At 68.0% G+C, this 226,924-nt stretch carries 198 protein-coding genes, 2 pseudogenes and 1 riboswitch (1 of these 201 cut by a window edge); of the genes and pseudogenes, 116 read left to right on the top strand and 84 right to left on the bottom strand.

Annotation, left to right across the window (positions count from 1 at the left end):
* The 3 genes in view from AC1Q5A_RS09630 to coaBC are tightly spaced (at most 57 nt apart) and all read right to left on the bottom strand, a layout consistent with a single transcriptional unit that may run on beyond the window.
* Positions 1 to 652, bottom strand: partial view of a phosphomannomutase/phosphoglucomutase gene (locus tag AC1Q5A_RS09630; RefSeq protein ID WP_492700488.1) — the 5' portion only. The gene continues 1,667 nt to the left of window position 1, outside the view; 652 of the gene's 2,319 nt are visible here — the first part of the coding sequence; it begins with the start codon at positions 650 to 652; its stop codon lies off the left edge, out of view.
* Between the two features lie 57 nt (positions 653 to 709).
* Positions 710 to 1,168: a dUTP diphosphatase gene (dut, locus tag AC1Q5A_RS09625; RefSeq protein ID WP_492700487.1), complete on the bottom strand. Its 459-nt coding sequence runs from the start codon at positions 1,166 to 1,168 to the stop codon at positions 710 to 712.
* Positions 1,165 to 2,370, bottom strand: coding sequence for a bifunctional phosphopantothenoylcysteine decarboxylase/phosphopantothenate--cysteine ligase CoaBC (coaBC, locus tag AC1Q5A_RS09620; RefSeq protein WP_492700486.1), 1,206 nt, complete (start codon positions 2,368 to 2,370; stop codon positions 1,165 to 1,167). The genes dut and coaBC overlap by 4 nt, the downstream gene beginning before the upstream one ends.
* Before the next feature lie 96 nt (positions 2,371 to 2,466).
* On the opposite strand from coaBC, the gene radC reads away from it, so the two are divergent.
* From radC to AC1Q5A_RS09600, 4 genes are all read left to right on the top strand, one after another.
* Positions 2,467 to 3,138 carry a RadC family protein gene (gene radC, locus AC1Q5A_RS09615; RefSeq protein WP_492700485.1) on the top strand — a complete coding sequence of 224 codons (672 nt, stop codon included), beginning with the start codon at positions 2,467 to 2,469 and terminating at the stop codon, positions 3,136 to 3,138.
* Between the two features lie 503 nt (positions 3,139 to 3,641).
* Positions 3,642 to 5,330, top strand: a complete 1,689-nt coding sequence (gene argS, locus AC1Q5A_RS09610; RefSeq protein ID WP_492700484.1) for an arginine--tRNA ligase — start codon at positions 3,642 to 3,644, stop codon at positions 5,328 to 5,330.
* Positions 5,330 to 6,028: an SPOR domain-containing protein gene (locus tag AC1Q5A_RS09605; protein ID WP_492700483.1), complete on the top strand. Its 699-nt coding sequence runs from the start codon at positions 5,330 to 5,332 to the stop codon at positions 6,026 to 6,028. Before argS ends, AC1Q5A_RS09605 begins: the two co-directional genes overlap by 1 nt.
* A gap of 33 nt (positions 6,029 to 6,061) precedes the next feature.
* Positions 6,062 to 6,817 (top strand): SDR family NAD(P)-dependent oxidoreductase, encoded by a 756-nt coding sequence (locus AC1Q5A_RS09600; protein WP_492700482.1) that lies wholly within the window; start codon positions 6,062 to 6,064, stop codon positions 6,815 to 6,817.
* Between the two features lie 27 nt (positions 6,818 to 6,844).
* Here AC1Q5A_RS09600 and AC1Q5A_RS09595 read toward each other — a convergent pair whose 3' ends face one another.
* The 3 genes from AC1Q5A_RS09595 to speA all read right to left on the bottom strand — a co-directional run bounded on the left by AC1Q5A_RS09595 (position 6,845) and on the right by speA (position 10,822).
* On the bottom strand, positions 6,845 to 8,026 hold the full coding sequence (locus AC1Q5A_RS09595; protein WP_492700481.1) for a DUF3734 domain-containing protein: 1,182 nt from the start codon (positions 8,024 to 8,026) through the stop codon (positions 6,845 to 6,847).
* Positions 8,023 to 8,808 carry a 3-hydroxybutyrate dehydrogenase gene (locus tag AC1Q5A_RS09590; protein ID WP_492700480.1) on the bottom strand — a complete coding sequence of 262 codons (786 nt, stop codon included), beginning with the start codon at positions 8,806 to 8,808 and terminating at the stop codon, positions 8,023 to 8,025. Before AC1Q5A_RS09590 ends, AC1Q5A_RS09595 begins: the two co-directional genes overlap by 4 nt.
* Before the next feature lie 124 nt (positions 8,809 to 8,932).
* Positions 8,933 to 10,822 carry an arginine decarboxylase gene (gene speA, locus AC1Q5A_RS09585; protein ID WP_492700479.1) on the bottom strand — a complete coding sequence of 630 codons (1,890 nt, stop codon included), beginning with the start codon at positions 10,820 to 10,822 and terminating at the stop codon, positions 8,933 to 8,935.
* A gap of 284 nt (positions 10,823 to 11,106) precedes the next feature.
* Between speA and speE the strand changes: the two genes are divergently transcribed.
* Positions 11,107 to 11,991 (top strand): polyamine aminopropyltransferase, encoded by an 885-nt coding sequence (speE, locus tag AC1Q5A_RS09580; RefSeq protein ID WP_492700478.1) that lies wholly within the window; start codon positions 11,107 to 11,109, stop codon positions 11,989 to 11,991.
* A gap of 80 nt (positions 11,992 to 12,071) precedes the next feature.
* On the opposite strand, the gene AC1Q5A_RS09575 is transcribed toward speE, so the two are convergent.
* Complete coding sequence (locus AC1Q5A_RS09575; protein WP_114345822.1) at positions 12,072 to 12,266, bottom strand: antitermination protein NusB; 195 nt, start codon at positions 12,264 to 12,266, stop codon at positions 12,072 to 12,074.
* Between the two features lie 163 nt (positions 12,267 to 12,429).
* Here AC1Q5A_RS09575 and AC1Q5A_RS09570 point away from each other — a divergent pair, with 163 nt between their 5' ends.
* The 4 genes from AC1Q5A_RS09570 (at position 12,430) to AC1Q5A_RS09555 (ending at position 16,719) form a co-directional block, all read left to right on the top strand.
* Positions 12,430 to 13,461, top strand: a complete 1,032-nt coding sequence (locus AC1Q5A_RS09570; RefSeq protein ID WP_492700477.1) for a hypothetical protein — start codon at positions 12,430 to 12,432, stop codon at positions 13,459 to 13,461.
* A gap of 152 nt (positions 13,462 to 13,613) precedes the next feature.
* Positions 13,614 to 14,249: a nucleotide-binding protein gene (locus AC1Q5A_RS09565; RefSeq protein WP_492700476.1), complete on the top strand. Its 636-nt coding sequence runs from the start codon at positions 13,614 to 13,616 to the stop codon at positions 14,247 to 14,249.
* 53 nt (positions 14,250 to 14,302) lie between these two features.
* Entirely contained in the window at positions 14,303 to 14,776 is a 474-nt protein-coding gene (locus AC1Q5A_RS09560; protein WP_492700475.1) for a SixA phosphatase family protein, read from the top strand.
* Positions 14,777 to 14,844: 68 nt separating this feature from the next.
* On the top strand, positions 14,845 to 16,719 hold the full coding sequence (locus tag AC1Q5A_RS09555; protein WP_492700474.1) for a phospholipase D-like domain-containing protein: 1,875 nt from the start codon (positions 14,845 to 14,847) through the stop codon (positions 16,717 to 16,719).
* 114 nt (positions 16,720 to 16,833) lie between these two features.
* Here the strand turns inward: AC1Q5A_RS09555 and AC1Q5A_RS09550 are convergent, their stop codons facing one another.
* Both AC1Q5A_RS09550 and AC1Q5A_RS09545 read right to left on the bottom strand, forming a co-directional pair.
* Positions 16,834 to 17,394 carry an energy transducer TonB family protein gene (locus AC1Q5A_RS09550; protein ID WP_492700473.1) on the bottom strand — a complete coding sequence of 187 codons (561 nt, stop codon included), beginning with the start codon at positions 17,392 to 17,394 and terminating at the stop codon, positions 16,834 to 16,836.
* A gap of 52 nt (positions 17,395 to 17,446) precedes the next feature.
* Positions 17,447 to 18,730 carry an acetyl-CoA C-acetyltransferase gene (locus AC1Q5A_RS09545; protein ID WP_492700472.1) on the bottom strand — a complete coding sequence of 428 codons (1,284 nt, stop codon included), beginning with the start codon at positions 18,728 to 18,730 and terminating at the stop codon, positions 17,447 to 17,449.
* Between the two features lie 115 nt (positions 18,731 to 18,845).
* Between AC1Q5A_RS09545 and AC1Q5A_RS09540 the strand changes: the two genes are divergently transcribed.
* Positions 18,846 to 20,003, top strand: a complete 1,158-nt coding sequence (locus tag AC1Q5A_RS09540; protein ID WP_492700471.1) for a hypothetical protein — start codon at positions 18,846 to 18,848, stop codon at positions 20,001 to 20,003.
* A 383-nt stretch (positions 20,004 to 20,386) separates the two neighbouring features.
* A complete protein-coding gene (locus AC1Q5A_RS09535; RefSeq protein ID WP_492700470.1) occupies positions 20,387 to 22,867 on the top strand; it encodes a sensor domain-containing protein in 2,481 nt (826 codons plus the stop codon).
* A gap of 74 nt (positions 22,868 to 22,941) precedes the next feature.
* Here AC1Q5A_RS09535 and AC1Q5A_RS09530 read toward each other — a convergent pair whose 3' ends face one another.
* Positions 22,942 to 23,406 carry a GNAT family N-acetyltransferase gene (locus tag AC1Q5A_RS09530; RefSeq protein WP_492700469.1) on the bottom strand — a complete coding sequence of 155 codons (465 nt, stop codon included), beginning with the start codon at positions 23,404 to 23,406 and terminating at the stop codon, positions 22,942 to 22,944.
* Positions 23,407 to 23,577: 171 nt separating this feature from the next.
* Here AC1Q5A_RS09530 and AC1Q5A_RS09525 point away from each other — a divergent pair, with 171 nt between their 5' ends.
* Positions 23,578 to 32,211: a glycoside hydrolase family 94 protein gene (locus AC1Q5A_RS09525; protein WP_492700468.1), complete on the top strand. Its 8,634-nt coding sequence runs from the start codon at positions 23,578 to 23,580 to the stop codon at positions 32,209 to 32,211.
* A 29-nt stretch (positions 32,212 to 32,240) separates the two neighbouring features.
* On the opposite strand, the gene AC1Q5A_RS09520 is transcribed toward AC1Q5A_RS09525, so the two are convergent.
* A complete protein-coding gene (locus tag AC1Q5A_RS09520) occupies positions 32,241 to 33,236 on the bottom strand; it encodes an integron integrase (RefSeq protein ID WP_492700467.1) in 996 nt (331 codons plus the stop codon).
* 200 nt (positions 33,237 to 33,436) lie between these two features.
* Between AC1Q5A_RS09520 and AC1Q5A_RS09515 the strand changes: the two genes are divergently transcribed.
* The 9 genes from AC1Q5A_RS09515 to AC1Q5A_RS09475 all read left to right on the top strand — a co-directional run bounded on the left by AC1Q5A_RS09515 (position 33,437) and on the right by AC1Q5A_RS09475 (position 37,694).
* Positions 33,437 to 33,745 carry a putative quinol monooxygenase gene (locus AC1Q5A_RS09515; protein WP_492700466.1) on the top strand — a complete coding sequence of 103 codons (309 nt, stop codon included), beginning with the start codon at positions 33,437 to 33,439 and terminating at the stop codon, positions 33,743 to 33,745.
* Between the two features lie 96 nt (positions 33,746 to 33,841).
* Positions 33,842 to 34,192, top strand: coding sequence for a hypothetical protein (locus tag AC1Q5A_RS09510; RefSeq protein ID WP_492700465.1), 351 nt, complete (start codon positions 33,842 to 33,844; stop codon positions 34,190 to 34,192).
* Positions 34,193 to 34,256: 64 nt separating this feature from the next.
* Positions 34,257 to 34,598 carry a hypothetical protein gene (locus AC1Q5A_RS09505; RefSeq protein WP_492700457.1) on the top strand — a complete coding sequence of 114 codons (342 nt, stop codon included), beginning with the start codon at positions 34,257 to 34,259 and terminating at the stop codon, positions 34,596 to 34,598.
* A gap of 68 nt (positions 34,599 to 34,666) precedes the next feature.
* A complete protein-coding gene (locus AC1Q5A_RS09500) occupies positions 34,667 to 35,071 on the top strand; it encodes a hypothetical protein (RefSeq protein WP_492700464.1) in 405 nt (134 codons plus the stop codon).
* Between the two features lie 79 nt (positions 35,072 to 35,150).
* Positions 35,151 to 35,420 (top strand): hypothetical protein, encoded by a 270-nt coding sequence (locus AC1Q5A_RS09495; protein ID WP_492700463.1) that lies wholly within the window; start codon positions 35,151 to 35,153, stop codon positions 35,418 to 35,420.
* A 316-nt stretch (positions 35,421 to 35,736) separates the two neighbouring features.
* A complete protein-coding gene (locus tag AC1Q5A_RS09490) occupies positions 35,737 to 36,369 on the top strand; it encodes an NYN domain-containing protein (RefSeq protein ID WP_492700462.1) in 633 nt (210 codons plus the stop codon).
* A gap of 62 nt (positions 36,370 to 36,431) precedes the next feature.
* Positions 36,432 to 36,719: a hypothetical protein gene (locus tag AC1Q5A_RS09485; protein ID WP_492700461.1), complete on the top strand. Its 288-nt coding sequence runs from the start codon at positions 36,432 to 36,434 to the stop codon at positions 36,717 to 36,719.
* A 59-nt stretch (positions 36,720 to 36,778) separates the two neighbouring features.
* Complete coding sequence (locus AC1Q5A_RS09480) at positions 36,779 to 37,126, top strand: hypothetical protein (protein ID WP_492700460.1); 348 nt, start codon at positions 36,779 to 36,781, stop codon at positions 37,124 to 37,126.
* A gap of 61 nt (positions 37,127 to 37,187) precedes the next feature.
* Complete coding sequence (locus tag AC1Q5A_RS09475; RefSeq protein WP_492700459.1) at positions 37,188 to 37,694, top strand: hypothetical protein; 507 nt, start codon at positions 37,188 to 37,190, stop codon at positions 37,692 to 37,694.
* A 373-nt stretch (positions 37,695 to 38,067) separates the two neighbouring features.
* On the opposite strand, the gene AC1Q5A_RS09470 is transcribed toward AC1Q5A_RS09475, so the two are convergent.
* Positions 38,068 to 39,147, bottom strand: a complete 1,080-nt coding sequence (locus AC1Q5A_RS09470) for an IS110 family RNA-guided transposase (RefSeq protein ID WP_492700458.1) — start codon at positions 39,145 to 39,147, stop codon at positions 38,068 to 38,070.
* Between the two features lie 132 nt (positions 39,148 to 39,279).
* Between AC1Q5A_RS09470 and AC1Q5A_RS09465 the strand changes: the two genes are divergently transcribed.
* The 13 genes from AC1Q5A_RS09465 to tkt all read left to right on the top strand — a co-directional run bounded on the left by AC1Q5A_RS09465 (position 39,280) and on the right by tkt (position 52,082).
* Positions 39,280 to 39,621: a hypothetical protein gene (locus AC1Q5A_RS09465; protein WP_492700457.1), complete on the top strand. Its 342-nt coding sequence runs from the start codon at positions 39,280 to 39,282 to the stop codon at positions 39,619 to 39,621.
* Between the two features lie 422 nt (positions 39,622 to 40,043).
* Positions 40,044 to 40,400, top strand: a complete 357-nt coding sequence (locus AC1Q5A_RS09460) for a hypothetical protein (RefSeq protein ID WP_492700456.1) — start codon at positions 40,044 to 40,046, stop codon at positions 40,398 to 40,400.
* Positions 40,401 to 40,466: 66 nt separating this feature from the next.
* Positions 40,467 to 40,757, top strand: coding sequence for a hypothetical protein (locus AC1Q5A_RS09455; RefSeq protein ID WP_492700455.1), 291 nt, complete (start codon positions 40,467 to 40,469; stop codon positions 40,755 to 40,757).
* 98 nt (positions 40,758 to 40,855) lie between these two features.
* Positions 40,856 to 41,170 (top strand): hypothetical protein, encoded by a 315-nt coding sequence (locus AC1Q5A_RS09450; RefSeq protein ID WP_492700454.1) that lies wholly within the window; start codon positions 40,856 to 40,858, stop codon positions 41,168 to 41,170.
* A gap of 90 nt (positions 41,171 to 41,260) precedes the next feature.
* Positions 41,261 to 41,656, top strand: coding sequence for a VOC family protein (locus AC1Q5A_RS09445; protein WP_492700453.1), 396 nt, complete (start codon positions 41,261 to 41,263; stop codon positions 41,654 to 41,656).
* A 173-nt stretch (positions 41,657 to 41,829) separates the two neighbouring features.
* Complete coding sequence (locus tag AC1Q5A_RS09440) at positions 41,830 to 42,276, top strand: hypothetical protein (protein ID WP_492700452.1); 447 nt, start codon at positions 41,830 to 41,832, stop codon at positions 42,274 to 42,276.
* A gap of 266 nt (positions 42,277 to 42,542) precedes the next feature.
* On the top strand, positions 42,543 to 43,022 hold the full coding sequence (locus tag AC1Q5A_RS09435; protein WP_492700451.1) for an iron chaperone: 480 nt from the start codon (positions 42,543 to 42,545) through the stop codon (positions 43,020 to 43,022).
* A gap of 201 nt (positions 43,023 to 43,223) precedes the next feature.
* Positions 43,224 to 44,630, top strand: coding sequence for a glucose-6-phosphate dehydrogenase (gene zwf / locus AC1Q5A_RS09430; protein WP_492700450.1), 1,407 nt, complete (start codon positions 43,224 to 43,226; stop codon positions 44,628 to 44,630).
* Entirely contained in the window at positions 44,624 to 45,340 is a 717-nt protein-coding gene (locus tag AC1Q5A_RS09425) for an HAD family hydrolase (protein ID WP_492700449.1), read from the top strand. Before zwf (AC1Q5A_RS09430) ends, AC1Q5A_RS09425 begins: the two co-directional genes overlap by 7 nt.
* Positions 45,341 to 45,378: 38 nt before the next feature.
* Complete coding sequence (gene tal, locus AC1Q5A_RS09420; protein WP_492700448.1) at positions 45,379 to 46,473, top strand: transaldolase; 1,095 nt, start codon at positions 45,379 to 45,381, stop codon at positions 46,471 to 46,473.
* Positions 46,470 to 48,104: a glucose-6-phosphate isomerase gene (gene pgi, locus AC1Q5A_RS09415; RefSeq protein ID WP_492700447.1), complete on the top strand. Its 1,635-nt coding sequence runs from the start codon at positions 46,470 to 46,472 to the stop codon at positions 48,102 to 48,104. The genes tal and pgi overlap by 4 nt, the downstream gene beginning before the upstream one ends.
* A gap of 159 nt (positions 48,105 to 48,263) precedes the next feature.
* Positions 48,264 to 49,910, top strand: a complete 1,647-nt coding sequence (gene pgm / locus AC1Q5A_RS09410) for a phosphoglucomutase (alpha-D-glucose-1,6-bisphosphate-dependent) (protein WP_492700446.1) — start codon at positions 48,264 to 48,266, stop codon at positions 49,908 to 49,910.
* Positions 49,911 to 50,033: 123 nt separating this feature from the next.
* Positions 50,034 to 52,082 (top strand): transketolase, encoded by a 2,049-nt coding sequence (gene tkt, locus AC1Q5A_RS09405; RefSeq protein WP_492700445.1) that lies wholly within the window; start codon positions 50,034 to 50,036, stop codon positions 52,080 to 52,082.
* Positions 52,083 to 52,087: 5 nt separating this feature from the next.
* Here tkt and AC1Q5A_RS09400 read toward each other — a convergent pair whose 3' ends face one another.
* Entirely contained in the window at positions 52,088 to 52,843 is a 756-nt protein-coding gene (locus tag AC1Q5A_RS09400) for a Bax inhibitor-1/YccA family protein (protein ID WP_492700444.1), read from the bottom strand.
* Between the two features lie 123 nt (positions 52,844 to 52,966).
* Between AC1Q5A_RS09400 and hemC the strand changes: the two genes are divergently transcribed.
* Positions 52,967 to 53,884, top strand: a complete 918-nt coding sequence (hemC, locus tag AC1Q5A_RS09395; RefSeq protein ID WP_492700443.1) for a hydroxymethylbilane synthase — start codon at positions 52,967 to 52,969, stop codon at positions 53,882 to 53,884.
* Positions 53,885 to 54,031: 147 nt separating this feature from the next.
* Here hemC and AC1Q5A_RS09390 read toward each other — a convergent pair whose 3' ends face one another.
* On the bottom strand, positions 54,032 to 54,847 hold the full coding sequence (locus AC1Q5A_RS09390; protein ID WP_492700442.1) for a DUF481 domain-containing protein: 816 nt from the start codon (positions 54,845 to 54,847) through the stop codon (positions 54,032 to 54,034).
* Between the two features lie 277 nt (positions 54,848 to 55,124).
* Here AC1Q5A_RS09390 and AC1Q5A_RS09385 point away from each other — a divergent pair, with 277 nt between their 5' ends.
* Positions 55,125 to 56,108, top strand: coding sequence for a helix-turn-helix transcriptional regulator (locus AC1Q5A_RS09385; protein ID WP_114340290.1), 984 nt, complete (start codon positions 55,125 to 55,127; stop codon positions 56,106 to 56,108).
* 11 nt (positions 56,109 to 56,119) lie between these two features.
* A complete protein-coding gene (locus tag AC1Q5A_RS09380) occupies positions 56,120 to 57,058 on the top strand; it encodes a patatin-like phospholipase family protein (protein ID WP_492700441.1) in 939 nt (312 codons plus the stop codon).
* An 8-nt stretch (positions 57,059 to 57,066) separates the two neighbouring features.
* Here AC1Q5A_RS09380 and AC1Q5A_RS09375 read toward each other — a convergent pair whose 3' ends face one another.
* From AC1Q5A_RS09375 to AC1Q5A_RS09355, 5 genes are all read right to left on the bottom strand, one after another.
* Positions 57,067 to 57,435 (bottom strand): DUF488 domain-containing protein, encoded by a 369-nt coding sequence (locus tag AC1Q5A_RS09375; RefSeq protein ID WP_492700440.1) that lies wholly within the window; start codon positions 57,433 to 57,435, stop codon positions 57,067 to 57,069.
* A 79-nt stretch (positions 57,436 to 57,514) separates the two neighbouring features.
* Complete coding sequence (locus AC1Q5A_RS09370; protein WP_492700439.1) at positions 57,515 to 58,231, bottom strand: glycosyltransferase family 2 protein; 717 nt, start codon at positions 58,229 to 58,231, stop codon at positions 57,515 to 57,517.
* Positions 58,232 to 58,401: 170 nt separating this feature from the next.
* Positions 58,402 to 59,271 carry a ParB/RepB/Spo0J family partition protein gene (locus AC1Q5A_RS09365; protein WP_492700438.1) on the bottom strand — a complete coding sequence of 290 codons (870 nt, stop codon included), beginning with the start codon at positions 59,269 to 59,271 and terminating at the stop codon, positions 58,402 to 58,404.
* Between the two features lie 3 nt (positions 59,272 to 59,274).
* Positions 59,275 to 60,141, bottom strand: coding sequence for a ParA family protein (locus tag AC1Q5A_RS09360; RefSeq protein ID WP_492700437.1), 867 nt, complete (start codon positions 60,139 to 60,141; stop codon positions 59,275 to 59,277).
* Positions 60,142 to 60,210: 69 nt separating this feature from the next.
* Positions 60,211 to 61,302, bottom strand: a complete 1,092-nt coding sequence (locus tag AC1Q5A_RS09355) for an ABC transporter ATP-binding protein (RefSeq protein WP_492700436.1) — start codon at positions 61,300 to 61,302, stop codon at positions 60,211 to 60,213.
* Positions 61,303 to 61,430: 128 nt separating this feature from the next.
* Between AC1Q5A_RS09355 and AC1Q5A_RS09350 the strand changes: the two genes are divergently transcribed.
* Positions 61,431 to 62,786 carry a GH1 family beta-glucosidase gene (locus AC1Q5A_RS09350; protein WP_492700435.1) on the top strand — a complete coding sequence of 452 codons (1,356 nt, stop codon included), beginning with the start codon at positions 61,431 to 61,433 and terminating at the stop codon, positions 62,784 to 62,786.
* A gap of 168 nt (positions 62,787 to 62,954) precedes the next feature.
* Here AC1Q5A_RS09350 and rsmG read toward each other — a convergent pair whose 3' ends face one another.
* Positions 62,955 to 63,587, bottom strand: a complete 633-nt coding sequence (rsmG, locus tag AC1Q5A_RS09345; protein WP_492700434.1) for a 16S rRNA (guanine(527)-N(7))-methyltransferase RsmG — start codon at positions 63,585 to 63,587, stop codon at positions 62,955 to 62,957.
* A 150-nt stretch (positions 63,588 to 63,737) separates the two neighbouring features.
* On the bottom strand, positions 63,738 to 64,193 hold the full coding sequence (locus tag AC1Q5A_RS09340; RefSeq protein WP_492700433.1) for an SPFH domain-containing protein: 456 nt from the start codon (positions 64,191 to 64,193) through the stop codon (positions 63,738 to 63,740).
* Positions 64,194 to 64,597: 404 nt separating this feature from the next.
* Here AC1Q5A_RS09340 and AC1Q5A_RS09335 point away from each other — a divergent pair, with 404 nt between their 5' ends.
* The 7 genes from AC1Q5A_RS09335 to AC1Q5A_RS09305 all read left to right on the top strand — a co-directional run bounded on the left by AC1Q5A_RS09335 (position 64,598) and on the right by AC1Q5A_RS09305 (position 74,985).
* Entirely contained in the window at positions 64,598 to 65,626 is a 1,029-nt protein-coding gene (locus AC1Q5A_RS09335) for a LacI family DNA-binding transcriptional regulator (RefSeq protein WP_492700432.1), read from the top strand.
* Between the two features lie 51 nt (positions 65,627 to 65,677).
* The gene (locus AC1Q5A_RS09330; protein ID WP_492700431.1) at positions 65,678 to 68,743 is read left to right on the top strand and encodes a TonB-dependent receptor; all 3,066 of its coding nucleotides are present in this window, start codon (positions 65,678 to 65,680) and stop codon (positions 68,741 to 68,743) included.
* Between the two features lie 148 nt (positions 68,744 to 68,891).
* A complete protein-coding gene (locus AC1Q5A_RS09325; protein ID WP_492700430.1) occupies positions 68,892 to 70,409 on the top strand; it encodes a tryptophan halogenase family protein in 1,518 nt (505 codons plus the stop codon).
* Between the two features lie 100 nt (positions 70,410 to 70,509).
* Positions 70,510 to 71,976 (top strand): glucoamylase family protein, encoded by a 1,467-nt coding sequence (locus tag AC1Q5A_RS09320; RefSeq protein ID WP_492700429.1) that lies wholly within the window; start codon positions 70,510 to 70,512, stop codon positions 71,974 to 71,976.
* Positions 71,973 to 73,292 (top strand): sugar ABC transporter substrate-binding protein, encoded by a 1,320-nt coding sequence (locus tag AC1Q5A_RS09315; RefSeq protein ID WP_492700428.1) that lies wholly within the window; start codon positions 71,973 to 71,975, stop codon positions 73,290 to 73,292. Before AC1Q5A_RS09320 ends, AC1Q5A_RS09315 begins: the two co-directional genes overlap by 4 nt.
* Positions 73,289 to 74,167 (top strand): carbohydrate ABC transporter permease, encoded by an 879-nt coding sequence (locus AC1Q5A_RS09310; protein ID WP_492700427.1) that lies wholly within the window; start codon positions 73,289 to 73,291, stop codon positions 74,165 to 74,167. Before AC1Q5A_RS09315 ends, AC1Q5A_RS09310 begins: the two co-directional genes overlap by 4 nt.
* On the top strand, positions 74,164 to 74,985 hold the full coding sequence (locus AC1Q5A_RS09305; RefSeq protein WP_492700426.1) for a carbohydrate ABC transporter permease: 822 nt from the start codon (positions 74,164 to 74,166) through the stop codon (positions 74,983 to 74,985). Before AC1Q5A_RS09310 ends, AC1Q5A_RS09305 begins: the two co-directional genes overlap by 4 nt.
* Positions 74,986 to 75,272: 287 nt before the next feature.
* Here AC1Q5A_RS09305 and AC1Q5A_RS09300 read toward each other — a convergent pair whose 3' ends face one another.
* The 3 genes from AC1Q5A_RS09300 to xth form a co-directional block, all read right to left on the bottom strand.
* Entirely contained in the window at positions 75,273 to 76,106 is an 834-nt protein-coding gene (locus AC1Q5A_RS09300) for a pirin family protein (RefSeq protein ID WP_492700425.1), read from the bottom strand.
* Positions 76,107 to 76,287: 181 nt separating this feature from the next.
* A complete protein-coding gene (locus AC1Q5A_RS09295) occupies positions 76,288 to 76,965 on the bottom strand; it encodes a YecA/YgfB family protein (protein ID WP_492700424.1) in 678 nt (225 codons plus the stop codon).
* 5 nt (positions 76,966 to 76,970) lie between these two features.
* Positions 76,971 to 77,738, bottom strand: a complete 768-nt coding sequence (gene xth / locus AC1Q5A_RS09290) for an exodeoxyribonuclease III (protein ID WP_492700423.1) — start codon at positions 77,736 to 77,738, stop codon at positions 76,971 to 76,973.
* A 235-nt stretch (positions 77,739 to 77,973) separates the two neighbouring features.
* On the opposite strand from xth, the gene AC1Q5A_RS09285 reads away from it, so the two are divergent.
* Positions 77,974 to 78,183, top strand: coding sequence for a cold-shock protein (locus AC1Q5A_RS09285; protein WP_007512189.1), 210 nt, complete (start codon positions 77,974 to 77,976; stop codon positions 78,181 to 78,183).
* Positions 78,184 to 78,242: 59 nt separating this feature from the next.
* Here the strand turns inward: AC1Q5A_RS09285 and AC1Q5A_RS09280 are convergent, their stop codons facing one another.
* Positions 78,243 to 80,300: a M3 family metallopeptidase gene (locus AC1Q5A_RS09280; protein ID WP_492700422.1), complete on the bottom strand. Its 2,058-nt coding sequence runs from the start codon at positions 80,298 to 80,300 to the stop codon at positions 78,243 to 78,245.
* Positions 80,301 to 80,410: 110 nt separating this feature from the next.
* Between AC1Q5A_RS09280 and AC1Q5A_RS09275 the strand changes: the two genes are divergently transcribed.
* Together AC1Q5A_RS09275 and AC1Q5A_RS09270 are read left to right on the top strand one after the other, a co-directional pair.
* Positions 80,411 to 82,168, top strand: a complete 1,758-nt coding sequence (locus tag AC1Q5A_RS09275) for a patatin-like phospholipase family protein (RefSeq protein WP_492700421.1) — start codon at positions 80,411 to 80,413, stop codon at positions 82,166 to 82,168.
* Positions 82,165 to 82,698 (top strand): gamma carbonic anhydrase family protein, encoded by a 534-nt coding sequence (locus tag AC1Q5A_RS09270; RefSeq protein WP_492700419.1) that lies wholly within the window; start codon positions 82,165 to 82,167, stop codon positions 82,696 to 82,698. The genes AC1Q5A_RS09275 and AC1Q5A_RS09270 overlap by 4 nt, the downstream gene beginning before the upstream one ends.
* Before the next feature lie 12 nt (positions 82,699 to 82,710).
* Here the strand turns inward: AC1Q5A_RS09270 and AC1Q5A_RS09265 are convergent, their stop codons facing one another.
* Together AC1Q5A_RS09265 and aroE are read right to left on the bottom strand one after the other, a co-directional pair.
* A complete protein-coding gene (locus AC1Q5A_RS09265) occupies positions 82,711 to 83,253 on the bottom strand; it encodes an energy transducer TonB (RefSeq protein WP_492700417.1) in 543 nt (180 codons plus the stop codon).
* Between the two features lie 138 nt (positions 83,254 to 83,391).
* Positions 83,392 to 84,222 carry a shikimate dehydrogenase gene (gene aroE / locus AC1Q5A_RS09260; RefSeq protein ID WP_492700415.1) on the bottom strand — a complete coding sequence of 277 codons (831 nt, stop codon included), beginning with the start codon at positions 84,220 to 84,222 and terminating at the stop codon, positions 83,392 to 83,394.
* A 119-nt stretch (positions 84,223 to 84,341) separates the two neighbouring features.
* On the opposite strand from aroE, the gene AC1Q5A_RS09255 reads away from it, so the two are divergent.
* Positions 84,342 to 84,599, top strand: coding sequence for a hypothetical protein (locus tag AC1Q5A_RS09255; RefSeq protein ID WP_492700413.1), 258 nt, complete (start codon positions 84,342 to 84,344; stop codon positions 84,597 to 84,599).
* 55 nt (positions 84,600 to 84,654) lie between these two features.
* Here AC1Q5A_RS09255 and AC1Q5A_RS09250 read toward each other — a convergent pair whose 3' ends face one another.
* Positions 84,655 to 86,142, bottom strand: coding sequence for a RimK family ATP-grasp domain-containing protein (locus AC1Q5A_RS09250; RefSeq protein WP_492700411.1), 1,488 nt, complete (start codon positions 86,140 to 86,142; stop codon positions 84,655 to 84,657).
* A 198-nt stretch (positions 86,143 to 86,340) separates the two neighbouring features.
* Here AC1Q5A_RS09250 and AC1Q5A_RS09245 point away from each other — a divergent pair, with 198 nt between their 5' ends.
* Positions 86,341 to 86,886, top strand: a complete 546-nt coding sequence (locus AC1Q5A_RS09245) for a GNAT family N-acetyltransferase (protein WP_492700409.1) — start codon at positions 86,341 to 86,343, stop codon at positions 86,884 to 86,886.
* An 8-nt stretch (positions 86,887 to 86,894) separates the two neighbouring features.
* Here AC1Q5A_RS09245 and AC1Q5A_RS09240 read toward each other — a convergent pair whose 3' ends face one another.
* Positions 86,895 to 87,584 (bottom strand): hypothetical protein, encoded by a 690-nt coding sequence (locus AC1Q5A_RS09240; RefSeq protein ID WP_492700500.1) that lies wholly within the window; start codon positions 87,582 to 87,584, stop codon positions 86,895 to 86,897.
* Between the two features lie 108 nt (positions 87,585 to 87,692).
* Between AC1Q5A_RS09240 and lptM the strand changes: the two genes are divergently transcribed.
* The 8 genes from lptM (at position 87,693) to AC1Q5A_RS09200 (ending at position 94,279) form a co-directional block, all read left to right on the top strand.
* Positions 87,693 to 87,857, top strand: a complete 165-nt coding sequence (gene lptM, locus AC1Q5A_RS09235) for an LPS translocon maturation chaperone LptM (RefSeq protein WP_492700407.1) — start codon at positions 87,693 to 87,695, stop codon at positions 87,855 to 87,857.
* A gap of 10 nt (positions 87,858 to 87,867) precedes the next feature.
* Positions 87,868 to 88,713: a diaminopimelate epimerase gene (dapF, locus tag AC1Q5A_RS09230; RefSeq protein ID WP_492700405.1), complete on the top strand. Its 846-nt coding sequence runs from the start codon at positions 87,868 to 87,870 to the stop codon at positions 88,711 to 88,713.
* Between the two features lie 94 nt (positions 88,714 to 88,807).
* Positions 88,808 to 89,494: a DUF484 family protein gene (locus AC1Q5A_RS09225; protein WP_492700403.1), complete on the top strand. Its 687-nt coding sequence runs from the start codon at positions 88,808 to 88,810 to the stop codon at positions 89,492 to 89,494.
* Between the two features lie 7 nt (positions 89,495 to 89,501).
* Positions 89,502 to 90,389, top strand: a complete 888-nt coding sequence (locus AC1Q5A_RS09220; protein ID WP_492700401.1) for a tyrosine recombinase XerC — start codon at positions 89,502 to 89,504, stop codon at positions 90,387 to 90,389.
* Positions 90,390 to 90,574: 185 nt separating this feature from the next.
* Positions 90,575 to 91,111, top strand: coding sequence for an ATP-dependent protease subunit HslV (hslV, locus tag AC1Q5A_RS09215; RefSeq protein ID WP_492700399.1), 537 nt, complete (start codon positions 90,575 to 90,577; stop codon positions 91,109 to 91,111).
* 126 nt (positions 91,112 to 91,237) lie between these two features.
* On the top strand, positions 91,238 to 92,572 hold the full coding sequence (gene hslU, locus AC1Q5A_RS09210; protein WP_492700397.1) for an ATP-dependent protease ATPase subunit HslU: 1,335 nt from the start codon (positions 91,238 to 91,240) through the stop codon (positions 92,570 to 92,572).
* Positions 92,573 to 92,599: 27 nt separating this feature from the next.
* Positions 92,600 to 93,232 (top strand): hypothetical protein, encoded by a 633-nt coding sequence (locus AC1Q5A_RS09205; RefSeq protein WP_492700395.1) that lies wholly within the window; start codon positions 92,600 to 92,602, stop codon positions 93,230 to 93,232.
* A 153-nt stretch (positions 93,233 to 93,385) separates the two neighbouring features.
* Complete coding sequence (locus tag AC1Q5A_RS09200) at positions 93,386 to 94,279, top strand: ribokinase (RefSeq protein WP_492700393.1); 894 nt, start codon at positions 93,386 to 93,388, stop codon at positions 94,277 to 94,279.
* 4 nt (positions 94,280 to 94,283) lie between these two features.
* Here AC1Q5A_RS09200 and mnmE read toward each other — a convergent pair whose 3' ends face one another.
* The 4 genes from mnmE to rpmH all read right to left on the bottom strand — a co-directional run bounded on the left by mnmE (position 94,284) and on the right by rpmH (position 98,179).
* Complete coding sequence (mnmE, locus tag AC1Q5A_RS09195; RefSeq protein WP_492700391.1) at positions 94,284 to 95,630, bottom strand: tRNA uridine-5-carboxymethylaminomethyl(34) synthesis GTPase MnmE; 1,347 nt, start codon at positions 95,628 to 95,630, stop codon at positions 94,284 to 94,286.
* Between the two features lie 176 nt (positions 95,631 to 95,806).
* Entirely contained in the window at positions 95,807 to 97,546 is a 1,740-nt protein-coding gene (gene yidC, locus AC1Q5A_RS09190) for a membrane protein insertase YidC (RefSeq protein WP_492700389.1), read from the bottom strand.
* Between the two features lie 64 nt (positions 97,547 to 97,610).
* Positions 97,611 to 98,015, bottom strand: a complete 405-nt coding sequence (gene rnpA, locus AC1Q5A_RS09185; RefSeq protein ID WP_492700387.1) for a ribonuclease P protein component — start codon at positions 98,013 to 98,015, stop codon at positions 97,611 to 97,613.
* Between the two features lie 29 nt (positions 98,016 to 98,044).
* Positions 98,045 to 98,179: a 50S ribosomal protein L34 gene (gene rpmH / locus AC1Q5A_RS09180; RefSeq protein WP_007510029.1), complete on the bottom strand. Its 135-nt coding sequence runs from the start codon at positions 98,177 to 98,179 to the stop codon at positions 98,045 to 98,047.
* A gap of 202 nt (positions 98,180 to 98,381) precedes the next feature.
* Between rpmH and dnaA the strand changes: the two genes are divergently transcribed.
* The 9 genes from dnaA (at position 98,382) to AC1Q5A_RS09135 (ending at position 108,863) form a co-directional block, all read left to right on the top strand.
* Positions 98,382 to 99,716 (top strand): chromosomal replication initiator protein DnaA, encoded by a 1,335-nt coding sequence (gene dnaA / locus AC1Q5A_RS09175; RefSeq protein WP_492700386.1) that lies wholly within the window; start codon positions 98,382 to 98,384, stop codon positions 99,714 to 99,716.
* Positions 99,717 to 99,963: 247 nt separating this feature from the next.
* Positions 99,964 to 101,064: a DNA polymerase III subunit beta gene (gene dnaN / locus AC1Q5A_RS09170; protein WP_492700384.1), complete on the top strand. Its 1,101-nt coding sequence runs from the start codon at positions 99,964 to 99,966 to the stop codon at positions 101,062 to 101,064.
* A 96-nt stretch (positions 101,065 to 101,160) separates the two neighbouring features.
* Complete coding sequence (gene recF, locus AC1Q5A_RS09165; RefSeq protein WP_492700382.1) at positions 101,161 to 102,240, top strand: DNA replication/repair protein RecF; 1,080 nt, start codon at positions 101,161 to 101,163, stop codon at positions 102,238 to 102,240.
* Positions 102,241 to 102,335: 95 nt separating this feature from the next.
* Positions 102,336 to 104,768, top strand: coding sequence for a DNA topoisomerase (ATP-hydrolyzing) subunit B (gyrB, locus tag AC1Q5A_RS09160; protein WP_492700380.1), 2,433 nt, complete (start codon positions 102,336 to 102,338; stop codon positions 104,766 to 104,768).
* Positions 104,769 to 105,024: 256 nt separating this feature from the next.
* Positions 105,025 to 106,314, top strand: a complete 1,290-nt coding sequence (locus tag AC1Q5A_RS09155; protein ID WP_492700378.1) for a tetratricopeptide repeat protein — start codon at positions 105,025 to 105,027, stop codon at positions 106,312 to 106,314.
* A gap of 217 nt (positions 106,315 to 106,531) precedes the next feature.
* Positions 106,532 to 107,191, top strand: coding sequence for an energy transducer TonB (locus tag AC1Q5A_RS09150; RefSeq protein ID WP_492700376.1), 660 nt, complete (start codon positions 106,532 to 106,534; stop codon positions 107,189 to 107,191).
* 55 nt (positions 107,192 to 107,246) lie between these two features.
* Positions 107,247 to 108,020, top strand: coding sequence for a MotA/TolQ/ExbB proton channel family protein (locus AC1Q5A_RS09145; RefSeq protein WP_492700374.1), 774 nt, complete (start codon positions 107,247 to 107,249; stop codon positions 108,018 to 108,020).
* 11 nt (positions 108,021 to 108,031) lie between these two features.
* Positions 108,032 to 108,454, top strand: a complete 423-nt coding sequence (locus AC1Q5A_RS09140; RefSeq protein WP_114340353.1) for an ExbD/TolR family protein — start codon at positions 108,032 to 108,034, stop codon at positions 108,452 to 108,454.
* Between the two features lie 4 nt (positions 108,455 to 108,458).
* Positions 108,459 to 108,863, top strand: a complete 405-nt coding sequence (locus AC1Q5A_RS09135; protein WP_114340354.1) for an ExbD/TolR family protein — start codon at positions 108,459 to 108,461, stop codon at positions 108,861 to 108,863.
* A gap of 76 nt (positions 108,864 to 108,939) precedes the next feature.
* Here the strand turns inward: AC1Q5A_RS09135 and AC1Q5A_RS09130 are convergent, their stop codons facing one another.
* Positions 108,940 to 109,683 carry a pyridoxine 5'-phosphate synthase gene (locus AC1Q5A_RS09130; RefSeq protein ID WP_492700371.1) on the bottom strand — a complete coding sequence of 248 codons (744 nt, stop codon included), beginning with the start codon at positions 109,681 to 109,683 and terminating at the stop codon, positions 108,940 to 108,942.
* Positions 109,684 to 109,764: 81 nt separating this feature from the next.
* Positions 109,765 to 110,409 (bottom strand): 4'-phosphopantetheinyl transferase family protein, encoded by a 645-nt coding sequence (locus tag AC1Q5A_RS09125; protein WP_492700369.1) that lies wholly within the window; start codon positions 110,407 to 110,409, stop codon positions 109,765 to 109,767.
* 95 nt (positions 110,410 to 110,504) lie between these two features.
* Here AC1Q5A_RS09125 and AC1Q5A_RS09120 point away from each other — a divergent pair, with 95 nt between their 5' ends.
* Entirely contained in the window at positions 110,505 to 113,984 is a 3,480-nt protein-coding gene (locus tag AC1Q5A_RS09120) for a PAS domain-containing hybrid sensor histidine kinase/response regulator (protein WP_492700367.1), read from the top strand.
* A gap of 7 nt (positions 113,985 to 113,991) precedes the next feature.
* Here AC1Q5A_RS09120 and AC1Q5A_RS09115 read toward each other — a convergent pair whose 3' ends face one another.
* The 4 genes from AC1Q5A_RS09115 to acs form a co-directional block, all read right to left on the bottom strand.
* Positions 113,992 to 115,455, bottom strand: a complete 1,464-nt coding sequence (locus AC1Q5A_RS09115; RefSeq protein WP_492700365.1) for a glutamate synthase subunit beta — start codon at positions 115,453 to 115,455, stop codon at positions 113,992 to 113,994.
* 19 nt (positions 115,456 to 115,474) lie between these two features.
* Positions 115,475 to 120,178, bottom strand: coding sequence for a glutamate synthase-related protein (locus AC1Q5A_RS09110; RefSeq protein WP_492700363.1), 4,704 nt, complete (start codon positions 120,176 to 120,178; stop codon positions 115,475 to 115,477).
* A gap of 182 nt (positions 120,179 to 120,360) precedes the next feature.
* The gene (locus AC1Q5A_RS09105) at positions 120,361 to 121,032 is read right to left on the bottom strand and encodes a response regulator transcription factor (RefSeq protein ID WP_492700361.1); all 672 of its coding nucleotides are present in this window, start codon (positions 121,030 to 121,032) and stop codon (positions 120,361 to 120,363) included.
* 124 nt (positions 121,033 to 121,156) lie between these two features.
* Positions 121,157 to 123,097, bottom strand: coding sequence for an acetate--CoA ligase (acs, locus tag AC1Q5A_RS09100; RefSeq protein ID WP_492700359.1), 1,941 nt, complete (start codon positions 123,095 to 123,097; stop codon positions 121,157 to 121,159).
* A gap of 221 nt (positions 123,098 to 123,318) precedes the next feature.
* Here acs and AC1Q5A_RS09095 point away from each other — a divergent pair, with 221 nt between their 5' ends.
* Together AC1Q5A_RS09095 and AC1Q5A_RS09090 are read left to right on the top strand one after the other, a co-directional pair.
* Positions 123,319 to 124,695, top strand: a complete 1,377-nt coding sequence (locus AC1Q5A_RS09095) for a hypothetical protein (protein WP_492700357.1) — start codon at positions 123,319 to 123,321, stop codon at positions 124,693 to 124,695.
* Positions 124,696 to 124,852: 157 nt separating this feature from the next.
* Positions 124,853 to 126,523 carry an MFS transporter gene (locus AC1Q5A_RS09090; RefSeq protein WP_492700355.1) on the top strand — a complete coding sequence of 557 codons (1,671 nt, stop codon included), beginning with the start codon at positions 124,853 to 124,855 and terminating at the stop codon, positions 126,521 to 126,523.
* Between the two features lie 221 nt (positions 126,524 to 126,744).
* Here AC1Q5A_RS09090 and AC1Q5A_RS09085 read toward each other — a convergent pair whose 3' ends face one another.
* Positions 126,745 to 126,984 (bottom strand): hypothetical protein, encoded by a 240-nt coding sequence (locus tag AC1Q5A_RS09085; RefSeq protein WP_492700354.1) that lies wholly within the window; start codon positions 126,982 to 126,984, stop codon positions 126,745 to 126,747.
* Positions 126,985 to 127,129: 145 nt separating this feature from the next.
* Here AC1Q5A_RS09085 and AC1Q5A_RS09080 point away from each other — a divergent pair.
* A pseudogene (locus AC1Q5A_RS09080) lies at positions 127,130 to 128,246 on the top strand (PA0069 family radical SAM protein).
* A gap of 34 nt (positions 128,247 to 128,280) precedes the next feature.
* Here AC1Q5A_RS09080 and yjjJ read toward each other — a convergent pair.
* The 4 genes from yjjJ to AC1Q5A_RS09060 all read right to left on the bottom strand — a co-directional run bounded on the left by yjjJ (position 128,281) and on the right by AC1Q5A_RS09060 (position 133,963).
* Positions 128,281 to 129,654, bottom strand: coding sequence for a type II toxin-antitoxin system HipA family toxin YjjJ (gene yjjJ, locus AC1Q5A_RS09075; protein ID WP_492700352.1), 1,374 nt, complete (start codon positions 129,652 to 129,654; stop codon positions 128,281 to 128,283).
* A gap of 98 nt (positions 129,655 to 129,752) precedes the next feature.
* Positions 129,753 to 131,819: a S9 family peptidase gene (locus AC1Q5A_RS09070; RefSeq protein WP_492700350.1), complete on the bottom strand. Its 2,067-nt coding sequence runs from the start codon at positions 131,817 to 131,819 to the stop codon at positions 129,753 to 129,755.
* Between the two features lie 86 nt (positions 131,820 to 131,905).
* Positions 131,906 to 132,808, bottom strand: a complete 903-nt coding sequence (locus AC1Q5A_RS09065; protein WP_492700348.1) for a patatin-like phospholipase family protein — start codon at positions 132,806 to 132,808, stop codon at positions 131,906 to 131,908.
* Between the two features lie 138 nt (positions 132,809 to 132,946).
* Positions 132,947 to 133,963: a class 1 fructose-bisphosphatase gene (locus AC1Q5A_RS09060; protein ID WP_492700346.1), complete on the bottom strand. Its 1,017-nt coding sequence runs from the start codon at positions 133,961 to 133,963 to the stop codon at positions 132,947 to 132,949.
* Positions 133,964 to 134,116: 153 nt separating this feature from the next.
* On the opposite strand from AC1Q5A_RS09060, the gene AC1Q5A_RS09055 reads away from it, so the two are divergent.
* From AC1Q5A_RS09055 to AC1Q5A_RS09005, 11 genes are all read left to right on the top strand, one after another.
* Entirely contained in the window at positions 134,117 to 134,728 is a 612-nt protein-coding gene (locus AC1Q5A_RS09055) for a DJ-1/PfpI family protein (RefSeq protein ID WP_492700345.1), read from the top strand.
* A gap of 10 nt (positions 134,729 to 134,738) precedes the next feature.
* Entirely contained in the window at positions 134,739 to 134,942 is a 204-nt protein-coding gene (locus AC1Q5A_RS09050; protein WP_492700343.1) for a hypothetical protein, read from the top strand.
* Positions 134,939 to 135,349: a GFA family protein gene (locus tag AC1Q5A_RS09045; RefSeq protein ID WP_492700341.1), complete on the top strand. Its 411-nt coding sequence runs from the start codon at positions 134,939 to 134,941 to the stop codon at positions 135,347 to 135,349. The genes AC1Q5A_RS09050 and AC1Q5A_RS09045 overlap by 4 nt, the downstream gene beginning before the upstream one ends.
* Before the next feature lie 10 nt (positions 135,350 to 135,359).
* Positions 135,360 to 135,884, top strand: coding sequence for a cupin domain-containing protein (locus tag AC1Q5A_RS09040; RefSeq protein ID WP_492700340.1), 525 nt, complete (start codon positions 135,360 to 135,362; stop codon positions 135,882 to 135,884).
* A gap of 42 nt (positions 135,885 to 135,926) precedes the next feature.
* On the top strand, positions 135,927 to 136,631 hold the full coding sequence (locus tag AC1Q5A_RS09035; protein WP_492700338.1) for a helix-turn-helix transcriptional regulator: 705 nt from the start codon (positions 135,927 to 135,929) through the stop codon (positions 136,629 to 136,631).
* Positions 136,632 to 136,734: 103 nt separating this feature from the next.
* Entirely contained in the window at positions 136,735 to 137,349 is a 615-nt protein-coding gene (locus AC1Q5A_RS09030; protein WP_492700336.1) for a ParB-like protein, read from the top strand.
* Positions 137,346 to 139,007, top strand: coding sequence for a SulP family inorganic anion transporter (locus AC1Q5A_RS09025; RefSeq protein WP_492700334.1), 1,662 nt, complete (start codon positions 137,346 to 137,348; stop codon positions 139,005 to 139,007). The genes AC1Q5A_RS09030 and AC1Q5A_RS09025 overlap by 4 nt, the downstream gene beginning before the upstream one ends.
* A gap of 2 nt (positions 139,008 to 139,009) precedes the next feature.
* Positions 139,010 to 140,794, top strand: a complete 1,785-nt coding sequence (locus tag AC1Q5A_RS09020; protein WP_492700332.1) for a DUF885 domain-containing protein — start codon at positions 139,010 to 139,012, stop codon at positions 140,792 to 140,794.
* A gap of 78 nt (positions 140,795 to 140,872) precedes the next feature.
* Positions 140,873 to 141,283 carry an MbcA/ParS/Xre antitoxin family protein gene (locus AC1Q5A_RS09015; RefSeq protein ID WP_492700330.1) on the top strand — a complete coding sequence of 137 codons (411 nt, stop codon included), beginning with the start codon at positions 140,873 to 140,875 and terminating at the stop codon, positions 141,281 to 141,283.
* A 101-nt stretch (positions 141,284 to 141,384) separates the two neighbouring features.
* Positions 141,385 to 142,074 (top strand): RES family NAD+ phosphorylase, encoded by a 690-nt coding sequence (locus tag AC1Q5A_RS09010; RefSeq protein WP_492700329.1) that lies wholly within the window; start codon positions 141,385 to 141,387, stop codon positions 142,072 to 142,074.
* Between the two features lie 43 nt (positions 142,075 to 142,117).
* Positions 142,118 to 142,789 (top strand): SGNH/GDSL hydrolase family protein, encoded by a 672-nt coding sequence (locus AC1Q5A_RS09005; protein WP_492700327.1) that lies wholly within the window; start codon positions 142,118 to 142,120, stop codon positions 142,787 to 142,789.
* A 9-nt stretch (positions 142,790 to 142,798) separates the two neighbouring features.
* On the opposite strand, the gene phhA is transcribed toward AC1Q5A_RS09005, so the two are convergent.
* Positions 142,799 to 143,686 (bottom strand): phenylalanine 4-monooxygenase, encoded by an 888-nt coding sequence (gene phhA, locus AC1Q5A_RS09000; protein WP_492700325.1) that lies wholly within the window; start codon positions 143,684 to 143,686, stop codon positions 142,799 to 142,801.
* A 143-nt stretch (positions 143,687 to 143,829) separates the two neighbouring features.
* Between phhA and AC1Q5A_RS08995 the strand changes: the two genes are divergently transcribed.
* Positions 143,830 to 144,306 (top strand): Lrp/AsnC family transcriptional regulator, encoded by a 477-nt coding sequence (locus AC1Q5A_RS08995; protein WP_492700323.1) that lies wholly within the window; start codon positions 143,830 to 143,832, stop codon positions 144,304 to 144,306.
* 3 nt (positions 144,307 to 144,309) lie between these two features.
* On the opposite strand, the gene AC1Q5A_RS08990 is transcribed toward AC1Q5A_RS08995, so the two are convergent.
* Positions 144,310 to 145,599 (bottom strand): MFS transporter, encoded by a 1,290-nt coding sequence (locus tag AC1Q5A_RS08990; RefSeq protein WP_492700321.1) that lies wholly within the window; start codon positions 145,597 to 145,599, stop codon positions 144,310 to 144,312.
* Between the two features lie 84 nt (positions 145,600 to 145,683).
* On the opposite strand from AC1Q5A_RS08990, the gene AC1Q5A_RS08985 reads away from it, so the two are divergent.
* The 4 genes from AC1Q5A_RS08985 to AC1Q5A_RS08970 all read left to right on the top strand — a co-directional run bounded on the left by AC1Q5A_RS08985 (position 145,684) and on the right by AC1Q5A_RS08970 (position 151,775).
* Complete coding sequence (locus AC1Q5A_RS08985; protein ID WP_492700320.1) at positions 145,684 to 146,292, top strand: TetR/AcrR family transcriptional regulator; 609 nt, start codon at positions 145,684 to 145,686, stop codon at positions 146,290 to 146,292.
* Positions 146,293 to 146,389: 97 nt separating this feature from the next.
* A complete protein-coding gene (locus tag AC1Q5A_RS08980; RefSeq protein ID WP_492700318.1) occupies positions 146,390 to 147,196 on the top strand; it encodes a lysophospholipid acyltransferase family protein in 807 nt (268 codons plus the stop codon).
* Positions 147,193 to 148,212 carry a YheT family hydrolase gene (locus tag AC1Q5A_RS08975; RefSeq protein WP_492700316.1) on the top strand — a complete coding sequence of 340 codons (1,020 nt, stop codon included), beginning with the start codon at positions 147,193 to 147,195 and terminating at the stop codon, positions 148,210 to 148,212. Before AC1Q5A_RS08980 ends, AC1Q5A_RS08975 begins: the two co-directional genes overlap by 4 nt.
* A 317-nt stretch (positions 148,213 to 148,529) precedes the next feature.
* Positions 148,530 to 151,775, top strand: coding sequence for a GH92 family glycosyl hydrolase (locus AC1Q5A_RS08970; protein WP_492700499.1), 3,246 nt, complete (start codon positions 148,530 to 148,532; stop codon positions 151,773 to 151,775).
* Between the two features lie 11 nt (positions 151,776 to 151,786).
* Here the strand turns inward: AC1Q5A_RS08970 and AC1Q5A_RS08965 are convergent, their stop codons facing one another.
* The 3 genes from AC1Q5A_RS08965 to AC1Q5A_RS08955 all read right to left on the bottom strand — a co-directional run bounded on the left by AC1Q5A_RS08965 (position 151,787) and on the right by AC1Q5A_RS08955 (position 154,246).
* Positions 151,787 to 152,401 (bottom strand): 2OG-Fe(II) oxygenase, encoded by a 615-nt coding sequence (locus AC1Q5A_RS08965; protein WP_492700314.1) that lies wholly within the window; start codon positions 152,399 to 152,401, stop codon positions 151,787 to 151,789.
* 174 nt (positions 152,402 to 152,575) lie between these two features.
* The gene (locus tag AC1Q5A_RS08960; protein ID WP_492700312.1) at positions 152,576 to 153,283 is read right to left on the bottom strand and encodes an AbiU2 domain-containing protein; all 708 of its coding nucleotides are present in this window, start codon (positions 153,281 to 153,283) and stop codon (positions 152,576 to 152,578) included.
* Positions 153,284 to 153,436: 153 nt separating this feature from the next.
* Positions 153,437 to 154,246 carry a class I SAM-dependent methyltransferase gene (locus AC1Q5A_RS08955; protein WP_492700311.1) on the bottom strand — a complete coding sequence of 270 codons (810 nt, stop codon included), beginning with the start codon at positions 154,244 to 154,246 and terminating at the stop codon, positions 153,437 to 153,439.
* 160 nt (positions 154,247 to 154,406) lie between these two features.
* On the opposite strand from AC1Q5A_RS08955, the gene AC1Q5A_RS08950 reads away from it, so the two are divergent.
* From AC1Q5A_RS08950 to AC1Q5A_RS08910, 9 genes are all read left to right on the top strand, one after another.
* A complete protein-coding gene (locus AC1Q5A_RS08950) occupies positions 154,407 to 155,495 on the top strand; it encodes a PQQ-dependent sugar dehydrogenase (RefSeq protein ID WP_492700309.1) in 1,089 nt (362 codons plus the stop codon).
* A gap of 134 nt (positions 155,496 to 155,629) precedes the next feature.
* A complete protein-coding gene (locus AC1Q5A_RS08945) occupies positions 155,630 to 155,923 on the top strand; it encodes a GIY-YIG nuclease family protein (RefSeq protein ID WP_492700498.1) in 294 nt (97 codons plus the stop codon).
* Positions 155,924 to 156,068: 145 nt separating this feature from the next.
* On the top strand, positions 156,069 to 156,692 hold the full coding sequence (locus AC1Q5A_RS08940; protein WP_492700307.1) for a YbhB/YbcL family Raf kinase inhibitor-like protein: 624 nt from the start codon (positions 156,069 to 156,071) through the stop codon (positions 156,690 to 156,692).
* Positions 156,693 to 156,826: 134 nt separating this feature from the next.
* Entirely contained in the window at positions 156,827 to 156,982 is a 156-nt protein-coding gene (locus AC1Q5A_RS08935; protein ID WP_492700305.1) for a DUF1328 domain-containing protein, read from the top strand.
* A gap of 56 nt (positions 156,983 to 157,038) precedes the next feature.
* Complete coding sequence (locus AC1Q5A_RS08930; protein WP_492700304.1) at positions 157,039 to 157,401, top strand: ElaB/YgaM/YqjD family protein; 363 nt, start codon at positions 157,039 to 157,041, stop codon at positions 157,399 to 157,401.
* 17 nt (positions 157,402 to 157,418) lie between these two features.
* Positions 157,419 to 157,889, top strand: a complete 471-nt coding sequence (locus tag AC1Q5A_RS08925; RefSeq protein WP_492700302.1) for an ABC transporter ATP-binding protein — start codon at positions 157,419 to 157,421, stop codon at positions 157,887 to 157,889.
* The gene (locus tag AC1Q5A_RS08920; RefSeq protein ID WP_492700300.1) at positions 157,886 to 158,215 is read left to right on the top strand and encodes a hypothetical protein; all 330 of its coding nucleotides are present in this window, start codon (positions 157,886 to 157,888) and stop codon (positions 158,213 to 158,215) included. Before AC1Q5A_RS08925 ends, AC1Q5A_RS08920 begins: the two co-directional genes overlap by 4 nt.
* Positions 158,212 to 159,387 carry an AI-2E family transporter gene (locus AC1Q5A_RS08915; RefSeq protein ID WP_492700298.1) on the top strand — a complete coding sequence of 392 codons (1,176 nt, stop codon included), beginning with the start codon at positions 158,212 to 158,214 and terminating at the stop codon, positions 159,385 to 159,387. The genes AC1Q5A_RS08920 and AC1Q5A_RS08915 overlap by 4 nt, the downstream gene beginning before the upstream one ends.
* A 123-nt stretch (positions 159,388 to 159,510) precedes the next feature.
* Positions 159,511 to 160,809 carry a M24 family metallopeptidase gene (locus AC1Q5A_RS08910; RefSeq protein WP_492700297.1) on the top strand — a complete coding sequence of 433 codons (1,299 nt, stop codon included), beginning with the start codon at positions 159,511 to 159,513 and terminating at the stop codon, positions 160,807 to 160,809.
* A gap of 149 nt (positions 160,810 to 160,958) precedes the next feature.
* Here the strand turns inward: AC1Q5A_RS08910 and AC1Q5A_RS08905 are convergent, their stop codons facing one another.
* The 4 genes from AC1Q5A_RS08905 to AC1Q5A_RS08890 all read right to left on the bottom strand — a co-directional run bounded on the left by AC1Q5A_RS08905 (position 160,959) and on the right by AC1Q5A_RS08890 (position 167,904).
* Positions 160,959 to 161,693: an SDR family NAD(P)-dependent oxidoreductase gene (locus tag AC1Q5A_RS08905; RefSeq protein WP_492700295.1), complete on the bottom strand. Its 735-nt coding sequence runs from the start codon at positions 161,691 to 161,693 to the stop codon at positions 160,959 to 160,961.
* Positions 161,690 to 163,132 carry an efflux transporter outer membrane subunit gene (locus AC1Q5A_RS08900; RefSeq protein ID WP_492700293.1) on the bottom strand — a complete coding sequence of 481 codons (1,443 nt, stop codon included), beginning with the start codon at positions 163,130 to 163,132 and terminating at the stop codon, positions 161,690 to 161,692. The genes AC1Q5A_RS08905 and AC1Q5A_RS08900 overlap by 4 nt, the downstream gene beginning before the upstream one ends.
* 161 nt (positions 163,133 to 163,293) lie before the next feature.
* Positions 163,294 to 166,485: an efflux RND transporter permease subunit gene (locus AC1Q5A_RS08895; RefSeq protein WP_492700291.1), complete on the bottom strand. Its 3,192-nt coding sequence runs from the start codon at positions 166,483 to 166,485 to the stop codon at positions 163,294 to 163,296.
* A gap of 174 nt (positions 166,486 to 166,659) precedes the next feature.
* Positions 166,660 to 167,904, bottom strand: a complete 1,245-nt coding sequence (locus AC1Q5A_RS08890) for an efflux RND transporter periplasmic adaptor subunit (protein ID WP_492700290.1) — start codon at positions 167,902 to 167,904, stop codon at positions 166,660 to 166,662.
* Between the two features lie 144 nt (positions 167,905 to 168,048).
* Between AC1Q5A_RS08890 and AC1Q5A_RS08885 the strand changes: the two genes are divergently transcribed.
* Positions 168,049 to 169,020: a LysR family transcriptional regulator gene (locus AC1Q5A_RS08885; protein ID WP_492700288.1), complete on the top strand. Its 972-nt coding sequence runs from the start codon at positions 168,049 to 168,051 to the stop codon at positions 169,018 to 169,020.
* Here AC1Q5A_RS08885 and AC1Q5A_RS08880 read toward each other — a convergent pair whose 3' ends face one another.
* Positions 169,021 to 169,818 (bottom strand): undecaprenyl-diphosphate phosphatase, encoded by a 798-nt coding sequence (locus tag AC1Q5A_RS08880; protein ID WP_492700286.1) that lies wholly within the window; start codon positions 169,816 to 169,818, stop codon positions 169,021 to 169,023.
* A gap of 356 nt (positions 169,819 to 170,174) precedes the next feature.
* Here AC1Q5A_RS08880 and AC1Q5A_RS08875 point away from each other — a divergent pair, with 356 nt between their 5' ends.
* The 4 genes from AC1Q5A_RS08875 to glnA all read left to right on the top strand — a co-directional run bounded on the left by AC1Q5A_RS08875 (position 170,175) and on the right by glnA (position 174,244).
* Positions 170,175 to 170,936, top strand: a complete 762-nt coding sequence (locus tag AC1Q5A_RS08875) for a TorF family putative porin (RefSeq protein ID WP_492700283.1) — start codon at positions 170,175 to 170,177, stop codon at positions 170,934 to 170,936.
* Between the two features lie 24 nt (positions 170,937 to 170,960).
* On the top strand, positions 170,961 to 171,299 hold the full coding sequence (locus AC1Q5A_RS08870; RefSeq protein WP_492700281.1) for a P-II family nitrogen regulator: 339 nt from the start codon (positions 170,961 to 170,963) through the stop codon (positions 171,297 to 171,299).
* 22 nt (positions 171,300 to 171,321) lie between these two features.
* Positions 171,322 to 172,644 (top strand): ammonium transporter, encoded by a 1,323-nt coding sequence (locus AC1Q5A_RS08865; RefSeq protein WP_492700278.1) that lies wholly within the window; start codon positions 171,322 to 171,324, stop codon positions 172,642 to 172,644.
* Between the two features lie 190 nt (positions 172,645 to 172,834).
* Positions 172,835 to 174,244: a type I glutamate--ammonia ligase gene (gene glnA, locus AC1Q5A_RS08860; protein WP_114340410.1), complete on the top strand. Its 1,410-nt coding sequence runs from the start codon at positions 172,835 to 172,837 to the stop codon at positions 174,242 to 174,244.
* A gap of 67 nt (positions 174,245 to 174,311) precedes the next feature.
* Here glnA and AC1Q5A_RS08855 read toward each other — a convergent pair whose 3' ends face one another.
* The 11 genes from AC1Q5A_RS08855 to AC1Q5A_RS08805 all read right to left on the bottom strand — a co-directional run bounded on the left by AC1Q5A_RS08855 (position 174,312) and on the right by AC1Q5A_RS08805 (position 186,326).
* Entirely contained in the window at positions 174,312 to 175,622 is a 1,311-nt protein-coding gene (locus AC1Q5A_RS08855) for a carbohydrate porin (RefSeq protein ID WP_492700276.1), read from the bottom strand.
* Between the two features lie 5 nt (positions 175,623 to 175,627).
* Positions 175,628 to 177,028: a c-type cytochrome gene (locus AC1Q5A_RS08850; RefSeq protein WP_492700274.1), complete on the bottom strand. Its 1,401-nt coding sequence runs from the start codon at positions 177,026 to 177,028 to the stop codon at positions 175,628 to 175,630.
* Positions 177,025 to 178,668, bottom strand: a complete 1,644-nt coding sequence (locus AC1Q5A_RS08845; RefSeq protein ID WP_492700272.1) for a GMC family oxidoreductase — start codon at positions 178,666 to 178,668, stop codon at positions 177,025 to 177,027. The genes AC1Q5A_RS08850 and AC1Q5A_RS08845 overlap by 4 nt, the downstream gene beginning before the upstream one ends.
* 14 nt (positions 178,669 to 178,682) lie before the next feature.
* Entirely contained in the window at positions 178,683 to 179,210 is a 528-nt protein-coding gene (locus tag AC1Q5A_RS08840; RefSeq protein ID WP_492700270.1) for a sugar dehydrogenase complex small subunit, read from the bottom strand.
* Between the two features lie 435 nt (positions 179,211 to 179,645).
* Positions 179,646 to 180,623 carry a cation diffusion facilitator family transporter gene (locus AC1Q5A_RS08835; RefSeq protein WP_492700268.1) on the bottom strand — a complete coding sequence of 326 codons (978 nt, stop codon included), beginning with the start codon at positions 180,621 to 180,623 and terminating at the stop codon, positions 179,646 to 179,648.
* A gap of 76 nt (positions 180,624 to 180,699) precedes the next feature.
* The gene (locus tag AC1Q5A_RS08830) at positions 180,700 to 181,272 is read right to left on the bottom strand and encodes an NADPH-dependent FMN reductase (protein WP_492700267.1); all 573 of its coding nucleotides are present in this window, start codon (positions 181,270 to 181,272) and stop codon (positions 180,700 to 180,702) included.
* Between the two features lie 61 nt (positions 181,273 to 181,333).
* On the bottom strand, positions 181,334 to 182,959 hold the full coding sequence (locus AC1Q5A_RS08825; protein ID WP_492700265.1) for a hypothetical protein: 1,626 nt from the start codon (positions 182,957 to 182,959) through the stop codon (positions 181,334 to 181,336).
* 64 nt (positions 182,960 to 183,023) lie between these two features.
* On the bottom strand, positions 183,024 to 183,569 hold the full coding sequence (locus AC1Q5A_RS08820) for a Dps family protein (protein ID WP_492700263.1): 546 nt from the start codon (positions 183,567 to 183,569) through the stop codon (positions 183,024 to 183,026).
* Positions 183,570 to 183,603: 34 nt separating this feature from the next.
* The gene (locus AC1Q5A_RS08815; protein ID WP_492700261.1) at positions 183,604 to 184,215 is read right to left on the bottom strand and encodes an NAD(P)-dependent oxidoreductase; all 612 of its coding nucleotides are present in this window, start codon (positions 184,213 to 184,215) and stop codon (positions 183,604 to 183,606) included.
* 48 nt (positions 184,216 to 184,263) lie between these two features.
* On the bottom strand, positions 184,264 to 184,806 hold the full coding sequence (locus tag AC1Q5A_RS08810; protein WP_492700259.1) for an HdeD family acid-resistance protein: 543 nt from the start codon (positions 184,804 to 184,806) through the stop codon (positions 184,264 to 184,266).
* Positions 184,807 to 184,841: 35 nt separating this feature from the next.
* Positions 184,842 to 186,326 (bottom strand): aldehyde dehydrogenase family protein, encoded by a 1,485-nt coding sequence (locus AC1Q5A_RS08805; RefSeq protein ID WP_492700257.1) that lies wholly within the window; start codon positions 186,324 to 186,326, stop codon positions 184,842 to 184,844.
* A gap of 194 nt (positions 186,327 to 186,520) precedes the next feature.
* Between AC1Q5A_RS08805 and ygiD the strand changes: the two genes are divergently transcribed.
* Complete coding sequence (gene ygiD / locus AC1Q5A_RS08800) at positions 186,521 to 187,318, top strand: 4,5-DOPA-extradiol-dioxygenase (protein ID WP_492700255.1); 798 nt, start codon at positions 186,521 to 186,523, stop codon at positions 187,316 to 187,318.
* Positions 187,319 to 187,478: 160 nt separating this feature from the next.
* On the opposite strand, the gene AC1Q5A_RS08795 is transcribed toward ygiD, so the two are convergent.
* The 4 genes from AC1Q5A_RS08795 to AC1Q5A_RS08780 form a co-directional block, all read right to left on the bottom strand.
* Positions 187,479 to 188,753 (bottom strand): M20 family metallopeptidase, encoded by a 1,275-nt coding sequence (locus tag AC1Q5A_RS08795; RefSeq protein ID WP_492700253.1) that lies wholly within the window; start codon positions 188,751 to 188,753, stop codon positions 187,479 to 187,481.
* A gap of 112 nt (positions 188,754 to 188,865) precedes the next feature.
* Positions 188,866 to 189,417, bottom strand: coding sequence for a DsbA family protein (locus AC1Q5A_RS08790; RefSeq protein ID WP_492700252.1), 552 nt, complete (start codon positions 189,415 to 189,417; stop codon positions 188,866 to 188,868).
* Positions 189,414 to 189,926: a redoxin domain-containing protein gene (locus tag AC1Q5A_RS08785; protein ID WP_492700251.1), complete on the bottom strand. Its 513-nt coding sequence runs from the start codon at positions 189,924 to 189,926 to the stop codon at positions 189,414 to 189,416. The genes AC1Q5A_RS08790 and AC1Q5A_RS08785 overlap by 4 nt, the downstream gene beginning before the upstream one ends.
* 34 nt (positions 189,927 to 189,960) lie before the next feature.
* Positions 189,961 to 190,344 carry a TraR/DksA family transcriptional regulator gene (locus AC1Q5A_RS08780; RefSeq protein WP_492700249.1) on the bottom strand — a complete coding sequence of 128 codons (384 nt, stop codon included), beginning with the start codon at positions 190,342 to 190,344 and terminating at the stop codon, positions 189,961 to 189,963.
* A 389-nt stretch (positions 190,345 to 190,733) separates the two neighbouring features.
* Between AC1Q5A_RS08780 and AC1Q5A_RS08775 the strand changes: the two genes are divergently transcribed.
* From AC1Q5A_RS08775 to gnd, 4 genes are all read left to right on the top strand, one after another.
* A complete protein-coding gene (locus tag AC1Q5A_RS08775; RefSeq protein ID WP_492700247.1) occupies positions 190,734 to 191,744 on the top strand; it encodes a two-component system sensor histidine kinase NtrB in 1,011 nt (336 codons plus the stop codon).
* Positions 191,745 to 192,026: 282 nt separating this feature from the next.
* Entirely contained in the window at positions 192,027 to 193,406 is a 1,380-nt protein-coding gene (gene ntrC / locus AC1Q5A_RS08770; RefSeq protein ID WP_492700245.1) for a nitrogen regulation protein NR(I), read from the top strand.
* Between the two features lie 147 nt (positions 193,407 to 193,553).
* A complete protein-coding gene (locus AC1Q5A_RS08765; RefSeq protein ID WP_492700243.1) occupies positions 193,554 to 194,891 on the top strand; it encodes a glucoamylase family protein in 1,338 nt (445 codons plus the stop codon).
* A gap of 31 nt (positions 194,892 to 194,922) precedes the next feature.
* Positions 194,923 to 195,828: a phosphogluconate dehydrogenase (NAD(+)-dependent, decarboxylating) gene (gnd, locus tag AC1Q5A_RS08760; protein WP_492700497.1), complete on the top strand. Its 906-nt coding sequence runs from the start codon at positions 194,923 to 194,925 to the stop codon at positions 195,826 to 195,828.
* 203 nt (positions 195,829 to 196,031) lie between these two features.
* Here gnd and AC1Q5A_RS08755 read toward each other — a convergent pair whose 3' ends face one another.
* The 7 genes from AC1Q5A_RS08755 to AC1Q5A_RS08725 form a co-directional block, all read right to left on the bottom strand.
* Positions 196,032 to 196,580, bottom strand: a complete 549-nt coding sequence (locus AC1Q5A_RS08755) for a DUF488 domain-containing protein (protein ID WP_492700241.1) — start codon at positions 196,578 to 196,580, stop codon at positions 196,032 to 196,034.
* 3 nt (positions 196,581 to 196,583) lie between these two features.
* Positions 196,584 to 196,796: a hypervirulence associated TUDOR domain-containing protein gene (locus AC1Q5A_RS08750; protein ID WP_492700239.1), complete on the bottom strand. Its 213-nt coding sequence runs from the start codon at positions 196,794 to 196,796 to the stop codon at positions 196,584 to 196,586.
* Between the two features lie 150 nt (positions 196,797 to 196,946).
* A complete protein-coding gene (locus tag AC1Q5A_RS08745; RefSeq protein ID WP_492700237.1) occupies positions 196,947 to 197,216 on the bottom strand; it encodes a BrnA antitoxin family protein in 270 nt (89 codons plus the stop codon).
* Positions 197,176 to 197,577, bottom strand: coding sequence for a BrnT family toxin (locus tag AC1Q5A_RS08740; protein WP_492700235.1), 402 nt, complete (start codon positions 197,575 to 197,577; stop codon positions 197,176 to 197,178). Before AC1Q5A_RS08740 ends, AC1Q5A_RS08745 begins: the two co-directional genes overlap by 41 nt.
* Positions 197,578 to 197,727: 150 nt before the next feature.
* Positions 197,728 to 198,432, bottom strand: coding sequence for a LytR/AlgR family response regulator transcription factor (locus AC1Q5A_RS08735; RefSeq protein WP_492700234.1), 705 nt, complete (start codon positions 198,430 to 198,432; stop codon positions 197,728 to 197,730).
* Complete coding sequence (locus tag AC1Q5A_RS08730; protein ID WP_492700232.1) at positions 198,432 to 199,484, bottom strand: sensor histidine kinase; 1,053 nt, start codon at positions 199,482 to 199,484, stop codon at positions 198,432 to 198,434. Before AC1Q5A_RS08730 ends, AC1Q5A_RS08735 begins: the two co-directional genes overlap by 1 nt.
* A 30-nt stretch (positions 199,485 to 199,514) precedes the next feature.
* On the bottom strand, positions 199,515 to 200,177 hold the full coding sequence (locus tag AC1Q5A_RS08725) for an alpha/beta hydrolase (RefSeq protein ID WP_492700230.1): 663 nt from the start codon (positions 200,175 to 200,177) through the stop codon (positions 199,515 to 199,517).
* Between the two features lie 295 nt (positions 200,178 to 200,472).
* Here AC1Q5A_RS08725 and AC1Q5A_RS08720 point away from each other — a divergent pair, with 295 nt between their 5' ends.
* Positions 200,473 to 202,920: a S9 family peptidase gene (locus AC1Q5A_RS08720; RefSeq protein ID WP_492700228.1), complete on the top strand. Its 2,448-nt coding sequence runs from the start codon at positions 200,473 to 200,475 to the stop codon at positions 202,918 to 202,920.
* Positions 202,921 to 203,083: 163 nt separating this feature from the next.
* Here AC1Q5A_RS08720 and AC1Q5A_RS08715 read toward each other — a convergent pair whose 3' ends face one another.
* Positions 203,084 to 203,719, bottom strand: a complete 636-nt coding sequence (locus AC1Q5A_RS08715) for a hypothetical protein (protein ID WP_492700226.1) — start codon at positions 203,717 to 203,719, stop codon at positions 203,084 to 203,086.
* A 173-nt stretch (positions 203,720 to 203,892) separates the two neighbouring features.
* Between AC1Q5A_RS08715 and folE the strand changes: the two genes are divergently transcribed.
* Together folE and AC1Q5A_RS08705 are read left to right on the top strand one after the other, a co-directional pair.
* Positions 203,893 to 204,516 (top strand): GTP cyclohydrolase I, encoded by a 624-nt coding sequence (gene folE / locus AC1Q5A_RS08710; RefSeq protein ID WP_492700225.1) that lies wholly within the window; start codon positions 203,893 to 203,895, stop codon positions 204,514 to 204,516.
* Positions 204,517 to 204,722: 206 nt separating this feature from the next.
* Positions 204,723 to 205,433 carry an RNA polymerase sigma factor gene (locus tag AC1Q5A_RS08705; RefSeq protein WP_492700223.1) on the top strand — a complete coding sequence of 237 codons (711 nt, stop codon included), beginning with the start codon at positions 204,723 to 204,725 and terminating at the stop codon, positions 205,431 to 205,433.
* An 83-nt stretch (positions 205,434 to 205,516) separates the two neighbouring features.
* Here AC1Q5A_RS08705 and AC1Q5A_RS08700 read toward each other — a convergent pair whose 3' ends face one another.
* The 4 genes from AC1Q5A_RS08700 to zwf (AC1Q5A_RS08685) form a co-directional block, all read right to left on the bottom strand.
* Positions 205,517 to 206,173: a bifunctional 4-hydroxy-2-oxoglutarate aldolase/2-dehydro-3-deoxy-phosphogluconate aldolase gene (locus AC1Q5A_RS08700; protein ID WP_492700221.1), complete on the bottom strand. Its 657-nt coding sequence runs from the start codon at positions 206,171 to 206,173 to the stop codon at positions 205,517 to 205,519.
* Positions 206,174 to 206,306: 133 nt separating this feature from the next.
* Positions 206,307 to 208,124, bottom strand: coding sequence for a phosphogluconate dehydratase (gene edd, locus AC1Q5A_RS08695; protein WP_492700220.1), 1,818 nt, complete (start codon positions 208,122 to 208,124; stop codon positions 206,307 to 206,309).
* A gap of 178 nt (positions 208,125 to 208,302) precedes the next feature.
* The gene (gene pgl / locus AC1Q5A_RS08690; RefSeq protein WP_492700218.1) at positions 208,303 to 209,016 is read right to left on the bottom strand and encodes a 6-phosphogluconolactonase; all 714 of its coding nucleotides are present in this window, start codon (positions 209,014 to 209,016) and stop codon (positions 208,303 to 208,305) included.
* A 100-nt stretch (positions 209,017 to 209,116) separates the two neighbouring features.
* Positions 209,117 to 210,580 carry a glucose-6-phosphate dehydrogenase gene (gene zwf, locus AC1Q5A_RS08685; RefSeq protein WP_492700216.1) on the bottom strand — a complete coding sequence of 488 codons (1,464 nt, stop codon included), beginning with the start codon at positions 210,578 to 210,580 and terminating at the stop codon, positions 209,117 to 209,119.
* Positions 210,581 to 210,883: 303 nt separating this feature from the next.
* Here zwf (AC1Q5A_RS08685) and AC1Q5A_RS08680 point away from each other — a divergent pair, with 303 nt between their 5' ends.
* The 3 genes from AC1Q5A_RS08680 to nagA all read left to right on the top strand — a co-directional run bounded on the left by AC1Q5A_RS08680 (position 210,884) and on the right by nagA (position 213,967).
* Positions 210,884 to 211,636, top strand: a complete 753-nt coding sequence (locus tag AC1Q5A_RS08680; RefSeq protein WP_492700214.1) for a GntR family transcriptional regulator — start codon at positions 210,884 to 210,886, stop codon at positions 211,634 to 211,636.
* A gap of 10 nt (positions 211,637 to 211,646) precedes the next feature.
* Entirely contained in the window at positions 211,647 to 212,678 is a 1,032-nt protein-coding gene (locus tag AC1Q5A_RS08675; RefSeq protein ID WP_492700212.1) for an SIS domain-containing protein, read from the top strand.
* Between the two features lie 140 nt (positions 212,679 to 212,818).
* Entirely contained in the window at positions 212,819 to 213,967 is a 1,149-nt protein-coding gene (nagA, locus tag AC1Q5A_RS08670) for an N-acetylglucosamine-6-phosphate deacetylase (RefSeq protein ID WP_492700210.1), read from the top strand.
* A 103-nt stretch (positions 213,968 to 214,070) separates the two neighbouring features.
* Here the strand turns inward: nagA and AC1Q5A_RS08665 are convergent.
* A pseudogene (locus AC1Q5A_RS08665) lies at positions 214,071 to 215,128 on the bottom strand (IS3 family transposase).
* A gap of 276 nt (positions 215,129 to 215,404) precedes the next feature.
* Positions 215,405 to 216,145, bottom strand: a complete 741-nt coding sequence (locus AC1Q5A_RS08660; protein WP_492700208.1) for a hypothetical protein — start codon at positions 216,143 to 216,145, stop codon at positions 215,405 to 215,407.
* A gap of 549 nt (positions 216,146 to 216,694) precedes the next feature.
* Positions 216,695 to 216,926: riboswitch (cobalamin riboswitch) on the top strand.
* A 131-nt stretch (positions 216,927 to 217,057) separates the two neighbouring features.
* On the opposite strand from AC1Q5A_RS08660, the gene btuB reads away from it, so the two are divergent.
* Positions 217,058 to 218,908: a TonB-dependent vitamin B12 receptor gene (gene btuB / locus AC1Q5A_RS08655; RefSeq protein WP_492700206.1), complete on the top strand. Its 1,851-nt coding sequence runs from the start codon at positions 217,058 to 217,060 to the stop codon at positions 218,906 to 218,908.
* A 206-nt stretch (positions 218,909 to 219,114) separates the two neighbouring features.
* Positions 219,115 to 222,285 (top strand): efflux RND transporter permease subunit, encoded by a 3,171-nt coding sequence (locus tag AC1Q5A_RS08650; RefSeq protein ID WP_492700205.1) that lies wholly within the window; start codon positions 219,115 to 219,117, stop codon positions 222,283 to 222,285.
* A gap of 45 nt (positions 222,286 to 222,330) precedes the next feature.
* On the opposite strand, the gene AC1Q5A_RS08645 is transcribed toward AC1Q5A_RS08650, so the two are convergent.
* The gene (locus AC1Q5A_RS08645; RefSeq protein ID WP_492700203.1) at positions 222,331 to 222,696 is read right to left on the bottom strand and encodes an IS3 family transposase; all 366 of its coding nucleotides are present in this window, start codon (positions 222,694 to 222,696) and stop codon (positions 222,331 to 222,333) included.
* A gap of 513 nt (positions 222,697 to 223,209) precedes the next feature.
* On the opposite strand from AC1Q5A_RS08645, the gene AC1Q5A_RS08640 reads away from it, so the two are divergent.
* Positions 223,210 to 224,415 carry an acetyl-CoA C-acetyltransferase gene (locus AC1Q5A_RS08640; RefSeq protein WP_492700201.1) on the top strand — a complete coding sequence of 402 codons (1,206 nt, stop codon included), beginning with the start codon at positions 223,210 to 223,212 and terminating at the stop codon, positions 224,413 to 224,415.
* A gap of 7 nt (positions 224,416 to 224,422) precedes the next feature.
* The gene (locus AC1Q5A_RS08635) at positions 224,423 to 226,564 is read left to right on the top strand and encodes a 3-hydroxyacyl-CoA dehydrogenase NAD-binding domain-containing protein (RefSeq protein WP_492700199.1); all 2,142 of its coding nucleotides are present in this window, start codon (positions 224,423 to 224,425) and stop codon (positions 226,562 to 226,564) included.
* Positions 226,565 to 226,924 lie beyond the last annotated feature (360 nt).

Below are 226,924 nucleotides of genomic sequence, written 5' to 3'. Positions count from 1 at the left end.
CCGAGTCAGTGCCATGCGAATACAACTGCACGTTGCCGCGATCGTCGCCCTGGCGCAGGTCGAGCCGGCCGCCAGCCGGGGAAATCGCGTCGAAACGCTGCTTCAGCGGCGCGAACGGCAATTCGACCCAGGCCCAGGCCTGCACCTGCGGCGGCGGCCCCAGCGGCATCACCAGGCTCAAGCGGCGATCGCCGCTGCCGTAGGAGACGCTCTGCGCCGGCGGCATCCCGTCGGCACTCTCCGCCCCCATCAGCTGGGCCGCCTTGGCGTAGCCGAACACGCGATAGTTGGCGTGCAGCACCTCGCCCAGGTCGCCGCTGTACAGCTCAAGCGTCTTCGCCTGCGGCAGGCGTTGGCGCAGCGCCACGGCGGATTGCGCCGGGGCGCTCATCAGCGCCGCCGGATCCACCGTTACGAGCACCTTCTCGATCGCGGCGCGCTGGCTGGCGATTTCCTCGGACAGTGCCTTGACCGCCTCGTCCTGGGCCAGATGCACCCGCCGGATCGCGTCGCCTTCGTCGGCGATCAGCCAGGTCTGCCAGGCACAGAACAACCCCAGCAGCAGCAGGGCAGTGCCGCCAGCCAGGGGCAGCAGATCGCGCCAGTCGACCTGGAGACCCCGCCGCCGTTCATTGCCGATGTTCAACGCCATACCCGCCCCCGCGGCTGTGCTGCGGGCCGGACCGGTGCTGCCGGGCCGACCGCCTGATTATTGGACGCCGGTCGAGCCGAACCCGCCGCTGCCGCGTGCACTCGGCGCGAAATCGGCCACGACGTTCAGCCGTGCCCGCGCCACCGGCACCAGCAGCAACTGGGCGATGCGGTCGCCCACGGCGATGGTGTACGCCTGGCTGCCGCGGTTCCAGCACGAAATCATCAGCGGCCCCTGGTAGTCGGCGTCGATCACTCCGACCAGGTTGCCCATCACCAGCCCATGCTTGTGGCCCAGCCCCGAACGCGGCACCACCAATGCGCACCAGCCCGGGTCGCCGATGTGGATCGCAATGCCGCTGGGCACCAGCGCACTTTCGCCGGGCCGCAATGTCAGCGGCTGCTCCAGCGCAGCGCGCAGGTCCATGCCGGCGCTGCCGGCGGTGGCCGCCTGCGGCAGCGGGATGCTGTCGCCCAGGCGCGGATCGAGGATCTTCAGCTCGACGTCGATCGTCATCCGCGCGTCGCCCGGTAGCGTTCGGCCACGCGGGCGACCAGCCGGCGCGCCAATTCGGACTTGGCCGTGCGCGGCAGCTCCACCATGCCCCCGGCCCAGTACAGGGTCAACGCATTGTCGGCAGCCTCGAAACCGAGGCCGTCGCCCACCTGATTCGCCGCAATCATGTCCAGCCCCTTGCGCTGCAGCTTGTCCTGGGCATAAGCCGCCACATCTTGCGTCTCCGCGGCAAATCCGACCAGGAACGGGTGCGCGGTTTGCGCCGAGAGGCTGGCCAGGATGTCCGGATTCTCGCCCAGGCGCAGCACCAGGTCGCCGCCGTCGCGCTTCTTCAGCTTCTGTGCGGACACCTCCTGCGGGCGGTAGTCGCCGACAGCCGCTGCGCCGATGTAGATATCCGCCTGTGCCGCCGCCTGCAGCACCGCCGCGTGCATCTGCGCCGCGCTGCGCACGTCGATGCGCCTGGCCACGCTGGCCGGCGTGGCCAGGCTTACCGGCCCGGCCACCAGGGTCACCTCGGCGCCGGCATGCGCCGCGGCCTCGGCCACCGCGAAGCCCATCTTTCCCGAGCTGCGGTTGCCGATGAAGCGCACCGGGTCGATGTCCTCGTAGGTGGGGCCGGCGCTGACCACCACCTTCAGTCCGGCCAGCGGATGATCGCCGAACGAGGCGATCAGCGCATCGCGCAATTCGTGCGGCTCCAGCATGCGGCCATTGCCGATGTCGCCGCAGGCCTGCTCGCCGGATGCCGGCCCGAGGATCAGCGCGCCGCGCTGGCGCAGCGTGTCGAGGTTGGCCTGCACCGCGGGGTGCGCCCACATCTGCCGGTTCATCGCCGGCGCTAGGTACAGCGGCGCCGCGCTGGCCAGGCACAAGGTGGTCAGCAGGTCGTCGGCCAAGCCGTGCGCCAGCCGCGCCAGCAGGTCGGCACTGGCCGGCGCCACCAGGATCCGTTCGGCCCAGCGCGCGAGTTCGATATGGCCCATCGCCGCCTCGGCCTGCGCATCCCACAGGCTGACCCGCACGGGCTGGCCGGACAGTGCCTGGAAGGTGGTCGGGCTGACGAAGCGGGTGGCGCCCTCGGTCATCGCCACGCGCACCTCGGCGCCAAGATCGCGCAGGCGGCGGACCAGTTCGCAGGACTTGTAGGCGGCGATGCCGCCCGACACTCCCAGCAGGATGCGGCGTTGGGCAAGACTCATGTAAGGCGGGCCTGACAATCGGGCAGAGATGTAGCTTACCGGATTCATTCGAGCATACCGCTGCCCGGCGCCGACGGCCTCCGGCATGGTAGGGCCATGAGCATCCGCAACTGGCCCGAGGGGGAACGCCCCCGCGAAAAATTGCTGGCGCGCGGCAGCGGCGCGCTGTCCGACGCCGAGCTGCTGGCCGTGCTGCTGGGCAACGGCAGTCGCGGCAAGGATGCGCTGGCGCTGGGGCGCGAACTGCTGGCCCACGCCGGCAGCCTGGGCGCACTGCTGGCCCGGCCCGAGCGGCCGATCCGTGTCGGCGGACTGGGCCCGGCCAAGCGTGCGCGGATCGCTGCCGCGCTGGAACTGGCCCGGCGCAGCCTGGCCGAACAGCTGCGGGAGAAACCCAGCCTGGGCGACCCGCGCGACAGCGGTGACTACCTGCGCGCGCAGCTGCGCCACCTGCCCTACGAGGTGTTCGGCTGCCTGTACCTGGACAACCGCCACCGCGTGCTGGCGTTCGAGGAGCTGTTCCGCGGCACCGTGGACGGCGCCAGCGTGCATCCGCGCGAGGTGGTGCGGGCCTGCCTGCAGCACAACGCCTGCGCGGTGATCTTCGCTCACAACCACCCCTCCGGCGTCGCCGAACCCAGTGCCGCGGACCGCGCGATCACCCACGAATTGCGCGATGCGCTGCAACTGGTCGGCGTGCGCGTGCTCGACCATCTGGTGATCGGCAGCGGCGAACCGGTGTCGATGGCAGCCCGCGGCCTGCTCTGAAACCGCCCCACAAAAAAACGGCGTGGCACGAGCCACGCCGCGAGGCCGATTGTGGGAGTTGGGGGAGAGCGGCATCCCCGGACCGTGACATGGAGGGGAGTTCATGCCCCGGCCAGATCATTGTCGCAGTGCGGCATGACGAAAGCATGACGCCCGCCCTGAGCGGAAGTATCGCCAAGTCTCGGGAACTTATGCACAAAACGGCGAGACGGGCCCTACCGGGCCTATCCACCTGTCGACTCTAGATTGATGGAGTAACAGATTGATATTGCTATATAATTTCTTCTTATTACGGGATGGTTGGCACCCGCGAGTCCGTGGAAAACCATGGCCCGCTGCTTTCCCCACAGACTTATCCACAGGCCGGCTCGCGGCGGCGCATCATGATTCCGTCATATCCGGATCAACCTGCCGGACCCACGCCGTCATCGCTCATGGCGGCGCGTTTCGCCACGGGCCGGTCTGTTAGGATTGGCGGTTCCATCACGAAACCGACCCCATCCGTGAAAGAACAGCTGCGCGAACTGGTACGGCAGGCGATCCAGACCCTGCAAGGCGCCGCCACCTTGCCCGCCGACCTTGACCTGCCCGGTTTCGTGATCGAGCGAGCGCGCAGCCGCGAGCATGGCGATTTCGCCAGCAACGTGGCAATGCTGCTGGCCAAGCCGGCCCGCGCCAAGCCGCGCGAACTGGCCGAGAAACTGGTTGCCGCACTGCCGGCGAACACCCTGGTCGAGAAAGTCGAGATCGCCGGCCCCGGTTTCATCAACTTCTTCCTCGCGCCAGGTGCCTACCACGCCGAAGTGCAGCGGATCATGGCCGAAGGCGAGGCCTACGGGCGCAATGCCAGCGGCGACGGCAGGACCGTGGGCGTGGAATTCGTCTCGGCCAACCCGACCGGCCCGTTGCACGTGGGCCATGGCCGCAACGCGGCGATCGGCGACTGCCTCAGCCGACTGCTCGACGCCAGCGGCTGGAACGTGAAGCGCGAGTTCTACTACAACGACGCCGGCGTGCAGATCGCCAATCTCGCCATTTCGGTGCAGGCGCGCAGCCGCGGGATCACCCCGGACAACAGCCACTGGCCGGAGAACGGCTACCGCGGCGACTACATCGCTGAAGTGGCGCGCGCCTACCTCGACCGCGAATCGGTGGTCGCCGACGGCGAAACGGTCACCGGCGCTGGCGATGTCGATGACCTCGACGCGATCCGCCGCTTCGCCGTGGCCAGCCTGCGCCACGAGCAGGACCTGGACCTGCAGGCATTCGGCGTGGGCTTTGACACCTACTTCCTGGAATCCTCGCTGTACAGCGACGGCAAGGTGGAAGAGACCGTGCGCGAACTGGTCGCGCACGGCCACACCTACGAGGAAGGTGGTGCGTTGTGGCTGCGCACCACCGATTTCGGTGACGACAAGGACCGCGTGATGCGCAAGTCCGACGGCACCTACACCTACTTCGTACCGGACGTCGCCTACCACCTGTCGAAATGGCAGCGCGGCTACGGCAAGGCCATCACCGTGCTGGGCTCGGACCACCACGGCTCGCTGGCGCGGGTGAAGGCCGGCCTGCAGGCGCTCGATTGCGGCATCCCCACGGGTTACCCCGACTACATGCTGTACCAGATGGTCACGGTGATGAAGGGCGGCGAGGAGGTGAAGATCTCCAAGCGCGCCGGCAGCTACGTCACCCTGCGCGATCTGATCGACCAGGTCGGCCGCGACGCCACACGCTACTTCCTGATCTCGCGCAAGGGTGATTCGCAACTGGTGTTCGATATCGACCTGGCCCGTTCGCAGTCGAACGACAACCCGGTCTACTACATCCAGTATGCGCATGCGCGCGTCTGCAGCGTGCTGCGCCAGGCGCCGGAGAAGGGCTTCACGGTCGACCTCGCCGATGGCCTCGCCCACCTCGACCGGCTGGACAACGAGCACGAGCAGATCCTGCTGACCGAGCTGTCGAAGTATCCCGAACAGGTCGAGGCCGCCGCGGCGAACCTGGAGCCGCACCTGGTCGCGGCGTGGCTGCGCGAGCTGGCCAACGCGTTCCATACCTACTACAACTCGCACCAGTTCCTGGTCGAGGACACCGCGCTGCGCAACGCGCGCCTGGCGCTGGTGGTGGCGACCCGCCAGGTGTTGAAGAATGGCCTGGATTTGCTGGGCCTCGGCGCCCCGGAGAAGATGTAATGGCAACACGCAAGGGCAGGGGCCGGCAGGCCGTGCGCAATGGCAGCAGCGGCTTCCCGGGCTGGGGTTACGCCGTCGTCGGCCTGGTGGCCGGCGCGATCCTGATGGCGGTGATGATGCGCGGCAGCCTGCTGACCGGCCTGCGCAAGGCCGACGGCCCACAGGCGAACCCGCAGGCAACCGCCGAGCGAGGCAGCGCGCCGGGCGTACTCGAGGCGGGCACCGGCGACAACGCGCCGAAGAAGCCGCAATTCGATTTCTACTCGGTGCTGTCGGAGAAGGAAGTGCGCATCCCCGACGCCGAGATCAGCGCGCAGGCGCGCGTCGAGCAGCAGCAGAAGCAGCAGGCGGCGCAACTGCAGGCGCAGCAGGCGGCCAAGCCGGCGCCGGCGAACGTGCCGGCCACGGTCACCCAGGACGTCACCGCGGCACCGGCCAGCGCGGTGCCGCAACCCGCGACCGGCAGCGGCTATCTGCTGCAGGTCGGCGCGTTCCCGAACGCCGCCGACGCGGAAACGCTGAAGGCCAAGCTCGCGCTGCAGGGCTTCGTCGCCAACGTGCAGCCGGTCAGCATCGGCGGGCAGACCTACCACCGCGTGCGGCTGGGCCCGTTCCGCTCGGCCACCGAACTGGAATCGACCAAGCAGCGACTGGCAGGCGCCGGCATCAACGCGATCGCGCTGAAGGAAGGCCACTAGGCCCGACGCACCCTCCCACCCCACATTCCGCACATGACGACCAAGACTGCCTGGATCACCGGCGCCACCTCCGGGTTTGGCGCCGCCGCCGTGGAACGTTTCGTGGCCGGCGGCTGGCGGGTGATCGCCAGCGGCCGGCGCGCCGAACGGCTGCAGCCGCTGGTGGACCGCCATGGCGCGGAACGCGTGCACGCGACGGCGTTCGACGTGCGCGACGAGGCGGCGATGCGCGCGGCGCACGCGGCCTTGCCGCCCGCTTTCGCCAACATCGACCTGCTGGTCAACAACGCCGGCCTGGCGCTGGGCACCGCGCCGGCGCAGCAGGCGGACCTGGCGCAGTGGAAGCAGATGATCGACACCAACGTCACCGCGCTGGTGACGCTGACCCACCTGCTGCTGCCGCAGCTGATCGCGCGCCGCGGCGCGATCGTCAACATCAGCTCGATCGCGGGCAGCTACGCCTACCGCGGCGGCAACGTGTACGGCGGCACCAAGGCCTTCGTCACCCAGTTCTCGCAGAACCTGCGCACCGACCTGCACGGCACCGGCGTGCGGGTGAGTTCGATCGAACCAGGCATGGCCGAGACCGAGTTCACCCTGGTACGCACCGGCGGCGATCAGGCCGCCTCCGACCAGCTCTACGCCGGTAGCCACCCGATCACCGCCGACGACATCGCCGACACGATCTGGTGGATCGCCAACCTGCCGCCGCATCTCGACATCTGCCGCATCGAGGTGATGCCGGTCAGCCAGTCGGCGGCCGGGCTGCAGGTCGCGCGGGACAGTTGAGCGGCCACGCCCCGGGCCGGTAGACGTTCAGCCCGCCTCGCCGCGATGCACGTCGTGCGTCACGAACGGCTGCTCGGGATCGGGCGCAGCCAGCCAGTGCGGATGCGCCAGCGTGTGGCGCATGTCGTCCAGCCCGCTCTGCCAGTGGCTGCGCATGCTGGCGGCGCTGAATTCGTAATCCTTGAAATGGCCCTCGTGCGGCCGATCCCGGTAGATCAGGTGGATCACGTTGGTCAGCGCCGCCGCCGCACGCGCCTCGGCATGGCGGTAGGCCGGGTCGTTGCGGCGGTCGGCCGGCACCAGCGCCATCAGGTCGTGCAGCAGGCGGCGCTGCTCCTGCGTGCGACGCATGAACTCGGTGACCAGCCGGGTGCGGCTGGAGTACTGGATCTCCTTGCTGCGCTCGGCCACGTCGGCAAGGTCGCGCGGCAGCGCGCCGCGGGCGCTCCACAGGTCGACCTGGAACACCAGCGTGTCGCAACCGGGACGTTCGCTCAGCACCTCGTACAGCGGGGTGTTGGAGACCATGCCGCCGTCCCAGTAGAACTCGCCGTCGACCTCCACCGCCGGGAAGCCCGGCGGCAGCGCGCCGGAGGCCATGAAGTGCTCGGGGCGCAGGCGTTCGCGGCGATTGTCGAAGTAGGCGAAGTTGCCGCTGCGCACATTCACCGCGCCGACCGCCACGCGCATCGCCCGCGGGTCGTTGAGGCGGTCGAAATCGACCAGCCGCTCCAGCGTGGCGCGCAGCGGCGCGGTGTCGTACCAGCTCACGCTGCCCGGCGCGGCTTGCCCTCCCAGCAACGGCGGCGGCAGGCGCGGGCGGAAGAAGCCGGCCTGGCCCTCGGTCATCGCGCGCCAGGCGGCCAGGCCGCTCAACCCGTTGAGCCATGCGGTGGGCCACGCCACCGCGTCGAACCAGGGCAGTGCCGATGCAGCCGGCCACAGCGGCGGGCGGCAGATCGCCTCCCAGAACTCGCGCAGCCGTTCCACCCGTCGCCCGGGCGCGTTGCCGGCGATGATCGCGGCGTTCAGCGCGCCGATCGAAATGCCCGCCACGCGCGTCGGCTGCAGGCCGGCTTCGTCCAGCGCCTCGAATACGCCGGCCTGGTAGGCGCCGAGCGCGCCGCCGCCCTGCAGCACCAGCGCTATGGCGCGGTAATCGCGCGCCACCGCCGCGGCAAGCGAGGCCGCCGGTTCGGGCCTCGTCACTGCATGAACCAGCCGTGGCTGACCACGACGCTCTGGCCGGTCAGCGCGGCGCTGGGGAAGGTCGCGAGGTACAGCGCGGTCTGCGCGATGTCCTCGACGGTGGTGAACACGCCGTCGACGGTGTCCTTCAGCATCACGTTGCGGATCACCTCGTCCTCCGTGATGCCCAGCTCCTTAGCCTGCTCGGGAATCTGCTTCTCCACCAGCGGCGTGCGCACGAAGCCGGGGCAGATCACGTGCGAGCGCACATTGTGCGCGGCGCCTTCCTTGGCCAGCGTGCGGGCCAGGCCGAGCAGGCCGTGCTTGGCGGCGACGTAGGCGGACTTCAGCTTCGAGGCCTCATGCGAGTGCACCGAGCCCATGTAGATCACGATGCCGCCGCGGTCGCCCTGGTACATGTGCTTCAGCGCGGCCTTGGTGGTGAGGAAGCCGCCATCGAGATGGATCGCCAGCATCTTCTTCCAGTCGGCGAAGGCGAACTGATCGATCGGGTTGATGATCTGCACGCCGGCGTTGGAAACCAGGATGTCCAGCGCGCCGAAGGCGGCGACCACCTTGTCGGTGCCGGCATTGACCGCCTCCTCGCTGGTCACGTCCATCGCCACGCCGAGCGCCTTGCCGCCGGCCGCGTTGATCCCGGCCGCCACCGCGTCGGCGGCCTGCTGGTTGATGTCGGCGATCGCCACGCTGGCGCCGTTCTTCGCGTACAGCTCGGCGATCGCCTTGCCGAGGCCGCTGGCCGCGCCGGTGATGAGGGCCACCTTGCCGTTGAGACTTGTCATGCACTGCTCCTTGGAGGGGAATGGGGAGACACGGCCACGTCAGTGCGCCCGTCCACCGGATTGTAGGCACCGCCGCGACCGCCGCCATCGGACCTTGGGCCAGGCCCGCGCCACCGTCATGCCATCAGCGCACGTCCTCGGCCAGGTAGGTGTACGCGGTGAGCCCGCCATCGAGCGCGCCGTACAGCTGCGCGGCTTCGGTGCCGGTCACGCCCGCGCCGGCGATGCGCTCGCGGTAACTCCGGCGCAGCGCCTCAAGGTCGTAGCCGACATAGTCGAGCATGAGGTCGGTGGTGTCACCGCGGCGTATATGTGCGAAGGCGTAGCTGTCGCCGTCCACGCGTACGTTGACCGCGTCGGTGTCGCCGAACAGGTTGTGGATGTCGCCCAGCGTCTCCTGGTAGGCGCCGACCATGAAGATGCCGAGCCGGTAGCTTTCGCCATTCCGCAGCGCGTGCAGCGGCAGGCTGACGTCGACGCCCTCGGCGTCGACGTAGTGGTCGATGCGGCCGTCCGAGTCGCAGGTGAGGTCGACGATCACGCCGCGCCGCGCCGGCCGCTCGTCCAGCCGGGCGATCGGCGCGATCGGGAAGATCTGCCCGATCGCCCACACGTCGGGGATCGACTCGAACACCGAGAAGTTGACGAAGTACTTGTCGACCAGTTTCTCGTCCAGTTCGTCCAGCGCCTGCCGGTGCGAGCGCTCGGCGGGCAGCAGGCGGGTGCGCACGGCGTTGGCGATCGCGTAGTACATCTCGTCCAGTCGCGCGCGGTCTGCCAGCGCGAGCTGGCCCAGCGCGTACAGCGTCTGGCCTTCGCTGAGGTGGTGCTGGGCTTCATGGAACAGTTCCAGCGCGGGGCGCCGGTCCAGCTCTTCCCAGGTCTCGCGCAACCGGCGCAGCACCGCCGGCTCCTCCGCGCACGGCGGCGGGATCGCGCCGGCCGGGACCGGTTCCACCTCGGTCACGTTGACTACCATCACCGCGTGGTGCGCGGTCATCGCGCGGCCCGCCTCGGTGAGGATGTGCGGCGCGGCCAACCCTTCGGCCTCGACCGCCTCGGCCAGCGACTGCACGATGGTGGCGGCGTACTGCTCGATCGAATAGTTGATCGAGTTGTGGCTGCGCGAACGCGAGCCTTCGTAATCCACGCCGAGGCCGCCGCCGACGTCGACGATCTCCAGCGGCACGCCCATCCGGCATAGCTCGACGAAATAGCGCGTGGCCTCGCGCATGCCGTTGGCGATGTCGCGCACGTTGGAAATCTGCGAGCCCATGTGGAAGTGCTGCAGCTTCAGCGTGTGCTTGAGGCCGGCCGCGTCGAGCCGCTCGATCAGGGTCAGCACCTGGTTCGGCGACAGGCCGAACTTGCCCTTGTCGCCGCCGGTGTTCTGCCACTTGCCGGCGCCGATCGAGGCCAGCCGCACGCGCACGCCGAGCAATGGCTCCACGCCCAGCGCCTTCGCCTCGGCGAACACGTGATCCAGCTCGGACAGCTTCTCGATCACGATGTGCACGCGCAGGCCGAGCCTGGTGCCGATCAGCGCCAGGCGGATGTACTCGCGGTCCTTGTAGCCGTTGCAGATCACGATGGAACCCGGCCGCGCCATCGCCAGCACCGCCATCAGCTCGGGCTTGGAGCCCGCCTCCAGGCCGAAGCCGTGGCTGCCGGCGGCGACCAGCTCGCCAGCCACGCCGCGCTGCTGGTTCACCTTGATCGGGTAGATCGCGGTGTAGCCGCCGGCGTAGTGCCACTCGCCGATCGCCTTGGCGAACGCGCCCTGCAGCCGCGCCAAGCGGTCGGCCAGGATGTCCGGAAAACGCACCAGCAGCGGCAGCCGCAGGCCCTCGGCACAGGCGCGCTCGACGATCCGCGGCAGCGACAGCGCCGGGCCGTACGCACCGCGCGGGCGCATCACGATTTCGCCGGCATCGTCCACGTCCACATAGCCGTCGCCCCAGTGCGGCACGGCGTAGGTGTGCCGGGCGGTGTCGACAGTCCAATGGTTCGCCATCAGCGTTGCTCCTCGTGCAAACGAATGATGTCGTCGCAGCGGCGAGCCTTGACGCTTTAGCTCTACACGAGCACGAGCCCGGGCGACCGGAAGCCTCGCACGCCGCGGGGCCGATCGGGCTGGTCGGCGGCCGGCGCGCTGCGCCGGCCATGCCGGGCGCCATTGTAATGGGCGGCTGTGACGATATGCGCAAATCGCCACCAGGGGCTCTCGGGACGTTCACCGCCGTTGCCGCTACAATTGGCGGTCTTTGTCCTTTCACCCGGTTCGCCAGGAACACCCCCATGTCGCAGCAGTCCACGCCGAATGAAGCCCGGCCGAATGAAGCCCACTGGTTCACCGAGGCCCACCAGGCCTCCGGCTCCTCCATCGGTTTCCGCACCGAGCGGCTGCTGCACGCGGAGAAGACCCCGTTCCAGACCATCGAGATCCACAAGACCACCGACTGGGGCAACCTGATGGTGATCGACGGCTGCGTGATGCTGACCAGCCGCGACAACTTCCTCTATCACGAGATGATGACCCACCCGGCGCTGTTCACCCATGCGCGCGCCAAGCGCGTGGTGATCATCGGCGGCGGCGACTGCGGCACGCTGCGCGAAGTGCTCAAGCACGAGGAAGTCGAGCACGCGGTGCAGGTGGAGATCGACGAGCGCGTTACCCGCCTCGCGGAGGAGTATTTCCCCGAGCTGTGCGAGGCGAACGGCGACCCGCGCGCCGAGCTGCTGTTCATCGACGGCATCAAGTACATGGCCGAGGCCGAGCCCGACTCGCTGGACCTGATCATCGTCGACTCGACCGACCCGGTCGGCCCGGCCGAAGGCCTGTTCAACGCCGCGTTCTACACCAGCTGCCACAAGGCATTGCGTCACGGCGGCCTGCTGGTGCAGCAGAGCGAATCGCCGCTGGCGCATCTGGAACTGATCAAGTCGATGCGCTCGGCGATGCGCACCTCCGGCTTCAGCGCGGTGAAGACGCTGCCGTTCCCGCAGCCGTGCTACCCCACCGGCTGGTGGAGCTGCACCATGGCGCGCAAGGGCGGCGACCTGTCCGGCTTCCGCGAGCGCGGCGCCAGCGCCAAGAACTTCGCCACCCGCTACTACAACGCCGAGATCCACAAGGCCGCGCTGGCCCAGCCGGAATTCATGCGCGAGGCGCTGGGCGAATAAGAGCAGGGATTAGGGATTCGAAAGAGCGGCCGCGGCGCGGGATCCGGCTTGGCCGACTCCCGTCTCCCGAATCCCGACCCTCAAAACATCTTCGAACGCACCTTCGGCAGCAGCACCAGCAACAAGGTGGCGAGCGGGCCGAACGGCAGCGAGAGCAGGAACCACAGCAGGCCGCTGCGGTTCTTGCCCTGCGCCAGGGCGGCATTGATCAGGGCCAGCGTGCCCCAGCCGACGAACCAGGGTGCGCCGTCGGCGAATGTCGACAGATGATCCACTACGCGTCTCCCGAACAATGATCGTGGGGGCGCGGCCCTGCGCCGGGAAACCCCATCCTAGCAAGCCTTGCCGCTCCGATCAGTCTTCACCGGCCGCTGGATCAGCCGCGCTTAATCCACGGGAGGTATGCTGCGCGCTTTGCCCGATTGCGGAACCGACCCCATGATGCGTGGATGGCATTGCCTCGCCCTGGCCTGCGCCCTGTCGCTCGCCGCCGTACCGGCATTCGCCGGCAAGGCCACTGTCGACAAGGGCCACCGCACCCCGGACAAGGCGACCCAGGCCCGCGACAAGGCCCAGCTCGCGTTCCAGCGCGACCTGGTCAGCGTGCTGGCGCCGAACGACGACCCCCAACGGCTGCTCGGCGCCGCCCTGCTGGCCCGGCCGCTGTTCAACCAGCCGCCGGAAAACAGCTTCCACCGGCTGATCGAGCGCGCCACCCGGGCCGACGGCGCCGATGCCGCGCTGTTCTGGGCGCAACTGGCCGACTGCGACGCACAGGCCGATGCCTGCCCGAACGCCGCCGCGCTGGAACACCTGCTTGGCCAGGCACCGGACAACGCCGCCGTATGGCTGGTCAAGCTCGGTGTCGACGCGCACGACATGAAGCAGGACGCCGCCCGCGCGGACCTGGCCAAGGCGGCCGCCGGCAAGCTGTACGACGACTACACCGGTGCCAGCCTGAAGGCGCTGGCCAACGCGGTCGGCGTATTGCCGCCGCCGCCCGCCACGCTGGACCCGGCGCATCCGGGCGGAACGGCCGGCATGCAGGCGGTACTGGTCTTCGGGCTGGCCGGCACCCAGCCGCAGCCGAGCCTGCCACTGGTCGCCAAGCTGTGCGAAAACGCCAGTGAGGACGCCTCGATCCGGGCCGACTGCCTGAAGCTGGGCAAGACTCTCGAATGGGGTTCCAGCCCGCTCGCCCGCTCGCTCGGCCTGCACCTGCGCGAAGTGCTGGCCGAGGACCCGGCCCAGCAGCAGGACGCCAGGGACGCCCGGCGCCACCTGGTCTGGCAGGTGCAGAACTTCAACCAGCTGCTGGCCCAGGCGCAGGACGAACCGGCGCTGGCCCAGCATCTGCTGGCGCTGGCCCGCAACGGCGGTACCGAGGCGAGCCTGCTGCTGGCCGCCCTGCGTGACCGCAATATCCCCACCGAAGCCCCCGCCGGCTGGCAGCCGCGCAAGGCGCAGTAATCCGGGACTCGGGAAAGCCTTGGAGCGTGCGCCGCATCGCTCAAGGCTCCCCTCCCGGTTCTCGTTCCCGTCCACGCACGCCCTCGCGGGGCATTCCCCTTTCCCACCTTGCCCGCTAGGCTTGGACCACCTTCCGTGGCAGGGGTGATCCGATGCTTACGACGCTGGTGGCGAGCAGCAAGGGTGGTTGCGGCAAGAGCACGCTGGTGACGCAACTGGCGTCGCATTGGGCCCAGGCCGGGCAGCGCACCGCGATCATCGACGCCGACCGGCAGCACTCCAGCTTCCACTGGGCCGAACTGCGGCCCGACAGCGTGCCGGGCGTGCTGGCCTTCGACAGCGGCCGGCGCAACCTGCAGCGGGTGCCGGCGGACACCCAGCAGTTGCTGATCGACACCCCCGCCGGCGCCGACGAGCGCGAGCTGGAACCTTACATCGACGTGGCCGATGTGCTGCTGGTACCGGTGTTGCCCTCTTCGTTCGATCTCGATGCCACGCTGCGCTTCCTCGGCGAGCTGCAGTCGATCCGCCGAATCCACCGCGGCAAGCTGCCGGTGGCACTGGTCGCCAACCGGCTCAAGCCCTGGACCCACGCCAGCCAGGACGCGCTGGCCCGGCTCGCCGAGCAGTCTCCGTTCCCGATCGCCGCGCAGTTGCGCGACAGCCAGGCCTACGTGCTGCTCGCCAGCCTCGGCAAGGGCATCTTCGACTACCAGTCCGAACAGGTCCGCAGCCACCAGCAGGATTGGAAGGCCCTGCTGCGCTGGATCAAGCGCCAGCCATCGTGAGGCACGCCCCGCTGCCGGTCGCGCGCCACGCCAACCCACCCCCGGAGTCCTCCATGCACGAACTGATCCTGTTGCGACACGCCGAAGCCGTGCCGATGGACACCGCCGGCGACGACCACCAGCGGCCGCTCAGCACTCGCGGCGAGCAGGAGGCGCAGGCTGCCGGGCTGTGGCTGGCCAAGCACGGCTTGCGGCCGGACCGCGTGCTTTGCTCGCCGGCCCGGCGCACCGGCGAGACCACCCGGCTGGCACTGGCCGCGATCGACGGCGCGCCGGTGCCGCAGACGGCCGACGAAATCTACGACGCCTCGCCCGGCGAACTGCTGGCGCTGCTCGACCAGCAAGCCGACGCCGGCACGGTGCTGCTGGTCGGCCACAACCCCGGCATCGAGCGACTGGTGGCCTTGCTGGTGGAAGGCCGCTCCGACGAATTCCGCGGCATGCCGCCCGGTGCGCTGGCGGTGCTGCACCTGGGCGGCACGCTGGAGCCGGGCAACGCCCGGCTGGACGCGTTCTGGTCGCCCTGACCGGCGCGTATCGGCGGTCGACGCGCCATGGACACGGACGCAACAGACATCGCCCGTATCATCCTCATATGCCCGCCCTGCGCCGATTCGCCCTGCCGCTCCTGCTCGCGCTGCTGCTGTTGCAGGGCTGCACGGTGTCGCGCGCGCAGATCCGCCGGGCCGATGCGATCGTCGCCGCCAGCGCCGACCGCAGCACCAGCTGCAACCAGGCCGACCATTGCGCGATCCCCTCGCCGCTGCTGGCCGCAGCCACCGAGGCGCTGGCCGCCTCCACGCCGCAGCAGCCGGTGCATGTGGTCACCCTGCTCGACGACAGCGCGCCGGCGATGGCCGCACGGATCAACCTGGTGCGCGCAGCACGCCAGTCGATCGACGTGCAGACCTACATCTGGGACCAGGACGACGCCGGCCAGCTGATGCTGGACGAACTGGTGCGGGCGGCGCGGCGCGGCGTGCAGGTGCGCATCCTGGCCGACCAGCTCTTCTCCTTCAACGATCTGGCCCTGCTGGACCGGCTGGCGCGGGTCAGCCCGAACCTGCAGGTGCGGCTGTACAACCCCACCTTCCACAAGGCGCACACCCAGCCGCTGGAATTCGCCGCCGGCATCCTGTGCTGCTTCATGCAGTTCAACCAGCGCATGCACAACAAGCTGCTGCTGGTGGACAACGCCATCGGCATCACCGGCGGGCGCAACTACCAGGACCGCTACTTCAACTGGGATGACGCATTCGACTATATCGACCGCGACGTGATGGTCGGCGGCCCCGCCGCGGCGCAGATGGCGAACAGCTTCGCGCTGTTCTGGAACCATCGGCGCTCGATCCCACTCACCCACCTGCGCGACGTCAACCGGCGCATCCTGTCCGACCCTGCGCCGCCCACGTGGCCGGCGCCGCACTACCGCCGGCCGCTGCGGGTGGCCCAGGTGCAGCAGGCGGCCGAGGATCCGGCCTGGCTGCAGGCCTGGCTGGTCGACCCTTCGCTGCGCGTGGGCAAGGTCGACTACTTCAGCGACCTGCCGTCGAAGACCGACAAGCCGGACAAGCAGCGCGCGCTGGAATTCACCCGGCACATCATGCGCATGATCAGCGAGGCGAAGGAGCAGGTGGTGCTGCAGACGCCATACCTGGTGATGAGCCGTCGCGCCCAGCGCATCTTCCGGCGCCTGCACCGGCTCGGCGAGCCGCCGCAGGTGATCGTCTCGACCAATTCGCTGGCGTCGACCGACGCGTTCGCCGTGTACGCCATGTCGTACAAGCACCGCAAGCGCTACCTGAAGAAGTTCGGCTTCGAGATCCACGAGATGAAGCCGCATGCGCCCAGCGCGACGGAAGACTACGAACTGGCCAACCTCGACACCGACACGACCGGCCTGCCGCCGGAAACCGCGAGCCTGGCCAAGGCCAGGCGCGCCCGCTTCCGCCTGCTCGGCAGCCGCGGCAGCGGCAACCGGCCGGCGCCGCTGCAAAGCGAAGGCCGTCGCTTCGGCCTGCACGCGAAGTCGATCGTGGTCGACGGGGCGTTCGCGATGGTGGGCTCGCACAACTTCGACCCCCGCTCGGACCGCTACAACACCGAGGCCGGAGTAATCGTCTACGACCACGCGTTCGCCGGTCAGCTGCGTCTCAGCATCACCCAGCTCACCCAGCCGGAAAACGCCTGGGTGATCGCGCCGCGGCAGTCGAAAGTGCCGGTGCTCACCGACATCAACCAGGTCATCGGCAACATCTCCGAGCGATTGCCGCTGTTCGACCTGTGGCCATTCCGCTACGCCACCAGCTACGACCTCAAGCCCGGCTGCCAGCCGCTGCGGGCCACCGACCCGAATTTCTACGCCTGTTACGAACCGGTCGGCGATTTCCCCGACGTGGCGCTGTCGTCGAAGCTGATCATCACGCGGCTGGTCACCGCGTTCGGGGTGGGCGCCAAGGGCGTGCTGTGAGCTCCGCTCGCCGCGCCTTCTACTCCGGAAAGACCTCGGTCGCTGCCACGTTTTTCGAAGCAGGAACTGTCAAGAGCTCCCGAACCGTCCGCGCCACTGCGACCGGATGGAACCCTACGGCAGCTTCGCGACGCCATCGCCGCGCGAGGAAAAGCGCATCGGCAGCTCACCGCTGAAGCCATCGGGGTGGTCCGGCGGCACCATGAAGCGCCAGCCGCGCACGCTGCGCAGGGCGTGCTGGTCGAGCACCGGGTCGCCGCTGGATTCGGCCAGGCTGGCGGCGCTGACCCGGCCGCTGGCGTCGACGTCGACGTGCAGCAGCACGCGGCCGTCGAGGTGGTCGTGCAACTGGTCCCACGACTGCGAGGTGTCGGCGGGCGTCGCCAGCGGCACCAGCGTCGGTGCGGGTGCGGCGACGGCGGCCTGCGCCTCGTCGTTGGCAACCACCGTCGGCGGCGACCGGCGCACCTGCGCCACGCGCGCCGGGCCATGCGCGCCGCGCGCGCGGTGCGGGGCAGGGCGGGCGCGCAGCGCGGTCGGGCTGTCGATCTGCGCGGTGTAACGCGCCGGCGGACCGGGCCAGACATCGGTCTGCGTGCTCAGCCAGCCGGTGCCGGCGACGCCGGCGGCCAGTGCGAGCAGGCTGAGGGTGGTGGTGGTGCGCAGGCGAAACATGGCGGCCTTTATGCACCCGCCTGGGCGAATCGTGGCTGAAGCCGCCGGCCCATCACCGTTCGAGGATCGCGGTGACGCCCATGCCGCCGGCGGTGCAGATCGAGATCAGGCCGCGGCCCGAGCCCTTCTGTTCCAGCAGCTTCGCCAGCGTGGCGACGATCCGTGCGCCGGTGGCGGCGAATGGATGGCCTACGGCGAGGCTGGAGCCGTGCACATTGAGCTTCGCCGGGTCGATCGAGCCGAGCGGCGCGTCCAGACCGAGCCGCTGCTTGCAGTAGTCGGCGGATTCCCACGCGCGCAGCGTGCACAGCACCTGCGCCGCGAAAGCCTCGTGGATCTCGTAGTAGTCGAAGTCCTGCAGGCTCAGCCCGTGCCGCGCCAGCATGCGCGGCACCGCGATGGTCGGCGCCATCAGCAGGCCCTCGCCGTGCACGAAGTCCACCGCGGCGACCTCGGCGTCGCGCAGGTACGCCTGCACCTTCAGGCCGCGCTGCGCGGCCCACGCGTCGCTGCCCAGCAGCACCGCGGCGGCGCCGTCGGACAAGCCGGTGGAGTTGCCGGCGGTGAGCGTGCCGTGGCCGGAGCTCTTGTCGAACGCGGGCTTCAGCGCCGCCAGCTTCTCCAGGCTCGAATCCGGGCGCAGGAAGCCGTCGCGCCGCAGGCCGCGAAACGGCACCAGCAGGTCCTCGAAGAAGCCGGCGTCATACGCAGCGGCCAGCTTGCGGTGGCTGTCCAGCGCCAGCCGGTCCTGCGCCTCGCGGGCGATATGCCATTCCTTCGCCATCTGCTCGCAGTGGTCGCCCATCGACTTGCCGGTGCGCGGTTCGGCCACGCCGGGGAACGACGGCTTCAGCTCGCCGAGCGAGAACCCGCGCAGCGCCACCTTCAGCTTGTCCAGCGGCGTCTTCGCGCGATTCATCGCCAGCAGGCGCTTGCGCAGGCGGGTGCCGTAGACGATCGGTACGTCGGAGGTGGTGTCCGAACCGCCGGCGATGCCGGCCTCGATCTGTCCGGCGGCGATCTTGTTGGCGATGATGATCGTGTTGTCGAGCGAGGTGCCGCAGGCGCGCGCCGTGGTGATGCCCGGCGTGGTCGGCGCCAGTCCGGAGCTCAGCAGCGCCTCGCGCGCGAGGTTCCAGTCGGACGAGTGCTTGATCACCGCGCCCATCGCCACCTCGCCCAGTTCCACCCCGTGCAGGCCGAAGCGCTCGACCAGCGCACCGAGCACTTTCACCGACATGCCGAAGTTGCCAACGTCGGCGTAGGCGGTGTTGTTGCGGCAGAACGGAATGCGCACGCCGCCGATCACCCCGACGCGCTTTTGCGTGTTTTCCATGCTCAGGACAGTCCACCACTCAAGTTTGTCAAGGCTAACCCGCCATGCCCTGCGGCGAAAGCCCAAATCGCTGAATGATAGAATTCGTCTCTTCATGTCTTGCGGACCCTCGCTCGTGGAATCGAAAACGCTGCTCGCCCTGCCAGTCGTGCTGGCACTGGAACCGGTCGCGGGCGAGCCGGCGTCGCGGATGACCTTCACCCGCGACGAGGCCGCCGAGCTGGCCGCGCTGGTCGCCGCCGACCTGCACGGGCTGGTGCCGCAGGTCGACGCCGCGCGACTGGCGCTGGCCGCCGCGCTGTTCGACCAGGTCGAGCTGCTGCGGCCAGGCTTCCCGGTGTGGACCACGCTGGAGGAGCTGGCCCGGCGCGTGCCGCGCGGCCATCTGGAGAACGTGGTCGCGTTCGGCACCCACGAGGGGCACATGCCGGCGCAGCCGCTGGAACCGTCGGTGGTTTACGCCGACGGCCCGATGCGGCTGCTGCCGATGAGCCTGCTGGTCCCGGCGGAACAGGCCGAGGAGTTGTCCGAGCAGCTGGAGGTCCAGCTGGTCGGCCGCGGCGAACTGGGCACGCGCACCGCCGACTGGCTGATGCGCGCGCTCGGCATCCGGCTGGAGCACGCGCGCTATTTCAGCCGCAACGACCTGCTCGCGCTGACCTGCGTGCAGTACGAGCACGTCAACCTGGCGCCGCTGTGGGTGCTGCTGGAGGCGGCGCTGCTCACGCCGTACCAGGAAGAATCGACGATGAGCGCGCGCGGGCTGGCCCTGCGCTATGCCGACGGCAGGGTACTGGCGCAGTCGCCTTCGCAATGGCTGGCCGGGCAAGCCGGCGCGCTCGACCCCGATGGAACCAGGCAGCGCACGCACGACTTCGCCGGCATCGTGTTCGAGCTTCGCCAGTACGCCGCGCTGCTCGACGCACACCAGCTGCCACTGCAGCTGCAACCGTACGGCGCGGGTGCGAGCGAAGCCGCCAGCGGTTACCTGGTGGAGACCCTCGCCGCCGTGGAACCCGGCTACGACCCGCCGTCGCTGTTCGCGCACGAGGCGCCCGGCCTGGGCGTGGTGGCGGTCACCGTGGCGCAGCGCGGCGACGGCGGCCATGCCCGCGCGCTGGCGCACGGCTATCCGCTGCAGCCGCAGGCGTTGGGACCGCTGCTGGCGCTGCTGGCCGACCGCTACGGGATCGCCGCCGAACTGCACGCGCTGGGCCGCGTGGCGCTGGACGACGCCGGCCGGCTCGGCGCACCGGCGACCGCCCTGCACTGAGAGGTTGTGAGTCTTTCAACCTCGAAGCCCGGCCATGGCGAGAGCATGGCGAGGGCATGGATGCCCGAGTGGAGGCTACGCAGGAGCAGTTGTCTGATGGCCGGACGCGGATCGGGCGCGCCAGTGCCTGATTCGCGTGAGCGAGCCGGACAAATCCGCTGGGAGCGAATTTGAACAGCCGCAGGCTGGCCCGTAGGGGGCATGCCAGGATGGCATGCATACGTGTACCGGACTCGCGACGGAAGAAAACCACAGGAAGTGGTTTTCTTCACAAGCACTGAACAGGTGGGAAAAAATCGCCCGTCGGCGACGGCTGGGCAAGCGCATCAACTCGGCGCATGATGGCGGCGCGCCGAGGGGGGCGTCATGCTGACGGAACGACCATGCGGCCGCCTGTGCCTGCCGAGGTATTGCCATCGCTTCCGGATGACTCCGAATGGCCCGCGCACGTCTCGCGCGGCGCGCCCGCGCTGCTGGCCTATCTCGATCTCGAGCAGCGCTTCCGCTTCGCCAACGACACTCATCGCCGCTGGCTCGGCATCGACCCGCAGCGGCTGATTGGCCGGCGCCTGATCGACGTGGTCGGCCGGCGCAACCACGAACTGGCCGGCGCGGCACTGGAGCGTGCCTACGCCGGCCACATGGCCAGCTACGAGGGCGAGCTGTACAACGGCAACACGCGGCGCTACGCGCACGGCAACTTCCAGCCGGATTTCGACACCGACGGCCGCGTCCGCGGCATCTTCACCGCGCTGGTCGACATCACCAAACGCCGCGATCTGGAGCTGCAGCTGCACGAGAGCGAGCAGCGCTTCTACAGCGCGTTCCAGCACGCCGCGATCGGCATGGCACTGACCCGCCCGGACGGCCGCTTCCTGCGCGTCAACGCGGCGGTGTGCCAGATGCTCGGCTACCGCGAGGAGGAGCTGCTCGCGCTGGACATCGCCGGCGTCACCCACCCGGACGACCTGGCGGCCGACGCGGAACTGATGGCGCAGCTGCTGGCCGGCGAGCGCGAGTCGTACCAGCTGGAGAAGCGCAGCTTCCACCGGGACGGGCGCGTGGTGCACATCCTGCTCAGCGTGTCGCTGGTGCGCGACGAGCGGGGCGCGCCGCTGTACTTCGTCCTGCAGGTGCAGGACATCAGCCAGCGCAAGGCGTTCGAAGACGCGCTGCACCGCGAGCGCGAGCTGGCCGAGGTGACCCTGCGCTCGATCGGCGACGCGGTGATCACCACCGACCTGCAGCTGCGCGTCACCTCGCTCAACCCGATCGCCGAGGCGATGACCGGCTGGAGCGGCGCCGAGGCGCAGGGCCGGCCGATCGAGGAGATCTTCCAGCTGATCGACGCCCGGCACGGCCACGCGGTGGCCAATCCGCTGCGCGGGGCGATCGAGCGGAACACCATCGTCGATCTGACCGACAGGGCCCTGCTGCGCCACCGCCACGGCTTCGACACGCCGGTGGAGGATTCCTCCGCGCCGATCCACGACCACGCCGGCAACGTGATCGGCGGCGTGCTGGTGTTCCACGATGTCAGCGAGACCCGCGCGCTGGCGCTGAAGATGATCCACCTGACCCAGCACGACACGCTCACCGGACTGCCCAACCGCAACCAGCTGCACGGGCAGGTCGGCCAGGCGATCGCCAGCGCGAACCGGCGCCAGCAGCGCGCCGCGCTGCTGTATATCGACATCGACAACTTCAAACAGGTCAACCAGCAGCACGGCCATGCGGTGGGTGACCGCGTGCTGCGCGCGTTCGCCGCCCGGCTGCACGGCTGCCTGCCCGGCGACGAGCTGCTCAGCCGCTACGGCGGCGACGAGTTCGTGGTGGTGCTGCCGCACCTGGACAGCGTCGGCGAGGCGGCCAGCCTGTGCCAGACCCTGATCAACCACGGCGAACAGACCTGCGTCGAGGGCGTGGCCGAGCTGGGCCTCCACCTGAGTATCGGCATCAGCGTGTACCCCGACGACGCGATCGAGCCGGACGCGCTGCTGCAGCACGCGGAGACCGCGCTGATGGCGTTGAAGACGCAGGGCCTGCACGGCTACCGCTTCTTCACCGCGTCGATGAACGAGCGGGCGCGGGCACGGCGGCGGATCGAGGCGGCGCTGCGCCACGCGCTCCCGCAGCACGAACTGGACCTGCACTACCAGCCCAAGGTGGAGGCGCACGGCGGGCGCATCGTCGGTGCCGAGGCGCTGCTGCGCTGGCATGCGGACGGGCGCGAGCTGTACACGCCGGACCAGTTCGTGCCAGTCGCCGAGGATTCCGGGCTGATCCTGCCGATCGGCGCCTGGGTGCTGCGCCAGGCCTGCCTGCAGGCGCAACGGTGGCGCGACCTGGGCCGGCCGATCCCGGTCTCGGTCAACGTGTCGCCGCTGCAGTTCCAGCATCCCGAGTTCTATCACTGGCTCGACGAGGTGCTGGAGCAGAGCGGGCTGGAGGCCGACCTGCTCGAGCTGGAGCTGACCGAGCGCATGGTGATGTCCGGCGGCGAGGCCACCACCGGCCTGCTGCAGCGGATCAAGCGACGCGGCGTGCGGCTCTCGCTGGACGACTTCGGCACCGGCTACTGCAGCCTGTCGTACCTGAAGCACTTTCCGATCGACGCGCTGAAGATCGATCGCGTGTTCGTGCGCGACCTCGCCAGCGACCGCGACACCGCCACCATCACCAGCGCGATCATCGCGATGGCGCGCAGCCTCGGCAAGCAGGTGATCGCCGAAGGCGTGGAGACGCGCGAACAGGCCGCCTTCCTGCGCCACGCCGGCTGCTCGCAGCTGCAGGGCTTCCTGTTCAGCGCGGCGGTGCCGGCGGCGGCGTTCGAGAAGCTGCTGCTGGCCGAACGCGGCCAGTGACGAACCCATAGGGCGGGCACCGCCCGCCGGCTCTCGCGCCGTCCCATGGTGCAGAGCGGCGGGCCGTGCCCGCCCTACGAAACCGGCTCCGCCAGCAGCGCCTCGTACATGAAATAGTGGCAGCGCTGCATGCCGAGCCCTTCGTAGGTGGCCTGCGCCCGCTGGTTTTCGGTCTCCACGTACAGGCGCAGGCCGACCGCGCCGGCGGCGGCGGCGCGTTGCGCCACCTCGGCGTACAGCGCGCGGAACGCGCCGACGCGGCGCGACGCGGGCAGCACGTACACGCTCTGGATCCACCAGAAATCGCCGCAGCGCCAGTCGCTCCACTCGAAGGTCACCAGCAGGCAGCCGACCGCGGCGCCGTCGTGCTCGGCCACCAGGTAGAAGCCGCGCCGCGGCTGCTCGAACACGCCGCGCACGCCACGTTCCAGCGTCGCCGGGTCGAGCCGGCGGTGCTCGGTTTCCCACGCCATCGCCGCGTTCCAGGCGGCCAGTGCGGGCAGGTCGGTGAGGGTGGCGGCGCGAATCTGCAGCGGCACGGCATGACTCCGGTGAAGGTCGGGCACCCATCCTAGCGTGCGCGCCCTTCACATGCCGGCGCGTAGGGTCGGGCGCAGCGGCGATGTCCACTCCCCCCATGGGCCACGCCGACGCTCCGCCCGCATGGACGCCTCGCGGCCGGTCCGGTGCGAGGCTCGAGGAAAACCGTTGTGAACACCGGCAACCTGCTCGATCTGCTCAAGCTGCGACGCCTGGAGGCGTTCCGCCGCCGCCGCGCCGCCGCGCGCACGCGCCCGGAACAGGAGCCGGCGCTGCGCGCGGAACTGTTCAGTATCGAGCAGATGGAGCGGCACGGCCGCGCGCTGGCGGCCCAGCACCGGCTCAGCGCGCGCTCGAGCATGGATCTGCTGCTGGAACGGCTGGCCGACAACGAGGCGGTGCTCGCGCACACCTGCGAGCGGCTGACCGGCGCGACCCGCAAACGGCGCCGGGTCACTCCCGCCGGCGAATGGCTGCTGGACAACTTCTACCTGATCGAGGAGCAGATCCGCATCGCGCGGCGGCACCTGCCGAAAGGTTACAGCCGCGAGCTGCCGCGGCTGGCGAACGGCCCCTCGGCCGGCCTGCCGCGGGTGTACGACATCGCGCTGGAGATCATTTCGCACGGCGATGGACGGGTCGACACGCACAGCCTGCGCCGCTTCGTCGATGCCTATCAGGACGTGGCCCCGCTCAGCCTGGGCGAATTGTGGGCGATCCCGATCATGCTGCGGCTGGCGCTGATCGAGAACCTGCGCCGCGTCGCCGCGCGGGTGATGGCGGACTGGCGCAGCCGCGGCAAGGGCGCGCGCTGGGCCGAAAACATGACCGCCACCGCCGAACGCGACCCGAACTCGGTGGTGCTGGTGGTGGCCGACATGGCGCGCTCGGACCCGCCGATGAACGGCCCGTTCGTGGCCGAGATGGCGCGCCGGCTGCAGGGCCAGAGCCCGGCGCTGGCACTGCCGCTGAGCTGGATCGAGCAGCGCCTGGCCGCGTCGGGGCAGAGCATCGAGCACCTGGTGCAGCAGGAGGCGCAGCAGCAGGCCGCCAACCAGGTCTCGATCGGCAACAGCATCGGCAGCCTGCGCACGCTGTCGGCGATCGACTGGCGCGATTTCGTCGAACGCTGCAGCCTGGTCGAACGCTGCCTGCGCGAGGACCCTGCCGGCGTCTACGCGGCGATGGATTTCGCCACCCGCGACCGCTACCGCCACGTGGTGGAGGCGATCGCGCGAAAGCACCGGCTGATCGAGCTGGAAGTGGCCGAGGCGGCCACGGCGCTGTGCCGGGACGAGCTTCGCGCCGACACCACGCCGCTGTCCGCGCACGTGGGCTACTACCTGATCGACCGCGGCCGACCCCGGCTGGAGCAGCGCCTCGGCATCCGCCCGCGGCTGCGCGAACGGCTGCGGCGCGGCTTCGACCGGGCGCCGCTGCCGATCTACCTGGGCCTGCTGGCGTTGCTGACCTTCGCGTTCGCGCGACCGCTGGTCGCCGCCGCCGCGCATGGGCAACTGCCGACGTGGGCACTCGTCGCGATCGCGCTGCCGGCGATCGTGCTGGCCAGCCAGCTGGGCCTGAGCCTGCTCAACTGGATGGCCACGCTGACGATCGCGCCGCGACGGCTGCCGCGGATGAACTACGCGCACGGCATCCCGGCCAGCGCGCGTACGCTGGTGGCGGTACCCAGCCTGATCGCCACCACGCAGGACGTGGAGAACCTGGTCGAGGCGCTGGAGGTGCGCTTCCTCGGCAACCGCGACGATCACCTGCATTTCGCCCTGCTCACCGACTTTGCCGACGCGGAGCAGGAATCGCTGCCCGGCGACGATGCGCTGCTGCAGCTGGCGCGGCGACGCATCGAGGCGCTCAACGAGCGCTATGCCAGCGCCGGCGCCGACCGCTTCTTCCTGTTCCACCGGCCACGCCGCTGGAACGCCGGCGAGCAATGCTGGATGGGCCACGAGCGCAAGCGCGGCAAGCTGGCCGACCTCAACGCGCTGCTGCGCGGCAACGGGCACGGCCGCTTCATGCTGGTCGTGGGCGACGTCGCCACGCTGCCGCCGGTGCAGTACGTGATCACCCTGGACACCGACACCGAGCTGCCGCGCGACACCGCGCAGGCGTTCGTGGGCACCATCGACCACCCGCTCAACCGCGCCGTGTACGATCCCGAACGGCGGCGCGTGGTCAGCGGCTACGCGATCCTGCAGCCGCGCGTGGGGATCAGCCTGCCCAGCACCGCGCGCTCGCGCTATGCGCAGCTGTACGGCAGCGACGCCGGCATCGACCCGTACACGCAGATGGTCTCGGACGTGTACCAGGACGTGTTCGGCGAGGGCTCGTTCATCGGCAAGGGCATCTACGCGATCGATCCGTTCGAGCGCACCCTGGACGGCCGCTTCCCCGAGAACCGCATCCTCAGCCACGACCTGGTCGAAGGCTGCCACGCGCGCTCGGGCTTGCTCAGCGACGTGCAGCTGTTCGAGGGCTGCCCGGCCCGCTACGGCGACGACGTGAAGCGCCGCCACCGCTGGATCCGCGGCGACTGGCAGCTGCTGCCATGGCTGCTGCCATGGGCGCCGACCGCGCACGACGGCTGGCGCCGCAACGCGCTGACCGCGCTGTCGCGCTGGAAGATCCTCGACAACCTGCGCCGCAGCCTGGTGCCGGTGGCGGTGCTGGCGCTGCTGCTGGTCGGCTGGCTGGCGATCGTGCCGGCGCTGTCGTGGACGCTGGCGGTACTCTCGATGGTGCTGCTGCCGGCGCTGCTGTCGGCGCTGCTGGAACTGGTGCAGAAGCCGCGCGAGGTGCAGCTCGACCAGCACCTGCGCGCCAGCTTCCGCACCGGCATGCAGCACCTTGCGCGGATGGCGCTGGGGCTGGCCTGGCTGCCGCACGAGGCGCTGTACCACCTCGACGCGATCGTGCGCACGCTGTGGCGGATGGCGGTCAGCGGGCGCCACCTGCTGCAGTGGCAGGCCTCCGGCGAGGTCGAGCGGCGCGGCGGCAATGCGCCGGCGGCGCTGTGGCGGCTGATGGGCATCGGCCCGGCGCTGGCGCTGCTGCTCGGCATGGTGCTGGCGCTCGAACGCCCCATGGCGCTGTGGCTGGCGGCGCCGTTGCTGCTGCTGTGGCTGGGCTCGCCCGCGATCGCCTGGTGGATCAGCCAGCCGCGCGCGCCGGATACGTTCGCGCCCAGCGCGGCGCAGCGGCGTTTCCTGCGCACGCTGGCGCGACGGACCTGGGCCTTCTTCGAGGTCCACGTCGGCGCCGACGAGCACTGGCTGCCACCGGACAACCTGCAGGAGCTGCCCGGCCCCACGATCGCCCACCGCACCTCGCCCACCAACATCGGCATGGCGCTGCTGGCGAACCTGGCCGCGCACGACTTCGGCTTCATCGGCGGCGGCCGCCTGCTCGAACGCACCCGGCTGACCCTGGCCACCATGCAGCAGCTGCCACGCCACCGCGGCCACTTCTACAACTGGTACGACACGCAAAGCCTGCTGCCGCTGCCGCCGCTGTACGTCTCGGCGGTGGACAGCGGCAACCTCGCCGGCCACCTGCTGACCCTGCGCCGGGGCCTGCTGGCGCTGGCCGACGAGCCGGTGTTCCAGCTGCGCGTGCTGCACGGCCTGGGCGACACGCTGGCGCTGCTGCACGACGCGCTCGATGCGGACGCCACCCGCGCGCTGCGGCCGTTGCAGCAGGCACTGCAGGACGCGCTGGAGGCGCCGCCGAGCCGCAGCAGCGACGCGCTGGCGCTGCTGCAGCGGCTGGACGGGCACGCCCGCGCGCTGGTGCCGATCCTCGCCCCCGAGCCCGGCGGCGACGTGGCGTTCTGGCTCGATGCGCTGCTCGGCCAGGCCGATCGGCTGGTCGACGAGGCGCTCGCCTTCGAACTCGATCCGCCGGACGACGACGACGCCGGCTTCAGCCGCATCCCCGCCCTGCGCCAGCTGGCGCGGATCGAGCCGCTGTGCTGGCCGACCGAGGCCGGCGCCGACGCGGTGCGCGAACGCGCGGCCGAGCGCATCGCCGCGATCGAGCGGCTGGCGCAACAGGCCGGCGAGCTGGCCGAGATGGATTTCCGCTTCCTCTACGACAGTGCGCGCGACCTGCTGGCGATCGGCTACAACGCGGACCAGCGCCGGCTCGACGCCGGCTACTACGACCTGCTGGCATCGGAGGCACGGCTGGCCAGTTTCGTCGGCATCGCGCTGGGCCAGCTGCCGCAGGACAACTGGTTCGCGCTGGGCCGCCTGCTCACCACCGTGGGCGGCGAGCCGGTGCTGCTGTCGTGGACCGGCTCGATGTTCGAGTACCTGATGCCGAACCTGGTGATGCCCAGCTACGAGGGCACCCTGCTCGACCAGACCTGCCGCGCCGCGGTGGCGCGGCAGATCGAGTACGGCAACCAGCTCGGCCGGCCGTGGGGCATTTCCGAATCCGGCTACAACATGCTCGATGCGCATTTCACCTACCAGTACCGCGCGTTCGGCGTGCCCGGACTGGGCCTGAAGCGCGGACTGGGCGACGACGTGGTGATCGCGCCGTACGCCAGCGCGCTGGCGTTGATGGTGGCGCCCGCGGCGGCGACGCGGAACCTGCAGCGGCTGGCCGAAGCCGGGGCCGGGGGCCGCTATGGTCTGTACGAGGCGATCGACTGCACCCCGGCGCGGCTGCCGCTGGGGCAGGATTCGGCGCTGGTACGGCAGTTCATGGCGCACCACCAGGGGATGAGCCTGCTGGCGCTGGGCCACGCGCTGCTCGGCCGGCCGATGCAGCGGCGCTTCGAGGCCGACCCGCAGTTCCAGGCCACCGGCCTGCTGCTGCAGGAGCGCGTGCCGAAGACCGCCGCCGAATACCTGCACGCCTCCGGCTTCCCCGAAGCGGAGGGCGCGGCGCGGCCGGTCGAGGCGCGGCTGCGCGTGTTCACCGATCCGGACCGTCCGCGACCGGCGGTGCAGCTGCTCTCCAACGGCCGCTACCACGTGATGCTGAGCAGCGCCGGTGGCGGCTACCTGCGCCGCGGCGAGCTGGCGCTGACCCGCTGGCACGAAGACATCACGCGCGACTGCTGGGGCATGTTCTGCTACCTGCGCGACGTCGCCAGCGGCGACTGCTGGTCGACCACCTACCAGCCCACGCGGCGCAAGACCGAGCTGTACGAAGCGATCTTCTCCGACGCGCGCGCCGAGTTCCGCGTGCGCGAACGCGAGTTCGACGCGCATACCGAGATCGTGGTGTCGCCGGAGGACGATATCAGCCTGCGGCGCACCCATCTCACCAACCGCGGCCGCACCCGGCGCACCATCGAGCTGACCAGCTACGCCGAGGTGGTGCTGGCGCCGCCGGCCGCCGACGCGGCGCACCCGGCCTTCAGCAAGCTGTTCGTGCAGACCGAGCTGTTGCCGGCGCTGCAGGCGATCGTGTGCACGCGGCGGCCACGCAGCGCCGACGAGCAGCCGCCGTGGCTGTTCCACCTGCTGGCGGTGCACGACGCCGACATCAGCCAGATTTCCTACGAAACCGATCGCGCGCGCTTCATCGGCCGCGGCCGCGACACCGCCGAGCCGCAGATGCTCGACCGCGAGCAGGCGCAGCTGTCCAACAGCGCCGGCGCGGTGCTCGACCCGATCGTGGCGATCCGCTGCCGCATCACGCTGGAGCCGGAGCAAACCGCCACCATCGACTTCGTCACCGGCTACGCCGAACAGCGCGACGACTGCCTGCGGCTGATCGGCAAGTACCGCGACCGCAACCTCGCCGACCGCGTGTTCGACCTGGCCTGGACCCACAGCCAGGTGCTGCTGCGCCAGCTCAACGCCAGCCTCGCCGACGCCCAGCTGTACGAACACATGGCCACCGGCATCCTGTACCCCAACGCCAGCCTGCGCGCCGACCCGGCGCTGCTGCGCGGCAACCGGCGCGGCCAGTCCGGGCTGTGGGGCCAGTCGGTCTCCGGCGACCTGCCGATCGTGCTGCTGCAGATCGCCAGTCCGTCGCGGATCGAGCTGGTGCGCCAGCTGGTGCAGGCGCACGCGTACTGGCGGCTGAAGGGTCTGGCGGTGGACCTGGTGATCTGGAACGAGGACCGCGCCGGCTACCGGCAGGAACTGCACGACCTGATCATGGGCCTGATCGCCTCCGGCAGCGAGGCCAGCCTGCTCGACCGCCCCGGCGGCATCTTCGTGCGCCCGGGGCAGCAGCTGTCCGGCGAGGACCGGCTGGTGATGCTGGCCAGCGCGCGGATGGTGCTCGGCGACAGCCGCGGCAGCCTGGCCGAGCAGATCAACCGCCGCCACGTGGAAACGCATGCCCCGCGCTTCGAACCGAGCCGGCCCCGGCGCATCGGCAGTGCCATGCTCGGCGCCGACGCCGCGGGCGGCCTGCAGCTGGCCAACCCGCACGGCGGCTTCAGCGCCGACGGCCGCGAGTACGTGATCACCCAGACCGCCGGCAGCGCCACCCCGGCGCCGTGGTGCAACGTGCTGGCCAACCCGCAGTTCGGCACGGTGATCTCCGACAGCGGCAGCGCCTACACCTGGGGCGAGAACGCGCACGAATTCCGGCTCACCCCGTGGCACAACGACCCGGTCGGCGACGGCGGCGGCGAGGCGCTGTACCTGCGCGACGAGGAAACCGGCCAGCTGTGGTCGCCCACGCCGCTGCCCTGCGGCGGCAGCGGCAACTACATCACCCGCCACGGCTTCGGCTACAGCGTGTTCGAGCACCACGAGGACGGCATCCACTCCGAGCTGTGGGTCTACGTGGCGCTGGATGCGTCGGTGAAGTTCTCGGTGCTGAAGCTGCGCAACGACTCCGGCGCGCCGCGCCGGCTCAGCGTCACCGGCTACGTCGAATGGCTGCTCGGCGACCTGCGCGAGAAGACCGCGATGCACGTGGTCACCGAGTCGGACCCGGCCAGCGGCGCGCTGTTCGCGCGCAACGCGTACAACAGCGAGTTCCCGAACCGGGTGGCGTTCCTCGACGTGGAGGACCCCGCGCGCGGCATCGACGGCGACCGCAGCGAATTCCTCGGCCGCAACGGCAGCATGCGCGCGCCGGCGGGGTTGGCGCGCGCCCACCTGTCCGGCCGGCTCGGCGCCGGGCACGATCCGTGCGCCGCGCTGCAGACGATGGTGACGCTGGACGACGGCGAGCGGCGGCAGCTGATCTTCCGCCTCGGCCTGGGCCGGGACGCCGCCGAGGCCAGCGCGCTGGTGCAGCGCTTCCGCGGCAGCGGCAGCGCCGCCGACGCGCTGGACAAGGTGCGCGCGCACTGGGCCCGCGTGCTCGGCGCGGTGCGGGTACGCACGCCGGAGCCCGCGCTCGACGTGCTCGCCAACGGCTGGCTGCTGTACCAGACCATCGCCTGCCGGCTGTGGGCGCGCAGCGGCTACTACCAGTCCGGCGGCGCGTTCGGCTTCCGCGACCAGCTGCAGGATTCGATGGCGACGATCCATGCCGCGCCAGCGCTGGCGCGCGCGCAGCTGCTGCTGTGCGCCGCGCACCAGTTCGCCGAAGGCGACGTGCAGCACTGGTGGCACCCGCCGCTGGACCGCGGCGTGCGCACCACCTGCTCCGACGACTACCTGTGGCTGCCGCTGGCCACCGCGCGCTACGTGCTGGCCAGCGGCGACCGCGGCGTGCTGGACGAACGCGTCGGCTACATCGAGGGCCGCGCGCTGCACCCCGGCGAGGAGTCGTACTACGACCTGCCGCAATCCTCCGGCCTGCACGAGACGCTGTACCGGCACAACGTGCGCGCGATCGAACACAGCTTCGCGCAGCGCGGCGCGCACGGCCTGCCGCTGATCGGCGGCGGCGACTGGAACGACGGCATGAACCGGGTCGGCGAACAGGGCCGCGGCGAGAGCGTGTGGCTGGGCTTCTTCAGCGGCGAGGTGCTGACCCGCTTCGCCGAGGTGGCCCGGCTGCACGGCGACGAGGCGTTCGCGCAACGCTGCGAAGGCGAAGTGGCCAAGTTGCGCACCGCGCTGGAACAGCACGGCTGGGACGGCGCCTGGTACCGCCGCGCCTACTTCGACGACGGCACGCCGCTGGGCTCCCGCAGCAACGACGAATGCCGGATCGACTCGATCGCGCAGAGCTGGTCGGTGCTGTCCGGGCTCGGCTCGCCCGAGCGCCAGCGGCAGGCGATGGATGCACTGGACACCCACCTGGTGCGCCGCGACGCCGGCCTGGTGCAATTGCTGGCGCCGCCGTTCGACAAATCCGCGCTCGACCCCGGCTACATCAAGGGCTACGTGCCCGGCGTGCGCGAGAACGGAGGGCAGTACACGCATGCGGCGATCTGGGCCACGATGGCGTTCGCCGAACTCGGCGACCGCGAGCGCGCGTGGGAACTGCTGCGCATGATCAACCCGGTCAGCCACGGCAGCGACGCCGCGCGCATGGAGGTCTACAAGGTCGAGCCCTACGTGGTCAGCGCGGATGTCTACGCCGTCGCCCCGCACACCGGCCGCGGCGGCTGGAGCTGGTACACCGGCTCCGCCGGCTGGATGTACCGGCTGATCGTGGAGTCGCTGCTCGGCCTGCGCCTGGAAGCCGGCAAGCTGCGCTTCGCGCCGGTGCTGCCGCCGGAATGGGAAGGCTACTCCGTCGACTACCGCCACCACGACACGCTCTACCGGATCACCCTGCACCAGAGCGACGCCGGCACGCCGAGCACGCTGTGGCTGGATGGCGAGGTGCAGGCCGACGGTGGCATTCCGCTCGCCGACGACGGGGCGGAGCACAGCGTGGAATTGAACTGGCCGCGCCGCACTTAGAACCGGCCGAGGCGACGGTGCCCCTGCGCTCAACGGTCCAGCGGGCTCAGCACACCGTGGCCGCCGCGGTTGAGCACATGGGTGTAGATCTGGGTTGTCGCCACGTCCTTATGGCCGAGCAATTCCTGGATCGTGCGGATGTCCTGGCCAGCCTCCAACAGATGGGTGGCGAACGAGTGGCGCAGGGTGTGGCAAGTCGCCGGCTTGACGATGCCGGCCTTGAGCCGCGCGTTGCGCACCGCGCGCTGCAGGCCGGCCTCGTCCACATGATGGCGTCGCCGCTCGCCGTCGCGTGGATCGCACGACAGCTGGTCGGACGGAAACACGTACTGCCATCCCGGCTCGCGCGGCGCCGACGGATACTTGCGCGCCAGCGCATGCGGCAGCCACACCGCGCCCAGGCCCGCCGCCAGATCCTGCTGGTGGATCAAGCGCACCCGCTCCAGCTGCGCCTGCAGCGCCTCGCGCAGGCGTCGCGGCAACGGCACATGCCGGTCCTTGCCGCCCTTGCCATCGCGCACGCAGATCTGGTTCAGCTCGAAATCCACGTCCTTCACGCGCAGGCGCACGCACTCCATCAGCCGCATGCCCGAGCCGTACAACAGCGAGGCCATCAAGCCGAAGCGGCCATCCATCATCGCCAGCAGCCGGTTCACCTCGTCACGCGAAAGCACCACCGGCACCCGCTGCGGCCGCTTCGCCCGCACCACCGTCTCCATCCACGGCAGCTCGACCGACAACACCTCCTTGTACAGGAACAGCAGCGCCGACAGCGCCTGGTTCTGCGTGCCCGCCGCCACCTGGCCCTCGACGGCCAGCGTGCTCAGAAAGCCCTCGACCTCCGCCGCCCCCATCTCGCGCGGATGCCGCTTGCCGGTGGCCAGGATGAACCGGCGAATCCAGCCCACGTACGCCCGCTCCGTCCGCAAGCTGTAATGCTTCAAGCGCAACCGCGCACGCACCTGATCCAGCAACCGCGGTGCTTTCGCCCCCGTTACACCCTCATTTTCGCCCCGATAACTCATACACCCTCAAAAGTCGCCGATAACAACGACAGCATGCCCGTCCGCCCCGCGCAGGACATCAACGCAAGGCCATGATCCGATGTAGGAATCCGCCGCTTGTGCGGTCAGAAATGGCGCCGCATACTCCGCGCAACACCCCACTTTTGGGGTCTACTTAGCGTTAGGCTTCCCATAAACAGAACTTGTGGAGGACTGAATGCATGAATCCGACAGTAGGTGTTTTTGGAATATTGCGCTTCCCGCCAGAGCGCGTGAAGGAGGCTTTGCCACACTTGAAAAGACTCGTGAACGAAACGTACCGAAACGATGGTTGCATTGCCTATGACGTAGCGGAAGATCCGTTCGATCCAGGCCTAATTCGCTTCTCTGAACTGTGGCCAGATCACACAAGCCTTGAGCGTCATCTCCATGCCCCACACATCGAACCTTGGCGCGCTGCGGCAAGATCCTGTGGGCTTCTCGAACGCAAGTTCACTGCGTACAACATCAATGAGGCCAAGTCTGTTTAAGCCCAATAAGGGTTCGCGCCGCAGCCTAACTGGTCGTTCAAGGCGGACGGCTCCGCCGCCGCTTAACTCAAGCGTTAGCGCTGCGAAGGAGCCAGCATGGATTTGGCGCAGAAATCAGACGAAGAGATATTGGCTGTTGCTGATCCCATCATGGACAATCTGATGGAGGCTTCGACTGCCATAGACTATGAGCGGCACACGCGAGACTTCACCGAGCGTGCCAAGAGTGTCCTCTCTAAAAGCGCGCTCGAATCAATCTGCAAGCAGTACCAGAGCACAAAAGGATTTTTTGCCAAGCGCGAGTTCGTGGCAGCGTTCAGGCGGCCGGAATCAATCGCGGTTGTCTGGCGGCAGGCGTTCACCAAGGTTCCTGGCGAGTTCGTCGCGGAGCTCGTCCTTGTTCAGCAGGGTGGCAAGTATTTGGTCGACCACGTCATGGTCTTCTAGTACGCGCTAACATCTCGTTCAAGGCGGACGGCTTCGCCGCCGCTTAACTCAAGCATTAGCGCCTATGTCTGAAGTAACCATCGACTTCATCACTAAAGATCCGTGGCGCATGGTGCTCGTAGAACAGGGGCCGTGGGAGGACGTTCAAGCGAATCTGCAGCGCGTCCAGAGCCGGCTCTACGCGTGCGTCGATGCAGCAATCGATGGCCAGCTCGCTGAGCGCTTCCCAGACTCAATCGGCGCCCACGTGACTTTGCAACTTGAGTGCTATTCGTTGCCTCAAGCGCAGGTTTCTAGTTTCTTTGATGCGTTTAGCGCGGGAGTACTCGAGACTCCCGACTACAAAGAGGCGCTTCGAGCGTCCGCTTTCGTATCAAGCATCGACTTTCAAATCAGCTATACGTAGTGTGGGCGCTAACCACTCGTTCGAGGCGGACGGCTACGCCGCCGCTCAACTCAAGCGTTAGGCCGCACATGGCAACCATCACGTTCACGGACATCCAATCTGAGCATGTCAAGGCAATGGGCCAGGTGTTCCGACTCATCAAGGAGGGCAAGGAGCGCGGCGAGATCAACGAGGAAATGGTCCGCGCCGCTCTCGGGCAACGCCTGAGTCACTTTATAAGCGATCCAGTGGCAATCCAGAACATGCTCGAAAAATGGAAGGCCGATAGAAGCACCCCCCTGTCTTGGGATTTCGGCTCCTGGATCGATGCTCTCGCAAGTGCCGAGCTCCTCTATCAAACTATCCGTGTACACCCCGATGGGGCAGGCGAGTTGAGCTTCGAACAACTCGCTTGGCCTAGCGGCGGTATCGAGGCAACTGAAGAGCTCATCAAAATTTTCGGCGGCCAGGTCGCATCGAACAGTGCGGTCTAACTACTCGTTCAAGGCGGACGGCTTCGCCGCCGCTTAACTCCAGCGTTAGGGCTCAGTCACACACCAAGGGAGTTTGTCGATGGAAGACCGTATCACCGCAAGCTTTGATGAACTGTTACGTCAAGCATCAATGACGGCTGACACTTACATGTCCAGCGCAGTACGCGAAATTGACGAAACATTCGGTACTGGGTTCGCTAAGGCAAATCCCACACTGGTAGCGGCATTTATGCAGGCGGCATCCACAGACTTTGCCGCAGCATCTAACGGGAAAATTCTTGGCTCCGCTCTCGATCGCATCGCAGACGCGCTTAGCGATGTTGCTGAGGCGCTGCGTGACCAGAGCTGAGCCCTAACATCTCGTCCAAGCGGACGGCTTCGCCGCCGCTTAACTCCAGCGTTAGCATTCAAGAGCATGGAACTCTGCACATGTCGGACACTCGCGTTACGTTTCGCAAAGTTGCTACGGGCGCAACGTGTGGCTTGGTTAGCTTCGTAGTTGGTGGTTTCGTGGCCAAAGTAGCTATACGCTACTTTTTTTCAGGCTCGCCAGTGTGGGAGATTCCGGCAATCGTTTGTGGTGCACTCGTTTTGCTTGTTGTTGGGATCCTGGTTGTCGCACCGACTATCGGAGCAAGGACATCTAATCGCAAGTAGCGCGGGGCGTGCTAACCAGTCATCCAAGCGGACGGCTCCGCCGCCGCTTAATTCCGGCGTTAGCTTTCGAACAGGGGGTGGTCGTGGCTGATCAACTTTATGTATTCATCGATAACTCTTTTCTTTTTATCGAGGGGTACAAGTTTGTTAGGAAGGTAGCCAATATCTCACAGACCAAGAAGCCGCAGATTGACTATGTCAAGCTCAAACGGTTCATCGAAAGTTTTGGCGAGGTAAAGCGTGTTGTACTCGTTGGGTCTGAGCTAGCCGGCTCGCTTATTACAAATTGCCAACGTGCCGGATTTGAAGTCTTCACCTTGCCTAAGTACCCAGATATCAAGACAGGCACAAACCGTGAGAAGGGGGTGGATCTGAAAATTGGCTGGGAGGTCGCCAAGACCATTTTTACCAACAAAGATCCTGTGACAGAAAAGAAAATAATTCTCTGTACGGGCGACAAAGATTTTGCTTCGATACTTTCGGACATTCACACGTCAAACTGGAAGTTTGAACTTTGGCTTTGGCACGGATCGTTTTCACCAGCATTCGCTAATCAGGTCAAAGTTTTCGGTTCGCTGCGCGAGCTTGACTCAGAGTGGAAAAAGTTTATCAATATTGTCAATGCCAAACCAAAGCGATAAGGCAGCTAACAGTTCGTTCAAGGCGGACGGCTTCGCCGCCGCTTAACTCAAGCGTTAGGCCTATGAAATTGAGTGATTCACAACAGGACATTCTGGCGAAGCTTCAAGGGGCTACCAAATCCCTGAGCCAGCGCGAGGTCGTGTACTGCTCTGAATGGCTTGGGTACTTGCCCTTTGGGGCCTATCACTGGGTTGAGGTCTGCGGCGACGACATTTCCAAGGGCTTTCCCGTCGGTTGGCAACGTGCCGACCTTCAAGGTCTTGAGCAAGCAGGTTTCCTTCGCAAGCTAAGCGAGTGGCAAGACCCAAGCGATGAGTACCACTACAAGGCTACGTATGTCGTGGCCTAACATCTCGTTCAAGGCGGACGGCTACGCCGCCGCTTAACTCAGGCGTTAGGGTTCAAGCCATGAACATCGACGGTATGAAGGGACTCATTTTCCGTTCGTCGTCGGGCCAAGAGTTTGGCAGGCTTCGCTCACTTCATGGGCCCTTGCCCCAAGAGCTCCAAGACTCGCCATCTCGTGCCTTCGCCGAAGACGAGTCTGGCAACTACTTTGTGGTCAAAGACGGCGCTGTCGGTTTCTGGGATCATGAAACCTCCAAGGTCCAAGAGCTGGCGTCATCGCAAGCGACATTCATCGCGGGCCTTGTCGAGCCATCACCCACCATCTTGCGGCAAGGCCAGGTAAAGTCCACCTGGGTTAGCCCAGAGCTTGCAAACCTGGTCAAGGGTAACCTCGCGGGGAAACCCTAACTACTCGTTCAAGGCGGACGGCTTCGCCGCCGCTTAACTCCAGCGTTAGGGCGCTTAAAAAATGTTCGGAACAGCCCAAGCCGTCGCCGCTGCACAAGCCCTCATCAGGCTCCGCAAGGACTATTCGAATCCACCGAAGTCGGAGCGCGGCCTCGATCCAATTTTCTACGGATATATCACAGCCGCGCATCCCAACGTGACGGTAACTCGTCAATCGCACATCACGTTTTACGGTGCAACGAAGCCAAGTCGAATAGACTTCCGACTTGGCGGTACCAATCCAACCTATCTTGAACTTGCTGTTCGCCCTGCAGATGGTCAACAACAACTCTGCGGCCCGCAAAATCATGACGAGCTCGTCAAACTTTCCAAGATCATTCCTAGCAAGGGCAAGAGACGCATACTCCTGCTCGTAGACCTCAAGAAGAAGCCGATGTCGAAAATTCAGCTTAAAGAGTCATATGCACCCTTGAACGCTGGGCCCGGCAAGAAAGCGCGCCACCCCGTCACCGTCGTCTATGTTCACGAGTCCATCAACTATTCGTTTACATGGAAGCCAAAAAGGTGATCTGTGGCGGCGCGCCCTAACCAGTCCGTAAGAGACTTCCAGTCAACCCCAGGCGCGTGATGCTTTTGCCCTGAGCATTCGGGCCGCTGCTGGTCATCATGTTGTCCTCTGTGTTGCGTTGTGCGTGACAGTGCTACGCGGGTTCAACGGATGCCAGACTGCATTTCCGTAACCGGTCTTGTTGGGTCGATGCCGCCGACCCGGACCTCTGTATAAACCGCACCCGAAGACCTCTTTCATTCATCGGACTGTCCGGTGCCCGGGGATCGGCCGACACACCGATTGGACGTCCATCTGGTTAGTCAGGTTCTCTCCGGGGTGGTCTGACCTGTTGTCTACCGCTTCGCGCTGACGATGGAATGAAACCTTGCTTTCAGGCCGTGAGGGCCGCGAGGCTTTGCGGGTGCATCGGATGTTGCAGGCAGGCGTGTGGGTCGTAGTCCACGTCGTGGACCAGCATCGCCCAGATCTGGCGTGCATGTTTGTTGGCGATGGCGACGATCACCTTGCCGAAGGGCAGGCGTGTGTCGAGCGTGCGTATCCACCGCTGTTCCGGCGTGGCCTTTTCGGTGGCCACGATCTTGGCCCGCTGCAGGCTGCTGCGGGCGCCCTGGATCAGCAGCGTGCGCAGGTAGGCGTCGCCGCGGCAGCTGATCTCGCCCAGGTGCACATGCCCGCCGCTGGAATGCTGGATGGGCACCAGGCCCAGCCACGCCGCCATCTGCCTTCCCTGCTTGAACTCACGGGCGTTGCCGAGCGTCGCCACCGCCGCGTCGGCGGTGATCGGGCCGATGCCGGTGATCGCACGCAGCCGCACGCACCGCTCGTCCTCGCGCGCGTGGGCCTCGATGCGTGCATCGCACGCGTCGAGATGCAGGCGCAACTGCTTCCAGTGCTCGGCCAGATCACGCAACAGCTCCCTGAGCTCGGCCGGCAACCCGGGCTGGCCATCGAGGTCCGCCAGCAGGCGGCACAGCGCCCGGTCGCTCTGCGCCACGATCACGCCAAACTCGGCCAGCAGGCCCCGCATCCGGTTGCCGATCGCCAGCGACTCGGTCTTGTAGCCCTCGCGCACCCGATGCCAGGACAGGCGCACCTGCTGATCGGTGTCCTTGACCGGCACGAAGCGCATGTTGCCCTGCCGCGCCGCCGTGGCGATCGCCTCGGCATCGGCGCGATCGTTCTTGGTCCGGCCAGCCTTGTGGAATGGCGTGACGAACTGGGCCGCCATGATCCGCGGCTGCAGGCCGTACGCCAGGCACCGTCGTGCCCAGTGATGCGACCCGCTGCACGCCTCCATCGCGACCACGGTCCCCGCCGGACGCTGCGCCAGCCACGCGGCAAACGCCTCACGCTTGAACTCCCGCCGTTCCAGCACGTGCCCGGCGCCATCCATCGCGCACACTGAAAACACGCTCTTCGCCAAGTCCACACCCAGGGTTATAGTGCTCATGGAGACTTCCTCTTCTGCTGACGGTTGTGTCGCAACACCATCATGGCCCTCGAGGCCGTAAGGGGAGGAAGTCTCTTTTTACTCGTTCAAGGCGGACGGCTTCGCCGCCGCTTAACTCCAGCGTTAGCGCCTATGTCTGAAGTAACCATCGACTTCATCACTAAAGATCCGTGGCGCATGGTGCTCGTAGAACAGGGGCCGTGGGAGGACGTTCAAGCGAATCTGCAGCGCGTCCAGAGCCGGCTCTACGCGTGCGTCGATGCAGCAATCGATGGCCAGCTCGCTGAGCGCTTCCCAGACTCAATCGGCGCCCACGTGACTTTGCAACTTGAGTGCTATTCGTTACCTCAAGCGCAGGTTTCTAGTTTCTTTGATGCGTTTAGCGCGGGAGTACTCGAGACTCCCGACTACAAAGAGGCGCTTCGAGCGTCCGCTTTCGTATCAAGCATCGACTTTCAAATCAGCTATACGTAGTGTGGGCGCTAACCACTCGTTCGAGGCGGACGGCTACGCCGCCGCTCAACTCAAGCGTTAGGCCTTGATCAGCAAGCGCTGAACTACAAGACACGTATCGTGTTCCGCACTCCCTGTTCGTTCTTCCTTAAGCGGCGTAGCTTTGGTTAAAGACGCTTGCCAGCCTGCCGCCAAAGGCTATCTTCGGAGGTCACATGAAGCACCATCTCTTCACAGCTGCAATCCTCATCGCCGCGCTTGTTCTTTACAGCATCGGCTTGGTCAGCGGTGCCTTGTTGCTCTTCGGTGGTGGTGCAGCCTTGGAGCTATGGTTTTGGGCTCGCATCTTTACCCGCCGCCGTGGGCCTAACCACTCGTCCAAGCGGACGTGCGAAAAGCCGCACGCCGCTTAACTCCAGCGTTAGCCGGCAATGGAGCATCACATGGAACTGAGGGATTTCATTTCCGAGACACTGGCGCAAATTGTGGGCGGCGTAGTCGACGCCCGCGCCAAGGTCAATACGCTCAACGCTGTCGCGCGCGTCAACCCATTCATGGACCCAACGGCTGACCAACTCGCTAAACACGGCTTTACTCTTGCTGGTGGTGACGCCGTGCAGTTCGTCGAGTTTGAGGTGTCAGTTACAACAAAGGACGCTTCGGGTACAAAGGGGGGCGTCGGTGTGTTCGTTGTTCCTTTCACGCTTGGCAGCAGCGGCCAGTCAAGCAGCGAGCAATCCGGCAGCAGTAAAATTTCGTTCCGGGTGCCGCTGACCTTACCGCGCGAGCTTGCCGGCTAACATCTCGTTCAAGGCGGACGGCTACGCCGCCGCTTAACTCAAGCGTTAGAACTCACAGGAGGTCACATGGGCGGCGCGAAGAAGGCAATGGAAGAGCATCAAGACAAGCTGGCGCGGGCGCTGGGCATTGCTGTCCAGGCAGGCGTGATTGTCACATGTGAGTTGCACGAAGATGTGTACCTTGAAGGCAATGAGGATATTGAATCCGCCTATAAGCTCGGCAATGCACTGTTCTCTGCGGGCGAACTCGACGGTGTCTTCGAGTCTAGGCGAGAGATGACGGACCTCATCCAAGAAGCAGTAAGCGACAACTCGGCAGACGAGTGCTACAGCTGTGCAAAGTGGCGCGATGAGTGAGTTCTAACATCTCGTTCAAGGCGGACGGCTTCGCCGCCGCTTAACTCAAGCGTCAGGCGTCCTAATGGGGGTCTCGGAATGTCTGGTAGGAGCCTTTCATGGCAACGAGAGAAGAGCTAGTCGAGCACCTTTGGCAGGAGATCATCAATCCGCTTGCCAGGCCATCCACGCTCGACAACATCGTTGCCAACTGCAAACGGAACCCGGGGAGCACCTTCTCGGCGATCGGCCCAGCCATCGAGCGGGCTCTGGCCGCCGGCGTTTCTCCCGAGGATCTTTGCCTGATCTACCGTAGTGCCACCTACGAGGCTGTCTTCGGCACCCTCTACGCCATCGGAGACCCGGGCGAGGAGAACAACGACGTCTTTGGGCTCTATGAAATCCTGGCCAGTTCGCCGAGCGCCAAATGGTGATCGGAGTGCGGCCTAATAAATCATTCAAGCCGAACCCGCTTCGCGGGTGGGCTTAATTCTGGTGGTACGGACTCTCCGGGAAAAGCGGAAATGCAGGAACCGATCGTCAGCCAGGGCTTCCTACCCCAGGGGTGGCATGTGGTCACCCCACGAATCGTCGTTCAGGATGTAAGGGGGCTGGTCGCCTTTCTTGCGTATGTGTTCGGCGCAACTGGCGTACCCGAGGAGGGGCGCCCATCCATGATCTGGATTGGCGACTCGGCCATCATGATCAGCGAGGTGGGGATACGCGGCCATACGCCTGCGTTTCTCTACGTCTATGTGAGGGACGTCGACGCTACCTATGCTCGTGCGGTCGAGGCTGGTGCCCGTACCGTCGAGGAGCCGTTCGAAACACCCTACGGCGACCGTCGGTGCATGGTCGAGGACGAGTGGGGAAACGCATGGCAAATCGCCACTTACAAGGGTGAGGATGCGGCCGCTTGACCCCTTCATCCAGCGGAGGCCTTGAGTTTTCTGACGATTCTCAGAGTGGCGGCATGGTTCTAAAGCTGGCAGCGGATGGCTACTGAGTCTGCGGCCCAACAGATCGTTCAAGTCGAAGCTCAATCGCTTCGCGCTCGAACTCGGCTTAACTCCAGGGGTTGGCACACAGAACCATGAAAGCGACGTTCACGAAAGGCAGTGGCAAATTCGACAAGCTGACCGTCGAACGTTCCGATGGTTCCATCGACAGCCTCGACTGTCCCAAGCAGCGCATCATTCCGCACGACATGGTCCACCTCGCCGTGGAGGGCACGTTGCGGAAGCGCGGCTTCATGGCCCGCGTCAAGGCGGGAGAGCCGGCGAATTTCACCATGCTAGGCGATCATGAAAGCGACGGGGTCGAACGCCTGGTGGAAGTTTTCCAGGGGGATGCCTGGTCCGGCGGAGCCACTCCAATCCCTGAAATGCTTGAGCTGTATCACCTCACATGCCGGGAGCGGGCCTGTCCTCCCCTCGACCTCGCCATCGAGGACATGCAGGCGATCAGGGCAACGATCGAGGGCCTGGACCGTCAATGGGGCCTGGTTCCTGTCGGCGGATTTCTGGATCTGGTTTTATAGGCCGGTTGCGTTCCGACAACCGTCCAGGCGCGCGATCATAGCCATGCCAACCCTCGCGCTTCGCTTGATCTGCCCCGCACTCGGTGGGCCGAACCGCGCGCCTGACCAATCGTTCGATCCGGCGCCGTTTCGTGGTTCGGTTCGGGAGTTTCCGCTACGCTCGGCTGGTCTTCGCGCCACGCCGCCGCACGGTTGACCAAGATGCTGGCGGCCTGCGCGTCGACCACGGGCACCTCCAAGCGCTCTCGTCCAGGACAACAGATCCCATGGCTGAAAAGAAACCGGCAGGAAAGCCAGCGCGGAGATCCACCGGAAGCGGCACGGGGGTCGCCGCCCCCTCCGGGGGATTCACGGCGGAGGAACGCGCCGCGATGCGGGAGCGCGCCGGCGAGCTGAGGGCCGCGGCGCGAGGAGCGGATGAAGAGCACGCCGTACTCGCGAAGATCGCCGCGATGCCCGCTGCGGATCGCGCCATGGGCGAACGGCTCCATGCCATCATCAGCGCCGCCGCGCCGGGGCTCGCACCGAAGCTCTGGTACGGGATGCCCGCCTATGCGAAAGGCGGCAAGGTCGTCTGCTTCTTCCAGGGCGCGCAGAAATTCAAGACGCGCTATGCAACCCTCGGCTTCAGCGACCAGGCAACCCTGGACGAGGGCCGCATGTGGCCCACGGCCTTCGCGCTGAAGGAGCTGACCGCCGCCGACGAGGCCCGTATCCGCGAACTGCTGCAGCGGGCGGTGCGCTGAGGAATCCTGTTGCGCGGGTTCGCCCGGCGATCGGATCGCGCCTTTCCGAAGCATGCGGCCCTGTTGTTTATGCATCGACTTAACCTGCCGGCGTGCAGGCTGGAAAACGAACCCGATGCCCGGCATGTTGGCGAAGCGCCGCGAAGCTGCCGCGCACGCCGGGCAGCGACACCCGCCCACCCCATGGAGAACGCGATCGCCATGCCGACACCCCGCTCGGATGCCCTGGTCTTTTTCGGCGCCACCGGCGACCTGGCCTACAAGAAGATCTTTCCGGCACTGCAGGCGATGGTGCTGCGCGACGGGCTGGACCTGCCGATCATCGGCGTGGCGCACTCGGGCTGGAACGTGGAGCAGCTGCGCCAGCGCGCCCACGACAGCCTGGCGCAGGCGGCGAAGGAGCAGGGCGGCGAAGTGGACGAGGCCGCCTTCGCGCGGCTGGCGGCGCGGCTGCAGTATGTCGATGGCGACTACAACGACGCGGCCACGTTCGCGCGGTTGAAGCAGGCGCTGGGCGCGGCGCGGCGCCCGCTGCACTACCTGGCGATCCCGCCCAAGCTGTTCGGGGTGGTGGCGAAGAACCTGCAGCAGGCCGGCTGCGCCGAGGGTGCGCGGATCGTGGTGGAGAAGCCGTTCGGCCGCGACCTGGCCTCGGCGCAGGCGCTCAACCGCACGCTGCACGCGGTGTTCCCGGAATCGGCGATCTTCCGCATCGACCACTACCTGGGCAAGGAGCCGGTGCAGAACCTGCTGTATTTCCGCTTCGCCAACACCGTGCTGGAGCCGGTGTGGAACAACCGCTACGTGGACCGCGTGCAGATCACCATGGCCGAACAGTTCGGCGTGGACGGCCGCGGCGCGTTCTACGAGGGCGTCGGCGCGATCCGCGACGTGCTGCAGAACCACCTGCTGCAGGTGACCTCGCTGCTGGCGATGGACGCGCCGATCGGCGGCGGCCCGGAAGCGCTGCGCGCGGAGAAGCTGCGGCTGTTCCGCGCGATGCGCCCGCTCGACCCGGCCGAGGTGGTGCGCGGCCAGTTCAAGGGCTACCGCGAGGTCGACGGCGTGGCCGCCGATTCCAACGTGGAGACCTTCGTGGCGCTGCGCCTCTACATCGACACCTGGCGCTGGGCCGGCGTGCCGTTCCACATCCGCGCCGGCAAGCGGCTGCCGCTCACCACCACCGAGGTGATGGTGGACATGAAGGCGCCGCCGCTGTCGGTGTTCGACGGGATCGGCGCGGCGCAGTCGAACTATTTCCGCTTCCGGCTCAGCCCCGAGGTGATCATCGCCACGGGCATGCGGGTGAAGCAGCCCGGCGAGGAGATGCGCGGGGAGCCGGTGGAGCTGGTCATGCGGCATGACCTGGCGCCGGAGAAATCACCGTACGAGCGCCTGCTCGGCGACGCGATCCGCGGCGACAACGCGCTGTTCACCAGCGACGAATGCGTGGAGGCGGCGTGGGCGGTGGTGGACCGCGTGCTGGCCCACGAAGGCGCGGTGGATACCTACGAGCCGGGCAGCTGGGGCCCGCCCGCGGCGGCCCGCATCGCCGGCGGCGACGAAGGCTGGCACGACCCGCGGGCGGAGGAGGGCAAGCCATGCTGAGCCACCCTGCCGCCGAAGCCGCCGCGGTGGTGTTCCTGCTCGACGTGGACAACACCCTGCTCGACAACGACCGCTTCGGCGCCGACCTCGGCGCCACCCTGGAGGCGGCGTTCGGCGCCGGCGAACGCGCACGCTACTGGGCGATCTACGAGGAGCTGCGCGAGCAGTGCGGCTTCGCCGACTACCTGGGCGCGCTGCAGCGCTTCCGCGCCGGCCTGGACAACGACCCGTCGCTGCTGCAGATGTCCGGCTACCTGCTGGACTATCCGTTCGCCGACCGGCTGTACCCGCACGCGCTGGAGACGGTGGTGCACCTGCGCACGCTGGGGCCCACCGCGATCCTGTCCGATGGCGACGTGGTGTTCCAGCCGCACAAGATCCGCCGCGCCGGGCTGTGGGCCGCGCTGGACGGCGAGGTGCTGATCTACCTGCACAAGCAGCAGATGCTGGTGGCGATGCAGCAACGCTACCCCGCCGCGCACTACGTGATGGTGGACGACAAGCCGCAGGTCCTGGCCGCGATGAAGCAGCACCTGGGCCGCAAGCTCACCACCGTGTTCGTGCGCCAGGGCCACTACGCGGCCGCCAGCGCCGACGAAACCATCACACCGGCGCCGGACTTCACGATCGCGTGCATCGGCGATCTGCGCCGGCGTAAGCTTGAAGACTTCCTGCCGGGCGCGCCCGCGATCAGCCTGCCGGCAGACTGAACCTACCGCATCGATCGAACCGGAAACACGGAGCAAGCATGAAAGCAACCCGTCAACTGCACGACCTCGGCCAGAGCCTGTGGCTGGACAACATCACCCGCACCCTGCTCGACGACGGCACGCTGGCGCGCTACATCGCCGAGGACTCGGTCACCGGGCTGACCTCGAACCCCAGCATCTTCGACGCGGCGATCGGCAACGGCGACGCCTACGACGCCGGCATCCACGCCAAGGCGCTGGCCGGGCTTTCCGGCGAGACGCTGTTCACCGAGCTGGCACTGGAGGACCTGCGCCGCGCCGCCGACCTGTTCCGCCCGGTGTTCGACGCCACCGGCCAGGTCGACGGCTGGGTCTCGATGGAGGTCTCGCCGCTGCTGGCCGCCGATACCGCCGGCTCGATCGCCGCGGCGCGCCACATCCATCACCAGGGCCAGCGCGAGAACCTGTTCGTGAAGATTCCCGGCACCCCGGAAGGCGTGCCGGCGATCGAGGAGGCGATCTTCCTCGGCATTCCGATCAACGTGACCCTGCTGTTCTCCTGCGCGCAGTACCAGGCCATCGCCGAGGCTTACCTGCGCGGCATCGAGCGGCGCCTGGAGGCCGGGCTGGACCCGCGTGTGGGCTCGGTCGCCTCGCTGTTCATCAGCCGCTGGGACGTGGCCGCCAACAAGCAGTTGCCGGACGCGTTGCACAACAAGCTGGGCATCGCGGTGGGCCAGCAGACCTACCGTGCCTACCGCGAACTGCTGGCCTCGAAGCGCTGGCAGAAGCTCGCCGCCGCCGGCGCGCGGCCGCAGCGCCTGCTGTGGGCCAGTACCGGGGTCAAGGACCCGTCCGCGCCGGACACGCTGTACGTCACCGCACTGGCCGCGCCGGACACCATCAACACGATGCCGGAGAAGACCCTGCACGCGTTCGCCGACCACGGCCAGCTGCACGGCGTGCTGTCCGATGACGGCGACGACGCGGACACGGTGCTGGCGCAGATCGCCAGGGCCGGCGTGGATGTCGACGCGCTGGCGCTGAAGCTGCAGCAGGACGGCGCCGAAGCATTCGTGAAATCGTGGCAGCAGCTGCTGCAACGGATCGCCGACAAGGCCAGCGCGCTGGAAAAGGAATCCGAACTGCCATGAGCGAACCGCGACTGACCCGCCTGCCCTCGTGGCAGGCGTTGCAACGGCATGCCGACGCGATCGGCCAACGGCACCTGCGCGAATGGTTCGCCGCCGACCCGCAGCGCGGCGAGCGGTTCGTGCTGGAGGACGTCGGCCTGTACCTCGATTACTCCAAGCAGCGCGTGGACGCCGACGCGCTGCGCCTGCTGCGCGAGCTGGCCGAAGCCTGCGGCCTGCCGCAGCGGATCGCGGCGATGTTCCGCGGCGAGCGCATCAACACGACCGAGCACCGCGCCGTGCTGCACGTGGCGCTGCGCGCACCGGCGGGCGAGAAGATCCTCGTCGACGGCCACGACGTGGTGGCGGACGTGCACGCGGTGCTCGACCGCATGGCCGCGTTCGCCGACCGCGTGCGCAGCGGCGCGTGGCTGGGCCACGGCGGCCAGCGCATCCGCCACGTGGTCAGCATCGGCATCGGCGGCTCGGACCTCGGCCCGGTGATGGCGTACGAAGCGCTGCGCGCCTACAGCCGTCGCGACATGACGTTCCGCTTCGTCTCCAACGTGGACGGCACCGACTTCGCCGAGGCGGTGCACGGCCTGGACGCCGCCGAGACGCTGTTCATCGTCTGCTCGAAGACCTTCACCACGCTGGAGACCTTGGCCAACGCACACGCCGCGCGTGCATGGAGCGTGGCCGCACTGGGCGACGAACGCGCGGTGGCGAAGCATTTCGTCGCCGTCTCCACCAATGCCACCGAAGTCGCGAAGTTCGGCATCGACACCGCCAACATGTTCGGCTTCTGGGACTGGGTGGGCGGGCGCTATTCGATGGATTCGGCGATCGGCCTGTCCACCATGCTGGCGATCGGCCCGGAGCATTTCCGCGCGATGCTGGCCGGCTTCCACGCCATGGACGAGCATTTCCGGCACGCGCCGTTCGAGCGCAACCTGCCGGTGCTGATGGGCCTGCTGGCGGTGTGGAACAACAACTTCCTCGACGCCGCCAGCGTCGCGGTGCTGCCGTACGAGCAGTACCTGAAGCGCTTCCCGGCCTACCTGCAGCAGCTGACCATGGAGAGCAACGGCAAGCGCGTCACGCTGGACGGCGCCGCGGTGGATTACGCCACCGGGCCGATCTACTGGGGCGAACCGGGCACCAACGGCCAGCACTCGTTCTACCAGCTGCTGCACCAGGGCACGCGCATCGTGCCATGCGACTTCATCGGCTTCGGCCAGAGCCTGAACCCGCTCGGCAACCAGCACGATCTGCTGATGGCGAACCTGATCGCCCAGGGCGAGGCGCTGGCGTTCGGCAAGACCGCGGAGGAAGTGCGTGCCGCCGGCACCGATGCGGCCCTGGCCCCGCACCGCACGTTCCCCGGCAACCGCCCCAGCAGCACCCTGCTCGCACCGAAGCTCACCCCGCACGCGCTGGGCACGCTGGTCGCGCTGTACGAGCACAGCGTGTTCGTGCAGGGCGTGATCTGGGACATCGACTCGTTCGACCAGTGGGGTGTGGAATTGGGCAAGCAGCTGGCGAAGACCACCATCGCCGAACTGACCGCGCAGGACGAGCCGAAACTCGCCCACGACAGCTCCACCAACGCCCTGATACGCCGCTACCGCCAGCTGCGCGACACCGCCTGAAGCTCCCTCCCCTGCTTTGCAGGGGAGGGTTGGGGTGGGGTGCTTTTGACGGGCTTTCGCCAGCCCGCGCAACCCCCTCCCGACCTCCCCCTGCGACCGGAGGAAGTCCCTTTGGGACAAGCAGGGGGAGGAGAACGCCAACAATCACCTGAGAGATCCATGAGTCAACACATCAGTCCCCTCGCCGGCAAGCCGGCGCCGAAGTCCATCCTGGTCGACGTGCCGCAACTGCTGGCCGCGTACGCGGACCTGAAACCCGACCCGTCGGTGCCGGCGCAGCGGGTGGCCTTCGGCACCTCCGGCCATCGCGGCAACGCATTCGAGCGCAGCTTCAACGAGGCGCACATTCTGGCGATCAGCCAGGCGATCTGCGAATACCGCAAGGGCAAGGGCATCGACGGCCCGCTGTTCGTCGGCGCCGACACCCACGCGCTGTCGCAGCCCGCGTTCGAGAACGCGCTGGAGGTGCTGGCCGCGAACGGCGTGCAGGCGATGATCTCCAGCGGCGGCGAGTACACGCCGACGCCGGCGGTGTCGCACGCGATCCTGGTCCACAACCGCGGCCGCAGCTCGGGCCTCGCCGACGGCATCGTGATCACGCCCTCGCACAACCCGCCGGACAACGGCGGCTTCAAGTACAACCCCACCAACGGCGGCCCGGCCGACAGCGACATCACCCGCTGGGTGGAGAACCGCGCCAATGCCCTGCTCGAAGGCGGCCTGAAGGACGTGCGCCGGATGCCGTACGCGCAGGCGCGCAAGGCGGCCGGCACGCACGAGCACGACTACCTCGGCGCCTACGTCGCCGACCTGGCGAACATCGTCGACTTCGACGTCATCCGCGGCGCCGGCATCCACATGGGCGTCGATCCGCTGGGTGGCGCCGGCGTGCACTACTGGGCGCCGGTCGCCGAGCGCTACCAGCTCGACCTCACCGTGGTCAGCGAGGCGGTGGACCCGCAGTTCGCCTTCATGAGCGTGGACTGGGACGGCAAGATCCGCATGGACCCGTCGTCGAAGTACGCGATGCGGCGGCTGATCGGCCTGAAGGATCGCTACGACGTGGCGTTCGCCTGCGACACCGACCACGACCGCCACGGCATCGTCACCCGCAGCAGCGGGCTGATGGAGCCGAACCACTACCTGTCGGTGCTGGTCGACTACCTGTTCCGCCACCGGCCGCAGTGGGGCGCGCACGCGGCGGTGGGCAAGACCGTGGTCAGCACCGCGCTGATCGACCGCGTGGCGAAGCGGCTTCAGCGCCGGCTGTATGAGGCACCGGTCGGTTTCAAGTGGTTCGCGCCCGGCCTGTTCGACGGCTCGCTCGGCTTCGGCTGCGAGGAAAGCGCCGGCGCCTCGCTGCTGCGCCGCGACGGCTCAGCCTGGGTCACCGACAAGGACGGCCTGGTGCCGGCGCTGCTGTCGGCCGAGATCACCGCGCGCGAGGGCAAGGACCCGGGCGAGCTGTATGCCCGGCTGACGAACGAACTCGGCAAGCCGTACGCCAGCCGCGTCGACGCCGCCGCCACGCCGGCGCAGAAGGCGAAGCTGGCGAAACTGTCGCCCGATCAGCTGAAGAGCGACCGGCTCGCCGGCGAGACCATCGAGCAGGTGCTGGACAAGGCGCCCGGCAACGGCGCCGCGATCGGCGGGATCAAGGCGATCACCGCCAGCGGCTGGTTCGCCGCGCGGCCGTCCGGCACCGAGGCGATCTACAAGGTCTACGCCGAGAGCTTCAAGAGCGAAGAGCATCTGCAGGCACTGCTGAAGGAGGCCCAGGGCATCGTCGATGCCGCGCTGGCCTGACCCCGAAATCGTAGGAGCCCGCTCGCGGGCGATGCCTTTGTTCCGAATCTCCAACGGGCATCAAGACAAACCCATCGCCCGCAAGCGGGCTCCTACCAGACGCATTCCACCGGAGGTACCACCATGTCCAACACTCTCGACCAGCCATGCATCGACCTGCTGCGCTTCCTGTCGGTGGACATGGTGCAGAAGGCCAACAGCGGCCACCCCGGCCTGCCGCTGGGCGCCGCACCGATGGCGTACGCGCTGTGGACGCATCAGCTGAAGCACAACCCCGCCAATCCGCGCTGGCCCGACCGCGACCGCTTCGTGCTGTCCGCCGGCCACGGCTCGGCGCTGCTGTACAGCCTGCTGTTCGCCACCGGCTACGACCTCACGCTGGACGACCTCAAGCAGTTCCGCCAGTGGGGCAGCAGGACGCCCGGGCACCCCGAGTACGGCCACACCCCGGGCGTGGAGATCACCACCGGCCCGCTCGGCCAGGGGTTGGCGAACGCGGTGGGCATGGCGATCGGCGAGGCTCACCTGGCCGCGCGCTACAACCGCGACGGCCACACGGTGATCGACCACCGCACCTGGGCCATCGTCAGCGACGGCGACCTGATGGAAGGCGTGGCCAGCGAAGCCGCCTCGCTGGCCGGGCACCTGAAACTCGGCAAGCTGATCTGCCTGTACGACGACAACTACGTCACTCTCGCCGGCGGCACCGACATCACCTTCTCCGAGGATCGCGCGAAGCGCTTCGAGGCGTATGGCTGGCAGACCATCAGCGTGGCCGACGGCAACGACCTGGCGGCGATCGACGCCGCCCTCGAGGCCGCCCGCGCCGATGCCACGCGACCCTCGCTGATCCTGGTGCGCACGCACCTCGGCTACGGCTCGCCCGAGCAGGACACGTTCAAGGCGCACGGCTCGCCGCTTGGCGTCGAGGACGTCAGGAAGACCAAGGAGAAGCTGGGCTGGCCGGTCGAACCGGACTTCCTGCTGCCGGCGCCGGCGCTCAAGCACCTGCGCAAGGCGCTGGACCGCGGCGTGGAGGCCGAGCGCGCCTGGAACCGCCGCATGGACGTCTATACCAGGGCGTTCCCCGAACTGGCCGCCGAGTTGCAAGGCCGCCTTGACGGCGAACTGCCGGACGGCTGGGACACGGACATCCCGCTGTTCCCCGCCGACGCCAAGGGCCTCGCCACCCGCGTCGCCGGCGGCAAGGTGATGAACGCGATCGCGCCGAAACTGCCCGCGCTGGGCGGCGGCTCGGCCGACCTCGATCCGTCCACCCACACCGCACTGAAGGATCTGGGCGACTTCAATCCGCCGCTGCTGCCGGGCGAGGACGGCCAGGGATCGGACGGCGGCGGCTGGAGCCACGCTGGCCGCAACCTGCACTTCGGCGTGCGCGAGCATGCGATGGGCGCGATCGCGAACGGACTGGCCGTGCACGGCGGCTTCGTCCCCTACGGCTCGACCTTCCTGATCTTCTCCGACTACATGCGTCCGGCGATCCGCCTGGCGGCGCTGATGGGCGTACACGTGGTGCACGTGTTCACCCACGACAGCGTGGCGCTGGGCGAGGACGGCCCCACCCACCAGCCGGTGGAACAGCTGGCCAGCCTGCGCGCGATCCCCAACCTCACCGTGATCCGCCCCGCCGATGCCAACGAGACGGCGGTGGCATGGAAGGTGGCGCTGGAAACGAAGAAACGGCCGGTGCTGCTGGCACTGACCCGGCAGAACGTGCCCACGCTGGACCGCAGCCGCCACGCCAGCGCCGACGGTTTGCGCCGCGGCGCATATGTACTCAGCGACGCACCGGACGGCAAGCCCTCACTGATCCTGATCGCCAGCGGCTCCGAGGTCGGGCTGATCATCGAAGCCGCCGAAGAACTGCAGGCCGACGGCATCGCCGTGCGCTGCGTGTCGATGCCGAGCTGGGAACTGTTCGACGCGCAGCCGCAGGCCTATCGCGACAGCGCGCTGCCGCCCGCTGTCCTGGCGCGGCTGGCGGTGGAACTGGGCTCCCCGCAAGGCTGGGACCGCTACGTCGGCCCCCACGGCGACATGCTCGGCATCGACCACTTCGGCGCCTCCGCCCCGGCCGAGGTGCTGCTGCGCGAATTCGGCTTCACGGTGGACAACGTGGTGAAGCGCGCCAGGGCACTGCTGGCGCGCTGATCTGCTCAGTTGCGCGACTGCAGCTTCGACAGCAGGCGCAGCAGTTCCAGGTACAGCCAGACCAGGGTGACCACCAGCGCGAACGCGCCGTACCACTCCATGTATTTCGGCGCGCCTTGCTGGGCGCCGGTTTCGATCAGGTCGAAGTCGAGGATCAGGTTCAGCGCGGCGATCACCACCACCACCGCGCTGAACGCGATGCCGATGCCGCTGCTGCCGTTGATGAAGCCGATCGAGTGGCCGAAGAAGCCCATCGCGAAGTTGGCCAGGTACAGCAGCATGATGCCGCCGGTGGCGGCGACGATGCCAAGCTTGAACTTCTCGGTGGCGCGGATCAGCCCGCTGCGATAGGCCAGCAGCAGGGCGGCCATGGTGCCGAAGGTCAGCCCCACCGCCTGCATCACGATGCCGGGGTAGCGCATCTCGAAGATCGCCGACAGCGCACCGATGAACAATCCTTCCGCCACCGCGTACAGCGGCGCGGTGAACGGCGCCCAGGTCTTCTTGAATACGGTGACCAGGCCCAGCACCAGGCCGCCGATGGCGCCGCCCAGCAGCAGCGGCATCATCGCCGGCAGGCTGTCCGGACCGGCGAACCGGCTCCAGCTGACCATCGCGCCGACCAGCACCAGGAGCAGCAGCAGGCCGGTCTTGTTGACCGTGCCGTTGATCGTCATCGCCTCGTCGCCGCGCGTGACGACGGCGCCGCTGGCCGCGTCGAGGAAGGTGTTCTTGTTGAGCGCCGGATTGCCGCTTTGCATGACCGTCTCCCGTGGATTGCCGACATCGTAGCGGCTTTGCCGCCGCCCTGCGCCAATCTGCCGTTGCGCCGCCGCGCGCAAACTACGCGACAATGGCCACCTGCCGAATGCCGCGGAGCCCCGATGAGCCTTTCCACCCTGCGTATCGCCACCCGCAAGAGCGCGCTCGCGCTGTGGCAGGCCGAGCACGTCGCCACGCTGCTGCGCGCGGCGCATCCGGGACTGGCGGTGGAACTGGTGCCGATGAGCACGCGTGGCGACGAGATCCTCGACCAGCCGCTAGCCACCATCGGCGGCAAGGGGCTGTTCCTGAAGGAACTCGAAGTGGCGATGCTGGAAGGCCGCGCCGACCTCGCCGTGCATTCGCTGAAGGACGTGCCGGCGCAGCTGGAACCAGGTTTCGCGCTGCCGGCGATCCTGCCGCGTGCAGACGCCGCCGATGCGTTCGTCAGCAACCATTACGCCGACCTCGCCGCGCTGCCCCATGGCGCGCGCGTCGGTACTTCCTCGCTGCGGCGGCAGGCGCAGTTGCGCGCGCTGCGGCCGGATCTGGTGCTGCTGGACCTGCGCGGCAACGTGGGCACCCGGCTGGGCAAGCTCGACGCCGGCGTCTACGACGCGATCGTGCTGGCCTGCGCCGGGCTGGAACGGCTGGGCCTGGCCGCGCGCATCCGCTCGCGTCTGGCCGCGCCGGACTGGCTGCCGGCGCCGGGCCAGGCGGCGATCGCGATCGAGGCGCGCGAAGGGCAGCCCGGCGTGCTGGCCCTGCTCGCCGCGCTGGACGACGCCGACACCCGGCTCACCGTCAGCGCCGAGCGTGCGATGAACCAGGCGCTGGGCGGCAGCTGCACGGTGCCGGTCGGCGCCTGGTGCATGCTGGGCGAACGCGGCCTGCACCTGCGCGGCATGGTCGGCGATGCCGCCAGCGGCCGGCTGCTGCACGCCGAGGCCAGCGGCCCCAGCGACCAGGCGATCGCGCTGGGCCGGCGCGTCGCGGCGATGCTGCTGGAGCAGGGTGCGGGCAAATTGCTGGGGCTGTGACCGCACGGAGAACAGCACTCCGGTGGGGCGGGCATCGCCCGCCGCTTTTCGCGTTGCATGGCAGGAGCGGCGGGCGGTGCCCGCCCTACAGAACAGACGGCCCGCCACGCGAGTGACGGGCCGTTGCCGTATCGGTAATACCCGGACTCAGAAGCTGTAGACCAGGTTGGTGGTGGTCAGCGTGTCGGTCTTCTTGCTCTTGGTGGCGGCCACCACGTCGCTGTTGTGGCGCACCTGGAAGCCAACCTTCAGCGCCAGCTTGCGGGTCATGCTGACCGCCACGCCCGCGTCGTTCTGCAGGTAGGTGTTCTTCGAGCCCGCTTCCATCAGGAACGTATCCTCGAGCGCGGCGTTGTCGCTCAGCTTGTACTTGTAGTTGACCAGGCCGCGGGCGACCATCTCGCTCTCGGTAGGCTGCCGCTGGCGGGTCTCGACGCCGTTCACCACCAGGGCGAGGTCGGCCGGGCGGTAGCGCTTGTAACCGGGGCCGATTTCGAACGACAGCTCGTTGCGCTCGTCCTTCAGCGCGATATAGCCGTAGCCGAGCGAGACGATGCCCTGCCACAGGTTCGCGCCGAAGTCGTCGTGCTCATAACGGGCCGCGCCGACGATGTAGCTGCGCGGGTCGAGCTTGAGGCCGACCGAGGCGCCGCCGTCGTAACGGTTCGCGGTGGTGTTGAACTTCTTGATGGTGTTGCCGCTGGCGTCGACCACGGTCTGCTGGCTCTTCGAGCGCAGGCCGTCGAGGAAGAAGGTGTTCTTCCACTGCTCGTTTTCCTGGCTCAGGCCGAGCTTGGCGTTGACGTTCTCCGAACGCGAGTTGCCGGTGGACGAGGCGAAGCCGAATTCGCCCGAACCGCTCCAGCCGCCGTTGTTGGGCGTGGTGGTATCGGCATCCTGGGCCTGCACGGCGAAACTGGCGAAGGCGGCCAGCAGCAGGCCGGCGATCAAGGTCTTTTTCATCGGGGAGGGATCCAATTGTTAAACAAAAGTAAGGTCGCTACCTTAACGCGGCGGCTTGAACTTGCAATGAATACCGCCGGCAAGCCGCCCGCGCCGCTTTCACCGTACGCCTGGCACATCCGGGATCGGCGCCGGACGATGGCGCCAGCCCGTGGCCGCCCGCGCAAGGAGGACGGCATGCATGCCGCGCCAGCGGTGGCGGCGCGGCGACTTGCAGCCGCCACGACCCGCCTCCATGCTACACAACGCCCTCTCCCGACGATATGCCGACGCTTCCATGGATCGCTACGAACGCATACTGACCCTGCACCGGCTGCTGAAGTCGGCGCACTATCCGATTCCGCTGTCGCGTCTGCTCGGCGAGCTGGAGTGCTCGCGCGCCACGCTGTACCGCGACGTGGCGTTCCTGCGCGATGCGCTGGGCGCACCGATCGAGAGCGCCGGCACCGACCAGGCTGCGTTCCGCTATGAAGTGGGCGAGGGCGAGAAGTTCGAGCTGCCCGGGCTGTGGCTGACGTCGGACGAACTGGCCGCGCTGCTGGCCCTGAACGAACTGATCAGCCGCTCCGGCCCTGGCGTGCTGGCCGGCGCGCTGGCGCCGTTCAAGGCCCGCATCGAGGGCCTGCTGTCGCACCAGGACAGCGGCAAGGCGCTGCCGATCGAGCGCATCCGCGTGGTCGCCTGGGGCGAGCGCAAGCTCGACCAGCAGGTGTTCCGCATCGTCGCCGGCGCGGTGCTGGAGCGCAGGCAACTGCGCTTCCGCTACCGCGCGCGCACCACCAACGCGGACAGCCACCGCACGGTGTCGCCGCAGCGGCTGACCCATTACCGCGACAACTGGTACCTCGACGTATGGGACCACGACCGCCACGCGCTGCGCAGCTTCGCGGTCGACCGCATCGCCGACGCGCAGGCGCTGGACACGGCCGCCACCGACGTGGCCGATGCCGACCTCAACGAGCTGCTCGCCTCCAGCTACGGCATCTTCGCCGGCAAGCCGAAGGCGTGGGCGACGATCCGCTTCTCGCAACACGCCGCGCGCTGGGTCGCCGACGAGCACTGGCACTCGCAGCAGAAGGGCGAATGGCTGCCGGACGGCCGCTACGAGCTGAAGCTGCCCTACTCCAACTCGAAGGAGCTGCTGATGGACGTGCTCAAGTACGGCCCGGACGCGGAGGTGGTGGCGCCGCTGTCGTTGCGCGAGGAGATGAAGATCCTGCTGCAGCTGGCGCTGGGCAGCTACCAGCAGTCGCCGCGCTGAGCGGGGATCCGATGGCTTCCACCGATATCGCCGGCACGGCACCCGCGGCACGCAAGCCGACCGTGGCGCTGGCGCTCGGCTCCGGCGGCGCGAAGGGGCTGGCGCACATCGGCGTGATCGAGGAGATCGAGGCGCAGGGCTACGCGATCGTGGCGATCGCCGGCACCTCGATGGGCGCGCTGATCGGCGGCATCCACGCCACCGGCCGGCTCGACGTGTACCGCGACTGGGTCTGCGCGCTGGCCAAGCTCGACGTGCTGCGGCTGGTCGACTGGACCTTCAGCGGCGGCGGCCTGATCAAGGGCGACAAGATCATCGGGACCATGCGCGGGCTGGTCGGTGATGCGCTGATCGAGGAGTTGCCGCTGGCGTTCACCGCGGTGGCCACCGACATCGAGCGCGGCCGCGAGGTGTGGCTGAGCCGCGGCGGCCTGTTCGAGGCGATCCGCGCGTCGATCGCGATCCCCACCGTGTTCCGCCCGCATACCATCGACGGCCGCCGACTGGTCGACGGCGCCCTGCTCAACCCGGTGCCGGTGACCCCGCTGATCCGCGAGAGCGCCGACTACCTGATCGCGGTCAGCGTGGACGGCCCGGCGATGACCGCGCTGCCGCCGGAGCCGCCGGTGCACGAGATGACCGCGCCGGAAGGCGGCTACCGCCAGCGCCTCGGCGAGTTCATCGGCCGCATGCTCCCGCGCGGCGAAAACCGCCCGCGCGAGCCGGGCACGCTCGAACTGCTGACCCAGTCGATGGACCTGATGCAGGCGAACCTGTCGCGCCTGCGCCTGGCCGCGTACGCGCCGGACCTGCTGATCCAGTTGCCGCACGACATGGCACTCGCCTATGAGTTCTATCGCGCGCGCGAACTGATCGAACTGGGCCGTGCGCAGGCGCGCGCGGCGCTGGCAAACTGGCCGCGCGCCGGCACGCCGCAGCGCGAGGCCTGAACCGCGCCTCAGCGCGGACCGTGCGTGTGCAGCCAGTTGTCCAGGTACGCCTTCAGCGCCACCGCGTTGTTGTGCTCCTCGTCGCGCGCGCCGAAGAGCAGGGTGACGTGGTGCCGCGCGGCGCGCTCGGCCAGCGGCTGCCAGTGCTCGGCCAGCGCGTCCAGCTCGCTGGCGTAGCGGTGGCGGAAACCGTCCCACAATGCCGGGTCGTGGCCGAACCATTGGCGCAGGGCGGTCGACGGCGCCAGCTCCTTCGCCCACAGGTCCAGCGACACCGCCTCCTTCTTCAGGCCGCGCGGCCACAGCCGGTCGATCAGCACACGATAACCATCGGCTTTCGCGGCCGGTTCGTAGACACGCTTGACGCTGATGCTCATGGGAGCCTCCCTGAAAGGAAGATCCCCAGCATACGACTGCCGGATCGGCGCGGCGTGATCCGGGTCAGGATTCCCCGACTTAGAGCTCCTCGACCCGGGTCACCTTGCCGCGACGCATCAGCCACGCCACGCCGCGCAGGTCGGCCAGGCCCACCCACAGCCGGTCCAGCATGCCGTACTTGGACACGCCGGCGGTACGCGGGCGGTGGCCCACCGGCACGCTCTGGCTCTGGAACCCGGCGCGCTTGACCAGCGCCGGCAGGTAGCGGTGCATGTGGTCGAAGTAGGGCAGGCGCAGGAACACCTCGCGCTCGAACAGCTTCAGCCCGCAGCCGGTGTCCGGGGTGGCGTCCCTGAGCATGCGCGAGCGCACCGCATTGGCGATCTTCGAGGAGATCCGCTTGTTGAAACTGTCGCGGCGGGTAGTGCGCCAGCCGGCGAACAGCCGCGTTTCGGCCGGGGCCGCGGCGCGCGCGGCGAGCAGCTTCGGGATGTCGGCCGGATCGTTCTGGCCGTCGCCGTCCAGCGTGGCGATCCACGGCGAGACCGCCGCACGCACGCCGTTCCACACCGCCGTGCTCTGCCCGCTGCGGGTGACGTGGTGCAGCACGCGCAGCTCCGGGTGCAGCGGCTTCTGCGCGGCCAGCACGGCACGGCTGTCGTCGCTGGAATCGTCGTCGACGTAGACCACCTCGTAATCGACCCGACCGCGCAGCGCAGCGGCGATCTCGGCCAGCAGCGGCGGGATGTTGTCGCGCTCGTTGAACACGGGGACGACGACGGAGAGTTGCGGCATGGGGGAGACCTTTCGCAAGAGCAGATGCTGCACGCAGCGCAGCAGGTGCGCAGTTTAGCAACACACGTTCTGTCAGCGATTCGTAGGGCGGGCAATGCCCGCCGCTTTTGGCGCGGCATGTCGGAAAACCGGCGGGCATTGCCCGCCCTACGAAGCGACGACGGCGGGGCTCAGCGGATCTTGCCGAGGATGCCTTCCAGCTCGTCGTTGCTGTGGTAGTGGATCACCAGTTTGCCGTGGCCGCCGCGGCCCTGGGCCAGCTCGACCCGGGTGGCCAGGCGCTCGGCCAGTTCGCGCTCCAGCGCGGCGACGTTCGGGTCGCGCGCGGGCGGGTGCTTGGCCTTGCCCTTCGGTGCGGTCTGCGCGCGGCGCGCGGCTTCCTCCAGTTCGCGCACCGACCAGCCCAGGGTGGAGGCCTGGCGCGCCAGCGGCACGGCGATGGATTCTTCCAGGGTCAGCAGGCAGCGGGCATGGCCCATCTCCAGCTTGCCGTCATCGAGCAGGCGCCGGATCGGCTCCGCCATCTCGGTAAGCCGCAGCATGTTCGACACCGAGGCGCGCGAACGGCCGACCGCGTCGGCGGCCTGCTGGTGGGTGAGCTCGAAGTCGTCGATCAGGCGCTTCAACGCGTCGGCTTCCTCCAGCGGGGTGAGATCCTGGCGCTGGATGTTCTCGATCAGCGCCATCGCCGGCACCGCCGCCTCCGGCACCGCCTTCACCAGCGCCGGCAGTTCGCCCAGCTGGGCGCGCTGCGCCGCGCGCCAGCGGCGTTCGCCGGCGATCAGCTCGTAGCTGTCCTTGCCGATCTCGCGCACCACCACCGGCTGGATCAGGCCCTGCGCCTTGATCGAGGCGGCCAGCTCGTCCAGCGCCTCGTCGTTCCAGTGCCGCCGCGGCTGGTACTTGCCGGGCTGGATCTGCTGGATCGGCAGCATGCGCAGTTCGCCTTCCTGCGCCAGCACCGACGGCGCGGCGTCGCCGTCGCCGCCGAGCAGGGCGTCCAGCCCGCGTCCCAATCCACGTTTCTTCGCAGCAGCCATGCCTTAGTCCTGTTGATTGGCGGCCGGCGCCTTGAGCGCCGGGCCGCTGTCGCCGTGCACGGACGGTTCGATGTGGCCGACCGGATCGGGCGGCGTGCCGCGCGGCAGCCCCCGTTCGCGCCGGATCACCTCGCCGGCCAGGCCGATGTAGGCGATCGCGCCGCGCGAGCTGCGGTCGTACAGGTGGATCGGCTGGCCGTGACTGGGCGCCTCGGCCAGGCGCACGTTGCGCGGGATGATCGAGCGCAGCACCTTGTCGCCGAAGTGCTGGGTGAGCTGGGCCGAGACCTCGTTGCCGAGGTTGTTGCGCACGTCGTACATGGTGCGCAGCAGGCCGTCGATCTCCAGCTGGGGGTTCAACCGGTGGCGCACCGCCTTGATCGTGTCGAGCAGGCTGGACAGGCCTTCCAGCGCAAAGTATTCGCACTGCACCGGGATCAGCACGCCGTCGGCCGCGGTCAGCGCGTTCAGCGTGAGCAGGTTCAGCGACGGTGGGCAGTCGATCAGGATGGTGTGGTAATCCGCCGCGATCTTCGCCAGCACCTCCTTCAGCCGGTGCTCGCGCGCCAGCGCGTCCATCAGCTTCAGCTCGGCCGCGGTGAGGTCGCCGTTGCCCGGCAGCAGGTCGTAGTGCGCGTCGGTGGGCACGATCGCCGCGGCGATCTCCACTTCCTCCAGCAACACCTCGCAACCGCTGGCCCTGATGTCGCGCTTGTTGATGCCCGAGGCCATCGTGGCGTTGCCCTGCGGATCGAAGTCGACCAGCAATACCTTGCGCTTCGCGGCGGCCAGCGCAGCAGCGAGATTGACGGCAGTGGTGGTCTTGCCGACGCCGCCCTTCTGGTTGGCGACAGCGATGATGCGGGCCATGGATGGATAGCTACCGTACGCGTGGAGTGGGCTAGTGTAATGCCTCGCCCAGCCGCGCGCTGCCCGCGCTCAGGCGCCGATCCGCGCCCCGCCGGCGGCGTCGAACAGGTGCAGCCGGTCGGCCGCCAGGCCCAGCGCCAGCGGGCCGCCCGGCTCGGGCAGGGCCCGCGGCGGTACTCGCGAGACCAGCGCCTGCTCGCCGTAACGCAGGTTGAGGAAGACCTCGTTGCCGACCGGTTCGAGCAGCTCCAGCCGGGCGTGGAAGGCGGCCTCGCCGGCCTCCCGCGGCTGCAGGTCTTCCGGGCGCACGCCCAGCACCACCTCGCGGTCGCGCCACGGCCGCCATGCCGACGCCTGCGGCGGCTCGCCCAGCGCGATGGCGCCGTGGGCGGTGGCCAGTGTCCAGCCTTGCCCGTGGCGCAACGTGCCGCGCAGCTGGTTCATCGCCGGGCTGCCGACGAAGCCGGCCACGAACAGGTTGGCGGGCCTTTCGTACAGCGCCATCGGCGTGTCGATCTGCTGGATCACCCCGCCGTCCAATACCACGATGCGCTGGCCCAGGGTCATCGCCTCGATCTGGTCGTGGGTGACGTAGACCATGGTGGCGCCGAGCTGGTGGTGCAGCCGCGCGATCTCCACCCGCATCGACAGGCGCAGCTTGGCATCCAGGTTGGACAGCGGCTCGTCCAGCAGGAACACCTTGGGATCGCGCACCAGCGCCCGGCCCAGCGCCACGCGCTGGCGCTGGCCGCCGGACAGCGCGGCCGGGCGCGAAGCCAGCCGCGCTTCCAGTTCCAGCGTCTTTGCCGCCGCCGCCACGCGGCGGTCGATCTCGGCCTGCCTGTGGCCGCGCAGCTTCAGGCCGAAGCCGAGGTTCTCGGCCACCGTCATGTGCGGGTACAGCGCGTAGTTCTGGAACACCATCGCGATGTCGCGATCCTTCGGCGCCACCGCGTTGACCACGCGGCCGTCGATGCTCAGCGTGCCGCCGCTGATCGACTCCAGCCCGGCGATCATCCGCAGCAGGGTGGTCTTGCCGCAACCGGACGGGCCCACCAGCACCAGCAGCTCGCCGTCGGCGATCTCGAAACTGGCATCGGCCACGCCGACGTGGCCGTTGGGGTAGACCTTGCGCAGTTGATCCAGACGTACGGCAGCCATCGGCATCTCCGGTGCGGTTGGCCACGACGGCCTTCCCGCGCAGCATGCGCTGGTCTGCACTTTCGCGGGGCATTGGGCTATTCTGCCAATGTAATCGTTTACATCAAGCCTTGTCCGAAGGACCGCCCATGCCCCGCCCCAGTTTCCGCTTCCCCGACGGCTTCCACTGGGGTGCCGCCACTTCGGCCTACCAGATCGAGGGCTCGCCGCTGGCCGACGGCGCCGGCCCCAGCATCTGGCAGCGCTTCGCGCATACGCCGGGGATGATGGCGAACGGCGACACCGGCGACGTCGCCTGCGACCACTACCGCCGCTACCGGGACGACGTGCAGCTGATGAAGGCGCTGGGCCTGCACGGCTACCGCTTCAGCATCAACTGGGCGCGCGTGCTGCCCGAGGGCACCGGCCGGGTCAATCCGAAGGGGCTGGATTTCTACTCGCGGCTGGTCGACGAATTGCTGGAGCACGGCATCGCGCCGAACGCCACGCTGTTCCACTGGGACCTGCCGGCGGCGCTCGACGACCGCGGCGGCTGGCTCAACCGCGACATCGCGCACTGGTTCGCCGAGTATGCCGAGGTGATGTTCAAGGCGCTGGACGATCGCATGCCGCGCTGGTCCACGCTCAACGAACCCTGGGTGGTCACCGACGGCGGCTACCTGCACGGCGCGCTGGCGCCGGGCCATCGCAGCAAGTACGAGGCGCCGATCGCCGCGCACAACCTGATGCGCGCCAGCGGCGCCGGCATCCAGGCCTACCGTGCGCATGGCAGGCACGAGATCGGCGTGGTGTTCAACATCGAGCCGAAATACCCGCACTCGGACCGCGCCGAGGACGTGGCCGCCACCCGCCGCGCGCACGCCTACATGAACCAGCAGTTCGCCGACCCGGCGCTGCTGGGCAGCTATCCGCCCGAGCTGAAGGAGATCTTCGGCGACGCCTGGCCGGACTTTCCTGCCGACGATTTCAAGCTGACGAAGCAGAAGGTCGACTTCGTCGGCATCAACTACTACACCCGCGCCGTGGTGAAGCACGACCCGAACCAGTACCCGCTGCAGGCCGCGCCGGTGCGCCAGCCGAACAGGACCTATACCGAGACCGGCTGGGAGGTGTTCGAGCAGGGCCTCACCGACACGCTGACCTGGTTCAGGGACCGCTACGGCGACATCCCGCTGTACGTCACCGAAAATGGTTCCGCGTTCTACGACCCGCCGGTGGCCGAGAACGGCGTACTCGACGATCCGCTGCGCACGAGCTACCTGCGCAAGCATCTCGGGGCGCTGCACAAGGCGATCGCGGCCGGGGTGAACCTGAAGGGTTATTACGCGTGGTCGCTGCTGGACAACCTGGAGTGGTCGCTGGGCTTCTCCAAGCGCTTCGGCCTCTACCACGTCGATTTCGCCACCCAGCAGCGCACGCCGAAAGCCACCGCGAAGCTGTACGCGCAGGTGATCGCAAGCAACGGCAGCGTGCTGGACGACTGAACGATCGCAAAGCTCCACCGCCCTGCTTTCGCTTCCCCTGCACAGCAGGGGAAGCTGCCCGGAGGGCTGATGGGGTGCTCTTGCTTTTCGTTTGTAGAACCGCGCAGCTGCGCCGCGCCCCCTTCCGCCTTCGGCACCTTCTCCCGCAAGCAGGGGAAGGGACATCGCTTACGTGGCGCGGCCGAGCAGCAGCAGGTGGCGCTCGGCCGGCAGCCCCGGCACGACCAGCTCATGCGTGCTGCGCACCACGAAGCCGGCCGGGATGCCGGGCAGTTCGTCGTCCGGCCGCTTGCCCTTCATCGCCAGCCAGATCCCGTCCGGCGCCAGCAGATGGCCGCCCCAGCCGAGCATGTCGGCGAGGCTGGCGAACGCGCGCGCGGTGATGCAGTCGAACCGGCCCTCGACGTCTTCCACCCGCGACTGCAGCGCGCGCACGCCATCGAGCTTCAGCGCGCGGATCGCCTCGCGCAGGAAGCGCACCTTCTTGCCGTTGGAATCGACCAGCAGGATCTCCCGTCCCGGCGCGGCGATCGCCAGCACGATGCCGGGCAGGCCGGGGCCGGTGCCGAGGTCGGCCAGGGTCCGGCCCTGCACATACGGCAGGATCGCCAGCGAATCGAGCAGGTGGCGGGTGACCATCTCCGCCGGATCGCGCACCGCGGTGAGGTTGTAGGCGGCATTCCAGCGCTCGAGCAGCATCAGGTAATCCAGCAGCCGCGGCACCGCGTCGGGCGGCAGCTGCAGCCCCAGCGCGGCAATGCCTTGTTCGAGTCGTGCCTGCAAGGCGGCGCGGGTGGTCATGGGCTCACTCGGGGAGATGGGGCGCAAAGTATCCGCGGCGCATGCCGGGCTTGCCAGCCCCGGCCAAAGAAAACCCGCCGGACGGCGGGTCGAAGGCTTGCAGATCCCCTGTGGCGCGGGCGCTCTCGGGCGCCCTGGCGCATATCGTGTTCAGGCGACCTCGAGGTCGACCCGGGTCACCATCATGCCGCGCTCGCGCAGCGCGCTGTTCAACGACTGCTTCACCCGCGCGCCCAGGTCGCGACGGTCGGTGCGAACCGCCGCCGGCTCGCTGCGCAGCGCTTCCTGCGCGCCGCGGCGGATCAGCTGGTCGACCTGCTCGAACACCGCATCGGCGCGCTCCGGTTCCAGCACCTGCCAGTACACCGTGCCACGCACGTCGCGCGCATCGGCCAGCGGCTCCTCGAAACGCAGGGTCTGCCCGGCCAGATCGATCTTGTGCGCGACCCGATCCAGCAGCGGCAGTACCAGATGCGTACCCGGCTGCAGCACGCGCATCAGCTTGCCGCCGCGGTACAGACTGTAGACCTGCCCGGCCGGCACGCGCCTGACCGCACCGAGGATCAGCACGGCAGACAGGAGCAGCAAGGTCATCAGCAAGATCATGATATGCAAATCAACTACTTGGTTGGTGTTTCTTCGCTATTTACGACAGCTTGAGGATACAGTCGGCTGAGCGGACATAGATTAACCCTGATTTAACGACAGGGAGAAATTTTTAACAACAGGCAAAAACGGCCCAAATTGAGACATCGCCCGCAAATTGCCGTTCCTTGATTCCGGTCCGACGCCAGCGCCCCCCGCGGCTTGCTGCATTGCCATAACGCGATCCATCTGATCCGACCACGCGTTTTTCCGCTGGGCCAGCCACCTGCCCGACCTATCCATGAAAACGTTTGCATAAACATGCCGCAATGCAGCATAAGCCTTCTCAGCGAGCACTTTACAAGCCCTGATGAAAACGATTACGTTGCTGTCGCAGCGGCGTTTGGCGCCCGGGGGCAACTCACATGGCGGCAGTGACAATCAAAGACGTGGCGCGCGAGGCCGGCGTTTCCGTGGCCTCGGTGTCGCGCGCGCTGAACGGCGGCGGCGGTGTCACCGCCGAAACCGGCCAGCGCATCCGCGACGTGGCCGCCCGTCTCAACTACGTGCCGCATGCGGCGGCCCGCAGCCTGATCACCCGGCGCACGCATACCATCGGCGCACTGTTGCCGGATCTGCATGGCGAATTCTTCTCGGAGCTGATCCGCGGCATCGACCAGGCCGCGCGCGCACGCGGCCTGCACTTGCTGGTCTCCAGTTCGCACGACGGGGCCGCGGACGCCGCCACCGCCCTGCGCGCGATGCAGGGCCGGGTCGACGGCATGTTGATCCTGTCCAACCATGTCGACGCTGCCTTCCTGCGCAACAACCTCCCCGCCAGCGTGCCGGCCGTGCTGCTTAACAGCGCGGTGAAAAGCAAGGCGCACGCGGTGCTCAACATCGACAACCATGGCGGCGCCTACGCGATGGTGCGGCACCTGCTGCAGGCCGGCCACTCCGACGTGGCCTTCATCGCCGGCCCGGCCGACAACTTCGATGCGCAGCAGCGCGAACTCGGCTACCGCGCCGCGATGGCGAAGTACGCGCCGCACGCGCCGCTGGACGTGGTGGAGGGCGATTTCAGCGAAGAGGCCGGCTACCGCGCCGGGCACCAGTTGCTGGCGCGCAAGCCACGGCCACAGGCCGTGTTCGCCGCCAACGACATGATGGCGGTGGGTTGCCTGCACGCGTTCAAGAAGGCCGGCGTGGACGTGCCGGGCGACATCGCGCTGGCCGGCTTCGACGACATTCCGATCGCGCGCTACGTCACCCCGCCGCTCAGCACGGTGCGCGTGCGCATCGCCGACCTTGGCCGCAGCGCGCTCGAACAACTGGCGACGCTGCTGGAAGACTCCGGGCACGCCACGCCATCCAGCCACACGCTGGCCTGCGAGATCGTCATCCGCGCCACTTGCGGCGGCGAGCAACAAGCGTCATCCAGACAAGGCATTTGAAAAAAGCTGCATCAACTCGGGGAATCGGTCATCCGATATAGGAGGGAAGACATGAACACACCAATGCAACTCAGAAAGAAGCTGCTCGCAAGCCTGATCAACGCCACGGTGATCGCGGTGGCTGGCGCGCCGATGCTGTCGTGGGCACAGACCTCCGACGCCAACCTGCGCGGCAAGGCCGCGGCCAGCGCCACGATCACCGCGCGCAACGTCGCCACCGGCGCTCAACGCCGCACCACCGCGAACGCAGATGGCAGCTACGCGCTGGTCGGCCTGCCGCCCGGCACATACATCGTCGATGCCGGCGCCGGCACCGAGCAGACCGTGCGCCTGTCGGTGGCCTCGACCGCCACTCTCAACCTGACGCAGGCAACAGGCGCTGCCGCAGTACCAGCCAGCGCCGCCAACGCCACCACCCTGACCGGGGTCTCGGTGAGCGCGATAGCACTGACCGAGGTGAAGACCTCGGAAATCGGCAGTACGGTCTCGCTGCACCAGATCAACACCACGCCGCAGATCACCCGCAACTTCCTCGAGTTCGCGGATAGCGTGCCGGGTATGGCGTTCAACGTCGAGAACGGCAAAACCTCGATCAAGGCCGGCGCGCAGCCGTCCGCTAATGTAAACGTTTACATCGATGGGGTCGGTCAGAAGAATTACGTGCATGGTGGTGGCCTCTCGGGCCAGGCCGGCCCGAACCACGACGGCGACGTAGGCAACCCGTTCCCGCAGCTGGCGATCGGCGAGTACCGCGTGATCACCTCGAACTACAAAGCTGAGTACGACCAGATCTCCTCTGCTGCCATCACGGCCGAGACGAAGTCCGGCACCAACGAGTTCCATGGCGAGGCGTTCGATACCTTCACCAGCGACCGTTTCCGCGCCGAAACGCCGGCCGAAAACGATGCACACAACAAGTCCCGTGGCGTGAGCCGCGAATATGGTGGCGCCTTCGGTGGTCCGATCATCAAGGACAAGCTGCACTTCTTCCTGACTTACGAAGGGAAAAAGTTCTCCACTCCGACTACCACCACCGGCTCGACCCATACATACAACAACGTGCCGTACAACAATTTCCTGCCTGCCGATGCGCAGGCACAGCTCGGGCCGACTGCGTTGCCGTTCAAGGAGAATCTGTACTTCGGCAAGATCGACTGGGAGCCAACCGACCGCGACCGTTTCGAGTTGAGTTCGAAGATCCGCAAGGAAACGCAGATCTACGGCGCCGGCACTACCACGGCTGCCTCGGCCAATTACAACTACAAGAACGACGACAAGCGCTTCGATGCCCGCTGGCAACATAGCGCGGATTCGTGGTTCAACGAGTTGCTGTGGACCTACGAGAGCACGCTCGACACGCCATCACCGATCACAAATGCGCCAGCCACCACCTATTTCTGGAACGCACCCGCCCCGGCGGATACGATCCTGCTGATCAATGGGCAGGATCCGCGCCAGTACTTTGAAGCCTCGCAGAAGGGCAACGGCATCCAGGACAACCTCACCTTCAATGACTTGACGTGGCACGGTGACCACGTGGTCAAGATGGGCGTGAAGTACAAGCAGGTGACGCTCTCCGATCGTGACAGCGCCACGAACGCCAACTACTTCTACAACGTGACCCCCAACGGGGTCGAGGCGACGCCGTACAAGGTGGTATTCGGGAAGGTCAACTCTGGCCTGCCACTGACGGCGGTATCGAAGAACAAGCAGTTCGGCGCTTACATCCAGGACGACTGGTCGGTCAACGACAAGCTCATCCTGAACCTGGGCGTGCGCTGGGACTACGAGAAGTCGCCGCAGTTCCTGGGGTACCGCACACTGCAGCCGATTGTGGACGCGATCAATGCGCCGACGTACCAGTTCAACGGCCAGACCATCAATCAGTCGTACGCTCAGAGCCTCGCTGCCGGCGGCATCAACATCAATAACTACATCAGCACCGGTCACAACCGCAGTGCGCGGAAGAACGAGATCCAACCGCGCCTCGGCTTTTCCTACGACCTCAACGGCGACGAGGAACACGTGATCTTCGGCGGCGCAGGCCGCGCCTATGACCGCAATCTGTTTGACGTCATCTCGCTTGAGAACAGCAAGAACGCACTATCCGAGCCAACCGTCGACTTCGAGAACCCGACCGCCATCGACGGCTGCGGCCCGGGCCAGGCCAACGGCACATCGTGTTTCGCGTGGGATCCGAAGTACCTCGACTCCGCCAACTTGCAGGGTCTGGGCTCGGGCGTGAGCGAGGTCGACATGATCAACAACAACATCAAGTCGCCGTACTCGGATCAGTTCAGCCTCGGCATGCGCAACAAGCTGGGCGACTGGAACGCCAGCGTCACCCTCGCACGCATCCTCCAGTACGACGGCATCATCGGTACGCTAGGCAACCGTTATCCAAACGGCAAGTTCTACAACTATCAGAACTTCACCAACCAGTGGGGCGGCGCGGGTGTACCGGGCATCGGCAACCTGATCCTGTTCGACAACGGCAAGACGACCTACAACACCCAGCTGCTGCTGTCGGCCGAGAAGCCCTACACCCATGAGAGCGGCTGGGGGATGACCATCGCCTACACCCACACACACGCCACGCAGAACCGCTTGTACTCGGACGGCTACGCCTTCGACCTGCCGGGTATCAAGTACTACCCGTTCCAGACCTCCAGTGCGGCACCCAAGCACCGGCTGGTGGTGACCGGGTCGGTGGATGCGCCGTGGGGCATCACCATTGCCGGCAAGCTGACTCTGGCTACGCCAACGCCGGTATCCTCGATCGGCTGCTGCAACCTGTGGCCAAACTCGGTCGGCGTACAGGGCGAGATGTCGGCGGCCTATCCGGTGGTGGGTACGCCAAAGGGATCGCATTTTCTGTTTGGTGGTCCGATCTTCGGCTACCGGGATATCGACCTGCAGGCCACCAAGAACTTCGATCTTGGTCGCGGCATGGTGCTCCAGCTGCGCCTGGATGCGTTGAACGTGCTGAACTTCAAGAACTATAACGACACCATCGACAATTACACGGGCGCCACGTACAACCCGACCTACAACCGGGTCGGCAACATTCTTGGCGTGCCGCGTACCTACAAGCTGACAGCGGATTTCAAGTTCTGAGCCGACCAGTAGCGGAGTCCTCTGCAGTTATGACGTTCCGCAAGGCCCGCTTCGGTGGGCCTTGCTTTTGATGATGCAAGGCCCCCCCGCAATCCCGTCGAACGGATCATCCCGCGCTTCGTCTTTTGATCACTCCAAGCAAGCAGCCATGACGAATCAACGCATCAAGAACATCGTCATCGTGGGCGGTGGCACAGCCGGTTGGATGAGTGCCGCTGCACTGGCCAAGGTGCTCGGTCCCGGGCATTCGATACGACTGATCGAATCCGAAGAGATCGGCACCATCGGCGTCGGCGAGGCCACCGTGCCGCACCTTTCCCTCTTCAACAAACTGCTCGGTATCGACGAAGCAGAGTTCGTGAGTGAAACGATGGGCACGTTCAAGCTAGGCGTCCAATTCGTCGACTGGCTGAAGCCCGGCAAGACCTATGTCCATGGCTTCGGCACCTCGATCGGACTCGATATAGGCATGCTTCCGTTCCACCAGTACTGGCTACGCGCCTTCAAGACCGGTAGGGCACGGGAGATTGGCGACTATTCATTGAACACGCTGGCGGCGGCACACGGAAAGTTCATGGTCTCGGCGGTTGATGCACCGCCGAATACGCCGTTGGCGAATATCGCCTATGCCTACCACTTCGATGCCGGTCTGTACGCCCGCTATCTCCGCCGCTATGCGGAGGCCCGCGGCGTGCAGCGTACCGAGGGGAAGATCCGCGAAACCCTGTTGCGGCCGAGTGATGGCTTCGTCGATGCCGTGGTACTGGAGAGCGGCGAGACAATCGGTGGCGAGCTCTTCATCGACTGTTCCGGTTTTCGTGGCCTGCTGATCGAGCAGGCGCTGCATACGGGCTACGAAGACTGGAACCACTGGCTGCCGACCAATCGTGCGGTGACCGTAGCCTGCGAGCGGACCGGACCGCCAACACCTTACACACGCGCCACCGCGCAGACAGCCGGCTGGCAGTGGCGCATCGCTCTGCAGCACCGCGTGGGCAACGGCCACGTCTATGCCAGCCCTTACATCAGCGACGACGAGGCGGCAGCCACCTTGCTGCGCAATCTCGACGGCGCTCCCCTCGGCGAGCCGCGGCTGCTTCGCTTTGTCGCCGGCACACGCAAGAAGGTGTGGAACCGCAACGTCGTGGCCATCGGCCTCGCCAGCGGCTTCCTCGAACCGCTCGAATCGACCGGCATATTCCTCATCCAGTCGGCCATTACGCGATTACTGACCCTGTTCCCCGACCGGAATTTCAGCGAGGCCGTCATTGATCGCTATAACGCGTTGTCACGTTTCGAGCTGGAGCGTATCCGCGACTTCCTGATCCTGCACTTCCACGCCACGCAGCGTGACGACACGCCATTCTGGAACTATTGCCGCACGATGGAGATTCCAGAAGCGCTACGCAGCGTGATCGCACTGTTCCGGGAAAGCGGGCAATTCATCCGCAATGCCGAGGAACTGTTCGGCCTAGTGAGTTGGGTCGAAGTGATGCTTGGCCAAGGCATCATGCCAGTGGCCTGGCACGCAGGCGCCGACCAGATGTCGGAAAAGGACCTGAACGAATTCGTCGCACACGTGCAGCAGGTCATTGCCACTTGTGTCGATGCCATGCCTCCGCACCAGGCGTTCATCGATCGCTATTGCAAAGCGGCTGGTGTCTGACACTGGTGCGGTAACGCCGTGGCACGGATCGGTGAGCGCCATCGACTGCCATGGCGACCACATAGTGACCGCGGTACACCACTGAAGAGAGAGGGTCGTGATGGTTTTGTCTAGGTTTCTTGTCCGCACTCGAGTAACCGTCCTCTTCGTACTGCTGGTCATCGGTGCGGGCTGGCAAGCGCCCGCCGCGGCGAGATCGCATCCCGGGCACTTCGCTGTATCGCCACAGCAGCAGGCGCTGGTCGACGACCTCCAGCGGCGCAGCTTCGGCTGGTTCTGGCAGAGCGGCAACCCAGCGAACGGCCTGCTGCCCGACTCCTGGCCGAGGCAGTCGTTCTCCTCGATCGCCGCGGTGGGCTTCGGCCTGACCGCCTACGGCATCGGCGTCGAGCGCCACTACATCACGCGCGAGCAGGCGGTCGAGCGCACCCTGAAGACGCTGCGCTTCTTCGCCGATGCGCCGCAGAACGCCAGCGAGGACGATGCCAGCGGCTACCACGGCTTCTTCTACCACTTCCTCGACATGCACAGCGGCAAGCGCTTCGCGCGCTGGACCGAGCTGTCCAGCGTGGATACCACCCTGCTGCTCGGCGGCGTGCTGTTCGCGCAGTCGTACTACGACCACGACACGCCGCAGGAGCGCGAGATCCGCCAGCTCGCCGACACGATCTACCGCCGCGTCGACTGGCCGTGGATGCAGCCGCGCAAGCCGTTGATCAGCATGGGCTGGACGCCGGGCGGCCGGTTCATCCCGTCCGACTGGAAGGGCTACAACGAAGGCATGCTGGTCTATATCCTCGCGCTCGGTTCGCCGACCCACCCGGTCGGGCCGGAGGCATGGACGGCGTGGCTGTCCACCAACCACCTCACCTGGGGTACCTTCCAGGGCCAGACCTTCCTCAACTTCGCACCAATGTTCGGCCACCAGTACAGCCAGAGCTGGGTCGACTTCCGCGGCATCCGCGACGCCTGGAGCCGCGAGCACGACCTCGACTATTTCGAGAACAGCCGTCGCGCCACCTACGCGCAGCGCAACTATGCGATCGCCAACCCGGGCCACTGGACCGGCTACGGCGCCAACGTATGGGGCCTCACCGCCAGCAACGGCCCCGGCGGCCTGGTCGTGAAAGGCGCCGAGGGCGAGCGCACGTTCCACGGCTATACCGCGCGCGGCGCCGGACTCGACTACATCAGCGACGACGGCACCATCGCACCGACCGCGGCGGCCGGCTCGATCGCGTTCGCCCCGGAGATCGTGATCCCCGCGCTGGCGACCATGAAGCAGCGCTACGGCAAATACATCTACGACGACTACGGCTTCGTCGACGCCTTCAACCTCAGCTTCCACACGCCCACCACGCTGCGCACCGGCAAACTGGTGCCCGGGCTGGGCTGGGTCGACAGCCTGCAGCTGGGCATCGACCAGGGCCCGATCGTGCTGATGATCGAGAACTGGCGCAACGGCTTCGTGTGGAACGTGATGAAGAAGAATCCGTACATCCGCAAAGGACTCGAGCGCGCCGGCTTCGAAGGCGGCTGGCTGGGCGCGGGGGCCGCGGAAAAATGACGGCGTGCACGCGCCCGCAGCGATCGCGGCGCGGCCGGTGGCTGGCCGTCCTCGCCCTGTGCGGCGTGTTGCTGGGCGGCTGCGCGCCGGCGCCGCCAGGACAGCAGCAGCTCACGTTCTGGACGATCGGTCGCGAAGGCGAGGCAATCGTCCAGCTGCTGCCGGCGTTCGAGCGCGCGCACCCGGGCATCGAGGTGAAGGTGCAGCAGCTGCCGCTGACCGCGGCGCACCAGCGGCTGCTCACCGCGTTCGCCGGCGGCTCCACGCCGGACCTGAGCCAGCTCGGCAACACCTGGCTGCCCGAGCTGGCGGCGCTGCACGCGCTGGAACCGCTGCAGGCGCGCGTGGACCACTCCGCGGTGGTGCGGCCGGACGACTATTTCGCCAGCATCTGGGCCACCAACGTGATCGACGGCACCCTGCTCGGCGTGCCGTGGTACGTCGACACCCGGCTGCTGTTCTACCGTCGCGACCTGCTCCGGCAGGCCGGTTTCCATGCCCCGCCGCGGAACTGGGAGGAGTGGCGGCGCCAGCTCGCCGCGCTGAGCGACCCGCCGCGGCACCGCTACGCCATCCTGCTGCCGACCAACGAGTACGAGCAGCTGATGTCGCTGGCGCTGCAGCAACCCGACCCGATGCTGCGCGACGGCGACCGCTACGGCAACTTCGAGAGTGCCGGCTTCAAGCACGCGCTGGCGTTCTATGTCGACACGTTTCGGCTGCAGCAGGCGCCGCCGATCAGCAATGTCGAGGCCGGCAACCCGTGGACGGAATTCGGCCGCGGCGTGTACGCGTTCTACCTGTCCGGGCCGTGGAATATCGGCGAGTTCCGTTCGCGCCTGCCGGCAGCGCAGCAGGACGACTGGGCCACCGCGCCGCTGCCCGGACCGCGCACCGCCGGCATCGGCGCAGCCGGCGGTTCCAGCCTGGTGATCTTCCGCGCCTCGAAGCACAAGGATGCCGCCTGGCAGCTGATCGAGTACCTGTCGCAACCGGCGGTGCAGCAGCGCTTCTACGCCCTGCTCGGCGACCTGCCGCCGCGGCGCAGCTCGTGGCAGGACGGTGCACTGCGCGACGACCCGAAGCTGCGCGCGTTCCGCGAACAGCTCGAACACGTCAGGCCCACGCCGGCGGTGCCGGAGTGGGAGCGCATCGCCAACGAGATGCAGCTGGTCGCCGCCGAGGCGATCGCCGGCCGGCTGACCGTCGACCAGGCCGCCGCCGAGATCGACCGCCGGGCCGACGCGATCCTGGCCAAGCGCCGCTGGGTGCTCGACCATGCGGTATCCGACCCGCCCCGGGAGCACCTGCCATGAACCCGCCGCGCGCCGCCTGGCTGTTTCTCGCCCCGGCGCTGCTGGTGCTGGGCGTGTTCTTCCTGCTGCCGGTGCTGGGCGCACTGGCGCTCAGCCTCACCGACTACGACCTCTACGCCTTGGCCGACCTGCGCAACCTGCGCTTCGTGGCGCTGGGCAACTACTGGGAGCTGCTGCAACGGCCGCTGTTCTGGTCGGCGCTGGGCCACACGGTGTATTTCGTGGCGGTGGGCGTGCCGCTGTCGATGGGCGCCTCGCTGGGGGCGGCGATGCTGCTCAACTCGCCGCTGGCGCGCTGCAAACCGCTGTTCCGCACCGCGCTGTTCGCGCCGGTGGTGACCACGGTGGTGGCGGTGGCGGTGATCTGGCGCTACCTGTTCAACACCCGGTACGGCATGGCGAACTACGTGCTGGGCCTCGTCGGCATCCACCCGGTCGACTGGCTGGGCGATCCGCACTGGGCGATGCCGACGATCATCCTGTTCGCGGTGTGGAAGAACTTCGGCTACAACATGATCATCTTCCTGGCCGGACTGCAGGCGATCCCGCCGGAGCTGTACGAAGCCGCGCGCATCGACGGCGCCTCGGCCTGGCGACAGTTCCGCCACATCACCCTGCCGATGCTGAAACCCACCCTGCTGATGGTCGGCATCCTCACCGTGTCGGGCTATTTCCAGCTGTTCGCCGAGCCCTACGTGATAACCGAGGGCGGCCCGCTGCAGAGCACGGTGAGCGTGCTGTACCTGATGTACGACGAGGGCTTCAAGTGGTGGAACCTCGGCTCGGCCTCGGCGGTGGCGTTCCTGCTGTTCGTGATCATGTTCGCGGTGACCGCGCTGATGCTGAGACTGTCGCGCCACGGGGAGGAGCCGTGAACCCGCGGCTGGCGAAGGCGCTGGTCAACGGGCTGCTGCTCGGCGGCGCGGTGGTTGCGCTGTTCCCGCTGCTGTGGATGCTGTCGGTATCGTTCATGGCGCCGGGCGAGGCCGGCGCGCTGCCGCCGCCGCTGCTGCCGGCGCATCCCGGCTGGGCGAACTACCGCGAGCTGTTCCTGCGCGCCGGCATGGGTCGCTACCTGCTCAACAGCGTACTGGTGTCCGGCGCGATCACGGTGCTCTCGCTGGTGTTCAACCTGATGGCCGGCTACGCCTTCGCCAAGCTGCGCTTCGCCGGCCGCGAGCGGCTGTTCCGCGCGCTGCTGGGCGCGCTGGTGATCCCCGCCCAGGTGGCCATGCTGCCGCTGTTCCTGCTGCTGAAGTACGCGGGGCTGGTCAACAGCTATGCCGGCGTGGTGATGCCGGGGATGGCCGCCGTGTTCGGCATCTTCCTGGTGCGCCAGTACGCGCGCGGCATTCCCGATGAGCTGCTGGAGGCGGCGCGCATCGACGGCGCCGGCGAATGGCGCATCTTCGTGCGGATCGTGCTGCCGTTGCTGAAGCCGATCATCGCGACGCTGGCGATCTTCAGCTTCCTCGCCGCGTGGAACGACTTCATGTGGCCGTTGATCGTGCTGACCGGGCAGGAGCACTACACGCTGCCGATCGGGCTGGCCTCGCTGGCGCGCGAGCACGCGCAGGACAGCGAGCTGATGATGGCCGGCTCGGTGGTCACCGTGCTGCCGGTGCTGCTGCTGTTCCTGTCGCTGCAGCGCTACTACCTGCAGGGGCTGCTGCTGGGCAGCGTAAAGGGCTGAACCGTGTCAATGGAGCAAAGCGCTCCTTGCATCTGCCCCCTCTCCTTCCGGGAGAGGGTTGGGGAGAGGGTTCCCGGATCCAACGCTGCCTGGGCAAAGCGGCTTCTGTCCTGCGCGCGATCACCGCCATGCGGCCTACTGAAAAGACTTTCATGTCGCCAGCGGACGACGTGTGAGCGGCCTGCAACAGGAGCTGATTCACATGGGTACTTCAAGGCCAAGGCGCACCCTCACCCCAACCCTCTCCCAGAGGGAGAGGGGGCAAACGCGAGAGGCGCGTTGCTTTATTAAAACCGGCCGGCGCGGAAGTCGGCGATCGCTTGGTGGATCTGCTCCGGAGTGTTCATCACGAACGGGCCGTAGCGGGTGACCTGTTCGTTCAGCGGCTTGCCGGCGACCACCAGCAGGCGTGCCGGCTGGTCGCCGCCGGCCAGCTGCAGCTGACTGCCCTCGGACAGCACGCCCAGTTCGCTGCGGCGCAACTGCTCGCCGCCGACCAGCGCCGACTCGCCGTCGAACACGTAGGCGAAGCCGTGATGGCCGGCCGGCAGATCCAGCGTCAACTGCGCGCCGGGTTGCAGGCTGACGTCCAGGTACACCGGCGCGGTGACGATGCCCTCGACCGGGCCGGTAGCGCCGGCCAGTTCGCCAGCGATCACCTTCACCTCGACGCCCTCGGCCGGGTGCACCACCGGGATCCGTTCCGGCCCTAGGTCCTGGTAGCGCGGCGCGGTCATCTTTTCCTTCGCCGGCAGGTTCACCCACAGCTGGAAGCCCCACATCAGGCCGTTCTCCTGCTGTGGCATCTCCGAGTGCAGGATGCCGCGGCCGGCGGTCATCCACTGCACGCTGCCCGGGGTGAGGTCGCCGCGGTTGCCGTGGTTGTCGCCGTGGCGCATGTGCCCGGCCAGCATATAGGTGACCGTTTCGAAGCCGCGATGCGGGTGCTCCGGGAAGCCGGCGATGTAGTCGTCGGCACTGTCGGAACGGAATTCGTCCAGCAGCAGGAACGGGTCGAGCATGTCCAGCCCGGGCTGGCCGATGATGCGCTTCAGCTTCACGCCGGCACCGTCGGCGGTGTCGATGCCGCGGATGCGGCGGGTGATGTGGCGGTCGCTCATGGCAAGGCTCCGGTGGATGGAATGGCACCAAGATGATCGCGCGGCAGGTGTTATCCAAGCGCCACGGCTGGAACGGATCGTTCTGCCGAAGCGACAGCCCGCAGGAACACGCAGAGAGAGGCGAGAGCAAGGCGACACCGGCCTTCTCTCACGTCCCACTCCTCTTCCCACTCTCCTGCCTTCAGTGCACCCAGTGCCCGCTGCGCTGGCGCGGCGGGTTGCCGTCGTCGCCAAGCTCGGGCTGCTGCTGGTGCACCATCGCCTCGACTTCCGCCTCGGTGGCGGGCCTGGCCTGCCAGTACTGGTTCACCGCGCCGAGCACGGCCGGCACCTGGGCCAGGCATTCGTCGTACTCGTCGTCGCTGAGCTTCTCGAATTCGGCGTCGGTGCTGAGGATGCCTTCGTCCACCGCCAGCGCCATCACCGGGCCGAGCAGTTCCATCAGCTGCGGGTCATCCGCCAGCCGGCTCTCCCACAGCCCGGCACGCAGGTCGATGCCGCGACTGAAGCCTTCGCACCAGCCGGCGGCGGACAGCATCGGGCCGCCTTCCATCTCGACCTCGCCGAGGATCGGCTCGTAGGCGTCGACCTCGAGTTCGGCGATGATCGAATCGTTGAGCTTGGCCAGCAGCGCCAGCACCCGGTTGCCTTCGTCTTCGTCGGTGAACGGCTCGTGCAGCACCTCGGGCAGCCATTCGTCCGGCAGCACCAGCAGCGGGCCGACCGCCAGCGCCGAAAGCAGGCCGTGCACGCCGTCCAGCAGCAAGTCGCCTTCGCCGGTGTGCGCACGCAGGTAGCGGTCCAGCTCGTCCAGCTCGTTGTCGTCCAGCGAGCTGGGCCATTCGGTCTTCGAGGTCATTTCGGTCAGATATCCAGTTCCAGCGTCACCGGCGTGTGGTCCGAAGGGCGTTCCCAGCGGCGCGGTTCGCGGTCGATCGCCGCCGCGGTGGCGGCGGATTTCAGGGCTTCGCCGATCAGGATCAGGTCGATGCGCAGGCCCATGTTGCGGCGGAACGCGGCCTGCCGGTAGTCCCACCAGCTGTAGTGCCCGGCTTCCGGCTGGAACAGCCGGAAGCTGTCGTGCAGGCCGAGGCCGGTGATCGCCTTCAGCGCGCCGCGCTCCGGCGGCGAGCACAGGATGTCCTCGCCCCAGGCGCCCGGATCGTAGACGTCGCGGTCGTCCGGGCAGATGTTGAAGTCGCCCAGCACCACCAGGTTCGGGTGGCGTTCCAGCTCACGTGCCAGGAACTCGCGCACTTTCGCCAGCCAGTCCAGCTTGTACGCGTACTTCTCGTCGCCGACCGCCTTGCCGTTGACCACGTACAGGTCGACCACGCGCAGATCGCCGATGGTGGCGGCCAGGATGCGCCGCTGCGGGTCGTCCAGGCCGGGGATGTCGGTGACCACGTCGGTGAGCTCGTCGCGGGCCAGGATCGCCACGCCGTTGTAGGTCTTCTGGCCCGAATACACCGCGCGGTAGCCGGCCGCGGCCAGCTCGTCGCGCGGGAATTTCGCGTCCTCCAGCTTGGTTTCCTGCAGCGCCACCACGTCCGGCTGCGCCTCGGCCAGCCACTGGGTCAGCTGCGGCAGGCGCACCTTCAGCGAATTGACGTTCCACGAGGCGATCTTCATGGCGGCATTGTACGGGATGCACCGGCGGCCACTGCGGGACCGGCGGGCCGCGGCGGGATCTGGCTGGGCGGCGGCGCAAGATGAACAGAAGCTGTGGAAAAACCACCGATAGCGCGTATTCCAGTGTATGCTGCGCGAGCAAGAATCCGAGGAAACTCCTATTTTTGCTCCTATTGCGGGCCGCGCCTCCGCGCACCGGGCCGCAAACACATCCATGCTTCAAAGGTAAAGTTACATGTCGGATCGTCAGAGCGGTACAGTCAAGTGGTTCAACGACGCCAAGGGTTTTGGCTTCATCACCCCGGAAAGCGGTGATGACCTGTTCGTGCATTTCCGCGCGATCCAGGGCACGGGCTTCAAGTCCCTGCAGGAAGGTCAGCGCGTCACGTTCATCGTCACCAAGGGCCAGAAGGGCCTGCAGGCTGAGGAAGTCCAGGCGGTCTGAAGTCCCACGGACTCCAACCCCTGAAGAAAAGCCCGCCTCGGCGGGCTTTTTTTTCGCCCCTAGGCCAGCCCGTGGCTGCGCAGCAGCGCCTCCGGTTCCGGCTTGCGGCCGCGGAAGGCGACGAAGCTCTCCAGCGCCGGGCGGCTGGCGCCGACGGCGAGGAACTCGCGGCGGAAGCGCTCGCCGGTGCTGCGATCAATGACGCTACCGTTTCTCTCGGCATGCTCCTCGAACGCGCCGAACGCATCGGCGCTGAGCAGCTCGGCCCACAGGTAGCTGTAGTAGCCGGCCGCATAGCCGCCGGCGAAGATGTGGCTGAACGCGTGCGGGAAGCGCTGCCATGCCGGCGGGTGCATCACCGCAACCTGCTTGCGCACCTCCTCCAGCACCGCCAGCGCCTGCGCGCCCTGCGCCGGGTCGTACTCCAGGTGCAGCAGGAAATCGAACAGCGCGAACTCCAGCTGGCGCACCAGGAACAGGCCGGCGTGGAAGTGCCGCGCCGCCAGCATGCGCTGGAACAGTTCCTCCGGCAGCCGCTCGCCGGTTTGCCAGTGCCTGGCGAACAGGTCCAGCGCCTCGCGGTTCCAGCCGAAATTCTCCATGAACTGGCTGGGCAGCTCCACCGCGTCCCATTCGACGCCGTCGATGCCGCCGATCGAGGGCAGCGCGATCTCGGTGAGCAGGTGGTGCAGGCCGTGGCCGAACTCGTGGAACAGGGTCAGCACGTCGTCGTGGGTGAGCAGGGCCGGCTTGCCCTCGGTGGGCGGCGCGAAGTTGCAGGTGAGGAAGGCCACCGACAGCTGCATGCGTTCGCCGTCGTCGAAGCGCGCGCGGCAGACGTCCATCCACGCGCCGCCGCGCTTGCCGTTGCGCGCGTAGAGATCCACGTAGGCGCCGGCGAACACGCGGCCGGCAGCGTCGCGCACGTCGTAGTAGCGCACCTCGGGATGCCACACGTCGACGCCATCGCGCGGGGCGAGGGTGGTGCCGTAGAGTTTTTCGGTGAGGCCGAACAGGCCGTCGATCACCGCCGGCAGCGGGAAGTACGGTTTCAGCTGTTCCTCGTCCAGCGCGTATTCGCGCTGGCGCAGCTTCTCCGCGGCGTAGCCGACGTCCCACGATTCGAGGTTGTCGAGTTTCAGCTCGGTGCTGGCGAACTCGCGCAGCCGGGCCAGTTCGCGCTGCGCCACCGGCTTCGCGCGCGCTGCCAGGTCGTGCAGGAACTCCAGCACCTCGGCCGGCGAAGCGGCCATCTTGGTCGCCAGCGATTCCTCCGCCGCGTTGGCGAAGCCGAGCAGCTGCGCCGCCTCGTGGCGCAGCGCCATGATCCGCTCGATGCGCGCGCCGTTGTCGAACTTGCCCGCATTCGGGCCCTGGTCGGACGCGCGCGTCTGGTAGGCCCAGTACACCCGCTCGCGCAGGCCGCGGTTGTCGGCGTAGGTCAGCACGGCCTGCACGCTGGGCTGCTTCAGCGTGACCAGGTAGCCGTCCAGTTGCTGGTCTTCGGCGTACTGGCGCAGCACCGCGCGGCCGGACTCGGGCACCCCGGCGAGATCGCGCTCGTCGGTGACGTGCTCGTGCCACGCCTCGCTGGCGTCCAGCACGGCGTTGGAGAATTCGGTGGAAAGCCGGCTCAGCTCCACCCCGATCTCGCGGAAGCGTGAACGCGCCGGCTCCTGCAGCGCCACCCCGGACAACCTGAAGTCGCGCAGCGCGTGTTCGACCAGCGTGCGCTCGGGTCGCGGCAACGCGGCGAAATCCACCGCCTCGGCCAGCGCCCGCACCGCGGCGTACAGGTCGCGGTTCTGCCCCAGCTCGATCGCGTGCTCGGTGAGCTTTTCCTCGGCCGGCCCGTAGACCTTGCGCAAGGCCTCGCTGTCGGCCACCGAATGCAGGTGCGACACCGGGGCCCAGGCCCGCGCCAGGCGCTGCTCCAGCCGTTCCTGGGTCAGCATCACGTGGCCGAAGTCGCGCGCTGCGCCGGGGGCAACCAGTGCATCGATGCCGGCTCGATAGTCGGCCAGGATCGCGTCGATCGCCGGTTCGACATGTTCGGGGCGGATCTGCGCGAACGCCGGCAGGGTGTCGTCGGCCAGCAGCGGATTGTCTTGGTTCATGGAATCTCCTTGAAGCCGCCAGCGTGGCGATCGCCACCGCCGAAATCAAGCGCCGCACGCTCCGCCCGGGCATGCCGTTTTGTCATGGACGGCGCCGTAACCTTGCTGCCATGTCGCTACCGGATGTCACCGACCTGCTGGCGCACAACCCGATGTTCGCGCGGCTGGACGCAGCCGCGCGTGAAGTACTGGCCGGCGAACTGGTCTGGCTGGGCCTGCCCGGCGGCCGGCCGCTGTTCAAGCGCGGCGAGCCGGCCGATGCGCTGTACCTGCTGAAAAGCGGCAGTCTCGGCGTGTTCGACGATCGCCAGCCGGAGGAAACCGCCGAGCTGGTCCAGCTGATCGCCGCGGGCGAATGCGTGGGCGCGGCCAGCCTGCTCGGTGGCGAGCGGCGCACCCGCACGGTGCGCGCGTTGCGCGACTCCGAACTGCTGCGGCTGGATCGCCGTTCGTTCGAAGCCGTGCTGGCGCACCATCCGCACGCGATGCTGGCGGTGGCGCGGGTGGCGATCGAGCGCCTGCAGCAACGCGAACGCGGTGCGGACGCGCGCAGCCTGCCGCGCACATTCGCGATCCTGCCGGTGGATGGCAGCGTGCCGGCGCGTACGCTGGCGATGCAATTGGGACAGGCGCTGGAGACCCATGGCAGCTGCGCGGTGATCGATGGCGAGCTGGGCGCCGGCCGCAGCGGCGACTGGTTTGCCGAACGCGAGGCGCAGCTGCGCTTCGTGATCTACCTGGACGCCAGCGGCGATCCACTGTGGCGGCAGCGCTGCCTGCGCCAGGCCGACGTGCTGTTGCTGCCGGCGATGGCCGCGCAGGCTGCACGACCATGGCCGGAATCCGCCTTGCGCGAGCCGCGGCACACCGGTCACCGCGCGCGCCACCTGGTGCTGCTGCATCCCGGCCACCATGTCAGTCCGGGCTCGGCCCGGCGCTGGCGAGCACCGTTCAGCGGCGAGCTGCACCACCATCATATTTGCTGCAACGCCGACATCGCACGGCTGGCGCGGCTGGTCAGCGGCCATGGCCGTGGCCTGGTGCTGGCCGGCGGCGGTGCGCGCGGGCTGGCGCACCTCGGGATGCTGCGGGCGCTGCACGAGGCGGGGCACGTGTTCGATGCCGTGGGCGGCACCAGCATCGGCGCGATCATCGGTGCCGGCGTGGCCAGCGGCTGGGAACTCGACGCGATGACGGAAACGTTCCGCCGCGCATTCGTGCAGGGCCGCCCACTGTCGGACTGGACCCTGCCGCTGGTGGCAATGACGCGCGGCCGGCGCGCCTCGCTGATGCTGCGGCGGGCGTTCGGCACGCTGGAGATCGAGGACCTGCCGCTGCCGTATTTCTGCGTCTCCACCAGCCTGTCCGGCGGCGGCATGGCGGTGCACCGCCACGGCCCGTTGTGGCTGTGGCTGCGGGCCTCCAGCGCGATTCCCGGCGTGCTGCCGCCGGTGATGAACCAGGGCCGCGTGTACGTCGACGGCGCGCTGGTCGACAACCTGCCGACCGACGTGATGGCCGTCGACGGTATCGCCCACATCACTGCGCTGGACATCCGCGCCGACATCGCGCTGCTTGCCAGCGCCGAGGAATCGTCTACGCCGCCGCTGTGGCGCCTGCTGCTGCAGTGGCGGCAGGACATCCGCCGGCCGGGCCTGGTCTCGACCCTGGTGCGCGCCGGCATGGTCAACGGCGAAACCGCCAGCGAACACCGGCGCACGCGCGCCGACCTGCTGCTCAGCCCGCCGCTGGAGCACATCGGCATGCTCGCCTGGAAAGACTGGCAGCGTGCGATCGACGCCGGCTATCGGCATGCGCTCGACCAGCTCGACGCACGCGCACCCGATCCCGCTACCATGCGCGGATGAATTCCCTGCGCAGCTTCAAGGGCATCGCGCCCACCCTCGGCCAGCGTGTCTACGTCGACCCCGCCGCCAGCGTGATCGGCGACGTGGTACTGGGCGACGACGTCTCGATCTGGCCGGGCGCGGTGCTACGCGGCGACGTCAACCATATCCGCGTCGGCGCGAAGACCAGTATCCAGGACGGCGCCATCGTGCACGTCGCCCACGCCGGTCCGTACGGCCCAGGCTTCCCGTGCCTGATCGGCGAGGGCGTCACCGTCGGCCACGCCGCCGTGGTGCACGCCTGCGAGATCGGCGACTACTGCCTGATCGGCATGCATGCCAGCGTGCTGGATGGCGCGGTGGTGAAGAAGCACGGCTTCGTCGGCGCCGGCGCGCTGATCCCGCCGGGCAAGGTGGTCGGCGAGCGCGAGCTGTGGCTGGGCAACCCGGCGAAGTGCGTGCGCCTGCTCAGCGACCGCCAGATCGAACAGCTGCATTACTCGGCCGACCACTACGTGCGGCTGAAGGACGCCTATCTGGCTTCCGCCTGAGCGCTCCGGCGATTACATTCCCCCGCCGTTCGCGCGGCGGATGCGCTCGGCTTCCGCCTCGTGCTGCCGCGTCTCGATCTTGCGTGCGGCGGAGAGCTTGCCACCCAGCAGGGCCAGCGTGAAGTTGTCGCGATCGAACTCGCGCAGCAAGTCGATCTCGCGGCGCGCTTCGTCAAGACCCTTCCGGTTGATGGTGCGCTCGATCTCCTCCGAGGCCTGCGGGAACGATTCGCGCAGGGCTTCGTTGGCGGTCTTGTTGGCCGGCTCCAGCTGCAGCACGCTGAGATAGAACTCGAAGGCGTTGCTGCCGGCCGGCGCGACCAGCCGGCCTTCATGCATGGCGTCGCGCGCCAGGCCGAGCAGGATCGCGCTACCGCTTTGCGCGTCGTCGCCCGGCGCACCCGCCGAGCCAGCCGTCGCTGGCCCGGCCACGTTCAACGTGGCATTCGCCGTCGCCCGGGTGTACCAGAAGACTCCGCCGGCAGCGGCCAGCAGGAACAGACTGACAAGCGCGATCGCGTATCGGTGCGATACGGCGGAAAGAAAACGGGGCATGACACCTGCTGCGCAAACCGATGCCGCGCGCTGGAGCCTCCGTCATCGACGCGCCCCCGGCGGATGGCGGCACCTTAGCGGCGGCACATTGCAGTCATGTGGCGGCAACACCACGACCGACGCCGCGGGCCGCGGCGTTCACGTCGCCGGCTGGCGCAGCGACTGGTATACCGGCTCGGTATCCGGCCGCCGGCCGTGCCACAGCTCGAACGCATCGGCGGCGGTCTCCACCAGCATGCCGAGGCCGTCGACCGCGTAGCGTGCGCCGGCCGCCTTCGCCCAGGCCAGGAAGCTGCCGGCCGCCGCGCCGTAGGACAGGTCGTAGCACAGCGCGCGCGCGCCAACCAGCGAGAACGGCAGTTGCAGCGCCACGCCCAGCACGCCGGCCGAGGTGGCGTTGACGATCAGGTCGTAGCTGCCGATGTCGGCGAGGTCTTCCCAGTAGCGCGTATGCGCCCGCGCCGGGTCGCCGATCGCGTCGGCCAGCACGTCGGCCGCCGCGGGCGAACGGTTGACGATGGTCAGCGTTTCCACGCCGGCGTCCAGCAGGTTCCACGCCACACCGTGCGCGGCGCCGCCGGCGCCCAGCAGCAGTGCGGTGTGGCCGCGCAGGTCCAGGTCGTGGCGCTCGGTGATGTCGCGCACCAGGCCGGCGCCATCGGTGTTGTGCGCCGCCAGCCGGCCGGCGGCCAGCGGGGTCAGCACGTTCGCGCTGCCGGCGCGGGTCGCCGCCACGCTGCGCTGCCCGGCCAGCGCGAACGCGGCGGCCTTGTGCGGCAGGGTGACATTGGCGCCGCGGCCGCCGTCAGCGAAGAAGCGATGCACCGCCGCGGCGAAATCGGCGGGTGCCAAGTCGACCGCACGGTACTCCAGCTCGATGCCGAACTGCCGCGCGAACGCCTGGTGGATGGTCGGCGACAGCGAGTGGCTGATCGGATGGCCGAATACGGCGAACTGGGCGGCTGGCATGTGGATTCCCCGGCGATGGCTGGCGGCCATTCTACGTGCGGCCTGCCGCAAAGGGGGTCGCAGCCGGTGAGATGGGCGCGCGCCAGCCTGCGCTTGCCCATTCCGACGAGACGACCGCCATGCGCACGCAAACCTTGCCGCCCGACCGCCACCTGCGCCTGCTCGGCGCGGCCCTGCTGTGGCTGCTGGGCGGCGGCGCGTTGCTGCTGAGCACGCTGGTACCGGTGCACACCGACTTGCTCGGCTGGACGCCGGCGTTCTGGCTGCTCGGCGCGCCGCTGGTCGTGCTGCTGGCGCTGGAACCGACGCTGCCGCGGCAACTGCTGGCGCTGTGCCGACCGCGCCGGCGCATCGTCCGCAGCGCGGCCTGGTATTAGGAGCTACCCCACCCCGACCATCCCCTGCGTTGCGGGGGGAGGGAGCGAATCAAAGTCAGTGGGTGGTGCCGCCCTGGCGCTTGCGCTCCATCCGGCGCAGGAACTCCTGCATGATGCGCCGGTACAGCTCGTCGCCCAGATGGGCATCCTCGACGCCGGCGTCGATCGACGGGTTGTCATTCACCTCGATCACCACCGGCTTGCTGCCGACCTGCTTCAGGTCGACGCCGTAGAGGCCGTCGCCGATCGGCTGGGTTGCCTTGAGCGCCAGCTTCACCACCTCGGCCGGCGCATCCTTCAGCGCGATGCTCTCGAAGCCGCCGGATTTCGCCGTGCCCTTGGCGCCGTGGTTGTAGATCTGCCAGTGGCCACGCGACATGTAGTACTTGCAGGCGTACAGCGGTTCGCGGTTGAGCACGCCGATGCGCCAGTCGAACTCGGTGTAGACGTATTCCTGCGCCAGCAGCAGCGCGCTGTGCTGGAACAGGCTGCTGGCCGCCTGCGCCAGCGAATCCTCGTCCTCGACCTTGACCACGCCGCGCGAAAACGAGCCGTCGGGGATCTTCAGCACCAGCGGGAAACCGAGCTTGGCGACGACCTCCCTGGCACCCTTGCTGTCGTCGCGGTAGAGAATTTCCGTACGAGGGACAGCCAGCTTGCGCGAGACCATCAGGTCGTTGAGGTAGATCTTGTTGGTGCAGCGCAGGATCGAGCTGGGGTCATCGATCACCACCATGCCTTCCTTCTCCGCGCGGTGGGCGAAGCGGTAGGTGTGGTTGTCGCTGGCGGTGGTCTCGCGGATGAACAGGCCGTCGTACTCGGCCAGGCGCTGGTAGTCGTTCCGGCCGATCGGGTCGACCTCGATGCCGAGCTCCTTGCCCGCGGCGACGAAGGATTTGAGCGCCTTGCGGTTCGACGGCGGCATCTGCTCCTTCGGGTCGACCAGCATCGCCAGGTCATAGCGGAATTGCCGCCGCGCGCGCGGCTTGCGCCACAGCTTGCGCGAGAAGCGGTCGAGCTCCTCGGCGAACGCATCCTCCTGCGCGTCGACCAGGGTGTGCAGGCCGACCGGCTTGATCGAGCTGACCTGCCACACGCGGTCGCGCTCGAACTCGATGCGCAGCAGCGGGCAGGGGAACATTTCGAACACCTGCCGGGCCAGGTCCTGCAGCGCCGGGTAGGCGGTCTCGCCGAAGTAGACCAAGATGCCGAAGTCGGTGGTGTCGCGGCCGCCGGCGGGCAGGAAGTGGGTGAGCTTCTGGTTGAGGTCGTCGATGTCCAAGCCGTACAGCGAGCGCCGGCGCAGGTCGTTCACCGTGCGCACCGAGGGCATCACCCGGTGCCCGCGCGCCTCGGCCAGCAGCGACACGTAGTAGCCGGTGCCGAGGTACTTGTAGCTGCGGCACAGGTTGATCACCTGGGTGCGCTCGTTGTCGCCGCCCACCGGGGTGCGCAGGTAATCCATCGCGCTCATCACGTCGACGGAGGGGTAGTACGAAGCCCAGTCGGAGGCTTTTTCGACAACGATGACCAGACGGGCCATGACACCACCCAGGCGATGCGGCGCTAGCAGGGGAAATCCCGCGCGGAGCGCGGCGGGACGGGCAGGGGTCGAAGTTTGGCACAGCGTGCGCGTGGCACAAGGGAAAGCGCTGAAGCGTGAATGAATGGACCGCAGTGCGTCCGCCTGTCGGCGCCGGCGGCGCTGCGCGAAGAACGCGTCGGCTGCTAGAGTCCGCGCGTGCCGATCATTCCCCTGCCCTCGCCCCCCGAACGCGCGCGCCGCCCCGCACTGGAGCCCGCCCGCCTGCCCACCACGTCCGCCGACACGTCCACCGGCGTGCGCGTGCGCCGCGCTGATGCCACCGATCTGGACGCCCTGGTCGAAATGGAGCAGCGCAGCTTCAGCAGCGACCTGTTGAGCCGCGCGCAATACCGCCGCCATCTGGACAGCGATTCCGCGCTGGTGCTGGTGGCCAGCGACGGCCACCAGCACGTGCTCGGCGCGGCGGTGCTGTTCTTCCGCAAGGGCAGCGGCGTGGCGCGGCTGTACTCGCTGGCCACCCTGCCCGAGGCGCGCGGCCGCGGCATCGCCGCCGCGCTGCTGGAGGCCGCCGTGACGGCCGCCCGCCGCCGCGGCTGCCGCGCGCTGCGGCTGGAAGTGCGCAGCGGCAACGACGCCGCGATCGGCCTGTATGAGCGGCGGGGGTTCCACCGTATCGGCCATCACCCGGGTTACTACGAGGACGGCGAAAACGCCTGGCGCTATGAGAAGCCGCTGGACTGAGCGCCTATTCAGCCGCCCAGCGGCTGGCCGATGCGCCGCTCGGTGGCCTCGTCCGGCCGCGCCACCAGTGCGCCGGTGCGCATCAGGCTGACGCTGTAGTGGCCCTGGTCGACCAGTGGCAGGAATGCGCCGCTGCCGTAGACGGTGTCGATCTCGGGTATCCAGCGCGGGTACTGCCGCTTCAGGTCGAGCAGGTCGAACGCACCGGCTTCGCCGAAGCCGATCACCGTGCGCGGCGCCCGAGCCTCCTGTGCGGGATCGTCGTAACGGCCGGACAGCCGGTCGAGCCGGTACAGCGGCGGCACGCCGGCCAGCAAGGCCGGCAGTTTCCACTTCAGCACGATCGCCTCGACGCGCCAGGCGTCGCCGGCGAGCTGCAGCTGGCGCGTGCTGCCGTCGGGCCAGGTCAGGGTGAGCGCCCAGCGTTGCGGCGACAGGATGCGCGCGTCGATCTCGACCACCGGCGCCTCCTCGCCGAGCAGCCGGTAGCCGCGCAGCGCGCAGCCGGCACCGGCCAGCAGCAGGGTCAGCGCGAACGCGGCCAGACACAGCAACGCGCGCCAGCTGGCGGCGAGCCGATGGCCGCCGTGCAGGCGCTGGCGCAGGGCCACCAGTTGCACCAGGGTGATCAACGCGAAGACCACCGCCAGTATCAGCAGCACGGTCATCGGCATGCGCAGCAACGCGCTCCAGTCCATCATCGTTACCTCGTCGCCGTAGGCGATTCGTGCGCGCATCATAACGGCGATGCCGCGGCCGGGCCGTCGCACCTCGCTATACTGCGCCCGTCCACAGGAATCCCGACCATGCGCCGATCGCTCTTGCTGCTGCCGTTCTGCCTCGCCATCGCCACGCTCGCCGGTTGCGGCAACAAGGGTCCGCTGGTGCTGCCGACCCAACCCGCCGCGGCCTCGACCACGGCGAGACCCGCCGCGCCGGCGCTGCCGGCCAGCGCCGGCAATCCGCGCTGATCGTCCGGCCATGCCGCTGCGATTCTCCAAGATGCATGGCATCGGCAACGACTTCGTCGTGCTGGATTGCCGCCAGCACCCGTTCGCGCTGACCGCCGCGCAGATCCACGCGCTGGCCGACCGCCACACCGGCGTGGGCTTCGACCAGCTGCTCAGCGTCGAGCCGCCGCGCGACCCGGCCTGCGCGTTCTACTACGGCATCTGGAACGCCGACGGCTCGCCGTCCGGCCAGTGCGGCAACGGCGTGCGCTGCGTCGCGGCGTGGCTGCATCGCGCCGGCGCGCTGGCGGTCGGCGACGACGTGCGGATCGAGAGCCCGTCCGGTCCGGTGACGGTGCGCCTGCTCGGCGCCGACCAGATCACCGTGGACATGGGCGAGCCGGTGTTCGAGCCGGCCCGGATCCCGTTCGCGACCGCGACCGCGGCGAAGCATTACCCGATCGTCGTGGGCGGCGACACGCTGCAGATCGGCGTGGTGTCGATGGGCAACCCGCACGCGGTGGTGACGGTGCACGACCTGGCCGACCCCGCGCTGCAGCGGCTTGGCCCGCTGCTGTCCGGCCACGAGCGCTTCGTGCAGGGCGCGAATGCCGGCTTCGTGCAGCGGCTCGACCGCGGCCACCTGCGCCTGCGCGTGCACGAACGCGGCGCCGGCTGGACGCTGGCCTGCGGCACCGGCGCCTGCGCCGCGATGGCGGTGCTGCACCAGCGCGGCGACGTGAACGACACGGTGATGGTGGAACTGCCCGGCGGCAGCCTGCGCATCGACTGGGCCGGCCCCGGCCACACGCTGTGGATGACCGGCCCGGCGGCGTTCGCGTTCGAGGGCGAGTGGCCGGTTCCGGCCGTCGCCTGACGCCACGGTTGAAGCGCGCCCGCGTCCATCGCACACTCCAGCCGGACGGCGCGCCTCCTTCGCGCGCCGCGCAACGGTTCGAGGACATTCGCGCATGACCGCCACCCTGCTCGACGACGCCACCCAGGCCCGTGTGGTTGCCGCCTACCTGAAGCGCCATCCGGAATTCCTCAGCGAATATCCCGAGCTGGCCGCCAAGCTGACCATGCCGCGCGAGCAGGGCGCGGTGTCGTCGCTGGCGGTGTACCAGCTGCAGAGCCTGCGCGAGAAGAACGCGGAACTCGAACGCCAGTTGGCCGAGCTGATCGGGATCGCCGCCGAGAACGAGAAGCTGATGGAACGCGTGCACGCGCTCACCGTGGCGCTGCTGCGCGCGAGCACGACCGAGATCACCGCGCGCACCGTGGTCGCCAGGCTCAGCGCGGATTTCCACACCGAACAGGTGCGCCTGCTGCTGTTCGGCGACCAGCCGCCGCTGCCGCGCGCCGACTGGCTGCAGCAGGTTGCCGGCGGCATGGCCGCGCTGCCGGAGTTCGCCGAGTTCCTGCACAAGAACGAGCCGGTCTCCGGCCGGCTCTCCGCCGAGAAGCTCGCGCGCCTGTTCGGCGCCGACGCCGGGCAGATCCGCTCGGCCGCGCTGATGTGCCTCGGCGACTGCGGCATGCTGGCGATCGGCAGCGCCGACCCGGACCGCTTCCAGCCCGGCATGGGCACGCTGTTTCTGAAGATGATCGCGGCCACCATCACCGCCGCGCTGGCCCGCTCGCGGGACATCGCCTGAGCCGGCCATGACGCCGGCGCAACAGGTCGAGCGCTGGCTCGCCCGCCTTGCCGACGAGCGGCATGCCTCGCCGCACACGGTGGCCGGCTACCGCCGCGACCTGGCCAAGCTGCTGCGCTTCATGCAGCAGCAGCAACTGGCCGCGTTCGACGCGCTGGACGCGAACCGGATGCGCACGTTCGTCGCCGGCGAGCATCGCGCCGGCCTAGCGCCGAAGAGCCTGCAGCGCCTGCTGTCCTCCTGCCGCAGCCTGTTCCGCCAGCTCGGCCGCGACGGCGCGCTGGCGAACGACCCGTTGCTCGGCGTGCGTGGCCCGAAGGTGCGCCGCAAGCTGCCGCAGGTGCTCGACGTGGACGAGGCCACCGCGCTGGTCGAAACCGGCGGCGACGGCGCGCTGGCCACGCGCGACCGCGCGATGCTGGAGCTGTTCTACTCCAGCGGTCTGCGCCTGTCCGAGCTGTGCGGCCTGCGCTGGCTCGACCTCAGCCTCGACGAAGGCGAGGTGCGCGTGCTCGGCAAGGGCGGCAAGACCCGCATCGTGCCGGTCGGCCGCCACGCGGTCGCCGCACTGCGTGCGCTCGGCGCGAAGCAGGGCATGCCGGCGGACGGCGCGGTGTTCCGCGGCCGCGGCGACGCACCGATCAACCCGCGCACGGTGCAGCTGCGCATGAACAGGCTGGCACTGCAGCAGGGCATCCCGAAACACATCCATCCGCACCTGCTGCGGCACACCTTTGCCAGCCACATGCTGGAATCCTCCGGCGACCTGCGCGCGGTGCAGGAGCTGCTCGGTCATGCCGACATCGCCACTACGCAGATCTACACCCACCTGGACTTCCAGCACCTGGCGAAGGTCTACGACGCCGCGCATCCGCGCGCGAAACGCAAGCCGTAACGCCGTGCTCCCTCCCCTGCCCCATAGGGACAGGGGAGGGCTGGGGAGGGGTGCTCTTGATCTGAAAGTCAAAAGCCCCGTCCTAACCTCCCCTGCTGCGCAGGGGATGAGCTCGATGCCCAACATTGAAGCCCAACCCCCGCGGCCCCATCTCGTCCGCTCAGACATCCTCTAGCGGAGCTCCCATGGAATCCTTCCACGCCACCACCATCGTCTGCGTGCGCCGCGAAGGGCACGTCGTGATCGGCAGCGACGGCCAGGTCACGCTGGGCAACACGGTGATGAAGGGCAACGCGCGCAAGGTGCGCCGGCTGGGCAAGGCGGGCGAGGTGGTCGCCGGGTTCGCCGGCGCCACCGCCGATGCGTTCACCCTGTTCGAGCTGTTCGAGCAGAAGCTCGAGAAGCACAACAACAATCTCACCCGCGCCGCGGTGGAGATGGCCAAGGAATGGCGCACCGACCGCCGCTTCGGCCGGCTCGAGGCGATGCTGGCGGTGGCGGACCGCGAGACGTCACTGCTGATCTCCGGCAACGGCGACGTGGTGGAGCCCGAGCACGGCCTGATCGCGATCGGCTCCGGCGGCCCGTTCGCCCAGTCCGCCGCGATGGCCCTGCTCGAGAACACCGAACTGGACGCGCGCACGATCGTCGAGAAGGCGCTGAAGATCGCCGGCGACATCTGCATCTACACCAACCACAACGTGTCGATCGAAGAGCTGTAGGCGCGACCCCGCTCCTCGACATCGTCATCCCGGCGGAAGCCGGGATCCAGTGCCTTCAACCATCACGACGCTGGATTCCGGCTTTCGCCGGAATGACGGACCAAGACCAACCTCTACTGGTGCCCCATGTCCGAATTGACCCCCCGCGAAATCGTCAACGAACTCGACCGCTACATCATCGGCCAGCACGACGCCAAGCGTGCGGTGGCGGTGGCGCTGCGCAGCCGTTGGCGCCGCATGCAGCTGGCACCGGAGATGCGCAACGAGATCACCCCGAAGAACATCCTGATGATCGGCCCCACCGGCGTGGGCAAGACCGAGATCGCGCGGCGCCTGGCCACGCTGGCGAATGCGCCGTTCGTGAAGGTCGAGGCGACCAAGTTCACCGAAGTGGGTTATGTCGGCAAGGATGTGGAATCGATCATCCGCGACCTCGCCGACGTGGCCTACAAGCTGACCCGCGAACAGGCGGCCCGGCGCGTGCGCAGCCAGGCCGAGGACCGCGCCGAGGACCGTATCCTCGACGCGCTGCTGCCGCGCCGGCAGACGCCGACCGACTGGAGCCACGATTCCGCGCCGGCGATCGACAGCGACACCCGCCAGAAACTGCGCAAGCAGCTGCGCGAGGGCGCGCTGGACGAGCGCGAGATCGAGCTGGATTTCGCCATGAACGTGGGCGTGGAGATCATGTCGCCGCCGGGCATGGAGGAGATGGGCGCGCAGCTGCGCCAGATGTTCCAGAACCTGGGCGGGGCCAAGACGCAGAGCCGCAAGCTGGCGATCAAGCTGGCGCGGCCGCTGTTGATCGACGAGGAGGCCGGCAAGCTGCTCAACGACGAGGAGGTCCGCGCCCAGGCGGTGGAGGCCGCCGAGCAGAACGGCATCGTCTTCATCGACGAGATCGACAAGGTGGCGCAGCGCTCCGACCACGGCCATTCCGGGGTCAGCCGCGAGGGCGTGCAGCGCGACCTGCTGCCGCTGGTGGAAGGCTCCACCGTAGCGACCAAGTACGGCCCGCTGAAGACCGACCACATGCTGTTCATCGCCTCCGGTGCGTTCTCGCTGGCCAGGCCGTCGGACCTGATCCCCGAGCTGCAGGGGCGCCTGCCGATACGGGTCGAGCTGAGTGCGCTGTCGGTGGACGACTTCAAGCGCATCCTGCGCGAGCCGCACAACGCGCTGACCAAGCAGTACGTGGCCCTGCTCGGCACCGAGGGCGTCGGCATCGAATTCACCGATTCGGGCGTGGACCGGCTGGCCGAGGTGGCGTTCCAGGTCAACGAACGCACCGAGAACATCGGCGCCCGTCGGCTGCACACCGTGATGGAACGGCTGCTGGAGAAGATTTCCTTCGAGGCTGCAGACAAATCCGGCGAAAAGTACCTGATCGACGCCGAACAGGTAGACAAAAACCTGGGAAGCCTGGTCAAGGACGAAGACCTCAGCCGCTACATCCTGTAAACAAGCCGGTCAGGCCGGTCTGCTAAAATGAGCGCCGTGAACAACGTTATTGAACTGAAGAACACCGGCCAGCGCGCCCAGTTGCGCGAGGCGCAGCAGAAGCAGACGCTGGTGCGGTTGTGGCGCGAGGAGCTTGAACACGGCAGCTTCTGCGGCTACGTGGGCGGCGTGGGGCGCGAGTTCTTCCTGCTCTGGGTGGTCGGCGACGGCATCACCTACGACGGCATGTACGTGATGCGCCACCGCGACGTCACCGAACTGGAAGCGCCGGACAAGCACCACGCCTTCATGGAGAAGGCGCTGGTGCTGAAGCACATCCTGCCGCACATGCCGCGCGGCTTCCCGCTGGACGGAATCCGCGAGGTCATCCAGGCCGCCGGCGCGCAGGCGCCGGTGATCGGCGTGCACGTGGACAGCGAGGACGAGTCCGAGGTCTGCTACATCGGCCGCCTGATCGACGTCGAGGAAGACGGTTTCAACATGCAGGAACTCAGCCCCGACGCGGAGTGGATGCGCGAGCCCTCGTTCTTCGCCTGGGACGAGGTCTCCACCGTCAGCCTCGAGGACAGCTACGCGCAATCCCTGCTCGCCGTGGCCGGCCCCGCGCCTGCCCTGCTGCTGCCCGGCGACACCGGCATCGGCCGCGTCCCGTCTCCCTGAGCTCTGCTCCCTCCCCTGCGTCGCAGGGGAGGGACGGGGTGGGGTCGCTCTTCGCCTCCTCTTTCGCGACAACCATCGCAGCTGAAGCCGCCCCGCCAGCCACAGCGGTTAAGCTCTCCCCTCCATCGTGAAACCGGCGCAGGGGAGCGACAGATGGCGCGCATTGTCGTGGTCGGCAGCATCAACATGGATCTGGTCACCCAGGCGCCGCGCTTCGCCGGCCCCGGCGAGACCATCCTCGGCGAGCGCTTCCTCACCGTGCCCGGCGGCAAGGGCGCCAACCAGGCGGTGGCCGCCGCGCGGCTGGGCGCCGCGGTGGCGCTGGTCGGCGCCCTGGGTGACGACGGCTTCGGGCAGCTGCTGCGCGGCGGCCTCGCCGCCGAAGACGTCAACCTGAACCACGTCGCGCGGCTCGCCGACAGCGCCAGCGGCACCGCCTCGATCACCGTCGCCGGTGGCGAGAACCAGATCATCGTGGTGCCCGCCGCCAATGCGCACGTCACGCCCGCGCAGGTCGAAGCAGCACGGTCGCTGATCGGGCGGGCCCACGCCGTGCTGGTCCAGATGGAGATCCCGCTGGACACGGTGGAGGCCACCCTGCGCCTGGGCCACCACCTCGGCGTGCCGGTGATCCTCAACCCCGCGCCCGCGCAGAAGCTGCCTGCCGAGTGGCTGCAGCTCGCCAGCTATCTCACCCCGAACCAGCATGAACTCGCCACCACGCTGGGCGCCGACGAGTCGACGGATTTCCGCGAACTGATGCGCCGCGCCCCGTGTCCCGTGGTGCTCACCCGCGGCGGTGAGGGCGCGTGGTACCGCGACGCCGGCGACCCCGTCCACCAGCCGGGCTTCAAGGTGGACGTGGTCGACAGCACCGGCGCCGGCGACACCTTCAACGGCGCACTGGCGGTGTTCCTGCACGAAGGCCTGCCGCAGGCGGTGCGCAAGGCCTGTGCCGCGGCGGCGTTGTCGGCGACCAAGCTTGGCGCGCAGGGCGGCATGCCGGACCTGCGTGGACTGGATGCTTTTCTCGCGCGGCAGCGCTGATTGACTACTTGCCGATGCAGAACGAGCCGAAGATCGCGCCGAGCAGATCGTCGCTGCTGTAGCTGCCGGTGATCTCGCCGAGCGCGTGCTGGGCGGCGCGCAGTTCCTCGGCGGCGAGTTCGCCGGCGCGGGTTTCGGCGAGGATGCGGGCGGTGCGATCGAGGTGCTCGTACACCGCTTCGAGCGCCAGCACGTGGCGTCGGCGGGCGCTGAAGGCGCCTTCGCCGCTGCCGGCGCCGGCGAGCTGCTTGAGGTGGTCGCGCAAGGCGTCGAGGCCTGCGCCGGTTTTGGCCGAGGCCCACAGCCAGGCGATGCCGTCGCGGGTTTCGGCACGCGGCGCGGCGTGGGCGAGGTCGATCTTGTTGACGAGCACCATGCGTTCGGCGCCGACGGGCAGGGCGTCGAACAGGGCGAGGTCGGCGACGGCGTATTCCGCGTCGGTGACGAGCAGGGCGGCGTCGGCGCGGGCGAGTTCGCCGTGGGCGCGGCGCACGCCTTCGCGTTCGACTTCGTCGTCCGTCTCGCGCAGGCCGGCGGTGTCGGCCAGTTCCAGTGCGATGCCGTCGAGGCTGAGGCTTTCGCGCAGCACGTCGCGGGTGGTGCCGGGAATCGGCGTGACGATGGCGCGCTCGCTGCCGGCCAGCGCGTTGAGCAGGCTGGACTTGCCGGCGTTGGGGCGGCCGACGATGGTCACCTTGAGGCCATCGTTCAGACGCAGGCCACGTTGCGCCTCGCGCAGGAGTTCGGCCAAGGCGGCGCGCAGGGTTTCGAGTCGTGCCGCGATCGCCGGGTCGACGAGGAAGTCGATTTCCTCCTCAGGGAAGTCGATCGCCGCCTCGATGTGCACGCGCAACGCGACCAGCGCCTGCAACAGCGCCTCGACCCTGCGCGAGAACACGCCTTCCATCGACTGCAAGGCGGCGAGCGCGCCGGCCCGCGAGCGCGCCGCGATCAGGTCGGCGATCGCTTCGGCCTGGGCCAGGTCGAGCTTGCCGTTGAGGAAGGCGCGTTCGGTGAACTCGCCGGGACGCGCCAGCCGCGCGCCGAGTTCGCAGACGCGGCGCAGCAGCGCGTCAAGCAGCACCGCGCTGCCGTGGCCCTGCAACTCCAGCACGTGCTCGCCGGTGTACGAGGCGGGGGCGGGGAAATACAGCAGCAGCCCGCGGTCGATCAGTTCGCCGGCGCCGTCGCGGAACGCGGCGAAATGCGCGTGGCGCGGCTGCGGCGCGCGGCCGAGCAGCGCGCGCGCGATCGCCGGCACCGCCGGCCCGGACACGCGCAGCACGCCCACGCCGGCGGCGCCGGGAGCGCTGGCGATGGCGGCGATGGTGTCGGCGGCATGATCGGTCATGGCTCCGTGACTCTAAACGAAAGCCGCCGCGATGGTTGCCCGGTCGCGGCGGCTTTTATTGGAAGTGCGGCCACGGATGGCCGCTCACTTGATCCTGGCGATCAGGGATGAGCGCACTAATACACCCGGCCGCCCACTCGATCTTCGCGATCATGGACGATCGCAAGAGTTACTCATCAGGCAGCCTGTGGCTTGGCCGTGTCCTCACGGTCGATGTGGTGGGTGATCCACCACTGCTGGCCGAGGCCGACGATACCGTTGACCGCGTAGTACAGGCACAGGCCGGCGGGGAAGAAGGCGAACATCACGGTGAACAGCAGCGGCATCACCTTCATCATCTTCGCCTGGGTCGGGTCCATGCCCGCGGCGACCGGGTTCAGCCACTGCGTGCCCAGCATCACCAGCGCGTAGATCACCGGCAGGATGTAGAACGGATCGGGCGCGCTGAGGTCGGGGATCCACAGGAACGGCGCATGGCGCAGCTCCAGGCTGTACTCGAGCACGAAGAACAGGCCGTAGAACACCGGCAAGGTGATCAGCACCGGCAGGCAGCCGCCCATCGGATTGACCTTTTCCTTCTTGTACAGCTCCATCATCGCCATCTGCATCTTCTGCTTGTCGTCGCCGTAGCGCTCCTTGAGCGCCTGCACGCGCGGCTGCAACTTGCGCATGCGGGCACTGGAGCGGTACTGCATGGCGGTGAGCTTCCAGCTCAGCCCCTTGATCAGCAGCACCAGCAGGATGATCGCCACGCCCCAGTTTTTGGTGACGGCGTGGAACTGCGACAGCACCCAGTGCATCGGCACGGCAATGATCTTGAACATGCCGTAGTCGATGGTGAGATCCAGCCCCGGCGCGATCGCATCCAGCGTGCCCTGCACATTCGGACCCACGTACAGGCGCGACTGGCTGGTCAGGCTCTGCCCCGGCGCCACGCTGAGCGCGGGGCCGATGGTACGGATCAGGTAGCGCGGATGCGCGCTGTCCGGGTTGAGGGTCTGGGTGACGTAGTGTTCGGTCTGGCCGGCCGGCGGGATCCAGGCGGTGACGAAATACAGCTTCAGCATCGCCGCCCAGCCGCCCTTGATCGAGGCGTTCAGCTGGTCCTTCGGTTCGGCGAAATTCTTGAACGGCAGCTTCTCGAACTTCTCGCCGGTGTACCAGGCGGCGCCCTGGAAGCTGCGGATCTCCGGATTGGTGTAGTTCGCCAGCCAGCTGCCGCCCTTCGGCGGCTCGACCCGCAGCAGCTGCTGGTAGGCGTTGCCCTGCCACGTGGCGGCGGTGTCGTTGTCGATGCGCTGGCTCACGCCGATCACGTAGCTGCCGCGCTTGAAGGTGTAGGTCTTGGTGACCTTGAGGCCGGCGGCATCCTGCCAGGTGAGGTCGACCTTCAACTCGTCCTGGCCATCGGCCAGCGCGTAGGCGGTCTTCTCGGCATGGAACAGCGCCTGGTGGTTCGGCTGGTCCGCCGGTGCGTTGTCGCTGCTGCTGACCAGGCCGTTCTGGGCCACCGCGTAGTGCGCGTCGTCGCTGGACAGCAGCGCGGTCGGCGGCGGATTCGGCGCCTTGTGCGTACGCGGCGCCTGCGGGTAGGCCAGCAGGTCGGCGTGCACCAGGCTACCGCCGCGGGTGTCCACGGCGAGCCTCAGCACGTCGGTGTCGATGGTGATGAGCTGCGCCGCGGCGGGTGCGGCGGCCGCCGCATCGCCGGCAATCGCCGGTGCAGGCTGGGCGCCTGGCGCGGCAGCGGCCGGGATCGCGCCGGGTACACTGGCGTCCGCCGATGGCATGCCCGCGCTCGCGGTGCTGGCGGCGGGGGCCGGCGGCGGCGGTGCGTAATCCTTCTCCCAGGCCAGGAACAGGAAGTAGGCCACGGCCAGCAGGGCGAACATGAGGAAGGTGCGCGTTTGATTCATCGCGTAGCAGATCCGGGTAACGCCACGACACTTGTCAACGCCGCGGGGACGGGAGGAATGAAGATCAGCGTTCGATTGTGCGGGTGTCGCCGGCGGGCTTCAATGGCCCGGAGGTCGCGGCATGGTTCGCCAGCAGCTTCTTCCACAGGCCGTCGAGCTCGGCCAGCAGTTGCGGTCCCGGCACGCCGGCGGCCTGCTCGCGCGCCATCACCATCATGTCCACCGCCGGCAGCTGGTGACGCACCTGTCGGAACGACTCGCGCAGCAGCCGCTTGATCCGGTTGCGCTCGACCGCACGCTTGGAGACGCGCTTGGAAATCGCCAGGCCGAGCCGGGCATGGCCGAGGTCGTTGTCGCGGTAGCGCATATGAAAACAGCGGCCGCCTGCGCGTCCGCTGCTGGTCCGCAAGGCGGCGAAGTCACCGGGCCGACGCAACCGCGCTTCGCGCGGCAGACCGGCGGTGGACATGGCACCCGTCCCCAATACTTGATCGGTACTTACGGGATCAGGCGCTTGCGGCCCTTGGCGCGACGGGCGTTGAGGACTTTGCGGCCGTCGGCGGTGGCCATACGGGCACGGAAACCGTGCGTGCGTGCGCGCTTGAGCTTGCTGGGCTGGAAGGTCCGCTTCATGGCTTACTCCGAAGGGAATGTGGATAAAAAGGTTGGAGAGTATGTAGGGTAGCCGCCGCCGCTGTCAAATGGCGCCACCGGGCGGCCTGGGTGCGTCCTGTGGATAGCGGTGTGGATATGTGCACGGCGAGGGCGGTCGGGCTGCTGCTAGACTAGTCCGTCCCGTGCGCGCAAGCGCCCAAAGCTGTGGCTGATTTTATCCATGAGTGATCTGTGGCGGCGCTGCCTTGAGCGCCTCGAAGGCGAGCTGAGCGCCGAAGACCTGCACACCTGGCTGATGCCGCTGCAGGCGCGCGAGGATGCCGACGGCCTGCAGCTGTTCGCCCCGAACCCCTATACCCTGGACACCGTGCGCGAACGCTACCTGGAGCGGATCTGCGCGGTGCTGCAGCAGCTGAACGGCAAGCTCTGCCCGGTGCGGCTGGAAGTCGGTTCGAGCTCGACGCGACCGGCCGCCGCAGCCAGGCCGGCCGCTGCGCCCGCTGCCCCGGTCGCCAGCGCCCCCACGCCGGCGTTCAGCCACAACCTGGATCCGCACTACACCTTCGAAACCTTCGTCGAGGGCAAGTCGAACCAGCTCGGCAAGGCCGCCGCGATGCAGGTGGCGACCAACCCCGGCCGCGCCTACAACCCGTTGCTGCTGTATGGCGGCACCGGCCTGGGCAAGACCCACCTGATGCACGCCGCCGGCAACCTCATGCGCGAGCGCAACCCGGACTGCAAGGTGCTGTACCTGCGTTCGGAGCAGTTCGTCGGCTCGATGATCGAGGCGCTGCGCGCCAAGAGCATGGACCAGTTCAAGCAGCGCTTCCGCTCGGTCGATGCGCTGCTGATCGACGACATCCAGTTCTTCGCCGGCAAGGACACCACGCAGGAGGAGTTCTTCCACACCTTCAACGCGCTGTTCGAATCCAAGCAGCAGATCATCCTCACCTGCGACCGCTACCCGAAGGAAGTGGACAAGCTGGAGCCGCGGCTGAAGTCGCGCCTCGGCTGGGGTCTGTCGGTGGCGATCGAGCCGCCGGATTTCGAGACGCGGGCGGCGATCCTGCTGGCCAAGGCGCACGACAAGGGCGTGGCGGTGGACGAGCACGTGGCGATGCTGCTGGCCAAGCGCATCCGCTCCAACGTGCGCGACCTCGAGGGCGCGCTGAACACGCTGGCCGCGCGGGCGAACTTCTACGGCAAGCCGATCACCACCGATTTCGCCGAGGAGACCTTGCGCGACCTGCTGGCTACGCACGCCCAGGCAATCACCATCCCGAATATCCAGAAGATCACCGCCGAGTACTTCAACGTGCGCCTGCAGGATCTGCTGTCCAAGCGGCGCGTACGTTCGCTGGCGCGGCCGCGGCAGATCGCGATGACCCTGTCCAAGGAACTCACCGAGCACAGCCTGCCGGAGATCGGCGAGGCGTTCGGCGGGCGCGACCACACCACCGTGATGCACGCCTGCAAGACGATCCGCAAGTTCATCGAGACCGACGCACGGATGCGCCAGGACTGGGAGCAGCTGATCCGCACGTTGAGCGGCTGAAACCGGTCGGCGCGCAAAGTTTATGGATAAGCGGCAGCCCAAGCTGTGGATAATGGGTGGATGGAATTGCACTGGGAGTTATCCACAAACCGTCCACCGTCAGCCCGCTGCTCCAGGCACACCCGTTTGATCGTTCAATTGTTTGATTGGCATACAAAAAATAGGATATAAACCTTATCCACCGCGCCAACAACAACCACTAAACTTCTTTTAAAGACAGAACAGCAGGTATAGGGGAAACGCAGCCATGCAATTCAGCATCCAAAGAGAAGCCCTGCTCAAGCCGCTGCAGCAAGTCGTGGGCGTCGTGGAGCGCCGGCAGACCCTGCCCGTGCTGGCCAACCTGCTGGTCAAGGTAGGCCACGGCCGGCTGTCGCTCACCGGTACCGATCTCGAAGTGGAGATGGTGGCTACCGCGGAAGTCGAGAAACCGGCCGACGGCGAGATCACCATTCCCGCGCGCAAGCTGTTCGACATCGTGCGTGCGCTGCCTGATGGCGTGCGGATCGACCTCAAGCTCAACGGCGACCGCGTGGCGCTCAGCGCCGGGCGTAGCCGCTTCACGCTGACCACCCTGCCGGCGGCCGAGTTTCCCACCATCGACGAAATCGAGCTGGTGGAAAAGGTGAGCTTGCCGGAGGAAGTGTTGCGCGACCTGATGGAGCGTACGGCCTTCGCGATGGCGAATCAGGACGTGCGCTACTACCTGAACGGCATGTTGCTGGACCTGCAGGAACATACCCTGCGCTGCGTGGCCACCGACGGCCATCGCCTGGCGATGAAGGAAACCGGGCTGCAGAGTTCCGTAAGCACCCGCCGGCAGATCATCATTCCGCGCAAGGGCGTCAACGAACTGGTCGGCCTGCTGGAATCCGGCGACGGCGAGGTCGAGCTGGAGTTCGGCCGCAATCACCTGCGTGTGCGCCGCGGCGACGTGGTGTTCACCTCCAAGTTGATCGACGGCCGGTTCCCGGATTATGAGGCGGTGATCCCGTTGGGCGCAGACAAGACCGCTACGCTCGATCGCGAGGTGCTGCGCGGCGCGCTGCAGCGGGCCGCGATCCTGTCCAACGAGAAGTACCGCGGCGTGCGGCTGGAGCTCTCGCCGGGCAAGCTGCGCATCGTGGCACACAATCCGGAGCAGGAAGAGGCGGTGGAAGAGGTCGAGGCCGACACCCATGTGTCCGACCTCGCGGTGGGTTTCAACGTCGGCTACCTGCTTGATGCGCTGTCCGCATTGCGCGGTGAACAGGCTCGGCTCAGCCTGCGCGACGCACAGTCGAGCTGCCTGGTGCAGGAGCATGACAACGAGCACGCTCGCCACGTGATCATGCCGCTGCGGCTCTGACGCCCACCGCATGGCCTGCATATCGGGCAGTAGGCAAGGGCAACGCCGGGGCGTCCGCGAGGAACCCCGGCGTTGCCGTTTACGGGAACTCTGCCGATGAGGCTGGAGCAGTTGCGGGTGCGCGGGTTGCGTTGCCTGGGCGACGTCGGCATGGAACTGGATCCGGCGCTCAACGTGTTCACGGGCGCCAATGGCGCCGGCAAGACCAGCGTGCTGGAAGCGGTGTTCCTGCTTTCGCATGCCCGCTCGTTCCGCAGCGGTGCGAAAGAGGCGTTGCTGCAGCGCGGCGCCTCCCAGCTGTCGATTTTCGGCGAGCTGCATCACGTCGACGGGCGCACCGGCCGGGTGGGCCTGGGCCGCGACGGCGTGCGGTGGGAAGCCAGGCTGGATGGCGCCAACGTGGCGATCGGCCAGCTGGTCCGCGAATGCGCGGTGGTCTGCTTCGAGCCGGGGTCGCATGCGCTCATCGCTGGTGCCGCGGAGGAGCGCCGCCGCTACCTGGACTGGGGCGTGTTCCACGTGGAACACGAATTCCTGGCTGGCTGGCGGCGCTATCAGCGGGCGCTCAAGCAGCGCAACAGCCTGCTGCGTTCCGCCATGCTGGCCGATGACGCCTTGTTCGCACCATGGGAGGCCGAACTGACCCAGTCCGCGCTGCAGATCGACCAGCAACGCCGCGCCTATCTGGATCTGCTGCGACCGAAGCTGCTGACCAGCGTCGGCGGCCTGTTGCCGGAGTTGGGTGCCCTCGAACTGCGTTATCGGCGCGGCTGGCCGGAGGAACATGAGCTGGGCCGCCAGCTGCGCGAGCAGCGGGGCAGGGATCTGGCTCGCGGACATACCACGCTTGGTGCGCACCGCTCCGACTGGTCGATCGCCTTCGAGCACGCGCCGCTGCGCGAGCACCTTTCCCGTGGCCAGGAAAAGCTCACGGCGCTGGCCTGCATGCTGGCTCAGGCCGAGTTGTATGCCGAACGCCGCGGCGAGTGGCCGATCGTTTGCCTGGATGACCTCGCCTCCGAACTGGATCGGACGCACCAGGCCGCGGTGGTTGCCCAGCTGGCGGCGGCCCAGGCCCAGGTCTTGCTGACCGGGACGGAGCTGCCGCAGGCTTTGCAGGGGCTGCCGGCGCGCGTGTTCCACGTGGAACAAGGCGAACTGACGCGCCTGCTATAATCAGCGGGTTGCATCTCCCTCAGAGGGCATAACCCTGTCCGGCCTTTCACGGCGCCGTGTCGGGCGGGTCGCTGGCGCCAGGAAACGGTCGACGCATGAACGAATCCATCAACGAATCGCACTACGACTCCAGCAACATCAAGGTTCTGAAGGGACTGGAAGCGGTGCGCAAGCGCCCGGGCATGTACATCGGCGACACCGATGACGGCACCGGCCTGCACCACATGGTGTTCGAGGTCGTCGACAACGCGATCGACGAGGCGCTGGCCGGCTATTGCGACAGGGTCGTGGTCACCATCCTCGATGACGGTTCGGTGAGCGTCAGCGACAACGGTCGCGGCATTCCGGTCGACATCCACCCGGAGGAGGGGCGTTCCACCGCCGAGGTGGTGATGACGGTACTGCACGCCGGCGGTAAGTTCGACGCGAATTCGTACAAGGTCTCCGGCGGCCTGCATGGTGTGGGCGTCTCGGTGGTGAACGCCTTGAGCGAGCACCTGTGGCTGACCATCCGCCGCGATGGCCACGAATACCTGCAGGAATACGCACACGGCGAGCCGCTGTACCCGCTGAAGGAAGTCGGCCCGTCGGACAAGCGCGGCACCCTGGTGCGCTTCCTGCCCAGCCCGGCCACGTTCACCCACAACATCGACTTCCACTACGAGATCCTGGCCAAGCGCCTGCGCGAGTTGGCCTTCCTCAACTCCGGCGTCAGCATCGAGCTGAAGGACGAGCGCGGCGAGGGCCGGCAGGATACGTTTGCCTACGAGGGCGGCATCCGCTCGTTCGTGCAGCACCTGGCCCAGCTGAAGACCGCGCTGCATCCGAACGTGATCAGCCTGAGCGCGGAGCAGGACGGCATCACGGTGGAAGTGGCGATGCAGTGGACCGACTCCTACCAGGAGACGATGTTCTGCTTCACCAACAACATTCCGCAGCGCGACGGCGGCACCCACCTCACCGGCTTCCGCGCCGCGCTGACCCGCTCGCTGCAGAACTACATCGAGAAGGAAGGCCTGGCCAAGAACGCCAAGGTCGCGCTGTCCGGCGACGACATGCGCGAAGGCATGATCGCGGTACTGTCGGTGAAGGTGCCCGACCCGAAGTTCTCCTCGCAGACCAAGGACAAGCTGGTTTCCTCCGAGGTGAAGACTGCGGTGGAGCAGGCGGTCAACGAGAAGCTGGGCGAATTCCTGCTGGAGCACCCGAGCGAGGCCAGGGCGATCGCCTCCAAGGTGGTCGACGCCGCTCGCGCTCGTGAAGCTGCCCGCAAGGCGCGCGAGATGACCAGGCGCAAGGGCGCGCTGGACATCGCCGGCCTGCCCGGCAAGCTGGCCGACTGCCAGGAAAAGGATCCGGCGTTGTGCGAGCTGTTCCTGGTCGAGGGCGACTCCGCCGGCGGCTCGGCCAAGCAGGGCCGCAACCGCAGGACCCAGGCCGTGCTGCCGCTGAAGGGGAAGATCCTCAACGTGGAGAAGGCGCGCTTCGACAAGATGCTGTCCTCGGCCGAGGTCGGCACCCTGATCACCGCGCTGGGCACCGGTATCGGCAAGGAGGAGTACAACCCCGACAAGCTGCGCTACCACCGCATCATCCTGATGACCGATGCGGACGTCGACGGCTCGCACATCCGCACCCTGCTGCTGACCTTCTTCTACCGCCAGATGCCGGAGCTGATCGAGCGCGGCCACGTCTACATCGGCCTGCCGCCGCTGTACAAGGTGAAGCAGGGCAAGCAGGAGCTGTACATCAAGGACGACACCGCGCTGAATGACTACCTGATCTCCAGCGCGGTGGACAACGCCTCGCTCACCTACAGCCCGGACGCGCCGCCGGTCAATGGCGAGGCGCTGGAAAAGTTGCTGCGCGGCTACCAGCAGGCGCTGGACCAGATTGGTCGGTTGTCGCATCGCTTCGACGCGGCCGTGCTCAACGCGCTGCTCGAACATCCGCCGATCGAGCCGGCGCTGTGGACCGACCCGGGCGCGATGCAGGCCTGGCTGGATGGCGTCGCCCGGCGCCTGGCTGCCAGCGGCCTGGGCAAGCCGCACTATCGCCTGGCGCTGCGTCCGGCGCACGGCGAACAGCCGCCGGCCATCGAGGTGGTGAAGGAGCAGCACGGTCTCAGCCATACCTGGCTGCTGCCGCAGCCGTTCTTCGCCAGCAACGAATACCGCCCGCTGCTGGCGGTCAGCCGGCAGATCGCCGGCATGATCCAGCCCGATGCCGTGGCGCGCCGTGGCAGCGCCTCGCGTGGCGTGCTCAGCTTCCTCGATGCGCGCAACTGGCTGCTGGAGGAGGCCAAGAAGGGCCGCAGCATCCAGCGCTTCAAGGGTCTGGGCGAAATGAATCCGGAGCAGCTGTGGGACACCACGGTGAATCCGGAGACCCGGCGCATGTTGCAGGTCGGGATCGAGGACGCGATCGCGGCGGACCAGATGTTTTCGATGCTGATGGGCGAGGCGGTCGAGCCGCGCCGCGATTTCATCGAGGCCAATGCGCTGAAGGTCGCCAATCTGGATATCTGAACCGCTCGCGCCGGCGCGACGTTTTCCGGTGCATCCGGTATCGGGCCGGCAGGTTCAGCGGAATCAGCAGGCTGGCATTCGCCGGGACGTCCGACGAAACACGAAATAATCGACGCAGCGGCGGGGATTACCGCCAAGCAATTGATTTTTAACAAGCTTTGATGCGGCACTGCAACTTGTTATTCCCGGCCGGGTCGGGGTACGCTTCGTAATCCCCCGCGTCGTTACGACACGCCCAGACATTACGAGGATCACCATGAAGCATGCCCGAGGGTTAACCATGCTGGCCGGCGTTGCGCTGTTGCTGGGCGTGGCCAGCAGCCCGGCGCTGGCGCGCAAGAGCGACGATGCCAAACCCAAGAAGGAAGTGCTGTATCCGAACGCGACCCGCGTCGAGCCGAAGCTCGACCTGACCAGCGAGAAGGACCAGAAGAACATCAACGAGGGCCTGGACGCGGTCAACGAGGGCGACAAGGCCAAGGCCGAACAGGTCCTGCAGCCGATCATCGACGGCAGCAAGAGCAAGTACGCCCAGGCGCTCGCCCTGCAGGGCATGGCCAGCCTCCATTACAACGACGGCGACATCAAGGGCGCGATCGCCTCGCTGCAACGCTCGCTGGCGCTCGGCGTGATGCCGAACGACACCTACTTCCAGCTGATGTACATGCTGGCGCAGTTCCAGATGGCCGACGAGCAGTACCAGCCTGCGCTGGACACGATCGCCAAGTGGCGTGCCGAAGGGAAGAAGGAAACCGCCGACTCCTACGCGCTCGAGGGCAACGCCGACTATCGCCTCAACAAGTATCCCGAGGCGATCGCCGCGATCAACAAGGCCAAGTCGCTGACCGACAAGCCACAGCCGACCTGGGACCAGATCCTGATGGCCAGCTACTCCGAGTCCGGCCAGAACGACAAGGCCGCCGCGCTGGCGCAGAGCCAGCTCAGCGCCAATCCGGATGACCCGAACGCGCTCAACAACGCGGTGGCGGTGCTGACCCAGGCGCAGAAGTATCCGCAGGCGATCCAGATGCTGGAGAGTGCCCGCGCCGCCGGCAAGCTCAGCAAGGACACGCAATACGTGAACCTCGCCAAGCTGTACCTGATCACCGGCCAGGACAGCTCCGACCCGGCGCCGAACGCGACCAAGGCTGGCCAGGTGCTCGAGGACGGCATCAGCAAGGGCGTGGTCAAGGCCGACGCGGATACCTACGTGCTGCTCGGCCAGTCGGCCGAACTGGCCAACAACACCGGCAAGGCGATCGACTACTACAACAAGGCCGAGCCGACCGCCACTGACGGTGAGCCCGCGCTGCGCAGCGGGCGCCTGCTGCTGAGCGAGAACAAGTACAGCCAGGCCAAGACCCTGATCCAGCGGGGCATCGACAAGGGCGTCAAGCACAAAGGCACGGCCTACATGCTGCTGGCCGAGGCCGAGCGTGGGCTGAAGAACAAGCCGGCCACGATCGACGCCATGAAGAAAGCGGCCCAGGATCCCGAGACGGCCGCGAAGGCCAAGGCATGGCTGCAGAAGAGCGGCGCGGGCTGATCCGCAGCGCCGTGGCGAGCTCCGTGGTGCGGATGGACGTCCATGTTTCCTCCCCCACGGAGCTATACAAATGCCATGCTCTGTTGTACCGTTGAAAACCTTTCCCTGCGTATCCCCAGTGGCTAGTTCTTTCCGGGTTCCGTCCACGCATCGGACGGCTTCGGGCCAAGCCCTGCGGCAACGTTCTCTTCCGTTGATCAGCTTCAGACAGTGACAGATGGCCTCAAGTAACGAAGATATCGGGCGCGAGCCGTTTAGCTGGAAGCGCACCTGGGCATTGGCAGTTGCCATCGGACTGCATGCGTTCGCGTTCCTGTTGATCGTGGCGCCGATGGCGCCTCCGCATCAGGACCACAAGGAAAAGGAACGCATCGTCCAGGTGAACTTCATCGAGCCGCCGCCGCCGCCGCCGCCACCGCCGCCGCCGCCGCCGGAACCGCCGAAGCAGCCGCCGCCGAAGATCATCCAGCAGATCAAGCCGCCACCGACCCCGCCGCCGCCGACGCCGCCGCCGCCGGTAGAGGAGGTGTCGAGCAATGCGGTGGCTGCTGCACCGCCCGCGCCGCCGGCACCGCCGGCGCCGCCGGCGGACATCACGGCCAGCTCGGATCTCAGCTACAACAGCCGGCTTCAGCCGAAGTATCCGCCACAGGCGATCCGCCAGCGGCATGAGGGTACGGTCGTGCTGATGATCCTGGTGGGTGTGGATGGCACGCCCAAGGACATCCAGGTCGACAAATCCAGCGGCTACCATGAACTTGATCGTGCCGCGATGGATGCTGCACGCCGTTGGCGCTTCAATCCAACGATCCGAAATGGACAAAAAGTTGAAGGGTACGCACGCGTTCCGGTCAACTTCAATCTCAGCCAGCTGTAACCGGGTTCGCCCGGTTACGGTTACAGTTCACGCTTGACTTCCCTAGGGTAGCGTTATGTTCCTACAGACTCCTGATACGACCGGTGCCGCACAGGCGATGGGTGGCAACACCAATGCCGAAGCCATGAAGCAGATGGGCTTCGACAACCTGATCCAGAACTTCGACTGGCTAGGCTGGGTGGTCTTCGTGACCCTGGTCGCGATGTCGTTCCTGTCGTGGTACTTCATCATTGCCAACGGCATCCGCAATGCCACCGTGAAGGCCCGCGCCGACAAGGTCATCAACGGCTTCTGGGGCAACGGCTCCACCCAGGACGCGATCCGCGAACTGGAAGCCCAGCCGCGCAGCGAGCCGTTCTCCAAGATCGCGCTCGACGCCGCCTCGGCAGTCGCCCACCACCAGCAAGCCACGGCGGCGGCAGGCACCACCGGTCGCCTGGCCGAGTCGCTGAGCCGTTCGGAGTTCATCGACCGCGCCCTGCGCCAGGCCGTGGCCCGCGAGAGCCTGCGCCTGGAAGGCGGCATGACCCTGCTCGCCACGGTGGGTTCGGCGGCGCCGTTCGTCGGTCTGCTCGGTACCGTGTGGGGCATCTACCACGCCCTGATCCGCATTGCCGCTTCCGGCAACGCGTCGATGAACGCGGTGGCCGGCCCGGTTGGCGAGGCGCTGATCATGACCGCGTTCGGTCTGTTCGCGGCTATCCCGGCACTGTTCGCCTACAACTTCTTCAGCCGTTCGAACCGCGTGGTCTACGCCCGCTTCGACGAATTCGCGCACGACCTGCACGACTTCTTCGCCACCGGTTCGCGCGTCGAAAGCCAGAAGTGAGGGATTGACCCATGGCAGTCAGCCTAGGTGGCAATTCCGGCGGTCCGATGTCGGAAATCAACGTCACGCCGCTGGTCGACGTGATGTTGGTACTGCTGATCATCTTCATGATCACCGCGCCGCTGATGTCGCACTCCATCACGATCGACCTGCCCACCGCGAATCCCAAGACACCGGATTCGGAGATGGTGGTGCCGCCGCTGGATCTGGCGGTCAAGCAGGACGGCAGCATGTACTTCAACGACCACCAGGTCACTGAAGCCGAGTTGCGGGCGCAGTTTGCGGTGAATGCGCAGAAGTCGCCCCAGCCGGAACTGCAGATCCGCGCGGACAAGGGTACCGAGTTCAAGATCGTCAAGAAGATCATCGGTGACGCCAAGGATTCGGGCATGGTGCATGTCGCATTCATGACCACTGACGCACCGAAGGGGTGACGAGATGGCTTTCACTACCAACACCAGTGGACCGATGTCGGACATCAACGTCACGCCGCTCGTCGACGTGATGCTGGTGCTGCTGATCATCTTCATGATCACGGCGCCGGTGCTCGCGCACCGGATCCAGGTCGACCTGCCGCAGCCGAATCCGAATGTGGTTCCGCCGACCAACCCGCCGGATCCGATCCACCTGAAGATCGACCAGGGTGGCGCGCTGTACTGGAACGATACCCCGGTCGACGAACTGGGCCTGAAGGCACAGTTCGCGGTGATCGCCCAGCAGAGCAACCAGCCGGAAATCCAGATCGCCGCGGCCGACGCGGTGGCCTACGAGCATGTGGCGCGCGTACTGGCTGACGCGAAGAGCTACAAGCTGGTGAAGATCGGGTTCACCGAAAACCTTTGATCCGGCGTCCCAGGGCAGCATCAAGCACGAAACCCCCGCCTTGCGCGGGGGTTTTCGTTTGCATGGGAAACCCCTCTCAGCGCAGGATCTGCAGATAGTTGCGCACTGTGCTGGCCAGGCCCTCGTACAGCGCCTCGCCGATCAGCGCATGGCCGATCGAGACCTCGGCCAGGCCGGGGATCGCCGCCTTGAACGTGCCCAGGTTCGCCTGGCTGAGATCGTGCCCCGCGTTCACCGCCAGCCCGGCCTGCTGCGCGTGTCGCGCGGTGTCGGCGCAGGCGGCCAACGCGGCCTGGGGCTGGCCTTCGGCAAAAGCATGCGCGTAAGGCCCGGTGTAGATTTCGATGCGCTGTATGCCGATCGACGCGGCCAGCTCGAAACCCTGGCAGCCGGCGTCGACGAACAGGCTGACTCGGCAACCGAACGCCAGCAATTCATCAACCAGCGGCTGCAGCCGCACGAGATCGCGGCGCAGGTCGAAGCCGTGGTCGGAGGTGATCTGGCCGTCGCCGTCGGGCACCAGGGTGACCTGGGTCGGGCGCACCTCGCGGGCCAGCGTGAGCAGCCCGGGATAGGCGCCGCGGGCGGCGGCAAACGGATTGCCTTCGATGTTGTATTCGACCCGACCGCGCAGGATCGCGGCCAGCGCACGCACGTCGTCGGGACGCACGTGGCGCAGGTCGGGGCGCGGGTGCACGGTGATGCCGCCGCAGCCCGCGTCGATGCAGGTCTGCGCGGCGCGGCAGATGTCGGGCTCGTCGCCGCCGCGCGAGTTGCGCAGCACGGCGATCTTGTTGAGGTTGACGCTGAGCAGGGTCATCGCGGACGGGCGCTCCCGGGTAGAGCCGTGGATGGGGCAACGCCGGCGGCGCTGCCGGCGGGGTCGGAAACAGTGCGCCGATCAGCCGCTACTCGCAAGCGTGCCGAAGCGGATGTCCCGTTCGCCGCCACGCCAGGCCAGCGCCGCGACCAGTTCCGGTGCGATGACGAGCCGCCGCAACTGCCAGGCGGCGGCGTCGTCGCCCTCGAGTCGCAGCAGGCTGGGTCGCTCGGCGGTGCCGGCGATACTGAGCCGGTCCAGGCCGAACGCGAGGCCGCGTCCCAAAGCCTTCAGCACCGCTTCCTTGGCCGTCCACAGTTCGAGAAAGGCCGCACTGCGCGCGGCTGGCGGCAACGCGACCAGGGTGGCGGCCTCCTCGACGCTGAAGTAGCGCTCGGCGATCGCCAGCGCGCGGGGACGGGGACGCAGGCATTCGAGATCGATCCCGGGCGTGACGTGCCGGCCCACCGCAACCAGCGCGTGGACGCCGCTGTGCGACCAGTTGAAGTCGAGCGAGGGATCGTGCCCGCCGGCCAGCGCCGGCCTGCCGTGCGCGCCATCCGTCAGCGCCACCCGGTCCGCCGGCACGCCGAGGTAGGCGGCCAGCACCGCGCGCAGCGGTCCGCGCCCGTCCCGCGGGTGACAGTCCAGTCGCCACACGTGAATCTCGTCATCGCGCAGGTGCTCTGCTACGTTGGCAAGCGTCGGTAGGCGCGCGGCGATCATCCGCGCATGGTGCCGCCCGCACGGGCGGCGCACAAGCGCAGGCCCGGGCCTGCGCCGTACGGAAACGGGTTCGAGTAAGTAAGAGGGGTGATGCATTGATCCAGGGCTGGCTGCTGCTGCTGGTGTCGCTGCTGTATGTCGGGCTGCTGTTCGTGGTGGCCTATGCCGGCGACCGGCGGCCGCTGTATCCGCGCCAGCCGCGGCTGCGCCCGATCGTCTACAGTCTCGCGCTGGCGGTGTACTGCTCGTCGTGGACGTTCTACGGCGCCGTCGGCACGGCCGCGCGCGACGGCCTGGCGTACCTGCCGATCTATCTCGGTCCGATCCTGCTGTACGTGCTCGGCTTCGGTCTGCTGCGCCGGCTGGTGCAGGTGGTGAGACAGCGCAACATCACCTCGATCGCGGACTTCATCGGCGCGCGCTTCGGCAAGTCGCACGGCCTGGCCGCGCTGGTGGCGGTGATCGCAGTGGTCGCGGTGGTGCCGTACATCGCGCTGCAGTTCAAGGCGGTGGCCATGTCGTTCGGCGTGCTGGGCGGAACCGCTCTGGGCGCGGTCAGGACCGGCGGTATCGACAGCGCGATGTGGTGCGCGGCGCTGCTGGCGGTGTTCGCGATCCTGTTCGGCACGCGCAGCATCGACGCCACCGAGCATCACCACGGCATGATGCTGGCGATCGCACTGGAGTCGCTGATCAAGCTGCTGGCGTTCGTGGCCCTGGCCGGCTACGCGTTGTGGCGTGGGCCGGGACTGGCCGACACGATGCAGCTGCCGCTTGATCTGCTGGGCCATGGGGCGCCGCCAGGCTTCCTCGCGCAGACCATGCTGGCGTTCTGTGCGATGTTCTGCCTGCCGCGGCAGTTCCAGATCGGCATGGTCGAGTGCGAGGACGCCGGCGACCTCCGCCGCGCGCGCTGGATGGTGCCGCTGTATCTGGTCATCGTCAGCGTGGCGGTGCTGCCGATCGTGGCGGCCGGCATGCGCATGCCGATGCTGCACCAGGGCGGCGCCGATGCGTGGGTGCTGACCCTGCCGATGGCGCATGGCGACCGCGGCGTGGCGCTGTTGGCCTTCATCGGCGGCTTCTCGGCGGCCACCGGCATGGTGATCGTGGCTTCGGTGGCGCTGTCGACGATGATGAGCAACGACCTGGCGATGCCTGCGCTGCTGCGCATCCGCCGGCTGCGGCTGGAGCAGCGCAGCGACCTGTCGCAGCTGGTGCTGGGCGTGCGCCGGATCGCGATCATCGTGCTGGCGCTGATGGCCTACGCCTACTACCGGGTGGCCGCGAACGCGGAGAACCTGGCCGCCACCGGCCTGCTCGCGTTTGCCGCGGTGGCGCAGTTCGCGCCCGCGCTGATCGCCGCGCTGTACTGGCGCGGCGCCAGCCGCCGCGGCGTGGCGACGGGTCTGCTCGGCGGTTTCGCGGTGTGGCTGTATACCTTGCTGCTGCCGGCGGTGGTGCGCTCGGAGCAATGGCTGCGCGATGGTCTGTTCGGCTGGGACTGGCTGCGCCCGCACGCGTTGTTCTACCTCAGCGGATGGGATCCGGTGATGCATGGCACGTTCTGGTCGCTGCTGGTCAACGCCGGCTGCCTGGTGTTCGTCTCGCTGCGCTTCCGGCCTAGCCTGGAGGAGCGCCTGCACGCGGCGGTGTTCATGGACGCCGACCCGGCCAGCCGCGGCGGCGCCGGCGACTGGCGGGGCCGTGTGGCGGTGGCCGACCTGCGCACTATCGCCGAGCGCATCGTGGGCGAGCGCAGCAGCGTGCGCGCGTTCGACGAGTATGCGCAGCGGCGCGACAAGCCGCTGTTGCCGGGCGAGGCGGCCGACCGCGCGCTGATCCAGTACACCGAGCGGCTGCTCGCCTCGGCGGTGGGTGCGGCCAACGCGCGGCGGATCCTGATCAGCGCGCTGTCCGGCAGCGGCCTGGACCTGGCCGAGTCGGTGGCGCTGCTGGACGAGGCTTCGCAGGAACTTCGCTTCAACCGTGAACTGCTCTCCACCACGCTGGAGAACGTCTCGCAGGGCATCAGCGTGGTCGATGCGCAGATGCGGCTGGTGGCGTGGAACCGACGCTACCTGGAGCTGTTTGAATATCCCGACGGCATGGTCCACGTGGGCGTGCCGGTGGCGGAGCTGATCCGCTGGAACGCTGAGCGCGGCGAATGCGGGCCGGGCGAGGTCGAGGCACACGTGGCCAAGCGCATCCAGTACATGCGCGCCGGCTCGCCGCACCTGTTCCAGCGCGTGCGCCCCGACGGCACGGTGATCGAGATGCGCGGCCGCGCACTGCCCGGCGGCGGCTACGTCACCACCTACACCGACGTTACCGCGTACAAGCACGCCGAGCAGGCGCTGATCGAGGTGAACGAGACGCTGGAGCAGCGCGTCGAGCAGCGTACCGCCGAGTTGTCCGAGGCGCTGGCCGCCACCGCGCAGGCGCGTCGCGCGGCGGAAACGGCGAATATCTCCAAGACGCGCTTCCTCGCCGCCGCCAGCCACGACCTGCTGCAGCCACTGAACGCGGCGCGCCTGTTCACCTCGGCACTGCGCCAGCATTCCGGGCTGGACGCCGAGGCGAGCGGGCTGGCCGAGCGCATCGACGCCTCGTTCCGTGCTGCCGAGGACCTGCTCGACGCGCTGCTCGATATCTCGCGGCTGGATGCCGGCCGCTACCAGCCCGAAGTCGGCGGCTTCGCGCTCGCCGAACTGTTTGATTCGCTGAAGGCGCAGTTCGCGGTGGTCGCGGAGCAGCGCGACCTGCGCCTGCGCGTGGTGCCGACCACTCTCGCCGTGCGCAGCGATCCGCAGCTGCTGCGCCGGATCCTGCAGAACCTCCTCTCCAACGCGCTGCGCTATACCAGCCGGGGCGGCGTGCTGCTGGGCGCGCGGCGGGTGGGCGGCGAGGTGCGCATCGAGGTGTGGGATTCCGGCCCCGGCATTGCGGCGGAGCAGCGCGCGCGCATCTTCGACGAGTTCCAGCGGCTGGAACACCCCTCGCCATGGGGCGAGAAGGGGCTGGGCCTGGGCCTGTCGATCTGCGACCGCCTCGCCGGCATGCTCGGCCACCGGCTCGACCTGCATTCACGGGTCGAGCACGGCAGCTGCTTCGCGGTAACCGTGCCACGCTGCGAGGCGGTGCCGGTGCGGCGTCAGCGGGTGGAGCGCGCCGGCCCGGACAAGCAATTGCCGCTGACCGTGCTGTGCCTGGACAACGACGCCAGCATCCTCGACGGCATGCGCGCCCTGCTCAGCCGCTGGGGCGTCGATTGCCGCACCGCGCTGGACGTGGTGCAGGCCCGCACCGAGCTGCGGCATGGGCCCGTCGACCTGATCCTGGCCGATTACCACCTCGCCGACGGCGTCGACGGCCTGCAGGCGTTGCAGCAGCTGCGCGACGCGCTGGGCGAGCTGCCGCCGGTGGCGATGATCACCGCCGACGGCAGCAGCGAACTGAAGCAGCGCGCGCGGGCGAGCGGCTACCCGGTACTGCACAAGCCGGTGCGCCCGGCCGCGCTGCGTGCGCTGCTGACCGCGCTGGCGCGACGGCAGGGCGAGGACCGCCCTGCCTGAGCCGTGATCAGCGCGGCAGGCTGGAGTGGCCCATCAGGAACTCGTCCACCGCGTGCGCGCACTGGCGCCCTTCGCGGATCGCCCAGACCACCAGCGACTGGCCGCGGCGCATGTCGCCGGCGGCGAATACCTTGTCCACACTGGTGCGATAGCCGCCGTGCGCCTCGGTGCCGGCCCTGGCGTTGCCGCGGGCATCCTTCACCACGCCGAACGCATCGAGCACGCCCTGCGCAGGCGCGACGAAGCCCATGGCCAGCAGCACCAGGTCCGCCTGGATCTCGAACTCGCTGCCGGCCACCTCGTGCATCTTGCCGTCCTTCCACTCCAGCCGGACGGCGGTCAGGCTCTTGACCCGGCCCTTGCCGTCGTCATTGAAGCACTTGGTGGCCACCGCCCAGTCGCGCTGGCAGCCTTCCTCGTGCGAGCTGGAGGTGCGCAGGCGGATTGGCCAGTACGGCCACACCAGCGGCTTGTCCTCCTGCCGGGGCGGCTGCGGCAACAGCTCGAACTGGGTCACCGCCACGGCGCCCTGGCGGTTCGAGGTGCCCACGCAGTCGGAGCCGGTGTCGCCGCCGCCGATGACGACCACCTGCTTGCCGGTGGCGAGCAGCTGGTCCTGCAGCACGTCACCGGCCACCACGCGGTTCGCCTGCGGCAGGAACTCCATCGCGAAATGCACGCCCTGCAGCGCGCGACCGGGCACCGGCAGGTCGCGCGGGGTTTCCGCGCCGCCGGTGAGCACCACCGCGTCGTATTCCTGCCGCAGCTGTTCCGGCGCGATCACGCGGGGGTTGCCGTGCTGCCCGGCGTCGGCCGCGGCGCCGACGAACACGCCGGTGCGGAACTGCACGCCTTCGCCGCGCATCTGCTCCAGGCGCCGGTCGATGTGGCCCTTGTCCAACTTGAAGTCGGGGATGCCGTAGCGCAGCAGGCCGCCGAGGCGGTCGTTCTTCTCGAACACCGTCACCGCGTGGCCGGCGCGGGCCAGCTGTTGCGCGGCGGCCAGCCCGGCCGGGCCGGAGCCGACCACGGCCACCTTCCAGCCGGTCCTGCGTGCGGCCGGCTGCGCCACCACCCACCCTTCCTCCCACGCCTTGTCGATGATTTTGTGCTCGATCGACTTGATGCCCACCGCGTCGTCGTTGATGTTCAGCGTGCAGGCCGCCTCGCACGGGGCGGGACAGACGCGGCCGGTGAACTCGGGAAAGTTGTTGGTCGAATGCAGCACGTCGATCGCGCGCTTCCAGTCCTGCCGGTACACCAGGTCGTTGAAGTCCGGGATGATGTTGTTGACCGGGCAGCCGTTGTGGCAGAACGGCACGCCGCAGTCCATGCAGCGCGCCGCCTGGGTCTTCGCCTGTTCGTCGTCCAGGTGCTCGGTGAATTCGCGCCAGTGCTTCTTGCGCTGCGCGGGCGCCTCGCTGGTCTCCTGCAGGCGCGGGTATTCGAGAAAGCCGGTGATCTTGCCCATCTGTGCGTTTCCCCTGGACTCAGGCCGTGGCCTTCTCGATGGATGCGGCCGCGGTCTCCCGCGGCGGTTGGGCCAGCGCGCGCTTGTACTCGTGCGGCATCACCTTGACGAAATGCGTGCGCGCATTGCTCCAGTCATGCAGGATCGACTTGGCGCGGAAACTGCCGGTGTAGCGGAAATGCGCCTCGACCAGCCGGCGCAGGATCGCCTCATCAGTCTCGCCGGGCGCACCGCGGGTGACGGGATGCCACAGTGCCCGCGGCACCCGCAGTTCCTGCTCGACGCCGGAGAGCAGCGGTTCCAGGCCGACCATGGCGAGGTTGCAGCGTGACTGGAAGCGCAACTCGGGATCGTAGACGTAGGCCACCCCGCCGGACATGCCGGCGGCGAAATTGCGGCCTGTTTCGCCGAGCAGGACCACGGTGCCGCCGGTCATGTATTCGCAGCCGTGGTCGCCGACGCCCTCCACCACGGCGGTGGCGCCGGAGTTGCGCACGGCGAAGCGCTCGCCGGCGACGCCGTTGAAGTAGGCCTCGCCTTCGGTGGCGCCGTACAGCACCGTGTTGCCGGCGATGATGTGCTCCGGGCCGAAGCCGTGGAAGTCGTTCGGCGAGCGCACGATGATGCGTCCGCCGGACAGGCCCTTGCCCACGTAGTCGTTTGCCTCGCCGACCAGGTCGAGCGTGATGCCGCGGGCCAGGAACGCGCCGAAGCTCTGTCCGGCGGTGCCGTCCATCTGGATGTGGATGCTGTCGTCGGGCAGGCCGGCGTGGCCGTGGCGGCGCGCCACCTCGCCGGAAAGCATGGTGCCCACGGTACGGTTGACGTTGCGCACGCCGACGATGAAGCTGGTGCGTTCGCCATGCTCCAGCGCGGGCCGGGCTTTCTCGATCAGGGCGTGGTCGAGCGCCTTGCCGGCCTTGTCGAGACCGTGCTCCTGTGCGGCCACGTGCCGCCGCGCTACCGCCGCCGGCACTTCGGGGCGGTGGAACACGCGGCTGAAGTCCAGTCCGCGTGCTTTCCAGTGCGCGATGCCCTGGCGGAGGTCGAGCAGATCGGCGCGGCCGACCAGCTCGTCGAAGCGGCGGATGCCCAGCTGCGCCATGATCCGGCGCGCTTCCTCGGCCACGAAGAAGAAGTAGTTCACCACGTGCTCTGGCTTGCCGCTGAACTTCCGGCGCAGCACCGGATCCTGCGTGGCCACGCCGGTGGGGCAGGTGTTGAGGTGGCACTTGCGCATCATGATGCAGCCTTCCACCACCAGCGGCGCGGTGGCGAAGCCGAATTCGTCGGCGCCGAGCAGGGCGCCGATCACCACGTCGCGGCCGGTCTTCATCTGGCCGTCCGCCTGTACCCGGATGCGGCCGCGCAGGCGGTTCAGCACCAGGGTCTGCTGCGTTTCGGCCAGGCCCAGCTCCCATGGCGTGCCGGCATGCTTGATCGACGACCACGGCGAGGCGCCGGTGCCGCCGTCATGGCCGGCGATCACCACATGGTCGGCCTTGGCCTTGGCCACGCCGGCTGCCACCGTGCCCACGCCCACCTCGGACACCAGCTTCACCGAGATCGACGCCTGTGGGTTGCAGTTCTTCAGGTCGTGGATGAGCTGGGCCAGGTCCTCGATCGAGTAGATGTCGTGGTGCGGCGGCGGCGAGATCAGGCCCACGCCGGGCACCGAGAAGCGCAGCCGGGCGATGTAGTCGGAGACCTTGTGGCCGGGCAGCTGGCCGCCTTCGCCGGGCTTGGCGCCCTGAGCGATCTTGATCTGGATCTGGTCGGCCGAGACCAGGTAGGCCGCGGTGACGCCGAAGCGGCCGGAGGCCACCTGCTTGATCCGCGAACGCAGCGAGTCGCCGGCCTGCAGTTCGAGGTCGCGCTCGATGTGCGCTTCGCCGAGCAGGCCGGCGACGGTGTCGCCCTGCTTGATCGCCACGCCACGCAGCTCGCCCTGGTAGCGCGCCTCGTCCTCGCCGCCCTCGCCGGTGTTGGACTTGCCGCCGATGCGGTTCATCGCGATGGCGAGGGTGGTGTGCGCCTCGGTCGAGATCGAGCCCAGCGACATTGCGCCGGTGACGAAGCGCTTGACGATCTCGCCGGCCGGTTCCACCTCGTCCAGCGGAATGGCGGCGGCCGGATCGGCGCGGAACTCGAACAGCCCGCGCAGCGTCATCAGCCGCCGGCTCTGTTCGTTGACCAGCTGCGAATACTCCTGGTAGGTCTGCGCGTTGTTGGCGCGGGTGGCGTGCTGCAGCTTGGCCACCATGTCCGGCGTCCACATGTGCTCCTCGCCGCGCACGCGCCAGGCGTACTCGCCGCCCGCGTCCAGCGCGTCGGCCAGCACCGGGTCGTCGCCATAGGCGGCGGCGTGCAGGCGCAGTGCTTCCTCGGCCACCTCGAACAGGCCGATGCCCTCGATGTTGGAGGTGGTGCCGGTGAAGTACTTGTCCACCAGCTCGCGGTTCAGGCCCACCGCCTCGAAGATCTGCGCGCCGGTGTAGGACATGTAGGTGGAGATGCCCATCTTGGACATCACCTTCTGCAGGCCCTTGTCGATCGCCTTGACGTAGTTGCGGATCGCCTTGTCCGGCGCGATCCCGTCGCCGGCAGCGGCGAAGTGCTGCGCCAGCACTTCCATCGCCAGGTAGGGGTGGATCGCCTCGGCGCCGTAGCCGGCGAGCAGGGCGAAGTGGTGCACCTCGCGCGCCGAGCCGGTCTCCACCACCAGGCCGGTGCTGGTGCGCAGGCCCTTGGTGACCAGGTGCTGGTGCACCGCCGAGGTAGCCAGCAGGGCGGGGATCGCCACGCGCTCGCGGTCGCTGCGCCGGTCGGACACGATCAGGATGTTGTGGCCCTGGCGGATCGCGTCGGTGGCCTGCGCGCACAGCGAGGCGAGGCGCGCCTCGATGCCTGCCTTGCCCCAGGTCGCCGGGTAGGTGATGTCCAGCTCGAAGCTGCGGAACTTGCCCTTGGAGTAGCGCCCGATCTTGCGGATCTTGGCCATCTCGGCGAAGTCCAGCACCGGCTGGGCCACCTCCAGCCGCAGCGGCGGGTTGATGTTGTTGATGTCCAGCAGGTTGGGCTTGGGCCCGATGAAGGACACCAGCGACATCACCAGCTGTTCACGGATCGGATCGATCGACGGGTTGGTGACCTGCGCGAACAACTGGCGGAAATAGCTGTACAGCGGCTTGCTGCGCTCCGACAGCACCGCCAGCGGCGAATCGTTGCCCATCGCGCCGATCGCCTCCTCGCCGGCCTGCGCCATTGGCAGCAGCTGGAACCTGAGGTCTTCCTGGGTGTAGCCGAAGGCCTGCTGGCGGTCGAGCAGGCTGTCGACGGCATGCGATTCGGCACGCGGCTCCGGCAGCGCGTCCAGCTTGATCCGGATGTGCTCGATCCACTGCTTGTACGGCCGGGCGTTGGCCAGCTGGTCCTTCAGTTCCTTGTCGTCGATGATGCGGCCCGCTTCCATGTCGATCAGCAGCATCCGGCCCGGCTGCAGCCGCCATTTCTTCACGATGCGCGACTCGGCGACCGGCAGCACGCCGGCCTCGGAGGCCAGGATCACCAGGCCGTCGTCGGTGATCAGGTAGCGCGCCGGGCGCAGGCCGTTGCGGTCGAGCGTGGCGCCGACCTGGCGGCCGTCAGTGAAGGCGATCGCGGCGGGGCCGTCCCACGGCTCCATCATCGCGGCGTGGTATTCGTAGAACGCGCGGCGGTTGTCGTCCATCAGCGTGTGGCGTTCCCATGCCTCGGGAATCATCATCATCATCGCGTGCGACAGCGGGTAGCCCGCCATGGTCAGCAGCTCGAGGCAGTTGTCGAATGAGGCGGTGTCGGACTGGCCGGGATAGATCAGCGGCCACAGCTTGGCCAGGTCGTCGCCGAGTACCGGCGAGGAGATCGCGCCGGTGCGCGCGTTGATCCAGTTCACGTTGCCCTTGACCGTGTTGATCTCGCCGTTGTGCGCGATCATGCGGTACGGGTGGGCCAGCTCCCACGCGGGGAAGGTGTTGGTGGAGAAGCGCTGGTGCACCAGCGCCAGCGCCGACACGGTGCGCGGGTCGGCCAGGTCGAGATAGTACTGGCCGACCTGGCCGGCCAGCAGCAGGCCCTTGTAGACCACCGTGCGGCTGGACATCGAGGGGACGAAGTATTCCTTGCCGTGCTTCAGGCTCAGCGCGCGGATCGCGTGGCTGGAGGTCTTGCGGATGACGTACAGCTTCCGCTCCAGCGCATCGGGCACCATCACGTCCGGCCCGCGCCCGATGAAGATCTGCCGCACCACCGGCTCGGTCGCCTTGACCGCCGGCGACATCGGCATTTCGGCATCGACACGCACGTCGCGCCAACCCAGTACCACCTGGCCTTCAGCCCGCACGGTGCGCTCCAGCTCCTGTTCGCAGGCCAGCCGCGAGGCGTGCTCCTTGGGCAGGAAGATCATGCCCACGCCGTACTCGCCCGGCGGCGGCAGCTGCACGCCTTGCTGCGCCATGTCCTCGCGGTAGAGCTGGTCGGGGATCTGGATCAGGATGCCGGCGCCGTCGCCCATCAGCGGATCGGCGCCGACCGCACCGCGGTGGTCCAGGTTGCGCAGGATCAGCAGGCCCTGCTGGACGATGTCATGGCTTTTCCGGCCCTTGATATGGGCGACGAAACCGACGCCGCAGGCGTCGTGTTCGTTGGACGGGTTGTACAAACCCTGTGCGTGCGGCTGAGCCATGTTCTCCACTCCCAGTATGGGGAGGATCGACTATAGTGCGCCGCAACAAAGGAAAGCAAGAAAATCAAATAGCCGTATATAAGGCTGTTTGATGCCAGGTGCCGGCGCCGCGGAACGATGGTGGACCCGCGCCGGGTCGGATGCCCGCCCCGCCGGCAGCTTCAGCGGCCGGCCCGGACGGTTCAGCCGGGGTCGGCCGGCATGGCCGGCAGGCCTTCCTGGTCGACCGCCAGCTGGCTGGCGATCAGCGCGACCTGGGTGCGGTTGTTGACCCCGAGCTTGCGCATGATCGCGGTCATGTGCGCCTTCACGGTGGCCTCGGAGACGCCCAGCTCCCACGCGATCTGCTTGTTCAGCAGGCCCTCGGCGATCATCGTCATCACGCGGAACTGCTGCGGCGTGAGCGCGGCGACCTGCGCGGCGGCAGCCGCTTCGTCGGGCCTGAGTTCGGCGGGATTGCCGAGCAGGGCCGGCGGCAGCCAGACGTCGCCGTCCAGCACGGCGCGGATCGCCGCCACGATGTCGGGGCCGGCGGTGGACTTGGGGATGTACGCCGAGGCGCCGTGCGCCAGTGCGCGGCGCGCCACCTGCGCCTCCTCGTGGCCGGACACCACGATGGTCGGCAGCCCCGGGTACTGGCCGCGGATATGCGCCAGCGCGGAATAGCCGCGCGCACCGGGCATGTGCAGGTCGAGCAGCAGCAATTCGGCGTCGGGGAACTGCTCGATCAGACCGAGCAGGGTGTGCACGCTGTCGGCAGCATGCACGCGCGCCTGCGGCAGCGCGGCCAGCACCGCGCGCTGCAGGGCGTCGCGGAACAGCGGATGGTCGTCGGCGATCAGGATGTCGGGCATGGCGTTCGAACCGTCACCCCGGCGAACGCCGGGGTCCAGTGACTTGCGCCCGAAAGGCGCTGGATGACCGGCGTCCGCCATTGAAAAGCGCTTCCGGCTTGCGCCGGAATGACGAAGAAAGGGCTCACTTGATCAGCCGCTCGTCCACCAGGTTCTTCACCACGCCGGGATCGGCCAGGGTGGTGATGTCGCCGAGCTGGTCGGGGAGGTTCTCGCCAATCTTGCGCAGGATCCGGCGCATGATCTTGCCCGAGCGGGTCTTCGGCAGGCCGGGCGCCCACTGCAGGTAGTCCGGCGTGGCGATCGGGCCGATCTCCTTGCGCACCCAGGCGATCAGTTCCTTGCGCAGCTCGTCGCTGCCGGTTTCGCCGGCGACCAGGGTGACGTAGGCGTAGATGCCCTGGCCCTTGATCTCGTGCGGGCAGCCGACCACGGCGGCCTCGGCCACCTTCGGGTGCGCCACCAGCGCGCTCTCCACCTCGGCGGTGCCGAGGCGGTGGCCGGACACGTTGATCACGTCGTCGACACGGCCGGTGATCCAGTAGTAGCCGTCCTCGTCGCGGCGCGCGCCGTCGCCCGAGAAATAGTTGCCGGGATAGGCGCTGAAGTAGGTGTCGATGAAGCGCTGGTGGTCGCCGTAGATGGTGCGCACCTGGCCGGGCCAGGAGTCGGTGATCAGCAGGTTGCCCTCGGCCACGCCTTCCAGCACCTGGCCGTCGGCGTCGACGATGGCCGGTTTGACGCCGAAGAACGGCAGCGTGGCCGAGCCGGGCTTGGTGGCGATCGCGCCGGGCAACGGCGAGATCATGATGCCGCCGGTCTCGGTCTGCCACCAGGTGTCGACGATCGGGCAGCGGCCCTCGCCCACCACGTGGTAATACCACTCCCACGCCTCCGGGTTGATCGGTTCGCCGACCGAGCCGAGCAGGCGCAGGCTGGCGCGCGATGTTTTCTTCACCGGGCCCTCGCCCTCGCGCATCAGCGCGCGGATCGCGGTGGGCGCGGTGTAGAACAGGCTGACCTTGTGCTTGTCGATCACCTGCCAGAAGCGGCTGTGGTCGGGATAGTTCGGCACGCCTTCGAACATCACCGTGGTGGCGCCGTTGCAGAGCGGGCCGTACACCACGTAGCTGTGGCCGGTGACCCAGCCGACATCGGCGGTGCACCAGTAGACGTCGTCCTCGCGCAGGTCGAACACCAGTTCGTGGGTGTAGCTGATGAACACCAGGTAGCCGCCGGTCGAGTGCTGCACGCCCTTCGGCTTGCCGGTGGAGCCGGAGGTGTACAGCACGAACAGCGGGTGCTCGGCCTCGACCGGGGTGGGCGCGCAGTCGGCCGACTGGCCTTCCATCAAGGTGTGCCAGTAGCGGTCGCGCGGCGACTGCATGTTCACCGCGCCGCCGGTGTGGCGCACCACGATCACGGTTTCCACGCTGTTGGTGCCGGGGCGCTCCAGCGCCGCGTCCACGTTGACCTTGAGCGGAATGTGCTTGCCGGCGCGCAGGCCTTCGTCGGCGGTGACCACCACCTTGGCCTGCGAGTCGGCGATGCGCCCGGCCAGCGAGTCGGGCGAGAAGCCGCCGAACACCACCGAGTGGGTGGCGCCGAGGCGGGCGCAGGCCAGCATCGCCACCGCCGCCTCCGGGATCATCGGCAGGTAGATCGCCACGCGGTCGCCCTTGGCCACGCCGAGGTGCTTCAGCGTGTTGGCGAACCTGCACACTTCAGCATGCAGCTCGCGGTAGGTGATCCGACGCGATACCTTCGGGTCGTCGCCCTCGAAGATGATCGCGACCTTGTCGCCGCGCTTCTCCAGGTGGCGGTCGAGGCAGTTCGCCGACACATTGAGTTCGCCATCCTCGTACCAGCGGATGTGCAGGTCGTCGCGCCTGAACGAGACGTCCTTGATCCGGGTCGGCGCGCGGGTCCAGTCCAGCCGCTGGCCGACGCGGCCCCAGAAGCCCTCGGGATCGCGCACCGACTCGGCGTAGAGGCGCGTGTAGTCGTCGTGGCGCAGGCGCGCGGCGGCGGCGAACGAGGGATCGACCGGGTAGAGCTTGGACATGGCTGGGCTCCTGCTGGCTGGGTGCCGGGAACGGCGAAGGAGGAAGCCGCGGCAGGCGATGGCGCCCGGCGGCATGCGGGTTTCGAGTGTAGCCCGATCGCTGCGGCGTCGGCTCCGCGGCGGCGTCTCGACTTTGGTCGAACTTCGACCAATGGCGAATAGTCGCCCGCGCTGCAGCATGGCCATGCTCGGCCCGTCATCGACCTTGGGGAGACGCACGCATGACGACGCGATACACGAACCGTTACAAGGCGCTTGCCCTGAGCATGGCCTGCGCGCTGGCACTGCCGCTGGCCGCGCATGCACAAAGCGACACGCGCGAACGGCAGCTCGAGCAGCGCGTGGCGCAGCTGGAGCAGCAGTTGAACGAGCTGAAGGCGATGATCAAGGCGCAGAAAGCCGCGCCGGCGCCACAAACTCCAGCCACGCAGAGCGTGGCCGCCGCCCCCGCGTCCACGCCGACCTTCAGCAGCGCACCCGGCGTGTCGGTTGCGCTGCACGGCTTCATCAGCGCCAGCGCGTTCAGCCAGAACAGGAGCTTCACCTACGGCAACGGCCAGAACGCGCTGTTCCCGATCCCCGGCTCGAAGGGTACGCTGTCCGGCGTCGACGTGCGCAACACGCGCTTCTGGCTCGATTTCAAGGGCGCCAAGTTCGCCGGTGACTGGAGTGGCGGCGGCCGCATCGAGATGGACTTCTTCGGCGGCTTCAACGGCACCGGCGCCTACAGCCAGCAGCAGGCGACGCCGCGCCTGCGCCAGGCCTACATGGACCTGACCAATCCCGAGACCGGTACCACGGTGCGCATCGGCCAGCAGTGGGACCTGATGTTCCCGATCGACAACTCGCCCACCTCGCTGGCGCACATCGCGTTCCCGCTGGGCTTCGGTTCCGGCTACGGCGGCTGGCGCTTCCCCGGTGTGGTGGTGATGCAGGACATCAACCACGGCAGCACCGGTGCGCAGTGGCGTTTCGACGTGGCGGCGTTCGAGGGCAACTGGAGCGGTCCCGGCAACAACATCAACTATCTCACTGCCGGCAATGCCGGTTTCCGGCCGCAGCTGGAGGCGCGGCTGCACGTGCAGGACAAGAACTGGCTAGCATATTTTGCCGCGCACTACAGCAAGGTCAACCTGCGCGGCGTAGAGGGCACGGCGCCCACGCCGATCCGTTCCGAAGTGACCAGCGTGGGCTACGAGGTCGGCGGCCAGTGGAAGCCCGGTCCGTGGACGTTCAAGGGGCTGGCCTACGCCGGCAACGGCCTCGGCGAGATCTTCGGCGCGATGTCGCAGTTCGGCGACATCAAGGAACGCGGCGGCTTCGTGCAGGCCGGCTACAGCTTCACGCCGAACTGGGCCGTGTACGCGTTCTACGCGTACAGCAAGCCCGACAGCCAGGACGTGATTACCTGGATGGGCCATGGTGCGACCGGCCTGCTGCGCAACCGCCAGGCCGCATTGAGCCTGCAGTACACCGCCGGCGCCTATGACCTCAGCGCCGAATGGATGCACGACAAGATCGACTCCACCAGCAACGGCACCAATCGCAAGACCACCACCGGCAATCAGGTCAGCCTCAACGCGCTGTATCGCTTCTGAGGTTCATGGCGGCGTGCCCCGGTACGCCGCCGCCCAACCTCCCGCGAAACCGGGAGGATGACGAGGCGCGGCCCGGGGCAAGGGACGGTCCGCGCCTTCCGACTTCTCCCCAGGGTTCCGGGCAGAGGCAATCCACTATTTCGGGAGGGGAAACATCATGGCCACCAATGCCATCGACGCCATCGGCAGCAATGCCGGCGACGCACTCGACGTCAACCACAAGCGGGTGATCCTGGCCTCCAGCCTGGGCACCGTGTTCGAGTGGTACGACTTCTACCTGTACGGCTCGCTCGCCGTGATCATCGGCCACCAGTTCTTCTCGGGCTTGAATGAAGCGAGCCAGCTGGTGTTCGCCCTGCTCGCGTTTGCCGCCGGCTTCGCGGTGCGCCCGTTCGGTGCGCTGGTGTTCGGCCGGGTCGGCGACCTGGTCGGGCGCAAGTACACCTTCCTGATCACCATCGTGATCATGGGCCTGTCCACCTTCTTCGTGGGCCTGCTGCCCAGTTACGGCTCGATCGGCATGGCCGCGCCGGTCATCCTGATCGCGTTGCGCATGCTGCAGGGCCTGGCGCTCGGCGGCGAGTACGGCGGCGCTGCCACCTATGTGGCCGAACACGCACCGAAGGGCAAGCGCGGCCTGTACACCAGCTTCATCCAGATCACCGCCACCTTCGGCCTGTTCCTGTCACTGCTGGTGATCCTGGGCTGCAAGTGGATGCTCGGCGGCAAGTTTGACGACTGGGGCTGGCGCGTGCCGTTCCTGCTGTCCTCGCTGCTGCTGGCGGTGTCGGTCTACATCCGCCTGCAACTGGCCGAGTCGCCGGTGTTCAAGCAGATGAAGGAGGAGGGCAAGCAGTCGAAGGCACCGCTGACCGAGTCGTTCGCGCGCTGGGGCAACCTGAAGCTGGTGATCCTGGCCCTGCTCGGCGCCACCGCCGGCCAGGCCGTGGTGTGGTACTGCGGCCAGTTCTACGCGATGTACTTCCTCGGCAGCACGCTGAAGATCGATGCCACCACCACCCAGCTGATGATCGCCGCGGCACTGCTGATCGGCACGCCGTTCTTCGTGGTGTTCGGCTGGCTGTCGGACAGGATCGGGCGCAAGCCTGTCGTGCTGGCCGGCTGCCTGCTCGCCGCGCTGACCTATTTTCCGATCTTCAAGGCGATCACCCACTACGGCAACCCGGCGATCGAGGCGGCCAGCGTGACGGCACCGATACGGGTGCAGGCCGACCCCGCCGGCTGCAGCGTGCAGATCGACCTGATCGGCAAGAAGGTCTTCACCAGCTCCTGCGACGTGGCCAAGAGCTACCTGGCCAAGCGCGGCGTGCCGTACGAGAACGTGGTGGCAGCCGCGGGCACGCCGGCGGTGGTGACCATCGGCGGCCAGCAGTTCCCCTCGTTCGAGGGCGGGGCCCTGTCCAAGGCCGACTTCACCGCCCAGAGCAAGGCGTTCGGCGACGGCGTCGGCAAGGCGCTGGCCGCTGCCGGCTACCCGGCCAAGGCCGATCCGGCGCAGACCAACAAGCCGATGCTGGTGCTGCTGCTGACGATCCTGGTGCTCTACGTGACCATGGTCTACGGCCCGATCGCCGCGTGGCTGGTGGAGATGTTCCCCACCAGGATCCGCTACACCTCGATGAGCCTGCCGTACCACATCGGCAACGGCTGGTTCGGCGGCTTCCTGCCCTCGGTATCGTTCGGCATCGTGGCGGCCACCGGCAATTTCTACGCCGGCCTGTGGTATCCGGTGGTGATCGCGGCGATGACCTTCGTCATCGGCATGCTGTTCGTGCGCGAGACCAAGGACGTCGACCTCCACGACTGACCCACCGTGCGGCGTGGGTACCCGGAACGCAGCGGCATCAGCCGCTGCGTTTTTCGTCGTCGCCGACTGGCCGAGCGGCGATTCAGGCGCGCCCGATCAGGCCGATGACCGCCAGAAGGCGACGCACCGCGCGCGTTTCGCGGGTGCGTTCCCGATGACGGTGGCAGAGGTACCTGATGCGCGAGGCGATGGTCGCCGGGCCGGGGCTGCAGCGCGCCGGCCTAGCGCACGCTGCGGTCGTGCTTCAGCGGGTCCTTGCCTTCGCGCAGCCGCCTCAGGTCGTACTCGGACAGGCTGTCCTCGCGCGCGTTGCCGGTGATGCGCGCGTGCACGAAGGCCAGCGTGGTGGCGAAGATGCCGACCAGCCCGACCAGCAGCCAGAACCCCCAGGCGCCGGCACCGTGGCGGCTGAAGCACAGCACGAACGCGAACACGGTGAAGGCGAGCAGCAGCCAGCGCATGGGGAAGCCCCGACAGGTGGAAACGCGCCGCCGGAGGCGGCGGACGGCCGCATCATAGCGCCGCCGTCGTGCGTTCCGCGCGAGCCGGATCACGCCGCGCAAAGATGTCGCGACGGCTGAGACGTCGCCGCGCGAAACTGCCTCGATGGATAACTCTTCGCCGCCGCCGATCTCGCCGGAACAGCTTCCGGCGACACGGCCGTTCAAGGGCCGCGGCGCCGCCTCCAACCCGGAAGGCCGCTTCGAAAGCATCCGCCACCAGGCCGAGGATGACGGCTGGCAGAGTGCGCTGCTCGACGAGGTTGCGCCGCGCCCGCCGACCTGCGTCACCGAGGAACGCGCGAAGAGCGTGATCAGCCGCAACGACTCGCCGGACATCGCCTTCAGCCAGGCGATCAACCCGTACCGCGGTTGCGAGCTGCTGCATCTATTGCTTCGCGCGGCCCTCGCACAGCTACCTCAACCTGTCGCCCGGGCTGGACTTTGAGACCAGACTGCGCGCCAAGGGCAACTTCGCCGATGTGCTGCGCGCGGAACTGGCGAAACCGGGCTACGTGGTCAGCCCGATCAACATCGGCAGCAACACCGACCCCTACCAGCCGGTCGAGAAGCGCTGGCGGCTGACCCGCGCCGCGTTGGAGCTGCTGGCCGAATGCCGCCACCCGTGCACCATCGTCACCAAGAACGCGCTGGTCGAGCGCGACCTCGACATCCTTGCGCCGATGGCGCGCGAACGGCTGGTGCAGGTGTTCGTCTCGGTCAATTCGCTGGACAACCACCTTGCCGCCAAACTCGAACCGCGCGCCAGCGCGCCGCACCGGCGGATCCAGGCGATCCGCACGCTGGCGGCGGCCGGCGTGCCGGTCGGCGTGCTGGTGGCGCCGATCATCCCCGCGCTCAATGACCAGGACATGGAAGCGGTGATGGCGCAGGCCGCCGACGCCGGCGCGCGCTGCGCCGGCTACACCACGCTGCGCCTGCCGTACGAGCTGAAGGCGCTGTTCCGCGAATGGCTCGTGCTGCACGCGCCGCAGCGCGCCGGGCACGTGATGAGCCTGGTGCAGCAGATGAACGGCGGCCGTGACTACGACAGCAACTTCGCCACCCGCATGCGCGGCCAGGGCGTGTTCGCCGACCTGCTGCGCCGTCGCTTCGACGTCGCCTGCCGCAGGCACGGCTTCGGCCGCGCCCGCGAACTCGTGCTCGACACCTCGCGCTTCGTGCAGCCACGCAAGTTGTCGCCGCAGGGTGAATTGTTCTGAAGGCAGCGGTTGGCTGACCAGGCCGCCATGGCGCTTACCCGAACCGCTGGCGCAGGCGACCCAGCTGTATCCGATTGTCCTCGGCGATGCGGCGGAAGTCCGCGCCCAGTTGCGGGTGTTGCGCCACGCGCTGCCAGAACGCGGCGGCCAGCCCAGCGGCCCATTGCCAGTGTGCCATTGCGGCGGGCAGTGGCGATGGCGGCTGGTACTCGCGTGGTGGCAGGCTGCCATTGGCGGCTGGCCGGTACAGCATCGGCAGCATGTCGTAGCCAGGCGTCAGCTGCAGCGGCAAGCCATTGTCGAGGAAGAAGCCGAGGTTGCCGAAGTGCATGTCGGTGTTGCCGATCATCTGGCCGAACCACCAGCGCTGGCGGATCTGCTCGACGGCTTCATGATCCAGCCAGCCGCCGCGCTGCATGCGTTCGGCCGCGTTCGGCCAGTTGTCGCGCACGCCGTCATGCGCATCGCTCCACGACGCCAGCGAGACGAAACCGCGACGGCCATGGGTGCCGAGCCGGTCGAAGCGGGTTGATTCCAGGCAGAGTTGCCCCTGCGACCAGACCAGTTCATCGCGTGCGCCGGGGTGGCCGCGTTCGGCCAGCAACTGGCTGGCGAGGTATTCGCAGATCAGCAGGTCGGCCCAGCGCCGGGCCACCGGGTTGCCTTCAACCGGCTCGCTGAACTTCACGATGACATGGCGCAGCGAGCCACCGGCGTCTGCGACGCAGGCGGTGAACTTCGGCTGTTCGCCGGCAGCGGAGGAACCGGCCTGTTCGCCGGCCAGCGTGGCATGCGCCAGCGCGGCGTAACGCTTGGTCCGCTGCGCCGAGGGAATCGGTTCAGGCGTGGCGCGCAGGGCGTGGTCGAGTGCCTGCCCGCCGAGCACGAAATTGCCCGGCCCGTCCTCGCCGCGCAGTAGCAGGGCGGCGAGCACCGCGTCTTCGTTCCAGCGCAGGATGTCCGGATCCAGGCCAAGCTCGTGCGCGCAGCGCTGCCCGAACAGGCGACCGAGAAAGCCCTGTGGCCGCATGTCGTCGAGAAACCACGGCAGGCCGGGAAAGACGCCATCGTGGAACTCGTCGCGCAGCCAGTCGACCGGCTGTTCGGGGCGGACCAGGCAACCATTCCCATGCAGCGCGATCAGCTGGCCGAACGCCTGCGGCCGGCCATCGGCGTCGATGCGGTAGAGCGGCCAGCGATCGCCCAAACCGCGCACGTTGCGCGTGGCGGCGTAGCGCGAACGGCGTGCCTGTCCGATCCGCACCACCTGGTCGCCGGCTGCGGCCAGCCAGCGCGAAATGCTCGGTTGGCTGGCGCCAATGGCCAGCCCGAGTTCGCGCGCAGTGGCTAGCCGGCGCGCCCGCAGCGCGTCGATGAGATGTGCGGGCGATGGGCGCTGTCCAGCCATGATTTGAATAAATACATGAATAGATTAAATTATTCAAGTATCATTTATATCAACAACTTAAAAAGTATCATGGTGTCACCATGAATAGATAATCAAGGCTATCCCCCGCGGCCGTCGGCCGGCAGGTATTGCTGGAACCAGCCCAGCGCCCGCTGCAGCACGTCGCGCTGGTGGGCGGGGTCGACGAAGTGGTGGCCCTCGTTCGGGTACACCACCAGCGAGGTCGGCACGCCCTGCGCGCGCAGCGCGCGCCACATTTCGAACGACTGCGGCGCGGGGCATTCGGCGTCGCGGTCGCCCACCACGATCAGCATCGGCGTCTTCACCCGCTTGATGAAGTTGATCGCCGAACTCTTCGCGTACACCGCCGGGTCGTCGTAGACGCTGGCGCCGAAGAACGGCGGCATCCACTGGTCGATCAGGTTCTGGCCGTAGTAGCTCTGCCAGTTGGCGATGCCGGCGCCGGCCACCACGGCGCGGAAGCGCTGGGTCTGGGTGGGCGCGAACATGCTCATGAAGCCGCCGTAGCTCCAGCCGGTGAGGCCGAGCCGCTGGTCGTCCACCGGCAGCTTCTTCTCCACCGCGTCGACGCCGGCGAGGATGTCGCGCAGGTCGCCGTAGCCGAAGTCCTTGCGGTTCGCCTGCACGTACTGCTCGCCCTGGCCGAAGCTGCCGCGCGGGTTCGGCATGAACACGAAATAGCCCAGCGCGGACAGCGGCGCGCCGCCGTAACCGACGCCCGGCCAGCGCGGGATCACCGCGCTCGACGGGCCGCCGTGCACCACCACGATCATCGGGTAGCGCTTCTTCGCGTCGTAGTTCGCCGGATACAACAGCCAGCCCTGCACGCGGAAACCCTCGTTGTTCCATTCCACCGACTCGGCCCTGCCCCAGGCCGGCTTCAGCGCGGCGTTGAACGAGGTCACCGCCGGCGGCGGGGTACGGTCGAGCGCACCGGCATGCACTTCGGTGGCGGCCGCATACGAGCTTTGCAGGAACGCGATGCTCTTGAGATCGGCCGACAGCGACATCGCCATCGCGGCGCTGCCGTCGCCGATGCTGGCCGGCACGGTGAAGTGCACAGCTTGCTGCTGCGCGCGGTCGGCGCCGACGGCGTAATCGACCAGCTGGCTCTGGCCGTTGCTGACCTGGCTGACCAGCATCGAATGCGCTCCGCTCCAGCGCAGCCACGCCGGCGTGACGCGGATGCCCGGAGTGAGATTGACCAGCGTACCGCCGTTGGCCGGCACCGCGTAGATGTCGCCGCCGGTGGCGCCCTGGTCGCTCATCAGGCCGCCGATGAAGGCGATCCGCGTGGCGTCCGGCGACCAGCGCGGCAGCGCGATCTGCAGGCCGCGCAGCGAACCGCTGGCGGCGCTGGATGCATCGACGAGCACGCGGGCGACGGCATCCTGCCGCGCATCCTGCACATAGAGCTTCGCCACCCACCAGTTGTTGTCGCCCGGCGGCGGCGCGGCGGTGTAGGCGATGCGCGTGCCGTCCGGCGACCAGTCGAACTCGTACGCGTACATGCCGGCCGGCGTCAGCTCGCGCGGCGCGCCGCCGGCCAGGTCCAGGCTGGCCACGCGCTGTACTTCCAGCCCGCTCACGCCGATCTCGCCGGCGGCCGGCTTGGCCGCGGTCACCGCGCTGGCGTGGCGGGTGGCGCCGACCACGTAGAGGAAGCCGAGCGACCTGCCGTCGGCGGTCCACTGCAGTGAACTCACGTAGCCTTGCAGTTCGGCCAGCCGGGTTGGCATGCCGTTGCCGCGGGTATCGGCCAGGTAGATGGCGTTCCGCATCGCCTTCGTGCTGGTCAGGTCGACGCTGCAGTCGGACACGAACGCGAGGCGGCGCGAATCGGGCGCCCAGGCGATGCCGGATTCGGCGCATGCGCCCGGCGTGGCCGCGGCGCTCACGCGACGCGCATGGCGGCCGTCGGTATCGGCCAGCTCGATCGCCGGCTTGCCGTCACGCTCGATCACCCATGCCAGCTGTTTGCCGTCCGGCGAGATCGCCACCGCCTGGATCGACTGCGCCTTGCCCAGCTGGGTCAGCACCTGCCCGATGCGCGGGTCGGCCGTGGGGGTGGCGGCGAAGGCATGCGATGCCAGCACGAGGGCCAGGAGCGACAGGGAGGAGATCAGGCGCGAATGTTTCGGCATGAGGGGATTCCGGGCAGTGGAAGCCGCGACGCTACAACCCGGCATCGCGCGCGCCAAGTGCGGGCCGGCATGGGCGGCGGCGGCGCTCAGTGCGTGGCGGTGGCCGCCTGGCGCGATGCCGCCAGTGCGGCGAGCTTGGCGCGGATCGCGGGGATCGCCGCCAGCGCCGCTTTCTCGCCGGCCAGGATGGCCAGGTTCTTCCGTTCGAAATCGGTGGGGCCGATGCCGCGCAGCTGGGGCCGGATCACCACGTCCGCGCGCGCGCTTTCCTGCGCAGCCAGTTGCCGGCCCATGATGGTGATCGACTGGCCGACGATGCCCACCATGCCTTGCGGGTTGTTGCCGTCCGGGGCGGCGGAGATGTCCACCGCGATCACGAAGTCGGCGCCGAGCTGGCGCGCCGCATCGATCGGGATCGGGCTGACCACGCCGCCGTCGACGTAGTGCCTGCCGCGGATCTCCACCGGCTCGAACACGCCGGGAACGGCGGACGACGCGCGTACCGCGCGACCGGTGTCGCCGCGTACGAACACTGTGCGCTGGCCGGTCTCCAGCTCGGTGGCGACCGCGGCGAACGGCCGCTTCAGCTGTTCGATCGGCTGCTTGTGCAGCAGCTGGTTCACGTAATCCTGCAGCGCCTGACCCTGCACCAGTCCGCCGGAGAACAGCCGCACGTCGCGGATCTTCGCTTCGTCGAGGCCAAACGCGGTCTGCTGCAGCGCGAACGCGTCCATGCCGCCGGCGTACAGTGCGCCGACCACGCTGCCCGCGCTGGTGCCGGCGACCACGTCCGGATGGATGCCGCTGGCCTCCAGCATCTTGATCACGCCGATGTGCGCGAAGCCCTTCGCCGCGCCGCCGCCGAGCGCCAGGCCGATCCTCAGCGGCGCCGGCGGCGGTGCCACGGGCGGCGGCACGGGTTTGACGGCGTGCGTGCAGGCGCCCAGCGCGAGCGTGGCGAGCAGCGGCAGCAGGCGACGGAAGGGCATGGGTCGATATCGGCAGAAAGTTCAGATTCGGTTCCTCCCCCTGCGCAGCAGGGGGAGGTCAGGAGGGGGTGCTTTTGAGGTGGAGCAAAGAGCGGACCCCACCCCAGCCCTCCCCTGCGAAGCAGGGGAGGGAGTCAATCAGCCCAGCGCGCCGTCGGCTTCCCGGTGGTAGTGCGTGGCCACTTCCACCTCGGCCTTCGAGCCGAGGAACACCGGCACGCGCTGGTGCAGGCCTCTCGGCTGCAGTTCCATGATGCGCTGGCGGCCGGTGGTGGCGGCGCCGCCGGCCTGCTCGATGATGAAGGCCATCGGGTTGGCCTCGTACATCAGGCGCAGCTTGCCGCCCTTGTCGAGGATCTTCGCGTCCAGCGGGTAATAGAACACGCCGCCGCGGGTCACGATGCGGTGCACGTCGGCCACCATCGAGGCGACCCAGCGCATGTTGAAGTCCTTGCCGCGCGGGCCTTCCTTGCCGGCCAGCAGCTCGCCGATGTAGCGCTGCATCGGTGCCTGCCAGTGGCGCTGGTTCGACATGTTGATGGCGAACTCGGCGGTCTCGACCGGAATGCGGATACCGCGGCGGCTGAGGATGAAGCTGCCCACTTCGCGGTCCAGCGTGAACTCGTGGGTGCCGTGGCCGAAGGTCAGCACCAGCACGGTGGACGGCCCGTACACCACGTAGCCGGCGGCGAGCTGGGTGGTGCCCGGCTGCAGGAAGTGTTCGGCCTTCGGTTCGGTCACGCCGTCCGGGCAGCGCAGCACCGAGAAGATCGTGCCGACCGAGATGTTGACGTCGATGTTCGAGGAACCGTCCAGCGGGTCGAACAGCAGCAGGTGCTGGCCCTTCGGATAGCCGTCCGGGATCTGCTGCGGGTCTTCCATCTCCTCCGAGGCGCAGGCGGCGAGGTGGCCGCCCCATGCGTTCGCCTCCAGCAGGATCTCGTTGGAGATCACGTCCAGCTTCTTCTGCGCCTCGCCCTGGATGTTGCCCGTGCCGGCTTCGCCCAGCACGCCGCCCAGCGCGCCCTTGCCGGTGGCCACGCCGATGCGCTTGCAGGCGCGCGCGACCACTTCGATCAGCAGCGAAAGTTCGGCATTGATGTGGCTGGCGCGGCGTTCCTCGATCAGGAACTGGATCAGCGAGACGGGTTTCATGTCGGGTCCATGGCAAGAGGAAGCGCCATTGTCCGGGCTCCGGCTGAACAGTGCCAGCCTGGCACCCCGCGTGCCCGCGTCCGGCCCGGCTGCTGACATCACGTTGGCAGCAAGGGGTCGGCAAGCTGTACCTCCATAGCGGAGGGACACGACATGCGCGACCTGGTTTATTTCCTGGTGTTCGACGGCTTTGCCGACTGGCAGGCCGCACTGGCACTGTGCGAGATCCGCCGCCCCGGCGACTGGCAGGTGCAGGCGGTGGGCTTCTCGATGGCGCCGGTGGTCTCGATGGGTGGCCTCATGGTGCAGCCCGAGCTGAGCCTGGCCCAGATGGATCTCAATCGCGCGGCGCTGCTGATCCTGCCCGGCGGCCACCTGTGGACGCGCGGCGAGGGCCTGGCCGCGGTGGCCGCCGCGCGCCGCGTGCACGCGGCCGGCGCGCCGGTGGCCGGCATCGACGGCGGCGTGCTGGCGCTGGCCCGCGCCGGCCTGCTGGACCGCTGCCGGCACACCGCCAACCACGCCGGCCACATCGACGCCCACGTTCCCGACTACCGCGGCGCCGAGCAGTACGACGCCGGCGTGCTCGCGGTCAGCGATGGCGGCACGCTTACCGCCAGCGAGCTGGGCAGCGTGGAGTTCGCCCGCGAGGTGATCCGCACGCTGGACCTGTACAACGCCAGCGACCGCGAGCACTGGTTCCGCCTGTACAAGCAGGCCCTGCCGCCGCCGTGGTTGGCGGGCGCCACTGCGGCCGCGGCCTGAGGGGGCGGTCATGAAACGATCCACGCTCGATCGCGCGCTGATGGCCTACCGGCCGCTGTACCTGAATGGCCTGCTGCTGGACGGCCAGTACCGGCTGCCGACGAAGGCCGCGCGGGAGGATGCGCCGCACCGTCCGGCGCACCGCCACCGCCTCACCCTGCTGGCCCTGACCGGCCTGCGCCATGCCTTCTCGTCCCTCCGGAGCCCACGATGACCAGGAAGACCTACCACGGCAGCTGCCACTGCGGCGCGGTGCGCTACGAGGCCGACCTCGATCTAGCCACCGGCACCACCGGCCGCTGCAACTGCTCGATCTGCCGCAAGATGCGCAGCTGGGGCATCACCATCAAGCCGCAGGATTTCCGCCTGCTCGCGGGCGAGGACGCGCTGTCCGATTACCAGTTCGGCACGCGCAGCGCGCACCACCTGTTCTGCCGCCATTGCGGCGTGCATCCGTTCGGGCGCGGCCACGTGGAGCAGATCGGCGGCGACTACGTCTCGGTCAACCTTGCCTGTCTCGACGACGTCGAGCCGCAGGAGCTGATCGATGCGCCGCTGCGCTGGTGCGACGGCCGCGCCAACAACTGGATGAACCCGCCGGCCGAGACGCGGCATCTCTGAGGAAGCGACCATGGCCAGACCCATACTCAACCTCGACGAGCTGGAGCCGATCCCGCTCGAAGTGCTGAACAAGCAATACGGCGGCGGCCCGATGCCGGCGAAGTTCGGCGGCGGCATGGTGCCGATCGGGCATCCGCTGGGTGCGAAGAAGCTCGGCTACAACCTCACCGTGGTGCCGCCGGGCAAGCGTGCATTCCCGTTCCACGCACATCGCGTCAACGAGGAAATGTTCTTCGTGGTCGCAGGCGCGGGCGAAGTGCGGATCGGCCACGAAACCTGGCCGATCCGCGCTGGTGACGTGATCTGCTGCCTGCCTGGCGGCCCGGAAGCTGCGCACCAGATCGTCAACACCGGCGACGCCACGCTGCGCTTCCTCGCCGTGTCCAGCATGGAGACGCCCGAGGTCTGCGAATACCCGGACTCGGGCAAGTTTGCCGTTATGCATGTCGCGGGCAGGGATGCGGACGGCAAGCCGCAAGGTTTCCGTCACGTTGGCCGGCCGACCGACGGCCGCGACTACTGGGACGGCGAGTAGCCAGCACTGGCGATCGATCCGCGGGACAGCCACCATGCGCGGATGCGTCGAGCCGATCGCCTGTTCCTCATCATCCACGCCCTGCGCGGCCGGCGTACCGCGCTGCAGGCGCGCTCGCTGGCGCAGACGCTGGGCGTGTCGCTGCGCACCGTGTACCGCGACGTCGCCGACCTGCAGTTGTCCGGCGTGCCGATCGAGGGCGAGGCCGGCGTCGGCTACGTGCTGCGCAAGGGTTCGGACATCCCGCCGCTGATGTTCACCGCGAACGAACTCGAGGCGCTGGTGGTCGGCACGCGATTCGTGCAGGCCTTCGCCGGCGACAAGCTGGCCGGCGATGCCCGCGCGGCGTTGCTGAAGATCGAGGCGGTGCTGCCGCCGGAGCTGCGCGAGCGCGCCGCGCGCACGCGCATCTACGCGCCGGTGTGGCGCGACGAATACAAGCTCGCGTTCGCCGCCCGCATCGATCGGCTGCATGCCGCCATCGAGGCGCGCCAGGTACTCCGGCTGACGTACAGCGATGAGGGCGGCAATGTCAGCCGGCGCGAGGTCGAGCCGCTGTGCCTGGCGTTCTGGGGCGGCAAGTGGACGCTCGGCACGTGGTGCCGGCTGCGCGAGAGTTTCCGCAACTTCCGCCCCGACCGCATCGATGAGCTCGCCGAGACCGGCGAGATGTTCGATGACCGGGCCGGCCACGATCTGGATGCCTACCTGCGGTCGATGCGCGGCTACTACGCCGGCATGGGATAGCCGTCCGTCCGCGCAGAAACTTGCGCGCCACACCAGGCTCTTATCGGCCCGGCCCGGCTCGGGTACGCTCGGCGGCACGGCATCTGTCCGGAGGAGTCGCGCCATGTCGTCAGGCCTGCATCACCCGTTGTTGTCGATCGCCCCGGCCAAGCTGCGGCCGACCCAGCTCACCGTGGGCCGGGCCGAGGTCGCGGGCAAGCGCGCGGAATGGGAAAGGCTCGGCAGGAAGAGGCGCAAGGAGCTGATCCAGGCGCACTGGTTTCCCGGTGTGCTGGGGCCGAAACAGCGCGTCTACATCGTCGACCACCATCACCTCGGGCTGGCCTTGCTGGAAGAGGGGGTGAACAGCGTGCCGGTGATGATCCAGCGCGATTTCTCCTGGCTGGAGCCGGACGTGTTCTGGCGCACGATGGAATTCAACCGCTGGGCGCATCCGTACGACCAGCACGGCACCCGCACCGACTACACCGCGATCCCGGCCAGCTTGAGCGAGATGGCCGACGACCCCTACCGCACCCTCGCCGCGCGGGTGCGCACGGCCGGCGGCTGCGCGAAGGACGCCACGCCGTACGCGGAGTTCCTGTGGGCGGATTTCTACCGCCGCCGCCTCAAACTGCCGGGCGGCAAGGTCGGCGCGAAGGCGCTGCAGCAGGCCCTGCTGCTGGCGCACAGCCATGACACGGCGTACCTGCCGGGCTGGAGCGGGCTGATCGAATGAACGCGGGCCCGGCACCTGCGTCCGCGGCGGGTTCCACCTTCGGCGTCGATGTCCTGGCCGGCGTGTCGATCGCCGGCCTGCTGCTGCCCGAGGCGGTGGCGTACGCCGGCATCGCCGGGCTGCCGCCGCAGGCCGGTGTCATCGGCCTGTTCGCCGGCCTGGCGTGTTACGGCCTGATCGGCCGCAGCCGCTTCGCGGTCGTTTCGGCGACCTCGTCTTCGGCGGCTGTGCTGGCGGCGGCGACGCTGGCGCTGGCCGGCGGCGACGGCGCGCAGCGCCTCGCCACCGCGGCGATGCTGGTGGTGCTGGCGGGCGGCAGCTTCCTGCTCGCCGGGGCGGCCCGGCTGGGCGCGCTGTCGAACCTGATCGCGCGGCCGGTGCTGCGCGGCTACGCGTTCGGCCTGGCCTGGGTGATCGCGGTGAAGCAGTTGCCGCACGTGTTCGGGGTGTCCACCCGGCACGGCGATGTGGCGCGGGTGCTGGTCGAGCTGGTCGAACAGTTCCGGCAGTGGCAACCGGCCGCGATCGCCGCCGGTGCGGCCGCCCTCGGCTTGCTGTTCCTGTGCGGGCGGGTACGGCGCCTGCCGGGCAGCCTGCTGGCGATCGTGCTCGGCATCGCCGCTTCCGGCTGGCTGGCCGGGCAGGGCGTGGCGCTGGTCGGGCCGGTGCATCTGGCCCTGGCATGGACGGCGCCGGCATGGCCGGAGTCGTCGCAGTGGCTGCCGAACATCGAGCTGGCGGCGGCGCTGATGCTGATCCTGTATGCCGAGTCGTACAGTGCCATCCGCAGTTTCGCCTTGAAGCACGGCGATCCGGTGCGGCCGAACCGCGACCTCGTCGCGCTCGGCGTGGCCAATATCGTCTCGGGCCTGTTTCACGGCATGCCGGTCGGCGCGGGCTACTCGGCCACCTCGGCGAACGAGGCGGCCGGCGCGCAGTCGCGGCTGGCCGGACTGATGGCGGCGGCCACGGTGCTGCTGCTGGTGCTGCTGTTCCTGCGCTGGATCGAGCGCATCCCCGAGCCGGTGCTGGCGGCGATCGTGATCCACGCGGTGAGCAAGTCGTGGCGACTGGCGGTGTTCCGGCCGTACCTGCAATGGCGGCGCGACCGGCTGGTGGCGCTGGCCGCGGTGCTGGCGGTGCTCGCCCTGGGCGTGCTGGATGGCCTGCTGTCCGCGATCGCGTTCAGTCTGCTGCTGCTGCTGCGCCAGCTGGCGACCCCGCGGATCAGCGTGCTCGGCCGGCTCGCCGACAGCCACGACTTCATCGACACGAAGCAGCACCGGGCGGCGCGCGAGCAGCCCGGCATGGTGATCCTGCGGCCGGAGGAACCGCTGTTCTTCGCCAACGCGGAACCGACGCTGGCGCTGGCGCGCGAGCGGATCGGCGAGCGCGACGGCATCCGCGTGGTGGTGCTGAGCCTGGAGGAATCGCCGGACCTGGACGGCACCACCGTGGAGGCGCTGGCGGATTTCGCCGCCTGGCTGCAGACTCGAGGGATCGCGCTGCGCGTGGCACGATTGAAGGATGCCGTGCACGCGCTGTTGCTGCGCGCGGCATTGCCCCAGCTGCCGCCCGCGGCTTTGGCCTACTGGAGCGTGGAAGATGCGGCGAAGCCGCCCGCCGCGCCGTCACCGGCAGAAGGAATGGTTTCGTGAGCATGGCAACGAGAGTGGCGTGGCTGGGCCTGGGCGCACTGGTCCTGGCGACGCCGGCATGGGCTGGGCAGGATGCGGCGGCACGTTTCAGGCAGGTCTACCAGCAGGAATGGAGCTGGCGCAGCGCGCAGTCCGGCGTGCTCGCCTCCGGCGAGGTGCAGCCAAGCGGTGGCCGGCTGGACAACGTCGACGCCGCCAACCAGCAACGCCGGCTGGACTACTGGCAGAAGGTGCTGGACCGGCTCGACGCGATCGATCCGCGGCAGCTGTCCGCCGAAGACCAGGTCAACTACGCCGTGTACCGTGCGCAGATCGGCAACCTGCTCGCCGCGCAGCGGTTCAAGGCGTGGCAGATGCCGTTCAACAGCGACTCGGCGTTCTGGTCGGACATCGGCTACGTGCTGGGTGGCGACCGCCTGCGCACGGCCGACGACTATCAGCGCTATCTCGACCGGCTGGAGCAGATCCCGGCCTACTTCGACCAGCAGACCGCGAACATGCGCGCCGGCCTCAGGCGCGGCTTCAGCGTACCGCGGGCGGTGCTGGACGGCCGCGACGCGTCGATCGCCGCGGTGGCCCAGCTGAAGGACCCGACCCAGAGCAGCTTCTATGCGCCGTTCAGGCAATTGCCGGCGTCGATCCCCGCCGACCAGGCGCAGGCATTGCAGGGCCGGGCGCTGCAGCGCATCCGTGACGAGGTGATCCCCGCCTACGCGAAGCTGCTGGCGTTCTTCCGCAACGAATACGTGCCGCGGGCGCGCACCACGCTGGCGGCGGAGGCGTTGCCCGACGGCAAGGCCTACTACCGTCAGCAGATCCGCGAGTACACCACGCTCGAACTCGATCCGGACGACATCCACCGCATCGGCCTCGACCAGGTGGCGAAGATCCATGCGCAGATGCTGGAGGTGATGCAGGACACCGGCTTCAAGGGCAGCTTTGCCGACTTCCTGAAGTTCCTGCGCACCGACCCGCAGTTCTACGCGAAGACGCCCGAAGAGCTGCTGATGCGCAGCGCCTGGGTGGCCAAGCAGGTGGACGGCCAGATGCCGCGCTACTTCGGCCACCTGCCGCGCGCGCACTTCACCATCCAGCCGGTGCCGGCCGACATCGCGCCGTACTACACCTCCGGCCGCGGCGGCGCGGACACCTACCTGGTCAACACCTACGACCTGAAGTCGCGGCCGCTGTTCAACGTGCCGGCGCTGACCCTGCACGAGAGTTACCCCGGCCATGCGCTGCAGCTGGAACTGGCCGACGAGCAGCACGACCAGCCCGCGTTCCGCCGCAACGGCTACATCTCCGCTTACGGCGAAGGCTGGGGGCTGTACTCGGAATACCTCGGCAACGAGATGGGCATCTACCACACGCCATACGAGCGCTTCGGCTACCTCAGCTACCAGATGTGGCGCGCCTGCCGGCTGGTGGTCGACACCGGCGTGCACCATCTCGGCTGGACGCGCCAGCAGGCGATCGACTACCTCACCGAAAACACCGCGCTGTCCGCGCGCGAGATCGCCAACGAGGTGGACCGCTACATCAGCTGGCCGGGCCAGGCGCTGTCGTACGAGCTGGGCTACCTGAAGCTGCGCGAGCTGCGCGCGAAGGCGGAGCAGGCGCTGGGCGCGAAGTTCGACCTGCGCCATTTCCACGACACCGTGCTCGCGCTGGGTTCGGTGCCACTGCCGGTACTGGAGCAGCGCATCGACCGCTTCATCGCCGACGGCGGCCCGGAGCCGGACTACGCGTGCGACTGCGCGAAGGCAAAGGGCGCTGCGGCGCACTGAGCCGCCGGAACGGGTCGTTGGCTTTGCTGCATTGGTGGAGTATTATTCGAAACAACTTCACAGGGAGAGTCAGGCGTCATGACTGCCCATCCGACCCGCATTGCCGAAGCCGCGTCCCGCTACGCGCCGCCGGACACGCTTGCCGACCCGGCGCTGCGTGCGTTCTTCCGGTTGGCCGAACACTGGAGGCTGCGCATCGCCGATCAGCGCCGCCTGCTCGGCGATCCGCCGGAATCCACCTTCTACAAGTGGAAGCGCCAGCAAGGCGGCGCGTTGGGGCGCGATACGCTGGAGCGGATCAGCTATCTGCTCGGCATCTGGAAGTCGCTGCAGATCCTGTTCCCCGACCCGGCCCAGGCGGATGCCTGGCTGCACAAGCCGAGCACCGCACCGCTGTTCGGCGGCCATTCCGCGCTGGAGCGCATGCTGTCCGGCAACGTGGCCGACCTCTATGTGGTGCGTCAGTACCTGGATGCGCAGCGCGGGTGAAGCGGCGCGGCGACAGGCGTCGCGGCGAGCGAGACGATGGCGCCCCAAGCTCTGCTCCCTCCCCTACTTCGCAGGGGAGGGAGCATATTCTGGAACCCCTGATGCCAAATGAGCTGCCCCCCCTCAAACGCATCCGCTGGAGCCAGGCGTACCGCATCGTGCCCAGCCGCTTCCCGCCGGTCGGCGTGTATGACCGCATCGCCGATCCGGCCGACCTCGATGCGTTGTTCGCGATCGAAGCGCTGACCAATCCGCGCCTGCGCGAAGAGGCCGGCGTGCTGAAGCTGGTGCCGGAAGAGCACCGCATCAGCGGGCCGGGCACGACGCCGGTGATGGCCGCGTTCACCCATCTCAACCCGGAAGGCAGCCGTTTCTCCGACGGCAGCTGGGGCGTGTTCTACGCCGCGCACAGCGTACCCACCGCGGTCGAGGAAACCGTGTACCACCGCGAACGTTTCCTCGCCGCCACCGGCGAGCCGGCCTGCGAGGTCCAGATGCGCTGCTACCGCACCAGCGTGGACAGCCGCCTGCACGACATCCGCGGCGGCTGGAAGGCCGAGCACGATCCGGACGTCTATACGGCCAGTGTGAAAATGGCTCGCGAACTGCGCGGGGGCGCCTCCAACGGCATCGTCTACGACAGCGCCCGCCACCGCGGCGGCGAATGCCTGGCCGCGTTCCAGCCCGACGTGGTGGCACCCTGCACGCAGGCGCAGCACCTGGTCTATCGCTGGGACGGCAAGCGCATCGCGCAGGTGCTGGCGGTGTCGGAACTGCCGCGGCCGCGCTAGTCTTCAGGCAGGCACGATCAGGGCGAGGCAGACGATGAAAGGCATGCGCAAGCTGTGGTGGATCCTGCTGCTGTGGCCGCTGCTGGCCACCGCGCGCGACAACCGCGAAAACGACCATGCGCAGTGGAACCGGGAGATCGCCGCGTTCCAGGCCGCGGATCGGGCGCAGCCGCCGGCGGCGGGTGCGGTGCTGTTCATCGGCAGCTCGTCGATCCGCATGTGGACCTCGCTGGCGACGGACTTCCCCGAACTGCGCACGATCAACCGCGGCTTCGGCGGCTCGGAGATCGCCGACAGCACCTACTTCGCCGACCGCATCGTGGGGCCGTACCACCCGCGCGCGATCGTGATGTATGCAGGCGACAACGACCTGCAGGACGGCGACAGCCCGGTGCGGGTGCGCGACGACTTTGCCGCGTTCGTGCGCAAGGCGCGCTCGTATGATCCCGGCGTGCCGATCGCGTTCATCGCGATCAAGCCGAGCATGGCGCGCAAGGCGTTGCTGCCGAAGATCCGCGAGGCGAATGCGCTGGTGCGCGCGTATGCCGCCAGCCAGCACGGCGTCGCCTACCTGGACGTGTTCACGCCAATGCTCGGCCAGGACGGCCTGCCGCAGCCGCGCTGGTTCATCGCCGACGGCCTGCACATGAACCGGCAGGGTTATGCGTTGTGGACCGGGGTGGTGACACCGTGGCTGGACGCCACGCTGCGCTGACCGGGCGGCTCAGGTGTCCGCGTTGGTGGCCCAGCCCACGCGATCGCCGCGGGTAAACACGCGGTCGCCGTCGAGCACGTCGCCGGCGGCATGTGCAGGCAATGCCTTGAGCTTCGCGTAGATCGGCGTGAAGTCGGGATGCGTCGCCTCGAACAGCTGCTCGAAGCTGTCGATCACGAAGTAGGTCTGCTGGTAGGTGTCGATGCGGTAGCGCGTGCTCATCACGCGCTCCAGGCCGAAGCCGATACGGTTCGGCGAGGGCGAATCGAGCGAATAGATCGACTCGCCCTTGGAACTGACGATGCCGGCGCCGTAGATGCGCATGCCTTCGGCGGTGTTGATCAGGCCGAATTCCACCGTGTACCAGTACAGCCGGGTCAGGTTCATCAGTGCGTCGGGGCCGATCGCGAACGCCTTCATGCCGCCGCGGCCGTAGGCCTGCATGTAGTCGGCGAACACCGGGTTCAGCAGCAGCGGCACGTGGCCGAACAGGTCGTGGAACAGGTCCGGCTCGCTGAGGTAATCCAGCTGATCGGGTTTGCGGATCCACCAGCTGACCGGAAAGCGGCGATTCGCCAGATGGTCGAAGAACACCTCGTCCGGCAGCAGGCCTTCCACCGCCACCAGTTCCCAGCCGGTGGCCTTGCCCAGCACCTTGTTGAGTTCGGAAAACCGGGGGATGCCGCCGTCGCCCAGGCCGAAGCGTTCGACGCCGGCCATGAATTCCCGGCAGGCGCGCGCGGGAAGCAGTTCTCGCTGGCGCTTGTACAAGGTGTCCCACACCTCGTGGTCGGTCTTGCTGTAGCCGGCCCACGGCTGCTCGACCACGCCGGTGGCGTACACCGGCACGTAGCCGCGATCGGTCTGCTGGTGTTCGACTTTGCGCGGCGTATCCATGGCGTGCTCCGGTGCGGGCGTGGACTGATCTCGCCACAAGCTTACGGTGGTTCGCCCGCACGAAGATTGCTTTGTTGCCGAAGTCACCGCCTAGAGTGCATTATTATTGCGCATTTATCAGTAATTCCGGACATATATTGCATATGACGACACTCGATCGCACCGACCTGCGTCTGCTCGCCGTGCTGCAGGGCGAGGGCCGCATCACCAACGCCGAGCTGGCCGAACGGGTCAGCCTGTCGCCGTCGGCATGCCTGCGCCGGCTGCAACGGCTGGAAGCGGACAGGATCATCACCGGCTACGCCGCGCAGATCGATCCGCAGGCGGTGGGGCTGGGCCTGCAGGCCTTCGTGCGGGTGCAGCTGACCAAGCACGAGAGCGCGGCGATCGAAGGCTTCGTCGAGCGTGTCAACGGCTGGGACGAGGTGGTCGCCTGCCATGCGCTGACCGGCGACATGGATTACCTGCTGCACGTCTATGTGGCCGATCTGCAGGACTTCTCGCGCTTCCTGCTCGACCATCTGCTGAACGCCACCGGCGTGGCCGATGTCAATTCCAGTTTCGTGCTGCGCACGGTGAAGCGTTCGCCGTCGCTGCCGCTGGGCCAGCTGGAACGTTGACGCTCAAGCGGCCTCGCCGGCCAGGGCCAGCGGTGCGTCACTGCTGCGCCGACGGATGCGCAGGGCGAGGAAGGCTGCCGCCACGCCGGTGGCGCCGGCGATCACGAACGGCATCAGATAGCTGCCCAGCTGCACGCGCAGCACGCCGGCCATGAACGCAGCCGCGGCGGCACCTACCTGATGGCCGGCCACCACCCAGCCGAACACCACCGGCGCGTCGCGCTCGCCGAAGGCATCGGTGGTGAGGCGCAGCGTGGGCGGCACGGTGGCGATCCAGTCCAGCCCGTAGAACACGCCGAACAACGACAGGCTGTACAGCGAGAAATCGGAATACGGCAGATAGATCAGCGACAGCCCGCGCAGGCCGTAATAGGCGAACAGCAGCTTGCGCGGGTCGACACGGTCGGTGAGCCAGCCCGAGGCCGTGGTGCCGAACAGGTCGAAGATGCCCATCATCGCCAGCAGCCCGGCCGCGCGTACCTCGGGAATGCCGTGGTCGCCGCACAGCGCGATGAAGTGCGTGCCGATCAGGCCGTTGGTGGTGAAGCCGCAGACGAAGAAGGTGGCGAACAGGTACCAGAACGCGCCGCGCCTGCTGGCGCGCCGCAGGGCGCCCAGGGTCAGCGCAAACAGGTTGCCGCTAGCGGCGCCGGCATCGGCGGGCTCGTCCGGCCCGGCGCCGTAGCGGACCAGTCCGATGTCGGCCGGCCGCTCCGGCAGCAGCCACAGCACCAGCGGCAGCAGCGCGAGGCAGCAGGCGGCGATGGTCAGCACCACCGCGCGCCAGCCGGCGTACTCGGCGATGGCGGCCAGGCCCGGCAGGAAGATCAGCGTGCCGGTGGCGGTGCTGGCGGTCAGCAGGCCCATCACCAGGCCACGATGGCTGCTGAACCAGCGCCCGACCACGGTGGCGCCCAGCACTACCGCCACGCAGCCGGTGCCGGCGCCGGACAGCACCCCCCAGCTCAGCAGCAGCTGCCAGGGCCGGGTCATCGCGGCGCTGCCGGCGGCCGCCAGCGCCATCACGGACAGCGCGATGAGCAGCACGCGGCGGATGCCGAAGCGCTGCATCAGCGCCGCGGCGAACGGACCCATCAGGCCGTACAACAGGATGCCGACCGCGGCGGCGGTCGAGATGCTGTCCCGGCTCCAGCCGAAGGCGCGGCCCAGCGGCAGCATCAGCACGCCCGGCGTGGCGCGCATGCCGGCCGAGACGAGCAGGGCGAGGAAGACCACCGCGAGTACCACGAACGCGTAGTTTTGGCCGAACGGCCGTGAGCGCTGTATAGTCATGTTACCGATCGGTACGGGCGGGAAGCGCAGCGTACGTACCGCTCGGTAACATTGTCAACCGGTCATGCTCAATCAGGTCAGGCCATGTCCCGCCGTTCCAGAACCAGGGAAGCTCCCCACGCCGAAGCGCCGCGCCGCGCGGCCGACCGCATCCGTGACACCGCTTTCGAGCTGTTCTACCGCGAGGGCATCCGTGCCATCGGGGTGGAGGAGATCGTCAACCGCGCCGGCGTCACCAAGCCCAGCCTGTACCGCGCCTTCGAATCGAAGGACGAGCTGGCGGCGGCCTATCTGCGCGACTACGACCAGCGTTTCCGCCAGCGTTTCGAGGAATTGGCGGCGAGCCACCCCGGCGATCCGCGCGGCCAGCTGCTGGCCTATCTGGAGGGTCTCGCGGCGCGCGCCAGCAGCGTCGGCTACCGCGGATGCGGACTGACCAACGCGGTGATCGAATATCCCGACCCCGCGCATCCGGCGCACCGGGTCGCGGTGGACAGCAAGCGTGCACTGCGCGAGCGCCTGCGACACCTGAGCGAGGCGATCGGCGCACGCGATCCGGCGGCGCTGGCCGACGGGCTGCTGCTGCTGATCGAAGGCAGTTACGTTTCCGGCCAGACCTTCGGCGACGAGGGCCCGGCGCGCATCCTGGCGCGTGCCGCGCGCTGCCTGATCGACGCCAGCCTCGAAGGCTGAAGCGCGAAGTTTCGAACGCCGGCCGCGTCACCCGCTGCGACGATGCGCGCACGTACTGCCGAAGCGGGGGCGCATTGACGCTAAACTTGCCGGACTGATGAGCACCGATACCGATACCTATACCGTTCCCGAACGCGATCCGCTACGTCCGCTGCGTTATGTGTGGCGGGTGCCGTTGGTGCTGCTGCACATCGTGGTTGGCATCGCGCTGTGCGCGTTGGTCCTCAGCTGGAACCAGCAGGCGGTGATGAAGGACGGCCGCGAGCCGTTCGCGCACCGCATGATCCGCTGGTGGTCGGTCAGGCTGTTGCGCATCCTCGGCCTGCGCTCGGTGCGTTTCGGCGAACCGCTGCGCGATCCGGTGCTGTTCGTCGCCAACCACACCTCGTGGATCGACATCGTGATGCTGCACAGCCAGCGCGCGGCCTGCTTCGTGGCCAAGGCGGAGATCGCCGACTGGCCGCTGGTCGGCTGGCTGGCCCGGAACGGCGGCACCATCTTCCACCGCCGCGGCAGCAACCATTCGCTGTCCACGGTGATGCAGGCGATGGTCGAGCGCCTGCGCGGCGGCCGTTCGGTGGCGGTGTTTCCGGAAGGTGGCACCGGTTACAACGGCGTGCTGAAGGTGTTCCACGCGCGCATCTTCCAGGCCGCGCTGGATGCCGGGGTGCCGGTGCAGCCGGTGGCGCTGCGCTTTGCCCGCGACGGGCGCCGGGTGGTCGACGCCGGCTTCCGCGAGCACGAGAGTTTCGTGCACAACATCGTGCGCATGCTGGGCGAGGCGCCGCTGGACGCCGAGGTGCGTTTCCTGGCGCCGGTGCCGGCCACCCCGGAGGCGCGCCGGCGCATGGCCGAGCTGTCGCGCGAACGCATCGCCGCCGCACTGGAAGACCACATCGGATGAATCTGCTGCACGGAAAGGACTTCCGACCGCCCTGGCCGCTCACCAGCGGCCACATCCAGACCATGCTGTCCTCCAGCGGCGTGCGCCGCATGCTGCTGCCGCGCGCGGCCACGGCCGTGCAACGCGGCGCCGAGGCGGTGGTGGTGGACGGCGGCGGCGGCGTGCGCCTCAGCGGCGCGTACACCGCGCAGCAAATCCGGCCGCAGCCGCGCGGCCTGGCCGTGCTGTTCCACGGCTGGGAGGGCAGCGTCGATTCCACCTACGTACTGCAGACCGGCAGCCGCCTGCTTGCCGACGGCTGGGACATCTTCCGGCTGAACTTCCGCGACCACGGCGACAGCCACGGACTCAACGAGGCGCTGTTCCATTCCTGCCGCATCGACGAGGTGGTGCACGCGCTGGGCGACATCGCGCAGCGCTGGCCGTCGCGTCCGATCGCACTGGCCGGCTTCTCGCTGGGCGGCAATTTCGCGCTGCGCGCGGCGATGCAGACCTCGCGGGTCGGCATTCCGCTGAGCTACGTGCTGGCGGTATGCCCGATCATCGATCCCGGCGAGGGCCTGTTCTCGCTGGAGGAAACGGCGCCGTGGTTCTACCAGGCCTACTTCATGCGCAAATGGCGGCACTCGCTGCAGGCCAAGCAGAAGGCGTTCCCGCAGCACCGGTATTTCGAGATGTCCGAACTGAACCAGCACCTGCGCGGGCTGACCGAGGCGATGGTGCTGCGGCATACCGACTTCCAGTCGCTGCAGCAGTATCTGGACGGCTACTCGGTGGCCGGCGACATCATGCAGTCGCTGCAGATTCCCGCCACCATCCTCACCGCCCGGGATGACCCGGTGATCCCGGTCAGCAGCTTCGAGAGGCTCGAACTGCCGCCCAACGTCGAGCTGGACATCGCGTCGTACGGCGGCCACTGCGGCTTCATCTGCGGCTGGGGCATGACCAGCTACACCGACGACTACATCGCCACGCGCTTCAATGCGGTGGCGGATGCCGGCGCCGCCCCAGGCTGAATCGGCTGGCGGCGGCCAGCCACGGCCGGGCATGTTGCGACGCGGTTTGACAGGTTCGATTTAGATCGATACAAATCCCATCATACCGGCGTCTCTCCTCCCGTTTTCCGCGCATCGGCAGTCGTCGCGGACGATGTGAAACGCCGCCACCGCCACACCGACGCAGAGGGCTGGCCGTGACCGGATCGCCGTTGACGAAATTCGCGCATGCCGGCCGGCGCCTGTGCCGCGGGCTATGGCTGATTGGCCTGCTGCCGACGCTGGCGATCGCGGCCGCACCGACGACCTTCCAGACCTCGTTCGAACCCGGGCAGCCGATGCCGTCGGCCATGCGGCCCACGGCGCCGTTCTCCGTCGACGTGGCCGGTGGTCCCGGCACGACGGCGGCGCTTGCCGCCATGCCCGGAGCCGGCTTCAGCGGGCTGCATTCGCTGCATTACCGCGGCAGCGCCGGTGGGCAGCAGCAGGCGGAACTGTATGCGGTGAACCTGCCGGTGCAGCCGGATACGCAGCTGTCGTACCTGGTCTTCCCGCTCTCGAACGCGGGCGACCTGCGCAACCCGGCCAATTACGTGGCGGTGGACCTGCTGTTCGACGACGGCAGCCGGTTGTCCACCCGCGGCGCGCGCGACCAGCACCGGGTGGGCGCCTCGGCGCGCGCGCAGGGCGAGGGCCGCACGCTGTATCCAGACCAGTGGAATCAGCTTTCGATCGACGTCGGCGCCATCGCCGCCGGGCGCACGATCAAGCGCATCGTGCTGATGCACGACGGCCCGGCCGCCCGCTTCGAGGGCTACCTGGACGACCTGCGTATCGGCGCCGCACCCGCCGATGCGCGCCGACGCCCCAGCGCGTTCGTCGACACCCGCCGCGGCAGCAACTCCAACGCCCGCTTCTCGCGCGGCAACACCTTTCCCGCGGTGGCCGTGCCGCACGGCTTCAACTTCTGGACGCCGGTGACCGACGCCGGCTCCGACTGGATCTACCAGTACCAGCAGCGCAACGGCGCCGACAACCGCCCGCGGCTGGAGGCGTTCGCGCTGTCGCACGAGCCGAGCCCGTGGATGGGCGACCGGCAGACCTTCCAGCTGATGCCGGCGGCGATGGCGCATGGCGCGCCCAGCGCGAACCGCGCGGTTCGCGCGCTGAGTTTCAGCCATGCCAATGAAACGGCGCACGCGCACACCTACCGCGTGGCGTTCGACGACGGTATCGTCGCCGAGGTCGCGCCGACCGACCATGCCGCGATGTTCCGCTTCACCTTCGCGGGCAAGCGCTCGCAACTGGTGTTCGACAACCGCGACGACCACGGCGGCATCGTGCTGGATCCGGCGACGCGCAGCTTCAGCGGCTGGTCCGACGTGAAGAGCCGGCTCTCCGCCGGCGCCACCCGGCTGTTCTTCTACGGCACCCTCGACCAGCCGGTCAGCGAGAGCGGGCGCCTGGGCGGTGAAGGGCGCGACCACGTCGCCGCGTGGTTCGGCTTCGACACGACGAAGACGAAAGTGGTGAACCTGCGCATCGCCACCTCGCTGATCAGCCTGGAGCAGGCGCAGCACAACCTGGCGCTGGAGATTGCGCCGGGCGAGAGCTTCGACGACGTGCGCGGGCGCGCGCAGCAGCAATGGGATGCGCAGCTCGGCATCGTCAGCGTGGATGGCGCCAGCGCCGATGAACGGACCACGCTGTACTCCAACCTCTATCGCCTGTTCCTGTATCCGAACGAGGCCTACGAGAACACCGGCAGCGCGGCGCAACCGCGTTACCGGTATGCCAGCCCGTTCTCAGCGCCGACCGGCCAGGACACGCCGACGCACACCGGCGCGCGGATCGTCGACGGCAAGCCCTACGTCAACAACGGCTTCTGGGACACCTACCGCACCGCGTGGCCGGCCTACGTGCTGCTCACGCCCGCGAAAGCCGGCGAGATGATCGACGGCTTCGTACAGCAGTACCGCGACGGCGGCTGGATCGCACGCTGGTCGTCGCCCGGCTACGCCGACCTGATGGTCGGCACCAGCGCCGACGTGGCATTCGCCGATGCCTGGCTGAAAGGCGTGCGCCACTTCGACGTGCGCGCGTTCTACCAGTCCGCCCTGAAGGACGCCACGGTGGTCAGCCCGCTCGCCGGCACCGGCCGCAAGGGGCTGCAGCGTTCGATCTTCAACGGCTACACCGACACCGGCGTGGACGAGGGGCTGTCCTGGTCGATGGACGGCTACATCAACGACTTCGCGATCGGCAACCTCGCCGCCGCGCTGGCGCGGCAACCGGCGGCGGGCGATCCGTATGCCGCGCATTACGCCGACGATGCGCTGTATTTCCGCCAGCGCGCGCTGGGCTACGCGAACCTGTTCGATCCCGCGACGGGCTTCTTCGTCGGCCGCGATGCGGTGGGCAAGTGGCGCTACGACTCGAAGGATTTCGACCCGCTGCGCTGGGGCGGCGACTACACCGAGACCGATGCCTGGAACATGGCCTTCCACGCGCCGCAGGACGGCGCCGGCCTCGCCGCGCTGTACGGCGGCCGCGCCGCGCTGGCGGCGAAGCTCGACGCGTTCTTCGCCACGCCGGGCGAGTTCCACGTCGGCAGCTACGGCGAGCCGATCCACGAGATGCTGGAGGCGCGCGACGTGCGCATGGGCCAGTACGGCCACAGCAACCAGCCTTCGCACCACATCATCTACATGTACGACTTCGCCGGACAGCCGTGGAAGGCGCAGGACAAGGTGCGCGACGTGCTCAGCCGCCTCTACGTCGGCAGCGGAACCGGCCAGGGCTACCCGGGCGACGAGGACAACGGCGAGATGTCCGCCTGGTACCTGTTCAGCGCCGCCGGTTTCTATCCGCTGCGCATGGGCACGCCGGAGTACGTGATCGGCGCGCCGTATTTCCCGCACATGGACATCGCACTGGAGAACGGCAGGCACCTGGTGATCGACGCGCCGGCAGTGAGCGACGTCAACCGCTACGTGCAGGGCCTGCGCGTCAACGGCCAGCCGTGGAACAAGCTGACCCTGCCGCATGCGCTGCTGGCGGCGGGCGCCACGCTGGAATTCACGATGGGACCGCGACCGTCGCGCTGGGCCAGCGACGATGCGGCGCTGCCGTCGTCGCTCACCGCGCAGGGCCGGCCACAGCCGCTGCGCGACTTCACCGACGACGGACAGGGCAAGCTGCGCAGCGTGCCGGCCCTCGCGCAGCTGTCCGCGCTGTCCGACAACGACTCCACCACCGAGGTCGCGCTGCCGGCCGCGGCGACCACCCTCCAATGGCACTTCGCTCAAGCACGCGAGGTCGCGGAGCTCACGCTCACCTCGGGCGCCCGTATCGCGGCACCCTCCGGCTGGCAACTGCAGGCCTCCCGCGACGGCCGGCACTGGCGCACGCTGGATGCGCGGCAACACGAGCGTTTCGCGTGGCCGCACCAGACGCGCGCCTTTGCCGTGCATGCACCGGGCAACTACGCGTATTACCGGCTGCGCCTCGATCCATCGGCGGATGCTGCGCCGACGGCGCTGGCCGAAATCGAGCTGCTCGGATCGGACGCGGCGGGTCCGTAAGAGCGGGCGCCTCAGAGTATCGTCGTCAGCACCCGTTGGCGCATCCAGCAGGCGATGCTCATGCGGTCGCGCGTGGCCGGCAGCACCTCGTGCTCGAACTGCGCGGAGAGGAACAGCAGCAGGCTGCCGGCGTGCGGAAGGATGTCGCGATGCGAGCCGCCGTCAAGGTACAGCCGCAGCGCGCCGCCGTCCGCCGCCAGCCAGCCTTCGTTGAGGTAGTACACCGCCGACACCACCCGCGCGTCGCTGTCGCGCAGGCGGTCGAGATGACGGGTGTAACCGGCGCCCGGCGGATACACCGCGTAGTGCGCCTCGCATTCGACCAGACCCAGCATCAGCTCGCGGTTGAGCGCGGTCCGCAGCGCGTCGAGGCGATCCATGAACGCCTGCTGCGCCGCGCTCATCGCCCCGGCGTGGAACCACTGCGTGCTGTCGCCGCGCAAGGGCGTGGCCGTGCGCGCGGCGCCCACCCGCGCCGGCGTCAGCCGACGCGCCTCGTGCAAGGCGCGGCATTCGGCCGCCAGCGCCTGCGTCTGTGCGGCCGGCAACAGGTCCGGCAGCACGCACCAGCCATCCCCGGCCAGCGCGTCCATCGCGCCGTCGAATGCGTTCGAGTCGATGTTCATCGGCACCAGTGTAACCGTGCAGGGCCGAGCTATCGCCCGCGCAGTGGATCGAGCAGCGACGACAGCCCGTTGTGATCCAGCTCCAGCATCAGCGCGAGCGCGCCCTTCTGAAAGCCCCTGCGTGGGTTAGCTTAAATAAAGCTTGCCCGCTTCGTGTATGGGTTAAGTCGCACGTCAAAGATTTTTGTGCTCAATATCTTCGGGAGTGAAGTTGCCGTTTCGAATGCGTTCTCGTCTTCGGGACTCGGCCTCTTTACCTGCGTGAAGAAAATAGAGCATTGATGTAGCACCGCCAGCGCTAGGTTCGCCTGCAAATTCGAACATAGTCGTACTTTGGTGGAAGTGCATTGAGACTGTGTTGAGAACATTGTCCATGGCCGCTAGCGCTTCCTTCACGTGTGCCCGAGAAGCTGGTGCCAGCGGCTGCGCCGCTTGGTCAAGCGCCAACGCGAGGTCTCCGTGAGCAAGTCGCCGATTTCGCCAGTCTCTGGCAAATGCGGATGCTGTGCCAAGCGCGATCAGCCGACTCTCGACTTCATTTCTTAGCGTCGAGTTAGCCAGTAGAACGAGTAGGCGTTTGAAGGAGAGATTGTCTTTCCCTGATGATTTCGGAGGATCGGTTAGCCGAGCGATATGAAGGAAGACATCCTCCAGGAGGCTGTCTTGAACTATTCGGAAGAAATTCGGCGCGGTCTCATTCAAGAGCGCGATCCGTTTGGGGCTTGTTCCGAACAGATCAACATAGTGACCCCATTTTTGGTGGAGCCGGGATAGCTGTTGCCAAAGTGCCGAGTAAGTACCGCCAAGATCGGCACCCATTGCAGCCAAGTTTTTCGCTTGAATTTGTTCGGCAGTGTGAGCGCTGGAGTTTGAGTAAGTCATTTTGCGTCCTGACGCTGGAATCAAGAAACCCCGTAACCGGGAACGGAGCGAGGTCGTAGCAGTGCCCGATCCACTTGAGGAAGGCATCTTCCATGTGCATCGCGCTTCGATGCTCAACGCAAGGGTGATTCGCTAGCCTTGACGCGTCCACCATCATGGCTTCACAAAGCGCAGCGTCATCCGGTCCGACTCGCCGATCGCCTTCATCTGCGCATGCTCGCCGCCGGGGCCGGCCAGGTCGGGTGGCAGGCGGTGCACGTTGATGTCTTCCGGGTCTTTCGGGTTGGCATTGATCTCCGACACGCCGGCCACCCGGAAGCCGGTCTTGAGCGCCAGCGCAATCAGGTAGTCCTCGGGCAGGCGGTGCAGGGCCTTGCTGCTGTCCGCAGCGTCGGCGAACGGTTTGGCGCGGTGTTCGGTGACGCCGAACACGCCGCCGGGCTTGAGCACATGGAACGCGGCCTGGAACACCGCGTCGAGAGTGGCCGGGCTGTGGTTGAGCCAGTCGTGCGTGTTGCGGAAGGTGAGCACCATGTCGGCGGAGTTGTCGGCGCCGAGGTTGACCGGGTCCGGCGGGGCGAACGGGATGACTTTCGCGATATGCCCGTACAGCGCCGGGTCGGCCTTGAGCTTGGCGGTAAACTTCGCCGAGGTCGGCGGTGCGGCCTCGATCAGATGGCCGTGCGCGTAGAGGAACGGCGCGAGGATCTCGGTATACCAGCCGCCACCGGGCGACAGCTCGATCACCGTCATGTCCGGCTTGATGCCGAAGAATTGCAGGGTCTCGGCCGGGTGGCGGTACGGGTCGCGCGCCCGATTCGCGGCCGAACGCCAGTGGCCGTCCACCGCCTGCTGCAACGCCGCGGCAGTGCTGCCGGGTGCAGAGGCAGGGATGCTGCCGGCGACAATGGGAAGCAGGGCAACAGCCAACGGAACGAGCAGCTTGCAGGCGCGATGAAACATGGTTCGGCCCTCCTGACGGTGGGCGTCCAAGACTACGCCGAAACATGGGTGCGGACGTGGGCGGGACGTGCTGTCGATCGGGCAAGTGCGGGTGGTGTCACTTCGTGCTTCACGCGCGCCCGTATACGCTGTGCGTTCCCCACGATCGAGGAGCAATGCCATGCGCCTGCTGCTGTCGTTGCTGCTGGTCCTGTCGTCGCTGCCGGCGCTGGCTGCGCCGCCGCTGAGTCGGCTGACCCTGCCGAAGGGCTTCCACATCGCGCTGTATTCCGACCAGGTGCCGGGCGCGCGCGAGATCGCGTTGGGCGCGAAGGGCACGGTGTTCGTGGGTTCCAACGATGCCGGCAAGGTCTACGCGCTCACCGATACGAAGGGCGACGGCGTCGCCGACAAGGTGCGGGTGATCGCCAGCGGCCTGCAACTGCCGGTGGGCGTGGCGTTCAAGGGCGGCGACCTGTACGTCTCCGCGGTGAGCCGCATCCTGGTGCTGCGCGACATCGGGAACCATCTGGACGATCCGCCGAAGCCCGTCGTGGTCACCGACCGACTGCCCACCGAGACCTATCACGGCTGGAAGTTCATCGCGTTCGGCCCGGATGGCAAGCTGTACGTGCCGATCGGTGCGCCCTGCAACATCTGCGACCCGGGCCCGGATCACGGCAAGCTGATCCGCATGAACCCCGACGGCAGCGGCTGGCAGGACGTGGCGCGCGGCATCCGCAACTCGGTGGGCTTCGACTGGCAGCCCGGCACGCACCGCCTGTGGTTCACCGACAACGGCCGCGACATGATGGGTGACGACATGCCCAGCGACGAGCTGAACGAGATCGCCCGCCCCGGCGAGCATTTCGGTTATCCGTACTGCCACCAGGGCGACACGCTCGACCCCGAGTTCGGCAAGGGCAAGAGCTGCAGGGATTACGTGCCGCCGGTGCTGAAGCTGGGCGCGCACGTGGCTGCGCTGGGCATGCGTTTCTATACCGGCAAGCAGTTTCCCGCCATCTACAAGGGCGCGATCATCGTCGCCGAGCACGGCTCGTGGAACCGCACGAAGAAATCCGGCTACCGGGTGATGGCCGTGCGCCTGAACGGCAGCAGGGTAGTCTCCTACGAGCCGCTGGTCAGCGGCTTCGAGCAGGACGAGAAGGCCTGGGGCCGTCCCGCCGACGTGCAGCCGCTGCCCGACGGCAGCCTGCTGGTCAGCGACGATCTCGCCGGGGCGGTGTATCGGGTGACGTACAAGCCGTGAGTTTCGCGCCGTGCCTATGCCAAGTGCGATTCCTGCCTGCGCAGGAATGACAGCTAAAAGGCGGCATGCCCAACATCACCTCACCGTCATTCCTGCGCAGGCAGGAATCGCATTTTCCACCTGGAGAAAAAGCCATGGACTGGCGACAACCCTGCGTCTACATGCTGGCAAGCAAGAAGAACGGTGTCCTCTACGTTGGTGTCACCAGCGGCCTGGTCAAACGCATTTGGCAACACAAGAACGACGTGGTGATGGGTTATACCCACCGCTACGGTGCGCATACGCTGGTGTGGTACGAACTTCATCCCACCATGGAGTCGGCGATCCTGCGCGAGAAAACGCTCAAAGCCTGGAAGCGCGACTGGAAGATGCGGTTGATCAACGAAGGCAATGCCGAGTGGCGTGACTTGTATCCGACTATTCTGTAGGCATTGAAGTGCGATGACCAGCTTCGCTGTTTTGAAGCACCTCCGGCCTGCGCCGGAATGACGAGATAAAAAGCCCTGCGACCGTCATTCCGGCGCAGGCTGGAATCGCACTCCACGTTCCATGCAACCCGAGTGGAGACACACCATGCAACTACGCAGTGACAACTTCGCCAACGGCCAGCCGATTCCCGCCGAGTTCGCGTTCGGCAGGCGCGGCGATCCGGTCGCGCTGTCGGACAACCGCAGCCCGCAGCTGGCGTGGAAGGATGCACCGCCGGCCGCCCGTTCGTTCGTGCTCACCTGCATCGACCCCGACGTACCCAGCCGCGGCGACGATGTGAACCAGGCCGGGCGCACCGTGCCGGCGGATCTGCCGCGGGTGGAGTTCGCGCACTGGCTGATGGCGAATATCCCCGCCGAATGCGGCGAACTGGCCGCAGGCAGTTGCAGCGACGGGATCACCGCGCGCGGCAAGCACGAGCCGTTCGGGCCGCCGGGCAGCGTGCAGGGCGTCAACGATTACACCGGCTGGTTCGCCGGCGACGCCGCGATGGGTGGCGACTATCTCGGTTACGACGGCCCGTGCCCGCCGTGGAACGACGCGCTGCTGCATCACTACCACTTCAAGGTCCATGCGCTCGACGTGGTCGCGCTGCCGCTGGTCAAGGGTTTTTCGCTGGCCGAATTGCGCGCGGCGATGGCCGGCCACGTGCTGGCCGAGGCGGAACTGGTCGGCACCTACAGCCTGAACCCGGCCGTCGCCGGCTGAACGCACGCCGGCGCAAACGTCGGCATCGCGTGCACGGCAGCGTCGACACCCTTCACACCCGCATGGCATGCGCTGTGGGTGAATGGCCCCGTGCGGTTTCCCCGCCGCCATTCCCTGCAGATGAGGACGCCTTCATGCTTCACTATGCCCTGGTTTTCCTGATCATCGCGATCATCGCCGCCGTGCTCGGCTTTGGCGGCATCGCGGGCGCGGCGACCGGAATCGCGAAAATCCTGTTCATCATTTTCCTGATTCTCGCGGCCATCGCGTTCTTCCGCCGCGGCGCTTGAACGGTGCAGCCATCGCATCGTGTCTGTGCCACCATGAATCTTCTCCGGAGCATGCAATGAACAAGCAAGTCCAATCCCCCGAACAGGCCGCCGGCGACCGCATCGACGAGCGTGCCGAGCGGATCAAGCAGGCCACTTCCGAGGCGGTGGCCAGCACCAAGGAAAAAGTGGATCGCGCCGCCGACCACGTCGAGGAAGGCCTGCACCGCGCCACCGACAAGGCGGCCGGCGCCGCGCACAAGGCCAGCGACAAGGCCGCGCAGGTCAGCGAGCGCGGCCGCGAGGTCTACGACGAGACGATGGACCGTGCCGACGCGTGGCTGGGACAGGTGCGCGACTACGTGCGCGAGAAGCCGGTGCAGTCGGTCGCCATCGCGCTCGGCGCCGGCTGGCTGCTCGGCCGCATCCTGCGACGTTGAGCGTCGCGGGACCGGGCATGCACGACGAGGATGCAGCATCCCCCGAAGCGACGGCGCCGGATCCGGCGCCGTCGTCGTCTGGCCTGCTGGCCGAGATCGGCCAGCTCGGTCGCGCGGTCAGGCGGCTGTTCGGCGCGCAACTGCATTTGCTGGCCGCGGAACTGGGGCTGGCGCGCAGCGCGGTTTCTTGGATGCTGCTGGCGGGCCTGGCCGCCACCGTCGCCGGCGTCGGCCTGGGCCTGACCTTGCTCGGTCTGGCGGGCGTGCTGCTGGCGGCGTGGTTCGGCTCGTGGATCTGGGCGCTGCTGGTGCTGGCGGTGCTGCAGGTGCTGTTCCTGCTCGCTGCGATCGGGCTGTTCCGCCGCTGCATGCACTGGATGAGCCTGCCCGCCACGCGCGGCGAGTGGAGTGCGATGATGCGCGAGACCCTGCACAAGGCCGAAGCGGACGCTGCGGCCGAGCCGGGCGACGGGGAGGATCGGCGATGAGCTTGTTGAAGCAGAAGGCCAGGGTGCAGGCCGCGCGCCTGCGCGTGCGCGCCGCGCGGCATGAGCTGGGCACACCGGCGGCCGCCCTGCTGGCGCGCGGTCGCGAATATCCGTTGACCACGGTGGGTACGGCCGCCGGCGCCGGTTTCGTGCTGGGCAGCCTCAACGTGCACCCGCTGCGGGTACCGGGACTGGCGTCGTTGCTTGGCGGCGGCTTGGCCGAGGCGGTAGCCCATGGTGCGCGGCTGATCGCCGAACTGGGCGTGATGGAGCTTGGCCTCGCCGCGGCGGGCAAGGCGGATGCGGGTGGCGGCGAATCCGCATGAGCGACCCCGAAACACTCCCGCCGGCGCTGGATGTCGTCGACGACGTTGCCGCGACGGCGCGGCCGGCCGAGGGCATTCCGGATGAACCGGCCGTGCAGGTTGCGCGCCGCCTGAACGTGGCGCGCGCCACGCGCCGCCACCTGCTTGCGGTGCGCATGGTGCTGAATGCGCTGCTGCTGCTGGCCCTGCTGTACACCGTCACGCTGGCCAGGGCGCTGCTGATTCCGCTGGTGCTGGCCGCCTTCATCGGCCTGGCGCTGAATCCGATCGTCGCCTTCGGCGCACGCCTGCGCCTGCCGCGCTGGCTCACCGCCAGCGTGCTCATGCTGGGTCTGATCGTCGGCATCGGCAGCGGCGTGGGGCTGCTGGCGCAGCCGGCAGTCGGCTGGTTCCACGGCGCGCCAGCGGCGATCAAGAGCTTCGTGCCGAAGCTGCGCAGCTTCACCCGCCCGCTGGAAGCGGCGAACCGTGCCACCCAGACCCTGGTCAGCGGTACCGGCACGCACACGTCCGTGGCGCCTGCCACGCCGATATCGGTGAGTGCCTGGGACGTGGCCTCCACCGCGCCGAAGGTGCTCGCCGCGGTACTCGGCGTGCTGCTGCTGGTGTTCTTCTTCCTGATCTATGGCGATTCGATGCTGCGCCGGCTGGTCGAGATCACTCCCGGCTTCGCCTACAAGCGGCATGCGGTGAGCATCGTGCGCGGCATCCAGAGCGAGGTGTCGCGCTACCTGCTCACCGCGCTGCTGATCAACGCCAGCCTCGGCGCGGTCACCGCCGGCATGCTGTGGCTGTACAAGGTGCCCGACCCGCTGCTGTGGGGCGCGGTGGCGATGTTCGCGAACTTCATCCCCTACGTCGGCGCGATCGTCACCACCGCGCTGCTGGCGGTGGTGTGCATGCTCTACGCCAGCGACGCCAGCTTGAAAGTGTTCCTGCCGGTGCTGACCTTCGCCGGCATCACCGCGGTGGAAGGCAACCTGATCACGCCATTCATCCAGGGTGCCAGCATGCGGCTGTCGCCCATCGCGATCCTGCTATGGCTGCTGGTGTGGGGCTGGCTGTGGGGCATCCCCGGCGCACTGCTGGCGGTGCCGATGCTGACCTGCACCAAGCTGATTTGCGAGCGCGTGCGCGGCTGGGAGTGGTTCGCGCATATCGTGCAGCGCTGAGCGCCCGCAATCGGCGTAACCTCACCGGGATGTGGCCTCGCCGTCGCGGAAGAACCGTGCGGTTGCCACCGGGATGGTCCGAATCGCTGCCACGAGCAGCTGCATGCAGACAGGGGAGCAATGATGGAAACCAGCAACACGATCCACCTTGGCCGGCGGCGCTTCCTGCAGGCCTCGGCCATGGGTGCGGCGGCCTTGTCGACGAGCCTGCTGGCGGGCGAGGCCATGGCCCGACAGGGCGCCGACTGCGCCAGCTTGCCGCCTTCGATCATGGCGCTGCAGCCGGTGCAGTCGCAGATCGTCCCCATCACCGACGCCGAACGCAGGGCCCGCCTGAACCGGGCGCAGCAGCTCATGGCCGAAAACAAGATGGATGCCATCTTCATGGATGGCGGCGCCTCGCTGAACTATTTCACCGGCATGCACTGGTTCACCAGCGAGCGGGTCATGGGCATGCTGCTGCCCAGGTCGGGAGATCCGATCTACATCACGCCCGCCTTCGAACAGAGCCGCGCGCTGGAGCAGATCAAGTTCGGCCATGACGTGCGTGCCTGGCAGGAGCACGAAAGTCCCTATGAGAAGGTCGCGCAGATCATGGCCGAGCTGCACGCGTCCACCGGAACGCTGGGCATCGAAGACCAGGTACCGTTTTCCCGCGCCACCAACATCGGCTATGCGATGCCGCACGTGCGGCTCGTGTCCGCCATGCCGGTTACCGCCGGCTGCCGTTCGATCAAGAGTCCGGCCGAACTGGCTCTGATGCAGGTTGCCAACAACGCGACGCTGGCGGTGTACCACGCCGTGTGGAAGGCGCTCGAACCCGGCATGACGCAGCAACAGGTGCTGGACTGGATCGGTGCCGCCTACGGACGTCAGGGGCTGGTAGGCGAGGCGATCGTCAATGTTGGAAAATACACCGCCCAGCCGCACGGTTCGATCGCCCCGCAGAAAATCGTTGAAGGCACGGTAGTGCTTATCGACGAGGGCTGTTTCGTGGAAGGCTATCAGAGCGACATCACCCGTACCTTTGTCCTGGGCAAGGCCTCCGACAAGATGAAGAAGGTATTCGGCATCGTGCAGAAGGCGCAGCAGGCGGCGCTGAAGGCGGCGCATCCGGGTGCCACGATGGAGTCGGTAGATGCCGCCGCCCGCAAGGTGATTGTCGACGGTGGCTACGGACCGGACTACAAATATTTCTCGCACCGCCTCGGTCACGGCATCGGCATGGATATGCACGAGTGGTACTACCTGGTGCGCGGCAACAAGCGGAAGATCCTGGCAAACATGACCTTCAGCGATGAACCGGGTATCTACATTCCCGGCGAGTTCGGCGTGCGGCTCGAGGACATCATGTATGTCACCGATGACGGTGCGCGCTGGTTCACGCCACAGAGCCCGTCCATCGAGCGGCCTTTTGGCTAGGCGTTCCGCCGGACGATTCCGTTGATCAAAACCGGGAGGGCAGGCGCCAGCCGTACCAGCCGCGGCAGCGCCACGCCGAACGCGATGCGGTGGATCGCGAACGTGCGTCGCGCCGGCGTTGGCTCGCGATGATCGTGCCGCGCCGGGATTCACCACGGGATCGCTTCGCCGTCGCGGAAGAAGCGCCCGGTCGGCGCCGGTGCGGCCAGACTGGCGGCCCACACGATGCCGGCGGCGCCGACGCTCACCGGCCGGCCGCCGGGGCCGCCGAGTTCGGTGGCGACCCAGCCCGGGCACACCGCGTTGACCGCGATGCCGCTGCCTTCCAGTTCGGCCGCGAGCGTGCGGGTGTACGCGTTGAGTGCGGACTTGGAGGTGCGGTAGGCCACGCAATGGCCGCTGTTCGACCCGCTGGCGCCGCAGCCGCTGGAGACGTTGACGATGCGGCCGTAGCCGTGCCGGCGCATCAGCGGCAACAGCGCGCTGCTCAGTCGCCAGGTGCCGAACAGGTGGGTTTGCATCGCGTCCAGCGCCGGCGCGAGGTCGGCGTGGCTGGCATGGGCGTCGTGGTCGTAATGGCCGCCGGCGTTGTTGACCAGCACATCGAGCCGGCCGTAGGTCAGCTCGACCCAGCGCGCCAGCGTATCGACCTGGTCCTGGCAGGTCACGTCCAGCTGCACCGCGACTACCTCGCCGTGGCCGCCGGCCAGCTGGCGCGCCGCGTGCAGGCCCTTGTCCAGGTCGCGCGCGCCCAGCAGCACGGTCATGCCGTACCCGCTGAGCTGCCGCGCCACCTCGAAACCGAGGCCGCGATTGGCGCCGCTGACCAGCGCCACGCGATAGACCGGCGTGGCGGCCGGCAGGCGCCGGGCCGGGCGGCTCATGGCATGCCGGCCCGGGCCACGGCGCTGCAGCGTTCGTCGCCGCAGGCCTGCCAGCCGCCGCCGAGCGACTTGTACAACGCGACGGCGCGGGTGTTGATCGCCGCCTCGGCCTGGGCCAGGTCATCCTCGGCGGCGAGCTGGGTGCGCTCGGCGTCGAGCAGTTCGAGGAAGCCGGTGGCGCCTTCCTGGTAGCGCACGCGCGCGAGGTCGGCGGCGCGCTTGCTCTGCGCGGCCTGCTCGATCAGGCGGTCGACGCGGATGCGCTGCTGGTTGAAGCCGGTGACGGCGTTGTCGATGTCCTCGATCGCTTCGAGCACGGTGCGCTGGTAGTTCGCCTGCGCCGCATCGGCGCGCGCCTCGCTGGCGTGCAGGTTGGCGCGCACGCGCTGCACGTTGAGGCCGGCCCAGCTGATGCTGGGCGCCAGCGACCACGCGCGCGTCGAAGGACTGCCGAAATCGTTGCTGCGCCCGGACAGGAAGCCGAGGAAGCCACCCAGCGTGATGTGCGGGAAGAAATCCGCCTTGGCCACGCCGATGCGCGCGGTGGCGGCGGCGTATTCGCGTTCGGCCGTCCGCACGTCCGGACGGCGTGACAGCACGTCGCCGGCGTCGCCGATCGGCAGGCTCGCCGCGATCGGGATGAAGCTCTTCGGCGACACGTCGATGTCCAGCTCGCCCGGTCGCGCGCCCAGCAGCACGGCGAGGCGGTACTCGCTGGCGCTGGCCTGGGCCTGCAGCAGCGGCAGCTGCGCCTGCACCGCGGCGAGCCGCGCCTTCGCGCTGGCCACGTCCTGCTCCGCGCCGGAGCCGAGCTGCTGGCGCACCTCGGTGAGGTGCACGGTCTGCTGCTGGTTGTCGATGTCGCGGCGGGCGATGTCCAGCCGCAATTGGTTGCCGCGCAATTCGAAATAGTTGCGCGCGACCTCGGCCAGCAGGCTGACCTGGGCATCATGCAATGCCGCTTCGCTGGCGCCGAGGTCGGCGCCAGCCGCCTCCACCGAGCGGCGTACGCCGCCGAACAGGTCCAGCTCCCACGAGGCATCGAAGCCGGCCTGGTAGGTCGTGGTGGTACGGCGCTGCGTGCCGAAGCCGGGCTGCTGGCCGCGGCTGCGGGTGTAGTTCACGCGGGTGTCGATCGTCGGCAGCTGGTCGGATTTCGCACCACTCAGCAGCGCGCGCGATTCCTGCAGACGTGCCACCGCGATGCGCAGGTCGAGGTTGTTCGCGGCGGCACGCTGGATCAGTGCATCCAGCACGGGATCGTTGAACTGCTTCCACCAGGCGGCCTGGAACTGCGCGTTGTTTTCCTGCGCGGCGTCCAGTCCCTGCAGCTGCGGCGCGGCAATCTTCGCCGCATGGTAGTCAGGACCCACGCTGGCGCAGCCGGCCAGTGCGAGGGCGGCTGCCAGCAGCGACGCTCGAAGAACCACCACCGTCATCCCGGCGAAAGCCGAGCGGTGGGGTGTAGGGCGGGCACTGCCCGCCGTGGTGCCCGCGTCGCCTGCTGTGGCGGTGTGGCGGACGATGCCCGCCCTACGGTTACCTTGCCGGGCGAGATCCTGCGGCGCTGTGGGTCCGGACATTGTCATGAGGGTTTTCATCAATGGTTCTCCAGCGCCGGTAGCGCATGCGCGGCGGCGCGTTCGGCCGCGCGCGCCTCGCGGCGCTCGACCAGGGCGCGGATGACGACGTAGAACAGCGGCGTGTAGATCAGCCCGAAGATGGTCACGCCGAGCATGCCGGCGAACACCGCCACGCCCATCGCGTGGCGCATCTCGGCGCCGGCGCCCTGCGAGGCGACCAGCGGCACCACGCCCATGATGAAGGCGAACGAGGTCATCAGGATCGGGCGCAGCCGCAGCTTCGCCGCTTCCAGCACCGCCTCGTGGCGGCTCATGCCTTCATGCTGGCGTTCGCGAGCGAACTCCACGATCAGGATCGCGTTCTTGCACGCCAGTCCGACCAGCACGATCAGACCGATCTGGGTGAAGATGTTGTTGTCGCCGCCGCTGAGCCACACGCCGGCGATCGCTGACAGCAGCACCATCGGCACGATCAGGATCACCGCCAGCGGCAGCGACCAGCTCTCGTACAGCGACGACAGCACCAGGAACACCAGCAGCACGCACAGCGGGAACACCAGGATCGCGGTATTGCCGGCGAGGATCTGCTGGTAGGTCAGTTCGGTCCACTCGAAGCTGATGCCGTTGGGCAGGTTGTCCCTCGCCAGTTTCTCCATCGCCGCCTGCGCCTGGCCGGAACTGAAGCCCGGCGCGGGGCCGCCGTTGATCTCGGCGGTGGCGTAGCCGTTGTAGTGCTGCACCCGGTCCGGGCCGGCACCCTGCTGCACGGTGACGAACGAACCCAGCGGCACCATCTGACCCTGCGCGTTGCGCGTCTTCAGCTGCAGGATGTCCTGCGGCGTGTGCCGGAACGCCGGATCGGCCGAGACGTTCACCTGGTAGGTGCGGCCGAAGCGGTTGAAGTCGTTGACGTAGAGCGAGCCCAGATAGGCCTGCATGGTCTGGTACACGTCGGCCAGGTTCACGCCGACGGTCTTGGCCTTCTCGCGGTCCACCTCGGCGTCCACCTGCGGCACGCTGATCTGGAAGCTGGAGAACAGCCCGGCCAGCGCCGGATCCTTGCGGCTGGCGGCGATCAGGTTCTGCGTCTGCTGGTACAGCTCGTCGAAGCCGCGGTCGGCGCGATCCTCGATCTGCAGGCGGAAGCCGCCGATCGTGCCCAGCCCCATCACCGGCGGCGGCGGGAACACCGCGATGTACGCGTCCTGGATCGCGGCGAACTTCTGGTTCAGCGCGCCGGCGATCGCGCCGGCCGACAGCGATGCGTCACGGCGTTGCTCGAACGGCTTCAGCGCGACGAACACGATGCCGGAGTTGGTCGAGTTGGTGAGGCCGTTGATCGACAGCCCGGGGAAGGCCACCGCATGTTCCACGCCCGGCTGCTGCAGGGCGATCGCGCCCATGCGCTGGATCACGTCCTCGGAACGGTCGAGCGAGGCTGCGTCGGGCAGCTGCGCGAACGCCACCAGGTACTGCTTGTCCTGACCCGGCACGAAGCCGGTCGGCACGTGCGAGAAGCCGAACCAGGTCAGTGCGATCAGACCGGCATACACCACCAGCGCCAGCTTGCCCTTGCCCACGATGCGCTTCACGCCGCCAACATAGCGCTCCGAGCCGCGATGGAAGACGCGGTTGAACGGGCGGAACAGCCAGCCGAATGCGCGATCGATGCCGCGCGTGAGGCGGTCCTTCGGCGCGTCGTGGCCCTTCAGCAGCACGGCGGCCAGCGCCGGGCTCAGGGTCAGCGAGTTGAACGCGGAGATCACCGTGGAGATCGCGATGGTCAGCGCGAACTGGCGGTAGAACTGGCCGGTGAGGCCGCTGACGAAGGCGGTGGGGATGAACACCGCGCACAGCACCAGCGCGGTGGCCACGATCGGCCCGGTGACCTCGCGCATCGCCTGGCGCGTGGCCTCCTTCGGCGACTGGCCCAGCTCGATGTGCCGCTCCACGTTCTCTACCACCACGATCGCGTCGTCGACCACGATGCCGATCGCCAGCACCAGGCCGAACAGGCTCAGCGCGTTGAGCGAGAAGCCGGCCAGGTGCATCACCGCGAAGGTGCCGATCAGCGACACCGGCACCGCCACCAGCGGGATGATCGAGGCGCGCCAGGTCTGCAGGAACAGGATCACCACCAGCACCACCAGCAGGATCGCCTCCAGCAGCGTGTGCGCCACCGCCTCGATCGAGCCGCGCACGAACACGGTCGGGTCGTACACGATGGAATAGTCGACGCCCTGCGGGAACTCCTTCTTCAGCTGCGCCATGGTGGCGCGCACCTCGTCGGAGATCTGGATCGCGTTGGAACCGGGCCGCGCGAAGATCGGCAGCGCCACCGCGGGCTTGTTGTCGAGCAGGCTGCGCAGCGCGTAGTTGTTCGAGCCGAGGTCGACCTTGGCCACGTCGCCGAGGTGGATGACACCGCCGCTCGCATCGGTGCGCACGATGATGTTGCGGAAGTCGTCCTCGCTGACCAGCCGGCCGCGGGTGTTGATGTTGAGCTGGAACGCGGCCTTGCCCGGACCCGGCGGCGCGTTCAGCGCGCCGGCGGCGACCTGCACGTTCTGCTCGCGGATCGCGGCGATCACGTCGCCGGTGGTGAGCGAGCGCTGCGCCAGCTTCTGCGGGTCCAGCCACACGCGCATCGAGTACTCGCCGGCGCCGAAGATCTGCACGTCGCCCACGCCGTCGAGCCGACCCAGCACGTCCTTCACGTGCAGTCGCGCGTAGTTCGACAGATACAGCATGTCGTAGCGCTGGTCGGGCGAGATGAGGTGCACCACCATGGTCAGGTCGGGCGAACTCTTCTGCGTGGTGACGCCCAGCCGCTGCACTTCCTCGGGAAGTTTCGGCAGTGCCTGCGCCACGCGGTTCTGCACGTCGACCTGGGCGGTGTCGAGATTGGTGCCCAGCGCGAAGGTTACGGTCAGCGTCATCGCGCCGTCGCTGGTGGCCTGCGAGGAGGTGTACAGCATGCCCTGCACGCCGTTGATCTGTTCCTCCAGTGGGGTGGCGACGGTTTCGGCGATCACCTTCGGGTTGGCGCCGGGGTAGGCGGCGCGCACCACCACGGTGGGCGGCACCACCTCGGGGTATTCGCTGATCGGCAGCTGGAACACCGCGATGGCGCCGGTGATCACGAACAGCAGCGACAGCACGGCGGCCATGATCGGCCGGTCGACGAAGAATTGGGCGATGTTTTTCATGCAAAAGATCCTCGACGAAGCCGGTTGACGGCTTCGGTCTTTCTTTGCTCCTCCCCCTGCGCAGCAGGGGGAGGCGGGGAGGGGGTAACGCTCTTGCGCTTGCTTTGCGTCAGACTGGAGGGCTTCACCCCTCCCCAACCCTCCCCTGCTGCACGCAGGGGAGGGGGCGCATCGTCAACCCTGCGGTACCTTTGCTGCCGCCGTATTGGCCTGCGCCGTGCGCTTGTCCACATTCGGCGCATCGCCGCGCTCCACCAGCGCCTTGTCCGCCGCATCCAGCCGGTAGCCCATCGCCACCTGCTGCGGGTTCACCTGGACGCCGGGGCGCACGCGCTGCAGGCCGTTCACCACCACCACGTCGGTCGGCGCGAGGCCGCTGTCGATCACGCGCAGGCCATGGAACAGCGCGCCGGTGTCGACCTTGCGGTACTGCACCTTGTATTCCTGGTCGACCACGTAGACGAAGCGGTTGCCGAGGTCGGTGCCGATCGCGCGGTCGTCCACCAGCACGCGCGCCCGGGCCTGGCCGCTCTGCAGCTGCACGCGGGCGTACAGGCCTGGCGTGTACAGGCCGTCGGCGTTGTCGAACACCGCGCGCAGGCGCATCGTGCCGGAGCCGGTGTGCAGCTGATTGTCGACGAAATCGAGGCGACCTTCGTGCGGGTAGCCCGATTCGTCGGCCAGGCCCATCGCCGCCTCGATCCGCGCGTCGTGGCCGGCCTGCTTCGCGCTGGCGCGCAGGTGGTCGAGCTTGAGCCAGGTCTGCTCGTCCACGTCGAAGTAGACGTAGACCGGGTTCACCGAGACCATGCTGGTCAGCACGTCGTTGCTGGTGACCAGGTTGCCGGGGGTGACCCGCGCGTTGCTGACGCGGCCGTCGATCGGTGCGCGCACCCGGGTGAAGTCCAGGTTCAGCCGCGCCGCGGCGAGCGCGGCGGTGGCCGCGCCCAGCTGCGCCCGCGCGCTCTGCGCGGTGGTGGCCTGGCGGTCGGCTTCCTGCTGCGCGATCGCGTGCTGGGCCAGCAGCATCTCGGCGCGGCGCTGGTTGGTCTCGGCCAGGCTCAGCTCGGCGCGGGCCTGTGCTTGGTTGGCGACCAGCCGGTCGACCTCCGCCTGGTACGGGCGGGCATCGAGCTGGAACAGCACGTCGCCCTTGCGCACCAGCGCGCCTTCCTGGAACTGCACCGACTCCACGAAGCCGCCCACGCGCGGCTGTACCTGCACCGTGTTGACCGCTTGCAGCCGGCCGGTGAACTCGGCGCTGTCGCTGACCCGCCGGGTCAACGCCTGCGCCATCGTCACCTCCGGCGGGCCACCGGCGGCGGGGCCCTGCGCGTGGCTGTCGTTGCCGTGCAGCAGCAGCCAGCTGCCCAGTGCGCCGGCCGCGACCAGGGGGACCAGCATCCATTGTTTTTTCATCATGCGCTCCCAACACCATGTTGGCCGGGGAGGGGGAACCCGGCGAAGGGCCGAGAGAATAGGTGTACTTTTCGGTATAGAAAATCCGTTTCTTGCGCACTACACTCGTGCGCCGCAGTCACGAATCGACGAGGAATTGAAACCATGGAAGACTTTTCCGCCATTTCGACCTTCGTCCGCGTGGTCGAAGCCAAGAGTTTCGCCGCCGCCGCCAACCAGTTGGGCATGACTCCGTCCGGGGTTAGCCGGGCCGTGTCGCGGCTGGAAACCCAGCTCGGCGCACGACTGCTGTTCCGTTCTACCCGGTCATTGCGTTTGACCGACGATGGGGCCTCGTTCCACGCCCGTTGCAAGGAGATCCTTGCCGATCTGGCCGAGGCGACCGAGGCGCTGGGGCATGCGCGCAGCCATCCTGTGGGCAAGTTGCGGGTCGCCGCGCACTCGGCGATCGGCCGTTCGGCGCTGATCCCGAACCTTGCCGCGTTCGAGCAGCGCTACCCGGACATCCGCCTGGAACTGGCGATGTGCGACTACCACTTCGACCTCAACGAGGAAGGCTACGACTGCGCGATCCGCATGGGCGAACTGGCCGATTCCAACCTGATCGCGCGCAAGCTCGGCTACTTCAGCAACGTGCTGTGCGCCTCGCCCGAGTACCTGCGCAGGCACGGCGTGCCGCAGAACATCGAGGAACTGAGGCAGCACCGCTGCATCAACTACGTCTACCCCAGCAGCGGCAAGCCGTACCAGTGGCAGTTCGACACGCCTGGCGGGCGTGTCGCGCTGGACATCGACGCGCATATGCTGATCAACGACGGCGAGTCGGTGATCCAGGCCGCGGTGGCCGGCCTGGGCATCATCCAGATCCCGCATTGCCTGGCCGCCAGCGCACTGGCCAAGGGCCAGCTGGAGATCGTCATGAGCGACACGATCTCCACCGGCTCGCCGGTGTGGATCGTCTACCCGCAGAAGCGCCACCTGTCGGCGCGGGTGCAGGCCTTCATCGGCTGGATCAGCGAGCTGTTCGAGCGCACCAGCAAGCCGCAGTGCCGGATCGCCCCGGGCGGCACCGCCCGGAAGGCCGCCCGCGACGAACGGATGCCGGCAGCGGCGTGATCAGGCGCCGGCCGGCACCAGCAACAGCAGCGCCACGCCGAACGCGATGCGGTAGATCGCGAAGGGGGTGAAGGTGTGGCTGCGGATGTAGCCGAGCAGCCACTTCACTGCCACGAACGCGACGATCGCCGAGACCACGAAGCCGACGACCAGCGCGGTCCAGTCCTCGTGCGCGGCGCTGCCGTCCTTCACCACCTTTAGCAGCTCGTAGCCGGTGGCCGCGTACATCGTGGGGATGCCGACCAGGAACGCGAACTCGGTGGCCGCCGCGCGGTTGCTGGTGCCGAACAGCATCGCCGCGAAGATCGTCGCGGCCGAACGCGAGGTGCCGGGGAAGATGCCGGCGACCATCTGCGCGATGCCGACCAGGATCGTCACCTTCCACGTCACCGCGCTGCGCTCGGGTTGGCGCGCGGCCAGTCGTTCGGCCGCGATCATCCACAGGCCGCCGATCACCAGCGCCCAGGCGACCGGGGTTACCGTCTCGGGCAGCTTGAAGCCCAGTTTCACCGCCGCGAGGCCGATAACCGCGGTGATCAGGAAGGCCACCACCAGCTTCAGCAGGTAGTCGCGGTTGGCCGGGTCGCGCCACTGCGTCGACAGCTGCCAGATGCGCTTCCAGTAGATCAGCGTGACCGCCAGGATCGCACCGGCCTGGATGCCGATGTTGAACAGGTCCGAGCGCGCGCCCAGCCCGAACTTCTCGGCGATCAGCAGGTGGCCGGTGGAGGAGATCGGCAGGAATTCGGTGATGCCTTCGATGATGCCGAGCAGGATGACGCTGAGCAGGTCGGTCACGGGAGGGGTCCGTTGGCAGGGTGGTGGAGACGTGCCGTCGAGCGGATTGTCGGCATGAAGCGCCATAGCTTACGGGTTTTGCCTCCGTACTGGAGGGTTGCGGGCCGGGCGCGCCAGCCGACCGTACACGCACTGGAACAGTGCAAACCGGCCGCCACGGTGGGTGCAGATGGTGCTAACGCGGACGCGGCCGGCTCGCCACGGCGCCGCCGAGGCAGTCACGCCAACGGTTTCCGTCCGTGGCACGTGGCTTGCTGAGGGAACAGGGGGTCATGCAATCGCATGACCGTGTCGCGGCAGCTGATGGACGTCTGGACGGCCATCGCCGCGACGCCACCACCGAGGAAGCGTAGCCAATGAAACGAAATTGGATATCCGCGGCGGCCGTCGTGCTGTGCTGTGCCGCCTCCGGCCTGGTGCCGGCGCGGGCCGGCGAGGTGCCGGCCAGCAAGTGGGTCGGCAGCGCCGGCGTGGTCAGCGACTACCTGTTCCGCGGGCTTTCGCAGACCGATCGCAAGCCTGCGGTGCAGGCCGGCGTCGAATTCGACCATGCCAGCGGCTGGTACCTCGGCGGCTGGGGCAGCAATGTCAGCTGGCTGTCCGACGGGTCGACCTCCGCGGCGCCGGTTTCCAGCAGCGTGGAGCTGGATCTCTACGGCGGCTGGCGCGGCAGCCTCGGCGGCGACTGGAGCGGGGACGTCGGCGTATACCGCTACCAGTACCCCGGCAGCTACCCGGCGGGCTCCACCCTGCCCAATACCACCGAGGGCTATGCCGCACTGGCCTGGAAAAGCGTGTCGCTGAAGTACTCGTACGCCTTCACCGACCTGTTCGGCTACGCCGGCAGCCGGCACAGCGGCTACCTCGACCTGTCGTGGAACCAGGAGTTTGCGCCGGGCTGGCTGCTCAACGCGCACGCCGGTCACCAGCACGTGGCGAACGTGCCCGGCGCCTCGTACAGCGACTGGAAGCTGGGCGTGACCCGCAACGTCGGCAGCGCCTGGTCGGCGGCGCTGGCCTACTGCGACACCAATGCGGGCAGGGCGGCCTACACCAATGCGCATGGCCATTACCTGGGCCGCGCCACCGCGCTGCTGAGCGTGGCCAGGTCGTTCTGAAAGACATTCCACCGGGAGCCATCCATGAAAATGATCACCAGCGTCATCCGCCCGTACAAGCTCGACGAGGTCCGCGACGCGCTCGCGCGCGCCGGCGTGTCGGGCATCACGGTGACGGAAGTGCGCGGCTTCGGCCGCCAGAAGGGCCACACCGAGCTGTACCGCGGCGCCGAGTACGTGGTCGATTTCCTGCCCAAGCTCAAGGTCGAGGTGGTGGTGCCCGACGAGCTGCTCGACGCCGTGCTGGAGGAGATCCAGCACTCGGCCCGCACCGGCAACGTCGGCGACGGCAAGGTCTTCGTCACCGGCGTGGACCAGGTGATCCGCATCCGCACCGGCGAACTCGACGCCGACGCCCTCTGACCCGAAGCACGCGAGGTTTTCCATGAAAGAGTTCAAGTTCCATCGCGGCATCGGCGCTGGCCTGGCGCTGGCCCTGGCCGCGCCGATGCTGCACGCCACCGCGGCCGCGCCGGTGGTCGACAAGGGCGACGTGGCCTGGATGCTCACCTCCACCTTGCTGGTACTGATGATGACGGTGCCGGGGCTGGCGCTGTTCTACGGCGGCCTGGTGCGTTCGAAGAACGTGCTGTCGATCTTGATGCAGGTGCTGACGGTGTTTTCGCTCTTGCTGCTGCTGTGGGTGGCGTACGGCTACAGCCTCGCATTCAGCGGCGGCGGCGCGGTGATCGGCGACTTCGCCAAGCTGTTCCTGCACGGCGTGACGAAAGACACGCTGGCGGCCACGTTCACCGCCGGCGTGTCGCTGCCGGAGTACGTGTTCGTGGCGTTCCAGGCCACCTTCGCCGGCATCACCGGCGCGCTGATCGTGGGTGCGTTCGCCGAGCGCATGCGTTTCCGCGCAGTGCTGCTGTTCGCGGCGATCTGGTTCACCTTCGCCTACCTGCCGATCGCGCACATGGTGTGGGCGGGGCCGAACGGCTTCCTGTTCGCCAGGGGCGCGCTGGATTTCGCCGGCGGCACCGTGGTGCACATCAACGCCGGCGTGGCCGGCCTGGTCGGCGCCTGGTTCGTCGGACCGCGGCTGGGCTTCGGCCGCGAGCCGATGAAGCCGCACAACGTGACGTTCACCATGGTCGGCGCGGCGTTGCTGTGGGTGGGCTGGTTTGGCTTCAACGCCGGCTCCAACCTGGAGGCGAACGCGGGCGCGGGGCTGGCCTTCATCAACACCCTGCTGGCGGCGGCGGCGGCGGTGCTGGCGTGGCTGGCGATGGAGGCGGTGATGCGCGGCCATGCGTCGATGGTGGGCGGCGCCTCCGGCGCGGTGGCCGGCCTGGTCGGGATCACCCCGGCCTGCGGCACGGTGGGGCCGATGGGCGCGATCGTGATCGGCGCAATGGCCAGTTTCTGCTGCGTGTGGGGCGTGACCGGGCTGAAGAAGCTGCTGCGCGCGGACGATGCGCTGGACGTGTTCGGCGTGCACGGCGTCGGCGGCATCGTGGGCGCGCTGCTGACCGGCGTGTTCACCGCACCGGCGCTGGGCGGCACCGGCGCAGCGGACTATTCAGTGGTCCACCAGCTCGGCGTGCAGGCGCTGGGCGTGGGCATCACCGTATTCTGGAGCGGCGTGGTTTCGGTGCTGGCCTACCTGGCGGTCAAGGCGGTGTTCGGCCTGCGCGTGTCGTACGAGGCGGAGCGCGAGGGGCTGGACATTACCTCGCATGGCGAAAGCGCCTACGATGGATGAGGCGGGCGGTCGCCGGGCGTGACGACCGAACCATAATGGTGCAATGTGCCGGCCACATTGCACCATCATGCTGCCCGAAGCCACCCTTACCGTCGCCGTGGCATCCGTCAAGCCGTTGTCGGACAACGGTTCTGCCCGCTGGCACGGACCTTGCCAAAGACCAGTCACCATCCACCTTCGAGGTTGTCCCATGTCCGCCAACAAAGTGCTCGACCTGATCCAGGAGCATGAGGTCGAGTTCGTCGACTTCCGCTTCGCCGATATGCTCGGTACGCATCACCACGTCACCTTCCCGGCCCACGCGATCGACGAGTCGACGTTCGAGGACGGCAAGATGTTCGACGGCTCCTCGATCACCGGCTGGAAGGGCATCAACGAGTCGGACATGATCCTGCTGCCCGACCCGGACACCGCCCACCTCGACCCGTTCAGCTCGCACACCCAGCTGATCCTGCACTGCGACGTGCTGGAGCCGAGCACTATGCAGGCCTACGGCCGCGACCCGCGCTCGATCGCCAAGCGCGGCGAGGCGTTCCTGAAATCCACCGGCATCGCCGACACCGCGTTCTTCGGCCCGGAGCCGGAGTTCTTCATCTTCGACTCGGCGCGCTGGCAGAACGATCCCGGCCGCGTGTTCTACGAGATCGGCTCGGAAGAAGCGGCGTGGTCGTCGCGCTACAAGTACGACGGCAACAACAGCGGCCACCGCCCGGGCGTGAAGGGCGGCTACTTCCCGGTCAGCCCGGTCGATTCGCTGGGCGACCTGCGCGCCGACATGTGCAAGGTGCTGGAGTCGCTGGGGCAGAAGGTCGAGGTGCACCACCACGAGGTGGCCAACGCCGGCCAGTGCGAGATCGGCGTGAGGTTCAACACGCTGGTGAAGAAGGCCGACGAACTGCTGACGATGAAGTACGTCATCAAGAACGTGGCGCACCAGAACGGCAAGACCGTCACCTTCATGCCGAAGCCGCTGGTCGGCGACAACGGCTCGGGCATGCACGTGCACCAGTCGCTGTCGAAGAACGGCGAAAACCTGTTCGCCGGCGACCTCTACGGCGGCCTCAGCCAGACCGCGCTGTGGTACATCGGCGGCATCTTCAAACATGCCCGCGCGATCAACGCCTTCGCCAACTCCACCACCAACAGCTACAAGCGGCTGGTGCCGGGCTTCGAGGCGCCGGTGATGCTGGCCTACTCGGCGCGCAACCGTTCGGCGAGCTGCCGCATCCCGTACGTGGCCAGCCCCAAGGGCCGCCGCATCGAGGTGCGCTTCCCCGACCCGATGAACTCCGGCTACCTGGTGTTCACCGCGCTGATGATGGCCGGCCTGGACGGCATCATCAACAAGATCGACCCGGGCGCGCCGGCCGACAAGGACCTGTACGACCTGCCGCCGGAAGAAGAGAAGAACATCCCGCAGGTGTGCTCCAGCCTGGACGCCGCGCTGGAAGCGCTGGACAAGGACCGCGACTTCCTCAAGGCCGGCGGCGTGTTCACCGACGACTTCATCGACGCCTACATCGAGGTGAAGATGAAGGAAGTGACGAAGTACCGCGCCAGCACGCACCCGCTGGAATTCCAGATGTACTACTCGCTCTGAGCGGGCGGGCCATGCGGTGAAGGCAACGGGCGCCTCGGCGCCCGTTGTCGTTTCGGCTCGATCGTGTTCAGAACGTCACCTGCGTATACAGGCCGATCACGAAGGCGTCGGGGATCTTGCCGGTGCCGTTGGGGCGGATGATGTACTGCAGGTTGGGGCGCAGGGTGAGCCACGGCGCGATCTTCGCGCCGTAGTCCACTTCCAGCACGGTCTCGTAGGTCTGGATCGGCAGCGCGCCGGGCGCCACGCTGTCGCGGTCGCGCTGGTAGCGGGTCAGTCGCGGATTGATCCGCGCCGACGCCGCCATGAACGAGACCACGTCGTTGTCGCGGCCGGGGAAGGTGCCCTGGTAGTGGCCGCCGACGATCCAGAAGTAGCGGAACTTCGCCGTCGCCGCGTCGCCCACGCCGCCCATCGCGCCCAGGGTGAGCCCCCGCTTGGTGCCGGGGCCTTCGCGATAGACCATCTTGTCCAGGATGAAGTAGCCGCCCGAGCGGCCGTCGTGGTGCTCGAACGCGGCGCGGGTCAGCCCGGCGGAGAGGCCGTTGACGTCGGTGAGCACGTCGGGCGTGCCGGCGCTGTTGTAGTAGGCGCCGAGCTTGAACTCGCCGGGCCGCGGGTTGTCGGGGCGGGTGCTCCAGCCCAGCTCGACCGGCACGATCAGGCCGTTGCTGTTGAAGCTGAGGTTCCAGCCCTGGTCGCGGTTGCCCGCTTTCGGATTGTTCTGGTAGACGCCGCCCTGCACGTAGAAAGTCGGCGTGACATGCACCTTCAGCCTCGCGCCCCATTGCGCGGTGGGGTAGTTGTGCGCGCCGCTGTTGGTGGTCATCGCATTGGCGTGGCCGCAGATGATGCCGTTCTGGAAATTGCAGAATGCCGCCAGCCGCGCGAGGTCGTCGCCCATCGGCGACCAGCCCAGTTCGAGGGTGACCTTGTGCTCGAGGAAATCCTGCTGCCAGTTCAGTTCGGCCAGGCGGAAGTTCTGCCCCGCACCGTACAGCTCCTGCACCGAGAACAGGTTGCCCAGCGCGTCGTTGCTCAGGCTGCGGCCATCGCGCTTGGTGACGGTGAACTGGATCTTCGCGTCGGGCACGCCCCACAGCTTGTCGAGGTCGAAGTCGGCGCCGAAATCGAGCTGCTGGGTGTAGCGCGCGGTCTGCCGCCGGCCGCCGGACGGGTTGCCCGCGCTCTCGGTGGTCCAGTGCGCGCGCAGGTTGATGCCCTTGTCCTGCAGGGTGCTGCGCGAGCCGCCCCAGTCACCGGTCAGCGTGGGTTGGACGAGCCAGCCGCCGGCTTGCTGCGCCATGGCCGGCAGGGTACATAGCCACAATGCGCCACCGAGCAGCAGGCCGCGGATCGTGCAGGATGGATGGCGCATGCAGGTCAGGCCTGGCTGGAGGAAGGCCGGCGCCGTCCGCGCCGGCGCCACAGGACGATGATGGCGAGGATCAGCACCACCACCAGGACTATCGCCAGCCGCACCAGGGCGACCAGGTGCGACGGCGCACCGCCGCTGCGCAGGTTGGCGACCTGCGTACCGGTGATCCGTGCGGCGGGGTTGCCGTAATGCAGTGTCAGGTAGTTGCCGAGGGTGGCGACCTGGTGGTCGGACAGCGCGTCGGCGAAGCCCGGCATATGCACGCCGGAGTCGCCGGTCTGCCAGCGGATGCCGTTGAGGATCACCAGCACCAGGTTGGCGGTGTCGGCGCGGCCGGTGGCGGTGTTGTGGAACAGCGGCGGCAGACCGCCGTCGAAGCTTCCTTCGCCGCTGGCCTGGTGGCAGCTGGCGCAGTGCGCGTCGTAGAGCTGCGCGCCGCTCCACTGCCCGCCGTCGTCGGGCAGGGCGGTGCCGCGCTGGTCGGCGATCCCGTCGAACGCCGCGCCCCAGCTGTCGACGGGCCGGGTGTCGCCCGGGTCGTGTTGCGCGGGGACCGTCTTCAGGTAGGCGGCGATCGCCTGCAGGTCGGTGGGTTCGAGGTGCTGCAGGCTGTACTCGACCGCCTCCGCCATCGGCCCGGCCGCCTGCGCCTTGCCGCGGGCGTGGCCGAGCCGCAGGTAGTCGACCATAGCCTGCCCGCTCCAGGTGCCGATGCCGCTGTTCGCGTCGGAGGTGATGTTGACTCCGCTCCAGCCATCGATCGTGCCGCCGGCCAGCTCGCGCGACGGCCGCTGGGCCATCAGCAGGTTGCGCGGCGTGTGGCAGTCGCCGCAGTGGGCCAGCCCGCGCACCAGATAGGCGCCGCGGTTCCATTCGGCGCTCTGGCCCGGGTCGGGCGTGAACGGCTTGCCGTCGAGGAACAGCAGGTTCCACGCCGCCATCGACAGGCGGATGTTGAACGGGAACGGCAGCCGGGTCGGCGGCGGCTTGCTGTCCACTGGCGCCACGCCGTGCATGAAGTACGCGTACAGCGCATGCACGTCGTCGTCGGTGAGCAACGCATACGAGGTGTACAGCATCGCCGGATACAGGTGGGCGCCATCGGCGCGGATGCCCTTGCGCACGGCGTCGCTGAACTGCGCCTCGGTGTAGCGGCCGATGCCGGTGCTGGTCGATGGCGTGATATTGGTGCTGACGATGGTGCCTACCGGCGTGGATATCTTCAGCCCGCCGGCGTACGGCTTGCCGCCCGGCGCGGTATGGCAGGCCACGCAGTCGCCTGCGGTGGCCAGGTACTGGCCGCGCTGCAGCAGGGCGGCATCGGTGTTGTCGGCAGCGCCGGCAGGCGTGGCGGTGAGCGGGCCGATCAGGGCGAGCAGCGGGAGGCAGCGGATCAGTGCGTTCATGCCAGGTCCGCCTGGTGGTCTGCGCGCGCCGTGGCCGCGTGCGCCTGTTTCGCCGGCAGGATGTGCTCGGCGGTGCGCAGCGCCAGCGCCACCGCGGTGAGCGTGGAGTTCATCGTGGCCGCGGTGGGCATCACGCCGGTGCTGCAGACGAACAGGTTCTCGTGGTCGTGCGTGCGGCCGAACGCGTCGACCACCGAGCTCGCCGGATCGTTGCCCATGCTCATCGTGCCGGTGATGTGCTGGTTGTTGGCGAACTGGCCTTCCGCGCTGTAGCGCAGGCCGGTGCCGCCCATCAGCTCGGCGATGCGGGCGAAGTCGGCCTTGGACACTTCCGCGGCGCGGCGCGTGTAGTCGTCGATCGCGTAGTGCGCTTCCGGTTTCGGGATGCCCATGGCGTCCTTCTCCGCGCTGAGCGCGATGCGGTTGTCGGGATTGGGCAGCACCTCCAGCACGTTCTTCACGTTGACCTGCCGCGCGGCGCGCCAGCGCAGCTGCTTCTCGAACTCCGCGCCGTACACGCCTTCCTTGATCAGGTCGTTGGTGACGCTGAACACCTGCGAGATGTTGGTGAAATCCAGCCGGTACGGCGCGTGCTGGCTGCGGAACGCGCCGTCGCGCAGGGTGTTGATCGAGCTGGGGCTCTGCGGGCCGCGGCCCAGCCACAGTTCCTCGTCGGCGTAGAACGTGAGCGAGGTGCTGGGGTGGTCCATCAGGTGGCGGCCGACCATGCCGGAGCTGTTGGCCAGCCCGTCGGGGTACTTGCTGCTGGCCGACAACAACAACAGTTTCGGGCTCTCGATGCCGTTCGCGGCGAGGATGAAGGTCTTGCCGGTGACGCGGTGCTCGCTCTTGTCGGGCGCATAGTAGTGCACCGCCGCGATGCGGCCGCTAGCGTCGTGTTCGATGCGGTAGACCACCGCGTTGGGCAGCAGCTTTGCTCCCGCCGCCTCGGCCGCCTCCACCGCGTTGATGCCCAGGTACTGCGCGTTGACCGGGCAGATCGGCTGGCAGCTGTTGTTGCCCACGCAGGCCGGCCGCCCGTCGTAGCCGCGGCTGTTGCGCGCCACCGTGTTGGCGACCACCGGATACACCGGTGCCAGCCGTTCGCGGAAGCGGCGCATCGACCATGGCTCGGCCACCGGCTCCATCGGGAACGGATGCTGTCGCGGCGAGCCGGTGTCGTCCGCGCCGGCCACGCCGAGGATCTCCTCCGCTTCCTGATACCAGGGGTCGAGTTCCTCGTAGGTCATCGGCCAGTCCACGCCCACGCCGTACAGGCTCTTGATGCGCACGTCGTTCGGCACCAGCCGCCACGCCTGTGCGGCCCAGTGCCAGGTGGTGCCGCCCACCGCGCGGATGTACTCGGCCGGATAGGGATACGGCCCGGCCTGTTTCAGGTAGCCGTTGTCCTTGGGCACATAGATCGGATGCGGCGCCCACGCCGACGGCGGGTACGGCGCCATCCAGTTGCCTTTCAGCGGCGAGTTGCGGAACGCGGCGACGATGCGGGCGCGTTCCAGCCGCGGCCCCGCTTCCAGGATCAGCACCGAGGCGCCCTGCTGCGCCAGCCGGCGCGCGGCCAGCGCGCCGACGATGCCCGAGCCGATCACCACGATGTCAGCCGACTGCTGTGCGGACATGCGTTGCCACTCCTTCAGACGGGTTTGCCGGTCCAGCTGCCGTAGCTGCCGTAGGCATAGGTCGGCGGCTTCAGCACGTCGGCCACGATCACCGCGTTGAGCGCGGTCTCGTAGGCGACGCAGCGCGCGCCTTCGCCGCTGCCGATCACGCCCAGGCACCAGGCGCTGACGATCTGCCGCGGCAGCGGCGTCAGGGCAGCATGTTCGGCGTCCAGCACGCCCTGCAATTGCAACGGATCGATGTGGCGTTCGTTGATCAGGGCCAGCAGCGCCTGCACGTCGGCCGGAAAGTTCGGGTGGGTGGCGGCGAGGGCGTCGTACAGGCGCCTCGCCTGCGCGGCATCCAGCGCCTGCCGTCCGACCAGGATCGCCGAGAGCGCGGTGAAGGCGCCGAGGTCGGCGCGCGGTGCCGGTTGCGCCAGTGCCCAGGGGATCAGCGAGGCGGTGTAGGCGGTGAGCAGGCCGGCCAGCAGGCGCCGCCGCGCAGGATCGGCAAGGGTATCGCAGCGAGTGTCGATGCTCTCGGGTAGGTTCGTCGCCACGATATTTCCCCTGCTCGTTACCTCGCCGCCCGGCGACTTGCCGGACTGGGCAACGCTACTCTGCTGCGGGCTCAAGACGATGTGAAAATCCAGGCCGGCGAAAGCCGCAGTGGGTGGTTGGTGCCTCGCGGAAGGAAGGGCATCGCGGGGCTTTCCGCGGCATCGCCCCGGCCATGCCCGCCCGAAAGATCCTGCGGTGCCTCCGCCTTGCAGCGTTCACGCGTGTGTGACGGGCGACGGATCAACGTCATGCAGCGCGATGGCCATGGTCATGTCGATCCTTCCATCGATCGCGTCGAGCCGGACGAGCATCGCCGACCGCAAGGCATGCGACGTGGTGCTACGGGCGGAGGCAGTTGGTTGAAGGACGCGTTCCCGCGTGGTGTCGGCGGCGGCACGGCAAGCGTCGACGCAGCGATGGACCGGCCATCGCATTCATGACGTGCGGCCGGCCGCTGCTGACCATGGCTCGCCGAAGCGTCGACGCATGCTTTCCCGGTACGCGTCATCGGTCTGCGGTTTCACAAACAGGTCGATGACCTCCGGGTGGGCCTGGCGGATCTTCCGTTCGAGGGCAAGCACCAGATCCTCGATCTCGCTGGCGCGGATGTCATCGGCGAACTGCAGGCTGAGCGCGGCGACGATCTGGTTCGGTGCCAGTTGCACGGTGAGCAATCCGTTGACGCAGGCTATCGGGCCCTGTTCCTGCGCGATGCGCAGGATCGCCGCATGCAGCCGGCGATCGCCGCGTTCGCCGATCAGCAGGCTCTTGCTCTCGCGGGCGAGCAGGGCGGCGACGAAGGCGAGCACCAGGCCGATCAGGATCGAGGCGATGCCGTCGGCGGCCGGCAGCGCCAGCGTGGTGGCGGCAAAGGTGCCGGCCACGCCGATCGCGATGCCGACCAGTGCGGCGCTGTCCTCGAACAGCACCATGAAGGACGGCGGGTCCTTGCTGCGGCGGAAGGCCTCGTAGTAGCCCAGCGGGCCCTTGGCGGCCCGGAACTGCCGCAGCGAGACCAGCCAGGAGGCGCCCTCGAACGCGAAACACAGGCCGAACACCACGTAGCTCACCAGCGGATGGCTGATCGGCTGCGGCTGGCGGACATGGACGACGCCCTGGTAGATCGACACGCCGGCGCCCAGCGCGAACACCATCAGGGCCACGATGAAGCTCCAGAAATACAGCTCGCGGCCGTAGCCCAGCGGGTGCTCCGGGTCGGCCTGCTGCATCGAGCGGCGCATGCCGTGCAGCAGCAGGAGCTCGTTGCCGGTATCGACGAACGAATGGACGGCCTCGCTCAGCATCGCCGAACTGCCGGTGCCGATCGCGGCGGCGGTCTTGGTGAGCGCGACCAGCAGGTTGCCCGCCAGCGCGGCATACACGCTCAGGCGTGTGGAGGATATGGAGGCCATGGACTTCCCCGCCGTCGTCGCTGCACTGGTCCAGCGCCGTTGCCGCCGGTGCCGGCGGCAACGGTGTGCCGCCGCCCTAGTCCTCCCGGGGCAGCACGGTGAGCACGCGCTCGATGAAGACGTGCAGCTCCTTCATGTAATTGCTGAGGAACTCGGCGGTGGCGTCGTTGCTGACCGCGCCGTCCTCGCTGATCAGGCCGGGGCTGAACTGGATGTACGCCTCGATCGTGTTCATCAGCGGCGAATTGCAGAAGCACAGCACGCCGCGCAGCTGCTGCTGCGCGACCGCGGTGCCGATCGAGCCGGGCGAGGTACCGATCACGCCGGACGGTTTGCGCGCGAACGAGTTCTTGCCCCATGGCCGGCTGGCCCAGTCGATCGCGTTCTTCAGCGCGCCGGGGATCGAGCGGTTGTACTCCGGCGTGACGAACAGCACCGCGTCGACCTCGGCGATCGCCTGCTTGAACGCGCGCGCCACCGGCGGGTAGTCGGCGTCGTAGTCGTAGCTGTACAGCGGCAGGTCCTTGATCGGGATCTCCACCAGCTGCAGTGTGGGTGGCGCGAGCCGGGTGAGCGCCTTGGCCAGCAGGCGGTTGATGGAGCCCTTGGCGAGGCTGCCGACGATGTAGCCGACTTTGAACGTGGTCATGGGAACTTCCTCGTGGGTGGCGTGGTGTGGTGCCGCTGGAGCCGCCGCGGCGGTTGATCCCTCAATGGCAGGCCGGGTTCCCCGCGCCCGCCATGGCGAAGAAGGTGATGGTGGCCGGTGCCAGCGCTACGCGACCCGCCGTTTCCGGTGCGCCCTGCAGCGGCGGCAACGCGTCGCCGGCGGCCAGCGCCAGCGCGTGGCCATTCAACTGCACCTGGCCGTCTTCGGGTTTCGCCGCGCCCAGCGTGTAGCGCCGGGCCGGCAACGGCAGTTCGATGGATGCGGGCTGCGTGCGGCTGTTGTTGATCGCCAGCACGGTCACGCCGCCGGCTTGTCCGGGCAGGCACTGCGCGTACAGGTGCAGGCCGGGACGCGACGGGCCGGCATCGAGCACGGTGCTGCCCATCAGCCGATGCCACAGCAGGGCGGCCCAGTAATCGGGCCGGGGCGCGAAGCTGTTCTGGTCGAGCAGGCCATATTCGCTGGACGCCAGCGTGTTGTGGAACACCACGCTGACGCCGCGCCGGGCCAGCCGCCCGAGCTGGTCGAGATAGCGGAAGCTGTCGAGGAACGTCGCCGCCCACGGGTTGCCGCCGCAGGCCGCGTCGGCGGTCTCGGTGATCCACACCGGCTTGGCCGGCGCGTAGCGATCGCGCAGGCCTTTCACGTAGAAGTCGTAGCTGGTGTCGGTACGTGCCAGCCACGCTTCGGACAGCGCATCGGCGGCGGTGGTCTGCGCGCCGGCGCCCATCGACGCGCAGCGGATCGAGGCCGCGCCGTAGAAGTGGTACGAGAACACGTCGAACGTCGGCCGCGGCGTGGCGGCGAGCATGTCCGCGGTCTTGACCAGACCGGCTGCCAGCCCACCACCGCCCATGGCGGGCATCAGCACGCCCTCGCCGACCGAGCCGGGGCCGACGATCCGCATGTCGGGCGCGGCCTTGGCCGCGAACGCACGGAACACCGCGAAATCGCGTGCATAGTCCTGCGCGATATAGCCCTTCGGCGCGCCGCCGTAGACCGGCATGTCCGGTTCGTTGAAGAACTCCGCCGCGGCGATGTGGCCACCGGCCGCCCTGGTATAGGCCACGAACTTCCGTGCTTGTTCGGGCGTCCAGACGCCGTTCTGATCACGCACGCCGGCGCTGATCGCGAAGGAGGTGACCAGCTCGGCGTCCACGGCGTGCGCGAAGTCGATCACGCCCTTCCACTGGCGGCGGCCGAGCACACCCTGGAAACCTTGCGGCACCCTGGCCGGTGCGGGACCGTCGGCATCGTGGAAGTACACCGTGTTGGCCCAGGTGCCGCTGGTGCGCATGTACGCCGGTCCGAGCGCCGCGGCGAGCTTGCGCAGGCGCGGGTTGGACAGGTTGATCGCCGGGCGGGCCTGGAACATCGTCGGGTCCTGTCCGGCCACCCCGGCTGGCGCCGCGCCCGCGCCCGCCTTGGCCTTCATCGCCGCGATGCTCTCTGCGGTGTACGGCTTCCAGAAGTTGCCGCCGACCACCTCGGCCATCTCGACGTTGTACGACTGGTAGCGCGCGTCGACCTGCGCGATCGCCGGCAGCGTGGCCGGAGCCAGCTGGATCGCCGCCGCCGGCGCGGATGGTGCGGCCGCGCCCGCGGTTGCCGCCAGCGCGGCGAGGCAGGCAGCGCCGGCGAATCCGATCAGTCTGTTCGTTGTCATGCGCCTAGCCTCGTGAGTGGACGTTCCGCCAAGCCGCTGCCGCGCGTCGCGACCTCCGCGGCGGTCAGTGCCCGCTGGAATCGCCGCGGCGGGTGGTCTCGAACAGGAACCAGGTGCGTCGCTCGGTCTCGTCGATCCATTCCTCGATCAGGCTGGCGGTGGCGATGTCGTGGCGCTCGTCGCAGACGCCGTGGGCCTCGCGCAGGCGCGCGGCCAGCGCCTTGTTGTCCTCGCGCAGCTCGGCCAGCATGTCGGTCGGCTCGACATACTCGGCGTCGTTGTCGTCGACGCGCTGCAGACGCGCGATGTGGCCGATCGAACGCAGCGTGCTGCCGCCGATCTTGCGGATGCGCTCGGCGATCGGGTCGGTCATCGCGAACAGCTGGTCGCCCTGCTCGTCGAGCAGCAGGTGGTAGTCGCGGAAGTTCGGCCCGCTCATGTGCCAGTGGAAGTTCTTGGTCTTCAGGTACAGCGCGAACACGTCGGCGAGGATCGCGTTCATCGCACCGCTCACGTCGCGGGTGGCGCGGGCGTCGAGGTCGGTGGGGGTGGCCAGCGGGGCATGTTGCATGCGCTGTGCGGAGGCTTTGCTGGAACCGGATTTCTTCATGGGGTGAGTCCTCTGGTCGGAATGCTCGTGGTGTTCAGTAGCCCACCGTGAAACGTTGCCGCGGATGCTTCGGTGTTTCCAGTTCGTCGACGAAGGCGATCGCGTAGTCCTCCATCGAGATCCAGCTCCTGCCGCTGGCGGCGGTGAGCAACTGGTCGCCGCCCAGCCGGAATTTGCCGGTGCGTTCGCCGGGGACGAACTCGGCGGAGGGCGACATAAAGGTCCAGTCGAGATCGCGCTCGCTGCGCAGGGTTTCGAGGCAGCGGCGACCGGCCTCGGCTTCCGGCCGGTACGCCGCGGGAAAGCCCGGTGCGTCGAGCAGGATCCGGCCCGGTGCCACTTCCAGGGTGGCGGCACCACCGACCACCAGCAGGCGGCCGACCCCCGCCTGCTTCACCGCGGCGATCAGCGATGCGGCGTCGGTCGTGGCGAATTTCAGCGCGCTGAGCACCGCGTCGTGGCCGGCCAGCAGCGGCGCCAGTTGCGCCGGCTGGTTGACGTCGCCGTTCCTCAGCACCAGGTGCGGCTGGCTGGCCAGCTTGCCGGTGTCGCGGGCGACGCCGGTCACCTGGTGGCCGCGCCGCAGCAGTTCCGCCAGCAGGCGCGAACCGACGCGGCCGCTGACGCCAAGCAGGACAACGTTCATGGCTACCTCCCGCGGAGGTCGTGGTTGATCATCGCTTCCGGCAAACGCTCACGTGCGGAGGTAATTTCCCAAGGCGATGCGCCAGGCGCCGGTGAAGATCAGCGAGAAGCCGGTCAGCAGGCCGATGAAGGCGAGCGAGCTTTCCGGCCAGCCCAGCATGATCAGGAACGCCAGCACGATCGACAGCAGGCCGTCGAACAGCACCCAGCCCCAGCGCGGCAGCGGCCGCAGCTGGAACGCCAGCACGCTGCGCGCCACGCCGCCGAGCAGCAGGAAACTGCCGACCAGCAGGGCCAGCGAGGCCACGCCGGCCACCGGCACGATCAGGATCGCGATGCCCAGCGCCAGCGTCAGCAGCCCGGAGCACAGCTTCCAGCCGAAACCGCGGTGGCTGCGCGTCTGGATCGCGTAGGCGATCTCGAACGCACCGCCCAGGATCAGCAGCCAGGCGAAGAACAGCGCGGTCGCCAGTGCGGCGATCGCCGGCATCAGCAGGGCGAGCACGCCGGCGATGATCAGCAGCACGCCCCAGGCGATGATCCAGCCGCTACCGGGAACCGCGTTGCTCTTGATGTCGCTTGTCGTAGCCATGGACGATCTCTCCGTGACGGGTTGGGTGGATGGAACTAGAACGGATAGCTGCGCGGCGTGTGCTGCACCGAAACCCAGTGCGCCGAGGTGAACTCGTCGATGATCCAGTCGCCGCCGAAACGGCCGATGCCGGAGTTCTTCTCGCCGCCGAACGGGGTATGCGGCTCGTCCTCCACCGAGGTGTCGTTCACATGGGTCATGCCCGCCTCGATGCCGTGGGCGAAACGTACGCCGCGCTCCAGGTCGCCACAGAACACCGCGCTGGAAAGCCCGTAGTCGGTGGCGTTGGCCAACCGCAGCGCGTCGGCCTCGTCCTTCGCGCGCACGATCGGCACGATCGGCCCGAACGATTCGTCGCGGAACAGCGAACTCTCCGGCGAGACGTGGGTGAACACATGCGGCGGCAACAGCTGCCCGTCAGGCTCGCCGCCCAGCACTTGAGTGGCGCCTTGCTGCTTCGCCAGCGCGATCTTCTCGACCAGGCCGCGCAGCTGGGCGGCGTCGATGATGGGGCCGATTGCAGTGGCGATGTCGTCGGGGTCACCGACCTTCAGCTTGCGCACGTGGTCCACGAAGCGCTCGACGAAGGCATCGTGCAGCTTTGCATCGACGATGATCCGGTTGATGCTCATGCAGATCTGTCCCTGGTGCAGGAAGCGGCCGAACACGGCGGCGCGTACCGCCTGTTCGACATCGGCGTCGGCCAGCACCACGAACGGGCTGTTGCCACCCAGTTCCAGCGCCACGCGCTTCAGATGGGCACCGCTGGAGGCGATGCGGCCGATGCCCTGGCCCACCGCCGTGGAGCCGGTGAACGAGATCAGCCGGGGTTGCGGATGCGCCACGAAGTAGTCGCCGATTTCGCTGCCGGCACCCACAGTGACGCTGAGCATGCCGACGGGCAGGCCGGCTTCCTCGAAGATCTTCGCCAGCAGCAGGCCGCCGCTGACCGGGGTGTCGCTGGCCGGCTTCACCACCACCGCGTTGCCCAGCGCCAGCGCCGGCGCCAGCGAACGCTGGGTGAGGTGCAGCGGGAAGTTCCACGGGCTGATGATGCCGACCACGCCGAGCGGGCGGCGGTAGACCCGGTTCTCCTTGCCGGGGATGTCCGAGGCCAGGATGCGGCCGGCCACGCGGTACGGGAACGAGGCCGCTTCGCGGGTGATGGCGCGGGCGCTGTCCCATTCGATGTTCGCCTTCAGGCGGGTCGAGCCCGCCTCGCGGATCAGCCAGCCGATGATCTCCTCGCGCCGTTCGTCGAAGATGCGCAACGCGTTGTGCAGCACCTGTGCGCGTTCGGCCGGCGCGGCGGCGGCCCAGCCGGGCTGCGCGTCGGCAGCGGCGCGGTAGGCGTCGTCCACATCCTGCGCGGTGGCCAGCGGAATCGTGACCAGGGTCTTGCCGGTGTAGGGATCGGTGTCGGTGTTGCGGCGGGTGGAGCGGCCGCTTCGCCAGGTTCCGGCGATCGGCTGGTGGTCGAAGCCGTCATACGGTTTCGAAGGCGACTTTGGTGTGTTCATATGGGCTTCCCGGTATGCCGTATTGCGTGGCGGCGTGGCCGTCATCCGCAAACCTTTGCGATCCTGGCGCGGCATGCACGGCCAGGACGGCCGTCCATTCGCGATCCGTGGCACCGCACTGCCGATCACGCCAGACTAACGCCGCGGATGTCAGCAATACGTGGATATGAAACGTCATGGGTGGAGTTCTCCCGATGCCTGAGCGGAATACCCCGGCGACCCGGATGCCGACGATCTTCTTCGGCCATGGCAATCCGATGAACGCGCTGCACGACAACGCCTGGACGCGGGGCTGGGCGGCGATCGGCCAGCGCCTGCCGCGGCCGCGCGCGGTGCTGTCGGTGTCGGCGCACTGGTACCTGCCCGACACCGCGGTGACCGCGATGGCGGCGCCGCGCACCATCCACGATTTCGGCGGCTTCCCGCGCGAGCTGTTCGAGGTGCAATACCCCGCGCCCGGTGACCTCGGGCTGGTGCGCCGCGTGCGCGAACTGCTGCGCCCGCTGGAGGTGCGCGCGGATGTGTCTTGGGGACTGGACCACGGCACCTGGTCGGTGCTGCGCCACGTCTACCCCGATGCCGACGTGCCGGTGGTGCAGTTGTCCATCGACGAGTCGCAGCCGCCGGCGTTCCACTATGGGCTGGGCCGGCTGCTGCGGCCGCTGCGCGACGAGGGCATCCTGCTGATCGGCAGCGGCGACGTGGTGCACAACCTGCACAGCTATGCCTGGGGCCGGCATCCGGTTGAACCGTTCGACTGGGCGCAGCGTTTCGAGGCGACGGCGCGCGAGTTGATGCTGCGCGGCGATCACCACGCGCTGACGGACTACGAAGCACTGGGTCGCGACGCGGAGCTGTCGATACCGACGCCGGACCACTACCTGCCGCTGCTGTACGTGCTCGGCGCCAGCCACGAGGGCGACGCTGTGACGTTCCCGGTCGAGGGCATGGACGGCGGCTCGATCTCGATGCTGAGCGTGCAGTTCGGCTGAGCATCAACGTCGCCCGCGCCGGCCGTTACCGGGACACGTTGCGTTCCGGTCTTCAGTGGCTCGCCGCAGCTGCCGGCTCCGGGCGGCGATAGACGCGGCCGCTCTTCATCACGAAATCCACCCGGGCGACGATGGTGGCTACGGCCGGCTGTTCCATGGTTCAGGGTGCAGCCGACAGCCATGCCCGCGCGGCCACCATCAGCGTCTCCACGCCGGTCTCCAGGGTCGGATGGAGCACCGGCAGGAAGCGCGGGTTGTGGTTGGTCGGGATCTCGTTGAGGCGGTTTTCGGCCTTCGCTTTCGCGTAGGTGTCCGGGTCGGTGCCGCCGACGAACCAGAACACCGACGGCACGCCCCATTCGGCGCCGAACGAGCCGAAATCCTCGCTGGCCGAGGTCGGCCCGGTTTGCCGGATGCGCTCGGCCGGGAAGTGTTGGCGGAACGCCTCGACCACGGTCGTGGTCGCCGCGTCGTCGTTGGTCACCAGCGAATAGTTGTCCAGCGGCGTGATCTCCGGCGGCTTCGGCGCGCCGGAGGCCGCCGCCTCGGCGTTGACGATGCGGGTGATCGCGGCGAGCACGCGCGTGCGCACGCCCTCGTCGAAGGTGCGCACGTTGAGCTTGATGACGGCCTCGTCGGGTATCACGTTTTCCTTGGTGCCGGCCTGCAGCGAGCCGATCGTGACCACCGCCGCCTCGGTGGGCGCCAGCTCGCGGGCGACGATGGTCTGCAGCCGCAGCACCGTCGCCGCCGCCATCACCACCGGATCGATGCTGGCCTGCGGCATCGATCCGTGCGCGCCGCGGCCGAACAGGCGGATCTGCAGGCTGTCGGCGGCCGAGGTGATCACCCCCTTGCGCCCGCCGACCGCGCCTGCCGGACCGACCATGACATGCTGCCCGAGCACCACGTCGGGCTTGGGGAAACGCTTGAACAGCCCGTCGTCGATCATCGCCTGGGCGCCTTGGGCGGTCTCCTCCGCTGGCTGGAACACCGCCATCAGCGTGCCCCGCCAAGTGTCGCGGCTCTGCGCCAGCAGCGTCGTCGCGCCCACCAGCCAGGTGACGTGCATGTCGTGGCCGCAGGCGTGCATCACCGGCACGCTCTTGCCTTCGCGGTCGACCGCCGTGACCTTGCTCGCGTACGGCACGCCGGTCGCTTCCTGGACCGGCAGCGCGTCCATGTCGGCGCGCAGCATCACGGTGGGCCCGTCGCCGTTGCGCAGCAGGCCGACGACGCCGGTCTTGCCGATGCCGGTGGTCACTTCATAGCCGGCGGCGCGCAGATGGTCGGCCGCCAGGCCCGCGGTGCGCGTTTCCTGCATCGAGAGTTCCGGGTGCGCGTGGATATCGGTGTACAGCGCCTCCAGCCGCGGCAGCAGATCGCGGAGATCGTCCGGCAATGGCTTGGCGGAAGACAGCGGTTTCTCGTTCATGGTCGTGGGAATCCCGGTTTCGAGCGTGTGATGGAAGCTGCTTCATGGCAGCGGACATTTCGTGCGTGACCCAGCGAGGTGGCGTTACCTGGTGGCCCGGGCCGGCGCGAGGTCACGGTTGCCGCGCGATCGCACGGCCGATGCTGTGCACCAGTGTGTCGAAGTCGCCCTGGTACAGGTAGCCGTTGACGTAGAAGCTGGGCGTGCCGTTGACGCCGCTGCGCACGCCGCCCATGAAGTCGCGGCGGATGTGCGCATCGATGTCGGGGCTGCGCAGGGTGGCGGCCAGTGCCTGCTCGTCCAGGCCCAGCGCGCGCACGCCGGCTTCCAGGCCGGCGCCGCCGCGGCGCGCCCAGTCGTCCTGGTTCTCGTACAGCCAGTCGTGCATCGCCCAGAACTGGCCCTCGACCGCCGCGGCCTCGGCCAGTTCGGCAGCCATCTGGGCGTAGGGGTGGGCCTGGCTCAGCGGGAAGTGGCGGAACACGAAGCGCAGGTTGCCGGCGTAGCGGTGCTGCAACTGCTTCACCAGCGGGTAGGCCATGCCGCAGGCCGGGCACTGGAAATCGCCGTACTCCACCAGGGTCACCACGGCGTGCGCGTTGCCCTGGATATGGTCGTGCGCGGCTACCGGTACGGCCAGGATCGAATCCTCGTGCAGCATCATGTAGCCTCCTGCGCGGCATCGGCGGGCAGCGCCTTCTGGACGTTGTTCGACGGCAACGCTTCCAGCGCCTTGATGATGCCGGCGGCGCCGGGGTTCACGCCCATCGGCGAGAGATAGCTCCAGCGGATCACGCCGTCGCCGTCGATCACGAACAGCGCACGGCCGGCGATGCCGCCCTTCGCGTCGTAGACGCCATACGCGCGCGCCACCTCGCCCTTCGGCTCGAAGTCGGACAGCAGCGGAAAGTGGAACTTGCGTTCGCGCGCCAGCGCGGCATGGCTCCACACGCCGTCGACCGAGATCGCCAGCAGCTGCGCGTTGAGGCGGGCGAACTCGTCCAGCAGTTCGTTGTACAGCGCCAGCTGGTCGCTGCACACCGGGCTCCAGTCGGCGGGGTAGAACGCCAGGATCACGTTGCGGCCGCGGAACTCCTTCAGCGCCACGGTCTGGTCGGGGGTGGAGTGCAGGGTGAATGCCGGCGCGGTGGTGCCGGCGGCAAGGATCGTCATGGCGGACTCGTTTCAGGCGTCGACAATAGGCGGGTTATCCGCGGGTTTCGTGGGCACGTTCTTCCTGCACGGTGAGCACGGCTTCGGGCGTGGTCTCCAGCCGGGCCTTCGGGATCGGCTTGCCGCTGAGATCGGACAGGCCGTAACTGCCCTCGCCGATTTTCTGCAAGGCGCGCTCGATGTTCGCCACGCGGCGATCGTCCACATCGTGCAGCGCCTGGTCGACTTCCTGCTGCGACAGATCCTGCGCGTCGTCCTCTTCTTCCTCGGCCTCGTCGCCGTGCTCCAGCTGGAACGCACGCCTGCTGGCCAGGTCGTCTTCCTCGCCGCCCAGCAACTGCCTGAGCAACGCCAGCAGTCGCAGCCGTTGCTGCTCGACGAACTCCCGGCTCAGGCCGGCCTGCTGTTCCGACGACATGGGATGCTCCCGATCATGGCACCCGCACAGGGGCGTCCGACTACAGTGGAATCAGCCGGGTGAATGCGCTGTAAAAAATGCCCGGCCAGCGGCCACCCATCGTGCAGCGCCGGCAGCTCGGCCGAGGCGCCATGAGGCGCTGGATCGACGGGCGACCTATGGCGTTGCGCGCAGTCCGCTCGCGCCGAGGCGCCATTCATCCGAAGCACACGCCGGAGACCGTGCCATTCGGTGGCGGCAGATCGCGGATTGCTGGCGCAGCGGGCTCCGGCATCTGGAACAAAACCGCCCGGGGATGCGTGGGCGGCCGGGAACAAAAGAGCACGGCGGCACAGTGCCGCCCGTTCGCCCGATTTGCACCAAGACGAAACATTGTCCATGATGGTGCAATGAACGAACCGGTGTGGCGGACGTGGGCGGAGCAGATGGCGACCGGGCTGGCCCTGGTCGACGCGGAGCTGCGCTTGCGTTGGCTCAATCCGGCCCTGGTCGAATGCCTGGGGCTGGGTTTCCGCAATGCGGTGGGGCAGCCGCTGGGGCTGTTGCTGGACGATGCCGACGAGGGCGCGGCGCAGGTGGCGAAGGTGTTGGCGGAGCAGCGGCCGACGCAATGGCGTGGGGTAGCACTGGCCGCGGCCGACGACCGCAAGCTCAGCGCGGATATCGCGCTGCAACCGTTCGGCGATGGCCTGCTGCTGGAAGTGCACGTGCTGGCCGAACCGCCGTCGACTGGCTCGCCGCTGTCGGCCACCTTGCGCGGCTTCGCGCACGAGGTGAAGAACCCGCTGGCCGGCCTGCGCGGCGCGGCGCAGCTGCTGCAGCGGCGGGTCGACAGTGAGGACCTGCAGGCGCTGGCCGGCATGATCATCGACGAGGCCGACCGGCTCGGTGCACTGGCGAACCGCCTGCTGCATCACGACGGCGCGGCGCAGCTCGGTCCGGTCAACATCCATCGCCTGCTGGAACGGCTGTGCGACCTGCTGCTGGCCGAACCCGCGCCGCCGCAGCTGCGCCACGACTACGACCCCAGCGTGCCCGACCTGCACGGCGACGCCGGCCGCCTGCATCAGATCCTGCTCAACCTCGCCCGCAATGCGCTGGAAGCCGGCGCGCGTACGCTCACCCTGCGCACGCGGATCGAGCACGGCGTGCGCGTGGGCGAGCGGATGCTGCGTATGGCGCTGCGGGTGGACGTGATCGACGACGGCCCGGGCGTGCCAGCCGCGCTGCGCGATACGCTGTTCCAGCCGCTGGTTTCCGGCCGCGCCGACGGCACCGGCCTGGGCCTGGCGCTGTCGCGCGAGATCGCCCACGAACACGGCGGCGAGCTGCGCTACGCCAGCCGCCCCGGCCACACCGTCTTTTCGCTGTACCTGCCCATGGAGCGCCCGCATGACTGATGCCCGCATGCACGCTCTGCTCCCTCCCCTGCGCAGCAGGGGAGGGCTGGGGTGGGGTGCGCCCTTGATCTTCCTCGCCACCCGGCGCAACCCCCTCCCGACCTCCCCCTGCTGGCAGGGGGAGGAGCCCGGCAGAGCGAGCCATGTCCCGCACGTGCTCCCTCCCCTGCGCAGCAGGGGAGGGCTGGGGTGGGGGCAGCTCTTGATCTCTCTCGCCACCCGGCGCAACCCCCACCCATCCTCCCCCTGCGCTGCAGGGGGAGGAGCCCGCAGAGATGAGCCATGACGGAAGAAATCTGGATACTCGACGACGACCGCGGCGTGCGCTTCGTGCTGGCCGAGGCGCTGCGCGATGCCGGGCTCGCGGTGCGCGAGTTCGACGCGGTGGCCGGCGTGCGCGCTGCGCTGCGGGGCACGCACCCCGCGCTGCTGCTCACCGACGTGCGTATGCCGGGCGAGGACGGGCTTGGCCTGCTCGGCGAACTGCAGGCGCAGGGCATCGGGCCGGTGATCGTGATGAGCGCGTATACCGACGTGGCCACCACCGCCGCGGCGTATCGTGCCGGCGCGGTCGACTACCTGGCCAAGCCGTTCGACCTTGACCAGGCGGTGGCAGCGGTACAGCGTGCGCTGGCCAGCGTGGCCGCGCCGGCAGTGCCCGCCGGCCCGGCGCTCGCGCCGAACCATGCGCTGCTCGGCGAGAGCGCGTCGATGCGCGAAGTATTCCGGCTGATCGGCCGGGTTGCCGCCAGCGACCTCAACGTGCTGGTCACCGGCGAGACCGGCACCGGCAAGGAGCTGGTGGCGCGCGCACTGCACGAGGAAAGCGCGCGCCGCGAGCGGCCTTTCGTGGCGCTGAACACAGCGGCGATTCCGTCGGAGTTGCTGGAGAGCGAACTGTTCGGCCACGAGGCTGGCGCGTTCACCGGGGCCGCCCGCCGCGTCGCCGGGCGCTTCGAGGAGGCCGAGGGCGGCACGCTGTTCCTCGACGAGATCGGCGACATGCCGCTGATCCTGCAGACGCGGCTGCTGCGCGTGCTGGCCGGCGGCGAGTTCTACCGCGTGGGCGGGCGCGAGCTGATCCGCTGCAACGTGCGCATCGTCGCCGCCACCCACCAGGACCTCGTCGCGCGCGTCGCCGCCGGCCAGTTCCGCGCCGACCTGATGCATCGCCTCGACGTGGTGCGCATCCATCTCCCTGCGCTGCGCGAGCGCCGCAGCGACATCCCGCTGCTGGCCCAGCACTTCCTCGCCGCCACCGCGCAAGAGCTGAAGCTGCCGCCGAAGCGCTTCTCGAAGACCGCGCTGAAGCTGGTCGCCCAGCGCGACTACCCCGGCAACGTGCGCGAGCTGGAAAACCTGTGCCGCCGGCTGGCGGTGATCGCGCCCGGCAGCGAGATCCTGCCGGGCGACCTCGGCAGCAGCGCGGACAGCGTGCGTGGCGGCGAATGGACCGACGCGCTGCGCGAATGGGCGACTCAGGCGCTGGCCGACGGCGAGGCGGACATCCATGCACGCGCCCGCGCGGCGCTCGACCAGACCCTGCTCAACGTCGCGCTGCAGGCCACCGACGGCCACCGGCAGAATGCAGCGCAGGCACTGGGTGTGGGCCGCAACACGCTCACCCGCAAGCTTGGTGCCTCGCGCACGCGGCGGCGCTGAACCGGCGTCGCGTTGCAGCGTCAACCTTCGCTTCACCGGGCCACGGAGTAGGATGGCGAGGCTGTCGATCCGCCGATCGACCGTTGCGGGACGGCCGTACGATCGATACGTTCCAGCGCGCCAACCGCGGAGGCCACGACCCGATCCATGCGCTCCCACCCGCCCAGCGATCCGCACGCAGCCGGCACCCGGCTGCAGCACCTGCAGAACAAGGCGTTCGCCTACTTCCAGTACGAGACGAACCTGGCGAACGGCCTGGTCGCGGACAAGACCGCGCCGGACTGGCCGGCCAGCATCGCCGCCACCGGGCTGGCGCTGAGCTGCTATCCGGTGGCGGTCGAGCGCGGGCTGCTGGGCCACGATGCCGCGATCAGACGCACGCTGGCCACGCTGCGCTTCTTCCGCGACAGCCCGCAGGGCGAGCAGCCCGATGCCACCGGTTATCGCGGCTTCTACTACCACTTCCTCGACATGCGCAGCGGCCGGCGCGCATGGCAGTGCGAGCTGTCCACCGTGGACAGCGCCCTGCTGTTCGCCGGCATGCTCACCGCCGCCGCGTACTTCGATGGCGACACTGCCGAGCAGAGGGAAATCCGCGACACGGCGAACTTCCTCTACCAGCGCGCGGAATGGCCGTGGGCGCAGGCCGCCGACGGCACCCTCGGCCACGGCTGGCATCCGGAAAGCGGCTTCATCCCGCATCGCTGGCAGGGCTACGACGAGGGCCTGCTGCTGTACGTGCTGGCGCTCGGCTCGCCGACCCATCCGCTGCCGCCTAGCGCGTATGCCGCCTGGTCGTCCACCTACGAGTGGAAGCACTGCTACGACATCGACTACCTGTACTGCGCCCCGCTGTTCACCCACCAGCTGTCGCAGGCCTGGATCGACTTCCGCGGCATCCGCGACGCGTTCATGCGCGACCAGGGCATCGACTACTTCGAGAACAGCCGCCGCGCGACGCAGGTCCAGCAGCGCTACGCGATCGACAACCCGCTCGGCTTCAAGGGCTACGGCGAGTACTGCTGGGGCATCACCGCCTGCGACGGTCCCGGGCCGGCCACGTCGAAGATCGACGGCATCGAGCGCCGTTTCGAGGACTACGTGGGCCGCGGCGTGCCGTACGGCATCGACGACGGCACGCTGGCGCCGTGGGCGGTGGTGGCCTCGCTGCCGTTCGCGCCGGAGATCGTGCTGCCGACCTTGCACCATTTCATCGACATGCTGCAGCTGCACGACGCGCATCCCTACGGCTTCAGGGCCAGCTTCAACCAGACCTGGATCGATCAGCCGGGCCAGTCGCCCCGTTGCTGGGTCTCGCCGTACTTCTTCGGCCTCAACCTCGGCCCGATCGTGCTGATGGTGGAGAACCACCGCAGCGGCATGCCGTGGCAGTTGATGCGCGGCTGCCGCGCCATCGTCGACGGCCTGCGCCGCGCCGGTTTCGACGGCGGCTGGCTGGATGCCGCGAACAGGCGGGCGTCCTGATCCTTTCCTCTACTGCTACGGAGCAAACATGATGGAACTTGGCATGGTGGGTCTCGGGCGCATGGGTGCCAACATGGCCGAACGGCTGGTGCGCGGCGGCCACAAGGTCGCCGGCTTCGACCCGAACGCGGACGCGCGCAAGTCCGCCGAGGCGGACGGCATTGCGCCGGCGGCCTCGCTGGAGGCGCTGGTCAAGGCATTGCCCGCACCGCGCGTGGTGTGGCTGATGGTGCCCGCCGGCAAGATCACCGACGACACCGTCGACGCGCTGCTGCCGCTGCTGGCCAGGGGCGACACGGTGATCGACGGCGGCAACTCCAACTACAAGGACACCCTGCGCCGCGCGCAGCGGTATGCCGAACACGGCCTGGGCTATGTCGACTGCGGCACCAGCGGCGGCGTATGGGGCCTCAAGGAGGGCTACAGCATGATGATCGGCGGCGACGAAAAAACCGTCGAGTCGCTGCGGCCGATCTTCGAGACGCTGGCGCCGGCGAAGGACCAGGGCTGGAGCCGGGTCGGCCCGGTCGGCTCCGGCCATTACACCAAGATGGTCCACAACGGCATCGAGTACGGGATGATGCAGGCCTACGCCGAGGGCTTCGCGATCCTCAAGCATAAGGAGGAGTTTGGCCTCGACCTGCACCAGGTCGGCGAGATCTGGCGCTACGGTAGCGTGGTGCGTTCGTGGCTGCTCGACCTCGCCACCGACGCGCTCGGCAAGAACCCGAACCTGGACGGTATCGCGCCCTACGTGGTCGACTCCGGCGAGGGCCGCTGGACCGTGAACGCCGCGCTGGAACTCAACGTCTCCGCCCCGGTGATCACGCTGTCGCTGATGGAACGCTTCCGCTCGCGCGACAGCGATTCGTTCGCCGACAAGTTGCTGGCGTCGTTGCGGAACGAGTTTGGGGGGCATGCGATCAAGAAGGAGTAGTGTGGGTCCGCATCACTCCCTCGATGCTTCCGTAGGAGCCCGCGTGCGGGCGATGCTCTTGACGCTCCCACATTCGTTGCCCGAACGGCCCACTTCTTTTCCGCCGTTCGCGCCGGCAGGCATCGAACCCTCGTCCCGTCATGCCTGCGAAGGCAGGCATCGCATTTCAGCCGTCCCGCCCGCGGTGAAGCCTTCGATTCCGGCTACAGCAAGCCACCTTGCGTCGGCGCATAACTCAACCGGCCGTCCACGATGTGCGCCGCCGACGTGTACGGGTGCACCGTGCTGTGCGCGGCGTCGATGATGTGGATGACTTCGATGCCGCGCAGCTTCAGCACGTCGGCGATGATCGAGCGGTGGCAGCGCCACCACACCGCCTCGGCGCACATCATCGCGGTGCGCTTGCCAACCGCCAGCTGCAGCAGTTCGGCCAGGCCTTCGGCGAACTCCGCGGTGGCGGTGTAGTCGGCGTAACCCTGGAACGAGGCATTGCGCCATGCGGTGTTCGGCGAGCCCGGCTGCACCTTGCGGCGACCGCCCAGCTTCGGTATCCATTGATAGGCGATGCCATGTGCGGGCAGCGTGGCGGCCAGCGCGTCGCCGGCGAAATACGGATAGCGGCGCGAACCGGGGAAGCGTCGCACGTCGGCGATCGCCTCGATCCGGTATTCGCCCAGCAGGCCGAGGAACTCCTCCAGCGTGCGGGTCGAATGGCCGATCGTCCAGATCGTGGCGGGATCATCGGTGGGCATCGCTCAGTCGATCTTGTGCAGCGCCGCGCCCTTGTGCATGGCGACGTGGTCGGTCTTGTCACTCTGGATCTCGTACTGCGGATCGGCCTCGCTGCAACGGTGCATGTGGCCCTTGTACTCGGTATCGCGCGTATGCACTTTGGTGATCCGGCCGGTCACGTAGCCCGCTTCCGAATTCCAGCGTACGTGATCGCCGACTTTGAAGGGGTGACTCATGGTGGCTCCAGTGGCGGCAAATCCGGGGGCCATTGGAGCATGTCGTCCGTTCAGATCAGGTGGATCCGACCAATCGACTCCACGCCCAAGGCCATCAGCGCGAGGGGCGAAGTTTAATTGGCCACGTTCCCTTTAATTTCCTAAGGAATGTTAGCCAGCAGCCCGCCCCTTGGGTGCGGACTTCTCAAGTGCCTCAGCCATGCGAGTCTGCCACCCGGGGCCACTGGCCTTCCAGCGAGCGATCACTTGCGGAGGGAGGCGGAGTGACAGCAGCTGGCGAGGGTTCTCAAGCTTTGGCCGCCCGCGCCGCACCAGCTTGTCGCCGTGGTACAGGTCTGCACCGGCAATCCAGTCGTCCGTGATCTCCGGCAAATCCGGATCAGGAGAGATGTGGGATGAGCTTTTTTGCTTCGCGTTCATGGCAATGCCTCATGCTGATGACGCGCCTTGCAGCGCCGCGGGGCGTCCATGCGAAGACGACAAGCCGTGAGTCAAGCCAGCCAGCAGTGATGAAGCGAGGCTCGTTGTAGTCTTGGCGATCGTCGGTGCGAGTGAAGTGCGGCCCGGTAAACACTTCATTGGCGCGCAGCATGTCGAGGCTGCGCTCGTGCAGAGTCCACTCGCGCTTGGTTGGGTCGCATGTGATTCGCACGGCCTTAACGTAGCTACGAAAATAGGTGTTGTCAAGTGCCAAAAACTGGCTTCTGCGTGCTAACGCGGCGCAGAAAAACCTCCGCCGATCCTGCTTCAATAGCGCGACGTGAACACGGGGGATTGGCATGGCACGCCTCGGCCCACGGCACCGGCGCGGAGCAGGAGTTGCTGCTGCCCGTCCTGGAAGCCTGCGCCGATCAGCGTACTTATCACCCACAATCCCGATGATAAAAGTCGTTGTTCTGGCTTGCTTGCAGGGTTTGGCGGCCGCGAGCGTTCAGCCAAGCCGCAGCAGCTTCCTCACCGCCGGCAAATTGCGCCGGCTGATCTCGGGGTGGAGGTCGCTGCCGTCGAGGCGGGCCAGCACGCGGCCGTCGGCGAGGGTCTTGAGGCCGAGCAGGCGCGGTGGCGGGACGAGGCAGTTGCGGTGCAGGCGGATCAGCTGGTAGGGGTAGGTTTCCTCGAGCTGGCGCAGCGAATCCTCGATCAGCAGTTCGCCGCGGCGATGCTGCACGACCACGTATTTCTCGTCGGCGAGCAGGCAGATCACTTCGTCCAGCGCGATGCGCACCTGTTCGCCGCGCAGCCGGCCGTGCAGGTAAGCGGCCGGCTCGCGCGGGGCGTCGGCGAGGCGGCGTTGCGCGCGCTGCAGCGCGTCGCGCAGGCGGTCGAGCCGCACCGGCTTGAGCAGGTAGTCGACCGCGCCCAGCTCGAACGCCTTCAGTGCGTGCGCTTCGTAGGCGGTGCAGAAGATCACCTGCGGCCGCGCCCGCCCGGCCAGGCGCTGCGCCAGCACCACGCCGTCGGTGCCGGGCATGTTGATGTCCAGCAGCAGCGCGTCCGGCTGCAGTTCGTCGAGCGCGGCCAGCGCGGCTTCGCCGTCGCCGACGCTGCCGACAACCTCCGTCTCGGCGCATTCGCCCAGCAGCGCGATCATGCGCGCGCGCGCCAGCGGTTCGTCGTCGACCACCAGCACGCGCATCAGGCCGAGCCTCCCGGCAGTTGCAGCAGCACCACGAAGCGCTCGTCCTGAGCGCCGGCCTGCACCTTCGCCAGCGGTCCGTAGCGGTAGGCCACGCGCTGGCGCACGCTGTCCAGGCCATGGCCGTTGCCGGCGGCGGGCGGGCTGGCCGGCAGCGGATTGCCAATCTCGACGCGCACGCCGTTGCCGTCACGCCAGCCGCGCAGGCTCACCTCGCCGCCTTCGCGCAGCGGCTGGATGCCGTGGCGCACCGCGTTCTCCACCAGCGGCTGCAGCAGCAGGCGCGGCAGCGGAAAATCCCGCGGCAGCCCGTCCAGTTCGCGGCGCACGCGCAGGCGGTCGCCCAGGCGCAGCTGTTCGATCGCCAGGTAGCGTTCGACCAGCGCCAACTCCTCGCCCAGCGTGCCGTCGGCGCTGTCGTGCTGGCCCAGCGCGGCGCGGAACAATTCGGAGAGGTCTTCCACCGTGCGTTCCGCGGCGTCGGGGTCGACCCGGATCAGCGCCGCCACCGTGTTCATGCTGTTGAACAGGAAGTGCGGCCGGATGCGCGCCTGCAGCGCCTCGACCTGGGCGCGGGTGACCGCCGCCAGCCGCGCCTGCCACTGCGCCAGCACGTAGAAATAGCGCAGCATCGCGGCGCCGAGCAGGGCGGCGATCAGCACGTTGTCGCGCACGAACACGGGCAGGCTGCCGCGCACCAGGTGCATCTGCAGTGCGCCGTCGAACCAGTGCGCCGCGATGCTGCCGGCCAGCACGACCAGCAGGATCAGCAGCCACACACCCACATACGGCAGGTGCCCGGGCAGGCGCTGCAGCCATGGCCGCAGCGCGCACAGCGTCACCGCCGCGACCATGCCCAGCAGGGTCGCGAAAAGCATGCCGACGCTGTAGGCCGACCAGTCGCGCGGGTCGTCGCGCGCCAGCCACATCACGGTCACCGTCAGCGCGCCCACCACGAGCAGCGCGAACAGCGCCGGCAGCTGGCAAAAATCCGGCAGCGGGCTTTGTTCGATGCGGCCGCGCGTGGCGCGGCGGGAGGTGGGTTCGCGCATGCGGGCAAGTATGCCGCAGCGCGGTCGTGCTTACGCCAGCCGCTGGCCCAGCCAGCGGCGCAGGTCGTCGATCTCCTCGGCGCAGACCGCGTGGGCCATCGGGTAGGTATGCCAGTCCACCGCGTAACCCAGTGCCTGCAGTGCATCGCGCGAGGCGAGGCCGCGCGGAAGCACCACCACCGGGTCGGCCGTGCCGTGGCCCCAGAAGATCGGCGTGGCCGCGTTCGCGGCGCTGCGCTCGGCGGCGATCGTGGCGGAGATCGCCAGGTAGGTGGACAGCGCGACGATGCCGGCCAGCTTTTCCGCATGGCGCAGGCCGGCGGCCAGCGCGATCGCGCCGCCCTGCGAGAAGCCGGCGAGGATGATCCGCTCGCTCGGCACGTCGCGCTCGTGCTCGCGCGCGATCAGCGCCTCCACCGCGGCGATCGAGGCGCGGATGCCGGCCTCGTCCTGCCGCGCGGCGGCGTCGAACGCGTAGATGTCGTACCACGCGCGCATCGACATGCCGTTGTTGACCGTCACCGGGCGCACCGGCGCATGCGGAAACACGAAGCGCAGCGCCGGCCATGCCGGGTCGACCAGCTCCGGTACGATCGGCGCGAAGTCGTGGCCGTCCGCGCCGAGGCCATGCAGCCAGAGGATGCTGTAGCGAGGATCGGCGCCGGTTTCGTGTTCGACGGTGGGGAGGGCCATGGCATGGATCGACAGCGGGAGACGAATCCCATCGTAGCAGTCTCGACCCCCCGCCTCGATATGCAGAGCCCCCAGGCGGTCGGTGCTCTTGCCCTGATCCCACGGAGGAGCATCGAAACCAGCGCATCGCCCGCCAGCGGGCTCCGACAGGGTGGATGATTTATCTTTCGGCGCCGCGGCGCGGTAGTCACAGGGGGATGCACGATCTGCCTGCCCGCCTCTGACTTTCGGCAGGGGGCGCCACGGATCTCCGGCGCGCTCGGTTATGCTGACGTTTTTTGCCCGGGAAGAATCCATGCGTCGATTGCTGCTGGCCGCCCTTGTTGCCCTCACCGTCGCGCCGCTGGCGGCGGTCGCCACGCCGGCATCGGCGCCGCTGGACCTGGAAACCGTGATGGCCAACCCCGACTGGATCGGCCAGCCGGTGGAGACGCCGTACTGGAGCGTGGACGGGCGCAGCCTGTACTACGCGCTGAAGCGCGACGGCAGCCCGGTGCGCGATCTGTACCGGGTCGACCCGGCCGGCGGGCAGGGTGTGAAGCTGGACCCCGCGGCGCTGGCGCAAGCCGACGGCCCGGCGGTGTTCGATCGCGCGCACAAGCGCGCCGCGTTCATCCTGCACGGCGACGTGTTCGTGGTCGACCTGGCCAGCGGCCGCCGCCAGCAGGTGACGCGTACGCCGCAGGCGGAGTCCTCGCCGCGATTCTCCGCCGATGGCCGCGCGCTGCAGTACCGCGCCGGCAACGACTGGTACAGCTACGACCTGGCCAGCGGCGTCGCGGCGCCGGCGGCGATACTGAAATTCGCCGACGATCCGCAGGCGAAGCAGCCCGATGCGCTGGGCAGGCGTCAGCTCGAGCTGTTCAAGACGCTGCGCGAGATCAAGGCCGACAAGCAGGCCATGCGCGACGAGGACAAGGCGCTGGACGTGGCCGACCCGGGCCGTGCCCCGCAGCCGTTCTGGCTGGGCGACAAGTCCCGCGCGGTGGATACCGAACTGTCGCCGGACGGCCGCTGGATGCTGGTGGTCACCGTGCCCAGGGACTACGCCAAGGGCGAGGCGCCCAAGGTCAACCACTACGTCACCGAGAGCGGCTATACCGAGGCGAAGGACGCACGCATCTACGTCGGGCGCAACGATCCCGCGCCGCAGTCGCTGCTGCTGCTGGACCTGCGCGGGCACCAGCAGTACCCGCTGAAGACCGACGGCCTGCCGGGCATCAAGGACGATCCGCTCAAGGCGCTGCGCGCGCAAGCCGTGGCCGCGCTGGAAAAGGCCGGCAAGCAGGACGAGGCGAAGGCGCTGAAGGCGCCCGATGTGCGTGCGGTCCGCATCATCCCCGGCACCGACGGCATTGGTGGTGGCGGCATCGTGTGGAGCGACGACGGCAGCCAGCTGGCGATCCAGCTGCGCGCGATCGACAACAAGGACCGCTGGATCGCCAGCGTGGACTTCGACAGGCACGCGCTGGTACCGCAGCACCGGCTCACCGACCCGGCGTGGATCAACTGGAACTTCAACGATTTCGGCTGGCTGAAGGACGGCCGCACGCTGTGGTACCTGTCCGAGGAAACCGGCTGGTCGCAGCTGTATACGAAGCCGCTGGGCGGCAAGGCGAAGGCGCTGACCGCCGGCCGGTTCGAGGTGAGCCATCCGCAGCTCGACGAGGGCGGCCGCTGGTTCTACCTGCGCACCAACAAGGTGGCGCCGTACAGCTACGACGTCTACCGCGTGCCGTCCGCCGGCGGCGAGCTGGCGCGCGTGACGAACTACCAGGGCATGGACGACTTCGCACTGTCTCCCGACGGCACGCAGCTCGCCGTGCTGCATTCCGCGCCATACCTGTTCGCCCAGCTGGCGGTGCAGCCGTCCGCCGGCGGCACGCCGCGCGAGCTGACCCGGACGATGAAGCCGGCCTACCTGGCGCACGACTGGATCGCGCCGAAGATCGTCGAGGTGCCGTTCTCGCACGGCGCCGGCTCGATCTACGCGAAGTACTACGGTCCGGCCAGTGAAACCGACGCGCCCGCCTCGCGGCCGGCGGTGATCTTCGTCCACGGCGCCGGCTACCTGCAGGACGTCAAGCTGTCGTCCACGTACTATTTCCGCGAGCAGATGTTCCACAACCTGCTGGTGAGCCAGGGCTACGTGGTGCTGGACATGGACTACCGCGCTTCGGAAGGCTACGGCCGCGCCTGGCGCACCGCGATCTACCGCCAGATGGGCCACCCGGAGCTGGAGGACCTGCTCGACGGCAAGGCCTGGCTGGTGAAAAACCACGGCGTCGATCCGCGGCGCGTGGGCATCTACGGCGGCAGCTACGGCGGCTTCATGACCGAGATGGCGCTGCTGCGCGCGCCCGGCGAATTCGCCGCCGGCGCCGCGCTGCGCCCGGTCAGCGACTGGACGCTGTACAACCACGAATACACCTCGAACATCCTCAACGATCCGCAGCTCGATCCCGCGGCGTACCGGGCCAGTTCGCCGATCGAATACGCGGAAAAGCTGCAGGACCCGCTGCTGATCCAGCACGGCCTGATCGACGACAACGTGTTCGCCGAGGATTCGATCCGCCTGTACCAGCGCTTCATCGAACTGCACAAGAAGAACTTCTGGATGTCGCTGTACCCGCTGGAGCGCCACGGCTTCGTGCATGCCGATTCCTGGTACGACGAATACCGGCGCATCGATGAGCTGTTCGATACGTACGTGAAGCCGGTGAGGGATGGGTCGCCGCACTGATCGCGGGTCGTTGCCGATCGTGCCGATGCGGGACGCATCCCGTGCGCGAGCTCTTCGCTGGTGTGGCGGAAGGTATCTCGCACAGGGTTGTGTTTCTGCGGGTAGGCACCCCGCATTGCGCGCAGCGCGGGGTGCCAGGGACAGTGTTGTCGGACGAACCGGCTCAGTGCAGCGCGGCCAGTTTCACGCCCTTCACCTTCAGTGCCTGCGCTACGTCGTACATCGCCTGGTTGAGGATCTTGTGGGTGTTCTCGTCGGCGCCATGGCCGAACTTCGCGTCGATGTCCTGCATCACCTGTACGTGGATGTCATGCGACAGGGCCTTGTCGAACAGGTAGCCCGACCACCAGGTGCCGTCGGCGGTGGTGCCAGCCGCCACCAGCGTGCCGGCCAGCTTCGCGCCCTTCAGGTCCGCCGGCGCCGCCGGCAGCTTCACGCCCGCTTCGGTGGCGCGCTTCAGGCCGTCATTGACGGCGAAGGTCATGCCGGCGATGAAGTTGTCGGTGGCGGTCTTGCCGTACTGCTTGGTGAGCTTGGCCACTTCGGCGTTGACGGTGTCCTGGCCAAGCATCGAAACCAGCGCCGTGGCGAAATTGAAGTGGCTCGCGCCACCACCGGCCTCGACCAGGGCGGCGGTGACGTTCAGCGCGGGCGCGCCGCTGTAGGTGACGCCGCCGAACCAGTTCATCTGCGAGGCGTACATGCTGTGCACGGGTGTGGCCGGGGTTTGCTGCGCCTGCACGGCGGCGATGCCGCCAAAGGTGAGCGCGAGGGCGAGTGCGAAGACGGTCTTGTTCATGGTGATCACTCCTTCAAAGGGTAGCGCCAGCGAGCGGATGCGCGTTGTAGACGTACCTGTGCGCATGGGATGCGATCAGCCCGGGGGAGGTTCCGGGTGATCGACCGCGCACGCGGGAACCTCGTGCGCGCCCGGTTCATCTGATCGTCGACCACCACAAAAAAGGCCCTCCCATGCTCGATTTCGACCAGGCTTCCGCCCAGCCGGCCATGCTGCCTGCAGTGGCCGAAACCCCCCATCCGACCCGCGCCGAAGCGGAGGCCGCGGTGCGTACGCTGATCCGCTGGGCCGGCGACGAGCCGGCACGCGAAGGCCTGCTGGCCACACCGGCGCGGGTGGTGCGCGCCTACGAGGAGTGGTTCGCCGGCTACCGGCAGGACCCGGTCGGCCTGCTCAGCCGCACCTTCGGCGAAGTCGGCGGCTACGATGAGCCGGTGTTGCTGCGCGACATCCCGCTGCAGTCCACCTGCGAACACCACATGGCGGCTATCCGCGGCGTGGTGCACATCGCCTACCTGCCGCAGCGGCGCGTGGTGGGCATTTCCAAGCTGGCGCGGCTGGTCGAGGCGCTCGGCCGGCGCCTGCAGATCCAGGAGCGGCTCACCGCGGAGATCGCCGACACGCTGGCCCGCGCGCTGCAGCCGCGTGGCGTGGCGGTGATCGTCGAGGCCAGCCACGAATGCCTTTCCTCGCGCGGGGTGCGCCTGCACGGCGTGTCGATGCGGACCCGGCGCCTGCTCGGCGAGTTCGCGCAGGAACCGTGGCGGCAGGAGATCCTGGCCATGCTCGCCGGCTGAGAGGCTGTGAGTTTTCAGCCTCTCAGCCCGGCCATGGATGGCCGGGCGCGAATCGGGCACGCAAGTGCCCGATTCGCGTGAGCGAGTCCGGACATGCGCCGGACTTGCGGCTGAAAAGTTGCGCAGGAAGCGCAATTTTTCACAGACGCTGAACGGGAACCTCGGGCCACCCTGGCGCATCGGATCAGGTGTAAAAGGAGAAAGCCATGTCAGCCCATGCCCATGTTGCTTCCGTCGACTACGCCGCGCTGGACGACCACGCGCTGGTGGCGCAGGTCCGCGACGGCCATCGCGAGGCGTTCCGCCACATCATGCAGCGCTGCAACCAGCGGCTGTTCCGTGTGGCGCGCGCCGTGATCGGCGAGGATTCGGAAGCGGAAGACGTGCTGCAGGAATCGTATATGCGTGCCTATCACAAGCTGGATTCGTTCCGCGGCGACTCGACCCTGTTGACCTGGCTGACCAGCATCGTGTTGAACGAGGCGCGCGGCCGCCTGCGCAAGCGCCATGCGATGGTCGGCCTCGAACAGATCGACGCCGAGCCGGACGATACCCACCAGATCATCCGCTTCCCCTCGAAATTCGGCAGCGAGGATCCGGCCGTCGCGGCCGCGCGCACGCAGATCCGTCACCTGCTCGAACACGCCATCGATGAACTGCCGCCGGCGTTCCGCACCGTCTACATGATGCGCGAGGTGGAGGAGTGTTCGGTCGAGGAAACCGCCAGCCTGCTGGCGATCAAGCCGGAAACGGTGAAGACCCGCCTGCATCGCGCGCGCCGGCTCCTACGCAGCTCACTGCAGGGCACCCTGGCCGAAACCGTGGGCGGGGCGTTCCCGTTCATGGGCCAGCGCTGCGCCCGCGTCGCCGACGCGGTGATGGCACGTCTGGACGCCGAGCCGCACGCGATTCCGTAGGGCGGGCACGGCCCGCCGGCTTCCTGCTGCCAAAGCGGCGGGCCGTGCCCGCCCTACGAGGCTGTTGCGCGGCCGGGCAGTCGTCAGCCCGTCCGGCGCAGCCCGGCCGCCTCGCGCGCCAGCCGCTCGATGCCGGCCCAGTCGCCGTTGGCGAGCTTGTCGGCGGGCGTGAGCCAGGAGCCGCCCACGCAGAGCACGTTGGGCAGCGCGAGGAAATCCGGCGCGCTGCTCAGGCTGATGCCGCCGGTGGGGCAGAAGCGGATCTGCGGCAGCGGGCTGGCCCACGCGCCGAGCAGCTTGTGGCCGCCGGCCGGCACCGCCGGAAAGAGCTTCAGGTGGCGGTAGCCGCGCTCGAGCAGGGCCATCGCCTCGCTGGCGGTGGCCACGCCGGGCAGCAGCGGCAGTTCGCTGTCGTCGGCGGCGTCGAGCAGGCGCGGCGAGGTGCCAGGCGACACGGCGAAGCGCGCGCCGGCCTGTTGCGCGGCCGCCAGGTCACGTGCGGTCAGCGCGGTGCCGCAGCCGACCACCGCGCCTTCCACCTCGGCGGCGATCGCGCGGATCGCGTCCAGCGCTGCGCTCGTGCGCAGGGTGACCTCGATGGTCGGGATGCCGCCGGCGACCAGCGCGCGCGCCATCGGCACCGCGGCCTTGGCGTCGTCGATGATCACCACCGGGATCACCGGCGCCAGCCGCATGAGGGTTTCGACTTGCTGCTGCTTTTGTTCGATCGAGCTGGTCACGTGAGGCTCCGTCTTTTTGGCTCCTCCCCCTGCCCGCAGGGGGAGGCTGGGAGGGGGTTGCTCAGGGTTGCGGGGAAGATCAAGAGCGACCCCTCCCCAGCCCTCCCCTGCATGGCAGGGGAGGGAGTTGACGCTACAGCACGCCGGCGCCGAGGTCGGCGTTGGCGGCGGCCTGGCGGAACAGGCCGAACAGTTCGCGGCCCATGCCGCTGTGCTCGCCGGACAGGTCGGCGACGTGCGGCAGGCGGGCGTCCAGTTCGTGTGCTTCCACCAGGACGTCCAGACGTCCGTTCGCCGCGTCCAGCCGGATGATGTCGCCGTCGCGGATCTTGGCGATGTTGCCGCCGGCCACCGCCTCGGGGGTCACGTGGATCGCCGCCGGCACGCGGCCGGAGGCGCCGGACATGCGCCCGTCGGTGAGCAGGGCGATGCGGTGGCCGCGGTCCTGCAGCAGCGCCAGGGTGGGGGTGAGCTTGTGCAGCTCGGGCATGCCGTTCGCGCGCGGACCCTGGAAGCGCACCACCGCCACGAAGTCGCGGTTGAGCTCGCCGCGCTTGAATGCGCCGGCCACCTCGTCCTGGTCGTTGAACACGATCGCCGGCGCCTCGATCAGCAGGCGGTCGTCCGGCACCGAGGAGACCTTGATCACCGCGCGGCCGAGGTTGCCTTCGAGCATGCGCAGGCCGCCGTCGGCGCGGAACGGTTCGTCCACGCCGCGCAGCACGCCGCGGTTGCCGCTCTGCTTGGCCACCGGCACCCAGGCGATTTCGCCGGCCTCGTCCAGCTGCGGCACGCGCGTGTAGCCTTCCAGGCCGGTGCCGAAGATGGTCTGCACGTCGCCGTGCAGCAGACCGGCGCCGAGCAGCTGGTCGATCAGGAACGCCATGCCGCCCGCCTCGTGGAACTGGTTCACGTCGGCGTAGCCGTTCGGGTATACACGCGCCAGCAGCGGAATCGCCTTGGACAGCGCGTCGAAATCGTCCCAGCGCAGCTGGATGCCGGCGGCATGCGCGATCGCCACCAGGTGCAGCAGGTGGTTGGTGGAACCGCCGGTGGCGTGCAGGCCGATCACGCCGTTGATGATCGCGCGCTCGTCGATGATGTGGCCGAGCGGCAGGTAATGGTCCCCCAACGCGGTGAGGCCGGCGACGCGGCGCACCACCTCGGCGGTGAGCGCGTCGCGCAGCGGCGTGTCCGGCGCGGTGAAGCTGGCGCCGGGCAGGTGCAGGCCCATGATCTCCATCAGCATCTGGTTGGAGTTCGCGGTGCCGTAGAAGGTGCAGGTGCCGGGCGCGTGGTAGGAGGCCGCCTCCGCCTCCAGCAGCTCGGCCTTGCTCGCCTTGCCGTCGGCGAACGCCTGGCGCACCTTCGACTTCTGTTCGTTCGGGATGCCGCTGGGCATCGGCCCCGACGGCACGAACGCGCCGGCCAGGTGGCCGAAGCTCAGCGCGGCGATCAGCAGGCCCGGCACGATCTTGTCGCAGATGCCGAGGTACAGCGCGCCGTCGAACATGTCGTGCGACAGCGCCACCGCGGTGGCCAGCGCGATCACGTCGCGCGAGAACAGCGACAACTGCATGCCGGCGCGGCCCTGGGTGATGCCGTCGCACATCGCCGGCACGCCGCCGGCGACCTGCGCGGTGACGCCGGCGTCGCGGGCGATCTGGCGGATCAGCGCGGGGTAGCGCTCGTACGGCTGGTGCGCCGAGAGCATGTCGTTGTAGGCGGTGACGATGGCGAGGTTGGCGCGGTGGCCGCTGCGCAGGGCAGCCTTGTCCTCCGTGCCGCAGGCGGCGAAGCCGTGCGCGAGGTTGCCGCAGGACAGGTGCCCGCGCTGCGGCCCGCTGCGGTCCACCGCGTCGATCCGCTTGAGGTAGGCCGCGCGCGTCTCGCGGCTGCGTTCGCGCAGGCGTTCGGTGACTTCGGCGACGACGGGGTGGAGCGTGGTCATGGCAGATCCGGAAGCGTTGGGTGAAAGGGCAGGAGCGCAAGCAACAGCATGCGTTCCATAGATGTCGACCAGGCGCGTTCCTGCATCCCGTCGACCCGGCGCGCCCGGCTATCGCCCGACGAGCCTGCGTCCGAGGACCCATCCCTGGGTCGCGCAGCGGGCCGCTGGAAGCGTCCCGCTACGGACACCAGTACACCGCCACCGGCACGCGTTGCTGGGTCAGCACTGCGCGCACCGGGTAGTGCTGCGCCTCGCCGAGGCCGAGCCGCGCGTCGGCGAGCAGGTCGCGTTTCTTCTCGCCGGCCACCAGCAGGTACAGCGCACGCGTTTCCAGCAGGGTCGGCAGGGTCAGCGTGATGCGCGGTTCGCCGGCGCCGGGCGCGCGCATCGGCAGCACGCGGGCATGGCCGCCCAGGTCCAGCGCCTCGGCCAGGTGGTCCCCGCCAGGGAAGAACGAGGCGGTATGCCCGTCGTCGCCCATGCCGAGCACCACCGCGTCGAACGGCAGCGGCAGCGCGTCGATGTGCGCGCTGGCGGCGCCCTGGCCGGCTTCCGGGGTGGCGTCGCCGGTGTACAGCGGCACGAACTGCGCCGCGGCGGCGGCCTGCTGCAGCAGGCGCGATTTCACCAGCCGCGCGTTCGAGCGCTCGTCGGTGTCGGGCACCCAGCGTTCGTCGACCAGGGTTACCTGCACCCTGGCCCAGTCGAGTTTCTCGTGCGAGAGGCGGTCGAAGAAATCTTTCGGCGTGCTGCCGCCGGAGACCGCCAGCACGGCGTGGCCACGTTCGGCCACGCCGCTGCGCAGGCGCTCGGCGACGCGTTCGGCCAGCGCCGTGGCTTGTGCGCGGCAGTCGGTGAAGCTGTGCGTGGTGACGTTCAAGGGGGGATGCATGGTGGTGGTGATGCGTCGGTCGGCCGAGCGTCCGGCGCAGCCTTCGTGGCCAGGGGAAGTTCAGTCTGCCGCAGGCCGATGCAGCGGCAGGTGAACCGGGTCATTCACTGTCTTCGTTCCAGGTGCGGCCGTCGCGTTCGATCAGCGCCACCGCGGCGCTGGGCCCCCAGGTGCCGGCGGTGTACGGCCGCGGCGGCTCGCCGCTGTCGGCCCAGGCGGCCAGGATCGGGCCGGCCCAGCGCCACGCCGCCTCCACTTCGTCACGGCGCATGAACAGGGTGGGGTTGCCGCGCACCACGTCGAGCAGCAGGCGTTCGTACGCGTCGGGCTGCTGCACGCCGAACGCCTCGGCGAAGCTCATGTCCAGCGGCACGTGGCGCAGCCGCAGGCCGCCCGGGCCGGGGTGCTTGATGGTCAGCCACAGCTTCACCCCCTCGTCCGGCTGCAGTCGAAGCACCAGCCGGTTCTGCGACAGGGTGCCTGCGTCGGGATTGAAGATCGAATGCGGCACCGGCTTGAAGGTCACCGCGATCTCCGACACCCGGCTCGACAGACGCTTGCCGGTGCGCAGGTAGAACGGCACGCCGGCCCAGCGCCAGTTGGCGATCTCCGCCTTCAGCGCCACGAAAGTCTCGGTGTTCGACTTGCTGTTGCCCAGTTCCTCCGGGTAGCCCGGCACGCTGGCGCCCTCGGCCACGCCGGCGCGGTACTGGCCGCGCACGGTGAGCTGGGCGGCGTTGCTGTCGTCGATGGTTTTCAGCGAATGCAGCACCTTCAGCTTCTCGTCGCGCACCGCGTCGGGCGCCAGCGAAGAAGGCGGCTCCATCGCCACCATGCACAGCAGCTGCAGCAGGTGGTTCTGCACCATGTCGCGCAGCGCGCCGGCATGGTCGTAGTAGCTGGCGCGATGGCCCACACCTACGGTCTCGGCCACGGTGATCTGCACGTGATCGATGTGCGCCGAGTTCCACAGCGGCTCGAACAACGCGTTGCCGAAGCGCAGCACCAGCAGGTTCTGCACCGTCTCCTTGCCGAGGTAGTGGTCGATGCGGAAGGTCTGCGATTCCCCGAACACCTGGCCGACCGCGTCATTGATCCGGTTGGCACTGGCCAGGTCGCGGCCGATCGGCTTCTCCAGCACCACGCGCGAGGCGCCCTGGTTGAGCTTGTACTGGCCCAGCCGGGTGCAGATGTCGACGAACAATTCGGGCGAGGTGGACAGGTAGAACACCCGCACGTGTTCGGGCTGCTTGCCGATGAGCGCGGCGAAATCGTCCCAGCCCTCGTCCTTGCGCGCGTCCAGCGGGCGGTAGAACACCTGCTGCAGGAACACGTCGAGCTGCGCCGCGGCGCACACGCCGACCAGCGCCTCGCGCAAGTGCGCGCGGTAGCCGGCGTCGTCCAGCGCTTCGCGGGCGATGCCGACGATGCGGCTGCTGGCCGGGATCTGGCCGTCGAGGAAACGGTGGAACAGGGCCGGCAGCAGCTTGCGCACGGCGAGGTCGCCGGTGCCGCCGAAGATCACCAGGTCGAACGGTTCGACCGATTGGGGAGAAGCAGTCACGCAGTCACCTCGACACGATGCCGGATGGCGGGCAGGGGCGGATGGCCGGTCTTGCCCGGGGTCGTTGCTGATCGTACCAGTGAAATACCAGCACGGCCACCGTTATGCATACGAATTCATCGAACGCTTTCGCCCGGTGGCGCGAGCCGGATCGCTGACTGCCCGGGCATACTCCCTCATCATGCGGGAGGCAGGCGTCGGGCCGCCGGATATGCTCCCGCCACGTTCGGGGTTCGGCTGCCGGAGCGGCGGTGGGGGCGACAGGGCTTGCAGTCACTGGTTTGGTATTGGTATGTTTGCCGGATGGAAACCGTCCTGGCCAACGAATACCGCCGGATCTGCCACGATCCGGCCGCGCACCAGCCGCTCGCCTACCTGCGCCTGCGGCAGGCGATCCGCAACATCGTCGGGCACCGCGACATCGAGCCGGGCCACGCCCTGCCCAGCGAACGCGACCTGTCGCAGGCGTTGAAGCTGTCGCGGGTGACCGTGCGCAAGGCGATCGCCGGCCTGGTCGAGGAAGGTCTGCTGACCCAGCGCCACGGCGCCGGCACCTTCGTCGCCGAACGCATCGTCAAGCCGATGTCGCGGCTGACCAGCTTCACCGAGGACCTGCGCGACCGTGGCCTGTCGCCGCGCTCGGAATTCTTCGAACGCGGCATCGGCGAGGTGACGCCGGAGGAGTCGATGGCGTTGAACCTGTCGCCCGGCTCGCTGGTGGTGCGGCTGCATCGCGTGCGCTACGGCCAGGACGAGCCGCTGGCGATCGAGCGCAGCGTGGTGCCGGCCAGCGTGCTGCCCGACCCGCACCTGGTGCGCGACTCCCTGTACGAAGCGCTGGAAAAGCTCGACGCGCGCCCGCGCCGCGCGCTGCAGCGGCTGCGCGCGGTGTCGCTGAACGCCCAGCAGGCGCGGCTGCTGCACGTCGGCGTGGGCAGTGCCGGGCTGAACATCGAGCGGCGCAGCTTCCTCGACGACGGCCGCGTGGTCGAGTTCACCTGTTCCTGGTACCGCGGCGACATCTACGACTTCGTCGCCGAACTGCAGACCGACTGAAAGGACCGCCATGGACGCCCGCGACACCCTGATGTACCAGGAAGCGCGCGAGTCGGCCGCGGTGGTCGCGCGCCAGTTCGCCGCCAACGAGGCGGTGGTGGCTGCGCTGGCGCGGGAGCTGCGGGCGCAGCCGCCGCGCTTCATCGTCACCTGCGCGCGCGGCAGCTCCGACCATGCCGCGGCCTACGCGAAGTACGTGTTCGAAACCCAGCTGGGCATCGTCACCGCATCGGCCTCGCCGTCGGTCACCTCGGTGTATGCGGCCGAACAGCGCTGGCAGGGCGCGCTGTTCATCGCGATTTCGCAATCGGGCAAGAGCCCCGACTTGTTGCGCAACGCGCAGGCCGCGAAGGTGGCTGGCGCGCGCGTGGTGGCGCTGGTCAACGTGGAGGATTCGCCGCTGGCGGCGCTGGCCGACACGGTGATCCCGCTGCACGCCGGGCCGGAGCGCAGCGTGGCGGCGACCAAGAGCTACATCGCCGCGCTGGCCGCGGTGCTGCACCTGTGCGCCCGCTGGCGCGACGACGAAGAGCTGGGCGCCGCCCTGCGCGTCTTGCCGGATGCGCTGCGCGCAGGCTGGGACGCGGACTGGTCGGCGCTGGTCGACGGCCTGGCCGGTGCGCACAACCTGTTCGTGGTCGGTCGTGGCTACGGCCTCGGCATCGCGCTGGAGGCGGCGCTGAAGTTCAAGGAAACCTGCGGCCTGCACGCCGAGGCGTTCAGCGCGGCCGAGGTGAAGCATGGCCCGATGGCGCTGGTCGGCCCGGATTTCCCGGTGCTGTGCTTCGCCCAGGATGACGACACACTGGACAGCACGCTGACGGTGGCGCTCGAGTTCCGCAGCCGCGGCGCGCAAGTGTTCGTGGCGGCGCCCGGATTGCACGGAACCGGTACGTTACCGGTGGCCGGCGGCCTGCCCGCGCTGTGCACGCCGCTGCTGACCATCCAGAGTTTCTACCGCGCCGCCAGCGAGCTGTCGTTGCGCCGCGGTCTCAATCCCGACCTGCCGCCGCACCTCAACAAGGTCACCGAGACGGTCTGATCCGCTTTCTCCTCCCCCTGCTTGCAGGGGGAGGCTGGGAGGGGGTGGCGCTTTTGCGGCAAGAGCGACCCCGCCCCAGCCCTCCCCTGCAAGCAGGGGAAGGGGTAACCCCGCGCACCACATGCATTTCGAGGCGTCCCATGACCATTGCGCTCACCAACGCCCGCGTGCTCACTCCCGACGGCTGGCGCGACGATCTTGCCGTGCTGCTGGACGGTGGGCGCATCGCCGACCTGCTGCCGCCCGCCGATCCGCGCGCACGCGGCGCACAACGGCACGACCTGCGTGGCGCGATGCTGCTGCCCGGCTTCATCGACGTGCAGGTCAACGGCGGCGGCGGCGTGCTGTTCAACGAGGCGCCCACGGTGGAGACGCTGCGCCGGATCGGCGCCGCGCACCGGCGCTTCGGCACCACCGGCTTCCTGCCGACGTTGATCAGCGACCGCGTAGAGGTGATGCGCGCGGCGCTGGCCGCGGTGGAGCAGGCGCTGGCCGAAGGCGTGCCCGGCGTGCTCGGCATCCACCTGGAAGGCCCTTACCTGGCGCCGGCGCGCAAGGGCGTGCACGACCCGAAGTATTTCCATGCGCCGGGCAGCGACGAGCTGGCGCTGCTGTGCGCGCCGCACCGCGGCGTGCGGCTGATCACGCTGGCGCCGGACCAGGTGCCGCTGGCCGATATCGGCGCGCTGGTGGACGCCGGCCTGATCGTCTGCGCCGGGCACACCGCGGCCGACTACGCCACCACCCGCGCTGCGCTGGATGCCGGCGTGCGCGGCTTCACCCACCTGTTCAACGCGATGACCCCGTTCGGCAGCCGCGAGCCCGGCGTGGTCGGTGCCGCGCTGGAGGATGCGGCGAGCTGGTGCGGCATCATCGTCGACGGCCACCACGTGCACCCGGCCAGCCTGCGCGTGGCGATCGCCGCCAAGCCGCGCGGCAAGATGCTGCTGGTCACCGACGCGATGCCGCCGGTCGGCGCGGATCGCCCCGACTACGTGCTGAACGGCGAGACCATCACCGTCAGGGACGGCATCTGCCAGACCGCGCAAGGCGTGCTGGCCGGCTCCGCGCTGGACATGGCTGGCGCCGTGCGCAACGCCGTGCGGCTGCTCGGCCTGCCGCTGGACGAGTCGGTGCGCATGGCCAGCACCTACCCGGCCGAATTCCTCGGCCTCGGCGCCAGCCATGGCCGCATCGCGCCGGGTTATCAGGCCGATGTGGTGGTGCTGGATGATGACTTCCGCGTCCAGCGGAGCTGGATTGCTGGTGTGGGGAGGCGGTGCGAGTGATTGGGTGCGAGGGGGTTTCGGCAACGCCGGGGGGGAAGAGCACGTGCGCGTCTCTGACCCCGGCGGCGAAATGGTGACCCTGAAGCGTCCTCGTTATTCCGAGTCACCCGGAAGTAGAGGTGGTTGATGATGCCATGGCGTAGGCGACGGGCGAGAGTCCGCCGAGTGAGCGATGGGGTCGTTGATGGTTGTAGCGATGACGCCAGTCCTCGGTCATGCGGCGGACCTCGTGCAGGCTGGTGAAGACGTAGCGGTCCAGCACCTCGGTGCGGAAGGTGCGGTTGAAGCGCTCGATGTAGGCATTCTGGGTTGGCTTGCCGGGCTGGATGTGCAACAGCTCGATACCGTGCTGTTGAGCCCACTGCCGCAGCGCGGCGCTGATGAACTCCGGGCCATTATCCAGACGCAGACGACGGAGCGCCCCGCGCAGCTCGACCAGTTCGCCCAGCGCGCGGACCACCCGTGGAGAAGGCAGGCTGGTGTCGATCTCGATCCGCAGCGATTCGCGGTTGAAGTCGTCGTTGACGTTGAAGGTACGGAAGCGGCGCCCAGACCACAGGGCATCGGCCATGAAGTCGGCCGACCAAGTGGGGTTGGCCTGGTCGGGAATCGCCAGTGGCTCGCGGATGCGGTCCGGCAGGCGTCGCTTGCCCCGGCGCGGCAAGTTCAGCTTCATGGCCACGTAGACCCGCCAACTGCGGGTTTTGCCGAAGCCATGGCCGGGGTGGTCTTTCACGTGCGCCTCCACCGCCTCGATCAGTGCCGTATCGTCACGCGGTCACGGGGCGTAGTGCCGCGCCGAACGCGACAGGCCCAGCGTGCGGTCGGCACGCCGGGCGCTCAGCCCGTGATGGGTTTGCATCGCCAGACTCAGCTCCAGTCGCCGCGCCTGGCTCAGCCTTTTCGCGACAGGACATCCTTCAGCGCGTGATGCTCCAGCGCCAGGTCGGCATACATGTGCTTCAGCTGGGCCAGCTCGCCCTCGACGTCCTTCAGGTGCCGCAGCTGCGACACCTCCATCCCGGCGTATTTGTTCTTCCAGACGTAGTACGTCGGCTCGCTGATGCCGTGCTTGCGGCAGGTCTCGCCGACCTTCGCTCTGGCCTCGACCTCCTTGAGGATCCGGACGATCTGTTCCTCGGTGAACTTCGACTTCTTCATGCAGAGCTCCTTCGATGGGGAAACTCTACTTCTGACTGACTCGAATTAACGAGGACGCTTCGCTTTCTGTACGAGCAAAAATGCAAGTAGAGCAAAATAGTTAAAGAACATAGTGAACACTATCCATAGTATCTTTCTACCTCCTGCGGATCGATCAGAAAGAACGATGAATATGACCGGAAACGCCCACAAAATTAAAATTAACCAATGCTGCATGGATAACATAGCCCTCTCTCTTAAGTGGATTGGAGTGCACATTCGTTCTAAAATAGACGACTATCTTGGTAGAGTGCAACGCAGTGATGATCCATCCCATGTACATTGTACTGTCTGGCCAGTGCTGTTGCTAAAAGTGGCGCCATAACTTGTGGCCAAATTAACAAAATTTGTCAGATCGGACTGCGGTGCTCCTTGGAAATTGTAAGTTTCAACCCCGCCACCATTACTAACCATTGATGCATTTTCTGGCACAATGTTTCCGTGTGCATCTCTGGCAGTCCCCGGGACTGCCACATAGGAATGCAGCACAAAGTCCATCCGGTATGTGCGTTGGCTTCCATCTGGGAATTTAACAATATAAGTTGCGTTAAAATTTGAAAAGCTGATTATTTTCGACGTGAATGCATTCTCGAGCGTGGCTATAGCCCCTACCAACCCGGGACCCATACCCGGATTGGCCGCGGACAGATCTGGCGCGGAAAAGGCTTTGCCGGCCAAATAATTTATTACTTGTTGGTTATTTGCTGAAGATACAACCGCATCGTAGGCGGTCATTTTACCATTAATATCCACAGCATTGGCTGACAGAATAATGACATTTATAATGGACGAAGCAAATGATTCGAATTTACTCGGTTTTTGGCGATCTGCGAGAAGATTGAATGCATCAATATACGCAGTATAGCCGAGCGTTAAATTATTATTTAAATAAACGTTTTCATAAATATTAAAAATTTGCTGCACGTTGCTTTCAACCGGATAGGTTTGTAACTCACGAGTCCTGGTTGGTGGCCTCACGCCATCATTCACGTCAATATATGAACACGCCTTATAGATGCGATTACTTCTAAAGTCTGCAACATAGTCTATTCCTGAATCACAACTCCGCACCATCTGAGTGATTTGTTGCTGCGTACACGCCTCGCAGCTTGCTGCTGGTATTTGGGTCTGAGCGCTTGCCGCCCCCATAACAAAGAAAGAACTACGATCGATCGCTTTTTAGCTGCGCGCATGAATATTCCTTTTCAGATCGGTTGTGTTTTGACAGGGTGTCTTGTTCGAAAATCTTGTGTCGCAAGAAGTATGTTTCTGTTGCTCGTAATTTACGTACTTCCTTCATTGATAGAAATTGACACGCACCTCGAAATTGATGAAACGTCCAACTCTTAAGAGAGAGTTTCACCATAACATACGAAAATATATGATTCTGTAGGCATTATCTTACATCGCGCTTTAGGCCGAAATCGGGCCAGGTTCATTTCTGCAGTTCTACGCCGGCATGACCGGTCGCCGCTTCCAGTTCGCCTTAACGCCCGCCCGTCAGATTGCCAGCCGCACCCGCCGCCGCTACAGTGCGCAGGTTCAGGTGTCCCGAAGGCGCATTGCCGTAGGGATGAAACGGGAAGCCGGTGCGTGATGCGTGAACGCATTGCAAGGCCGGCGCTGCCCCCGCAACGGTAAGCGAGATCCACGAACGGCGAATGCCACTGTGCGAAGCACGGGAAGGCGCCGCTCGCGGCCTGCGGATCGCCGCCGGCCACTCGCCAGCCCGGAGACCGGCCCGAACGATTCCTGGTGGCTCGCGGTGGGCGAGGCCGAACCACGTGTCGGTCGATCCTGCCCGCCCGTCGTTCCGTCTTCCTCCCATGCCTGTTGCCAGCTCATTGGACACATGAGCCGTGCGCGGGTGCACGGCGTAGAGGAACGAACATGAAGAAGACCCTGCTGGCAGCGGCCCTGCTCAGCTGCACGATGGCTGCCTGGGCGGCCGACCAGAACGACGCGGCGCCGCTGGCTCCGGTGATCGTCACCGCCACGCGCACCGCGATCACCGTCGACGACGCGCTGTCCTCGGTGACCGTGATCACCCGTGCCGACATCGAGCGGCTGCAACCGGTTTCGGTGTCCGACCTGCTGACCGGCCTGCCGGGGGTGACCTTCGCCCAGACCGGCGGCCTCGGCCAGCAGACCTCGCTGTTCCTGCGCGGCACCAACTCCACCCACACCCTGTTGCTGGTCGACGGCGTGCGGGTGGGCTCGGTCAGCGCCGGGCTGGCGGCGTTCGAGCAGATCCCGGTGGAACAGGTCGAGCGGATCGAGATCGTGCGCGGTCCGCGTTCGAGCCTGTACGGCGCCGACGCGATCGGTGGGGTGATCCAGATCTTCACCCGCCGCGGTTCGCACGATGGCGGCCTGCAGCCCTCGTTCAGCGTCACCACCGGCAGCAACAAGCTGCTGAGCGGCCAGTTCGGCGTGTCCGGCGGCGACCAGCATGCCTGGTACAATCTCGCCGTCGGCGCGCTCCACACCCGCGGCATCAACGCCTGCCGCGTCGGCGCGGCCGAGGCATTCGCCGGCTGCTACGTCGACGAGCCGGACCGGGACGGCTACCGCAACAAGAACCTCAGCGCGAACGCCGGCTATCGCTGGGACAACGGCGCGGAGCTGGGCGGCACCTGGCTGCGCAACCTCGGCGAGATCCATTACGACGGCAGCTACCAGAACCGCAGCCGCACCGTGCAGCAGGTCGCCGGCAGCCACCTCAGCTTCAACCCGCTGCAGGCGTGGAAGACCACGCTGAGCGTGGGCCAGAACCTTGACCGCTACGACAACTACGAGAACCAGGCCTTCGTGGGCTACATCTATTCGCGGCGCAACCAGGCGTCGTGGCAGAACGACATCAGCGTGGCCAGCAACCAGCTGCTCACGCTCGGCATCGACTGGCAGGGCGAACACATCGACAGCGACACCGGCTTCCTCGCCAATCACCGCAACGATACCGGCGGCTACGCGCAGTACCAGGGCACGTTCGGCCGCAACGAGGTGGAACTGTCGGCACGGCGCGACCACAACAGCCAGTTCGGCAACCACAACACCGGCGCGACGGCATGGGGCTACCACTTCGATGACGGCCTGAAGCTGTCCGCCAGCTACGGCAGCGCGTTCCACGCGCCGACCTTCAACGACCTGTACTACCCGTACGGCAGCGGCAACCCGAACCTGAAGCCGGAGAAGTCGCGCAGCGCCGAACTGGGCCTGAGCCAGCAGCTGACCGGCTGGAACTGGGCGGTGAACGCCTACCAGACCCGCATCAGCCAGCTGATCGCACTGGACGCCAACTACTACCCGTCCAACCTCAGCAAGGCGCGCATCCGCGGCGTGGAAGGCCAGCTCGGCGCCAACCTCGCCGGCTGGCAGCTGCAGGGCTACCTGACCTGGCTGCAGCCGCGCAACGAAGACGGCGGCGCGAACGACGGCAAGGTGCTGCCGCGCCGGCGCGAGCACACCGCGCGGGTGGACCTGGACCGCCGCTTCGGCGCCTTCGGCGTCGGCGCCACCGTCTTCGCCGCCGGGCGCGGTTTCGACGATGCGGCCAACCGGCACCGGCTCGGCGGCTACTCCACCACCGACCTGCGCGCCAGCTGGCATTTCACGCCGGACTGGCAGGTGGAGGCGCGCCTGGCCAATGTGTTCGACCACCACTACGAAACCGTGTGGTACTACAACCAGCCCGGCCGCAGCGCGTTCCTGACCCTGCGCTACAGCCCCGCCACGCGCTGAACACCCGCCGTACCGCGATCGCCCCGGGTTTGCGCCGGGGCGATCCCCCTGCCTTCCGACACGGGTGGACTTCAGGCACATTCGCCGTCCGTCGGCAGCTGGCATAAAGCCGGCATGATGAATGGAACTCCTGCCCCGGCCGCAGCTTCGCCACGCGCGTACGCCACGCAGCGCCTGCGGCTATGCTTGGGAGCCACGGAAGCGCCATGAACATTTTCGCCCCGCTGATCCGCCGCCCGGTCGGCACCTCGCTGCTCGCGCTCGGCCTGATACTGGCCGGCCTGTGGGCCTACCTGTTGCTCGGTGTGGCCGCCTTGCCATCGCTGGATTTCCCCGGCGTCTACGTGGTGGCCAACCAGCCCGGGGCCAGCGCGCAGACCATGGCGAATACCGTGCTGGCGCCGCTGGAGCGGCACCTGGGCCGCATCCCCGGCGTCGACGAGATGTACGGCAACGCCAACGAAGGGTCCGCCTCGGTGATGGTGCGCTTCAGCATGAGCCGCACCGCCGACAGCGCCGCGCGCGACGTGCAGGCGGCGATCAACGCGGCCGCGGTCGACCTGCCCAGCGGCATGCCGACGCCGCCGCAGTACTTCAAGTTCGACACCTCGCAGATCCCGATCCTGTTCCTCACGCTGACCTCGACCGGGTTGCCGCAGGACCAGCTGTTCGACCTTGCGGACACCATGCTCAAGCCCGCCGTGGCGCAGATCGACGGCGTGGCGCAGGTGCAGGTGTTCGGCGGCACGCCGCACTCGGTGCGGATCGAGCTGGACAACAACGCGCTGGCCGCCAAGGGGCTCACCACCAACGACGTGGCCAACGCGCTGCGCGCGGCCAACGTCACCTCGCCGCAGGGCACGCTGAGCAATGGCCGCACCCAGATGACGGTGAGCGCCAGCGACAGCCTGCAGACGCCGGCCGAGTTCGCCCGCCTGCTGATCTCGGTGAAGAACGGCACACCGGTGCGCCTGTCCGACGTGGCGCGGGTGTACGGCGGCCAGCAGGACGAGTACCAGGCGGCGTGGTTCAACGGTGCGCGCACGGTCGGCCTGCAGATCAGCAAGCGGCCGGAGGCGAACGCGGTGGCGACGGTGGAGGCGATCCGCGCCAGGATGCCGCAGCTGGCTGCGTCGATGCCCTCGAACGTGACGATGTCGGCGGTGTTCGACCTCACCCAGACCACCAAGTCCGCGCTGCACGAGGTGCAGGTGGCGCTGCTGATCTCGATCGCGATGGTGGTGCTGGTGATGCTGGTGTTCCTGCGCCGGCTGCGCCCGACCCTGATCGCCACGCTGAGCGTGCCGCTGTCGCTGGCCGGCGCGTTCGTGGTGATGTGGACGCTCGGCTACACGCTCAACACCCTGTCGCTGGTGGCGCTGGTGCTGTGCATCGGCTTCGTGGTGGACGACGCGATCGTGGTGATCGAGAACATCGTGCGCCACATGGAGCGCGGCGAGCCGCCGATGCAGGCGGCGCTCACCGGCGTGCGCGAGATCGGCTTCACCGTGATCTCGATCACCCTGTCGCTGGTGGCGGTATTCGCGCCGCTGCTGCTCGGCAACAACATGCTGATCATGCTGCTGCGCGAGTTCTCGGTGACGCTGGCCGCCGCGGTGGTGATCTCGGCGCTGGTCTCGCTCACGCTCACCCCGGCGCTGTGCGCCTACCTGCTGGAACATGGGTCGGCGATCCGCAAGCCACCGGGCCGGCTCGAGCGCGCGGTGGAGAACTTCGACCGCCGCCTGCTGCGCATCTACGAGCGGGCGCTGGACTGGGCGATGCGCCATCGCCGCATCATGCGCTGGCAGCCGCTGACCCTGCTGCTGCTCACCTTCGCGCTGGGCTTCGCGGTGGCGAAGACCGCCGGCGGCACCTTCATGCCGCAGGAGGACACCGGCCAGCTGCAGGTCGACATCCGCGCCGACGCCAACATCTCGCCGGACCGGCTGGCCGAGCGGGTGCAGCATGTGGCGACGCTGATGCAGGCCGATCCGACCGTGCTGGACCTGCTCACCATGCTCGGCCGCAACGGCGGCGGCGAGGGTGCGGTGGGCAACGCGGCGCAGATGTTCGTCGACCTGAAGCCGCGCGGCAGCGGGCCCGGCCAGCGCCACGAGAACATCAAGCAGGTGATCGAGCGGCTGTCGAAGCAGTTCGACCGCCTGCCCGACGTGAAGGTGTCGGTCAGCGCCGTGCAGTTCCTCGGCGGCGGCGGCAGCGGCGACGGCGGCGGCCAGTACGAATTCCAGCTGGTCAGCAGCAACGGCGGCGACCTGCAGCCGTGGGCGCTGAAGATGGTGCGGCAGATGCGCACGGTCAAGCAGTTCCGCGACGTCACCAGCGGCTTCGACCAGGTCGGCAAGCAGCAGCTGCTGAAGATCGACCGCGAGGCCGCCGGGCGCCTGCACGTGGGCATCGGCACGATCGACTCGGCGCTGTACAACGCGTTCGGCCAGCGCCAGGTGTCGCAGATCTATTCCGACATCAACCAGTACGCGGTGGTGCTCAGCACCGGCGCGGCGCAGAGCGTGAGTGCCGAGTCGCTGCTGAACGTGCGCGTGCGCAACGAGCAGGGCCGGATGATTCCGCTGTCCGCGCTGGCGACCATCGAGCCGAACATCAGCCCGCTGCGCATACGCCACCACAACCAGCTGGAGGCGGCCACCATCAACTACAACCTGGCCAAGGACGTGCCGCAGGACCTCGGCGTGAAGCTGGTCGAGCAGGCCGCCTACGCGGTGGGCCTGCCTGCCGGCATGCGGGTGGATTTCACCGGCGCCAACCAGCGCCTGAAGCAGGCCCAGTCCAACGGCATGGTGCTGCTGCTCGGCTCGATCCTGGCGATGTACATCGTACTGGGCATTCTCTACGAAAGCCTCGGCCATCCGCTGACCATCCTCTCCACCCTGCCGGCCGCCGGCGCCGGCGCGTTCCTGGCGATGCTGGTGACCCAGACCCAGATCTCGATGATGGCGATCATCGCGATCCTGATGCTGATCGGCATCGTCAAGAAGAACGCGATCCTGATGGTCGACTTCGCGCTGGTCGCCGAACGCGAGCGCGGCTTGCCCGCGCCGGAGGCGATCCGCGAGGCGGCGATGGTGCGCTTCCGTCCAATCACCATGACCACCTTGGTGGCGATGGGCGCGGCGCTGCCGCTGGCGATCGGTTTCGGCATCGGCTCGGAAATGCGCCAGCCGCTCGGCATCGCCATCGTCGGCGGCCTCTTGGTGTCGCAGCTGCTGACCCTGCTCAGCACGCCGGCGATCTACCTGTGGAATCACGACCGCAAGATCCGCAAGGCGGCGCGCCGCGAACGCAAGGCGGAGAAGAAGCGACTCAAGGCGCTGGGCGGAACCCAGGCGGCGATTTAAAGGGACGGAGGTAATTACTAAACCGGAAGAAAGCATCCGAACACATCAGGCGGCATAGCGGACGGTAGGCTCCAGCTGATCGTGCGCGAAATCCATCGACCAGTACTGGTTCGCAGCGACGGGCTTGGGCACGGCGCCGTGATGCAGGCTTAACCTCTTTGTCCGACGCCGGCGCATGCGAACCTGCAGGCCTTCCAAGCGATACAGCCGGTGAACCCGGTTGCGCCCGTCTTTCCATCCCTCCGGCCGGAGCATGATCCATATCCGCTCATAGCTGAACCGCGGTCGGGCCTGAGCGATCTCCCTGATCCTCATGCGCAACGCCGTCTGCGACTTCCGGTACCAGGTGGCGTTGCGCAGCCTGGCCAGCCGGCAGGCCCGCCGCACGCTGACCTGGAAACGCTCGTGCATCCAGTGCGCCAACTCGACGCGTCGAGTTGGCTTCAGACCTTTTTTCGGAGCTCATTTGCCTGCATACGGCAGCAACGATCGTTCCGGACTCCGCTAACCGCAGTGCGTAAGCAATCTGCTCTTCGGTGAGCCTCGACTTCTTCATCGCTCCTCCGATCCCTTTCGGGATGCCTCAAAGCGACCCTACCTCCACTTTTGAATGACTACGAAATTCCGGGATGACGTCAGGTACCCCGCACTTGACCGGAATAGCCAAGCCAGCGCCCACGCCTCGTCATTGCTTGCGTTGGCCATCGTTGCTTGAGGCGATTCGAACCCAGCAAACAGCATCATGGGTTTTGGCACGAATTGCTCTGTGGCTGAACCAAATCGCCATGGTCCCGATGATAAGTCTCTAGGAAAGTATCAGACAGTTACATATTGGATTGCGCCGACGCAGGCCGGAGCATACGGCGAGCGTTGCGTGTACCACCGCTACCGATCGGATCTCCCCCTCATTTTCGTGGAATCGACATGGCTGAAGCCCTTGTTTACGATCATCTGAGAACGCCACGCGGCCGCGGCCGACCAGATGGCGCGTTGCACGAAGTCAGTGCGGCGCAACTGGCGGCGCAAGTGCTCGCCGGGCTGGCATGCCGCAACGACTTCGACACCGCGCTGCTGGATGACGTGATTCTCGGCTGTGCCCAGCCGGTCGGCGAACAAGGCGGCGACATCGCGCGAGCGGCCCTGCTCACCGCAGGCTATGCGCAGACCGTGGCCGGCCAGCAGGTGCACCGCTTTTGCGCGTCCGCACTCGAGGCAGTAAACAGTGCTGCCGCGCAGATCATGGTCGGCGCGTCGCAGGCGACCATCGGCGGCGGGGTGGAATCCATGTCACGCACATCCCTGGGCGCAGACAGCGGCGCCTGGTCCGCCGACCCCGCCGTGGCCTATCAAAACTACTTCGCTCCTCAAGGCATTGGTGCGGACCTGATCGCCACGCTCGACGGTTTCTCGCGTACCGACGTCGACGCCTTGGCGGTGGAGAGTCAACGACGTGCGGCCCAGGCCTGGGACCAGGGATGGTTCGCCAAATCGATCCTGCCGGTACACGACGCGATCGGCGAGGTGCTTCTCGACCACGACGAGCACATGCGACCCGGCACCACACTGGAAGCGCTGGCCGGCCTCAAGCCCTCCTTCACCGGATTGGGCCAGAGCGGCTTCGACGCGGTGGCAATGCAGAAATACCCGCAGGTAGAGGCGATCAACCACGTCCATCACGGCGGCAACTCCAGCGGCATCGTCGACGGCTCGGGCGCGGTATTGCTCGGCAACAAGGCCTTCGGCAGGAAAGCCGGCCTGAAGCCGCGCGCGCGCATCAAGGCATTTGCCAGCATCGGCTCCGAGCCCACCATCATGCTGACCGCGCCGGCACTGGTGACCCAAAAGGTACTCAAGCGCTGCCGCATGACGGTACGGGATATCGATCTGTTCGAGATCAACGAGGCGTTCGCCGCGGTAGTCATGCACTACATGCGCGAGCTGCATCTGGATCCGGCCAGGGTCAACGTGGCCGGCGGCGCCATTGCCATGGGTCATCCGCTAGGCGCCACCGGTGCCATGATCCTCGGCACGGTGCTCGACGAACTGGAGCGCCGCAATTTGAGTACCGCGTTGATAACCTTGTGTGCCGGCAATGGCTTGGGCACGGCAACGATCATCGAACGGGTTTGACGACGATATGACCACCCTGACACTCGACGTTGGTGCCGACGGGATCGCACTGATCACCCTCGACGATCCCTCCATGCCCATGAACGTGCTCTCATCGGAGTTCATTCACGAGCTCACCGCCGCGATCGAGAAAGTCGCTGGCGACGCTGTGATAAAAGGCGCGATCATCACCTCGGCCAAAGCCGCCTTCATGGCCGGTGCCGACCTCAAGTACATCCTGTCGGAAATGGAACGCGGCATCACCGCGCAGGAAGCACGCGACTTCAGTCAGAAGCCGCAAGCCATGCACCGACGGCTGGAAACTTGCGGCAAGCCATTCGTCGCCGCCCTCAACGGCTTGGCGCTAGGCGGTGGCTACGAGCTGGCGCTGGCCTGCCATTACCGGGTCATCGTCGACGATCCCAAGGCCGTGCTCGGCTTGCCCGAAGTCAGTGTCGGCCTGCTGCCCGGCGCCGGCGGTACCCAGCGCCTGCCGCGGATGATCGGCATCGAGAAGTCGTTGCCGATCCTGCTGGAAGGCAAGACGGTCGGGCCAGCCGAAGCGCTGCAACTGGGACTGGTCGATGCCGTGGTGCCGGCCAATGCGCTGATCGACGCCGCGCGGGCGTGGATCCTGACAGCACCGGACGCGGTACGCGCGTGGGACCGCAAGGGTTACCGCAGCAGCAGTGGCCTGCTTGATCGCAACGTGGCCAACATCATGAGCTCCCGCCCAGCCATGATTGCCGCCCAGACGCAGCGCAACTATCCGGCGCCCATCACCATCCTGGAAGCGATCTTCGAAGGCATGCAAATGCCTATCGACAAGGCATTAGAGCTGGAATCGAAGTATTTCGGCCGACTCATGTCCGGCCCGGTCGCGCGCAACCTCATCCGCACCACCTTCGTGAACAAGGGCAAGGCGGCCAAACTGGTGCAGCGTCCGCAGCAGGTGGCGAAGCTGCAAGTGAAGACATTGGGCGTGCTCGGTGCGGGCATGATGGGCTCCGGTATCGCCTACGTGTCGGCCGTCGCCGGTATCGAGGTGATCCTGCTCGACAGCAGCACCGAACTGGCCGAAAAGGGCCGGCAATACTCGGTCAAGCTGCTGGACAAGGCCGTGGAGCGCGGCAAGCAGACCCGCGACAACGCCGATGCGATTCTCGCCCGCATCCATGCCACGGCCGACTACGCCGACCTGACCGGGGCTGATCTGATCGTCGAGGCGGTATTCGAAGACCGCACGGTCAAGGCCGCTGTCACGCGCGCAGTCGAGGCAGTCATCCGGCCGTCCACGATCTTCGCCAGCAACACCTCGACACTGCCGATCTCGGACCTCGCGAAGGCGTCCAGCCGACCGGCTCAGTTCATCGGCTTGCACTTTTTCTCGCCGGTGGATCGCATGCCGTTGGTCGAAGTGATTGTCGGCCACGACACCAGCCAGGAAACCCTCGCCCGGGCACTGGATTTCGTCGCGACGTTGCGCAAGGTGCCGATCGTTGTCAACGACTCGCGCGGTTTTTACACCAGCCGGGTGTTCCAGACCTTCATCCACGAGGGCATGAGGATGCTTGAGGATGGTGTGGAGCCGGCACGGATCGAGAATGCGGCGCGTGCGGCCGGCTTTGCCCTGGGGCCGCTGGCGCTGGTCGATGAGGTCACCATCGAACTGCCATGGAAAATAGTGCAGGAAGCCGAAGCCGCACTCGGCGAGCGCTTCACCAAGCCCTGCGCCTACGAGGTGATGCGGCGCATGCTGCAGGAGATCCAGCGCCCCGGCCGGCGTTACGGCAAGGGCTTCTACGAATACGCCGCTGACGGCACCCGTCACCTGTGGCCGGGCCTGCAGCAGGCTTTCCCGCCGTCGCCGCAGCAACCAGACAGCGAGGAGCTGAAACGACGCTTCCTCTATGTGCAGGCGCTGGAGACAGTACGCTGCCTGGAGGAAGGCGTGCTTGCCCACGCAGCCGATGCCGACGTCGGCGCGCTGCTGGCTTGGGGGTTCCCGAGCTGGACCGGCGGTCCGCTGAGCCTGATCGACACCGTTGGTACAGCCAACTTCGTACGCGAAGCCAACCGCCTGGCGAAGGTCTACGGCCCGCGCTTCCGGCCTTCCGCGTCGCTGAAGGCTCGCGCCAGTAGCGGCGTGAATTTCTACCCGGCCGCGTGAAGCACAGCAACTCCCAGTCCGCAAAAGAGATTGCCGAAGTTGAACGCGACCGGTGATAGAACAAGTCCAGATCGAGCCCATCGACACCGGCGCGATGGGGCGACAGTTCGTCCGGGAGAGGCCGCATGACAAGCGTGTTGGCCCACGCACCAGGTCGTCGCTTGTCGTGGAACGAATTCACCGAGACTGGCGGACTGCATTCAACAATGCCGGAGTCACCATGAATTCCCCCGCCAAGCATGTCCCCGCCAGCGCCACGCAGACGGAAACCACCCCGTTGCGCTTCGTCACCGCGGCCAGCCTGTTCGACGGCCACGACGCGGCGATCAACATCATGCGGCGGATCATCCAGTCGCAGGG

This window comes from Rhodanobacter sp. GW835-FHT13D09, from assembly GCF_058793995.1.
This window is presented reverse-complemented; position numbering and strand designations above follow the sequence as displayed.

Coding starts and splice junctions, on each gene's coding strand:
- dut (WP_492700487.1), bottom strand. CDS start 1,168: ATGACGATCGACGTCGAGCTGAAGATCCTCGATCCGCGCCTGGGCGAC.
- coaBC (WP_492700486.1), bottom strand. CDS start 2,370: ATGAGTCTTGCCCAACGCCGCATCCTGCTGGGAGTGTCGGGCGGCATC.
- radC (WP_492700485.1), top strand. CDS start 2,467: ATGAGCATCCGCAACTGGCCCGAGGGGGAACGCCCCCGCGAAAAATTG.
- AC1Q5A_RS09605 (WP_492700483.1), top strand. CDS start 5,330: ATGGCAACACGCAAGGGCAGGGGCCGGCAGGCCGTGCGCAATGGCAGC.
- AC1Q5A_RS09600 (WP_492700482.1), top strand. CDS start 6,062: ATGACGACCAAGACTGCCTGGATCACCGGCGCCACCTCCGGGTTTGGC.
- AC1Q5A_RS09590 (WP_492700480.1), bottom strand. CDS start 8,808: ATGACAAGTCTCAACGGCAAGGTGGCCCTCATCACCGGCGCGGCCAGC.
- speA (WP_492700479.1), bottom strand. CDS start 10,822: ATGGCGAACCATTGGACTGTCGACACCGCCCGGCACACCTACGCCGTG.
- speE (WP_492700478.1), top strand. CDS start 11,107: ATGTCGCAGCAGTCCACGCCGAATGAAGCCCGGCCGAATGAAGCCCAC.
- AC1Q5A_RS09570 (WP_492700477.1), top strand. CDS start 12,430: ATGATGCGTGGATGGCATTGCCTCGCCCTGGCCTGCGCCCTGTCGCTC.
- AC1Q5A_RS09565 (WP_492700476.1), top strand. CDS start 13,614: ATGCTTACGACGCTGGTGGCGAGCAGCAAGGGTGGTTGCGGCAAGAGC.
- AC1Q5A_RS09560 (WP_492700475.1), top strand. CDS start 14,303: ATGCACGAACTGATCCTGTTGCGACACGCCGAAGCCGTGCCGATGGAC.
- AC1Q5A_RS09555 (WP_492700474.1), top strand. CDS start 14,845: ATGCCCGCCCTGCGCCGATTCGCCCTGCCGCTCCTGCTCGCGCTGCTG.
- AC1Q5A_RS09550 (WP_492700473.1), bottom strand. CDS start 17,394: ATGTTTCGCCTGCGCACCACCACCACCCTCAGCCTGCTCGCACTGGCC.
- AC1Q5A_RS09545 (WP_492700472.1), bottom strand. CDS start 18,730: ATGGAAAACACGCAAAAGCGCGTCGGGGTGATCGGCGGCGTGCGCATT.
- AC1Q5A_RS09535 (WP_492700470.1), top strand. CDS start 20,387: ATGCGGCCGCCTGTGCCTGCCGAGGTATTGCCATCGCTTCCGGATGAC.
- AC1Q5A_RS09520 (WP_492700467.1), bottom strand. CDS start 33,236: ATGAGTTATCGGGGCGAAAATGAGGGTGTAACGGGGGCGAAAGCACCG.
- AC1Q5A_RS09515 (WP_492700466.1), top strand. CDS start 33,437: ATGAATCCGACAGTAGGTGTTTTTGGAATATTGCGCTTCCCGCCAGAG.
- AC1Q5A_RS09510 (WP_492700465.1), top strand. CDS start 33,842: ATGGATTTGGCGCAGAAATCAGACGAAGAGATATTGGCTGTTGCTGAT.
- AC1Q5A_RS09505 (WP_492700457.1), top strand. CDS start 34,257: ATGTCTGAAGTAACCATCGACTTCATCACTAAAGATCCGTGGCGCATG.
- AC1Q5A_RS09500 (WP_492700464.1), top strand. CDS start 34,667: ATGGCAACCATCACGTTCACGGACATCCAATCTGAGCATGTCAAGGCA.
- AC1Q5A_RS09495 (WP_492700463.1), top strand. CDS start 35,151: ATGGAAGACCGTATCACCGCAAGCTTTGATGAACTGTTACGTCAAGCA.
- AC1Q5A_RS09485 (WP_492700461.1), top strand. CDS start 36,432: ATGAAATTGAGTGATTCACAACAGGACATTCTGGCGAAGCTTCAAGGG.
- AC1Q5A_RS09480 (WP_492700460.1), top strand. CDS start 36,779: ATGAACATCGACGGTATGAAGGGACTCATTTTCCGTTCGTCGTCGGGC.
- AC1Q5A_RS09475 (WP_492700459.1), top strand. CDS start 37,188: ATGTTCGGAACAGCCCAAGCCGTCGCCGCTGCACAAGCCCTCATCAGG.
- AC1Q5A_RS09470 (WP_492700458.1), bottom strand. CDS start 39,147: ATGAGCACTATAACCCTGGGTGTGGACTTGGCGAAGAGCGTGTTTTCA.
- AC1Q5A_RS09465 (WP_492700457.1), top strand. CDS start 39,280: ATGTCTGAAGTAACCATCGACTTCATCACTAAAGATCCGTGGCGCATG.
- AC1Q5A_RS09460 (WP_492700456.1), top strand. CDS start 40,044: ATGGAACTGAGGGATTTCATTTCCGAGACACTGGCGCAAATTGTGGGC.
- AC1Q5A_RS09455 (WP_492700455.1), top strand. CDS start 40,467: ATGGGCGGCGCGAAGAAGGCAATGGAAGAGCATCAAGACAAGCTGGCG.
- AC1Q5A_RS09450 (WP_492700454.1), top strand. CDS start 40,856: ATGGCAACGAGAGAAGAGCTAGTCGAGCACCTTTGGCAGGAGATCATC.
- AC1Q5A_RS09445 (WP_492700453.1), top strand. CDS start 41,261: ATGCAGGAACCGATCGTCAGCCAGGGCTTCCTACCCCAGGGGTGGCAT.
- AC1Q5A_RS09440 (WP_492700452.1), top strand. CDS start 41,830: ATGAAAGCGACGTTCACGAAAGGCAGTGGCAAATTCGACAAGCTGACC.
- AC1Q5A_RS09435 (WP_492700451.1), top strand. CDS start 42,543: ATGGCTGAAAAGAAACCGGCAGGAAAGCCAGCGCGGAGATCCACCGGA.
- zwf (WP_492700450.1), top strand. CDS start 43,224: ATGCCGACACCCCGCTCGGATGCCCTGGTCTTTTTCGGCGCCACCGGC.
- AC1Q5A_RS09425 (WP_492700449.1), top strand. CDS start 44,624: ATGCTGAGCCACCCTGCCGCCGAAGCCGCCGCGGTGGTGTTCCTGCTC.
- tal (WP_492700448.1), top strand. CDS start 45,379: ATGAAAGCAACCCGTCAACTGCACGACCTCGGCCAGAGCCTGTGGCTG.
- pgi (WP_492700447.1), top strand. CDS start 46,470: ATGAGCGAACCGCGACTGACCCGCCTGCCCTCGTGGCAGGCGTTGCAA.
- pgm (WP_492700446.1), top strand. CDS start 48,264: ATGAGTCAACACATCAGTCCCCTCGCCGGCAAGCCGGCGCCGAAGTCC.
- tkt (WP_492700445.1), top strand. CDS start 50,034: ATGTCCAACACTCTCGACCAGCCATGCATCGACCTGCTGCGCTTCCTG.
- AC1Q5A_RS09400 (WP_492700444.1), bottom strand. CDS start 52,843: ATGCAAAGCGGCAATCCGGCGCTCAACAAGAACACCTTCCTCGACGCG.
- hemC (WP_492700443.1), top strand. CDS start 52,967: ATGAGCCTTTCCACCCTGCGTATCGCCACCCGCAAGAGCGCGCTCGCG.
- AC1Q5A_RS09390 (WP_492700442.1), bottom strand. CDS start 54,847: ATGAAAAAGACCTTGATCGCCGGCCTGCTGCTGGCCGCCTTCGCCAGT.
- AC1Q5A_RS09385 (WP_114340290.1), top strand. CDS start 55,125: ATGGATCGCTACGAACGCATACTGACCCTGCACCGGCTGCTGAAGTCG.
- AC1Q5A_RS09380 (WP_492700441.1), top strand. CDS start 56,120: ATGGCTTCCACCGATATCGCCGGCACGGCACCCGCGGCACGCAAGCCG.
- AC1Q5A_RS09375 (WP_492700440.1), bottom strand. CDS start 57,435: ATGAGCATCAGCGTCAAGCGTGTCTACGAACCGGCCGCGAAAGCCGAT.
- AC1Q5A_RS09370 (WP_492700439.1), bottom strand. CDS start 58,231: ATGCCGCAACTCTCCGTCGTCGTCCCCGTGTTCAACGAGCGCGACAAC.
- AC1Q5A_RS09365 (WP_492700438.1), bottom strand. CDS start 59,271: ATGGCTGCTGCGAAGAAACGTGGATTGGGACGCGGGCTGGACGCCCTG.
- AC1Q5A_RS09360 (WP_492700437.1), bottom strand. CDS start 60,141: ATGGCCCGCATCATCGCTGTCGCCAACCAGAAGGGCGGCGTCGGCAAG.
- AC1Q5A_RS09355 (WP_492700436.1), bottom strand. CDS start 61,302: ATGGCTGCCGTACGTCTGGATCAACTGCGCAAGGTCTACCCCAACGGC.
- AC1Q5A_RS09350 (WP_492700435.1), top strand. CDS start 61,431: ATGCCCCGCCCCAGTTTCCGCTTCCCCGACGGCTTCCACTGGGGTGCC.
- rsmG (WP_492700434.1), bottom strand. CDS start 63,587: ATGACCACCCGCGCCGCCTTGCAGGCACGACTCGAACAAGGCATTGCC.
- AC1Q5A_RS09340 (WP_492700433.1), bottom strand. CDS start 64,193: ATGATCTTGCTGATGACCTTGCTGCTCCTGTCTGCCGTGCTGATCCTC.
- AC1Q5A_RS09335 (WP_492700432.1), top strand. CDS start 64,598: ATGGCGGCAGTGACAATCAAAGACGTGGCGCGCGAGGCCGGCGTTTCC.
- AC1Q5A_RS09330 (WP_492700431.1), top strand. CDS start 65,678: ATGAACACACCAATGCAACTCAGAAAGAAGCTGCTCGCAAGCCTGATC.
- AC1Q5A_RS09325 (WP_492700430.1), top strand. CDS start 68,892: ATGACGAATCAACGCATCAAGAACATCGTCATCGTGGGCGGTGGCACA.
- AC1Q5A_RS09320 (WP_492700429.1), top strand. CDS start 70,510: ATGGTTTTGTCTAGGTTTCTTGTCCGCACTCGAGTAACCGTCCTCTTC.
- AC1Q5A_RS09315 (WP_492700428.1), top strand. CDS start 71,973: ATGACGGCGTGCACGCGCCCGCAGCGATCGCGGCGCGGCCGGTGGCTG.
- AC1Q5A_RS09310 (WP_492700427.1), top strand. CDS start 73,289: ATGAACCCGCCGCGCGCCGCCTGGCTGTTTCTCGCCCCGGCGCTGCTG.
- AC1Q5A_RS09300 (WP_492700425.1), bottom strand. CDS start 76,106: ATGAGCGACCGCCACATCACCCGCCGCATCCGCGGCATCGACACCGCC.
- AC1Q5A_RS09295 (WP_492700424.1), bottom strand. CDS start 76,965: ATGACCTCGAAGACCGAATGGCCCAGCTCGCTGGACGACAACGAGCTG.
- xth (WP_492700423.1), bottom strand. CDS start 77,738: ATGAAGATCGCCTCGTGGAACGTCAATTCGCTGAAGGTGCGCCTGCCG.
- AC1Q5A_RS09285 (WP_007512189.1), top strand. CDS start 77,974: ATGTCGGATCGTCAGAGCGGTACAGTCAAGTGGTTCAACGACGCCAAG.
- AC1Q5A_RS09280 (WP_492700422.1), bottom strand. CDS start 80,300: ATGAACCAAGACAATCCGCTGCTGGCCGACGACACCCTGCCGGCGTTC.
- AC1Q5A_RS09275 (WP_492700421.1), top strand. CDS start 80,411: ATGTCGCTACCGGATGTCACCGACCTGCTGGCGCACAACCCGATGTTC.
- AC1Q5A_RS09270 (WP_492700419.1), top strand. CDS start 82,165: ATGAATTCCCTGCGCAGCTTCAAGGGCATCGCGCCCACCCTCGGCCAG.
- AC1Q5A_RS09265 (WP_492700417.1), bottom strand. CDS start 83,253: ATGCCCCGTTTTCTTTCCGCCGTATCGCACCGATACGCGATCGCGCTT.
- aroE (WP_492700415.1), bottom strand. CDS start 84,222: ATGCCAGCCGCCCAGTTCGCCGTATTCGGCCATCCGATCAGCCACTCG.
- AC1Q5A_RS09255 (WP_492700413.1), top strand. CDS start 84,342: ATGCGCACGCAAACCTTGCCGCCCGACCGCCACCTGCGCCTGCTCGGC.
- AC1Q5A_RS09250 (WP_492700411.1), bottom strand. CDS start 86,142: ATGGCCCGTCTGGTCATCGTTGTCGAAAAAGCCTCCGACTGGGCTTCG.
- AC1Q5A_RS09240 (WP_492700500.1), bottom strand. CDS start 87,584: ATGGACTGGAGCGCGTTGCTGCGCATGCCGATGACCGTGCTGCTGATA.
- lptM (WP_492700407.1), top strand. CDS start 87,693: ATGCGCCGATCGCTCTTGCTGCTGCCGTTCTGCCTCGCCATCGCCACG.
- dapF (WP_492700405.1), top strand. CDS start 87,868: ATGCCGCTGCGATTCTCCAAGATGCATGGCATCGGCAACGACTTCGTC.
- AC1Q5A_RS09225 (WP_492700403.1), top strand. CDS start 88,808: ATGACCGCCACCCTGCTCGACGACGCCACCCAGGCCCGTGTGGTTGCC.
- AC1Q5A_RS09220 (WP_492700401.1), top strand. CDS start 89,502: ATGACGCCGGCGCAACAGGTCGAGCGCTGGCTCGCCCGCCTTGCCGAC.
- hslV (WP_492700399.1), top strand. CDS start 90,575: ATGGAATCCTTCCACGCCACCACCATCGTCTGCGTGCGCCGCGAAGGG.
- hslU (WP_492700397.1), top strand. CDS start 91,238: ATGTCCGAATTGACCCCCCGCGAAATCGTCAACGAACTCGACCGCTAC.
- AC1Q5A_RS09205 (WP_492700395.1), top strand. CDS start 92,600: ATGAGCGCCGTGAACAACGTTATTGAACTGAAGAACACCGGCCAGCGC.
- AC1Q5A_RS09200 (WP_492700393.1), top strand. CDS start 93,386: ATGGCGCGCATTGTCGTGGTCGGCAGCATCAACATGGATCTGGTCACC.
- mnmE (WP_492700391.1), bottom strand. CDS start 95,630: ATGACCGATCATGCCGCCGACACCATCGCCGCCATCGCCAGCGCTCCC.
- yidC (WP_492700389.1), bottom strand. CDS start 97,546: ATGAATCAAACGCGCACCTTCCTCATGTTCGCCCTGCTGGCCGTGGCC.
- rnpA (WP_492700387.1), bottom strand. CDS start 98,015: ATGTCCACCGCCGGTCTGCCGCGCGAAGCGCGGTTGCGTCGGCCCGGT.
- rpmH (WP_007510029.1), bottom strand. CDS start 98,179: ATGAAGCGGACCTTCCAGCCCAGCAAGCTCAAGCGCGCACGCACGCAC.
- dnaA (WP_492700386.1), top strand. CDS start 98,382: ATGAGTGATCTGTGGCGGCGCTGCCTTGAGCGCCTCGAAGGCGAGCTG.
- dnaN (WP_492700384.1), top strand. CDS start 99,964: ATGCAATTCAGCATCCAAAGAGAAGCCCTGCTCAAGCCGCTGCAGCAA.
- recF (WP_492700382.1), top strand. CDS start 101,161: ATGAGGCTGGAGCAGTTGCGGGTGCGCGGGTTGCGTTGCCTGGGCGAC.
- gyrB (WP_492700380.1), top strand. CDS start 102,336: ATGAACGAATCCATCAACGAATCGCACTACGACTCCAGCAACATCAAG.
- AC1Q5A_RS09155 (WP_492700378.1), top strand. CDS start 105,025: ATGAAGCATGCCCGAGGGTTAACCATGCTGGCCGGCGTTGCGCTGTTG.
- AC1Q5A_RS09150 (WP_492700376.1), top strand. CDS start 106,532: ATGGCCTCAAGTAACGAAGATATCGGGCGCGAGCCGTTTAGCTGGAAG.
- AC1Q5A_RS09145 (WP_492700374.1), top strand. CDS start 107,247: ATGTTCCTACAGACTCCTGATACGACCGGTGCCGCACAGGCGATGGGT.
- AC1Q5A_RS09140 (WP_114340353.1), top strand. CDS start 108,032: ATGGCAGTCAGCCTAGGTGGCAATTCCGGCGGTCCGATGTCGGAAATC.
- AC1Q5A_RS09135 (WP_114340354.1), top strand. CDS start 108,459: ATGGCTTTCACTACCAACACCAGTGGACCGATGTCGGACATCAACGTC.
- AC1Q5A_RS09130 (WP_492700371.1), bottom strand. CDS start 109,683: ATGACCCTGCTCAGCGTCAACCTCAACAAGATCGCCGTGCTGCGCAAC.
- AC1Q5A_RS09125 (WP_492700369.1), bottom strand. CDS start 110,409: ATGATCGCCGCGCGCCTACCGACGCTTGCCAACGTAGCAGAGCACCTG.
- AC1Q5A_RS09115 (WP_492700365.1), bottom strand. CDS start 115,455: ATGGGCAAGATCACCGGCTTTCTCGAATACCCGCGCCTGCAGGAGACC.
- AC1Q5A_RS09110 (WP_492700363.1), bottom strand. CDS start 120,178: ATGGCTCAGCCGCACGCACAGGGTTTGTACAACCCGTCCAACGAACAC.
- AC1Q5A_RS09105 (WP_492700361.1), bottom strand. CDS start 121,032: ATGCCCGACATCCTGATCGCCGACGACCATCCGCTGTTCCGCGACGCC.
- acs (WP_492700359.1), bottom strand. CDS start 123,097: ATGTCCAAGCTCTACCCGGTCGATCCCTCGTTCGCCGCCGCCGCGCGC.
- AC1Q5A_RS09095 (WP_492700357.1), top strand. CDS start 123,319: ATGACGACGCGATACACGAACCGTTACAAGGCGCTTGCCCTGAGCATG.
- AC1Q5A_RS09090 (WP_492700355.1), top strand. CDS start 124,853: ATGGCCACCAATGCCATCGACGCCATCGGCAGCAATGCCGGCGACGCA.
- AC1Q5A_RS09085 (WP_492700354.1), bottom strand. CDS start 126,984: ATGCGCTGGCTGCTGCTCGCCTTCACCGTGTTCGCGTTCGTGCTGTGC.
- yjjJ (WP_492700352.1), bottom strand. CDS start 129,654: ATGGCTGGACAGCGCCCATCGCCCGCACATCTCATCGACGCGCTGCGG.
- AC1Q5A_RS09070 (WP_492700350.1), bottom strand. CDS start 131,819: ATGCCGAAACATTCGCGCCTGATCTCCTCCCTGTCGCTCCTGGCCCTC.
- AC1Q5A_RS09065 (WP_492700348.1), bottom strand. CDS start 132,808: ATGCCCTTCCGTCGCCTGCTGCCGCTGCTCGCCACGCTCGCGCTGGGC.
- AC1Q5A_RS09060 (WP_492700346.1), bottom strand. CDS start 133,963: ATGAAACCCGTCTCGCTGATCCAGTTCCTGATCGAGGAACGCCGCGCC.
- AC1Q5A_RS09055 (WP_492700345.1), top strand. CDS start 134,117: ATGCGCGACCTGGTTTATTTCCTGGTGTTCGACGGCTTTGCCGACTGG.
- AC1Q5A_RS09050 (WP_492700343.1), top strand. CDS start 134,739: ATGAAACGATCCACGCTCGATCGCGCGCTGATGGCCTACCGGCCGCTG.
- AC1Q5A_RS09045 (WP_492700341.1), top strand. CDS start 134,939: ATGACCAGGAAGACCTACCACGGCAGCTGCCACTGCGGCGCGGTGCGC.
- AC1Q5A_RS09040 (WP_492700340.1), top strand. CDS start 135,360: ATGGCCAGACCCATACTCAACCTCGACGAGCTGGAGCCGATCCCGCTC.
- AC1Q5A_RS09035 (WP_492700338.1), top strand. CDS start 135,927: ATGCGTCGAGCCGATCGCCTGTTCCTCATCATCCACGCCCTGCGCGGC.
- AC1Q5A_RS09030 (WP_492700336.1), top strand. CDS start 136,735: ATGTCGTCAGGCCTGCATCACCCGTTGTTGTCGATCGCCCCGGCCAAG.
- AC1Q5A_RS09025 (WP_492700334.1), top strand. CDS start 137,346: ATGAACGCGGGCCCGGCACCTGCGTCCGCGGCGGGTTCCACCTTCGGC.
- AC1Q5A_RS09020 (WP_492700332.1), top strand. CDS start 139,010: ATGGCAACGAGAGTGGCGTGGCTGGGCCTGGGCGCACTGGTCCTGGCG.
- AC1Q5A_RS09015 (WP_492700330.1), top strand. CDS start 140,873: ATGACTGCCCATCCGACCCGCATTGCCGAAGCCGCGTCCCGCTACGCG.
- AC1Q5A_RS09010 (WP_492700329.1), top strand. CDS start 141,385: ATGCCAAATGAGCTGCCCCCCCTCAAACGCATCCGCTGGAGCCAGGCG.
- AC1Q5A_RS09005 (WP_492700327.1), top strand. CDS start 142,118: ATGCGCAAGCTGTGGTGGATCCTGCTGCTGTGGCCGCTGCTGGCCACC.
- phhA (WP_492700325.1), bottom strand. CDS start 143,686: ATGGATACGCCGCGCAAAGTCGAACACCAGCAGACCGATCGCGGCTAC.
- AC1Q5A_RS08995 (WP_492700323.1), top strand. CDS start 143,830: ATGACGACACTCGATCGCACCGACCTGCGTCTGCTCGCCGTGCTGCAG.
- AC1Q5A_RS08990 (WP_492700321.1), bottom strand. CDS start 145,599: ATGACTATACAGCGCTCACGGCCGTTCGGCCAAAACTACGCGTTCGTG.
- AC1Q5A_RS08985 (WP_492700320.1), top strand. CDS start 145,684: ATGTCCCGCCGTTCCAGAACCAGGGAAGCTCCCCACGCCGAAGCGCCG.
- AC1Q5A_RS08980 (WP_492700318.1), top strand. CDS start 146,390: ATGAGCACCGATACCGATACCTATACCGTTCCCGAACGCGATCCGCTA.
- AC1Q5A_RS08975 (WP_492700316.1), top strand. CDS start 147,193: ATGAATCTGCTGCACGGAAAGGACTTCCGACCGCCCTGGCCGCTCACC.
- AC1Q5A_RS08970 (WP_492700499.1), top strand. CDS start 148,530: ATGCCGTCGGCCATGCGGCCCACGGCGCCGTTCTCCGTCGACGTGGCC.
- AC1Q5A_RS08965 (WP_492700314.1), bottom strand. CDS start 152,401: ATGAACATCGACTCGAACGCATTCGACGGCGCGATGGACGCGCTGGCC.
- AC1Q5A_RS08960 (WP_492700312.1), bottom strand. CDS start 153,283: ATGACTTACTCAAACTCCAGCGCTCACACTGCCGAACAAATTCAAGCG.
- AC1Q5A_RS08955 (WP_492700311.1), bottom strand. CDS start 154,246: ATGTTTCATCGCGCCTGCAAGCTGCTCGTTCCGTTGGCTGTTGCCCTG.
- AC1Q5A_RS08950 (WP_492700309.1), top strand. CDS start 154,407: ATGCGCCTGCTGCTGTCGTTGCTGCTGGTCCTGTCGTCGCTGCCGGCG.
- AC1Q5A_RS08945 (WP_492700498.1), top strand. CDS start 155,630: ATGGACTGGCGACAACCCTGCGTCTACATGCTGGCAAGCAAGAAGAAC.
- AC1Q5A_RS08940 (WP_492700307.1), top strand. CDS start 156,069: ATGCAACTACGCAGTGACAACTTCGCCAACGGCCAGCCGATTCCCGCC.
- AC1Q5A_RS08935 (WP_492700305.1), top strand. CDS start 156,827: ATGCTTCACTATGCCCTGGTTTTCCTGATCATCGCGATCATCGCCGCC.
- AC1Q5A_RS08930 (WP_492700304.1), top strand. CDS start 157,039: ATGAACAAGCAAGTCCAATCCCCCGAACAGGCCGCCGGCGACCGCATC.
- AC1Q5A_RS08925 (WP_492700302.1), top strand. CDS start 157,419: ATGCACGACGAGGATGCAGCATCCCCCGAAGCGACGGCGCCGGATCCG.
- AC1Q5A_RS08920 (WP_492700300.1), top strand. CDS start 157,886: ATGAGCTTGTTGAAGCAGAAGGCCAGGGTGCAGGCCGCGCGCCTGCGC.
- AC1Q5A_RS08915 (WP_492700298.1), top strand. CDS start 158,212: ATGAGCGACCCCGAAACACTCCCGCCGGCGCTGGATGTCGTCGACGAC.
- AC1Q5A_RS08910 (WP_492700297.1), top strand. CDS start 159,511: ATGGAAACCAGCAACACGATCCACCTTGGCCGGCGGCGCTTCCTGCAG.
- AC1Q5A_RS08905 (WP_492700295.1), bottom strand. CDS start 161,693: ATGAGCCGCCCGGCCCGGCGCCTGCCGGCCGCCACGCCGGTCTATCGC.
- AC1Q5A_RS08900 (WP_492700293.1), bottom strand. CDS start 163,132: ATGACGGTGGTGGTTCTTCGAGCGTCGCTGCTGGCAGCCGCCCTCGCA.
- AC1Q5A_RS08895 (WP_492700291.1), bottom strand. CDS start 166,485: ATGAAAAACATCGCCCAATTCTTCGTCGACCGGCCGATCATGGCCGCC.
- AC1Q5A_RS08890 (WP_492700290.1), bottom strand. CDS start 167,904: ATGAAAAAACAATGGATGCTGGTCCCCCTGGTCGCGGCCGGCGCACTG.
- AC1Q5A_RS08885 (WP_492700288.1), top strand. CDS start 168,049: ATGGAAGACTTTTCCGCCATTTCGACCTTCGTCCGCGTGGTCGAAGCC.
- AC1Q5A_RS08875 (WP_492700283.1), top strand. CDS start 170,175: ATGAAACGAAATTGGATATCCGCGGCGGCCGTCGTGCTGTGCTGTGCC.
- AC1Q5A_RS08870 (WP_492700281.1), top strand. CDS start 170,961: ATGAAAATGATCACCAGCGTCATCCGCCCGTACAAGCTCGACGAGGTC.
- AC1Q5A_RS08865 (WP_492700278.1), top strand. CDS start 171,322: ATGAAAGAGTTCAAGTTCCATCGCGGCATCGGCGCTGGCCTGGCGCTG.
- glnA (WP_114340410.1), top strand. CDS start 172,835: ATGTCCGCCAACAAAGTGCTCGACCTGATCCAGGAGCATGAGGTCGAG.
- AC1Q5A_RS08855 (WP_492700276.1), bottom strand. CDS start 175,622: ATGCGCCATCCATCCTGCACGATCCGCGGCCTGCTGCTCGGTGGCGCA.
- AC1Q5A_RS08850 (WP_492700274.1), bottom strand. CDS start 177,028: ATGAACGCACTGATCCGCTGCCTCCCGCTGCTCGCCCTGATCGGCCCG.
- AC1Q5A_RS08845 (WP_492700272.1), bottom strand. CDS start 178,668: ATGTCCGCACAGCAGTCGGCTGACATCGTGGTGATCGGCTCGGGCATC.
- AC1Q5A_RS08835 (WP_492700268.1), bottom strand. CDS start 180,623: ATGGCCTCCATATCCTCCACACGCCTGAGCGTGTATGCCGCGCTGGCG.
- AC1Q5A_RS08830 (WP_492700267.1), bottom strand. CDS start 181,272: ATGACCACGTTCAAAGTCGGCTACATCGTCGGCAGCCTCGCCAAGGGC.
- AC1Q5A_RS08825 (WP_492700265.1), bottom strand. CDS start 182,959: ATGACAACGAACAGACTGATCGGATTCGCCGGCGCTGCCTGCCTCGCC.
- AC1Q5A_RS08820 (WP_492700263.1), bottom strand. CDS start 183,569: ATGAAGAAATCCGGTTCCAGCAAAGCCTCCGCACAGCGCATGCAACAT.
- AC1Q5A_RS08815 (WP_492700261.1), bottom strand. CDS start 184,215: ATGAACGTTGTCCTGCTTGGCGTCAGCGGCCGCGTCGGTTCGCGCCTG.
- AC1Q5A_RS08810 (WP_492700259.1), bottom strand. CDS start 184,806: ATGGCTACGACAAGCGACATCAAGAGCAACGCGGTTCCCGGTAGCGGC.
- AC1Q5A_RS08805 (WP_492700257.1), bottom strand. CDS start 186,326: ATGAACACACCAAAGTCGCCTTCGAAACCGTATGACGGCTTCGACCAC.
- ygiD (WP_492700255.1), top strand. CDS start 186,521: ATGCCTGAGCGGAATACCCCGGCGACCCGGATGCCGACGATCTTCTTC.
- AC1Q5A_RS08795 (WP_492700253.1), bottom strand. CDS start 188,753: ATGAACGAGAAACCGCTGTCTTCCGCCAAGCCATTGCCGGACGATCTC.
- AC1Q5A_RS08790 (WP_492700252.1), bottom strand. CDS start 189,417: ATGATGCTGCACGAGGATTCGATCCTGGCCGTACCGGTAGCCGCGCAC.
- AC1Q5A_RS08785 (WP_492700251.1), bottom strand. CDS start 189,926: ATGACGATCCTTGCCGCCGGCACCACCGCGCCGGCATTCACCCTGCAC.
- AC1Q5A_RS08780 (WP_492700249.1), bottom strand. CDS start 190,344: ATGTCGTCGGAACAGCAGGCCGGCCTGAGCCGGGAGTTCGTCGAGCAG.
- AC1Q5A_RS08775 (WP_492700247.1), top strand. CDS start 190,734: ATGAACGAACCGGTGTGGCGGACGTGGGCGGAGCAGATGGCGACCGGG.
- ntrC (WP_492700245.1), top strand. CDS start 192,027: ATGACGGAAGAAATCTGGATACTCGACGACGACCGCGGCGTGCGCTTC.
- AC1Q5A_RS08765 (WP_492700243.1), top strand. CDS start 193,554: ATGCGCTCCCACCCGCCCAGCGATCCGCACGCAGCCGGCACCCGGCTG.
- gnd (WP_492700497.1), top strand. CDS start 194,923: ATGGAACTTGGCATGGTGGGTCTCGGGCGCATGGGTGCCAACATGGCC.
- AC1Q5A_RS08755 (WP_492700241.1), bottom strand. CDS start 196,580: ATGCCCACCGATGATCCCGCCACGATCTGGACGATCGGCCATTCGACC.
- AC1Q5A_RS08750 (WP_492700239.1), bottom strand. CDS start 196,796: ATGAGTCACCCCTTCAAAGTCGGCGATCACGTACGCTGGAATTCGGAA.
- AC1Q5A_RS08745 (WP_492700237.1), bottom strand. CDS start 197,216: ATGAACGCGAAGCAAAAAAGCTCATCCCACATCTCTCCTGATCCGGAT.
- AC1Q5A_RS08740 (WP_492700235.1), bottom strand. CDS start 197,577: ATGCCAATCCCCCGTGTTCACGTCGCGCTATTGAAGCAGGATCGGCGG.
- AC1Q5A_RS08735 (WP_492700234.1), bottom strand. CDS start 198,432: ATGCGCGTGCTGGTGGTCGACGACGAACCGCTGGCGCGCGCGCGCATG.
- AC1Q5A_RS08730 (WP_492700232.1), bottom strand. CDS start 199,484: ATGCGCGAACCCACCTCCCGCCGCGCCACGCGCGGCCGCATCGAACAA.
- AC1Q5A_RS08725 (WP_492700230.1), bottom strand. CDS start 200,177: ATGGCCCTCCCCACCGTCGAACACGAAACCGGCGCCGATCCTCGCTAC.
- AC1Q5A_RS08720 (WP_492700228.1), top strand. CDS start 200,473: ATGCGTCGATTGCTGCTGGCCGCCCTTGTTGCCCTCACCGTCGCGCCG.
- AC1Q5A_RS08715 (WP_492700226.1), bottom strand. CDS start 203,719: ATGAACAAGACCGTCTTCGCACTCGCCCTCGCGCTCACCTTTGGCGGC.
- folE (WP_492700225.1), top strand. CDS start 203,893: ATGCTCGATTTCGACCAGGCTTCCGCCCAGCCGGCCATGCTGCCTGCA.
- AC1Q5A_RS08705 (WP_492700223.1), top strand. CDS start 204,723: ATGTCAGCCCATGCCCATGTTGCTTCCGTCGACTACGCCGCGCTGGAC.
- edd (WP_492700220.1), bottom strand. CDS start 208,124: ATGACCACGCTCCACCCCGTCGTCGCCGAAGTCACCGAACGCCTGCGC.
- pgl (WP_492700218.1), bottom strand. CDS start 209,016: ATGCATCCCCCCTTGAACGTCACCACGCACAGCTTCACCGACTGCCGC.
- AC1Q5A_RS08680 (WP_492700214.1), top strand. CDS start 210,884: ATGGAAACCGTCCTGGCCAACGAATACCGCCGGATCTGCCACGATCCG.
- AC1Q5A_RS08675 (WP_492700212.1), top strand. CDS start 211,647: ATGGACGCCCGCGACACCCTGATGTACCAGGAAGCGCGCGAGTCGGCC.
- nagA (WP_492700210.1), top strand. CDS start 212,819: ATGACCATTGCGCTCACCAACGCCCGCGTGCTCACTCCCGACGGCTGG.
- btuB (WP_492700206.1), top strand. CDS start 217,058: ATGAAGAAGACCCTGCTGGCAGCGGCCCTGCTCAGCTGCACGATGGCT.
- AC1Q5A_RS08650 (WP_492700205.1), top strand. CDS start 219,115: ATGAACATTTTCGCCCCGCTGATCCGCCGCCCGGTCGGCACCTCGCTG.
- AC1Q5A_RS08645 (WP_492700203.1), bottom strand. CDS start 222,696: ATGCACGAGCGTTTCCAGGTCAGCGTGCGGCGGGCCTGCCGGCTGGCC.
- AC1Q5A_RS08640 (WP_492700201.1), top strand. CDS start 223,210: ATGGCTGAAGCCCTTGTTTACGATCATCTGAGAACGCCACGCGGCCGC.
- AC1Q5A_RS08635 (WP_492700199.1), top strand. CDS start 224,423: ATGACCACCCTGACACTCGACGTTGGTGCCGACGGGATCGCACTGATC.